Annotated in this window: 212 protein-coding genes, 1 pseudogene and 3 riboswitches (1 of these 216 only partly in view); of the genes and pseudogenes, 101 read left to right on the top strand and 112 right to left on the bottom strand. The window is 65.4% G+C overall.

The features are described from left to right. On the bottom strand, positions 1–910 hold the 5' portion of the coding sequence (locus ASC89_RS22170; RefSeq protein WP_082533521.1) for a GNAT family N-acetyltransferase. It extends 86 nt beyond the left edge of the window; the window shows 910 of its 996 coding nt (coding positions 1–910); the start codon lies at positions 908–910; its stop codon lies beyond the left edge, outside the window. Between the two features lie 95 nt (positions 911–1,005). Then, positions 1,006–2,103, bottom strand: a complete 1,098-nt coding sequence (locus tag ASC89_RS22165) for a glycosyltransferase family 4 protein (RefSeq protein ID WP_082528371.1) — start codon at positions 2,101–2,103, stop codon at positions 1,006–1,008. A gap of 224 nt (positions 2,104–2,327) precedes the next feature. Here ASC89_RS22165 and ASC89_RS22160 point away from each other — a divergent pair, with 224 nt between their 5' ends. Then, positions 2,328–3,767, top strand: coding sequence for a lipopolysaccharide biosynthesis protein (locus ASC89_RS22160; RefSeq protein WP_056001824.1), 1,440 nt, complete (start codon positions 2,328–2,330; stop codon positions 3,765–3,767). A gap of 490 nt (positions 3,768–4,257) precedes the next feature. Here ASC89_RS22160 and ASC89_RS22155 read toward each other — a convergent pair whose 3' ends face one another. Both ASC89_RS22155 and ASC89_RS22150 read right to left on the bottom strand, forming a co-directional pair. Next, a complete protein-coding gene (locus ASC89_RS22155; protein WP_056001819.1) occupies positions 4,258–4,752 on the bottom strand; it encodes a hypothetical protein in 495 nt (164 codons plus the stop codon). A 535-nt stretch (positions 4,753–5,287) separates the two neighbouring features. Next, complete coding sequence (locus ASC89_RS22150) at positions 5,288–7,384, bottom strand: catalase (RefSeq protein ID WP_055884061.1); 2,097 nt, start codon at positions 7,382–7,384, stop codon at positions 5,288–5,290. Between the two features lie 192 nt (positions 7,385–7,576). Between ASC89_RS22150 and ASC89_RS22145 the strand changes: the two genes are divergently transcribed. The 4 genes from ASC89_RS22145 (at position 7,577) to ASC89_RS22130 (ending at position 10,248) form a co-directional block, all read left to right on the top strand. After that, positions 7,577–8,224 carry a hypothetical protein gene (locus tag ASC89_RS22145; protein WP_055884058.1) on the top strand — a complete coding sequence of 216 codons (648 nt, stop codon included), beginning with the start codon at positions 7,577–7,579 and terminating at the stop codon, positions 8,222–8,224. Beyond that, entirely contained in the window at positions 8,211–8,627 is a 417-nt protein-coding gene (locus ASC89_RS22140) for a phage holin family protein (protein WP_055884055.1), read from the top strand. The genes ASC89_RS22145 and ASC89_RS22140 overlap by 14 nt, the downstream gene beginning before the upstream one ends. Next, complete coding sequence (locus ASC89_RS22135; protein ID WP_056001817.1) at positions 8,627–9,595, top strand: DUF3618 domain-containing protein; 969 nt, start codon at positions 8,627–8,629, stop codon at positions 9,593–9,595. The genes ASC89_RS22140 and ASC89_RS22135 overlap by 1 nt, the downstream gene beginning before the upstream one ends. A gap of 158 nt (positions 9,596–9,753) precedes the next feature. Beyond that, the gene (locus ASC89_RS22130; protein ID WP_055884050.1) at positions 9,754–10,248 is read left to right on the top strand and encodes a ferritin-like domain-containing protein; all 495 of its coding nucleotides are present in this window, start codon (positions 9,754–9,756) and stop codon (positions 10,246–10,248) included. Positions 10,249–10,287: 39 nt separating this feature from the next. Here the strand turns inward: ASC89_RS22130 and ASC89_RS22125 are convergent, their stop codons facing one another. Together ASC89_RS22125 and ASC89_RS22120 are read right to left on the bottom strand one after the other, a co-directional pair. After that, on the bottom strand, positions 10,288–11,409 hold the full coding sequence (locus ASC89_RS22125; protein WP_055884047.1) for a PAS domain-containing sensor histidine kinase: 1,122 nt from the start codon (positions 11,407–11,409) through the stop codon (positions 10,288–10,290). 3 nt (positions 11,410–11,412) lie between these two features. Beyond that, positions 11,413–12,201: an alpha/beta fold hydrolase gene (locus ASC89_RS22120; protein WP_056001814.1), complete on the bottom strand. Its 789-nt coding sequence runs from the start codon at positions 12,199–12,201 to the stop codon at positions 11,413–11,415. A gap of 164 nt (positions 12,202–12,365) precedes the next feature. Between ASC89_RS22120 and ASC89_RS22115 the strand changes: the two genes are divergently transcribed. After that, positions 12,366–12,740 carry a response regulator transcription factor gene (locus ASC89_RS22115; RefSeq protein ID WP_055884042.1) on the top strand — a complete coding sequence of 125 codons (375 nt, stop codon included), beginning with the start codon at positions 12,366–12,368 and terminating at the stop codon, positions 12,738–12,740. Here the strand turns inward: ASC89_RS22115 and ASC89_RS22110 are convergent. Continuing rightward, positions 12,737–13,411: a hemolysin III family protein gene (locus tag ASC89_RS22110; protein WP_056001811.1), complete on the bottom strand. Its 675-nt coding sequence runs from the start codon at positions 13,409–13,411 to the stop codon at positions 12,737–12,739. The genes ASC89_RS22115 and ASC89_RS22110 overlap by 4 nt on opposite strands. 150 nt (positions 13,412–13,561) lie before the next feature. Here ASC89_RS22110 and ASC89_RS22105 point away from each other — a divergent pair, with 150 nt between their 5' ends. Together ASC89_RS22105 and ASC89_RS22100 are read left to right on the top strand one after the other, a co-directional pair. Next, positions 13,562–13,816: a DUF6894 family protein gene (locus ASC89_RS22105; protein ID WP_056001808.1), complete on the top strand. Its 255-nt coding sequence runs from the start codon at positions 13,562–13,564 to the stop codon at positions 13,814–13,816. A 1-nt stretch (position 13,817) separates the two neighbouring features. After that, positions 13,818–14,558 carry a Crp/Fnr family transcriptional regulator gene (locus ASC89_RS22100; RefSeq protein ID WP_244488513.1) on the top strand — a complete coding sequence of 247 codons (741 nt, stop codon included), beginning with the start codon at positions 13,818–13,820 and terminating at the stop codon, positions 14,556–14,558. Between the two features lie 30 nt (positions 14,559–14,588). Here ASC89_RS22100 and ASC89_RS28575 read toward each other — a convergent pair whose 3' ends face one another. The 7 genes from ASC89_RS28575 to ASC89_RS28265 form a co-directional block, all read right to left on the bottom strand. Then, positions 14,589–14,735, bottom strand: coding sequence for a hypothetical protein (locus ASC89_RS28575; protein ID WP_156384722.1), 147 nt, complete (start codon positions 14,733–14,735; stop codon positions 14,589–14,591). Between the two features lie 141 nt (positions 14,736–14,876). Next, entirely contained in the window at positions 14,877–15,242 is a 366-nt protein-coding gene (locus ASC89_RS22095) for a hypothetical protein (protein ID WP_055884033.1), read from the bottom strand. Between the two features lie 29 nt (positions 15,243–15,271). Then, complete coding sequence (locus tag ASC89_RS22090; protein WP_082533520.1) at positions 15,272–15,655, bottom strand: response regulator; 384 nt, start codon at positions 15,653–15,655, stop codon at positions 15,272–15,274. Positions 15,656–16,052: 397 nt separating this feature from the next. Next, the gene (locus ASC89_RS22085; RefSeq protein WP_056001803.1) at positions 16,053–17,633 is read right to left on the bottom strand and encodes a PAS domain-containing sensor histidine kinase; all 1,581 of its coding nucleotides are present in this window, start codon (positions 17,631–17,633) and stop codon (positions 16,053–16,055) included. Between the two features lie 651 nt (positions 17,634–18,284). Then, a complete protein-coding gene (locus tag ASC89_RS22080) occupies positions 18,285–18,920 on the bottom strand; it encodes an SH3 domain-containing protein (RefSeq protein ID WP_056001799.1) in 636 nt (211 codons plus the stop codon). Positions 18,921–19,179: 259 nt separating this feature from the next. Beyond that, entirely contained in the window at positions 19,180–19,581 is a 402-nt protein-coding gene (locus ASC89_RS22075; protein ID WP_056001796.1) for a hypothetical protein, read from the bottom strand. A 25-nt stretch (positions 19,582–19,606) separates the two neighbouring features. Beyond that, positions 19,607–20,008: a response regulator gene (locus tag ASC89_RS28265; RefSeq protein WP_162247983.1), complete on the bottom strand. Its 402-nt coding sequence runs from the start codon at positions 20,006–20,008 to the stop codon at positions 19,607–19,609. A gap of 530 nt (positions 20,009–20,538) precedes the next feature. Here ASC89_RS28265 and ASC89_RS28570 point away from each other — a divergent pair. From ASC89_RS28570 to ASC89_RS22060, 3 genes are all read left to right on the top strand, one after another. Then, positions 20,539–20,736: a hypothetical protein gene (locus tag ASC89_RS28570; RefSeq protein ID WP_156384721.1), complete on the top strand. Its 198-nt coding sequence runs from the start codon at positions 20,539–20,541 to the stop codon at positions 20,734–20,736. A 1-nt stretch (position 20,737) separates the two neighbouring features. After that, positions 20,738–20,929 (top strand): hypothetical protein, encoded by a 192-nt coding sequence (locus ASC89_RS22065; protein WP_055884015.1) that lies wholly within the window; start codon positions 20,738–20,740, stop codon positions 20,927–20,929. 438 nt (positions 20,930–21,367) lie between these two features. Next, positions 21,368–21,694, top strand: coding sequence for a hypothetical protein (locus ASC89_RS22060; protein WP_056001790.1), 327 nt, complete (start codon positions 21,368–21,370; stop codon positions 21,692–21,694). A gap of 384 nt (positions 21,695–22,078) precedes the next feature. On the opposite strand, the gene ASC89_RS22050 is transcribed toward ASC89_RS22060, so the two are convergent. Together ASC89_RS22050 and ASC89_RS22045 are read right to left on the bottom strand one after the other, a co-directional pair. Next, complete coding sequence (locus tag ASC89_RS22050; protein WP_056001784.1) at positions 22,079–22,339, bottom strand: DUF6894 family protein; 261 nt, start codon at positions 22,337–22,339, stop codon at positions 22,079–22,081. Positions 22,340–22,632: 293 nt separating this feature from the next. Next, entirely contained in the window at positions 22,633–22,947 is a 315-nt protein-coding gene (locus tag ASC89_RS22045) for a hypothetical protein (RefSeq protein WP_056001780.1), read from the bottom strand. Positions 22,948–23,327: 380 nt separating this feature from the next. Between ASC89_RS22045 and ASC89_RS22040 the strand changes: the two genes are divergently transcribed. Then, positions 23,328–24,197 (top strand): Ku protein, encoded by an 870-nt coding sequence (locus ASC89_RS22040; RefSeq protein WP_056001777.1) that lies wholly within the window; start codon positions 23,328–23,330, stop codon positions 24,195–24,197. Here ASC89_RS22040 and ASC89_RS22035 read toward each other — a convergent pair. The 6 genes from ASC89_RS22035 to ASC89_RS22015 all read right to left on the bottom strand — a co-directional run bounded on the left by ASC89_RS22035 (position 24,194) and on the right by ASC89_RS22015 (position 26,815). Continuing rightward, on the bottom strand, positions 24,194–25,018 hold the full coding sequence (locus tag ASC89_RS22035; protein WP_055883996.1) for a Ku protein: 825 nt from the start codon (positions 25,016–25,018) through the stop codon (positions 24,194–24,196). The two genes, ASC89_RS22040 and ASC89_RS22035, sit on opposite strands and share 4 nt — an antisense overlap. 196 nt (positions 25,019–25,214) lie before the next feature. Beyond that, entirely contained in the window at positions 25,215–25,397 is a 183-nt protein-coding gene (locus tag ASC89_RS28565) for a hypothetical protein (RefSeq protein WP_156384720.1), read from the bottom strand. A gap of 53 nt (positions 25,398–25,450) precedes the next feature. Beyond that, complete coding sequence (locus ASC89_RS22030; protein ID WP_056001775.1) at positions 25,451–25,639, bottom strand: hypothetical protein; 189 nt, start codon at positions 25,637–25,639, stop codon at positions 25,451–25,453. Between the two features lie 152 nt (positions 25,640–25,791). Next, positions 25,792–26,100: a hypothetical protein gene (locus ASC89_RS22025; RefSeq protein ID WP_156384719.1), complete on the bottom strand. Its 309-nt coding sequence runs from the start codon at positions 26,098–26,100 to the stop codon at positions 25,792–25,794. A gap of 81 nt (positions 26,101–26,181) precedes the next feature. After that, entirely contained in the window at positions 26,182–26,529 is a 348-nt protein-coding gene (locus ASC89_RS22020) for a hypothetical protein (protein ID WP_056001769.1), read from the bottom strand. Positions 26,530–26,614: 85 nt separating this feature from the next. Next, positions 26,615–26,815: a DUF2934 domain-containing protein gene (locus ASC89_RS22015; RefSeq protein WP_055883984.1), complete on the bottom strand. Its 201-nt coding sequence runs from the start codon at positions 26,813–26,815 to the stop codon at positions 26,615–26,617. A gap of 320 nt (positions 26,816–27,135) precedes the next feature. Here ASC89_RS22015 and ASC89_RS28560 point away from each other — a divergent pair, with 320 nt between their 5' ends. Continuing rightward, entirely contained in the window at positions 27,136–27,324 is a 189-nt protein-coding gene (locus ASC89_RS28560; RefSeq protein ID WP_156384718.1) for a hypothetical protein, read from the top strand. A gap of 31 nt (positions 27,325–27,355) precedes the next feature. Then, on the top strand, positions 27,356–28,213 hold the full coding sequence (locus ASC89_RS22010) for an alpha/beta fold hydrolase (RefSeq protein WP_055883980.1): 858 nt from the start codon (positions 27,356–27,358) through the stop codon (positions 28,211–28,213). A gap of 17 nt (positions 28,214–28,230) precedes the next feature. Here the strand turns inward: ASC89_RS22010 and ASC89_RS22005 are convergent, their stop codons facing one another. Next, positions 28,231–29,196, bottom strand: a complete 966-nt coding sequence (locus tag ASC89_RS22005) for an SDR family oxidoreductase (RefSeq protein ID WP_056002008.1) — start codon at positions 29,194–29,196, stop codon at positions 28,231–28,233. Between the two features lie 170 nt (positions 29,197–29,366). On the opposite strand from ASC89_RS22005, the gene ASC89_RS22000 reads away from it, so the two are divergent. The 5 genes from ASC89_RS22000 to ASC89_RS21980 all read left to right on the top strand — a co-directional run bounded on the left by ASC89_RS22000 (position 29,367) and on the right by ASC89_RS21980 (position 32,927). Further along, on the top strand, positions 29,367–29,771 hold the full coding sequence (locus tag ASC89_RS22000; RefSeq protein WP_056001766.1) for a low affinity iron permease family protein: 405 nt from the start codon (positions 29,367–29,369) through the stop codon (positions 29,769–29,771). 42 nt (positions 29,772–29,813) lie between these two features. Then, positions 29,814–30,593, top strand: coding sequence for an exodeoxyribonuclease III (gene xth / locus ASC89_RS21995; protein WP_056001763.1), 780 nt, complete (start codon positions 29,814–29,816; stop codon positions 30,591–30,593). Between the two features lie 1,033 nt (positions 30,594–31,626). Next, positions 31,627–31,887, top strand: coding sequence for a hypothetical protein (locus ASC89_RS21990; protein WP_056001760.1), 261 nt, complete (start codon positions 31,627–31,629; stop codon positions 31,885–31,887). A gap of 174 nt (positions 31,888–32,061) precedes the next feature. Continuing rightward, positions 32,062–32,289 (top strand): DUF2188 domain-containing protein, encoded by a 228-nt coding sequence (locus tag ASC89_RS21985; RefSeq protein ID WP_055883966.1) that lies wholly within the window; start codon positions 32,062–32,064, stop codon positions 32,287–32,289. Between the two features lie 413 nt (positions 32,290–32,702). Next, positions 32,703–32,927, top strand: a complete 225-nt coding sequence (locus tag ASC89_RS21980) for a hypothetical protein (RefSeq protein WP_055883962.1) — start codon at positions 32,703–32,705, stop codon at positions 32,925–32,927. Positions 32,928–33,010: 83 nt separating this feature from the next. Here the strand turns inward: ASC89_RS21980 and ASC89_RS21975 are convergent, their stop codons facing one another. Then, a complete protein-coding gene (locus ASC89_RS21975) occupies positions 33,011–33,193 on the bottom strand; it encodes a DUF3606 domain-containing protein (protein ID WP_055883959.1) in 183 nt (60 codons plus the stop codon). A 1,009-nt stretch (positions 33,194–34,202) separates the two neighbouring features. On the opposite strand from ASC89_RS21975, the gene ASC89_RS21965 reads away from it, so the two are divergent. Next, entirely contained in the window at positions 34,203–35,702 is a 1,500-nt protein-coding gene (locus ASC89_RS21965) for a sensor histidine kinase (protein ID WP_056001754.1), read from the top strand. Then, complete coding sequence (locus tag ASC89_RS21960; RefSeq protein ID WP_056001751.1) at positions 35,699–36,058, top strand: response regulator; 360 nt, start codon at positions 35,699–35,701, stop codon at positions 36,056–36,058. Before ASC89_RS21965 ends, ASC89_RS21960 begins: the two co-directional genes overlap by 4 nt. A gap of 44 nt (positions 36,059–36,102) precedes the next feature. On the opposite strand, the gene ASC89_RS21955 is transcribed toward ASC89_RS21960, so the two are convergent. Further along, complete coding sequence (locus ASC89_RS21955) at positions 36,103–36,738, bottom strand: hypothetical protein (protein ID WP_056001748.1); 636 nt, start codon at positions 36,736–36,738, stop codon at positions 36,103–36,105. A 312-nt stretch (positions 36,739–37,050) separates the two neighbouring features. On the opposite strand from ASC89_RS21955, the gene ASC89_RS21950 reads away from it, so the two are divergent. Both ASC89_RS21950 and ASC89_RS21945 read left to right on the top strand, forming a co-directional pair. After that, a complete protein-coding gene (locus tag ASC89_RS21950) occupies positions 37,051–37,260 on the top strand; it encodes a hypothetical protein (protein ID WP_056001745.1) in 210 nt (69 codons plus the stop codon). Positions 37,261–37,358: 98 nt separating this feature from the next. Beyond that, positions 37,359–37,577 carry a hypothetical protein gene (locus ASC89_RS21945; RefSeq protein WP_055883942.1) on the top strand — a complete coding sequence of 73 codons (219 nt, stop codon included), beginning with the start codon at positions 37,359–37,361 and terminating at the stop codon, positions 37,575–37,577. Between the two features lie 129 nt (positions 37,578–37,706). Here ASC89_RS21945 and ASC89_RS21940 read toward each other — a convergent pair whose 3' ends face one another. Then, positions 37,707–38,510 (bottom strand): DUF72 domain-containing protein, encoded by an 804-nt coding sequence (locus ASC89_RS21940; protein ID WP_320410481.1) that lies wholly within the window; start codon positions 38,508–38,510, stop codon positions 37,707–37,709. A 299-nt stretch (positions 38,511–38,809) separates the two neighbouring features. Here ASC89_RS21940 and ASC89_RS21935 point away from each other — a divergent pair, with 299 nt between their 5' ends. From ASC89_RS21935 to ASC89_RS21910, 6 genes are all read left to right on the top strand, one after another. Then, entirely contained in the window at positions 38,810–39,469 is a 660-nt protein-coding gene (locus ASC89_RS21935) for a DUF6766 family protein (RefSeq protein WP_056001740.1), read from the top strand. Positions 39,470–39,548: 79 nt separating this feature from the next. Beyond that, positions 39,549–39,857 carry a hypothetical protein gene (locus ASC89_RS21930; protein ID WP_055883933.1) on the top strand — a complete coding sequence of 103 codons (309 nt, stop codon included), beginning with the start codon at positions 39,549–39,551 and terminating at the stop codon, positions 39,855–39,857. A gap of 42 nt (positions 39,858–39,899) precedes the next feature. After that, entirely contained in the window at positions 39,900–40,142 is a 243-nt protein-coding gene (locus ASC89_RS21925) for a hypothetical protein (protein WP_056001735.1), read from the top strand. Between the two features lie 51 nt (positions 40,143–40,193). Beyond that, positions 40,194–40,511 (top strand): hypothetical protein, encoded by a 318-nt coding sequence (locus ASC89_RS21920; RefSeq protein WP_055883927.1) that lies wholly within the window; start codon positions 40,194–40,196, stop codon positions 40,509–40,511. A gap of 77 nt (positions 40,512–40,588) precedes the next feature. After that, a complete protein-coding gene (locus ASC89_RS21915; protein WP_056001732.1) occupies positions 40,589–41,071 on the top strand; it encodes a hypothetical protein in 483 nt (160 codons plus the stop codon). Next, positions 41,071–41,280, top strand: coding sequence for a hypothetical protein (locus ASC89_RS21910; RefSeq protein ID WP_055883921.1), 210 nt, complete (start codon positions 41,071–41,073; stop codon positions 41,278–41,280). The genes ASC89_RS21915 and ASC89_RS21910 overlap by 1 nt, the downstream gene beginning before the upstream one ends. A 106-nt stretch (positions 41,281–41,386) precedes the next feature. On the opposite strand, the gene ASC89_RS21905 is transcribed toward ASC89_RS21910, so the two are convergent. From ASC89_RS21905 to ASC89_RS28550, 7 genes are all read right to left on the bottom strand, one after another. After that, positions 41,387–41,632 (bottom strand): hypothetical protein, encoded by a 246-nt coding sequence (locus ASC89_RS21905; protein WP_055883918.1) that lies wholly within the window; start codon positions 41,630–41,632, stop codon positions 41,387–41,389. Positions 41,633–41,693: 61 nt separating this feature from the next. Continuing rightward, entirely contained in the window at positions 41,694–42,260 is a 567-nt protein-coding gene (locus ASC89_RS21900; protein WP_082528367.1) for an SH3 domain-containing protein, read from the bottom strand. Positions 42,261–42,370: 110 nt separating this feature from the next. Beyond that, positions 42,371–42,847 (bottom strand): SH3 domain-containing protein, encoded by a 477-nt coding sequence (locus ASC89_RS21895; RefSeq protein ID WP_055883912.1) that lies wholly within the window; start codon positions 42,845–42,847, stop codon positions 42,371–42,373. A 435-nt stretch (positions 42,848–43,282) separates the two neighbouring features. Further along, positions 43,283–43,522 carry a GlsB/YeaQ/YmgE family stress response membrane protein gene (locus ASC89_RS21885; RefSeq protein ID WP_407065078.1) on the bottom strand — a complete coding sequence of 80 codons (240 nt, stop codon included), beginning with the start codon at positions 43,520–43,522 and terminating at the stop codon, positions 43,283–43,285. 32 nt (positions 43,523–43,554) lie between these two features. Then, positions 43,555–43,740 (bottom strand): hypothetical protein, encoded by a 186-nt coding sequence (locus ASC89_RS21880; RefSeq protein ID WP_055883904.1) that lies wholly within the window; start codon positions 43,738–43,740, stop codon positions 43,555–43,557. An 83-nt stretch (positions 43,741–43,823) separates the two neighbouring features. After that, entirely contained in the window at positions 43,824–44,006 is a 183-nt protein-coding gene (locus ASC89_RS28555) for a hypothetical protein (RefSeq protein ID WP_162247982.1), read from the bottom strand. 89 nt (positions 44,007–44,095) lie between these two features. Then, entirely contained in the window at positions 44,096–44,290 is a 195-nt protein-coding gene (locus ASC89_RS28550) for a hypothetical protein (protein ID WP_156384716.1), read from the bottom strand. Between the two features lie 363 nt (positions 44,291–44,653). On the opposite strand from ASC89_RS28550, the gene ASC89_RS21875 reads away from it, so the two are divergent. Then, positions 44,654–45,064, top strand: coding sequence for a low affinity iron permease family protein (locus ASC89_RS21875; RefSeq protein ID WP_056001727.1), 411 nt, complete (start codon positions 44,654–44,656; stop codon positions 45,062–45,064). 45 nt (positions 45,065–45,109) lie between these two features. Here ASC89_RS21875 and ASC89_RS21870 read toward each other — a convergent pair whose 3' ends face one another. Continuing rightward, the gene (locus ASC89_RS21870) at positions 45,110–45,694 is read right to left on the bottom strand and encodes a DUF982 domain-containing protein (protein ID WP_055883897.1); all 585 of its coding nucleotides are present in this window, start codon (positions 45,692–45,694) and stop codon (positions 45,110–45,112) included. Positions 45,695–45,928: 234 nt separating this feature from the next. On the opposite strand from ASC89_RS21870, the gene ASC89_RS21865 reads away from it, so the two are divergent. Beyond that, positions 45,929–46,399 (top strand): Hsp20 family protein, encoded by a 471-nt coding sequence (locus ASC89_RS21865; RefSeq protein ID WP_055883893.1) that lies wholly within the window; start codon positions 45,929–45,931, stop codon positions 46,397–46,399. 263 nt (positions 46,400–46,662) lie between these two features. After that, positions 46,663–46,953, top strand: coding sequence for a hypothetical protein (locus ASC89_RS21860; RefSeq protein ID WP_056001724.1), 291 nt, complete (start codon positions 46,663–46,665; stop codon positions 46,951–46,953). Positions 46,954–46,969: 16 nt separating this feature from the next. On the opposite strand, the gene ASC89_RS21855 is transcribed toward ASC89_RS21860, so the two are convergent. After that, a complete protein-coding gene (locus ASC89_RS21855) occupies positions 46,970–47,200 on the bottom strand; it encodes a DUF6894 family protein (RefSeq protein WP_056001721.1) in 231 nt (76 codons plus the stop codon). Between the two features lie 182 nt (positions 47,201–47,382). Here ASC89_RS21855 and ASC89_RS21850 point away from each other — a divergent pair, with 182 nt between their 5' ends. Then, a complete protein-coding gene (locus tag ASC89_RS21850; RefSeq protein WP_056001719.1) occupies positions 47,383–47,796 on the top strand; it encodes a VOC family protein in 414 nt (137 codons plus the stop codon). 39 nt (positions 47,797–47,835) lie between these two features. On the opposite strand, the gene ASC89_RS21845 is transcribed toward ASC89_RS21850, so the two are convergent. Together ASC89_RS21845 and ASC89_RS21840 are read right to left on the bottom strand one after the other, a co-directional pair. After that, positions 47,836–48,363 carry a DUF2934 domain-containing protein gene (locus tag ASC89_RS21845; protein ID WP_056001716.1) on the bottom strand — a complete coding sequence of 176 codons (528 nt, stop codon included), beginning with the start codon at positions 48,361–48,363 and terminating at the stop codon, positions 47,836–47,838. A 113-nt stretch (positions 48,364–48,476) separates the two neighbouring features. Beyond that, positions 48,477–49,094 (bottom strand): general stress protein, encoded by a 618-nt coding sequence (locus ASC89_RS21840; protein ID WP_055883879.1) that lies wholly within the window; start codon positions 49,092–49,094, stop codon positions 48,477–48,479. Positions 49,095–49,296: 202 nt separating this feature from the next. Between ASC89_RS21840 and ASC89_RS21835 the strand changes: the two genes are divergently transcribed. Then, positions 49,297–50,157, top strand: a complete 861-nt coding sequence (locus ASC89_RS21835; RefSeq protein ID WP_056001714.1) for an SDR family oxidoreductase — start codon at positions 49,297–49,299, stop codon at positions 50,155–50,157. A 32-nt stretch (positions 50,158–50,189) separates the two neighbouring features. Here the strand turns inward: ASC89_RS21835 and ASC89_RS21830 are convergent, their stop codons facing one another. The 6 genes from ASC89_RS21830 to wecB all read right to left on the bottom strand — a co-directional run bounded on the left by ASC89_RS21830 (position 50,190) and on the right by wecB (position 57,368). After that, a complete protein-coding gene (locus tag ASC89_RS21830; protein ID WP_056001710.1) occupies positions 50,190–52,004 on the bottom strand; it encodes an alpha-amylase family glycosyl hydrolase in 1,815 nt (604 codons plus the stop codon). Between the two features lie 101 nt (positions 52,005–52,105). Next, positions 52,106–52,960: an aldo/keto reductase gene (locus ASC89_RS21825; RefSeq protein WP_056001707.1), complete on the bottom strand. Its 855-nt coding sequence runs from the start codon at positions 52,958–52,960 to the stop codon at positions 52,106–52,108. 180 nt (positions 52,961–53,140) lie between these two features. Next, a complete protein-coding gene (locus ASC89_RS21820) occupies positions 53,141–53,836 on the bottom strand; it encodes a hypothetical protein (RefSeq protein ID WP_055883870.1) in 696 nt (231 codons plus the stop codon). 235 nt (positions 53,837–54,071) lie between these two features. Next, positions 54,072–54,863 carry a WecB/TagA/CpsF family glycosyltransferase gene (locus ASC89_RS21815; RefSeq protein WP_056001704.1) on the bottom strand — a complete coding sequence of 264 codons (792 nt, stop codon included), beginning with the start codon at positions 54,861–54,863 and terminating at the stop codon, positions 54,072–54,074. Next, positions 54,860–56,221, bottom strand: a complete 1,362-nt coding sequence (wecC, locus tag ASC89_RS21810; RefSeq protein ID WP_056001701.1) for a UDP-N-acetyl-D-mannosamine dehydrogenase — start codon at positions 56,219–56,221, stop codon at positions 54,860–54,862. Before wecC ends, ASC89_RS21815 begins: the two co-directional genes overlap by 4 nt. Further along, positions 56,214–57,368 (bottom strand): non-hydrolyzing UDP-N-acetylglucosamine 2-epimerase, encoded by a 1,155-nt coding sequence (gene wecB / locus ASC89_RS21805; protein WP_056001698.1) that lies wholly within the window; start codon positions 57,366–57,368, stop codon positions 56,214–56,216. The genes wecC and wecB overlap by 8 nt, the downstream gene beginning before the upstream one ends. A gap of 201 nt (positions 57,369–57,569) precedes the next feature. Between wecB and ASC89_RS21800 the strand changes: the two genes are divergently transcribed. The 4 genes from ASC89_RS21800 to ASC89_RS21785 all read left to right on the top strand — a co-directional run bounded on the left by ASC89_RS21800 (position 57,570) and on the right by ASC89_RS21785 (position 62,337). Then, complete coding sequence (locus tag ASC89_RS21800) at positions 57,570–59,021, top strand: hypothetical protein (protein ID WP_244488512.1); 1,452 nt, start codon at positions 57,570–57,572, stop codon at positions 59,019–59,021. Between the two features lie 292 nt (positions 59,022–59,313). Then, positions 59,314–60,846 (top strand): GumC family protein, encoded by a 1,533-nt coding sequence (locus ASC89_RS21795; protein WP_082533516.1) that lies wholly within the window; start codon positions 59,314–59,316, stop codon positions 60,844–60,846. Between the two features lie 7 nt (positions 60,847–60,853). After that, positions 60,854–61,963, top strand: coding sequence for a glycosyltransferase (locus ASC89_RS21790; RefSeq protein WP_056001696.1), 1,110 nt, complete (start codon positions 60,854–60,856; stop codon positions 61,961–61,963). 89 nt (positions 61,964–62,052) lie between these two features. Next, positions 62,053–62,337: a hypothetical protein gene (locus ASC89_RS21785; protein WP_055883856.1), complete on the top strand. Its 285-nt coding sequence runs from the start codon at positions 62,053–62,055 to the stop codon at positions 62,335–62,337. Between the two features lie 44 nt (positions 62,338–62,381). On the opposite strand, the gene ASC89_RS21780 is transcribed toward ASC89_RS21785, so the two are convergent. Continuing rightward, a complete protein-coding gene (locus ASC89_RS21780; RefSeq protein ID WP_055883854.1) occupies positions 62,382–62,717 on the bottom strand; it encodes a hypothetical protein in 336 nt (111 codons plus the stop codon). 593 nt (positions 62,718–63,310) lie between these two features. Further along, on the bottom strand, positions 63,311–63,820 hold the full coding sequence (locus tag ASC89_RS21775) for a response regulator (RefSeq protein WP_082528363.1): 510 nt from the start codon (positions 63,818–63,820) through the stop codon (positions 63,311–63,313). 246 nt (positions 63,821–64,066) lie between these two features. Here ASC89_RS21775 and ASC89_RS21770 point away from each other — a divergent pair, with 246 nt between their 5' ends. Both ASC89_RS21770 and ASC89_RS21765 read left to right on the top strand, forming a co-directional pair. Continuing rightward, positions 64,067–65,491, top strand: coding sequence for an exopolysaccharide biosynthesis polyprenyl glycosylphosphotransferase (locus ASC89_RS21770; protein WP_162247981.1), 1,425 nt, complete (start codon positions 64,067–64,069; stop codon positions 65,489–65,491). Between the two features lie 19 nt (positions 65,492–65,510). After that, positions 65,511–65,864, top strand: a complete 354-nt coding sequence (locus ASC89_RS21765; RefSeq protein ID WP_055883848.1) for a VanZ family protein — start codon at positions 65,511–65,513, stop codon at positions 65,862–65,864. 75 nt (positions 65,865–65,939) lie between these two features. Here ASC89_RS21765 and ASC89_RS21760 read toward each other — a convergent pair whose 3' ends face one another. Then, complete coding sequence (locus tag ASC89_RS21760) at positions 65,940–66,359, bottom strand: GNAT family acetyltransferase (protein WP_055883846.1); 420 nt, start codon at positions 66,357–66,359, stop codon at positions 65,940–65,942. A gap of 215 nt (positions 66,360–66,574) precedes the next feature. On the opposite strand from ASC89_RS21760, the gene pyrF reads away from it, so the two are divergent. From pyrF to ASC89_RS21705, 11 genes are all read left to right on the top strand, one after another. Next, positions 66,575–67,498, top strand: coding sequence for an orotidine-5'-phosphate decarboxylase (gene pyrF / locus ASC89_RS21755; protein WP_056001691.1), 924 nt, complete (start codon positions 66,575–66,577; stop codon positions 67,496–67,498). A 331-nt stretch (positions 67,499–67,829) separates the two neighbouring features. After that, entirely contained in the window at positions 67,830–69,176 is a 1,347-nt protein-coding gene (locus ASC89_RS21750) for an ABC transporter substrate-binding protein (RefSeq protein ID WP_056001688.1), read from the top strand. A 6-nt stretch (positions 69,177–69,182) separates the two neighbouring features. Next, positions 69,183–70,067 carry a carbohydrate ABC transporter permease gene (locus tag ASC89_RS21745; protein WP_055883839.1) on the top strand — a complete coding sequence of 295 codons (885 nt, stop codon included), beginning with the start codon at positions 69,183–69,185 and terminating at the stop codon, positions 70,065–70,067. Beyond that, on the top strand, positions 70,067–70,918 hold the full coding sequence (locus ASC89_RS21740; RefSeq protein ID WP_056001686.1) for a carbohydrate ABC transporter permease: 852 nt from the start codon (positions 70,067–70,069) through the stop codon (positions 70,916–70,918). The genes ASC89_RS21745 and ASC89_RS21740 overlap by 1 nt, the downstream gene beginning before the upstream one ends. A gap of 43 nt (positions 70,919–70,961) precedes the next feature. Continuing rightward, positions 70,962–71,726 carry an SDR family NAD(P)-dependent oxidoreductase gene (locus ASC89_RS21735; RefSeq protein ID WP_056001683.1) on the top strand — a complete coding sequence of 255 codons (765 nt, stop codon included), beginning with the start codon at positions 70,962–70,964 and terminating at the stop codon, positions 71,724–71,726. A gap of 44 nt (positions 71,727–71,770) precedes the next feature. Further along, on the top strand, positions 71,771–72,451 hold the full coding sequence (locus tag ASC89_RS21730) for an RraA family protein (RefSeq protein ID WP_197421348.1): 681 nt from the start codon (positions 71,771–71,773) through the stop codon (positions 72,449–72,451). A gap of 7 nt (positions 72,452–72,458) precedes the next feature. Then, positions 72,459–73,319, top strand: coding sequence for an amidohydrolase family protein (locus ASC89_RS21725; RefSeq protein WP_055883831.1), 861 nt, complete (start codon positions 72,459–72,461; stop codon positions 73,317–73,319). Between the two features lie 25 nt (positions 73,320–73,344). Further along, positions 73,345–74,517, top strand: coding sequence for a mandelate racemase/muconate lactonizing enzyme family protein (locus ASC89_RS21720; RefSeq protein ID WP_055883828.1), 1,173 nt, complete (start codon positions 73,345–73,347; stop codon positions 74,515–74,517). A gap of 10 nt (positions 74,518–74,527) precedes the next feature. Beyond that, positions 74,528–75,565 carry a succinylglutamate desuccinylase/aspartoacylase family protein gene (locus tag ASC89_RS21715; protein ID WP_055883825.1) on the top strand — a complete coding sequence of 346 codons (1,038 nt, stop codon included), beginning with the start codon at positions 74,528–74,530 and terminating at the stop codon, positions 75,563–75,565. Between the two features lie 67 nt (positions 75,566–75,632). Continuing rightward, positions 75,633–76,679, top strand: a complete 1,047-nt coding sequence (locus ASC89_RS21710; RefSeq protein ID WP_055883822.1) for a LacI family DNA-binding transcriptional regulator — start codon at positions 75,633–75,635, stop codon at positions 76,677–76,679. A 244-nt stretch (positions 76,680–76,923) separates the two neighbouring features. Continuing rightward, on the top strand, positions 76,924–77,124 hold the full coding sequence (locus ASC89_RS21705) for a tetratricopeptide repeat protein (protein WP_055883818.1): 201 nt from the start codon (positions 76,924–76,926) through the stop codon (positions 77,122–77,124). 33 nt (positions 77,125–77,157) lie between these two features. Here ASC89_RS21705 and ASC89_RS28735 read toward each other — a convergent pair whose 3' ends face one another. The 6 genes from ASC89_RS28735 to ASC89_RS21680 form a co-directional block, all read right to left on the bottom strand. Beyond that, a complete protein-coding gene (locus tag ASC89_RS28735; RefSeq protein ID WP_162247980.1) occupies positions 77,158–77,682 on the bottom strand; it encodes an invasion associated locus B family protein in 525 nt (174 codons plus the stop codon). 17 nt (positions 77,683–77,699) lie between these two features. After that, entirely contained in the window at positions 77,700–81,713 is a 4,014-nt protein-coding gene (locus tag ASC89_RS29165) for a hypothetical protein (RefSeq protein ID WP_162247979.1), read from the bottom strand. Between the two features lie 254 nt (positions 81,714–81,967). Beyond that, positions 81,968–82,099, bottom strand: a complete 132-nt coding sequence (locus ASC89_RS29160; RefSeq protein ID WP_274532720.1) for a hypothetical protein — start codon at positions 82,097–82,099, stop codon at positions 81,968–81,970. Between the two features lie 363 nt (positions 82,100–82,462). Next, positions 82,463–82,987 (bottom strand): hypothetical protein, encoded by a 525-nt coding sequence (locus tag ASC89_RS21690; protein WP_055883788.1) that lies wholly within the window; start codon positions 82,985–82,987, stop codon positions 82,463–82,465. A 23-nt stretch (positions 82,988–83,010) separates the two neighbouring features. Further along, complete coding sequence (locus ASC89_RS21685) at positions 83,011–84,117, bottom strand: aminotransferase class V-fold PLP-dependent enzyme (RefSeq protein WP_056001674.1); 1,107 nt, start codon at positions 84,115–84,117, stop codon at positions 83,011–83,013. Positions 84,118–84,483: 366 nt separating this feature from the next. Continuing rightward, positions 84,484–86,475, bottom strand: a complete 1,992-nt coding sequence (locus ASC89_RS21680) for an alginate lyase family protein (RefSeq protein WP_056001671.1) — start codon at positions 86,473–86,475, stop codon at positions 84,484–84,486. A gap of 247 nt (positions 86,476–86,722) precedes the next feature. Between ASC89_RS21680 and ASC89_RS21675 the strand changes: the two genes are divergently transcribed. Further along, positions 86,723–87,796: a helix-turn-helix transcriptional regulator gene (locus ASC89_RS21675; protein WP_082533514.1), complete on the top strand. Its 1,074-nt coding sequence runs from the start codon at positions 86,723–86,725 to the stop codon at positions 87,794–87,796. A gap of 114 nt (positions 87,797–87,910) precedes the next feature. On the opposite strand, the gene ASC89_RS21670 is transcribed toward ASC89_RS21675, so the two are convergent. Then, the gene (locus tag ASC89_RS21670) at positions 87,911–88,990 is read right to left on the bottom strand and encodes a helix-turn-helix transcriptional regulator (RefSeq protein WP_055883777.1); all 1,080 of its coding nucleotides are present in this window, start codon (positions 88,988–88,990) and stop codon (positions 87,911–87,913) included. Positions 88,991–89,216: 226 nt separating this feature from the next. Between ASC89_RS21670 and ASC89_RS21665 the strand changes: the two genes are divergently transcribed. Next, positions 89,217–89,831, top strand: a complete 615-nt coding sequence (locus ASC89_RS21665; RefSeq protein ID WP_055883773.1) for a hypothetical protein — start codon at positions 89,217–89,219, stop codon at positions 89,829–89,831. A 72-nt stretch (positions 89,832–89,903) separates the two neighbouring features. Here the strand turns inward: ASC89_RS21665 and ASC89_RS21660 are convergent, their stop codons facing one another. From ASC89_RS21660 to ASC89_RS21630, 7 genes are all read right to left on the bottom strand, one after another. After that, complete coding sequence (locus ASC89_RS21660) at positions 89,904–90,728, bottom strand: ABC transporter substrate-binding protein (protein WP_055883771.1); 825 nt, start codon at positions 90,726–90,728, stop codon at positions 89,904–89,906. A 257-nt stretch (positions 90,729–90,985) separates the two neighbouring features. Beyond that, positions 90,986–92,824, bottom strand: coding sequence for a PQQ-binding-like beta-propeller repeat protein (locus ASC89_RS21655; RefSeq protein ID WP_055883767.1), 1,839 nt, complete (start codon positions 92,822–92,824; stop codon positions 90,986–90,988). A 42-nt stretch (positions 92,825–92,866) separates the two neighbouring features. After that, complete coding sequence (locus ASC89_RS21650) at positions 92,867–93,487, bottom strand: c-type cytochrome (RefSeq protein WP_056001665.1); 621 nt, start codon at positions 93,485–93,487, stop codon at positions 92,867–92,869. 190 nt (positions 93,488–93,677) lie between these two features. Then, on the bottom strand, positions 93,678–94,487 hold the full coding sequence (locus ASC89_RS21645; protein ID WP_056001662.1) for an ABC transporter substrate-binding protein: 810 nt from the start codon (positions 94,485–94,487) through the stop codon (positions 93,678–93,680). Then, positions 94,484–95,296 (bottom strand): ABC transporter permease, encoded by an 813-nt coding sequence (locus ASC89_RS21640; protein ID WP_056001659.1) that lies wholly within the window; start codon positions 95,294–95,296, stop codon positions 94,484–94,486. Before ASC89_RS21640 ends, ASC89_RS21645 begins: the two co-directional genes overlap by 4 nt. Continuing rightward, on the bottom strand, positions 95,293–96,267 hold the full coding sequence (locus ASC89_RS21635) for an ABC transporter ATP-binding protein (protein ID WP_244488511.1): 975 nt from the start codon (positions 96,265–96,267) through the stop codon (positions 95,293–95,295). Before ASC89_RS21635 ends, ASC89_RS21640 begins: the two co-directional genes overlap by 4 nt. Before the next feature lie 156 nt (positions 96,268–96,423). Beyond that, positions 96,424–97,410, bottom strand: coding sequence for a phosphoribosylaminoimidazolesuccinocarboxamide synthase (locus ASC89_RS21630; RefSeq protein WP_056001653.1), 987 nt, complete (start codon positions 97,408–97,410; stop codon positions 96,424–96,426). Between the two features lie 355 nt (positions 97,411–97,765). On the opposite strand from ASC89_RS21630, the gene ASC89_RS21625 reads away from it, so the two are divergent. The 4 genes from ASC89_RS21625 to ASC89_RS21615 all read left to right on the top strand — a co-directional run bounded on the left by ASC89_RS21625 (position 97,766) and on the right by ASC89_RS21615 (position 100,889). After that, positions 97,766–98,905, top strand: a complete 1,140-nt coding sequence (locus ASC89_RS21625; protein WP_055883749.1) for an MFS transporter — start codon at positions 97,766–97,768, stop codon at positions 98,903–98,905. 271 nt (positions 98,906–99,176) lie between these two features. Then, positions 99,177–99,716 (top strand): adenylate kinase, encoded by a 540-nt coding sequence (locus ASC89_RS21620; RefSeq protein WP_056001650.1) that lies wholly within the window; start codon positions 99,177–99,179, stop codon positions 99,714–99,716. A 325-nt stretch (positions 99,717–100,041) separates the two neighbouring features. Beyond that, positions 100,042–100,173, top strand: a complete 132-nt coding sequence (locus ASC89_RS29155) for a hypothetical protein (protein ID WP_274532719.1) — start codon at positions 100,042–100,044, stop codon at positions 100,171–100,173. 152 nt (positions 100,174–100,325) lie between these two features. Further along, positions 100,326–100,889 (top strand): class I SAM-dependent methyltransferase, encoded by a 564-nt coding sequence (locus ASC89_RS21615; protein WP_156384713.1) that lies wholly within the window; start codon positions 100,326–100,328, stop codon positions 100,887–100,889. A gap of 122 nt (positions 100,890–101,011) precedes the next feature. Here ASC89_RS21615 and ASC89_RS21610 read toward each other — a convergent pair whose 3' ends face one another. The 3 genes from ASC89_RS21610 to ASC89_RS21600 form a co-directional block, all read right to left on the bottom strand. Next, the gene (locus tag ASC89_RS21610) at positions 101,012–102,229 is read right to left on the bottom strand and encodes an MFS transporter (RefSeq protein WP_244488522.1); all 1,218 of its coding nucleotides are present in this window, start codon (positions 102,227–102,229) and stop codon (positions 101,012–101,014) included. Positions 102,230–102,314: 85 nt separating this feature from the next. Next, positions 102,315–103,073, bottom strand: a complete 759-nt coding sequence (locus tag ASC89_RS21605; RefSeq protein ID WP_055883742.1) for an alpha/beta fold hydrolase — start codon at positions 103,071–103,073, stop codon at positions 102,315–102,317. Positions 103,074–103,183: 110 nt separating this feature from the next. Next, positions 103,184–104,083 carry an AraC family transcriptional regulator gene (locus ASC89_RS21600; RefSeq protein WP_056001644.1) on the bottom strand — a complete coding sequence of 300 codons (900 nt, stop codon included), beginning with the start codon at positions 104,081–104,083 and terminating at the stop codon, positions 103,184–103,186. Positions 104,084–104,218: 135 nt separating this feature from the next. Between ASC89_RS21600 and ASC89_RS21595 the strand changes: the two genes are divergently transcribed. Further along, positions 104,219–107,068, top strand: coding sequence for a winged helix-turn-helix domain-containing protein (locus tag ASC89_RS21595; protein ID WP_056001641.1), 2,850 nt, complete (start codon positions 104,219–104,221; stop codon positions 107,066–107,068). 13 nt (positions 107,069–107,081) lie between these two features. Here the strand turns inward: ASC89_RS21595 and ASC89_RS21590 are convergent, their stop codons facing one another. After that, positions 107,082–108,398, bottom strand: coding sequence for an MFS transporter (locus ASC89_RS21590; protein WP_200940468.1), 1,317 nt, complete (start codon positions 108,396–108,398; stop codon positions 107,082–107,084). A 206-nt stretch (positions 108,399–108,604) separates the two neighbouring features. Here ASC89_RS21590 and ASC89_RS21585 point away from each other — a divergent pair, with 206 nt between their 5' ends. After that, positions 108,605–108,808, top strand: coding sequence for a 2TM domain-containing protein (locus tag ASC89_RS21585; RefSeq protein ID WP_056001635.1), 204 nt, complete (start codon positions 108,605–108,607; stop codon positions 108,806–108,808). A 154-nt stretch (positions 108,809–108,962) separates the two neighbouring features. After that, positions 108,963–109,718: a dienelactone hydrolase family protein gene (locus ASC89_RS21580; protein ID WP_056001632.1), complete on the top strand. Its 756-nt coding sequence runs from the start codon at positions 108,963–108,965 to the stop codon at positions 109,716–109,718. A 46-nt stretch (positions 109,719–109,764) separates the two neighbouring features. On the opposite strand, the gene ASC89_RS21575 is transcribed toward ASC89_RS21580, so the two are convergent. The 4 genes from ASC89_RS21575 to ASC89_RS21560 form a co-directional block, all read right to left on the bottom strand. After that, positions 109,765–110,337, bottom strand: a complete 573-nt coding sequence (locus tag ASC89_RS21575; RefSeq protein ID WP_056001629.1) for a dihydrofolate reductase family protein — start codon at positions 110,335–110,337, stop codon at positions 109,765–109,767. Then, complete coding sequence (locus tag ASC89_RS21570; RefSeq protein ID WP_056001626.1) at positions 110,337–110,852, bottom strand: SRPBCC domain-containing protein; 516 nt, start codon at positions 110,850–110,852, stop codon at positions 110,337–110,339. Before ASC89_RS21570 ends, ASC89_RS21575 begins: the two co-directional genes overlap by 1 nt. Continuing rightward, the gene (locus ASC89_RS21565) at positions 110,852–111,166 is read right to left on the bottom strand and encodes a helix-turn-helix transcriptional regulator (RefSeq protein ID WP_244488510.1); all 315 of its coding nucleotides are present in this window, start codon (positions 111,164–111,166) and stop codon (positions 110,852–110,854) included. The genes ASC89_RS21570 and ASC89_RS21565 overlap by 1 nt, the downstream gene beginning before the upstream one ends. 142 nt (positions 111,167–111,308) lie before the next feature. Then, the gene (locus ASC89_RS21560; protein ID WP_156384711.1) at positions 111,309–111,656 is read right to left on the bottom strand and encodes a hypothetical protein; all 348 of its coding nucleotides are present in this window, start codon (positions 111,654–111,656) and stop codon (positions 111,309–111,311) included. Between ASC89_RS21560 and ASC89_RS21555 the strand changes: the two genes are divergently transcribed. Beyond that, positions 111,641–112,702 (top strand): DMT family transporter, encoded by a 1,062-nt coding sequence (locus ASC89_RS21555; RefSeq protein WP_056001620.1) that lies wholly within the window; start codon positions 111,641–111,643, stop codon positions 112,700–112,702. The two genes, ASC89_RS21560 and ASC89_RS21555, sit on opposite strands and share 16 nt — an antisense overlap. Positions 112,703–112,747: 45 nt before the next feature. Here the strand turns inward: ASC89_RS21555 and ASC89_RS21550 are convergent, their stop codons facing one another. The 6 genes from ASC89_RS21550 to ASC89_RS21525 form a co-directional block, all read right to left on the bottom strand. Continuing rightward, positions 112,748–113,095, bottom strand: a complete 348-nt coding sequence (locus ASC89_RS21550; protein ID WP_055883715.1) for a hypothetical protein — start codon at positions 113,093–113,095, stop codon at positions 112,748–112,750. 105 nt (positions 113,096–113,200) lie between these two features. Continuing rightward, positions 113,201–113,437, bottom strand: a complete 237-nt coding sequence (locus ASC89_RS21545; protein ID WP_056001617.1) for a hypothetical protein — start codon at positions 113,435–113,437, stop codon at positions 113,201–113,203. Continuing rightward, positions 113,434–114,735 (bottom strand): glycoside hydrolase family 130 protein, encoded by a 1,302-nt coding sequence (locus tag ASC89_RS21540; protein ID WP_056001999.1) that lies wholly within the window; start codon positions 114,733–114,735, stop codon positions 113,434–113,436. Before ASC89_RS21540 ends, ASC89_RS21545 begins: the two co-directional genes overlap by 4 nt. Continuing rightward, positions 114,686–117,058: a glycosyltransferase family 4 protein gene (locus ASC89_RS21535; protein ID WP_056001996.1), complete on the bottom strand. Its 2,373-nt coding sequence runs from the start codon at positions 117,056–117,058 to the stop codon at positions 114,686–114,688. The genes ASC89_RS21540 and ASC89_RS21535 overlap by 50 nt, the downstream gene beginning before the upstream one ends. After that, positions 117,055–118,017: a class I mannose-6-phosphate isomerase gene (locus tag ASC89_RS21530; protein ID WP_082533512.1), complete on the bottom strand. Its 963-nt coding sequence runs from the start codon at positions 118,015–118,017 to the stop codon at positions 117,055–117,057. The genes ASC89_RS21535 and ASC89_RS21530 overlap by 4 nt, the downstream gene beginning before the upstream one ends. A gap of 253 nt (positions 118,018–118,270) precedes the next feature. Further along, positions 118,271–118,606: a hypothetical protein gene (locus ASC89_RS21525; protein WP_156384710.1), complete on the bottom strand. Its 336-nt coding sequence runs from the start codon at positions 118,604–118,606 to the stop codon at positions 118,271–118,273. A gap of 427 nt (positions 118,607–119,033) precedes the next feature. Between ASC89_RS21525 and ASC89_RS21520 the strand changes: the two genes are divergently transcribed. The 4 genes from ASC89_RS21520 (at position 119,034) to ASC89_RS21510 (ending at position 120,310) form a co-directional block, all read left to right on the top strand. Beyond that, complete coding sequence (locus ASC89_RS21520; protein WP_055883708.1) at positions 119,034–119,270, top strand: hypothetical protein; 237 nt, start codon at positions 119,034–119,036, stop codon at positions 119,268–119,270. A 61-nt stretch (positions 119,271–119,331) separates the two neighbouring features. After that, a complete protein-coding gene (locus tag ASC89_RS21515) occupies positions 119,332–119,715 on the top strand; it encodes a response regulator (protein ID WP_162247978.1) in 384 nt (127 codons plus the stop codon). Between the two features lie 49 nt (positions 119,716–119,764). Beyond that, positions 119,765–119,935, top strand: coding sequence for a hypothetical protein (locus tag ASC89_RS28545; RefSeq protein ID WP_156384709.1), 171 nt, complete (start codon positions 119,765–119,767; stop codon positions 119,933–119,935). 54 nt (positions 119,936–119,989) lie between these two features. Next, complete coding sequence (locus tag ASC89_RS21510) at positions 119,990–120,310, top strand: hypothetical protein (protein WP_055883703.1); 321 nt, start codon at positions 119,990–119,992, stop codon at positions 120,308–120,310. 4 nt (positions 120,311–120,314) lie between these two features. On the opposite strand, the gene ASC89_RS21505 is transcribed toward ASC89_RS21510, so the two are convergent. Together ASC89_RS21505 and ASC89_RS21500 are read right to left on the bottom strand one after the other, a co-directional pair. After that, positions 120,315–122,597, bottom strand: coding sequence for an autotransporter outer membrane beta-barrel domain-containing protein (locus ASC89_RS21505; RefSeq protein ID WP_082533511.1), 2,283 nt, complete (start codon positions 122,595–122,597; stop codon positions 120,315–120,317). 126 nt (positions 122,598–122,723) lie between these two features. Beyond that, positions 122,724–123,770 carry a glycosyl transferase family 90 gene (locus ASC89_RS21500; protein WP_082533510.1) on the bottom strand — a complete coding sequence of 349 codons (1,047 nt, stop codon included), beginning with the start codon at positions 123,768–123,770 and terminating at the stop codon, positions 122,724–122,726. A gap of 314 nt (positions 123,771–124,084) precedes the next feature. Between ASC89_RS21500 and ASC89_RS21495 the strand changes: the two genes are divergently transcribed. Beyond that, positions 124,085–124,606, top strand: coding sequence for a hypothetical protein (locus tag ASC89_RS21495; RefSeq protein WP_056001604.1), 522 nt, complete (start codon positions 124,085–124,087; stop codon positions 124,604–124,606). Between the two features lie 105 nt (positions 124,607–124,711). Here ASC89_RS21495 and ASC89_RS21490 read toward each other — a convergent pair whose 3' ends face one another. Both ASC89_RS21490 and ASC89_RS21485 read right to left on the bottom strand, forming a co-directional pair. After that, complete coding sequence (locus ASC89_RS21490; protein ID WP_082533509.1) at positions 124,712–125,809, bottom strand: ribonucleotide-diphosphate reductase subunit beta; 1,098 nt, start codon at positions 125,807–125,809, stop codon at positions 124,712–124,714. A 141-nt stretch (positions 125,810–125,950) separates the two neighbouring features. Next, complete coding sequence (locus tag ASC89_RS21485) at positions 125,951–128,833, bottom strand: ribonucleoside-diphosphate reductase subunit alpha (RefSeq protein WP_056001601.1); 2,883 nt, start codon at positions 128,831–128,833, stop codon at positions 125,951–125,953. 111 nt (positions 128,834–128,944) lie between these two features. Beyond that, positions 128,945–129,098, bottom strand: a riboswitch (cobalamin riboswitch). Between the two features lie 209 nt (positions 129,099–129,307). Then, a riboswitch (cobalamin riboswitch) is annotated at positions 129,308–129,462 on the bottom strand. A gap of 89 nt (positions 129,463–129,551) precedes the next feature. Further along, positions 129,552–129,744: riboswitch (cobalamin riboswitch) on the top strand. A 221-nt stretch (positions 129,745–129,965) separates the two neighbouring features. On the opposite strand from ASC89_RS21485, the gene metE reads away from it, so the two are divergent. Next, positions 129,966–132,218: a 5-methyltetrahydropteroyltriglutamate--homocysteine S-methyltransferase gene (gene metE, locus ASC89_RS21480; RefSeq protein WP_056001600.1), complete on the top strand. Its 2,253-nt coding sequence runs from the start codon at positions 129,966–129,968 to the stop codon at positions 132,216–132,218. A gap of 444 nt (positions 132,219–132,662) precedes the next feature. On the opposite strand, the gene ASC89_RS28540 is transcribed toward metE, so the two are convergent. Continuing rightward, positions 132,663–132,803 carry a hypothetical protein gene (locus ASC89_RS28540; RefSeq protein WP_156384708.1) on the bottom strand — a complete coding sequence of 47 codons (141 nt, stop codon included), beginning with the start codon at positions 132,801–132,803 and terminating at the stop codon, positions 132,663–132,665. A gap of 417 nt (positions 132,804–133,220) precedes the next feature. Here ASC89_RS28540 and ASC89_RS21475 point away from each other — a divergent pair, with 417 nt between their 5' ends. Genes ASC89_RS21475 through ASC89_RS21460 form a run of 4 tightly spaced genes read left to right on the top strand, consistent with a single transcriptional unit; the run spans position 133,221 to position 135,487 of the window. Then, on the top strand, positions 133,221–133,538 hold the full coding sequence (locus tag ASC89_RS21475; RefSeq protein ID WP_200940467.1) for a PadR family transcriptional regulator: 318 nt from the start codon (positions 133,221–133,223) through the stop codon (positions 133,536–133,538). Beyond that, positions 133,538–133,897, top strand: a complete 360-nt coding sequence (locus tag ASC89_RS21470) for a DUF1048 domain-containing protein (protein WP_055883671.1) — start codon at positions 133,538–133,540, stop codon at positions 133,895–133,897. Before ASC89_RS21475 ends, ASC89_RS21470 begins: the two co-directional genes overlap by 1 nt. 22 nt (positions 133,898–133,919) lie before the next feature. Beyond that, positions 133,920–134,729, top strand: a complete 810-nt coding sequence (locus ASC89_RS21465) for an ABC transporter ATP-binding protein (RefSeq protein WP_056001594.1) — start codon at positions 133,920–133,922, stop codon at positions 134,727–134,729. Beyond that, on the top strand, positions 134,726–135,487 hold the full coding sequence (locus ASC89_RS21460) for an ABC transporter permease (protein WP_056001591.1): 762 nt from the start codon (positions 134,726–134,728) through the stop codon (positions 135,485–135,487). Before ASC89_RS21465 ends, ASC89_RS21460 begins: the two co-directional genes overlap by 4 nt. A 58-nt stretch (positions 135,488–135,545) precedes the next feature. Here the strand turns inward: ASC89_RS21460 and ASC89_RS21455 are convergent, their stop codons facing one another. From ASC89_RS21455 to ASC89_RS21425, 7 genes and pseudogenes are all read right to left on the bottom strand, one after another. Next, complete coding sequence (locus ASC89_RS21455; RefSeq protein ID WP_082533508.1) at positions 135,546–136,583, bottom strand: N-acetylglucosamine kinase; 1,038 nt, start codon at positions 136,581–136,583, stop codon at positions 135,546–135,548. A 224-nt stretch (positions 136,584–136,807) separates the two neighbouring features. Next, positions 136,808–138,209: pseudogene (locus ASC89_RS21450) on the bottom strand (alpha-glucosidase/alpha-galactosidase). A 78-nt stretch (positions 138,210–138,287) separates the two neighbouring features. Next, positions 138,288–139,160: a carbohydrate ABC transporter permease gene (locus ASC89_RS21445; RefSeq protein ID WP_056001588.1), complete on the bottom strand. Its 873-nt coding sequence runs from the start codon at positions 139,158–139,160 to the stop codon at positions 138,288–138,290. Further along, positions 139,153–140,058, bottom strand: a complete 906-nt coding sequence (locus ASC89_RS21440; protein ID WP_055883655.1) for a carbohydrate ABC transporter permease — start codon at positions 140,056–140,058, stop codon at positions 139,153–139,155. Before ASC89_RS21440 ends, ASC89_RS21445 begins: the two co-directional genes overlap by 8 nt. A 78-nt stretch (positions 140,059–140,136) precedes the next feature. Beyond that, the gene (locus tag ASC89_RS21435) at positions 140,137–141,411 is read right to left on the bottom strand and encodes an ABC transporter substrate-binding protein (protein WP_162247977.1); all 1,275 of its coding nucleotides are present in this window, start codon (positions 141,409–141,411) and stop codon (positions 140,137–140,139) included. 158 nt (positions 141,412–141,569) lie between these two features. Further along, positions 141,570–142,334 (bottom strand): glucosamine-6-phosphate deaminase, encoded by a 765-nt coding sequence (locus ASC89_RS21430; RefSeq protein ID WP_056001582.1) that lies wholly within the window; start codon positions 142,332–142,334, stop codon positions 141,570–141,572. A gap of 68 nt (positions 142,335–142,402) precedes the next feature. Next, a complete protein-coding gene (locus ASC89_RS21425; protein ID WP_082528346.1) occupies positions 142,403–143,164 on the bottom strand; it encodes a GntR family transcriptional regulator in 762 nt (253 codons plus the stop codon). Positions 143,165–143,391: 227 nt separating this feature from the next. On the opposite strand from ASC89_RS21425, the gene ASC89_RS21420 reads away from it, so the two are divergent. The 3 genes from ASC89_RS21420 to ASC89_RS21410 all read left to right on the top strand — a co-directional run bounded on the left by ASC89_RS21420 (position 143,392) and on the right by ASC89_RS21410 (position 146,953). Beyond that, positions 143,392–144,777 (top strand): alpha-galactosidase, encoded by a 1,386-nt coding sequence (locus tag ASC89_RS21420; RefSeq protein ID WP_082533538.1) that lies wholly within the window; start codon positions 143,392–143,394, stop codon positions 144,775–144,777. A gap of 18 nt (positions 144,778–144,795) precedes the next feature. Then, the gene (locus ASC89_RS21415) at positions 144,796–145,908 is read left to right on the top strand and encodes an amidohydrolase family protein (RefSeq protein WP_082533537.1); all 1,113 of its coding nucleotides are present in this window, start codon (positions 144,796–144,798) and stop codon (positions 145,906–145,908) included. A 199-nt stretch (positions 145,909–146,107) separates the two neighbouring features. Next, a complete protein-coding gene (locus ASC89_RS21410; RefSeq protein WP_056001576.1) occupies positions 146,108–146,953 on the top strand; it encodes a DUF4118 domain-containing protein in 846 nt (281 codons plus the stop codon). A gap of 49 nt (positions 146,954–147,002) precedes the next feature. On the opposite strand, the gene ASC89_RS21405 is transcribed toward ASC89_RS21410, so the two are convergent. Genes ASC89_RS21405 through ASC89_RS21395 form a run of 3 tightly spaced genes read right to left on the bottom strand, consistent with a single transcriptional unit; the run spans position 147,003 to position 151,551 of the window. Continuing rightward, the gene (locus ASC89_RS21405; protein ID WP_056001573.1) at positions 147,003–148,001 is read right to left on the bottom strand and encodes a glycoside hydrolase family 19 protein; all 999 of its coding nucleotides are present in this window, start codon (positions 147,999–148,001) and stop codon (positions 147,003–147,005) included. Between the two features lie 11 nt (positions 148,002–148,012). Further along, the gene (locus ASC89_RS21400) at positions 148,013–149,164 is read right to left on the bottom strand and encodes a serine protease (RefSeq protein WP_055883638.1); all 1,152 of its coding nucleotides are present in this window, start codon (positions 149,162–149,164) and stop codon (positions 148,013–148,015) included. 2 nt (positions 149,165–149,166) lie between these two features. Next, complete coding sequence (locus ASC89_RS21395) at positions 149,167–151,551, bottom strand: S8 family serine peptidase (RefSeq protein ID WP_162247976.1); 2,385 nt, start codon at positions 151,549–151,551, stop codon at positions 149,167–149,169. 320 nt (positions 151,552–151,871) lie between these two features. Here ASC89_RS21395 and ASC89_RS21390 point away from each other — a divergent pair, with 320 nt between their 5' ends. The 3 genes from ASC89_RS21390 to ASC89_RS21380 all read left to right on the top strand — a co-directional run bounded on the left by ASC89_RS21390 (position 151,872) and on the right by ASC89_RS21380 (position 166,944). Then, positions 151,872–164,186 carry a LamG-like jellyroll fold domain-containing protein gene (locus ASC89_RS21390; RefSeq protein WP_056001570.1) on the top strand — a complete coding sequence of 4,105 codons (12,315 nt, stop codon included), beginning with the start codon at positions 151,872–151,874 and terminating at the stop codon, positions 164,184–164,186. A 140-nt stretch (positions 164,187–164,326) separates the two neighbouring features. Then, complete coding sequence (locus ASC89_RS21385) at positions 164,327–165,898, top strand: hypothetical protein (RefSeq protein ID WP_056001567.1); 1,572 nt, start codon at positions 164,327–164,329, stop codon at positions 165,896–165,898. Positions 165,899–166,020: 122 nt separating this feature from the next. Further along, positions 166,021–166,944 (top strand): hypothetical protein, encoded by a 924-nt coding sequence (locus tag ASC89_RS21380; protein ID WP_056001564.1) that lies wholly within the window; start codon positions 166,021–166,023, stop codon positions 166,942–166,944. 554 nt (positions 166,945–167,498) lie between these two features. Here ASC89_RS21380 and ASC89_RS21375 read toward each other — a convergent pair. The 7 genes from ASC89_RS21375 to ASC89_RS21345 form a co-directional block, all read right to left on the bottom strand. After that, positions 167,499–168,791, bottom strand: a complete 1,293-nt coding sequence (locus ASC89_RS21375; protein WP_056001561.1) for a trypsin-like peptidase domain-containing protein — start codon at positions 168,789–168,791, stop codon at positions 167,499–167,501. Between the two features lie 130 nt (positions 168,792–168,921). Beyond that, complete coding sequence (locus ASC89_RS21370; RefSeq protein ID WP_056001557.1) at positions 168,922–170,091, bottom strand: hypothetical protein; 1,170 nt, start codon at positions 170,089–170,091, stop codon at positions 168,922–168,924. A 94-nt stretch (positions 170,092–170,185) separates the two neighbouring features. After that, on the bottom strand, positions 170,186–172,075 hold the full coding sequence (locus ASC89_RS21365; protein WP_056001554.1) for a hypothetical protein: 1,890 nt from the start codon (positions 172,073–172,075) through the stop codon (positions 170,186–170,188). A 194-nt stretch (positions 172,076–172,269) separates the two neighbouring features. Next, entirely contained in the window at positions 172,270–173,589 is a 1,320-nt protein-coding gene (locus tag ASC89_RS21360; RefSeq protein WP_162247975.1) for an HlyD family type I secretion periplasmic adaptor subunit, read from the bottom strand. Next, on the bottom strand, positions 173,579–175,255 hold the full coding sequence (locus ASC89_RS21355; RefSeq protein WP_082533536.1) for a type I secretion system permease/ATPase: 1,677 nt from the start codon (positions 175,253–175,255) through the stop codon (positions 173,579–173,581). Before ASC89_RS21355 ends, ASC89_RS21360 begins: the two co-directional genes overlap by 11 nt. Positions 175,256–175,304: 49 nt before the next feature. Next, positions 175,305–176,066, bottom strand: coding sequence for a LuxR C-terminal-related transcriptional regulator (locus ASC89_RS21350; protein ID WP_055883610.1), 762 nt, complete (start codon positions 176,064–176,066; stop codon positions 175,305–175,307). A gap of 165 nt (positions 176,067–176,231) precedes the next feature. After that, complete coding sequence (locus ASC89_RS21345) at positions 176,232–177,884, bottom strand: tetratricopeptide repeat protein (RefSeq protein ID WP_056001547.1); 1,653 nt, start codon at positions 177,882–177,884, stop codon at positions 176,232–176,234. Positions 177,885–178,191: 307 nt separating this feature from the next. Between ASC89_RS21345 and ASC89_RS21340 the strand changes: the two genes are divergently transcribed. Together ASC89_RS21340 and ASC89_RS21335 are read left to right on the top strand one after the other, a co-directional pair. Next, on the top strand, positions 178,192–179,070 hold the full coding sequence (locus ASC89_RS21340; protein WP_055883603.1) for a phosphatase PAP2 family protein: 879 nt from the start codon (positions 178,192–178,194) through the stop codon (positions 179,068–179,070). 6 nt (positions 179,071–179,076) lie between these two features. After that, positions 179,077–180,537 carry a S8/S53 family peptidase gene (locus tag ASC89_RS21335; RefSeq protein ID WP_056001544.1) on the top strand — a complete coding sequence of 487 codons (1,461 nt, stop codon included), beginning with the start codon at positions 179,077–179,079 and terminating at the stop codon, positions 180,535–180,537. Positions 180,538–180,667: 130 nt separating this feature from the next. Here ASC89_RS21335 and ASC89_RS28825 read toward each other — a convergent pair whose 3' ends face one another. Further along, positions 180,668–180,862 (bottom strand): DUF2934 domain-containing protein, encoded by a 195-nt coding sequence (locus ASC89_RS28825; RefSeq protein ID WP_197421329.1) that lies wholly within the window; start codon positions 180,860–180,862, stop codon positions 180,668–180,670. A 288-nt stretch (positions 180,863–181,150) separates the two neighbouring features. Here ASC89_RS28825 and ASC89_RS21325 point away from each other — a divergent pair, with 288 nt between their 5' ends. Both ASC89_RS21325 and ASC89_RS21320 read left to right on the top strand, forming a co-directional pair. Continuing rightward, a complete protein-coding gene (locus ASC89_RS21325; protein ID WP_056001541.1) occupies positions 181,151–182,956 on the top strand; it encodes an ABC transporter ATP-binding protein in 1,806 nt (601 codons plus the stop codon). Beyond that, on the top strand, positions 182,953–184,860 hold the full coding sequence (locus ASC89_RS21320; protein ID WP_056001539.1) for an ABC transporter ATP-binding protein: 1,908 nt from the start codon (positions 182,953–182,955) through the stop codon (positions 184,858–184,860). Before ASC89_RS21325 ends, ASC89_RS21320 begins: the two co-directional genes overlap by 4 nt. Before the next feature lie 169 nt (positions 184,861–185,029). On the opposite strand, the gene ASC89_RS21315 is transcribed toward ASC89_RS21320, so the two are convergent. Then, positions 185,030–185,806 (bottom strand): phosphodiester glycosidase family protein, encoded by a 777-nt coding sequence (locus ASC89_RS21315; RefSeq protein WP_056001536.1) that lies wholly within the window; start codon positions 185,804–185,806, stop codon positions 185,030–185,032. Between the two features lie 113 nt (positions 185,807–185,919). Between ASC89_RS21315 and ASC89_RS21310 the strand changes: the two genes are divergently transcribed. Both ASC89_RS21310 and ASC89_RS21305 read left to right on the top strand, forming a co-directional pair. Beyond that, positions 185,920–186,759, top strand: coding sequence for an aldo/keto reductase (locus ASC89_RS21310; RefSeq protein ID WP_056001533.1), 840 nt, complete (start codon positions 185,920–185,922; stop codon positions 186,757–186,759). Between the two features lie 136 nt (positions 186,760–186,895). Beyond that, positions 186,896–187,816, top strand: a complete 921-nt coding sequence (locus tag ASC89_RS21305; RefSeq protein WP_055883584.1) for a FecR domain-containing protein — start codon at positions 186,896–186,898, stop codon at positions 187,814–187,816. 78 nt (positions 187,817–187,894) lie between these two features. On the opposite strand, the gene ASC89_RS21300 is transcribed toward ASC89_RS21305, so the two are convergent. The 6 genes from ASC89_RS21300 to ASC89_RS21275 form a co-directional block, all read right to left on the bottom strand. Beyond that, positions 187,895–188,488 (bottom strand): hypothetical protein, encoded by a 594-nt coding sequence (locus ASC89_RS21300; RefSeq protein ID WP_056001530.1) that lies wholly within the window; start codon positions 188,486–188,488, stop codon positions 187,895–187,897. A gap of 344 nt (positions 188,489–188,832) precedes the next feature. Then, a complete protein-coding gene (locus ASC89_RS21295) occupies positions 188,833–189,840 on the bottom strand; it encodes an ABC transporter ATP-binding protein (RefSeq protein WP_055883578.1) in 1,008 nt (335 codons plus the stop codon). Then, on the bottom strand, positions 189,837–190,817 hold the full coding sequence (locus ASC89_RS21290) for an ABC transporter ATP-binding protein (RefSeq protein WP_056001527.1): 981 nt from the start codon (positions 190,815–190,817) through the stop codon (positions 189,837–189,839). The genes ASC89_RS21295 and ASC89_RS21290 overlap by 4 nt, the downstream gene beginning before the upstream one ends. Then, complete coding sequence (locus ASC89_RS21285; protein WP_055883574.1) at positions 190,814–191,698, bottom strand: ABC transporter permease; 885 nt, start codon at positions 191,696–191,698, stop codon at positions 190,814–190,816. Before ASC89_RS21285 ends, ASC89_RS21290 begins: the two co-directional genes overlap by 4 nt. A gap of 1 nt (position 191,699) precedes the next feature. Further along, positions 191,700–192,650, bottom strand: a complete 951-nt coding sequence (locus ASC89_RS21280) for an ABC transporter permease (protein ID WP_056001524.1) — start codon at positions 192,648–192,650, stop codon at positions 191,700–191,702. A 215-nt stretch (positions 192,651–192,865) separates the two neighbouring features. Then, entirely contained in the window at positions 192,866–194,443 is a 1,578-nt protein-coding gene (locus ASC89_RS21275; protein ID WP_056001521.1) for an ABC transporter substrate-binding protein, read from the bottom strand. A gap of 252 nt (positions 194,444–194,695) precedes the next feature. On the opposite strand from ASC89_RS21275, the gene ASC89_RS21270 reads away from it, so the two are divergent. The 17 genes from ASC89_RS21270 to ASC89_RS21190 all read left to right on the top strand — a co-directional run bounded on the left by ASC89_RS21270 (position 194,696) and on the right by ASC89_RS21190 (position 212,701). Then, the gene (locus ASC89_RS21270; protein ID WP_056001518.1) at positions 194,696–195,895 is read left to right on the top strand and encodes a mandelate racemase/muconate lactonizing enzyme family protein; all 1,200 of its coding nucleotides are present in this window, start codon (positions 194,696–194,698) and stop codon (positions 195,893–195,895) included. 356 nt (positions 195,896–196,251) lie between these two features. After that, positions 196,252–198,009: an IlvD/Edd family dehydratase gene (locus ASC89_RS21265; protein WP_056001514.1), complete on the top strand. Its 1,758-nt coding sequence runs from the start codon at positions 196,252–196,254 to the stop codon at positions 198,007–198,009. Positions 198,010–198,090: 81 nt separating this feature from the next. Next, on the top strand, positions 198,091–198,960 hold the full coding sequence (locus ASC89_RS21260; protein ID WP_056001511.1) for an amidohydrolase family protein: 870 nt from the start codon (positions 198,091–198,093) through the stop codon (positions 198,958–198,960). Between the two features lie 506 nt (positions 198,961–199,466). After that, a complete protein-coding gene (locus tag ASC89_RS21255) occupies positions 199,467–200,144 on the top strand; it encodes a carboxypeptidase-like regulatory domain-containing protein (RefSeq protein WP_056001508.1) in 678 nt (225 codons plus the stop codon). Position 200,145: 1 nt separating this feature from the next. Further along, positions 200,146–201,327, top strand: a complete 1,182-nt coding sequence (locus tag ASC89_RS21250) for a phage tail sheath C-terminal domain-containing protein (RefSeq protein WP_055881214.1) — start codon at positions 200,146–200,148, stop codon at positions 201,325–201,327. Between the two features lie 23 nt (positions 201,328–201,350). Continuing rightward, on the top strand, positions 201,351–201,821 hold the full coding sequence (locus tag ASC89_RS21245; RefSeq protein WP_055881211.1) for a phage tail protein: 471 nt from the start codon (positions 201,351–201,353) through the stop codon (positions 201,819–201,821). 3 nt (positions 201,822–201,824) lie between these two features. Continuing rightward, on the top strand, positions 201,825–202,817 hold the full coding sequence (locus ASC89_RS21240) for a hypothetical protein (RefSeq protein ID WP_056001505.1): 993 nt from the start codon (positions 201,825–201,827) through the stop codon (positions 202,815–202,817). Further along, positions 202,805–203,605, top strand: coding sequence for a hypothetical protein (locus ASC89_RS21235; RefSeq protein WP_056001502.1), 801 nt, complete (start codon positions 202,805–202,807; stop codon positions 203,603–203,605). The genes ASC89_RS21240 and ASC89_RS21235 overlap by 13 nt, the downstream gene beginning before the upstream one ends. Beyond that, positions 203,602–205,110 (top strand): phage baseplate assembly protein V, encoded by a 1,509-nt coding sequence (locus ASC89_RS21230; protein WP_056001500.1) that lies wholly within the window; start codon positions 203,602–203,604, stop codon positions 205,108–205,110. The genes ASC89_RS21235 and ASC89_RS21230 overlap by 4 nt, the downstream gene beginning before the upstream one ends. 3 nt (positions 205,111–205,113) lie before the next feature. Then, complete coding sequence (locus ASC89_RS21225; protein ID WP_055881205.1) at positions 205,114–205,455, top strand: hypothetical protein; 342 nt, start codon at positions 205,114–205,116, stop codon at positions 205,453–205,455. Positions 205,456–205,458: 3 nt separating this feature from the next. Continuing rightward, positions 205,459–205,899, top strand: a complete 441-nt coding sequence (locus tag ASC89_RS21220) for a GPW/gp25 family protein (protein ID WP_055881203.1) — start codon at positions 205,459–205,461, stop codon at positions 205,897–205,899. After that, on the top strand, positions 205,899–208,436 hold the full coding sequence (locus ASC89_RS21215) for a baseplate J/gp47 family protein (RefSeq protein WP_056001497.1): 2,538 nt from the start codon (positions 205,899–205,901) through the stop codon (positions 208,434–208,436). Before ASC89_RS21220 ends, ASC89_RS21215 begins: the two co-directional genes overlap by 1 nt. Positions 208,437–208,445: 9 nt before the next feature. After that, positions 208,446–208,976 (top strand): phage tail protein, encoded by a 531-nt coding sequence (locus ASC89_RS21210; RefSeq protein WP_055881199.1) that lies wholly within the window; start codon positions 208,446–208,448, stop codon positions 208,974–208,976. A gap of 28 nt (positions 208,977–209,004) precedes the next feature. After that, complete coding sequence (locus ASC89_RS21205; protein ID WP_055881197.1) at positions 209,005–210,072, top strand: hypothetical protein; 1,068 nt, start codon at positions 209,005–209,007, stop codon at positions 210,070–210,072. A gap of 54 nt (positions 210,073–210,126) precedes the next feature. Continuing rightward, on the top strand, positions 210,127–211,095 hold the full coding sequence (locus tag ASC89_RS21200) for an RICIN domain-containing protein (RefSeq protein WP_055881194.1): 969 nt from the start codon (positions 210,127–210,129) through the stop codon (positions 211,093–211,095). A 27-nt stretch (positions 211,096–211,122) separates the two neighbouring features. After that, positions 211,123–212,163, top strand: coding sequence for a PASTA domain-containing protein (locus ASC89_RS21195; protein ID WP_056001494.1), 1,041 nt, complete (start codon positions 211,123–211,125; stop codon positions 212,161–212,163). 61 nt (positions 212,164–212,224) lie between these two features. Then, positions 212,225–212,701 carry a hypothetical protein gene (locus tag ASC89_RS21190; protein ID WP_055881186.1) on the top strand — a complete coding sequence of 159 codons (477 nt, stop codon included), beginning with the start codon at positions 212,225–212,227 and terminating at the stop codon, positions 212,699–212,701. Positions 212,702–212,707: 6 nt separating this feature from the next. Here ASC89_RS21190 and ASC89_RS21185 read toward each other — a convergent pair whose 3' ends face one another. Continuing rightward, positions 212,708–213,391, bottom strand: a complete 684-nt coding sequence (locus tag ASC89_RS21185) for a hypothetical protein (RefSeq protein ID WP_056001489.1) — start codon at positions 213,389–213,391, stop codon at positions 212,708–212,710. Positions 213,392–213,575: 184 nt separating this feature from the next. Here ASC89_RS21185 and putA point away from each other — a divergent pair, with 184 nt between their 5' ends. Further along, on the top strand, positions 213,576–217,127 hold the full coding sequence (gene putA, locus ASC89_RS21180; RefSeq protein ID WP_056001486.1) for a bifunctional proline dehydrogenase/L-glutamate gamma-semialdehyde dehydrogenase PutA: 3,552 nt from the start codon (positions 213,576–213,578) through the stop codon (positions 217,125–217,127). A gap of 154 nt (positions 217,128–217,281) precedes the next feature. Here putA and ASC89_RS21175 read toward each other — a convergent pair whose 3' ends face one another. The 7 genes from ASC89_RS21175 to ASC89_RS21145 all read right to left on the bottom strand — a co-directional run bounded on the left by ASC89_RS21175 (position 217,282) and on the right by ASC89_RS21145 (position 224,541). Then, positions 217,282–218,355, bottom strand: coding sequence for an ABC transporter ATP-binding protein (locus tag ASC89_RS21175; protein ID WP_056001483.1), 1,074 nt, complete (start codon positions 218,353–218,355; stop codon positions 217,282–217,284). 148 nt (positions 218,356–218,503) lie between these two features. Then, positions 218,504–219,583, bottom strand: coding sequence for a Gfo/Idh/MocA family protein (locus ASC89_RS21170; protein WP_056001480.1), 1,080 nt, complete (start codon positions 219,581–219,583; stop codon positions 218,504–218,506). Next, positions 219,580–220,599 carry a Gfo/Idh/MocA family protein gene (locus tag ASC89_RS21165; RefSeq protein WP_056001987.1) on the bottom strand — a complete coding sequence of 340 codons (1,020 nt, stop codon included), beginning with the start codon at positions 220,597–220,599 and terminating at the stop codon, positions 219,580–219,582. Before ASC89_RS21165 ends, ASC89_RS21170 begins: the two co-directional genes overlap by 4 nt. Positions 220,600–220,604: 5 nt before the next feature. Further along, positions 220,605–221,036, bottom strand: a complete 432-nt coding sequence (locus ASC89_RS21160; RefSeq protein ID WP_056001477.1) for an endonuclease domain-containing protein — start codon at positions 221,034–221,036, stop codon at positions 220,605–220,607. 336 nt (positions 221,037–221,372) lie between these two features. Then, positions 221,373–222,203: a carbohydrate ABC transporter permease gene (locus ASC89_RS21155; protein WP_156384736.1), complete on the bottom strand. Its 831-nt coding sequence runs from the start codon at positions 222,201–222,203 to the stop codon at positions 221,373–221,375. Between the two features lie 108 nt (positions 222,204–222,311). Next, positions 222,312–223,259: a carbohydrate ABC transporter permease gene (locus ASC89_RS21150; protein WP_055881163.1), complete on the bottom strand. Its 948-nt coding sequence runs from the start codon at positions 223,257–223,259 to the stop codon at positions 222,312–222,314. Between the two features lie 4 nt (positions 223,260–223,263). Continuing rightward, positions 223,264–224,541, bottom strand: a complete 1,278-nt coding sequence (locus ASC89_RS21145; RefSeq protein ID WP_055881160.1) for an ABC transporter substrate-binding protein — start codon at positions 224,539–224,541, stop codon at positions 223,264–223,266. Positions 224,542–224,629 lie beyond the last annotated feature (88 nt).

Here is a 224,629-nt window from a genome sequence, read left to right as displayed (position 1 = left end):
GCCCGCCGACATCGAAAGTTCTGACGCCGCGGCGGTGCATGTCGCGCAGCACCTGCCACATCAGGAAATTGCCGGCATTGAGCTTGCGGCCAGCGGGGCCGAACCAGCCGACGTGATATTCGGCGTGCGTGCCGAAGCGGACCACCGACATGCCGGCCACCGGCTCGCCCTGGTGCAGCAGTTGGAACACCGAGACATCCTCGGGTGCGGTCACGCGCAGGGCGCGCAGCAGGGTTGGGTCGGCGGCGGTAAAACCGCGCTCTGCCATGTTCTCGGCATGGCGCGCCAGCATCCACTCATAGGTCGCGTCGTCCTGGGCGATGCGCAGCTCGGCGCCGGCCTTTTCGGCATTGCGCACGCGGTTGCGGAAGGTGGACGCGAGGCCGGCCCACAGCGCATCTTCGCCGACGGTCAAATCGATGCGGCCCGATTGCCAGGAGCGGCGGTGGCGCAGGCGATAGCCGGCGCTGCGCAGCAGCGCGTCGCTTGGCGCCCCGAGGGGCAGGGCAGGGGCGATCAAGAGCGGCGCCGTCCAGATGCGGCCCCAGCGGCGGCGGAGCGCGGCATAGACGCCGACGATCTCAGCTGCATCAGGGGCGGCGTCGAGGAACAGTGGACCACGATTGACGCGGTTGACGAGGTGAAGGCCGAAGCGGCGGAACTCGAGCACGGTGGCGATCGCCACCGGCCGGCCGGCCTCGAGGAACACTACGCGCCTGACGGTCCACCCCTTCGCCGCCTTGCCTTCGCCATAGGCGAAGCCCTGTGGCAAGTGCGGGTCGGGGCATGAGGCGATCAGGCTGTCCCACCGGGCCTTGTCGGCCACGAGCTCTGCGGTGATCGCCTCCCTCGCGTCCCCGGTTTTCGCCGGGGAAACTGGTGTAGCGGTGCTCAAGACGTCGTAGGTCATTCCGCATTCCCAAACGCGTCGACCTACCGTTTGCGGCGCGCTGGAACGTGGTAGTCCCGGGCAGGAAAACTGGGAACCAAAAGGTTACCTTAGTGTTAACGCGCGGCGCTTATCCACACCTCGCCCACGGCCCGGGCATAGGGGGTGAGATCGAGCTTTTCGCGGTGCAGCTGCAAGGCCGCAGCGCCCAGCCGATCACGCAGCGGCTTGTCCTCGACCAGCCGGGTCAGCGCCGTGGTCAGGGCATCGACATCGCCCACCGGCACCAATAGGCCGGTTTCCTCGTCGATGACGATATCGGATACCGCGCCGACCGGCGTCGCCACCACGGCGAGGCCGGACGCCATGGCTTCGATGATCGACATCGGCAGGTTCTCGGCAAACGAGGGCAGCACCATGATATCGGCCGAAGCGATCAGTTCGGCGACGCGTTGCGGGCCGACCCAGCCGGGGAGATCGACGCGGTCGGTGAGGCCCAGCTCGGCCGCCTTGCTGCGCGCCGCCTCGACATGGCCGTCGCCGCCGATGGTGGCGCGCCAGCTCTCGAGGTGCTGCATCCGCGCCAGGGCGTCGCCCAGCTGCGGCACGCCCTTGCGGTCGCCGATGCGGCCCAGAAACAGGATGTGCACCCGTTCGCCGCCCCCCACATGCGGCAGGGCTGGCTGCGCCGTGGCGTTGGGCACGATGACGATGCGATCGGCGGCCCGCGGCGCCCGCGCGGCGACGAAATCGCGCCAGACCTGGCCGAGCACCATGGTGTGCGCGGCGCCTTCGAACATTGTCCGGATGTCCCGGCTCAGGCGGCTCTGATCGTCTTTCCAGAACTCCCGATATTCAGCGCCATGCAGATGCAGCACATAGGGGATGGAGAGCAGCCGGGCGAGCCGGGCAATCTGCAGTTTGCGATAGGTGCTGCCGGCGCTGGCGAGATTGATATGGAGCACGTCGAGCCTGCCCATGGCCTTCAAGCCAAGCATGCGCAGCAGGAAGCCGCCGAGGTAGAATGGCGAGAGTGCTATGTGGCCGGGGCCGCGGGTGGCGCCGAAGTGCACCTTGAGGCCGGCAGTGCCTTGCCGCTCGAGCTCGGCGCGGAGGCCGCCCATCACCCGGTCGATGCCACCCTGGCCGGTGCCGCCCGAGGGGGTGGCGACCAGGACGTCGAGGGGTTTGGTCTGTGTGTTCCGCTGCAGCATGAGCGAGCCATAGCGCCCGCCGGGAGCGGGGGGAAGCAAAGGCTCGGGTCAAGGTTTACGGCGGGGTGGTGAGGGGCGGGGCGATGCGCCGGAGCGGCCGGCGAAACCATCGAATTCGATACAATTGCCGCCGTTCACCACCATCCGCTAAAGCGCTGTCGGGTCGGAGCCGAAAGGGTTAAGCGAAAGTGAAGAACATCCCCAATAGGGGAAGGTGACCACCCTTGCTGCTCCGCTCGACCCTGCTCTATACCCCGGCGATCCTGCTGACGCGCCTCTCGGCGCTGCTGATGCTGGTCATCGCGACGCGGCTGATCGACCAGACCGAGTATGGCCTTCTGACCCTCGTCGTCACGGTGGGCGAGCTCACAGATTCCGCGGTCAGCAGCTGGCTGCGCATCGCGCTGCTGCGGCTCGGCGGCAAGGGCGAGATCAGCAATGGCAGCGTGAAGCTCGCGGCGCGGGTGCTGGTGGTCACGACGCTGCTGGGGCTCGTGGTGTCGGTCGCCGGCTCAGTGCTGGTGGCACCCGAGCGCTGGGTCGAGTTCGCCCTGGCGGTGGGCACCTATCTCGCCGTCGGCGCCCTTGGCCGCTTCGCGCTCACCCTGTTGCAGATGCAGCAGCGGCACACCGCCTATTCGCTGCTCGAGTTTTTCCGCGCGGTGCTGCAGCTGGCGCTGCCGATCGCGGCGATCCTCATGATCCACGGCTCGTTCCTCGCGGTGTCGCTGGCCTCGAGCCTCGCCGTGCTGATCGCCGGCAGCGTCGCGCTGGCGCTGGCCAGCCGCCGCGTCGTCATCGGCCCGTCGCGCTTTACTCATCGCGAGCTGTTCGCGCTCGGTATCCCGCTGATCGCGGTCGCCACCATCAGCTTCGGGCTCAACAGCGCCGAACGCGTGCTGCTCAAGCTCTATTACGATGCCGGCGCCGTAGCAGTGTTCGCTGCGGTCTATGCACTGGCGCGACAGCCGATAGATACCATTTCCAACGCCATCAACATGGGGGCTTTCCCCGAGTTCGTCAGCAAGTTCGATACCGAGGGCTCGGCCGCCGCCGGGCGGTTCCTCACGCATCAGATGGCGCTGATGGGGCGGCTCACCTTCCCGGTGGTCGCCATGCTGGTGGCGCTCTCGACTGAAATCGGCGGCCTGCTGCTGCCGGCCGACTACCACCAGAACCTCGGCGCGCTGTTCCCGATCATCGCGCCCAGCGTGCTCTTCGCCAACTTCACCAGCTTCGTGTTCGAGAACGTCTTTCACGCCCACAAGAAGCCCTGGCTGCAGATGGTGGCGCTGGCGCCTGGTTCGGCGGCGACCATCGCGCTGTCGCTGCTGCTGATCCCCGCCTATGCCGAAATCGGCGCGGCGCTGGCGCTCGCCGGCGGCACGCTGGTCGGGCTCATCGCCGCCTGGGCGGTGAGCCACCGCCTCACCCCGGTGCCGATCCCCTATAGGGATCTGGGGATTTCCGTCGCCGTGGCCGCTGCCACCGGCCTTGCCGCCTGGATCGCCAGCGCGCTCCTCGGCGACAGCTGGCCGCTGTTCAAGCTGGCGGCGGGCGGGGTTGCCGGCGGGCTGGTGTTTCTCGGCCTGCAGTCGCTGCTGCACCCCGAAGAGACGCGGGCCCTGGCGGGAAAGGTGCGAGCGAAGCTGGGGATGGCCTAGCCACCCGGTTGTGGACGAGGTTGCAGCGAAGGGGGGGAGACTCACGAGCAACCCCTGGTGCAGCTCCTTCGCTTTCGGCCCCTGAGCATTGACTGCAGCTGCAGTGACGCGGCGCCCGACCGCCCAGTTCACTCTGCGTTGATAAGGTCAGCCAAGGAACGGTCAAGCAACGGCTGGCCATGGGAAATATGGCTGCCCTTCGACCGAACCTCGGAATCACGCCGAAGTGAATAACGCTTGCACGACGCCAGGCCGGCTATACGGGTGGCATGGCAACACCTAGTAGACCGCTAAATCGCTACGCCTTGAGTGACCCGCCACGGCCACAACTGCAGCTGACGCAGAAGGCCTGGACCTGGCTTGGATGCATAGCCTTCAGTGCAGTTATTTGGGTGGCGATTATTAAGCTTGGGCTGGAGATGTTCTGAGGGGCGTGGACGCGCCTTCGCGGCCGGTAGCGCAAGCTCAGAGGAGTCTCCGACCTTTCGGGTTAGTCCGCCGCTCGCGGGGCGGTGAGGCTGTCCTCCATCCGTTCGACAATTGCGTCGAAGCGCTGTCGCTCGCCGGCCGGATAGCTAGCCTCGAAGGCAGAAAGCTGCGAGAGGTCGGGCGAGAACATGAACTTGGCGTAAAAGATCAGGTCATCGCCCCTTGCCTGATCAGCCTGGTAATAGCCCGACACCGCCAGCCAGGAGCGACCGTTTCTGCTGTACGTGATCTCGCGGATGCGCTCCGCACCGGCGAGCACCTGCTCGAACCCGGCGGGCGATCGGCGTTCGGCATTGGTGGCGCAATAGATATCGATCTGGCCTGCGGCATCCTGCTCGATCAGCGTGAGGCCGGTATCGGTTTCTGTGATGTCGAAGCCCGCCGCGGGATACTCTACAGCGTAACCACACGCTGCGTTCCGATACACCGTCCACGCCTCCTGGCCCTGGGCGGTGCTGGCGAGCAAGCCCAGCAGCAATACGAAAAATGCGCGCATGACCCGGGTCCGATCCTGAGAGTGACAGCCTTTCTCAACGAGACTTGCGGGGATGCGTTCCGGCTGTGGTGCCGCTACTGCAAGGCCGGCAGGCCTTCAACTACAGCCCTGCTGCGTATGCGCAGCACCGATTCCAGCGGCAGCGGCACAATGACGTACCCATCGCGCAGAAGACTGCGAAGCAGCCTGCGGCCAACAAGGGCGTTACGTGGCTCCTCGCTCGACGTCACCAACCAGCGCCATTCTTTACCCGCAGGATGCGGAGGGATTACACTGTGCGTATGGGAGCAGATCAAAAGTGGATCACACCCCGCCGAAGAGCCATCTTCAGTTGCATAAATGATGAAGGGCACGTGTTGGGGTGGCTCCGTTCGGCGATGTAGTTTCGATCGGTCACGAGCGACGCGTCGGTATGCGCCTGTCATGTGATGGTGACGGGCGTCTCGCTGTGTCCTGGCTGGAAAACCTGCTCGAGCTCGCTTCGTTCCCGCCAATGCTTGTTCGGCCTGTCATCAGAGATTGACCCGGGCCGTGCTCACGCCCCATCCGGGCGATCCCAGAAGCGCAGGGCCGTGCAGGTCTTTATGAACGCTGCGGCGTCGGTGCTGGCGAGATCGGTGAATCCGTCGTCGAGATCGTCGGGCAGCCCGGTCTTGGCGAAGAGCTTGTTTGCCGCTTCGACGAAGCCGATGAACTTGTAGTGGGCGTAGGCGTCGGCGACGAAATCGCGGGCCGCCGGGAGTTTCAGCAGCGACAGCACCCCTTCGTCGCCGGGCAGCACCGCCACGGCGTCGAACAGCACGGAGGGGCCGCCATCGATCTTGTGGTGCGCCGCGAGCATCGTGCCGTCCTTGGCGGTGATCCCCGCCACGCTGGGGGCGATGAGCTCCATCGTGCCGCCTGCCGCCGTCACGGCGGCCTGCAAAGCATCGAGCAGCGCGGCATCGACGCCGTCGGTAATCAGCACGCCGAGTTTCCGGCCTTTGAAGGTGGCCGGCGGGTTCTTGAGGATCGACAGCGCGTCCGATGCAGGCAGGTCAGGACGCGGGGTCACAGCGGGAGACGCGGCGGCCGGCAGCGCCTTGAGGCCGAGGCCGTCGGCGACCGTCTGCGCCAGACCCTCATCGATGTTGAGGAGATGTGAGACGACGCGCTCGCGGATGGCCGGCACTTCGACCTTGCTCAGCTCGAACACCAGGGCATCGCCGATATGGCGCTGCTCGATCAGCGACTGGCTGATGAAGAACTGCCGGGCCTGGCTGTAGTGATCGGCAAAGCTCTCGGGCCTGAGGCGTTGCTTGGGCCCCTCGGCTTCCTCGGCAAAGCTCTCGAAGCCGGCCGCGGTTTCGCGCGGCCCGCCGATTTCCGTGCCCCAGGAATTGGGCTCGTAATTGGCGCGTCCCTTGGGGTTGTGGAAAGCCATGTGGCCATCCTGCTGGAAATTGTGGAACGGGCATTTCGGCGCGTTGATCGGCAGGTGGGTGAAGTTGGGCCCGCCCAGCCGCTTCAGCTGGGTATCGAGGTAGGAGAAGTTGCGGCCCTGCAGCAGCGGGTCGTTGGAGAAATCGATGCCCGGCACGATGTTCTGCGTCATGAACGCCACCTGCTCGGTCTCGGCGAAGAAGTTGTCGGGCATGCGGTCGAGCACCAACCGGCCAACCGGCGTCGCCGGCAGCAATTCTTCGGGGATCAGCTTGGTGGGGTCGAGCACGTCGAAATCGAAGCTGTCGGCGAACTTCTGATCGAAGGTCTGCAGGCACAGTTCCCACTCGGGGAAATCGCCAGCCTGGATGGCGTTCCACAGGTCGCGGCGGTGGAAATCGGGGTCGGCGCCGTTGATCTTCACCGCCTCGTTCCACACCACCGACTGTATCCCCAGCTTGGGCTTCCAGTGGAATTTCACGAAGGTGGATTTCCCCTTGGCATTGACCAGCCGGAAGGTGTGGACGCCAAAGCCTTCCATGAAGCGGAACGAGCGGGGAATGGCCCGGTCGGACATCACCCACATGATCATGTGCATCGATTCAGGGGTGAGCGAGATGAAGTCCCAGAAGTTGTCGTGGGCGCTCGCCGCCTGCGGAAACGCCTTGTCGGGCTCGTCTTTCACCGAATGGATGATGTCGGGAAACTTGATCGCATCCTGGATGAAGAACACCGGGATATTGTTGCCCACCAGATCCCAGTTGCCCTCCTGGGTGTAGAACTTGACGGCAAAGCCACGCACGTCCCGCGCCAGGTCGAACGAGCCCTTGTTGCCGGCGACGGTGGAGAAGCGCACGAAAACCGGCGTCTTCTCGCCGGCGCGCTGGAACAGGTCGGCGCGTGTCAACTCGGGCAGCGGCTTGTAGGTCTCGAAGAACCCATGTGCACCGTAGCCGCGAGCGTGCACCACGCGCTCGGGGATGCGTTCGTGATCGAAGTGGAAGATCTTCTCGCGAAAATGCGCGTCCTCGATCAGGGTGGGGCCGCGCGCGCCCTGCTTCAGGGTGTTCTGGTCATCGGCAACGGGCATCCCCTGCTGTGTGGTGAGAACGTCATAGCCCTCCTCGGCGCGCTGGTGGGTTTCGCCGCCTGCGCCGCGCCTGACGGGCTGGTCGCCATAGGTAATCGTCGACTTGGTAGTTCGGGCCATGGGTGCTCCTTGGCCCGCGGATCGCGCGCCTTTCAAGCTTAGCGTGGCTCGCGCGCGATCGTTCCGTCGCAGTGGCGAAATTGAGTTGGGGCTGCGCCGGAACGATGTCCCCTTCGCCAAGTTGAATTGTCAGCAGCCACCGAGGAGCGCCGCCTTACGAGCGCTCTCGTGGAGTTCATAGGAGCAGCACAAATGGCCCCCGATTACCCCACCGACACCGACCTCAGCCCCGACCGCACCCGGTCCGATGCCGCCGCGCTCACCGAAACCGCCCAGAGCGACCTCAGCCATCTCGGCGAGGAGGTCAAGCAGCAGGCCGCAGCCATCGGCGACGAGGCCATGACACAGCTCGAGGGTGCCACCGAAAAGGCCAAGGGCATGGCCGCAGATCAGAAGGACCTGCTCGTTGCCCAGCTGGGCGGCGTCAGCGGCGCCCTGCAGAAGGTAGCCGGAGAGCTCGACAGCAGTGGCGAGGCCGGCAGCCGCTATGTCCGCATGCTGGCCGACGGCGCCGAAAAGCTGACCTCGACGGTGCGCGACAACGATGTCGACCAGATCATCGGCATCGCCCAGGATTTCGGGCGGAAGCAACCGGTTGCCTTCATGGGCGCCGCTGCCCTGCTTGGCTTTGTCGCCTCTCGCTTCGTCCTCGCCTCCGCTTCGCGCAAGCCCGATGCAGCGGCTAGCCCTTCGGGGTCGGCCTACAGCTCGACCTACGGTTCGGGCAACAGCTCGAACTACGCTTCCGGCCGCTCAGGCCCGGGGCAGGGCTCGATGCAATCGGGTTCGAACCCCTCGACCTCGGTCTTTAACGAGGGAGGCCGAAATGGCGGATACTGAGCGCCCGCACACCCTGACCGACCTGCTCGGCGGCTTGGCCGGCGACATTTCCGGGCTGTTCCGCAAGGAAATCCAGTTGGCCAAGACCGAGGCGTCCGAAAAGCTCGGTGATGTGCTCGCCGCCTCCAAGGGCCTCGCCATTGGTGGAGTCCTCGCCATCGGCGCCGTCGGCGTCTTTTTGTCGGCACTGGTGATCGGGCTCTCCTGGGGCCTCGTCGCCATCGGCATGTCGGAGCAGGCCGCGGGCTTCATTGCCTCCATCGTGGTGGCCGGCGTCGTCGGCATCATCGCCTGGAGCTTCATTTCGAAGAGCCTCGAAGCCTGGAAGGCCACCACTTTCGAGCTCGACCGCACCACCCATTCCCTCGCGCGCGATGCCGAGGTCGTTAAGGAGAGCCTGTGATGAGCAGCTACGGAAAAGACTCTGCCCAGCTGGAGCGCGAAGTCGAACAGCAGCGCCAGCGTGTCGAAGACCGGATCGGCGAGATCAAGGACCGGCTGTCCCCCGGCCAACTGGTGGATGAGCTGCTGAGTTACAGCAAGGATGGTGGCCAGCATTTTGCCGCCAATCTCGGCCACACGGTTTCCAATAACCCGCTGCCGGCGGCGCTTCTGGGCATCAGCCTCGTCTGGCTGATGAGCGGACAGGGCCCGAAACTCTCGGCGCCAAACCCGGCGCCGCAGCCCAGCCGCTACCGCTCCGATTACCCCTATGCCACCGTCTCGGGTGGCCTGCGCCGGGTGAACCACGCGGCCGACGAGTCCGGCAAGTGGTTCAGCGAGTTCGAAGATGCCGGCGGCAGGCGCTTCAAGGCCGAATCCAACGAGCTGGGTCACCGGGCCGGCGAGTTCGTCGACGAAGCGGGCAAGAAGTTCGGCGGCTTTCTCGATGAGGCCGGCCACCGGCTGCAGGATTTCCAGGACGAAGCCGGCAACCGCATCGACGAGGCGGCAGGTTGGGCCTCCCATGCCTGGCAGGACCTCCGTCACCAGGTCGGCGATATGTTCGACAGTGTGCAGCAGCAGGCCCGGCATGTGGGCAGCAGCGCTCAGCACCAGACCGATCGCGCCACCAAGGTGGTGATGGATTCATTCCACAACCAGCCGCTGGTCGCGGGGGCGCTGGCCTTTGCCGCGGGCGCCGCCCTCGGCGCTGCGCTGCCGCATACCGAGCAGGAAGACAAGGCCGTGGGCGAACTGGCCGATGAGGTCAGGGGCAAGGCCATCGATGTCGCTTCGGAGGTCTACGAGGAGGGCAAGACCCGTGTCGCCGACCTCTACGAGAAAGGCAAGGATGGCGCGGCCAAGGTCTACGACGAAACCGTCAAGGCCGTGAGCGACAGCGTCAACGGCACCCCCGAGCTGCATTAGCGGGCGGGGATTTGCCGAACCGCAGGTCGGGCGGGCGAGGCTCTGTAAGCCAGCTTGTCTGTCCGGCCTGCCTGCTCGACCAGCGAACGGCAGTCGGGCTGCACATCTCGTCCGTTCGCACCCATCACGTTTTCACCACCACCGCTTGGAGAGCCAAAATGGCCACCGAAGAAAAGACCCTGGACGACCTGTTCCTCGATACGCTCAAGGACATCTACTACGCCGAAAAGCAGATCGTGAAAGCGCTGCCCAAGATGGCCAAGGCGGCGGTCTCGCCCGAGCTCAAGGCCGGTTTCGAGCAGCATCTGCAGGAGACCGAGGGCCATGTCGAACGGCTCGAGCAGGTGTTCGAGCTGATCGGCAAGCCGGCCCGCGGCAAGACCTGCGACGCCATTCTCGGTATTCTCGAGGAAGGCAAGTCGATCATGGAAGATTTCAAGGGCACGATGGCGCTCGATGCCGGGTTAGTCTCGGCGGCGCAGGCAGTCGAGCATTATGAGATCGCCCGCTACGGCACGCTCAAGAGCTGGGCGTCGACGCTCGGCATGAAGGATGCCGTGGCCCTGCTCGATGCAACGCTGCAGGAAGAGATCGCGACGGACAAGAAACTGTCCAAGGTGGCGATCGGCAACGCCAACCTCAAGGCGGCGTAACGCATTCGGCGGGGCTGGTGCCCGGCACCAGCCCCGCCTTCAGGCCTGCGGCATGCGGAAGGTGAAGCGCGTCTCGGTTGCATCCGACGTCACGTCGATCCGCCCGCCATGCGCCTGGGCAATCTGCGAGGCGATGTAGAGCCCCAGCCCCAGGCCCTGTACCCGCGAGTTTGGGTTGGAGCGATAGAATGGCTGGAACAGCTGAGCCATCGCTTCGGGCGGGATTGGCGGGCCGGCATTGGCCACCGAAAGCTCGAGTTCGCCGGCGCGCAGCACGGCATCGACCCGTACCGGCTGATCGGCCGCCCCATGAGTGATGGCATTGGCCAACAGGTTCGAGAACATCTGCGCCAGCCGGGCGTGGTCGGCCTCAACCTCCGCGGCAGCATCGAGATGCAGCTCGATCTCGCGCTCCGGATAGCTGGTCCTCAGTTCTCCCACCACTTGCGCCAGGGTCGGCAGCAGCGGCTTCAGGCTGCGGTTGAGCTGCAGCCCGCCACCCAGCCGGCCGCGGGCAAAATCCATCACATTGTCGATCAGCCCGCTCATCCGCAGCACGCTGCCACGGATCAGTCCGATGACCCGCTGCGATTTCTCGCTCTGCGGTTCGCGCATCAACAGGTTCGTGCCGCCGTCGATGGCGGCCAGCGGGTTGCGCAGGTCGTGCCCGAGCACGGCGATGAACTGCTCGCGCAGCTCGGCCGCCTCGTGCTCGGCCAGCAGCAGGCCTTTCGACAGCCGGGTTTCGGCCTGTGCGGTCTCGGTGGCGTCGACCAGCTCGCGCTCATAGCGGCGCCGCTCGGTGGCCCGAAACACCGTCACCCGGGTGAACAGCAGTTCGCCTTCGGAATCGCGGCGCTCGGCGGCATTGGCGAGGACATGCAGCGGCGTGCCATCGGCGCGGATCAGGTCGAGCGCCACCTCGTCAAAATACCCCTGCATGCGCAGCAGCGGCGCGAAATGGGTTTCATAAAAGATCTGGCCGGCAGTGCTGAGCAGGTCGCGCAGGCGCTTGCCGACAAGCGCGTCGGGCGCGATGCCGAGCCAGCGCGACAGGGTCTGGTTGGATTTGACGATCCGCCCGTCGCGGCCGAGCGAGAGATAGCCGCACGGGGCATTCTCGTAGAGATCTTCGAGGTCTTCGGCAGCCGGCCCTGGCATCGTTCAGATGAAATCCCGGATCGCCGCAATCACTTCGGCGGGCGCGCTGAGATTGGGGCAGTGGCCAGTCGCTTGCAGGATCTTCATTTCGCTCCCGGGAATATTGTCGCGCACATAGGCGCCCACTGCCTCTGACGCGATGATATCATCGCTGCATTGCAGGATCAGCGTGCGGGCGGTCACCTTTGCGAGGTCGGCGCGGTTATCGGCGGTGAACGTGGTGCGGGCGAACTGCCGGGCGATCGCCGGATCGGTGCGGCAGAAGCTGTTGGTCAGCTCCTCCCCCAGTTCCGGGCGATCGGCATTGCCCATGATCGCGGGGGCCATTGCCGCCGACCAGCCCATATGGTTGTCGGCGAGCGAGGCCAGCAGCTCCTCGATCTGCTGGGCGGTGAAGCCGCCATGATAGCCTTCGGCATCGATGTAGCGCGGCGAGGGGCCGACCAGCACCAGGCTCTCGAACATCTCGGGCGCCTTGAGCGAGGCGAGGACGCCGATCATGGCGCTGACCGAGTGGCCGACGAACACGCCGCCCCCGACGCCGAGGGCCCGGCCGATTTCCACGAGGTCGTCGGCATAACCCTCGAGTGTGGAATACTTGCCGGCATCATAGGCCGACAGGTCGGACTTGCCGGCGCCGACATGATCGAACAGCACGGTGAGATGGTCGGCCTCGAAGGCGGGGGCCACGAAGCGCCACATGTTCTGGTCGCAACCGAACCCATGCGCAAAGATCATCGGCTTCAGGCCCGCACCGGCGGTAACGACGTGATTGCGAACGATAACGGTCAATCGAGGCTCCGACTGGGCGCGCGGACTGGCCGCCGCAGCCTTAACGCGGCGGGAGCCGAAAGGATCACGGCCCGGCGCGAGTCATTGTGTTCACGAGTTACGTCCCGTGAAGGATCGATCGGGGCCGCTGGGAGTTGATGCTGACTTACCCTTGAGGTGATGTCGTGACACATGCTGTTTCAGTGCTGGTAGTCGAAGACGAAGCGCTGATCCGCATGGATATTGCCGATCAGCTGGAGCGCGAAGGGTTTTTCGTCTTCGAGGCCGCCAATGCCGACCAGGCTATCGTCGTGCTCAATGCCGAGCCGAGCGTGCGCATCATGTTCACCGATATCGACATGCCCGGCAGCATGGATGGCCTGAAGCTGGCCGCCGCGGTCAGGAAGCGCTTTCCACCGGTACAGATCATCGTCACCTCGGGACATCGGATGGTCGAGATCAACGAAATGCCCGATGGTAGCGTGTTCTTCGGCAAGCCCTACCAGCACGCCGCAGTTATGGCGTCGATGCGCCAGTTGCTTGCCGCGCCGCCGCGCTAAAGCCGCTGCAGCACCATGCAATCGAGCACCGCCCACAGGTGGATGCTGGCGCCCAGCACCACGAAGCAGTGCCAGATCACGTTGTGGAAATGCAGACGCTCCCACAGGTGGAAGATGATGCCGGAGCAATAGGCAACGCCCCCGGCGATGATCAGCAGCAGCGTGCTCGCGGGCAAAACGCTGGCCAGCGACTGGAAGATCAGCACACCGCTCCAGCCGATGCCCAGATAGAGCAGCAGCGCCAGCCGACCGAAGTGCTGCGGCACGATCAGCTTCAGCGCAATGCCGATCAGCGCCGCGCTCCATACCGCAATCAGCATCACCGTGCCCGCAGGGGTGTCGCCGAGCAAAGCGAGGAGCGGCGTGTAAGTGCCGGCGATGAGGAGGAAGATGGCAGCCTGGTCGAAACGGGCGAGGAGCCGCTTCAGCGGCGCGACCGGCGCCAGGTTGAAAGCGAGGGAGATGCTGAGCACCAGCAGCAGCGAGGCGACATAGACGCCGAGCGCCGGGGCGGTCTCGATGCCGCTGCTGGCGACGAGAAGGCCGCCGAGCCCCAAGGCGACAAGCAGCCCGATCCCGTGGATCACCGCATCGCCGATCAGTTCCAGCCGGGAATAGGGTTTGCCGCGATGCCACCAGGTGCGATCGGGGTAGGGGGTTAAGGTGATCATTGGCACGCCTCGCTGTGACAAGCTCAACGTGCCCGGGGCCCCACCTGATCCATCGTCCATTGAATCTATTGCAGCGTGGGCGACGGAACGCATGCCAGCCGACCCCGTTTGTCTCGCACACCAGCCAGGTGGGCTTCACGCGAGTTTGGCATGATCTACTTCTTCGACGTACGCGACGGGGACGACCTTTCGCCTGACGACACCGGCATAGACCTCCCCGATCCTGCCGCCGCCAGGCTGCAGGCGACGCTTGCCCTGACCGAGATGGCGCGAGATGACCTGCCGTCCAATGGCGACGAGCGGAAGCTCTCCATTCACGTGCGCACCGCCGAGGGGCCGCAGTTCGACGTGTCGCTCGATTACGAGTTGCAAGTGACGAGCGGCCAAACCCCAGACCAGGACTAGCATGGCCCAGATAGACCCAGACGCCTTCAACCCGTTCTTTTCCATGGTGTCGGTCAGGGACGATCTGACCGACGAAGAGCACAACGCCATTCTCGCGGCCGCCGGTGCGTCGCGGCGCTTCGCGGCGGGCAAGGATATTGTCACGCAGGGTGATCGCCCCGGCTTTAGCACGCTGGTGGTCAAGGGCATGACGGCGCGCTATTCGACCGTCGAGGACGGCGGGCGGCAGATCACCGGCCTTCATATCGCCGGGGATTTTGTCGACCTCCACTCGTTCCCGCTGCAGCTGATGGACCACTCGGTCACCGCCATCACGCCATGCGAGGTGGTGACGTTTCCGCACCAGCAGCTCATGCACATCACCGAGAACTATCCGCACCTGACGCGGGTACTGTGGCTGCTGACGCTGCTCGACGGCGCCATCCACCGCCAGTGGATGGTGACCAAGGGCCGGCTCACCGCCGACGAACAGATGGCGCACCTGTTCTGCGAGCAGTTCGTACGAGCCCAGATGGCGGGCCTTGCGAACGCCCAGAGCTATCCGTTTCCGCTGACCCAGGCGCAGTTCGGCGATGCCTTGGGGCTATCGATCGTCCACACCAACCGCACGCTGCAGCGGCTGCGGCGAACCGGGGCGCTCGAATGGGAAGACGGCGTGGTCGAGATCTTCGACTGGCCGCAATTGCGCGAGCTGGGCCAGTTCGACCCGACTTACCTGCATCTCGAGAAACTGCGGCGCTAGTCGAGGCCAGCGATGCCGGTGCCTCGACGTTCAGTCCTTCGCGGGCTTGGTGAGCCCGGGCTGTTCCTGTTTGGAGCCGTCGGGGCGCCGGCCCAGATCGTCGATATTGTCGTCCATTTGCTTGCCCGCGCCACTCTCGATTGGTTCCGGCCTCGGCTTCGGCTTGTCCTTGCTCATTTCAGGTCCTTTCGGGGAAATGCTGCAATCGAAAAAACACTCGCCGCACCCAACGGATGCGGCGACCAATTGTAAGGGCTTCCCGCTCTTGCTGGCGTTGAACCTCAGGTCCAAACGTCGGTTGCGGGGGTTCGTTCCGCCTCAGGTCGCTGAGCGTTGCCCCACTGCGGGACCCTTTCTCGCGGTTGCCTCGAGCTGGTCGATCATCCTCCGAAAGGCGGCGTCGACGTCGAGCAGACGGCTATGCTCGGGCTCGCCCTTGATCGCCGCGCGGAATTCGCTGTGCCGGCGACGGATCTCGGCGAGCAGGGCGCCGGCCTCGAGCCGCGCGAGGTCCCGATCTTCCTGCGTGCTATAGAATGACTCGGCGAGGCCGCGGAGCCGCGCCGCCTTGCCGTTCCAGCGCTGCAGGTCCCCGATAAACGGTTTGAGCGTGCCATCGGCGCGCCTTCTCTCCAGCACGCTGGTCTGGGCGTTCCGGTGCTGCATTGTGTCGGTAGCCGGCATGGATGGTTCTCCGTCGAGAGGCCTTGAAGTCAGTCGGCCTGGTAGGCGCTCGTTGCGGGAACCAGCCCCGCCACGGCGGCGAGGAGGTCCTGGTCGCTGAAGGGTTTGGGCATGACCCTGGCATCGGGAAAGTGCTCGCACACCTCCTCGACGCTGGCGGCGGTACAGAAGACGAAGGGGATGCCCTCTTGCCTGAGCCTTGCCACCAGGCCCTCCGGCTCGGCGTGCTGCAGGCGGAAATCGATCACCGCCAGGTGAATCCGCTGCTCCGCCAGAAGCGCGAACGCCTCGTCGATATCGGTGGCAATGGTCACCCGGTAGCCCGCACCAAGCAGCGGCGCCTCGATGACCGAGGCGATGAGATAGTTGGTCTCGACGACCATGGCCGTCAGGCCGGGTAATTGGTGTGTCATGTATGCGCGCCATACGCAGGAGGACCCATCCACCCGGTGGTGGATCGGCAGGCTCGATGCGCTTCGCCAGGACGCCCGGTTGCAGCAAGACTAGTGGTGCCCTGAGGGCACCGGCTCGACCGGTCAATGGACCCTAGGGCCATCGGCGTCCCGGCGCATTAAGAAAAGACATGTCGTCGGAACTTGCCTCGCACAGGTGGGTTACCTTCGCACCTCAGAGGATCACCCGTGGCAAAGCTTCCCAAGCGCTCGCCCAAACCCGCTGCGAAACCCGAAGGGCAAGCCTCGCCCGACATCAGCGATCTCAGCAAGCCTGCCAAGGCTCGACCGACCGACTGGCCGCCGGCGGCCCGGCCCAAGGGTTAGGCGCATGTTGTCGGCCGCATACCAGCGCGGTTCAGGTAGCGAGAACGCTTGGCTCGGCGGTCACTGCCACCGCCGGCCTGGCGAGGGCGGCTGCGCCTAATGTGCTGGCGATGGCCGCAGCGAGATCCTGCTGACTGAACGGCTTGGAAAGCCGAGGCAGGTCGCGCGCCGCGCTGTCGCTGAGTTCGGCATAGCCGGTGGCAACAAGGATGGGGATATGCGGCCAGGCGGCCTGCACCTTCTGGGCCAATTCCGCGCCGGTCATTTTCGGCATGCCCTGGTCGGTGATCAGCAGGTCCACCGTTTGCCGCTCCAGCGCCTCGAGGGCCTCGCGGCCCGAATGAGCCTCCACCACCTCATGGCCAAGCTCCTGCAGCATTGCCATGGTGTTCATCAGTACCAGCGCATCGTCATCTACTGCGAGGACGCGCAGGACCTGCCGACCATCCATGGGGCGAGAGGCCGGAGGGGCGACCGCAGTGTCGGCCTCGGCCTCCGTCACCGGCAGCCAGATCGAGGCGGTGGTGCCGCTACCAGGCTCGCTCTGCAGTTCGAGATAACCACCCGATTGCTGGGCGAGGCCATGCACCATCGAAAGCCCGAGGCCGGTCCCTTTGCCGATCCCCTTGGTGGTAAAGAACGGTTCGGTCGCCTTGGCGAGGGTATCGGCATCCATCCCCTCGCCCTCGTCGGCCACGCTGAAGACGACGTAATTTCCCGGGCGGTCACTTGCCTTGTGGAGGGCGGTGATGCGCACTGTGCCGCCATCGGGCATGGCATCGCGCGCGTTCACCACCAGATTGAGGATCGCCGCCTCCAGCTGCGAGATATCGGTGCGTACCGCCGGCAGGTTCTCGGGAACCTCGGTGCGGATCAGGATGGCCGGCCCCAGCGAGCGCTCCAGCAGGTCGCTCATGCCCTCGACTGTTGTCTTGAGGTTAACCGCCCCCATCTTGAGTTCCTGCCGGCGGGCGAAGGCCAGCATGCGCTGGGTCAGCACGGCGCCGCGGCGCGCCCCCTTCAGGGCGTTGTCGATGAACGGGCTTATGTTGGGGTCGGCATTCATCCGGCGCTGGACGATTTCGAGGCTGCCGATGATCGCCATCAGCAGGTTGTTGAAATCGTGCGCCACGCCGCCGGTCAGCTGGCCGATCGACTCGATCTTCTGCGATTGGAACAGCGCCTCGCGGGCGCGTTCGAGTTCCTGCTGGGCCTGGTGGCGTTCGGTCAGGTCGCGGGTGATCTTGGCAAAGCCGACAAGGTTGCCGTCGGGATCGAGGATGCGGTCGATGACGACATGCGCCCAGAACTGGCTGCCATCCTTGCGGACACGCCATCCCTCATCTTCGAAGCGGCCCACTTCCGCAGCGCGGCGCAGGTTGATCTCCGGCCGGCCGACGGCCCGATCCGTGTCGGTGTAGAAGATTTCGAAGTTCCTGCCGATGATTTCGCTGGGCCGATAGCCCTTGAAGCGTTGCGCCCCGGCGTTCCAGTTGGCCACGATCCCGGTGGGGTCGAGCATGTAAATCGCATAGTCGCTGATCGCCTCGACCAGCAGGCGATAGCGCCCATCGTCGGTGAGTGATGCATCGAAATTGTGAGAATTGTTCATCCAGCCCGCCCGCCGACAACAATGTCGGTCGGTAGGAACTTACGGCGAGGGCTTTGGTTGCCCACCAATGAAAGGGACCCCGACCTTTGCGGGCCGAGATCCCTTTGGTGCACAACGATAGGGGCGTATCGCCGTGGCATGATGAATCCAGGGGGATGGGCTCATCGTCCGCGTGGTGCGGATAAGCAGATAATGCCGTGGGCAAGCGTCGGTTCCCTGCGCGGCGAAAACTCTTCGATTGGAGCCTCACGCACCAGTATGAGCCGCCTGGTTTATGACAGGTAGCGGCGAAGCGGCAGCGTGCATAGGTGGGTGGCGGCGGGACAGCAGCGTCGATAGCCGTGCTTCGGCCATCCACCAACTCTGCTGCCGTCGGGCATAGGCAGCCGCTGCTGTCGCCTGTCTCGACCGAAAGGCCCTCTCGCGCTGGCGCCACAGGTTGACCTCCCGCAGAGCCACCAGCACGCCGGACTTGCCATTCGGCTTAACCCAGATCGGCGGAAGCTGCGTGACCATGGAGGTGCCTCACTGATGGAATGGAGCGACCCGGCGTGCATCCTGACATGCAGCAATGCCCGCCGGATCTTGGCTCCCGGAAGGGGTCCCGGGAGTTTTAGGGATAGCGCCCGCTAGCGGCGCCAACCATTGCAGTTAGTTCAGGCGGTCGAGATAGCGGCAGGTTCGGATCGTCTCGCGCTCCGAGCCGTACTCGAAGATGGCCCGGCGGTCGTTCGGGCCGTCGTTTCGCTCGGCAACGCGGCGTGACAGGATCTGGGCGCGCTGCACATCGGCATCCCGGCCGGCAGCCACGTCGTCGCGGCTGAAGAAAGTGACAAGGCAGACTACGTCACCACGATCGCGGCCGGGGCGGCCCATCATAAAACCGTCGCGGAAGCCAAACAGGCCGTTGCCAAAGCCAAACCCGAACCGCACGTTGACGTCGGGCGCGCGGCCGATGAGTCGCGGATATCCGTCGTCATCGTCGAAGTTTCTGGCAACCTCTACACCGCCATCGGCTGCATTGTAGTAGTCGTCGGCGTTGCCGTTGTCGGCGAGCAGCTTGGCCGAGACCCAGCCATCCGGGCCTGAATGGTCGATCCGGCACCAGCCATTCGCCGCGCACTCGGTCACCGTGACGCTTTCGCCCGCCGCCAGCGTGTCGACGACGCCAAACGAAGCTCCGGGCCCCGAACGGACATTGGCGCCACTGACGGCCTCGGCCGCTATGGCGCCGGTCGATAGCAGCCCGATGAGGAGGGCCGAGCCGAAGAGTGGAAGAAGTTTCATCACAGCGCATCCTTCTTTAATGAGGTCTTGTCCGCCGCGACGACTTAACTTCGAAGCAAGCTGGCAGTTCCGCTCGGAGAAGGCTTATTCGGCGTGCCCGCTGGGTGGCGGCAGCACTCGTTCGCAGCAGCTTTCGGATGGGTTCCATCACCGGTTCGCTAGCGCCAGCCCAGCAGCAGAGCGACCGGAGTCACGACCGCCGCCAGCACCAGAATCCAGAACAGCAGCGTCATCATGGCGTCGGCGACGCGGACTGGCTTCAGTTTTGCTCATCCTGCTGATGGACACCCCATGTCGCCGCTTGCGTGGGTGGAGGCTCGGACGGGCCGCGAGCCGATACGATCTGCAACTGGTCGATCAGCCGCCGAAACGCCGCATCGGCATCGTCGAGCCGGCTGTGCGGCGGCTCGCCCTTGATCGCGGCATGCAGTTCGGTATGGCGCCGCCGGATCTCGGCGAGCAGCGCGCCGCTTTCGAGGCGAGCCAGAGCCCGGTCCTCTTCACTGCTGTAGAACGAGTCCACCAGGGCGCGGAGGCGCGCTGCCTTGGCGTTCCAGCCTTGCAGGGCGCCGATGAACGGCCTCAGCGTGTCGTTGGCCCGCCGCTGCTCCAGCACGCTGATCTGGGCGTTGCGTTGGCGCGTCGTGTCGTAGCTTTGCATGGGGATCTCTCCGTCGAATTGAAGCTCAGGCGCCTACAGACGAGCCGCGGTCGGACACCAGGGCGGCGACCGCCGTGAGCAGTTCCTGATCGCTGAAGGGCTTCAGCATCACCCGCGTGTTGGGGAAGTGCTCGAATACCTCCTCGACACTCGCCGCGGTGCAGAAAATGAAGGGGATGCCCCGTTGTCGCAGCAAGGCAACCAGTCCTTCCGGCTCGCCGTGCTGCAGGCGGAAGTCGATCAGTGCCAGACCGATGTCGCGGGTATCGAGCAGCGCGAACGCTTCGTCAGGGTCGGCAGCAATCGCCACCTGGTAGCCGGCGCTGAGCAGTGGGGCCTCAATCACCGAGGCAATCAGGTAGTTCGTCTCCACGACGAGCGCCGTGGAAGGAGGCGAGTGAGGGATCATGTCACTTTGTAAACGCATGAGGACCATCCACCCGATGATGGAACGGCAGGCTCGACGCGCTTTGCCAGAACGCCCGGAAGCAGCGAGATCAAAGGTACCGGTGAGGCGCCTGCTCGTCCGGCTTGCAAGTATCCTAGCCGGGTCATCGAGGCCGGACATTTACAAATGACATATCGGCGATACCGGAGAGAACGGGGCGGTGGCTTTGATTGCCCCGAGCGGTCAAGCGAAGGGCCGGCATTGTGGAGCCATCGGTGCGGACCGAGATTGAGACAAAGGCCGGGGGGACGTCGCCTGACCCCTGGCCGACTGAGCGCCGGACCCCACTGCGCCTCCCATTCGGGATCCGTCCCTTCATGGCTGGATGTCGTTAGGTTCGATCACCTGCGAAGCTAATGCCGTGTCCCGGGCAGCCACGCGTTGGGATTATTTCGGCTGAGCAGAATATTACTGCCGCCGTGGGAGAAGTGCTGGTGGCACGACCGTTAGTTTGGGAACCGAGGGGGCCTGGACAGGTTGACTTCGCTCATTAAGTGCGAGGCGTGTTCATGCCGAAATTTCCTCACAAGCCACCAGCCCCCAGCGTGCGCTTTACGCTCGGCGGCGCCCTCGCGTGGGCCAAGGCCCAATCGGAAACTCAACCACCGTCGCAGCAGCAAGTAGCGATGGAACTGATTGCCAAGCTCGATCTGCCCGAGCCGCTCAAGGTGCGCCTGCGAGAACTCCACAGCATTGAGGATAACTGAGATGGCGATCATGCTGCAGTTCACCCGCCATACCAAAGCCGAGACTGTGGTGGCGAAATCCGTCGCCGTCGTGAAGGCAGCGCTGCCTGCCGGCAGCGGCATCAGCCGCGATGAACTGTTGGACCTCCTGCTCGAAATCCTCGATGGACCCGAGGCTCTGGAAGTCTACAACCGGGTGATGCAAACCTATTGACGAGCAGCAATGGCCGGCCCCGGCCCCAGTGTCGCGAACGAAGTTCGTGTGGTGAATCTAGACCAGTTGACCACGGAGCGATCGGCAAGCGGATCTTCTTCTATCTTCATGCCCTACTTGGTGCGCCGGCTGGAACAGCGAGCCGCGCGCATCAATGCAGTCGGTGTGCCCAACCTCAGGCACGTAGAAGTGCCGGTGGCGTTTGCGGCGGACCCACCGGCACCTGAGCGTCATCGGCCAAGGCTAGGCGCAGCGGTTTGCCCGATGACACCCATTCCGCTAGTGGCGACCCGACAGGCATCCTGTATGCAGCGATGCCCGTCGGATCTGGCTCCCGGACCAAGGGGCCGGAAGCGGTCGGGACTGTGCCCGATACTTGAGCGCGCGCCTACCGCGCTACGATGGCCCGAAGGGGCTCTGAGGGATGCCACTGACAATATGTGGGTAAAGGTCGGCGCCGGCAGCGCGGCCAGCGGACCTGGCGTTTTGGGGACTCGCGACGCCACCGGCACCGATCTGGCGATATTCAGATCTTCGGCGCGCATGTCAGGCAAGCGGGAGATGCAACTGGGCTTCCGGATGGTCTTCACTGACGTGGCCGCCGCAACCTTCGCGGCCGTATCTGCTGCGAAACCGATCCCGATGACCGTCATCGTTCCGCAGATGGCGACGACTGATGGGAAGGTACCCGCGGAAATCAATGCGCTTGCCATTTTGCACCTCTTGGGAGGTGTCGGCGCCACCCCAATGGGCGGCACACCATAGGGGGCGCCGACTGGTCTTATTTCCTGCACCGTGACGCGGCGTATCGGTGCAGTTTGCCGACACTACCAGACACTGTCTGACGTCCGACTGAGTGCGAGCGTCAGCGAAATTGCAGTTCCCGCAGCCTCGGACGGGAACCGCCGCACAAGCGCGCGGTTTATGACGCGGAATGGGGAGGTGGGAGTGGTCGCTGCCTATCAGTTGCTGGTCCATGTCGCTGTCGCGACACTACTGCTGGCTCTCGCCATTTATGCACCGCTACTGTTCAAGAAGGGGCTGCCCCGGTGGGCGGAAATTGGCGCTGTGGCTATAGGCGCAACCCTGGCGGGCGGGGTGATCTATGCCCTGTTGACCGGGCACTGGCCCTTGAGAAGCTGATCTTGTTCAGGCGACAAGTGAGGGATCGGCCAGTGCCGGTCCCGCCGATGTATCGAAGGCCAGCCGAACTGAGAAGGCTGCGTCGTTGCCGTGCCTCACCCGGATGATGAGCTCTTTCGACGGGCCATCGGACGGCAGCAATTCACGGGCAAGCTCGGTCAGTGCCAGCACCGCCTGGTGACGGGCCCTTCGGTCGCTAGTGCATTCCACGCCAACGTCGTCTCGGGCCCAGCCCGCGCCATCGAAAATGTCGAAGTAATACCGCATGATAGCCTCCACCAGTCACGGAATACGTGGCACGAGAAGCTTGGTTGCAATCTTGCCCTCCGCGTTTGAACACGAACTGTTGCAGATAAGGAAAAGGGCGGTATGGTGCAGTTCGATGCATGGGCCATGGCAGACGGCCGATGATCCGGCCTGGGAAGGAGCATCGTGCTTAGGGGGCGGTACGGCATTGGATGGATGATCGTCGCGTGGCTTGTGACCGTCGCGCTCATCGCAGCCGGTATCTATCTGGTCGGCAACCTTACCCACCTGTTTGGCGGCTAAGCTCCAGTCCCTCAGCCCTGTATTAGGTTGTCGAGGGCCGCAAGATAGTCGACGACAGCAGGCATTTCACGGATGTCATCCATCTCAAGAATGAACGCCTGACGGGTCATTTCCATCTCTCTTCGCAAAGCGGCCAACTGCATTTCGCCGGCAGCCAGTGCGTCAGCCGTTTGATGGCGAGAGTTGTGCATGGCGCGCAACTGCAGCGACTTGCTCCGCCAGCGCTTCAGGTCAGGCAGGTAAGGTGCAACCCTCTCCCTTGCCAGTTTCCGCCGAGTGATCAGCGGACTCATGACGCGCGAGGGTGACGAGTTTTCTTCGTACATTTTGAGGCTCCCGTTGCAGCCTCAAACTTCCGTAGGGTCAGCAGGTTCCGTCGTTGTCGAGGGCCGACAGCGTCGGAACCAAATCGCATTCCTGAGGTTGGAAATCTGGCCTGAGGTTGCCCCTCCCTGGCCTCGGGCCTGTGTGCCGCCGGGCCCCGCTGTCCCTCCCAGCCGGGTCCGGCTTACACAGTCAAAGCCGCCGGCGCCGCCGGCACCCTCAATGATCCCTCCCGCGCCTATAGCCCCAGCTGTCCATCGGTCGGCAGGGATAGAGAAGGGCGGGGTAAGGGTGTGCGCCAGACCGCCGGCTCCTCCCAGCTCCGGAGAGGGAACAGGCTCGCTCTCCAACCGTTGTGAGGTCTCAACGGAGGTCGCGCAAATTGGCAGCTCGAGCAATCTGGAAGGGTGCCATCAAGATCGCGGAGATCGTGTGCCCGGTGTCGATGTACGCAGCCGCGTCGCAGTCGGAGCGCATCTCGCCCCACATGGTCAATCGGAGCACCGGAAACCGCCTCAAGCGGCTCTATGTCGATGAGAAAACGGACAAGCCGGTCGAGTACGAGGACCAGGTGAAGGGCTACGAGACCGGTGATGGCCAATACGTGGTGCTCGAGCCCGAGGAGATCGCAGCCGCGGTGCCGAACAGTGACAAGGCTCTCACGGTCGACCAATTCATTGCCTGCAACAAAATCGAGCCCACCTACTTTGACAAACCCTATTACCTGCTGCCGACCACCGACATTGGGAACGAAACCTTCGTCCTGATCCGCGAGGCGTTGCGAGAGCGAAAGGCGGCTGCAATCGCGCACGCCGTGTTGTTCCGGCGGCTGAGGCCGGTTCTGATCCGTGCACACCACGACGGGTTGATCGCAACTACGCTGAACTTCGACTACGAGGTCCGTTCCGCGTCCGACGCCTTCAAAGGGATCAAGAAGAGCAAGATCGAGCCGGAAATGCTCGATCTGGCCAAGCATATTCTGAAGACGAAGGCCGGCGAGTTCGACCCGAGCAAGTTCGACGATCGCTACGAGGAGGCTCTGGCCGATCTGGTGCAGGCCAAGATCAACGGCAAGAAGATTGTGCCACTTCGTCCTCCCAAGCCAACGAAGAAGAACGACCTGCTTGAGGCGCTACGGCTCAGCGCCGGCGCCAAGGGCGAGTCGGCGTCGCGTCGTTCTGCCAGCAAGTCGAAAACGAACAAGGCTGCGCCAGCTAAGAAAACTGCTCCCGCACAGCGAAAGGCGGGTTAGCGCCCGCCTTTGGCTTGCTGACCGGGCCTGTTCTCCAGGCTCTTCTTCAAAGCGGCCATGAGATTGATGACATTGGTGGGAGCTTCGGGCTCGGCCTCGGCCTCGGCCTTTGCAGGCTTCGATTTCCGCTTAGGCGACTCCTTGGCCTTGATGATCTCTTTGAGCTTGGCCTGCACGGGGTCTTTGACCATGTCCTTGTTCCAGGCGGCTGTGCGCTCCTCGATGATCTTCTCTACCATGCTGAGCATTTCCTTGTCGGGTTTTGCCTCGTCGACCTTCTCGAAATACTCGTCTTCATCCCGCACTTCGTCGCCGAAGCGGAGCGTCCAGAGCAATATGCCGGTATCCCAGGGCTGCAGCATCACTGCGCGCTCGCGATTGCCGAGGACGAGGCGAGAGATACCCACCACGTTCTGTTCGGCCATCGCCTCGCGAATGACGGAAAAAGCCTCTTCACCGACCTCGTCGGCCGGCACCACGAAATAGGGCGTGTCGAAATAGGTCCACTCCACGGTATCGGCCTCGACAAATTCGTCGATGTCGATGGTGCGGACGCTGTCGAGTTTCACGGCGTCCAGTTCCTCATCTTCAAGGATGACGAACTCGTCTTCGGCCTTCTCGTACGCCTTCACCTGGTGATCGTCATCCACCGTCCGCCCGGTCTCGGCGTCGACGTACCGGGTGTAGATCCGGTCACCGGTGGTGCGGTTGAGAGTGTGGAAGCGAACGCGGTTGCCCTCTGTGGTCGCCGGCGAGAGCGTCACTGCGCACGTCACCAACGACAGCTTCAGGTAGCCTTTCCAGTATGGTCGAACTGCCACGATCACCTCCGTCGAATAACGAGGGCAACGCCTTATGCGCACGGTTGTTCCGATGGGAGCGGTCGTAGAGCCTCACGACTTCCGAAACGCGTTAGGGCAGCGACGGCTGAGCAGGAGAGCCCGACGACTCTTCTTGTCGTAGCGGGTCGCAAGCTGGGGGACCAAGGGCACTCCCTGCACGAAGCGATGCCCACCGCTAGTTCTGCTCGTCCTGCTGATGCACGCCCCACGTTGCCGAGCGTTCGCGGTCCTCATCGAAGATCGCTTCCTTCGTCATGCGTGGCAGCTTCTCATGCACGGGCGGGGTTCGTGCAGTATTCTTCAGCTTCGGTGGAATCCGCGGGGACGGGAAACGGTCCTCCGAGTATGCCTTGGACATGGTGTCCTCCCAAGGAAAGGCCCGCCCCTAAAAAGGAGCGGGCCGGGGGGTGTTTACTTGTCGTTCTTGTGGCTCTGGCGCCCGGCTTCGGCATGCTGCTCCCGGGTGCCGCCCTGCGTGCCGGACGACGATTTCTCGCTGCCGGAGCCTTTAGACTGGGAGCTGCCAGACTTGTTTCCGTTACCGGACGAGTTGCCGTTGCCCGATGACTTGTTGCCGCTTGAATTCTGCTGGTTGGCCATTTTGTTTCTCCGCTAAGGATCATCCCTAGGGCAAACCAACCTTGCCGTTTGAGCTTCGTTCCGGATCAAATTACTCGGAAGATTGTCATTTGATATTGACGGCCGAAATGAACTTTCCTGCCGGGGGTCGCCGCAGGCCATGCGGCGACTGTTCAGTCGAGCCCGCGTTGAGCGGCAAACTCCGCAAGGAAGGATTCAAGCCGAAGCTTGAAATCGCCAAATTTGCCCGTTGGGTCCTCTGACGGTGCCGTCTTCAGGAAGTCCTCGAGCAGGGTTGCCGCCTGGGATTCCAAGTCGTCTAGCCGGCTTACGGCGCGGGACCGATGGAGGATGTGGAGGTTTGTGTCGCCGAGGGTGCGGAGAACTTCTAGAAAATCGAGACGAAGACTGTTTAGGCGGGTGGCAAAGGGTTTGATCGACGTCGAGGCGAATAACGATTCCCGAAAATGGTTCTCGTGCATGTCGGCCCCCGCGACAGACACTACCGCACCCACCAGAGTCGAGTTGGTTGCATTTGATCAAGTTTGCGGGCAATTGCCGCGCTACTGGTTGGTGTTTGTACCCTGTTGGACAAACCCACCCGTTACGCACTGCTCAAGCGTGATGGACGACAGGTCCAGCTCGCCCGCCACCTCGGCATCGGATTTGAGCTTGTCCTCCGTGGTCTGATCCATGCTGGTCTCAGGCTCTTGCGTGCCGGTCGCACCTTGCTGAAGTTGCAACTCAGCACAGAGTTTCTCGACTGCCGCCACCTGATCGTCGGGGACCGCTTTGCCCTCGATGGTGCGATCTTGCGCAGACGTGCCCGACGAAACACCCATCAAGAATATTGCTGCAGCAATGCTCACCTTGGCCCAGTCCTGGGCTCGTACACGGCTCGTGATTGCCATGGTTGGATCTCCTCGTGGTCGGGAGCTTGAGAAACGTCGGCAGCGGACGTTGGTTCACACAACAGTTTAGGTCGGCGCTGGGGCATCAGTGGCTTGGAAACCCCGCCACCAGCGGTGGCTGTTCTACCTCGGTCTGCTCGGCTGAAAGATCCAGGCCAAGCTCTTCGGAAAGCTGCCGTTCGGCGCTCTCCCAGTAATGTTTATCTCGCCCTTCCGGTCGGCCGTCGGCCTCCCAGAGGGTGTAGGCGCGGTCCTTGATCTGTTCGTGGGTGGTCAGTGCAGACATGGAAATCTCCATCATTGATAGCGTGGGGACATCAGTGCCAAGCTTGCTACACCTTCGGACGGCTGATGCCAGCGGACGTCACCGCCGGCTTGACCGCGTGGCGCCAGTCTTCTTGCTGTCGTAGCGAACTTCGAGGTCCTGGCCGCCAGCGGCCATGGCGCGATCCAGCGAACGACCTCGGCTTCAGTGGCGGGCATCATCGTCTCCTTTGGTTGCTTTGCGTTGCGAACGCAGAAAGAGCGGGATGGTTCAGCACTTGCCGACGGGGTCGCTGAAGCCGTTATGGTGGGGAGGGATGATTTCAGTCCGCGAGGGGTCGCGTGCAAGTTGCGGCATGGATGTTGTTGGCGTTGAATGTTTCCGGTGCGGCGATCATGGTGAAGTACGGTCTTCCCCGGGAAGTACCGTTTGTCGGTCGCCACGACGCCGATCCGCTCATGGGTTATCTCGGCCTGCTGTTGTTCGGCAGCAGCGTTGCGATCCGCGTCGCGATTACTGCGACCAGCTAGAAACCCTCGATCAGGTGCAGAGGTACGAGGGATGTTCGAAGGATTCGAGCTCGATTTCGTCGATCTATCCGAGGCCCGCCTGAGGGTGCGTCATGGTGGAAAGGGGCCGCCGGTGCTGCTGTTGCATGGCCACCCGCGCACCCACATGACCTGGGGGCAGGTGGCGGATCGTCTTGCCCCATCCTTCAGCGTGGTGTGTCCCGACCTCAGGGGTTTCGGCCAATCGAGCCACCCCGCCGATGCGCCGGATCACGCCGGGTCGTCGAAGCGGGCGAAGGCTCGTGACTGTATCGAGCTGATGGCGCGGCTGGGCCATGACAGGTTTGCCATCGTCGGCCATGACCGAGGCAGCTATGTCGCTTTTCGCGCGGCCCTGGATCACCCCGACAAGATCACAAAGCTGGCCGTGCTGGACGGCGTCCCTATCGTCGAGGCACTGGAACGGTGCGACGCCCGGTTTGCCGAGCTGTGGTGGCATTGGTTCTTCTTCGCGCAGCCGGAAAAACCGGAGCGCGCCATCCTCGCAGATCCCGTTGCGTGGTACGCGGCAACGCCCGAGTTCATGGGTGAAGAAGCCTACCGCGACTTCCGGTCCGCCACGTCGGATCCGGCCACCGTGCACGGCATGGTCGAAGATTATCGTGCCGGCCTGGGGATCGATCGAAGCCACGATGAGGCCGATCGCGCCGCGGGGAGAACCATAGCTTGTCCGACGCTGCACCTGTGGTCCAAACGCGACGACATGGAACTGCTATACGGCGATCCTCTCACGATCTGGCGACGCTGGGCGCCTGCCGTGACCGGCCACGCGATCGACAGCGGGCACCACATGGCCGAAGAGGCGCCGGACGAACTGGCGAGGGCTCTCCAGAGGTTCCTCCGGGACTGAGCCGGCTTCGGTTCGGCTTAGCCGCCGCCATAGCCGCCGATGATGGGCAGAATTTCTCCGGTGATGTAGCTCGACATCTGCGGACTGGCGAGAAAGACATAGGCTGGCGCGATTTCTTCCGGTTGCGCCGGACGCTTCATCGGCACCTTTGAACCGAACTTGCTGACGTCATCGGCCTCCTTGTCGGAGGGATTGAGCGGGGTCCATACCGGCCCCGGCGCGACGCAGTTAACCCGGATATGCCGCTCCAACAATTGACCCGCCAGTGACCGGGTGAAGGCGTGGATGCCGCCCTTGGTCATGGAATAATCCAGTAGCGCCGGGCTACCCTCGATGCCGGTGACCGAGCCCGTATTGATGATGGCCGAGCCCGCCTTCATCACCTTGGCTGCCGCCTGCGCCATGAAGAAATAGCCGTAGAGGTTGGTCTTCAGCGTTTCGTCGAAATGCTCTTCGCTCAGGTCCTCGATACGCTTGCTGTGGACCTGAAAGGCGGCGTTGTTGATCAGGACGTCGAGGTGGCCGAACGCCGCGATGGTCTGCTCGACTGCATCCTCGCAGAAGGCGCGATTGCGCACATCACCTTTGATCACGATGGCGCTGCGGCCCTCATTTTCGACTGCGGCCTTGGTTTCCGCCGCATCTCGGTCCTCGGAGAGATGTGCGATCACCACGTCGGCGCCCTCACGGGCAAATAGCACGGCCACCGCCCGACCGATGCCGGAGTCGCCGCCGGTGATCAAAGCTACCTTTCCGGCGAGCTTCTTCGAGCCAAGATAGAACGGCGCGTCATAGAGCGGGGCGGGATCCAGTTTGAACTCGGCTCCCGGCTTGGGCTGATGCTGCTTCGGAAATGGCGGTTCAGGGTAGGGGCGGGCGCCCGCCTGCATGGCCACTTCCCGTTTTTTTGGGGTGGCGGCATCGGCTGTCGCGACCTCTGCCTGAATGTCCCGCTGCCGCTGAGCTGTAGCTTTGGATGCCATGGTGCTCTCCTTGATGCTGAGGAGGTCAACTTCGGCGAGCAGGGCAAGGTTGCCACGCGACATAACCGACGTCGTCGCGTCAAGATCGCGATCACTGGTAATCGCGCCGGGCTGATCGCCCTCCCGCGGGCCCGCATCCAAATCCCATCGGGCACGTTATCGATGCCACCATGAAGCAAGCACCTGCCAGCCGCATCAGCGGACTGATTTACCGCCTCGCCGACTTCCTGTCGGACTGGCGGGGGTTCGTCGCCACGTTTGTGGCTTTGATGGTGGGCATCGGGATTGGGGCCGCAATGCAGTTCAATGAAGGCTTCATGTTCGCCTTCAATATCTTCCTGTCGGTCGCGGCTATCGTGATCAGCGGCGTTATTCTTGTCGCCGGCGCGCGCAGCGAGGCGGCCCTGCACGTCAAGCTCGACTACCTGATCGAACACTCGCCCGCCACCAACAAGGTCGTCGGGCTCGAGCACCTCGATGCGCGAGAGATCGAGGAAGAGCGAAAGCGCGTCGAGCAAGAAGCTGCGGAAGCCATCGACGACGCGATGGAAGACGCTGGCCTGAAGCGACACTGACCATCCCTATGGGCCACTGGCCCAATCGAAGGATCCTCGGCAATGACTACACTCGCCACCTTCAACGTTAATGGCGTCAATGGGCGGTTGCCGGTGCTGCTGAGGTGGCTGGCCGAAACCGAGAGCGATGTAGTGTGCCTGCAGGAGCTGAAAACCTCTGACGAGAAGTTCCCCGAAGCTGCCATCACGGAGGCGGGGTTCCACTCGATCTGGCATGGACAAAAATCCTACAACGGGGTCGCCATCCTGGCTCGTGGGACCGCCCCCATCGAGCGCCGCCGCGGCTTGCCCGGAGATCCAGACGATACTCACAGCCGCTATCTCGAGGCCCAGGTCGGTGATCTCATCGTCGGATGCCTTTACCTGCCCAATGGCAACCCCGCCCCCGGACCGAAATTCGAGTACAAGATGCGCTGGTTCGAACGCCTGCTCGACCATGCGCGGGCGCTGCTGGCGGCTGGCGCACCGACCGTGCTTTGTGGCGACTTCAACGTGGTGCCAGCGGACATCGATGCAGTCGTGCCTGGCCGATGGGTTTGGGACGCGGTGATGTTCCCGGAAGCGCGAACAGCTTATGCGAGGCTCCTCGAACAGGGCTGGATCGACGCTCTCAGGGTCATCCACCCTGACAAGGGCATCTACACTTACTGGAATTTTTCATACCGAGGCGGCTACGACCGAAGCTCGGGCCTGCGGATGGACCACGTGCTGATCAGCCCGTCATTGCGTGGCTCGCTCCGCGACGCCGGTGTCGACGTCGAGACACGCGGTTGGGACAAGCCCAGTGACCACGCGCCGGCTTGGGTAGAACTTACCGCTTGAGCGATGGAGACAGGTCCGAAGCTGGCACAGCCGGCGCGCCGTCGACCTCGCAATCAGGTGCCTTGAATGAGCACCCCGAGCGCAACGCCGATGGCGGCAGCGGCGATCATCAGGAACAGGAATGTCGGAAAAACCCACCATTGCAGCTTCGGTTCGTTCATTGCCTCACCCTGTGAGAAACCACGTGCCGAGCCAGGGCCGTCACCGAGGGGGTGGCGGCACCGCTGTGGGGCGAAGTAGTTTGTCGCGGTGCCGCCGTGCCGGATGAGGGTTTGATCAACCGAGCAGCAGCGTCATACCCTATATGCGGTGACGGGCCACTGACGTTGCTTTCAGCGAAATTGCAGGTTCGGCCAATGCGCGGTGATCACTGGATCATAGGAGGGCGCTCGTCGCCGGCAGGCTCGCCACTGCGTTCAAGGCGGTCGGCATCCCGTCATCCGGATGGGTGCCGCAACGGCGGCCAGATTAATCCTATGCGAGCATTTCGGTGGTATCAGCGAGATGCGAGCCACAAGGGTGGGAACGTATGTGGTTTGTTTCCAGAAAGATCGGGCGTGCCACCAAGCAGCGTTCGGCTGCCTATGTAGTAACGTACCGAATGCAGACTGGTACGGGCAGACTAGAGGTGAAATCCCAGGCGCAGGCTGCCGAACTGGTTCGAGAACTGCGTTTGGCCGGAGCTTCGGACATCGTCGTCTTTGATCCGGAGGAGCGGCAGACCACAATCGACGCGCGATCAAAGTGAACCACTCGTCTGCCTGCCGGGCGCCGAATTGGCGCGCCGCGACTGACCTGGTTTCACTGACAGTCGTGAAATTTCGCGCGCGAGGCCCGAGGCCGTAGCGGACTACTTCCAGCGAATTCGCCGTCCTAAGCGATGCGGCGGAACTGAGTGCCCGGAGCAGCCCCAAACTTGGCTTCGGGTGCTCAGTGCGGCAGAAAAATTTGGCGTGGCAAGCGCGGTCGTCCTGCCCGTGGAACTCGCCGGCATTGAGATCATTCTGGTCTCCTGCAAACCAGGAGATTGACTATGCGCGATGCCGTGCTCGCAGGACCAACCCCAGCTGAAATAGTTGCCTTGGTCAGGTTGGCCGAGCATGGGTCGGGTGTACCGCCCCACCTGACCCTGCCGCTGATTTCCAAGGGCTGGATCATGATCACAGCAGACGGCTCCGCTCTTCTCACGCTCGCGGGCAGGGTGCTGGTCGACCAGGCCCAGACCGTCGATATCGACAAGCTGGCAGGCACACCCGCGAACCTCACGGCATGGGGCGCACACCAGGTCGCCTGAACAAGCCACCAACTGCCGCTTGACCCTCAGTCAGGCGCTGGGCGGTTCCGGGGCGCAGGGTGGTCGACAGTCCTGGACACAGCTCCACATGGGCGCAAAGCCGCCGGCCGTGTTTCACCCTTCGAGCAACAAGGTTGCCGCCCCGACGTTCAAGTCGGCTGAGGAGGACCCGACATGGCCAATCAGCACCACTTCATCGTCAACCACCGCGATGACATCTGGCAGTACACATTCCGTGGAAGCATCTTCGCGCACTTTACTTCGCGCCAGGCGGCGATCGACGCGGCCATCGAAGCTGCACGCGCCACCAACGAGCCGTATGTGCAGGTGATCGTGCAGGATGCGGACATGAAGCAGGAGCTGGTGTGGCGCCCGGATGGCGACGAAGCGCCTTCCGCCTGAGCCGCCGCGTGGCGAGTCTGGTCGTCCTGGGTGTGTTTCGCTTTTTTCCGCCCCCGGCGGCGGTTTCGATCGGCATTGACGCCCGACATTGGCGCGACCTCTATTTGGTCAGCCTCACTGCCAATCAAATGTGAATTTCAGGCGTGCACGACTAAGGCACAGTGCCCCCTTTCGCCGGTCGCCGCCGGTGACTGTTGAGCCGGGAGCTTCGGGAGGAGTGCTGCCGGCTCATTTTTTTGCCGGAGGAAGCGAACGGCCTGGCCCGCTTGCAAGCTTGGATTTCGCTGTCGGGCGCATCTGCAACTATTGAGCGGTTAGTGTGATCGAGCCGGGCAGACCGCAATCGGTCGTGGCTTGTGCCCGTTTCAGACCGGGGCATATCGTCTTGAACTCCATCATCCCGGAGTCTCCCCATGTCCGAAAAGCCCTATGGCGCCCCCGGCGGTGCCCACAGTCTCAGCGTCGCTACCACCACCGTCGAAGAGGCGACCCGGCACGCTCTCGAGCTTCGAGCTCGTGACCGCGCCATCGAGGGGACCCATGGCTGGCGGGAACAGCAGCGAGTAGAAGCCGCGATTGCCAAGGCCAGGACAGCCAAGGAGCGCAAGCGGGCCAGAAATCCCTACTCGCAGAGTTAGAATGGAAACGGCCGGCGGATCACCATGGGCAGCGGGATGGCACCGCAGACAGTGCGCATCCCGTTGCCGCTCCCCGGCATCGTTCAAGCGGAACGTCTTGCGATCTCATCGGCGCGGTCCCGGCTGCCGCCGGCTTCGGCGATGATTTCCAGGGCGCGCTGCACGCTGATGCCGTGCTTATGGGCGAAGTCGTTCACTTCATAGTCTTCGTTTCGGGCCACACGCGACCGATCCGGGCGGCCTACGTTCTTTTTGTCGTCAGCCATCGCGGCCTCCCTCGTTGATGACGCACAACGTCGGGATCAGCGATCAGTTTCTCCTCGCAACCGAGGGCACGGCGGTGGGGAGGGCGGGGCGCCAGCCGCTGGGGGAACCATTGCCGGCAGAGAAGATTTAGTCAGCGTCTGAGTGACGACTCCCTTCGCTTCAGACCTCACTGTGCCGCCGGACCCCTGCTGCACCTCCGAGTGGGGGTCCGGTTGCTACTTGTCGGCCTGCAACTTCCGGTCCGCCCGGCCGTAAGCGACGCTCCCCTATTGCGATGGAGTGGCCGGCACGATCTCCCCCATGGGGCCCGCAGGACCGATTGGCCCCGTGTCCCCCTTCGGACCGGCGGGGCCGGCATTACCCCGCGGACCAGCCACGCCCGGGTCGCCCTTCGGGCCGGCAGGTCCGACCGGACCAACATCGCCCTTGGGTCCAATCGGGCCCGCGTCTCCCTTCGGACCGGCCGGACCCGTCGGGCCGGCATTGCCTTTCGGACCGATCGGTCCGGAATCACCCTTGGGGCCAGCGGGGCCAACCGGCCCGGTGCTCCCGGCCGGCCCAACCGGCCCGGTCTCGCCAACGGGCCCGGCGGGGCCTGCCGCACCGGTGTCACCCTTTGGACCGGCGGGGCCGACATCCCCCTTCGGACCAGCAGGCCCGGCAAGCAGCTGGACGGCCTCGATGTCGGAGGATCTGGCTCCGCCAAAGGCGTTGACGATCGTCCCGCCCGTAATGCTGTTCCAGATCAGCAATAGAATGAAGAAAATCAGGGCTCCGACAAAGCCCGGCAGCACTCGGCCGACCCACCACTCGCGATCCATGGCAACCTCCCGTTTGGAGCAAGCCTGTCACGACGCGGCCTCCAATGCACATCAGTTTGTTAATCGATCCACCGTGGCGCGCTCTACCTCTACGTCCGGGACCGCCGGTGCCAATGCGCTAACTGCGGGGCGGGAACTTATTCAGCAACAGCGCGTTGCTGCGCTTGGGCGTGGGGCGAGGGGTGATATGTCTGCGAGCGAAAGTGTTCTGGTGCGCACCGATGGCGAGGATACGGCGGCCCTGCTTCGGCTGACCGACCGGCTGTATCGCGCCGAGGCGCTCGACGATGTCTACGAAGCCGCCCTCGATGCCATCGGCGATATGCTCGGCTGCCGGCGCGCCTCCATCCTGCTGTTCGACACCCACGGCGAAATGCGGTTTGTGGCCTGGCGCGGCTTGTCCGAGAGCTACCGCAAGGCCGTCGATGGGCACACGCCATGGAAGCCCGGCGATCGGAACGCGGTGCCGATCTTCGTCCCCGATATCGCCGAGACCAACGAGGCGGATTGGCTGAAGCGCACCATAAAATCGGAGGGCATCACCGCCCTCGGGTTCATCCCGCTGATGGCCAAGGGCGAGGTCGTCGGCAAGTTCATGACTTACCTGCCGGACCCGCACGGCTTCACTCAGCACGAGCGCGACCTGGCGGTCGCCATCGCGCGGCAAGTGGGCTTCAGCCTTGAGCGCTATCGTGCCGAACAGGCGCGCAGTGCGGCTGAACAGCAGATCCGCGAGAGCGAGGATCGCTTCAGGCGGATGTCCGAAGACGCGCCGATCATGATCTGGATCGCCGACAGCACTGGGCGTTGCCTCCACCTCAACCAGATGCTGCGCAGCTTCTGGGGCGTTGAAGATCTCGGTTCATTCGACTGGAGCCACACCATCCATCCGGAGGATCGTAGCGGCATCATCAAGGCGATGCAGGCGGCGGTGACGGAGAATTCGAGTGCGCACGTCAAGGGGCGCTATCGGCGCAGCGACGGCACCTACCGGGTGCTCGAAACCGTGGCGCGGCCGCATCTCAATGAGGGCGGCGGATTCGACGGCATGATCGGCGTCAATGTCGACGTCACCGAACGCGAGGAAGCCGACCTCCACAAGCAGCTGCTGATCAACGAGTTGAACCATCGGGTGAAGAACACCCTCGCGGTGGTCCAGTCGGTGGCGCGGCAGACTTTCAAAGGGCTCGCCACGGGAGAGCCGAAGGTCAAAGCCTTCGAAGGACGGCTGTCGGCCCTGGCCCAGGCGCATAATCTGCTGGCTGCCGAGAGCTGGCAAAGCGCGTCGCTGGAGGAGGTCGCCCGCAAATCCGTCAATGGCGACGCCGATATCCGGGTGCGGATCAGCGGCCCCCCGGTGCAACTTGCTCCCAAGCAGGCGGTAACGACCGCCATGGCACTGCATGAACTCTACACCAACGCGGTGAAATACGGCTCGCTGCGCTCCACCGGTGGTTCGGTGGATTTCTCCTGGGAAACCACCGACCAGCCGGATCGATGGCTGACGCTCAGGTGGTCCGAGCACGGCATCGAGCCGGTCCCCAAGCCGACGCGGCGGGGTTTTGGCTCCACCATGATCGAGAAGGCGCTTGGCGCCGAATTCAACGCCGATGTCCGGATGGATTACCGCCCTGAGGGGTTGCAGTGCACCGTGATCGCGCGTCAGCACGAAACCCCCGCCGCATGACGACGCTCGCCGGCAAACACATCCTCGTCCTTGAAGACGAATACCTCCTCGCCATGGAGGTGGTCGATGCTTTGGAGGAGCTTGGCGCCGTGGTCGTGGGGCCCGCCCATCGCATCGATGTGGCGTTGGGTCTGCTCGATGGCAGTCGCATGGATGCGGCCTTGCTCGACGTGAATATCGGCGGCCTGCCGAGCACGCCAGTCGCCAAGCGTCTCCAGGATCTGGGTATCCCGATCGTCTATGCGACCGGCTATGGCGTGCAGGCCGATGTCGCGCCCGGCTCCGCCATCATCGATAAGCCCTATACGCTGGAGCAGATGAGCGCCGCACTGTTCACGGCGATCAATGGGCGCTGAAAGCGCTGGTTTGACCGTCGCCAGCTTTGCGGCCCCGCTCAACACTACAGCATGTCGCGTTCGAATTCAGCCCAGCCTCGTAGCTTGAAGCGATCCTCGTCGTCGTGAGCCGAGGGCTCGCCGTCAGGGTGGCGGGGCACGGCCTCACCGGCGGTCTTTCGCGCCCTGGTGAGCTTCGCCTTCCAGGCGGCCTTGCGCCGGTTCTCGGCGGCGGTCACGGCGTCGTCCTCGCGCCAGGTGTCGATCAATCCCCGGTCGAGGATGTCTTCGACAACCCGGGGGTCGAACACGTGGAAGGTCACTTTCCTCGCGCGGCCGCGCAGTTTCACGCTGCGGGTGCCGGCGCTAGGCAACCGGCCATCCTTCAGCCAGCGGTGGCGCTCGGTGGTCGAAATGCCCAGGATATCCTCGATCTCACGCGGGATCACCGGCAGGCTCTCGATGCCCTCGAGGGCTCGGGAGACAAGCGCCGATGTCGCCGCAAACTGCTTCGATGCGGTTTGCGGCATGCGAAGCGCCAGTTCGCCCGCCTTCACCGAAAGCGACTTCCTGGCCGCTACCGGGAGACGGGCGCGAATTTCGAGATAGAGGCCCTTGGATCGTATCGACGAGCCCAGCCTCGCAGCAAAGGGCAGCGTCCATAGCTCGACCAACTCAGCGCCATCTGCGTCCTGCTTCATCTGCCTTAGGTAGGCTTTCCCGACTGGCGCCACAACGACGAGACCACGTCGTCGGCGAGATGCGAGCAAAGCGGGCGGGGCAAGGGCTCGGCTGCCGTTTCGTTGGCCAGGTGGGGAAACCGGAAAAACCCGACCTGTTCCCTGTACCGCCACGTCCGGTTGACGCGCGTCGATCGCCCTTGATCAACTTGCCGGTCGTGCGTGGGTTCCAATCGAAGCTCCCGCCAGTTCTTACGGCCGCCTGAATTTTGGCGGCGAGCAACCTTTCGCGAGCGAACGTCATTGGTGTTGCTCAACAGCGAGGCTGACACAATGCGCGTGGATGCTCCCCCGCCCAAGAAACCCAAAGCCGCATTCCGTGACGGCAAGGCCGTCGGCACGCGCGAAAGCGATGTGCAGATTCGTGCGGCCGGCCCCGAGGAAATGCGCGATCGCCCCAAGCGACCCTGGACGCTGCTCGACGAAGCCTCCGACGAGTCGTTTCCGGCCAGCGACCCACCAGCCGCCAACCGCTTCGACTGAGCGGGCAGGGCGGCGCTGCGAAAGAGCGCGCCTTTGCCACCATCTGCGCTCTCGCACGTTGAGACAGGCGCGGCATTGGGCTCGCGAGGAGACTTCCGATGTCGATTGAGAGTGATCTGGTTTTCTACAGCAGTGAAAATGGCGACCAGTGGCTGCTGGTCGGCGGGCATGACGGCTCCACCGTGCGCCATCAGCCCAATGCTTCGTCAGGCGGCAACCCGCGAGACATGCCGCTCGAGGAGTATCTGCCGCGCGAACAGAACACCCCGCAGGGCCAGGCCCTGCGGACGCTGCTGCAGGCCCATGGCCACATCTGACAAACCGGGAGCGGCGGTGCAACCGAAGCGGGCGCGCGAGGTTCAGGTCGTGTCCTGAGGGTCGCTCCCAGGATGGGAAGGCGGCTGTCGCTATCGGGACCGCCGCCTTCTGTCTTGCGATGTTGCCGGTTAGTGGCGCAGCAGCCTGGACAGCATGATGGCGTTCTTGATCGCGTAGCCGTCGAAGTCGTTGTTGAAGTAGACCCACACCCGCTTTGCCCCGACGGCGCGGATGCGCCGCGCCCAATCGAGCAGCTCGTCCTGGCTGTAGTCGTGGCGATACCACCTCTCGACGCCATGAAAGCGAACGTAGATATCATCGGCAGTCCTGATGACGGGGTCGGGCAGGCGAGGGGCGCTCGAGGAGCAGAAGATGGCGCCGGCTGCCTGGAAGGCCTCATAGACCTCGTCGTTCCACCAGCTCGAATGACGAAACTCGACGACGTTGCGGCGCGCTTTATCCAATTGCTGCAGCATGCTGTCGAGGCGCTCGCGCGAGTAGTGATAGCTGGGTGGCAGCTGGAACAGCAGGCAGCCCATCAAAGGGCCGAGCAGGACGGCGATATGGCCGAAGTCCTGCACCAGGGTCTCAGTTCCTTCGAACTTCATGATGTGGGTGATGAGTTCCGATGCCTTGACGGTATAGAGCATCCGTCTTCCCTCGGCCTGTCTGCGCCAGGTCTCGACCGTTGCCAGGGTTGGCCAGGAGTAGAACGGGGCATTCAGCTCCACAGTGTCGAACTGCTCGGCATAGTGGGCGAACCAGTCCTTGGTCGGCATCTGGCTGGGGTAGAAGCTGCCCCTGAGATGCCAGTAGAACCAGCCCGAGCATCCGATATTCAACGCCGGCGGATCCGCAACCGTCGATCTATGGCCCGTGGCTTCGGCACGCAGGCGCGCCTCGTGCATCTCTTGTGCCCGCACCAGGGTCATTTCCCGCTGCTTCAGGCGCTTTTGAGCTTTTCTGGCGCGACGCTCGTCGGCACTTGTCGCTACGGACATGCTTGACCCCGTTCAGGCGTCGCGCCGGTGGCGCAAGCGAACGGCGGTGGTCGGCAACGGCGTGAGCATCGGTACCTCCTGCGGGAAGAACCAACCTGCTGCAACGCATTCAGTTGCAGCGAAATGTGCGGGCATGGGGTGGCCGGCTCCGGACTCTCCAATCGGCCGCGGCCGGGGGGAACCTCGAGCACCTGACCAAGTTGGGTTCCTCCCGAGGATACCGCCGCGCCATGAGCTGGTTACGAAATAACGGACTGACCATTGTTCTGCTGGTGCTCACCGCCCTGTCGCTGGGGGGAATGGCGCTGGCGGGACTGCAAGTGGAGAACAGCAATCTAGCTGAACACGGCGCTCCCACAGCCGACCTCTGGTCGTACCTGTTCAGCGGCAGCTTTGCCTCGGCGGTGTTCGAAAACTGGGAGAGCGAGTTTCTCCAGATGTCGTTCTACGTCGTACTCACCGCATTTCTGTTCCAGCGCGGCTCGTCGGAATCGAAGGACCCTCACGGTGACGAGGAGGTCGATGAAGATCCGGCCAGCAAGCAGCGCGACAAGCGAACGCCTTGGCCGGTCCGGGCGGGCGGGCTGTGGATGTGGCTCTATTCCTACTCGCTGGGCATCGTGCTTGTGGCGCTGTTCCTCGCCTCGTTCGTCGCGCACTGGTTGGGCAGTGCGGTCGCGGCAAACGAGGAGGCAGCGGTGCACGGGCAAGCGCCCGCCACGCTGATCGAACACCTGTTCAGCGCACAGCTCTGGTTTGAATCCTTCCAGAACTGGCAATCCGAGTTCCTCTCGACTGCGGTGATCGTCGTTCTCTCGATCTTCCTCCGCTTTCGCTATTCGCCGGAATCCAAGCCGGTCGCCGCCCCGCACGACAGGACTGGAAGCTGAGCCCTCACGGGAAGCCGCGCCCACGAGCAACTGACGCTGCGCCTGCACGTTGCTCATCACAACGCCACGAGGTGGATCGATGAATACTGCAAACCTGCAGCTCGAAGGATTGGTCATGGCCATGGCGCTGATGCACCAGTTGCTGGTGAGTAAAGGCCTGGTCGGTACCGACGAGGTCGACCGGGTGCTGGCCATGGCGGAGGAAACCGCCCTGGGCGATTACCGTGTGGCGGAAGATCTGACCCCGGCCAACCGGGATGCGATCGTCTTTCCGGTTCGCCTGCTACGGCTCGCCAATAACATGGCCGGCGGGCGAGAGGTGCCACCCTTCAGTGAACTGGCGCGAATGGTTGGAGAGACCAAACAGCCGTACAACGACCAGAGGTGACCTGGTTCACCCGTCACAAGGGTTCACCGCGAGGAGGCTCAGATGCCCCAGATGCAGCGCTACATTGAAGCCGAACGGCGGCTTGGCCACCCGCCGGTCAACGCCGACGATATCGTCGTGATGGTATCGGACGTGCTCTACGACTACCTGCCGTCCGAGAGCGGCATCAGCCGGGAGGAGGCGATCGACCGGCTGCTCGAGATCATCGAAAGCCCGCTGGCGCTCGAGATCTATGAGCAGGAAATGCAGCGGCGCAACCCGCGCGACGTCGATCGGTGGCACTGATCACCACTGCCGTGCGAGCGGCACCATCTCAACAACGCCAGGTGACTGCAAATGACCATCTATCGGCTCATCCCCTCAGCGCCGCCGGAGGATGCCGGCTGGCAACTTGCCCTCAACCACGGAGAGGTCGTGGTCAGGGCGCATTCCACCGGTGAGGCTCGCGCCGTTGCGGCGCTCGAGGAAGCCAGCATCAGGGCGCATGGCGTTCCGCCTACCACGACGCAGGTGGTGGCCAGCGCGTTCCGCAACGAGAAGCTCTACACCGTCAAGCAGGATGACAGCGGTGCCTTCGACGATGCCGGGCCCGTGCGCGTGCTCAGGGGGGAGTTCCTGTTTCCGGTCGGCTACGAGGGGCTGAAGATCGACTGAGCCTTGCGTGCAATCACGCCTCGGAACCGGTGCGCAACGAGCAAGTTAGCTCCGGTAGGCACGGAGCGGGTTGTCAGATGGCAAGCAAAAGGGTGTTCCTCCTGGAACGCGATGGCGTCGAGGCCGGTGCGGTAGCATCGCTCATCGAACAATGCGGCCATCAGGTCGCGGGAGTCGCGCATGGCCTGGAGGACGCGGTAAAGCTCAGGCCCGAAGCATTGGATTTCGCACTGCTCGAGCGGGACCTGGGAGACGGTACCGATGCAACGCCGATCGCCGAGCTGCTATCGGCGGCAGGTGTAGGTTTCGCCTTCATCATCCGATCGGGCGATCGAGCCGACCCGGCGCTGTTTCCGGGCGCGGCGTTCCTGCGCAAGCCGTTGACCGCCGCTGCTGTCGGAGCGCTGCTCGATACCCCCGAGACTGCTCCCCCGGAGCGTTGGCCGGAGCAGGAGGGGGAGGCGAACCGCCAGGACGAAATAGACCTGATCAAGTCCAAGCTGCAGCAGACCGCGATGCGAGCGGGGCCGCTGCCTCGGGCATCGGGGAAGGCTGATTGATGTCGGGCGGCCTCACCTTCGATCAACGGCTGCTGGTGCCGCATTTTGCCAGACGCCATCGCCTGTCGATGGCTGAGGCGCGGCGCGCATTGAGGGAACTCGGGCCGGCCGATGCAGAAGCACTCGCCGCCGGCAAAGTGCTGCGAAGCTATCTCGACGGGACCAAACCGCTCTCGGCCCTGCTGCCCCACAAGCTGGTGCAAGGCTAGCTTCGACCAGGCGTGCTAAATTCGTTACCTCCAGCCGAGCAGCAGTGCGATGGGCGTCAGGATCGCTGCAACCACCAGAATCCAGAACAGCAGCTTCATCACGGTCTCAGGGCTCCTCCCCGGCCGTTGCTGCTGTCGCCAGTGCCTTGAGCTCGGCACGTGCCTTGCGCACGTCGCCCTGCAGGCGCACCAGCCGCTTCATAAAATCCTTCTGCAGTTCGCCGGAAAACTCGAGTTCCTCGAACACCTGGGTACACATTTCCAGCTGCTGGGTGGACAGGTCCACCAGGGCCTGAACGGTGGCGAGGGCGGCTTCGGCGCGCTCGGGTGGGAAGGTGATCGCCTTGAGCATGGATTAGTCTCCGAGGCTGGCCGGGGCAGTGAGCCCCGGCCCTATGAGGTTGAGTCCGGCGCTAGTTCAGGTTGTCGAGATAGGCGCAGGTCTCGCGCGTCTGCCGGTCGGTGCCGTAGTCGAAGATCGCCTGGCGATCGTTCGGGCGGTCTCGCCGCTCGGCCTCGCTGCGCGGCAGCACGCGAGCCCGTTCGACATCGGCATCGGCGCCGGCGGCCACATCGCCTTCGTCAAAGAAGGTGACGAGACACACCAGTTCCTCACGCGGTCCGCCGCCACCGCCGCCTCCACCACCACCGCCGAAGCCGCCACCGCCGATGATGATGCTGAAGCTGATGTTGGGACGCATCCGGCGGCTCGAGGGGTAATCGTCAGCGAATTCGTTCGAGACGAGATAGCGGGCTGACACCCAGCCGTCGGGGCCGGGATGCGTGATGTAGCACCAGCCGCTTGAGCGGCAGCGCTGCACGTTGACGTTCTCGCCGCGCGCCAGCCGATCGACGACGCGATAGGAGGTGCCGGGGCCGGAGCGGACGTTGACGGAGCCGACGGCCTCGGCGGCGCTGACGGCGGGGACCGCCGCGAAGGCGGTCATCAGTAGGAGTCCAGAGAGCAGAAGCGGTTTCATGTTTTTTCCTTTCGTTGTTCTGCTGCAGTCGACAGCGGCCGGACCACCACCCAGTGAGTTCCAACCGCCGCCATTGAGGTGCTCGCGCGAGCATTGGCAGGCCTTGCCCGCTATCCCTGCGTCGCGACGCGTGCCGCAGCCGGGTGAAGCAGCCTGGAATAGACCCAGCCGACGCGGCCGTTACCGGCATCGATCAGCACCCAGCCGCGCTCCTCGCGGGTGACGGTCACCGGCGCGCCGCCCTTGAGGGCGAACACTTGTGGCGTGGTCTTGTGCGGACCGCTGCGGACCCGGAGCGACTCCACCGCCACCTTATGGGTGAAAGTCGGGGTCGGGCGGCTGGCTTGCGCGGCAACAGCCGGATCGCCGCGCACCACCACTGCGACCGATCGAGCGACGTCCAGCGTCCCAGCATTGACGGCCGGCAGCGCGGCCACATAGCTCGGCTTCAGGTTGGACTTGATGGGGGCCGACACCGCAGCCTCAGCGATCTTGTTGAGGGTGAAGCTGGCGCCGGCATAGGTCACCGCGCCGGAGAGCAGTGCAACGCTGCCCAGCATGAGGGCAGGCAGGACAAAGTGGGCCATTTACAGCTCCATGTTCTTGGGCGCGACGTTGCGCACCTTTCTACCTCTCGACCCTAGCACCCATGGCCTGATAGCCCCCTGACCGCTCGAGTCAGCGTCTTTGCCGAAAGCCACCGCCTCGACCAGTTCCAACACAAGCAGTGGGATCCGGCACGAATGAGCGGGAAGAAAAAGCCCCGCCTCAGAGATGAGGACGGGGCTTTGGGCCGGGCTTCGCGTTCTTGGGGGCGCTTTTACCTGGGCCAGAACAGGTCGGATAGCTGTGTCTGGTTCGCTGAACCGGGCTAACCGAAGAAGCTGTAGGCCGCGAAGAAGATTGAGAGCGAGCAGGCGTAGAGGGTCAGTAAGCTGATCGCGCGCATTCGCGGGCTCCATGGCTTTGCGGGGATTGCTGTGCGTCGGCGAGGCTCGCCGACACACAGAGCGATGGTCGGGTCAGGCGGCGCGGCGGCCGCGAATGGCCCGCCAGATCGCGATCAGCAGGCAGGCGCCGATAACCGCGACAATCAACTGGCCGACGATGCCACCCATGGTGGCGCCGAACACCAGCATCAGGATGAAGTTGCCGACAACTGCGCCGACAATACCCATGACGATGTTCATGAGCAGGCCCTGGTTGGAGCCCATCATTTTTTCAGCGATCCAACCGGCGAGTGCGCCGATGATGATCGCCATTACCCATCCAATGCCTTCCATGATTGCTCTCCTTACTGTCCGTCCGGCACGACATCGACCTTCACGGCCGGCACGTCGACATCGACCGTGCGGGAGCCGCCATTGCCGTTGAAAAAGACGAAATAGGCGACGATCACCACGAGGGCGACGAGCAGGATGCCGGCAATGATGCCGCCGCTGCCACCGCCGCCGGTGACGATTGTTTCGCGATCAGCCATCTTGGAAACTCCTCACAAATGGACTGCTCAATGAACGTCGCCCCTTCGCCTTCAGTTCCAAAAAGATGAATAATTTAAATAGCTTACAGGACGCTGACACGCTGTGTCAGCAGTTTTGCAGGAAGCGAACCGCCAGCGTCGGCTGGTAGCCCGAAGCAGATGGTCGCGTGCCCGCCGTCGTCGACGACGGCGGGCATGTCGCGGACGCCATCCGTCTCGAGGAGGAATGCCTGGCGCGCCATCTCGCTCTCTATTCTCAGGGCCACACGCGCCAACTTGCGTCGAGCGATGGCGGGATCGGTGGCACGGCGTCGTGGCGACCGTTCTTGCTGCATGAAAGGTCCGCCTTGCTAAGTCAGGCGTCCACGATGCGGCGTGGTTTGGCTCGCTGCATGGCCTCATCGGTCGAAGCCGAGTCCAGGCTTTTGTGAGGCGTCCCGAATGTTGCAAGGATGGCGCTGGCGGTTTCCAGCCTGATACCGTGCCGCGCCGCGAAATCTTCTGCTTGAGGCAGTGGGTCGCTGCTGTGCTTTCTCGATTTCTTGCTCATCATGGGCGACCGTGTGGAGAGTTGACTGGGAGAGGCACCGGTTGCTCAGCCTGCGGCATTGCGCGGGCGCGGCCTTGGTTTGCCATCATGGATGGCATCGTTGGGGCCAAAATCCTTGGCCGGGCGAGGCGCCCCACCCGGGCGCTTCTGCCGATCGTAGCGTTCTTCGTTCGCAGGGTGAGGGTCGCTCACGTCGTGGGTGGCAGATGTGTCCTCGCCGGTGGGCAAACCATCGCGGGTTGAGTCATGCGGCATTTTGAACCTCCTTGCTGGAGGTTCAAACTTCCCGCCCGCCGCGTCGTTCCCTGGCGCGAGACGGCTGCTGCGCATCCAAATCGCTCCAGCCACGTTCTGGCTGCCACCATGAAGTCGAAATCTGCCAAGGCCAGCCGCATTAGCGGCATCATCTACCGTTTCGCCGACTTCCTGTCGGACTCGCGCGGTTTCATTGCGACATTCCTGGCGTTGGCGGCTGGGATCGGCATCGGCGCGGCGACGCAGTTCAACGAAGGCTTCATGTTTGCCTTCAACATCTTCCTGTCGGTGGCGGCCATCGTGATCAGCGGCGTGATCCTCGTCGCCGGTGCGCGCAGCGAGGCAGCACTGCACGTCAAGCTCGACTACCTGATCGAACACTCGGAGGCGACCAACAAGGTGGTTGGGCTCGAGCATCTCGACGCGCGCGAGATCGAACAGGAGCGCAAGCGGGTCGAAGCGGAGGCGGCCGAAGCGGTCGATGATGCAATCGAAGAGGCCGGGCTCGCCAGGCGCTGAATGCGGATGGGCCCCACCGTTCAGGGCGGGGCCGTTACTGTCGCATCAGAACTGGCGGTTTCGCGTAGCTGCCAGGGTCGGCATCGCGGCGGCGTCGAGTTCCTCGTCGAGCGTGTTCATCGCCGTCTGGATGTCGTCGATCGTCACAGTGGTACCTCGCACACACCGCAGCGCCGGCGCGCCCGCGACGGCGTGGATATCCGAGCCCCAGTAGGCCAGCAGCTGCTTCTTGCGGCTCGGCGCCAATGTCGGATCTCTCACGATATCCCGAGGGTGGTTGTAGCCGATGAGCTCCACATCGGTGACCTCTTCCTCGTCATCGCCAATCCTGGGTGCAGGCCGGGTGGCAACGAATACGGTGTTGGTCGCCACGCCCTCCACGTCCCAGCCATTGGCCAGGAGTCCAGCGCGCTGCGCGGCATCGATCACGGCGTTACGAGCGGCTTCCGCATCGATAAATCCGTCAACCGCCGACTGGCAGAGTGTGCGCGCCTGGCGGTAATGCGCCGTGCGAGCCTCGGGCCAGTGCAGGTCCAGGTACTCAAGCGCCTCCCACGCGCTTCGCGCCTGGAAATTGCCGGTGCGATGCAGCTTCAAGAATACAGGTTTGGAAAAGGGCCGGTGTCCCATCACTTCCTCCGATCGTCTGAAACAAGCAATGCGGTTTGACCGCAGGCGCGAGGTAGGAAGCGGTTCAAGCCTAGTCAAGAGTCATCCGATTTTCTGTTTTCGCGCCTCTTGACACCTCGAGGCGGCTCCCTAAATCGATGCTGCCGGCCGCTGAAACGGGGCCGGTGAGAATGGGGTAGCCCGCTATGACGGGCGTGTCCCTCGTACCTATGTTGCTCTGAGGAGAATGTGGTTATGAGAACCTTCGACTTCACACCGCTCTATCGTTCCACCGTCGGCTTCGACCGCCTGTTCGACATGCTAGACAGCGGCATCCGTTCCGACTGGCCGCCCTACGACATCGAGAAGCTCGGCGACGACCAATACCGCATCAGCATGGCGGTAGCCGGCTTTGCAGCCGATGAGATCGAGCTGACGCAGCAAGGCAACAGCCTGCTGGTGTCCGGCGCGAAGACGCAGGCCGAGGACCGGGCAGACGCCTTCCTGCACCGCGGCATCGCCAACCGGAACTTCAAGCAGTCGTTCAGCCTCGCTGACCACGTGAAGGTGACCGACGCATCGCTGGAAAATGGGCTGCTATCGATCAGCCTGACCCGCGAGGTCCCTGAACAGCTGAAGCCCCGTCGCATCGCCATTGGCACTACTGAGGCCAAGCCTGCCGGCGAGCCCAGGCAGATCGGTCAGGACCTCAAGTCCGCGGCCTGACGCCAGCGTTCGGTTGAGCCTCCCGGTTGACGCCGGGAGGCGCTAATTGCGGAGCACCACGATGAGCCACGCATTTTACCCATCAGACGAATACGACAGTTCCGAACTCGAACTCCAACGCGAAACTGAACGCGAACGGACGCAGCGTCGCCGACCTTGGTTAGAGGCGCGTGGGCAGCAGGACAAAGCCGATTTTCGACCCGCGGGGCCACGGCCCAACGCGCCATGGCTCGATACCGCCGCAGTGGCTTGAGGAGGTAGCGATGCAGATCGACATACGACCTCCAGTCCGAAATGACGCGAGCCAACTGTTCGACTGGCAGCTTGACGTCGAGAGGCTGGAGCGCGAGGCGAGGGGCGCCCGCCTGGCCGGCACTCCCGACCCATGGACCAGGATCGAAGCGGAGTGCTCGCTGGACCTGATCGAGGCGGAGCTCACTGCGCTTCGCGGCCGCGAGCAGGCGGAAGCAGGGGATAGCGTGGTGCAGCTGCGCAGCTGGAAGGCTCGGATCGAGCGGGTTCTTCGCATGCTGGAGGCGACCGACGGTCCTTGATCGGGAGTGCGCGGTCTTACTGCACGGTCACGCGGTCTATCGGAAACGCCACCACGGCCCGGTGCTCGTCATCACAGACTTCGATCCAGTAGTGATGACGGGCGCCGTCGATTGAGCCTTCCCTAAGCAAGGTCAGAGCGTCCTTCACGGCCCATTCCCAGGCCTCGACGATACCGGGTAGCACGATACCCGTGCGATCCTCGAATACTGTCTCGTCGCGCCGCACGTTGAAATAATATCTGCCCATGAACCGCAGTAGCAGGGCCGGTCCTGGGCGCCAACATCTGCCTGAGTGAGGGCAATGAGTTGCCGACTGAGAGTGAAGCGGCGAGGTATATTAAGTGCAGGATTTGCAGCTGGTGATTGGCGGAGGCGCACTATTGCCAGGTGGGACCGGTCGTGCTCCGCTGCTCGGACGCGGAGGATTGCATGTCTGTCCAATTACACCACGTGGCGCTGGTCGTGGCCGAACCCGAGCGGTCGGCGGAGTTCTACGAATCGATCTTCGGCCTCACGCGCCTCGATAGACCACCCTTCAAGATCGAAGGTGTCTGGCTCGACTGCGGACCGGGGCTACAATTGCACCTGACCAGGCATCCTCAGGGGACGTTCCGCTCAGGTGGGGTGGACAACAACGATGGCCACTTTGCTTTCAGGACCGACGACTTCGAGGGCATCCTGGCGCGGCTTGTAGCGAGAGGTTTTCGCGAAGATGCGCCGGAAGACGACCCGATGCGGATCTTAGTGAACCGGTCCGGCATGGCCGGTTTCCTGCAGCTCTACGTCCTGGACCCCGACCGCAACATAATCGAAGTAAACACTGCGGCTGGCGGGCCTTTTTGAATAACAGGTGTGCGCTGAGCACCGCCCGTCCCCCACCAGTTATGCGGTCGGCTTCAGGAACGGGCGCTGCAGCCCGCCTATTGTACTGGCCTCGACGGCACCATCGAGCGTGTCGGGGTCGGGCTCAGTGATGGCCTCTTCGAAGCCGGCGTCAAGCTGCTGCTGGCCCAGCCAGGCAGCGCGCGCCCGGTGCCAGTATTCCTCGTCGCGTCCCTCCGGCCGCCCGTCGTTCTCCCACAGATAATAGGCGGTATCGCGGATCGACTGCTCCACCGACGGGACAGCTTCGAGCGTGTCGATCGCCGGGACGTCCGCCTCGGTGAGCTGCCGGATGCCGGCGGCCTCGGAGTTGGGAAGCACGGCTTCCAGCCGCTCCAGCGCCTCGCCGACGCGTTCGGCGATCATCGGACTGAACTGGTGATCCGGCCAGGTGTTCTCGTAATCCCTGAGCTCTTCGACGGTGATCCCGGCGGCGGCTGCGAACTCTTCGGGATCGAGGCCAAGCGACAGCCGGCGGTTATGGTCGCCTTTGGGTTGGCGCTGGGTGGGATCGGCAGGGAAAGTCATTTCCGAACTCCTCGTTGGTGCTTGAGGACAATCTGCCGGTGGCCGAAAAGTTGCGGAGATGGGGTGAGCCTGGCGGGGGTTTGCGCGCCCCGGAGGGCGCGCAATCCGGAAAATCAGCTGCGCAGGATCGGCGGCGCAACGGAACCGGCGCGGTAGTCGCGGATCTGGTCGGCGGGGTAGGGCTCCGAGGCCTCGTCAAAGCCTTCCCAACCCTCGGCCTCGTAATCGCGACGGCGCGCCGCAATGTCGACGACACTGGAATCGCGCAGGATGGCCGCCGCCGCGTCGGCGCGACTATCCTCGACACGCGCCGTCACCAGGATGCCGCCGCGGCGGACGCCTTCGGCGTAGACATGCGCGTCGCGCTCATCGACACCTGCGTCAGTCAGTGCGCCGATGATGCCGCCGGCAGCGCCGCCCACGGCAGCGCCAGTCACCGCGCCGATTGCCGTCGCCAGCAGCCAGCCGCCCGCTACCACGGGGCCGACACCTGGAATGGCCAGCATGCCAAGCCCGGCGAGCAGGCCACCCGTGCCGCCGACCACGGCGCCAACACCCGCGCCGGCGCCGACGCCTTCGGCAACGTCGTCGCCCGTCTCGGTGTCATATTTGCCATCGGCGTTGTTGGCGACGATCGAGATGTCTTCGCCGTTGACGCCTGCATCCTTGAGCGAGCGCACGGCGCGATCGGCCTGGTCGTGTGAATCAAAAAGCCCTGTGATTGTTTTCATGGCGGCGTTTCTCCTTAGGGTTCGGATCTCAGGGATCCACAGCAGCAACTTGCCGGCGAGCCATCCGTTCCGCCGCTTGCCATTCCGCTCTGCTGACCACCCGCGCCAATTGGCCCATGGCGAAAACGCCGGGACCGGCGGGAACCGGGTGGGCCTCAGCACGTATCGAATATGGCTTCCCCACAAACCACGAGGTGCAACCATGCTCGAGAATTTCCCCCGTCCGCCCTTTCCTGAACAGCAGCAGCCCTATCCCGGGCTCGCCAGCAGGATGGATCCGGTTCCCGATCACGGCGAGGAGAGTTATCGCGGCTCGCATCGGCTCGAAGGCAAGAAGGCGCTGATCACCGGCGGCGATTCAGGCATTGGGCGTGCGGTCGCCATCGCCTTCGCCCGCGAAGGCGCCGACGTCGCCATTTCCTATCTCAGTGAGGAAGAGGATGCGGCCGACGTGAAAAAAGTCATCGAGGCGGAAGGTCGAACCTGCGTGCTGCTGCCCGGCGATATTGCCAGCCCGGAGCATTGCCGCGGGCTGATCGCGAGGACCGTCGAGGCCTTCGGTCGGATCGACGTGCTGGTCAACAACGCCGCCCACCAGAGCTATTTCGAGAGTCTCGAAGAGATTCCCGACGAGGAATGGGAAACCACTATGGCGGTGAATATCTCGGCGATGTTCTACCTCACCAAAGCCGCTGTTCCACACATGCAGCCGGGCGCGTCGATCATCAACACGGCATCGAAACAGGCAGACGAGCCGAGCCCCGAACTGCTTGCCTATGCCGTCACCAAGGGGGCCATCCAGAACTTCAGTGCCGGTCTCGCGCAACTGCTGGCCAAAAAGGGCATTCGCGTCAACACGGTGGCGCCCGGCCCGGTCTGGACCCCGCTTGGGCCAGCAAGCCTGCCGGTTTCCAACGTCGTCGAATTCGGCAAGCAGGTGCCATTCGGGCGCCCGGCCCAGCCGCGCGAATTGGCACCGCCCTATGTGATGCTCGCCAGCGACGAAGCGAGCTACATTTCCGGCGCCACCATCGCGGTGACCGGTGGCAAGCCGGTGATGTAAGACGGGTGGGGCGGCTTTGGCCGCCCCTTCGCTTACCAGGCCACTGCCGACCAGGGGCCAAGCCGCAGGACCTCGCCGTGCTGCTCGTACCGCCCGCTCGACAACGGCGGCGCCGTGACAACGCAGCCGATATCCGCCGGCCAGGCGGTCGGGTTCAGCGCCATCGACAGCGTACCGGCTTCGAACACCCAACTGACAACCAGGCAATTGCCTTGCCGCGCCGTTTGGGCATCAAGGCACGGCGTCGCGGCGAGCGGCCAGAGCCTGTCGCGGCGCCAGCGCGCCAGTGTCCGGAAGCGCTCGAGGGCAGCGCGTCGCTCAGGCATGGTTTCGTAGTCCTGCCAAGAGAGCTTGGCCATCTTGAACGTCCTGGGATCGTTGGGCTCAGGCAGTCCGCCGGCTCCGACATCATCCTTGAACATCTCGCGCATCTGCTTGTAGCGCTCGTCGCTCTTGGCCTTCGCGGCTGCTGCATCGAGGTCGACGAAGAACGGGAAGCCGCTGCTGAGATTGGCCTCGTCGCCCATGAAGCAGAGCGGAATCTGCGGCGCGAGGAATTTGACGAAATGCACGAAATCCAGCTGCTCGGGGCTGATCCGCTCCGATAGGCGCTTGGCGTCGGAGCGATTGCCCAGCTGGTCGTGGTTTTGCACATAGGTGATGAAACTGTCGGGCGGGAGCTTGGCAGCTTTGCCGCCCCTGGTGCGTCCGTCGCTGCCGTCGCCTTCGCTGGGGTCGTGTACGAACCCGTCGGCCAGCGCCTTTTCGAGGTCGGCATATGGGTCCTTGTTCGGATCGTCATAGCCGGTTCTCGGTCCCTCGCCGGTGACGAGGTATGCCAGCACGTGGTGCATGTCGTCGTTCCACTGCGCCGAATATTGCTGGGGCCGGTTGTGATCGTCGCGTTCGAGCAGCTCGAAGTTGTTGCGCACGTTCTCGACGATCAGCGCGGCATCGGGCTTGCTGGCCCGCGCCGCCGCGGCCAGCTCACCGAGAAAGCGCTCGCGGTTCTCGGTCTTGATCTCGTGCACGCTATCAAAGCGCAACCCGTCGAAATCATACTCCGTCAGCCACATCACCGCGTTCTCGTAATAGAACTGGCGAACCATCGGTTGATCGAAGTCGATCGCCGGGCCCCAGGGCGTCTCGATGTCGTCCCGGAACCACTGCGGCGCGTAGTGGGGGATGAAATTGTCGGTCTCGCCGAAATGGTTGTAGACCACGTCGAGGATCATCAGCAGCCCGAGCTGGTGGGCGCGATCGACCAGCTGCCTCAGCTCCTCGGGCGTGCCGTAGCTGTGCTCAGGCGCAAAGATCAGCGTGCCGTCATAGCCCCAGTTGCGAGCGCCGGGAAACTCGTTGACAGGCATGATTTCGAGGCAGGTATAGCCGGCATCGCGGAAGTGCTCGAGCCGATCCGTCAGCGCTCTGAACGTACCTTCCGGCGTCGCGGCGCCCACATGCACTTCGCAGATCACCGCCTCGTGCCACGGCCGAACCGGGTTGCGACGTCCGGCCTGAGGCAGGGCAGTGCGAACGATGCTCCAACCGGAGGCGTCGTCCTGCTGTTGCCGGGACGCTGGGTCGGGAAAAGTGACATCGCCGACGCGAAACCTGTAGCGGGCACCCGGCCCGCAATGGTCCAGCGAGGCCAGCAGGAACCCATCGAGGCCGCGCGTCATGGTCACTGGATCCCGACCTTCGACCAGCACCTCGGCAGCCGAAACGTTCGGCGCCCACAGCCGAAACCAGGTGCAGTCCCCCTCGACCGCTGGTCCGAAGCGGCCGGACGCCGGCGCGCCCGAAGTGTCGTCGTTACTGCGGGTGCGCTCGAGTTCGATGGTCATCAGTTGTCCCCTGGGCCTGACCCGGCATGGTTGCAGGGCCGCGCCTTCGGTGAACTTGCGTGAGGTGCAACCGTTCCGCGGCGCGAGACCCAAGGCAGCGTTCAGTAGAGGTCGTTGAAGGTCTCTGGGTCGCTACCGGTGCGGCCGTTTGTCGGATCGTCCAATCCGGCGATCCGCCCCATCTCTCCGTCCGACAGGGTGAAGCCGAAGACGTCGAAATTCTCGCGGATCCGTTCGGGCGTCTCCGATTTCGGGATGACGATCGAGCCGCGCTGCAAGTGCCAGCGAATAATGACCTGCGCCGGCGATTTGCCCAGGCTCGCGGCAATTTCGCCAATGATCGGATCATCGAGCACTTCCCCACTGCCCAGCGGCGAGTACGCCTCATGCCGGATGCCGCGCGCGGCAAGATGAGGCAACAGACCCTTCTGCTGGAAGTGCGGGTGGGTTTCGACCTGGTCGACGGCCGGCACGATACCGGTCTCGCCGATGATCCGCTCAAGCTGCTCGATGGTGAAGTTCGAAACGCCGATGGCCTTGACCAGCCCCTGTTCCTTGGCCTCGATCAGACCTTTCCAGGTCTCGACATATTTGTCGTGCGCCGGAGTGGGCCAGTGGATGAGCATCAGGTCGAGATAGTCGAGCTGCAGCGCCGCAAGCGATTCCCGCACCCCGGCCAATGCCCCTTCGTGGCCCATCGCCTTGGTGCGCAGCTTGCTGGTGACGAAGATCTCGGACCGCTCCACTGTGCTTGATTTGATGGCTTCGCCGACCCCTTGCTCATTGTCGTAGCCCTGGGCGGTGTCGATCAGCCGATAGCCGGCCTCGAGCGCCGCGGTCACGGTGGGGACGACCTTGTCGTTCTCGATCTGCCATACGCCCAGCCCGAGCTGAGGAATGGAGATGAACTCGCTGAGCTCGATCGCCGGCGGTGAGGTGGGTGCGTACTTGTCCATCAGGCATCTCCATTGGTGCCTTTCGGGAACTAGCAGGGGCAGGGAGGGTTCCGGATCGGGTGCAGGCTTTCGACGCAACCCCCAATTGCCTTCTGCGCGATCGGCATCAAGGGGGCAGAAACAATGGTCCCCGGTCCGTTGCCGAACCGGGGCCCAGATTTGCTAGCTATTGGCAGACGGTCAGCCGGCAGTGGCGCTGGAGGCCACGTAGACCGTCACTGTGTCGCCCTCTGCCGTCGCGCCGAGCACATCGGCCATGGTGGCGCCGCGCGTCTGGATCGCTGCGACCGCTGCCGCATTGGCTTCAAGCGACTTGCGAATGTTGGTCGCGCCTTCGGTAGCCAACGCCGACGAGACTTCGTCCTCGGCGCAGTTCGAGACCAGCACGATCTTGACGTTGGTGGCCGCGCTCAGCGCGCTCGCATCGGCCATGGTCATGCTGCCCGTCAAGGCGGCAAGTCCACCGGCGTCGCAGGTGATGGTGTCGCCGGACAGGGCTGCCAGGGCGGTCTGCGCGGCGGTAGCCTCCTCGAGGGAAACTGTGCCGTCGCCATTGGCATCGAGCACGATGCTGGCATTGCCGCTCGCGGTGATGGCGGCGTTGGCAGCGGCGACCTCGTCAGCACTGATCGAACCGTCACCGTTCGCATCGATGGTAAGGCCAACCGAGGCGCTGGCCGAAGCAGTGGCCGCGGCCGTTGCGGAAGCTGCGGCGTCGGCCGCGGTCTGCTCTTCCGCCGAGACATTGCCGTCGCCATTGGCATCGACCGTAACGGCGGCGGCGGCGTCGACTGCTGCGCCGACCTGGGCGAAGGCAGCGGGGGTCATGGTCAGCGCGAGAGCAGTGGCGAGGGCGAGGATTGAAATGCGTGTCATTGTTCTTGTTTCCTTCCGGGGAGACCCGGTCGCACTCAACTTGCCTTGGCGGGGATGGTTGCACTGGGGGGGACGGGCGCGATCCAGCCGCAGGCTCGACTCTGCACCTCCCCCTCAGAGGGGGAGGCCGGGAGGGGGCCGTCTTTGCACCGGTGCGTGGGGCACGATCGAGACTCCCAAAAGCAGAGGGCCCTCCGCTTTCGCGGAAGGCCCTCGCTCCCCAAAACACCGTGCCCTACGCCGAGCGTCGCCTTTGGCGCAGTTCCTGCCACAAGAGGCCGACATAGGCGGTGTTCGTCTCATAGTAGCGCCGCCACAGCCGGCGCGGTTCCTGCGCGACGCGGAACAGCCACTCGAGGCCGAGTTTCTGCACCAGCACCGGGGCGCGGGCGACCTTGCCGCCATAGACGTCGAAGCTGCCGCCGACGCCCATGACGAAGTTCGGGGTCAGCACGTCGCGATATTGCTTCAGGAACCGTTCCTTGCGCGGCGTCGGCATGGCGACGAACAAGCAATCGGCCTTGCTGGCATTGATCGCTTCGATCACCGCTGCCTCGTCCTCGGGCTTGAAATAGCCATCCTGCATGCCGGCGACCACCAGGTCGGGATGGTCCTTGGCGAGCTGGATATCCACCGCCTGCAGCACGTGCCTTTCGGCGCCGAGCAGGTAGGGGCGATAGCCGTTCCTGGCGCAGAGCGCGAAGAGGTTCGTCATGATGTCGACGCCGGCCACCCGCTCGGGCACCTCGACGCCGCAGAGCCGGGCGCCCCAGACGACGCCGGCGCCATCGACATTGATCAGGTCGGCGCTGGCGACATCTTCGCGGAGCTCCGCGTTCTGCTTCATGTTCACGAGCTTGGACACATTGACCACGGTGTGGTGCAGCGGCCGGCGGCCGGCCATCGCCTCGTTGGCGAGGGCCAGCGTCTCGGGCATGGTCAGCGCGTGGATGGGCGAGCCGAGGAACTCCCTGCGCCGCTCGGCGAGCAGCGGGTGCTGGCGCCAGCTGAGAGGTTCGCTGCTCATGCGGCGCGGTCCGTGACGCGGCGGCGGAACTGCGGCTGGGCGGCGGCTTCGCGGCTTTTCTTGCCCTCGATGCGGGCATCGGGCTTCTTGGCCTTGCGCCAGGTCCACAGGCCCCGGGTATCGATCAGCTTCTTGTCCTTCAGCGCCTCGGGGTCGATCAGCCCGAACTGGCGGTGGTCGACCAGCAGCACCACGATATCGGCCTTGTCGATTGCGCTCAGCGCATCGGTGAAGACGATGCCCTTGCCCTCCAGCTCACGCGGCAGCGCCCCGATATGCGGCTCGGCGGCGATCAGCTTGATATTGGGCACATCGGCGAGAAGCTTGACCACCTCGACCGCCGGGCTCTCGCGCACGTCGTCGATATTGGGTTTGAAGCTCAGGCCGAGGCAGGCAACGGTCTGCTGCCGGGTGGGGTCGAGCACCGCTTCGATATCGCGCACCACAGCGAAGGGCCGGTCGGAATTGATGCGGCGGGCCGAGCTCATCAGCCGTGTGCTGTTGGGCGCGGCGTCGATGATGAAATAGGGGTCGACCGCGATGCAGTGGCCGCCGACGCCGGGGCCGGGCTGCAGGATGTTGACCCGCGGGTGGCGGTTGGCGAGCTCAATCACTTCCCAGACGTTGAGGCTCAGATCCTGGCACACCGCCGCCAGCTCGTTGGCGAAGGCGATGTTGACGTCGCGGAAGGCGTTCTCGGTCAGCTTCACCAGCTCGGCGCTTTCGGCCGAGGTGATGAACAGGTCGCCGGCAACGAAGCTCGAATAGAGCTCGACCGCACGCGCCGAAGAGCGCTTCGACAGCCCGCCGATGGAGCGGTCATTATTGGTGAGTTCGGTCAAGACCTTGCCGGGCAGCACGCGCTCGGGGCTATAGGCCACCAGCACGTCGGCAGCTTCGCCATGTTCCGGCGGGAAGCTCAGGTCGGGGCGGAGCTCGGCGAGCAGAGCCGTCATCTTGCGGGTGGTGCCGACCGGCGAGGTGGATTCCAGCACCACCAGGTCGCCGGCTTTCAGCACCGGGGCGATCGACTGCGCTGCCGACAGCACATAGCTGATGTCGGGCTTATGGTCCTCGGTGATCGGGGTGGGCACGGCGATGACGAACGCATCGGCTGGCTGCGGCGTGGTCGAAGCGCGCAGCTTGCCGTTGGCCACCACTTTCTGGATCAGCCCGTCGAGATCGGGCTCGACGATGTGGATCTCGCCGCGATTGACCTTTTCGACTACCGACGGGTTGACGTCGATGCCGATCACTTCCAGCCCGCGGCTGGCGAATACCGCGCAGGTGGGGAGGCCGATATAGCCCATGCCGACGACGGAAACGGTTTTGATCTCAGTAGTTTTCAGCTCAGACATGCCGCGATAGCTCCTCGACGATCCGGGCGCTGGCCCGGCCGTCGCCATAGGGGTTGTGCGTTTCGGCCATGCCGCGATAAGCGGCGGGGTCGTCCAGCAGACGAGTGGCGTTCAAAACGATCTGCTCGATATCGGTGCCGACGAGGCGCGCCGTCCCAGCGGCTACCCCTTCGGGACGTTCGGTGTTCTCGCGCATGACAAGCACCGGCTTGCCGAGCGAGGGGGCTTCTTCCTGCACGCCGCCGCTATCGGTCAGCACCAGGTAGCTCTGCTTCTGCAGGTAGAGGAACGGCAGGTAATCCTGCGGGTCGATCAGGTGGATATTGGGCACCCCGCCGAGCGCCGCGTTGACCACGCCACGCACGTTCGGGTTGGGATGCACCGGGTAGACGATCTGCACGTCGCCGCGCGTCGCCAGCACCTTCAGCGCAGTGCAGATGCGCTCGATGCCGCCATCGAAATTCTCGCGCCGGTGGCCGGTTACGAGGATCAGCTTCCGTGTTGAATCAAGGAACGGGAAACGAGCCGCGAGCTCGGCGCTGAGCTCCTGGTCGGCGTCCAGGGCGCCGGAAAAATGCAGCAGCGTATCGATCACCGTGTTGCCGGTGACGAAGATCTTCGCCGGGTCCTTGCCTTCGGCGATCAGGTTCTGGCGCGCTTCGGCCGTGGGGGCGAAGTGCCAGGTGGCGATATTGCCGGCGATCAGCCGGTTGAGCTCCTCGGGGAAGGGGCTATCGATATTGTGGCTGCGTAGCCCCGCCTCGATATGGGCCACCGGAATGCGCTTGTAGAAGGCGGCCAGCGCCGCGGTCATGGCGGTGGTGGTGTCGCCCTGCACCATTACGATATCGGGCTTGGCTTTATCCAGCACCTCGGCCATGCCGAGCAGCACTTTCGAGGTCACGTGGAACAGCGTCTGGCCCGGCGACATGACGTCGAGATCGTAATCCACCGGCATGCCAGTGAGGGCGATCACCTGGTCGACCATTTCGCGGTGCTGGGCGGTGACGCAGATCTGGGTGTCGAAATGCGGGCTTTGGAGCGCCGCCTGCGCCACCGGGAAGCATTTCAGCGCTTCCGGCCGGGTGCCGAACACGATCAGCAGGCGCTGCCGCCGGGGACGTTCAGGAGGGGAGTGGAAATTCATGTCGCACCGCACTACGAAATGATCGCGTCGCATCTACGCGTTGATGCTCAGCACATACTCCCAACCTATCTGGTGGTCGCCTTAACTCTTAAGCTATGATTAATACCAAAAGGACGTTTACCCAGATGCGTTTCGGAGTTTGTACACGCCGTTGCGGCGCGCTACAGGCCGCAGCTGGGGCGGAAACGTGGTCATAACAATTTGATTACAATTTTAATCATCGTCGAGACTTCCAGTCCGCGTGCCTGGCAGGTGGAGTTACTTGAGCGCCTGACCGCGGCCGGGCACCAAATCGCGGTGCAGCAGGTGGCTGGGGCGGGCAGGCGGTCGAGGTCGCTCGAGCTGATCCTGCAGCTCGAAGAGCGCCGCGCGCCACGCTCGCTGCTGCGACCGGCCGCGCCGCTGGCCGTGACACCGGGGCAGGGCAACCACGATCTCACCATCGACCTCACCGGTCGCAGCGCGCATGGCCATGCCCCGGTGCTGACGGTGGATTTCGAGGGCCAGCGCGAGCTTGCCGCCGGCCTGGCCGCCATGCTGGCGGGCGGCATCCGGCCCACGCTCACGGCGCGGCTCAACGGCGTCGCCGTCGCCGAGGCGCGGCCGATGATCGGCGATCGCGTCTGGCTCAGCCGTGCTGCCTCGGAGCTCTGCGCCAGCGCCATCACGCTCATCGAAATGTGCGTCACCCGCTTTGCTGCCGGCAAGCTGCTGCCGCTGGCAACGCCGATTCCGCCGGCGCCGCAGCGCCACGGTCGCGACCTGATCTCGCGCTACCTGCCGCATCTGGTCGCCGGCCTCGGCAAGCGGGCGCTGGGCCGCCTCGGCGGCAACCGGCCGTTCTACTGGCGGACAGCGCATCGGTTGATCGAAGGTCCCGGCATTGCCGAGGGGCCGGACAGCTCGAACGTGCCGTTCAGCGAACTCGCCGATGACGGCAAGCGCTTCTATGCCGATCCGTTCGTCTTCGAATGGCGGGATCGGCTCTACCTGTTTGTCGAGGAATATCCCTATGCGCTCGGCCGCGGCATCATCTCGGTGGCCGAATGCCGCCCCGATGGCCGCATGGAGGCGCCGCGCGCCGTGCTCGAGGAGCCGCACCACCTGAGCTATCCGCAGGTCTTCGCCCATGACGGCGAGGTCTACATGATCCCCGAGTCGAGCAGCGGCAACGAGCTGGTGCTGTATCGCGCCGAGCATTTTCCGCATGCCTGGGTGCGCGAGGCGGTGCTGGTCGAAGGCAAGAAGCTCAACGACATGACGCTGCTGATCCGCGACGATCGCTTCTGGCTGTTCGGCACCGAGCAGCGGGGAGAGGGGAGCGCGTCGGACACCATGGTGGTCTATGCCGCCAAGGCGCTGGCCGGCCCCTGGGCGCCGCACCCGATGAACCCGGTGCTGATCGATCGCCAGGCCGCCCGCCCGGGCGGGCCGTTCATCCAGACTGCCGATGGCCGTACCCTGTTGCCGCTGCAGGATGGCACCGAGGTCTATGGCGGCGGCCTCGGCATCGCCGAGCTCACGGTGCTCAGCGACAGCGAGGTGCAGTTCGGCCCGGTGCGCCCGGTGGTCCCCGGCGAAGCATGGGCCCGCAAGGGGATCCACACGCTGTCGCGCTCGGGCCGGCTGGAGGTGGTGGACAGCTGCGGGTGAGGGTTTTCTTGCTCCGCTCCCCCGCGGCGCTACGCGTCCGCCGGGAGGGGAGGGGTTGGGGGTGGGGGGCCATCGGTGATCGCCGCACCACCCCACCCTCAATCCCTCCCGCAAGGGGGAGGGAGGCGATCGCCTCAGGCATCGCCGCCTAAGCGGAGGATCGCCGAAGGCCCAGCCTTTCACGTGCTTTCCGGTAGGGATTTACCAAGAAAGCCCATTCCGGAAGCGTCCGACGGCCACTGGTATATAAAGCCCTAACGACAGGCCGCTTGCAGAACGAGATGTTAACGCCATGGCTTTGCTGACCGACGCGCCGCATCCCCACAGCCCGACCACTTCGGGGGCTCGCGCCTTCGCGCGCCTTGGGGCGCGGCCCGCCAATGACGAGATCATCGCCCCGCCGGCGCCGCAGCCAGAGCCGGTGGCGACCGTGACGCTGGGCAAGATCGGCGATTTCCTCGAGCTCGATTTCGGCCGGCTGTTCGTCTGGTTGAAAAGGGGCCTCCTCGCCTCGGTGGCGCTGGCCGGGCTCGGTGCGGTGGCCGGCGGCGCCTACGCGGTGCTGAGCCCAGCCAAATACACCGTCTCGACCGATATCCTGATCGATCCGGCGAACCTGCAGGTGGTGACCGACGATCTGTTCCAGCAGCCGGGGCAGGTGGATAACGCGCTGCTGACAGCCGGCAGCAAGCTGCGCGTGCTCACTTCGGGCAATGTGCTGTCGCGCGTCGTCGACAAGCTGAACCTCGTTGCCGACAAGGAATTTTTCGATCCGACCCCGGGCCTGCTGTCGGGCCTGTTCGGCTCCAGCAAGGACGAGAAGCCGGCCGACCCCAAGCTCGCGGCGCTGGCGGCGCTCAGCGGCCGGGTCAGCACCACGGCCGATGAGAAGTCGTTCGTCGCGACGCTGCGCGTCTCCTCGGAGACGCCGGACAAATCGATCGTGATCTCGTCGGCCATCTTCGAGGCCTTCAAAGCGGAGCTGGCGACGGCGGAAGCCGATGGCGCCGGCCGCACCGCCGCCGCGCTCAACGACCGGCTCGATGAACTGAAAGCCTCGGTCAAGCTCGCCGAGGAAAAGGTCGAGGCCTATAAGCGCGACAACAACCTCGCCACCAGCTCGGGCGAACTGGTCAACACCCAGACCATGGCGCAGCTCAACCAGCAGGTGGTGGAGGCGCAGTCGCGCGTCATCACCGCGCAGTCGAGTTATGACGAACTGGTCGCCGCCGGCCGCAACGCCACCACCGCCGATACCCAGGCCTCGGGCGCGCTGACGACGCTGCGCGCCAGCGCCGGGGCGCTGCGCCAGCAGCTCGACGCGCAGTCGATGGTCTACGGCCCGCGCCATCCCACGATCGTGCGGCTCAACACCGAGCTCAGCGCCGTCAACGCGCAGCTCGAAGCGGAAATCGGCCGCATCGTCGCCGCCGCCAAGGTGTCGCTCGACGAGGCCAAGACTGCCGCCGCGGCACTCAGCGCCAAGGCCGATGAGCTGAAGACCAGCGTGTTCAGCGACAACGAGGCGCTGGTGACGCTGCGCGAACTCGAGCGCGACGCCACTTCGAAATCGACGATCTACGAAGCCTTCCTCAGCCGGGCTCGCCAGGTGACCGAGCGCGAGCAGCTCGACACCACCAATGTGCGCGTCATCTCCACTGCCGTGCCGCCGCCCGGCCGGTCGTGGCCGCCGCGCACCGTGGTGATGCTCGGGGCAGGGGCCGCGGGCGGCTTCGCCATCGGCATGCTGCTGGCGGCGCTGTTCGGCATGATGCGCGACCTGAAGCAGCCGCCGCGCCGGCGTGTCGCCTCCGTCACCGCCTGATCCGGCCATGCAGCGACGCATCGTCTTCCACGTCCCGAGCCTTCGGGGCGGCGGCGCCGAGCGCGTCTTCGTGCTGATGGCCAACGAAATGGCGCGCCGCGGCTACGAGGTGACGCTGTTCACCTGGAACGGCGAAGGCCCCAACGCGGCGCTCCGCTCCGATGCGGTGCATTTCGTCGACCTGGGGATGCCGATCCACGGCGAAGGTTTTGGCAAGCCCGCCACCATCGCCGGGCTGTGGCGCAGCGCCGGCTTCTACCGGCGGCTCAAACCCGACGCGGTGTTCAGCGGCCCGGAGTTTGCCAACCTGATCACCGCGCTGGCGCTGAACCTCGGCTTCAGCAAGGCAAAGTTCTTCCCGAGTTTTCATGCCGCCGCCGCGATCCCGTCGAACGATTTCGGCTCCAAGCTCGCCGTGCTGCTGTCGGGCCTTGTCGCCGCCCGCGCCACCAAGGCGATCGCGGTTTCCGCCGGGGTCGGGCGCGACATCGCGGCGCGCGGCGTGGCTGCCGGCAGGATTGCGGTGATCAACAATCCACTGCCGCCCGCGGCGGCCCGGACCGGGCAGGTTTACCCCTGGCAGGCGGAGCTCACGGCGCTGGGCGAGGGGCCGGTGATCGCCACTGCCGGCCGCCTGGTCGGGGTGAAGGACCACAAGACGTTGCTGCGCGCCTTCGCGGCGCTGCTCAAAACCCGTCCGGCCCGGCTGGTGCTGTTCGGCGAAGGCCCGCTGCTCGGCGAACTCGAAGCGGAAAGCCGAGTCCTCGGAATCGCTTCGCGGGTTTTGTTCCCGGGCTACGTGAACGACCCGGCAGCCTGCTACGCCGCCGCCGACCTGTTCGTGCTCAGCTCGACCAGCGAGGGGTTCGGCAATGTGCTGATCGAAGCCATGGCCGCTGGGGTGCCCGTGGTTTCCACCGACGCCCCGCACGGCCCGCGCGAGATTCTCGCCGATGGCAAGTATGGCGCGCTGACCCCGGTGGGCGATGTAGACGCGCTGGCCGATGCGATGGGCGCGACGCTGGAGCGGCCGACCGATGCGGCGCTGCTCAGGGGCAGGGCGGCCGACTATACCGTGGAGCGGATCGGCGACCAGTACGAGGCGCTGCTGCGCTAGCACCCACGCGACGGCCGCACCGGCACCTCTTGATCGGCCTCGGCCGATACCTAGATTCGACGCAAATACAGCAGCAGTTGGAGACGCGAATGGCAGTTTTTGCCGTGAACATCCTCGGCCGCAGCGATGAGCCCACCGGCCGGGCCGAAGTGATGGTGGCAGAAGACGAACAGGGACTCCGCCGGGAGTTCAGCGCCTTTCTCACTGCCGCCTCGGAAGTGATCATCACCGCCGATCCGCGCCGCGTCGAAGCGGAGCTGGTGGCCAATGGCTGGGCGCCGCCCGAGATCACCGAAGGCAGCCGGCTACGCCTCTATCGCTGCACAGCGCTGCCCGGCTGGAACGCATCGGAGAACCTCGCGCTGCCGGTCTGAGCGCGAGGAGGAAAGTTGCAGACCTTTCCTTCTCGGACGCGCGCTCAGGGAATGCGTGAGACCTGCTCGAGCTGGTCGACCAGCCGCTCGAATGTGGCGGCGATATCGGTCAGCCGATCATGTGGCGGCTCGCCCTTGATGGCGTTGAGGTAGTCGCTCTGGCGGTGCCGGATCTCCGCCAGCAGTGCGCCGCCCTCTAGCCGCGCCAGGGTGCGTTCCTCCTCGGTGGCGTAGACCGAGCTGGCGCGCGCCTTCAAATGAGCCGCCTTGACGTTCCACGACCCCAGGCTCGCGACAAACGGCCTGATCGCCCGGTTGGCGCGCTGCCGGCTGGCAAAGCCTGGATTGCTGCGCCGGGGAGTTGATTGAGTGCTCTGCATGGACCTTCTCCCGTGTTGCCCGCCGTTCAAGCGGCGGTTTGCGCTGAAACACCGGTCGGGCCCGACGGGTTGCACGAGGGGGAGGCATGGCCTGAGCTGGAAGGGCCACCACCCAGCGATGCTGGGTCAGCTGACCGATGCGGCGCTGCTCGGGGCAGGGCGGACCATAACACCGTGGAGCGGATCGGGGATTTGTACGAGGGCCGTTGCGCCAGGGGCTGGCAGAGGGGCCGGTGCGGGCTGACCCCCACCCCTGTCCCCTCCCCGCAAGGGGGAGGGAGACCCTCACACCAGCATCCCAGCTTGCGTCTCTTTCCCCCTGCGGGGAGGGGTCAAGGGTGGGGGCAGCCCCATCGGCGGCGTCAGCTGAAACTCCTTTGCCGCCAATGCGTAGCTATTGGAGCAACCCGACTGCCGCGTCCGGTTGCCGGCGGGGTCGGACCGCGCGTCCACAGCCCGCATCGACCCCGCCGTACTTTGCCTCAGCGCTCGAGATCGCCGTGGTCGGCCCGTCGTTGCTGCAAGGGGGAGAAGGTCATGAGAGCGGCGCTCGAATAGCGAGGGAGGGGGCCGTCTCTCTCAGTTGACTTGGGCTAGCGCCGAACCCGGCCTTCGCCGAACAGCGGGATGACGTTGCCGACGCGCTCGGCCGGCACGGGCCTCGGCTCGAAGGCGCGCACCATGGGCAGGGCCTGGTGCTGCACGGCGGCGACGCGCTCGACTTCGACCAGCCCGTCGATGCAGTTGAGCAGCTGCTGCGGGGTCACCGGCTTTTCCAGTACCGCGTCGATCCCTGCCGCGAGCAGCGGCCGGTGGAACGCCACGGCGGCGCGGGTCAGCGCCACGATCTCGAAGGCGCTGCTAGCCAGCTTCAGGTGGCTGCGCAACCCGCGGGCGATATCGATGGCCGGGGCGCCGGGCAGGTCGGTATCGAGCACCACCACGTCGACCGGCGAGATACGCAGGAACGTCGTCAGCATCTCGACGCTGGAAAAACTCGCCACGCGATAGCCGCCATCCTGTTCCAGCGCACGGCTGAGGATGGCCGCGAACGCCGGGTTCGCTGCCAAAATCGCTACCGCTTTGCTATGGGACGTCGTCACCTGTCCGGCTCCGGGCTTGGGTTAATGTTTCCCTAACACAGGGGCGGGTGGCGTCGAGGCCCGAACTGGCGGTATCCTTAACCGGGCTCGCCGAACCACTCCGTTAACCCCAGCTTAACCAACTGCTTGGGGCGAATCCGGCGACCTGCTAGACGAGAGGGCATGGCGGCGGGCCGAACAAAGCCCTGCAATGCCAACAATTTGAGGCAATTTGCTGTGGCGCAGAGCGAGCTTGGATACCAGGGCGTGGAGCGGCGCAAAGCGCGCCGCGTGGTGGCGAACCAGGCGGCGCTGTGCACAGCTTTTGCCCTGGGCGAAGGCGCCCTCGCCGCGATGGTGATGCTGCTGCCGGCGCTGCTCTATCACGGGTTCGTTCTCCGCGTTGCAGCGATCGACATTCCGTTCGGGCTCTACGGCATCTACTCGGCGGTGGTGGGCGTCCTCTATGGCGCGTTCTCGGCCATCTCCGCCAACCAGTTCCTCGATCGGGCCCAGCCGCCGCACACCACGCTGGTGCAGAGCGTGCTCAGCTGGACCGGCGCGTTCGCCATCGCGCTGTTCGGCGCTTTCTTCATTGGGGTCGCCGACGATCTGTCGCGTGTCTCGCTGATCGCGGCGTTCGTCCTCGGCGTACCGGCGCTGCTGCTCGCCCGCACCATTGCCTATGCCGCGGTCACGACGCGCATCAAAGCCGGGCGGCTGCAGTTCCAGAAGGTGGCGGTGGTGGGCAGCCGTGGCGATACGGTGCGCTTCCTCGTCAACGGGAACCTGTGGAAGACCGGCTACCGGCTCGCCGGCACGCTCTATCTCGAAGATACGGTCAATGCCGAGGGCGCCTACCAGCTGAGCTCCGTCGTCGATTTCGCCCAGCATTGGGTGTCGCATGGCGCTGAGTTCATCGTCTTTGTCGGCGAGATCGGCGATATCGATGGGCTGGAAAAGCTGACCAATGAGCTGAAGCGCTTCGCCATCAACGTGGTCTGCGTGCCGGCCACCGACAATGTCAGCTTCAAGTTCCTCGACGTGGTGCCGCTCGGCCCCAACAATGCGCTGCGCTCGTTGCGCAAGCCCATGAGCGATGGCGCGGTGCTGATGAAGCGCCTGTTCGATATTGCCGGCGCTGGCCTCGGCCTGTTGTTCCTCAGCCCGCTGCTTGCGGTGATCGCGCTATTGATCAAGCTCGACAGCCCCGGCCCGGTGTTCTTCCGGCAGGAGCGGCGGGGCTTTAACGGCCGCACCTTCCACATCTGGAAGTTCCGCTCGATGACCGTCACCGAATCCGGCCGCAAGATGACGCAGGCCAAGGTCGGCGACAAACGCATCACCAAGGTCGGCGCCTTCATCCGCCGCACCTCGATCGATGAGCTGCCGCAGCTGATCAACGTGCTGAGCGGCGAGATGAGCCTTGTCGGACCGCGCCCGCATGCGCTCGTCCACGATGACGAGCTGGGCGAGCAGGTCGCCAGCTACGCGCATCGCCAGCGCATCAAGCCGGGGATTTCCGGCTGGGCCCAGGTCAACGGCTATCGCGGCGAGACCACGACGTTCGAGCAGATCGAAGGCCGCACCCGGCACGATCTTTACTACATCGACAACTGGTCGATTTTCCTTGATTGCTGGATCATCGTCTTGACGGTTTTCTCGTCCAAGACCCGGCGCAACGCCGTCTGATCCGGAGATCCGCCTGCCCATGCGCCTGTTACCTGCCTTCGCCTGGCTGCTGCTCGCTGCCATCGCCTTCGTCACCCTGGCGCCGATCGGGCTCAGGCCGATCAGCAGTTTTTCCCCCAGCATCGAACGCTTCGCGGCTTTCGCGGCCGTGGGCCTCTGCTTCGCGCTCGCCTATCCGCGCCACCTGTGGCTGGTCCTGGCGCTGGTGCTGGGCGCCGCCATCGCGCTCGAAGCGCTGCAACTGGTCTCGGCCTCCCGGCACGGGCGGCTGTTCGACCTCGCGGTCAAGCTCGCCGGCGGCGGTTTCGGCGTGGTGGCGGGCGTGGTGGCGCGTCGGCTGTGGCAGCGCGTGATGGCCAGCCGAACGGCCTGAGCCGGGGCAGGGCGCAGCATGTGCCGGCAGTAAGGCGGATACCGCAGTGCCTCTGGCGCGTGTGTCCGCTTGGCGCTAGCGCCGGATGAGCTTGCTCATGCTGATGCGCGGCTCGATCCGGTAGCCCGACCTTTGATAGAATTCGACCACCGCCGCATTCGTCTCGACGACCTGCAGGTTGATCTTCACGCAGCCGAGGCCTGAGAGACGACGCTCCGCCTCGGCGAGCAGGTCGCGACCCACCCCGCGATTTCGGTGCGACCGGCTGACCGCGATGCGGGAGATCCAGCCGCGATGTCCTTCATAGCCGGCCATGACCGACCCGCAGACCCGGTCGCCGTCGACAGCAACCAGCAGCAAGTCGGGTTGCAGTTTCAGCTTCTCGGCGATTGCCGTTTCGGCGGCGTTCCACGGCGCATCGTCTGGAAACGCCTCCTGCCACAGAGCTTTGACCTCTAGGAAGTGCCGCTCGTCGTAGGTGATGACCTCAGTCATAGTGCCGTTCTCGATTGCAAAGCGTGCGGTCACGCTTAGCCTGCCGGGGCGGCTTGGGCAAACGGCTGCAGCCGCTGAGTGGGGCGCTGAGCGCGGGCAATCGACTTGGTGCTTCACGCCGGACCTCCGCTGGGATACCGCAATGGCTGCTGCAGCAGGCGGGGCGACGCCGAAGAGCCGCGCCGTTCATGGTCGACGGTCTGAAGGGAGATGCGATGGGAAGCCGGTCCTGGGTTGAGCTGGTCGAACGCAATGTTCAAGCGTTTGGCGAACTCGTTGTTGGCATCGACCCCTCGCTTGCCGAGCTGCCGCGGTTCTTCGAGCAGGGCGACGCGACGCGCTGGATCGACGGATATGTCAATTTCATCCTCGATGCCGCCGAGGGCCATGTCGGGTTTGTGAAGTTTCAGGCCGCCTATTTCGAGGCCGGCGGGCTGGCCGGGCTCGAGGCGCTGTCGGCGGGCATGAAGCGGGCCCGGGCAGCGGGAATGGGCGTCATTCTCGACGCCAAGCGCGGCGATATCGGCGCCACGGCGGTCGCCTATGCACGGGCTTACCTGACGCCGGCAGCCGAGGGCGGGAGCGGGGACTTCGAGGCCGACTGCCTGACTATCAACCCGTTGATGGGGCCCGATACGCTCGAGCCCTTCGTCGAGTGCGCAAACCGCTTCGGCAAGGGCCTGTTCGTACTCTGCCGAACCTCCAATCCGGGCGCCGGGTGGCTGCAGGACAAGATGGCAGGTAACCGGCTGGTCTCGGATCGCGTCGCCGACCTGATTGCCGGGCTCGCCCCCGGCGATGCCGGGCTCGCCGCTGGCGATGCCGGCTCTCTCTCCCCGATCGGCGCAGTGATCGGGGCGACGGTTCCCAATGAAGGGCGCCGGCTGCGCACGCTCCTGCCGCGCTCGATCATCCTCGCCCCAGGCCTTGGCGCGCAAGGCGGCGATGCGGCCAGTATCCGCTCGCTGCGAGGCACGCGCCCGGGAGATCTGCTGGTGCCGGTTTCGCGTGGCCTGACCCGCTCCGAGGACCGGGATGTTTCGCCCACCGCCTACCGGGCGGCGCTGCTGGAGAAGATCGCCCAGTTCAAAGCCGCGATCGCCTACGACTACGATCGCCGCGAGGCGGCGGCGGGTTGAGGTCGCTACCGCTATCCTATCGGGTCGCTATTCGATCGCCCACGAAGTGATCGCCACATCCTGCAGCGCCGACGCCGCGCCGCTGTCTGCGGCCTTCAGCATCAGCCGGTAGCGCGCGGGCCACGTCCGTCTTCCCTCCACCGCACATCCTGCGTGGGTTGGCGATCGGCGACCCGTGCCGGCCTCCGGATGCGATTTATCGATATATCTTTTCGAAGGCTCGATCCTGTCGGCTTGGCCCCGGAATCGGCGTGGTCCTGCCGAATCTCGATTGACAAGGCGTGGAATTGTCATGCAGCTTGGCTTTATCGATAAATCTGGAGGGAAACAGATGTCGTTGCCAATCCATAGTGCCGTCGCGCCGGTCACCCGGCGCCGTCTGTTGACAATGTCCGCCGCGCTGATGGCCGGCACCGCACTCGCTGCGGCCACTGGGGGCGCCTTCGCGCAAGGCGGGGCGGCGTTGCAGTTCTGGAAGATGCCGAACATGGCGGCCGAGAGCGAGAACGCCTATTGGGCGACCGCCGTCGCCGGGTTCAAGGAGGCGAGCGGCAACAGCGTCGAGCACCTGCTGGTGCCGTGGGCCGAGTTCCTCGCCAAATACACCGCCGCCTTCGTTTCCGGCACGGCGCCCGACGTCTCCTACCAGGTGACCAACACGCTCAACCAGTTCGGCACCAATGGGCTGCTCGCCGACCTCAGGGCGATCGATCCGGCGCTCGACACCAGCGCCATCAACGAGGCGATGATCGCGTCGGCGACGCGGGACGGCAAGCTCTACGGCTACCCCTACATCTCGAGCCGCTTCGTTCTCGCCCTCAACGAAGCCGTGTGGGAAAAGGCCGGCAAGCCCGCGCTGCCCACCACCTATGACGAGCTGCTGGAGTTTGCGAAGAAACTCACCTTCGACGAAGCCGGCAAGCCGCTCGGTGATCCGGCCTTCGACAAATCCAAGGTGGCGATCTACGGCATGGCCTGGCCGGGCTCCTACGAGGTGGTGATCAACTACATCTGGAACGTGCTGTTCTCCTATGGGGTGACGCCGTTCAGCGCCGACATGAAGGATATCGGCTTCGATACGCCCGAGGGCCGCGCCGCGCTCGAGCATCTGAAGGCGCTGCAGGATAGCGGCGCGGCGACCCCACTCACCCTCTATGCCGATGCGACGCAGTGGAGCGAATTGCTGCCGGCCGGCAAGGCGGGCCTGCAATGGGTGGAAGCCAACGTCCAGCAGTTCGTCAACTTCCCCGATGCCCGGCTGCAGGTGGTGGAGCCGCCGGCGGGCCCGGCCGGGGCGTTCGTTTCCGGGGCGGCGGGCTATCTGGTGATCGCCGAGGCCAGCGCCAACAAGGCGGCGGCGCTCGATTTCATCAAGTACGTGACATCTGGTGCGCCATACGACGATTACATCGCGCAATCGCTGCTGTTCCCGGTCAGCACCAATGCCGATGCCGCCGCCATGTATGGCAAGGTGAGCGAGAAGCGGGCCTATGATTTCCTCGCCGCCGCGCTGCCGCAGACCAAGTCGATGCTGTTCCCGGCGGCCCTGCCGTATAACGGCTATGAGTATCTGGTGGGCGAGATCAACAACTACCTGAGCGGGCAGAAATCGCTGGATCAGGTGATCTCCGACGCCCGGCAGCAGACCGCGACGCTCGCCGCCAACGCCGGGCTCTAGCACCTCATGCAGGCGATCAAGGCACAGGCGAGGGCGGAGTTCATCTCCGCTCTCGTCTTCCTCACCCCGAAAGTCGGATTGTTCGCCGCGTTCGTCGTGGTGCCGTTCGTCTACACCTTCTACCTGATGCTGTTTCAGGGTGGCCTGATCGGCAAGTTCAGGTTTGTCGGCCTTGGGAATTTCGGCGCGCTGCTGGGTGACGGGCTGCTGCGCTCGACCATCGGCAATACGCTCTTGTTCATGGCCGTCAACATTCCGGTCACCGTGGGGCTGGCGCTCGGCGTCGGCATCCTGCTCGCCCGCCAGGTCAAGTTTCGCGGCGTCTATCGCTCGCTGATCTACGTGCCTTCGCTGCTCTCGGTTTCGGCCACGGGGCTGGTGTGGAAGATCATGCTCGATCGCGATGCCGGCCCGATCTACGGCTTTTTCAAGCACACGTTCGGGTTCGAGCTCAGCTATTTGCAGTCAGGCACGGTGGCGCTCATCGCCGTGGCGCTGATCAGCGCCTGGGCTTCGGTAGGCTTTTACAGCCTGATTTTCCTCGCCGGCCTCAACGGCATCCCGCGCGAGCTTTACGAGGCGGGCACCGTCGATGGCATCAGCCCGAGCGGCGCCTTCTGGCACATCACCCTGCCGCTGTTGAAGCCAGTACTGCAGCTGGTGCTGATCCTCACCTCGATCAGCGCCATCCAGGTGTTCGACATTATCTTCGTCCTCACCCAGGGCGGGCCCGGTACCTCGACCTATACGGTGATGTGGTACATCTACAAATCGGTGTTCGGGGGCGGCTCGGTCGGCTACGCGGCGACCATCAGCGTCGCGGTGATGGTATTCTCGATCCTTCTCGCCGGCGCGATCGTGCTGTTCACCCGCAGCCGGGAGGCGCGCTGATGGCACCGCACTCGCGCCCACGGGTCCGCCTCAGCAGCCGCCAGGTCTGGGCGGCGCTGCGCACCCACACGCTGCTGATCCTCGTGGTCCTCGCGTCAATCTGCCCGGTGCTGTTCGTCGTCGTCGCCTCGTTCAAGCCGATCACCAGCTTCGACTCGCTGGCGAGCAGCACGGCGCCGTTCACCCTCGCCAACTATCTGGGGGTGTTTGCCGACAAGGTGTCGATCCAGTGGCTGCTCAACTCGATCATCGTCACCACGGCAGTGACCATCCTCACCGTCATCGTCGATATGCTCGCCGGCTATGCCTTCGCCAAGCTGAAGTTCAAGGGCAGCGCCTGGTTGCTTTCGGCGATGCTGGCGACCGTCATGGTGCCGTTCGCGGTGACGCTGTTGCCCAATTACGTGCTGGTGGCGCGGCTGGGGCTGGTCAACAGCTATGCCGGCCTCATCATCCCGCTGCTGTCGGCGCCGGTCGGGGTCTACCTGATGCGGCAGTTCATCTCCGAAATCCCCGACGCGCTGCTCGAGGCGGCCAAGATCGATGGCGCCAACCCGCTGCAGATCCTTCTGAAGATCATCGTGCCGCTGGCGCGGCAGCCGGCGATCGTTCTGGCGGTGTTCACCTTCGTCAACACCTGGAACAGTTTCCTCTGGCCGCTGCTGATCGCCCAGAGCGAGGACAAGCGCACCCTGATTGTCGGCATCGCGACGCAGAGCCTGCAGCACACGCAGAACCTCGGGGCGATGACGGCGCAGACGGTGATCAGCATGGTGCCGACGCTCGTCGTCTTCGCCATCTTCCAGCGCTACTTCCTGATGGGCCTGACGGCCGGGTCGGTGAAATCTTGATCGACGACAGCAATACGCAGAACAGCAGCGGGGAGGACCGGCAATGACCGGGGCAAGCTATCCGAGCCTCAGGGGCCAAGTCGTTTTCGTCAGCGGCGGGGCCAGCGGCATCGGCGCCGAGATGGTGGCGCAGTTCACCCGCCAGGGGGCGCAGGCGGCGTTCGTCGATATCGACGATACGAGCGCCGAGGCGCTGGTCGCGGCGCTTGCGGCCGAGGGGCACGCGCCGTTCTACCAGCACTGCGATATCCGCGACATCGCCGCGCTGCGGGTCGCGATATCAGCGGTGATCGCACGCTTCGGCCCGATCAACACACTGGTCAACAATGCCGCGAGCGATGATCCGCACACCATCGCCGAGGTCGAGCCCGACTATTGGGACGAGCGCATGGCGCGTAACCTCCGGCATCACTTCTTTGCCGCGCAGGCGGTGCGCCCGGCCATGGCCGGGGCGGGGGGCGGCTCGATCATCAATATCGGCTCGACCGTGTGGCTGTTCGGCGCCCCCAAGACCATCGCCTATGCCACCGCCAAGGCGGCGATCACAGGCATGACCCGCTCGATGGCGCGTGAACTGGGGCCCGAGAACATCCGGGTCAACTGTGTCATCCCCGGCTGGGTGATGACCCCGAGGCAGCTCGCCACCTATATCGACGATGCCGCCGAGCAGCAGATTTCGACCCGCCAGTCGCTCAGCAACCGGCGCATCCAGCCCGCCGACATCGCCAACATGGTGCTGTTCCTCGCCGCCGACGAGAGCCGCTCCTGTGCCGGGCAGAACTTCATCGTCGATGCCGGCTGGGTCTGACCGGGCCGCTACCGACCAACCTCCTACCAACGGAACTGACCAAAATGAACGCTGACCGCCAAAGCTCCGACCCGGTGGTGCAATTGATGCGCGAGAGTTTTTTCTCCGCCCTGCTTTCCGACGTGCTCGACGAACTGGGCTATCGCAACCAGGCGCTCCAATCACGCATCCGGCCGCTCGATGACGCCCTCAAGATGGTCGGGCGGGCGCGCACCATGATCTATGCCGATATCTATCAGCAGCCCGGACCGGACGAGAACCCGCATGCCGGCGAGATCAAGCTGATTGACAGCTTGGCGGCTGACGACGTGGTGGTCTGCGCCTGCGGCACGTCGGGCCGGATCGCGCCGTGGGGGGGCCTGCTCAGCACCGCAGCCAAGGTGCGCGGCGCGGCGGGCGCGCTGATGGATGGGCTGGTGCGCGATATCGCCGAGATCCGGGCCTTAAGCTTTCCGGTGTTCCACGGCGGCATCGGGCCGCTCGACAGCAAGGGCCGGGCACGCGTCATCGATACCGATGTCACGGTGCAGTGCGGCGGCGTCAGCATCTCGCCCGGCGATATCGTGTTCGGCGATGGCGATGGCGTCGTCGTAGTGCCCCAGGCCATCGAGGCCCAGGTGGTCGCCGCGGCGACGGAGCGGCTCAAGGGCGAGAACAAGACCAAAGCCGCATTGCTGGCCGGGCGCAGCCTCGCTGAAGTCTACGAAGAATTCGGCGTCTTGTGAGGGCACCATGATCGTCGATTGCCACGTCAATATCTGGAACCCCGAGCATGTGCGTCCGCTGCTGACCACCGGCACCGCCACCTCGCGGCCGGGTTCGGTGAGCCAGCTGGCCGATGCCGACACGGTCTACAGGGCGATGTCGGAGGTCGACAAAGCCATCATCTTCTCGCTGCGCTACGGCGACAGCGCCGGCATCGACGGCGATGACGAGGTGACGGCGGCGGCGGTGAAGAAATATCCCGACAAGTTCGTCGGCTTTGCCGCCATGGATCCGCGCCGGCCCGACTACATGGACCTCCTGGTGCACGCCATCGACGATCTGGGCCTCAAGGGCGTCAAGTTCGGGCCGATCTACAATGGCGTGTCGCTGCTCGACCCCAGGATGGTGCCGGTCTACGAGTTCTGCGTGAAGCGCAATATTCCGCTGACCATGCATATGGGCACGACTTTCGCCGAGAACGCGCCGATCGAGTATGGCCGGCCGCTCGATGTCGACAACATCGCGGCGCGCTACCCGGACCTTAAGATGATCATGGCGCACATGGCGCACCCCTGGGCCGAGGAGTGCATCGTGGTCATCCGGAAGCGCCCCAATGTCTATGCCGAAGTGTCGGCGCTGTTCTACCGGCCGTGGCAGTTCTGGAACACCCTGGTCACCGCGCAGGAATACCGGGTGAACGACCGCAACAAGATCTTCTGGGGCACCGATTTCCCGTTCGCCGAGGTGCGGGAATCGATCGATGGGCTCAACGCCATCAACGAGCAGGTCGAGGGCACGAGGTTGCCACGGATCAGCCAGACGACAATTGATTCAATCCTTTACGCGAACCCGTTCGAGCATTGGTGGCACGGCGGCCTCAAGTCGTGACCCCAAGGCTGAAGCGAGACAGAACATGAAGATCACCGAAGTCGAACCGATCCTGTTGCGCGGCACGGCCGCCTATGGCGCGGGGGCCAGCGGCGCCGAGGCCACCGATAATGGCGACTGGCAATTGCTGATCCGCGTCACCACCGACGAGGGCCTCACCGGCTGGTCGGATGTCGAAACGCTGGCCCCGGCAGCGGTCAGCATCATTGCCGGCGAGGGCATGGCGACGGTCGGCTTCCAGACGCTGGGGAGCCTGCTCGTCGGCGAGAACCCGCTCGATGTCGAGCGGCTGTGGGACAAGCTCTATGTCGGCAGCGCCTATTACGGCCGGCGCGGCATCGCCATGCACTGCATCTCGGCGCTCGATAACTGCCTGTGGTCGATCCGGGCGCAGGCCGCCGGCATGCCGCTGGCCGAACTGCTCGGCGGGCGGCGGCGCGACAAGGTGATGGCCTATGCCTCGACGCTGTTCCGCTCGACGCCCGAGGGCATGGTCGACGCCGCCAATGGCTATATCGACAAGGGCTATCGCGCCGTGAAGTTCGGCTGGGGGGTGTTCGGCCAGGATCCGGGGCGAGACCGCGAACTGGTGGCCGCCGCGCGGCAGGCGCTCGGGCCCGACCGCTACCTGATGGTCGACCCCGGCTGGTATCCGACGGTGACGCCGAACCGCATGCAGCCGCGCAGCCGCGCCGACAACGAGAGGCTCTGCCAGTGGCTCGGCGACTATGACGTGCGCTGGGTCGAGGATTTCATCCACCCCGAGAATTTCGACGAGTATGCCGCGGTGCGGGCCGCGAGCCCGGTGCCGGTGGCGGCGGGCGAGCAGGTCTCGACGGTGTGGGAGTTTGCCCGCTTCATCGAGAGCGGCTGCGTCGATGTCATCCAGCCCGACCTGACGCGCTGCGGCGGCCTGAGCGTGGCGAAACAGGTGGCGCAGCTGGCCAACCGGGCGGGCATTGACCTCGTGCCGCACTCCTGGCTGACGCACCTGTTGACCGGCTACAGCCTGCAGCTGATCGCGACTTTGCCGCGGGCGCATTTCGTCGAGTTCAATGTCAGCCAGAGCCCACTGACGGCAGGCATCGCGCCGACCTCGCTGAGCCTCGATGCCGAGGGCTGCATCGCCATCCCGGATGGCGTCGGCATCGGCATTGAGGTCGACACCGATTTCATCGACGCGCATCGCGCCCGCTGAGGAGACAAGCATGGACCGCCGCATCGTCAACGTCGCCGAGCTCGATCTCACCTCGCCGGGCCGCCGCGACTATTGGGTGGCGCTGCCGCATGATGGCATCTGGGGCGACCACCTGGTGCCGCTCACGGTGTTCATCGGCCCCGAGGCGCAGCCGGGCAGGGGGCTGGTGGCCTTCGGTTCGACCCATGGCAACGAGTATGAGGGGCCGATTGCCATCAAGCACCTGCTCGGCGAGATCGACATGCGCGAGGTGCGCGGCCGCATTATCCTCGTGCCGGTGCTGAACGTTGCGGCGTTCCGCGCCGGAGCGCGGGATTCGGTCAACGATGACGGGGTCAACCTCAACCGCGCCTTCGTGGCCGATGCCGGCCGCACGCCGAGCCTGGGGCGGATCACCCACCGCATCGCCGATTTCGTCCGCACCACGATCTGGCCGCATGTGCATGTGGTGCTGGACCTGCATGCCGGGGGCGAGGTGGCGCAGTTCGCGCTCGGCCCCAGCTTTCACCCGATCGCCGACCGCGAGCAGAGTTTCAGGATCGAACAATCGGCCCGCTGGTTCGGCTCGCCGGTGGTGCTGGTCTACCAGAACGAGACACCGGGCCTGTTGACCAGCGAAGCGGAACGGCAGGGCAAGGTCACTATCGGCGCCGAGCTCGGCTGGGGCCGCTCGATCCATCCCGACGGCGTGCGCTATGGCCGGCAGGGCATCCGGGCCGCCGCCATCCACTGGGAACAGTTGCGTGGCACCATCAAGCCGATCGATCACCATGCCGACGGCACCCAGGTGAAACTCTCGATCGTCAACCGCAACTGCACCATCGTCGCCCCGTTCGACGGCCACTATGAGCCGCTCCGCAAGCCGGGCGACGCTGTTACTGCCGGAGCGACGATCGGCTATCTGCACGATTTCCAGCGGCTGGAACTGCCGGCCTGGCCGGTCAGGGCAGGTGTCTCCGGGCGGCTCGCCGCACAAGCCTGGGGCGCCCGGGTCAACCAGGGCCAGCACATCGCCATCGTCGGCGAGGTGCAGGACTGGGCGAGCTGACAGACATCGGCAGCTCAAGCGGATAATATGCCTCAAAACGGCAGATTCTGATGCCCCCGGAGGAAACTTGCCCCCTAGCAAGAAGGCGGTAACGCTCAAGGACGTGGCGCGGCTGGCCCAGACAACGCCGATGACCGTCTCGAACGTGCTCAACAATCGGGCGGGCGCCGTGGGGCCGGAGCTGTCGGCGCGGGTGCGGCGCGTGGCGCAGGAGCTCGGCTACCGCCCGCACGCGCTGGCGCGGCGGCTCAGGACGCAGCGCAGCCAGATTATCGGCGTGGTGCTGGTCGATGCGTCGCCGTTCTTTCTCTCCGACCCCCTGACCGCCGCCATGCTGGCCGGCCTCACCGCCGCGCTGCATCGGCTCGATTACTCGACGATCCTGCACGGCGTCGGCCCCGACGAGGTCGAGCAGGCGTCGTTCCTGCGCAATATCGAGACCGACGGCTTCTGCATGGTGCTGTCGGGCTCCCGTGCGACGCGCCGCCGGGTGGTGGAGCGGATCGCCGCCACCAACCAGCCGCTGGTGATCCTGCAGGAAGAAGTGCCGGACGAGGTGCGCGATGCGGCCTCGATCCATTTCGATGACCGGGGCGGGGCGCGTGAGCTGGCCCGCGCCCTCGTCACCGGCGACGTGCGACACGTGCTGTTCCTCGTGCCAGCGCTGGAATGGGCCGCCATGCAGCGGCGCGAGGGCGGCATCCGCGAAATTCTCGCCAACCGGCCCGAGGTCCGCCTCAGCGTGGTCAAGTCGGCGAATGAAGGTTTTGAGGCTTGCCAGGCGGCGCTGGGGGCGTTTCTGGCCAAGGGCGACGAACCTGACCTGGTCATCGGCGGCAACGACCAGATGGCCATTGCCGCGATGCGCTACCTGCAGGGCGTCGGCCGCAATGTTCCCGGCGATATCCAGGTGGCGGGCTTCAACGGCCTCGAATTCGGGCGCTATTCGACGCCCGAACTCACCACGGTCGCCGCACCGGCGTTTCGGCTGGGCGAAGCGGCGGCCAATGCGATGTTCCATCGCCTCGACACCGGCAGCTTTCCCTTCCGCGAGATGGTGGTGCCGGTCGAGGTGATGCTGCGCGGCTCGACCCGACCAGTGCTCGCGACGTGAGGGCCCGCGGCGGGCTAGAAGCCGCCGCTGACCCCGGCATTGAGCGACCAGCTGCGCTGTTCCGAGCCGAGCCCGCCCAACTCGCCGCCGAGATTGATCGCGGCGCTGGGGCTGACGTTGAGCCGGACGCCGGCCTGGACGCGGCCTTCGAGCCCGGTGGTCGTCGTGCCCTCGGGATCGCGACGCCGCCGCCATCGACTGGCTGCAGCGCTCCATCGCCATCACCCCGGCCTCGGGCCGCCCGATGATGCTGCTGGCCGCCGCCTACCAGCGCCTCGGCCGCCAGGCCGAAGCCGAAGCGACCCTGACCAAGGCCCTGACCCTCCGCCCCGGCACCACCGCCGCCAACGTTGCGCCGCCGACGACGGGGGCAAGCCCGGTGTTCGTGGCGGCGAGCGCGCGGGTTATCGCGGCGATGGTCGGTGCGGGGTTGCCGGAGCGGTAGGGGTGGAGGGCTGCCCGGCGAGCCGGGACGGCTTCAGAGTTTCGCGAAGGCCGAGGTGAAGCCCTTGAGGGAGAGCTGGAAGCCAACCGCTTCGCCGTTGGCCGCCTTGACCCCGAAGGTGACGAGGCCGCCGCCCTGCAGCGCCACCAGCAGGTCGGCCGTGAGCTCGAGCGTGGCATAGCTGCCGTTCTGGTCGGCAATGGTGATGGGCACCCGGGTGGGGGCGCCGGCATCGATCGATACGTCGACGCCTTGCTGCAGCAGGATGCCGTGCGGCAGGTTGATGCGCAGCAGCGCTGCCGCGTCGGGACTGGGCCGGTAGATCGTCGCCGCTATGATGCGCTGGTTGCTGTCTCGCGCGACCAGCGCCTGCGTCATGGTGCAGACGATGGTGTCGCGGCCGACCTCGTTGGAGCAGTTGATGGCCCATGGCTGCGGGCTGTCGTTGGCGGGACCGATCTGCAGCGGTTCGGCGGCCACCGGCGCGTCCTGCGCGCTGACAGGCCCCGTGACGAGAGCAAGCAGCAGCAGACCGCCAAGCAAGCGGGAAGAATGCACGTGTCTCGCCACGCCGGTCAGAACTGCAGCCGCGCTTTCGCCGCCAGCCCGTACCCCTCGAGCTGGTCGGAGAAGCGGGTGTTGAGGGTTAGGGAGGCGTCGAACTGCGCGTTGTCGCCGAAGGGCCGCGAGACACCGATGCCGAGGCTCGCTTCCCCGACCAGCCCCTGGTTTTCCGACACGAGGTTCAGTTCGTTGCCGACCTGGTCGGTAAACACCGAGGTCGGGCCATCGGCAAAGTCGTTGTAGAGCGTGCCGGTGAGGAACGGGGTGACCGCGGTGAGCTGATCCTCGAGCAGGAAGGTCTTGCTCAAAGTGCCGCCGATGAAGCCCACGAGGCTCAACGCGGCATCGGGGGCGAGGGTCTCGCCATTCTGGAATTCGAGCACCGAGGCGGTGGTTTGGCTGATCGAGAAGCCGGCCCGCGGGGTCAGGTCCACCTCGCCCAGTGATATCGCGTAGCTCGCCGAGCCGCTGAGCGTGTAGCGATCGGTGTGGAGGTCGGCATCGACCAGGCCGTAGCTGGCGTTGGTGTTGTTGAACACGAAGTCGGTGGCGTCGTAGCGGGCCTGCAGCTCGGCGGCGAACTGATCCTTGGCGATGGCCGCATAGATGCCCCCGGAACCCTGCTGGAAGCTGGCCCCGGTGGTCGATGGCACGATGCCGTCGATCGACTGGGTGGTGGAGCCGGCGACAAAGCCGCCGAACGCGCCCAACGCTACGTCGATGCCGGAACTGCCGACATCGGCGCAGGCGACATCGACGCCGAACTGGCCGCCGCCGAAGCTGAGGCCAACCGTCGAAGAGCCAGCGGAAGAGCCGCTGTCGGTGAAGGTTTCGCCCGTCGCCGAAGCACTGCCGCCAAGGCCGCGCTGCCAGGCGCCGACGCCGCAATCGCTGCCGGGGACGTTGCCGATAAGCGTCCTGCCGTCGCGGCCCGGGGCATGATCGAGCATGGCGCCGATGGTCGACTGCGCCAGCGTCACCGCATCGGTGATGCCGCCCAATACGCCGAGGTCGGCTTCGGCGTGGACGTAGAGATCACCGCCATTGTCGATCAGGCTGAAGCTGACGAGGCCGGCCGGCGGCAGGCCGGTGGAGCTGAACGCGCCGTCATAGCTGGCGGCGTCATTCTGGACCACCAGTACGTCGGGGATCAGCCAGGCGCCGCCCAGATTGTCGAAGGCGTAAGTGGTGCTGGCGCCGGCTGCGACCGAAGCGACGTGCAGCCGGTCGGTGGCGCCGGTCTGGAGGTTAATGTCGAGGTTCACCGTGCCGGTGCCCGACAGCACGCCGGTGGTCAGCACATCGCCAGTGAGGTTGTTCCCGCCGAGCGAAACGACGCTGTTATTGGTTAGCGCGCCGATGGTTTCGCTGCCGCGCAGGTCGAAGAGGCCGCTGCCCGAGACATTGACCGCGGCGGTGTCGGAGATCGACGTGCCGTAGCCGATGAAGCTGCCGCCGGTGATATCAAGCTGCGATGTGCCGGTGAGCGAGCCGGTGACATCGAGCACGCCGGCTGCAACGGTGGTGATGCCGCCATAGCTGTTGCTGCCCGACAGGATGAACGTGCCGGAACCCGCTTTGGTGAGCCCGCCGCTGCCGGAGATGACTCCCGCGAACGTAGTGGAAGTATTGGCGCCGCCCGTCGAAAGCGTCTGGCCCAGCGCGACCTCTACATTGCCGCCGCTGGCGCCGCCGCCGGAGAGCGAGCCGATGGTCTCACTGTCGGTCACCACCAGGTTGACGCCGGCGGTGTTGTCGAGGACCACCGCGCCGGTATTGGAGATGGCGGCGCCGTTCTGCAGCTCGAGCGTGCCGCCGCTGACAGTGGTGGCGCCGGTATAGGTGTTGCTGCCCGAAAGCACCAGCGTGCCGCCGCCGGTCTTTTCGATCGGTCGGGCCCCGCCGGTCTCGGTGATATTGCCGGACTGCTCGGCGGCATCGCCGGTATCGACGTCGAGGGTGGTGTCGTTGCTGTTGAGCACGATGGCGCTCGCGACCACAGCACCGTTGGCGTAGTGGATCTCCGACCCGGTGGTGGTGATCTGCGCGATGTCGCTGGTGGTGACATTGCCCGAAAGGTTCAGCGTGCCGCCGAGCTGGATATCGCTGATGGCGCTCGTCAGGCTGAGCATGCCACCATCGATGTCGAGACTTGCGCCGGTATCGACCCGGACCGCGCCGGCAATGGTGCCGCCAGTGCCGGTGATGCTGTTGCTGCCACCGGTGAAGGTGATGGCGTTGGTGCCGCCTCCGCCACTCGCGACGCTGCCGGGGGTGGTCATCGCGATGTCGATGCCGGCGCCCGAGATGCCGGCGCCACCGGCGCCGGGGCTGCCAACACCGAAGCTAGAAAGGCCGCCCGCGCCGCCTTGCCCGCCAGTGACGGCCGCATTGACGTTCACCGTGCCGCCATTGCTGAGCACGATGGCAGCGCCGCCGCCGCCGCCGCTGCCGCCGTCGTAGTCCGCAGCGCCGCCGGCGCCGCCTTGCCCGCCAGTGACGGCCGCGTCGACGTTCACCGTGCCGCCATTGCTGAGCACGATGGCGGCGCCACCGCCGCCGCCGCTGCCGCCGGTGATCGCAGGGCCGCCGGCGCCGCCTTGCCCGCCAGTGACGGCCGCATCGACGTTCACCGTGCCGCTATTGCTGAGCAAGATGGCAGCGCCGCCGCCGCCGCCGCCGCCGCCGGTGAAGCTCGAAAGGCCGCCCGCGCCACCTTGCCCGCCAGTGACGGCCGCATCGACGTTCACCGTGCCGCCATTGCTGAGCACGATGGCGGCGCCACCGCCGCCGCCGCTGCCGCCGATGACGTAGCCGCCACTGCCTGCGCCGCCATTGCCGCCGGTTGTGGCGGCGTTGACGTTCACGGTACCACCGGCGCCCTGCACCAGGCCGCTGGCGCCTGCCTCGCCGCCAAGGCCGAAGTCCTCACCGACGCCGCCGGCATTGCCGACGCCGCCGGTGAGGGCGCCGTTGATGGTGGTCGTGGTGGCGGTCGTGACATTGGCGCCGGCGCCGTTGGCGCCGCCGGTCACCGTGCCGGTGATGGTGAAGGTGCCGGTGCTGCCGAAGGAAACGCCGGCGGCGCCAAAGCCGCCGGTCACCGTGCCGCCGGCGATGAGGTTCGCCGCTCCGGTGACGACGATGGCGCTGGCGCCGTTGCCGCCGGTGGTGGATGCCCCGGTGGTGAGCGTGCCGGTGCCGCCGAAGATGATGCCGGCGCCGCCAATGGCGTCGTTGCCACCATTGCCGCCGCTGACCGCCGCGCTGGTGGTGATGGTACCGCCGTTCAGCGACACCACGCCGGCGCCGCCCGCGCCGCCGGGGCCCTGCGCAAACTGCGTATATCCGCCATCACCGCCATTGCCGCCCGTCACTATGGCATTGATGTTCGCAGTCGCTCCAGCCGCATTGCTGAACACCATGCCGGTGCCGCCGCTTCCACCGCCGCCGGCCGAAAGGAACGCGCTGCCGCCATTGCCGCCGTTGCCGCCGGTGGCGGTCTGACCGGTGTTGCCCAGGTTCCCCGTCCCGGTGATGACCACGCCATAGCCGCCGGCGCCGCCGCTGGCGCCGTCGCCACCGTCACCACCCTGGGCCGGTCCGGTCAACGTACTGAAATCGGCGCCGACAAAGCCGTGGGCTCCGCCGCCACCACCGCCGCTGGACGTGCCGTTGCCGCCATCGCCGCCGACGAACGTGCCCGGTGCCGGCGCCAGTCCGCCAGCACCGGCATTGCCCGGGAAACCGATCATGTCGCCGCCGGCGCCGCCAGTCTGGCCTGCACCACCACCGCCGGCTTCGGACATCAAGTCGCCATTACCGCCGGCCCCGCCCGCGCCGGTATTGGAATCCACGCCCCCGGCCGCGCCGCTGCCACCTTCGCCGCCGGCGGCGAAGGCGGTGCTGGTGCCGAGGGGGCCAGCGGCGAGGATCGCCAGCGACGCGATGGAAACGAGGAGCGTTCGCGTCAGGCCATGCAGGCGTTTGCCCTGCACGCCATGCATTGCCGGAAAGCGGTTCATCAAGTCGGCCCCCAAATCATGCGCGCACGGTAGACAGAAAGTCCGCCGGGGGCATGCCCACTAAACAGTAGGGGTAGGTCGAGATCGGTGGCCAGCCGAGCAGGCGGTCATTTTGCAGAACAGCGTGTGTTTTGCGATCGATGACTCGGCTCGTGTAACGGCCGGCCAGATAGCGCTCTTTTAGATCCTGGCCATAGTTCCAGGTACTCAGGAAGACCGGATGTCCGCTTTGGGCGGTGTGGACGGGGTTCGCCTTAATTGACCAGCGTTTCGTAATAGTTGTCGAGCGACCACTTGCTGATGTCGAACCAGACCGGCAGCACTTTGATAACCTCGGAGAGAGGCATCATTGACGCCGAGATCATCCAGACGAGCGGTATCATCATGAAGATTCTGCCCAGCCTCGGCACGGCGTTGCCGGCGCCGGTTGGCTCAAGCGGGCTGAAACGTTGCCTCCGGCAGGCGCAGCCTTCCCATCCGAGCCGGTCCAGTCAAAGCAGACCCGGGAGCGCTTGCGGAGCTGACTTGCCAATGTTGCCTGCGGACGGGCTTTGGCTCTCGGCAAATCGGTGACTTATGGAGATACGAGGGTCCGGGCGACCTGCTGCATCGCAGGCAGGTTGTTCAACACCGGTCCGGTGAAACGGCGCCTGCTCCCATTCGCCCCCACCTCACCCCGCCTGCACCTGATAGTCCACTTGCGATCTCGTGCTGGGTGCCCGTGCCAAGGGTCGGGTGCGCTAGCACGACTAACCCTTCTGCAATGCGCGTTGGAGGAGCGCGGTTGTATAGAACTCGTACGAGGCCGCCTTGTCCGGGAAATCGATCAGATGGACTGTGAAGCGGCAGGGAACTCCATTTTCGGGAAGGTTATCGGCGAAGAAGGATGAGTACGCCTCGGCATAGGCTTTCCGAAGGCGATCCTGCTCGGCGGCATATCCGGCGGGGTCGGCGAGGATGTTCGGGGTCTTCGGTTGGGCACCGAACGCATGCATCTCAATGAAATCGATATCCTCCAGAGACGAGCAGATTCCCGCCTCGACCAGCCACTTCTCCCAGCACCTGAAGACCAGTGCGACTTCCTGATGGGGATCCATCGACACGAGTTCGCTGAGTCCCAATACGCCCTTCGCTGAGTAGCCACCTGTCAGACCAGCGAAATGAATTTTAAGGTCGCCATCTGTCTGTTCCTCGGTGACCAGCGCCGAGAGAACAGGTCGATCGCCTTCATAGTAATAGGTGAGTTTGCCACGCTTCCTGACATTGAATGCCATCGATAATGTTCCTGGAGACTTGATTAGCGGGTCAGAACCTGTCGCAATCGAGCAGCAACGACACCGGCCTCGTCGCTCGTCAGCGTCTGCGGATTCAGGGCTATGGCATTCGGTTCATCGGCTAGTGCAGATACCTCAATCCAGACATCGCCGTTCCTGAGTTCGTCAATTACCTGGTCGCGCGTCTTGCCGAAACCGGCATCGAGGTGAACGATTGCGCGGGCGTGAGGTTGACCAGCTTCACTTGGGAAGCCGCGTTCCGTCGTCACTCCCGGGATCCCGGCGAGCTCTTCGATCCAGTTCTGGACGATCGCCTCGTAACCTTGGAGAATCGCGTCCTCGTCCCGATCCAGTGTGTACTGGACGGCGGCGAGCATTCCGGCGAGTTCTTCCTTTCCGACTTTCATGGGTCGACCGATGCCCTGCGTTGGCGCTGAAAGTCGGCGGCAACCTGCGATCAGTTCCCTGGTCCCAAGGACCAGACCGGCAGCTTGCGGCCCACGGATCCCTTTGCCGCCACTGAAGACGACGCCATCGCAGCCGAGGACCTTGGTGTAGTGCCAGAGACTCGAAACCGGTGGAATCTGGGCGGCGGCGTCAACCAGAACCGGGACGTGGTGTTTCCTGGCGATCGCGATGACATCCTCGATCGGCGGAGATTTCGCTGCCAGCGCCCCGGCAAACCAGACCAGGCACGCTGTACGCCCGGTTATGGCCGACTCAAACGATTCGAGGGTGTCGTCGCACGCAACGATAGAGGCGCCGGTCTGGAGAATGGCGAAGTCATAGCCGTTGCGCTGTGAAGTGAAAACGATCACTTCGTTCCTGGTGATGCCCTTGAGCATCGGATACGCCATCGGATCGGGTTCGTTCGGCGCTGCCATCAGAGTGGCGACCGCGAGCACGATCCCAGCTGCTGCACCCGAGGAAACGAATGCGGCATCATTCCGGGTGAGCTCGGCGATGCGGTCGCCGACCCTTGTTTGAAAGAGTGGCAGATCGATAAACGAGCCAGCAGCCGCATGCATTGCCTCGAGGACTTCCCTGGGCATGCGCGATCCACCAAGTCTGGTGAGTGTTGCTGACGCGTTGATGATCGGCTTGATGCCCAGGTCTTCGTAGATACTCACCCGCAGAGCCCCTCGCGAGAATTGTGAACCCATTCGTTGGGCGTCAGCCTACCCAATCCGGATGGCTGCTGCATTCACCGATTCTGCCCCAATGACGTGCTTGAGCACAAAAGCGATCTGCGCTTCGGTGAACTCGACGTCTTCCTGGAACTCTCCTGCTCCCGGCAGGGGATCATCGTGAAGGCCAGGTACCCCGCCACGGCACACAGCTGGCCATCCGGCAGGCGGAGGACGCCGCCGATGTCCGCTTTCCCTCTCACCCCACCTGCGGCAGCGCCAGGCAGAATTCAGGCTGTGGTTGGATCTGCCGCTCACCCCACCCTCTACCCAGCCGGACGAGGGCAGGGCCCTCGCCGGGAGTATGGCCTATCGGCTGATGACGATCTCCCCGGCGGCGACGCGCTTGAAGAACGTTTGCAGCCCCTCGTGCTGCAGGTTCTCGACGTCGCCCGAGGCGACCAGGCCGATGGCGATATCGGCAAACGAGTCGATCAGGAACTGCGCCTCGAAAGCCTGGCGCCTGGGTAGTGCCGCAATGATGCAATCGGCGCGCTTGGCACGGTATTGCGTGTCATCGATCGCGAAGTCGATGATGACGCGGTGGAGATTGTCCTCGTAGGTGCGCGTCTTCGCGCCGCACGCGCTCAAGCCATCCGGCTTGCGGTCGCCAAGTGGCTCGTTGATCACCAGGCTGAAGCTGAAAAAGCTGCTGGTCGTATAATTGAACGTGCCGACGACGTTGAAATCCAGCTCGTTCGCTCCCTCCTTTTCGCCCTCGATCTCCGATTTCAGCAGCGAGTTGACGTTTACCGACCTGCCCACCTGGTGCGCGATATCCTCGAGCGTGCGGACGCTGTGTTCCGGGGTCGGCAGCGGTGGCGGTGGCTCCGGCATGGTCAAGGGCGCGAGGTTCACCACACCACCGGTGAGCGCATAGAGGCAGGCGGGTACGCCACCGGACTTTTCGCTGTCATTGTCGACCTCGCTGGCCAGACTGTTCAGGATGTACCGAGAGGCGTCTCTTTCGGGAAACAGGTTGGCGTAGGCCGTCAGGTAGCCAGCTTCCCCTATGAACGACATGCTCGGCTTGTCGACGCTGCCGAAACGGTCGCCGCCGTCGGGGCAGCGGATGGCGTATTGCTGGTTCGTGGCAACCGGATCCTTGATCGAGCGCAGGACGAACTCCACGGCGGTGTGAGCCGATCGCCCATCGACCTCGTAGCTGAAGAGATCGACGCCGCGAGCCAGTTTCAGGGCGGTGCCGATCATCACCACATGGGCGGTGTTTCCCGAATTGTAATGCAGGCCCATGCCGCCGCGCTGGGTATCGATTGGCCAGCTGCCGTCCGGGCGCATATCATGGATCGCCAGCTTGAACTCGTCGATCGCCGCCTGGACCGGCCGATCATCCCCGACCATCAGGCCCCAGATGAGAGCGGCATAGGTCCGCATGTAGGCCTTGTTGTCGGAGCGATCCTTCCAGTGGCTGGCGCCCATTTCGGCCACGAGGCGGTTGAGCCACGGGCCGACGACGGTGCGTTCCTCGGCGGAAAAGTCGGCAGCCACCTCCGCCGTGGCGCTGAGAATGGAGAGGATCGCAGCCATCATCTGGTAATCGACGGGCTGCGCGCCCCAGCTGACGTGGATGCCTTTGCCGAGCGCACCGGCGCGGGCCCATTCGATGACGCCCCGCTTGAGCTGGGTGCGCGCCACCGGATCGTCGGTGAGACGCAGGTAGGTGGTCAGCCGCCTGAACCAGGTGGCGGCGATGTCGATGTCGTGCTGTCGCTCGCCATAGGCTTCATCGAGCTTCACCACCGCGATGGGACGGGGAATGACCAGGCTGCCCGGGCCGCTCTGGCACTGGGCGGCGCCGCGCACCGCAGTGTAGGGCGATTTCCACGCTTCGGCGCCGAACTGGTCGGCGGTCAGCTTCGGCACGCCGAGGGGCGTACCCTTCCCGTAGGTCGGGTGCTCAAAGCACTCGGGAGCAGTGGTGTAGGCTTCCCAGAGCCGCTGCTGATCACGATCGGAGAGGATGCCGGCCGGCTCCGACGACAGGTCCAGCGTCACGATGCTCTGCGCCGCAGGGGTAGCGGCGAAAGCCGACACCGCCGAACACCACTCACCGGAATTCTCGGTGGTGAGCGTGTCGAGCGGCATCGCGGCGTTCCTTGCGAAGAGCGTCGCGGCGTTGATCGTCCGCTTTCCCAGCGCGCCATCGACCGGACCGGGATCAAAACCCAGTCGCGTCAACTGCTCCTGAACGCAGGCCACGTCGGCATGGGCCGGCGAGGCAACGGCCAACCATGGCGCGAGCAGCAGCAGGACAAATGCGCGTCGCAGGAATGTTCTCATCGGTTCCCTCCCTGAAGCGGACCGGGCTGCCGAGGCGTTCTCGAGCCCCGAGCGACATGCCTGGTGGGGAAGGGACGCCGTCTTTCAACAATTGGCGTCACCCATTCGGGTGAGGGGCTGGTCCATGCTGGTGCGGAGGCGTTGCCTCGCAGCGTGAACACACTCCTCAAACCCGCGTTCTGCTATGGCAACGCGAGGGCAGTTGGTGCAAGTCTAGCACTTACGAAACGGTCGTGATTGCAGCACCATGGATATGGATACGCTGGTCGAGGGAATATACGAGGCGGCGGTCATTCCGGAATACTGGCCGCGCATCCTGGAGCAGATCGGCAGTCTCGCTGACGGGGACGCTGCATCGCTGATTGCCTTCGGCCACGATACAGGCCTGCGCTATGTTACCACGAAGAGCTATGAGGCGGCGTTTTCGGACTACGCCGCCAATGGCGCAAGCCTGCCCAATATCCGACCGCAGAGAAGCCTCGAGCGCATGCCGATGGCATTTGCGCATGACATCGAGGTTTGTTCACAGACCGAGCTCGATGCTGATCCCATCTACATCCGGTTTATCAGGCCGTATGGATTCGGCTGGACTGCCGGTACCGCCGTTCCAGTGCCGAGTGGCGATCTGATTGTTTACGACGTGGCCAAGTCCACCACCAAAGGCCCCTTCACCCGCGCAGCGATGGAGCGGCTCGATTCATGCCGCCCGCATCTGGCAAGGGCTGCGCTGCTGGCGCATCGACTGCGGATGCAGCAGGCCAGGGCGACGACCGAAGCCCTCGACATCCTGGGGCTGCCGGCGGCTGTGGTCGGGCGAAATCGCGCGGTCCTCGCAGCAAACGAGTCGTTGCTGGCGCTCGCACCGCGCGTGAAGATCGGAGCTTTCGATCGGATCTACCTGCGGGCCAAGGCAGCCGACGATCTCTTTGCTGCGGCACTGTCCAGCTCCAGCTTCAACGGCGTGCGATCGATCCCCCTGGCGGCGACTGAAAACGCGCCGGCGATCGTCGCTCATGTGGTCCCGATCCGACGCGCCGCCGGCGACATTTTTGCCCGCGCCGAGGTTCTGGTGCTCCTCACCCCGGTGACGGCCCCGTCGGCGCCCCTCACTGAAGTGCTGACCGGGCTCTTCGACCTGACGCCCGCCGAGGCGAAAGTCGCCCGCGGCATCTCGGTCGGCCGATCGGTCGAGCAACTCGCGGCTTCGCACGGCATCTCTCGCGAGACCATCCGTACCCAGCTCAAGTCGCTGATGATGAAGACCGGCACGAGCCGCCAGGCCGAGCTCGCAGTGCTGTTGGGCGGCCTTCGACCGCTCTGAGAGGCGGCAGGGTATCCGGCGGACGACATCACGTTTCGCGGGCCGGGTGATGACCAGCCCCTGCAACCAGGCGGCGACCACATCGGAGAGGCCGCCTGGCCTTGGTGTGTCCCGTCAGCTGAACGGGCTGATGCCGCTGAGGAGGACCGCGAGTTCGGCTTGCCGGGCGGTGCCGGTTTTCATCATCACCGCTTTGAGCTGGGTGCGGACGGTCTCCCGCGACACGTTGCTGGCCGTGGCGATGGTTTCGACGGATCCGCCCAGCGAAATGGCCTTGGCCACCCTCGCTTCGGCCGGCGTCAGATCGAACAGACCCGTCAGCACCTCGGTGACCGGCGCATTTGGAGCGGTCACCTGGGTGAACAGCAGGAGCATTTCGCCGCGGGCAAAGACATCGTTGGCCGAGCGGCGGATCGGGACCAGGTGGGCGACCACGGCAGGGTGGACTTCGGTCGCCGGCATCGGCAAGGAGCGAACGTTGTCGTGGTCGAGTTCGGCGAGCGCGCGGCCGAGCAGCCTGTCGGCGTGCGCCGTCGCCAGATGCAGCCGATCGAACGCGCCGATGGTCACGCGTGAATCGAATGCTCTGAGCGAGTCATTGGCCGAAAGGACGCGGCGGTCGCTCTGCAGCACCGCGGCGGGGAGCCCCAGCGCGTCAAGCGCGTCGGTGGCGGCCCGGGCCGCCTTGAGGTTCAGCCGGTGCGCCAGCAAGGCGGCACGCGCCAGGTGCGGACGGTAGAGGTCCAGCCGTTCCATGTCGGTGCGTCCGAACGGCTCGGTTCGTCTGGCAAAATCGAAAACCAGGATGTCGGCGGTCGGCACCGGGATGAGCGTGCCGCCGGTCCAGCGAATGGCGTGCGGATAGATGAAGTCGCGATACACCGGGTCGGTATCGAGCTCGGATTGGGTGAACAGTTCGAGGTCGTGCTGGAAGCCGACATGCCCGTTCGCAAGGGCCCGCCTGGGGCGTTGGTTGTCATAGCGGCCGGCATCTCCCCGCGAGGCAAAGCTCTCGAATACCGGGAGGTAGCTGGGGGTCGCGGTGAACCGCATGCGCTGCTGGGGGTCGAAGACGAGCAGGCCGGATCCGCTGGCGCCGACCACCTGGCTCATATGGCCCAGAACATCGGGCCAAAGCTCCGGGATGGCGGCCGCCTCGTAGATCTCGTCAACGATTTGCTGATCAGCCTGCATCTGGCGTCTCGGGTCGACCACATGCCAACTACTCCTTCGGCAGGTCGAAGGCAAACTCAGCCTCGAACGGCTCAACCTCGGTTCGTCCCGACGACCCTCCGGCCGTCATCGCGGGATGGCACGACAGGTGGTTCAACTCATCGGTGAGGTGATCTAGAAGGCATGAACAAGCGCTTCCGTTAGCGGTTGACCGGCCGTCGGGCGGAAAAGTGCGATAGAGAGAGCCATGACACTGCTGCGCGACCTGAGCATGAGTGACATCGTATCGCGGATCGGCGCGGTGCTGGTCTACGCCTGGCTGCAGGGCTTGTTGCTGGCGGGCCTGGCGCGCCTGCTTGGCGATCGGCGGCCGCAATTCGATGGCCGGTTGTCAGCCAATCCGTTCGCGCAGCTGTCGCTGTGGGGCCTGGCCGTCGGCGTGCTGTTCGCGATGAGCTGGGTGCGGCCGCTGCGCTATGAGGTGGCGAGCAACCGGCTGGGCGGCTGGGGCGTCGCGGTGGTGGTGCTGGGCGGGCTCATTGGCATGGCGCTGCTGGTGCCGGTGGCCGACCTGCTGCGGCCGCTGGCGCTGCTGCTGCCACAGAGCGGCGCCTATGTGGTGCTCTATGTGATTGGCCAGTTTCAGCTGGTGACGGCCGGATCGGTGCTGCTGAACCTCCTGCCGATCCCGGGGCTGGCCGCCGGAGCCATCTGGCAGGCGGTGCGGCCGGAACAGGGACGCCGGCTGCCGCGCTACCAGTCGCTCGGCCTCGCGGCGGTCACGGCCGCAGTGGTGGCGGGGCTGATCCCGAGCCTTGGGGCGGTGGTGCTGCCGTATCTGAGTTTGACGGGGAATGCGTAGGGGGCACCGGCGGTGCGGTAATCCTCCCACGCCACGCGGGGGAGGATTACGGAGAGGCCGGTGCGCTTGGGTCTACTCCCCAGCCCGCCCGGCGTAGCCGAACTGCTTGAGCAGGCCATCGATGGTGCCGTCGGCGACGAGGGCGTCGATGGCCTGGTCGATCTGGCTCCTCAAAAAGCCGTTGCGGCTCGAGACCAGGGCGCCGACATGGGTCTCGGAAGCGGGGATGGGATCGTTGGCGATGACGCGGAGCGCGGCTGCCTCGGGTCGTTCCTGTTGCAGGCGCGCCAGCACCGGCTGCCACAGGATCATCCCGGCAATGGTGCCGTCGAGCACCCGGGTCGCCATCAGGTTCGGGTCGGCATAGGGCAGCCGCACCCAGCGGTCGGCCTTGCTGCGCTGCTGCGCCCAGGTGATGTAGTTCATCTCGCCCATGCTGGCGATTGCCGTGCCGAGCCGCTGGTCTTTGGGGATATCGCCGAGCCGCTGCCAGTCGGGGTTCTTGACGGCGAGGACAAACGGGATGGTGGCGTAAGGGCGGGTGATCGAGAAGCTGTCAGACAAGGGCGTATTGGGCGACACCGAGACCCCCATGAACATGTCACAGTCATTGTTCATGGCGAGGTTCAGCTCGTCCATGAAGCCATCGCCGGTGAGCGGAAAGCCGCCAAAGCCTTCCATCACCTTCACCTCGAGAAACAGCGCATCACCCAGCGCCTTGGCCACCGCCTCGTCGAAGGCGCGGCCTAGACTGGTGCGGTCGAAACAGACCTGGATCGAGTCGCCGGCCTGGCGGCGGGTATTGTCGAACTCTTCCGGCGGCACGCCCGAGGTCTGGGCGAGGGCGGCGCCGGTCGAGAGCAGCAGCAGCGCCGGGGCGAGCAGTTTCAGCAGCATGATAGTCTCCTAGGTCGTTTCACTTTTGGACTGCGCCGGAGAAGGGGGTGTGCTCGAGCTTCGACCCATCCACCGGCTGTCATCCCTGCGAAAGCAGGGACCCATCCATCCACCTGCGCGGGCCGTGAGTTGGGTCCCTGCTTTCGCAGGGATGACATCGAGGGTGGGGCGATGGCAGTGGCAGTGATTCAACCCATCCGTGATCTAAAAAGGAAAGGGGCCAGCGGCCCCTTTCCCATTCGTTCCGATCAGATCATTCAGCTTCCGGACTTGGGCAGCTTGAATACGAAGATCGAGTTGCCCGAGCCGGTCGGCAGCGGGATCTCCGGGAAGGCCGAGGAGATCGAGCTGGCGGCGTTCGAGTAACCGGTCGGCACCACGAGGTACTGCTCGCCATCGATCTCGTAGGTCGACGGGTAGCCGCCGATCGGAGCGTTCAGGCGCTGCGACCAGACGACCTCGCCGGTCTCCTGATCCCAGGCGTTGATGTTGCGGGCGGCGTCGCCGCCGAACACCAGGCCGCCGGCCGTGGCCAGCACCGACGAGGTCATCGACGGGCGGCTGCGATACTGCCACTTGTGGTCGCCCTGCGTCGGGTTGATGCCGACCGCATCGAGCAGGCCCGCATCGGTGATGCCTTCGGGCAGCACGCGCGGCCCGAACTTGACGGCGCCGACGGCGTTGCCGGCGGTGAACTCGACCTGGGTCGGGGCCACGGTGTTGCAGGCTTCGGTCAGCGGCACATAATAGGCCTGGGTGAGCGGGCTGTACGAGCCGGTCATCCAGAGCTTCCCACCCGAAACCGAGGCGCAGACCAGGTGCTCTTCGCCGACCGCCTTGGAGATAAGGTCGGTGTTGATCTGCACGGTGCCGTCGGCATCGACGCCGGTCACGACGTTCTGCTGCACGGTGTCCTTGTGCCACAGGTACTTGCCGGTATCGCGATCGAGGGCGAAGACGATGCCGTTCTTGCCGGCGGCGGTGATCAGGAGGTGCTGCGTCTTGCCGTCGACTTCCTGGTCGACCAGGATGCGTTCGAACGGGCTGTCGAGGTCCCAGTTATCGCGCGGCAGGTGCTGGTAGTACCACTTGAGCTTGCCGGTCTCGACGTCGAGGGCGAGCGTCGAGTTGGTGTAGAGCACGCTGCCTTCGCCCGAGCCGCGGATCAGCTCGGAATAGGGGCCAGGCATACCGATGCCCCAGAACGTGGTCTTGGTTGCCGGATCATAGGCGCCGGTCGTCCAGGGCGTGCCGCCCCAGCGGTTTTCCGGCGGCACATCGCCCCAGCTTTCACCCTGCTTGGGGTTTTCCGGGTCGTCGATGGTGTTGAAGCGCCAGAGCTCTTCACCGGTGTTGATGTCGTGCGCCATGATGAAGCAACCGCCGGCGGTGCCGGCGATCGAGCAGCCGGAAATGGCGGAGATGATCTTGCCGTCGGCGATCAGCGGGCCAACGGTGTAGCTGTAGCCCTTCTGGGTATCGAGGACCTGCTTCTCCCACACCGGCTTGCCGTCCTTGGCATTGAGCACGACGATGCGTGCGTCGACGGTGGTGAGGATGATCTTGTCCTCATAGAGCGCGATCGAGTTCTTCTGCCGGCGCGCCTGGTTGATCTGGTAGCTCCAGGAGCTGGGCAGCTCGGCCAGCGTCGGGCGATACTGCCAGACCAGGTCACCGGTCTTGGCGTCGAGCGCCTCGACGATGTTGTTGTTGGTCTGCAGGAACATGATGCCGTCGTGCACCAGCGGCGCGGTTTCCTGGATGCCGGCTTCGGCCATCGGCCAGGCCCAGGCGAGCTGCAGCTTGCCAACGGTATCCTTGTTGATCAGGTCGAGCTGGCTATAGCCCTGGTTGTTGTAGTTCCCGCGGAACATCAACCACTCTTCCTTAGGCGGATTGGCCAGCATGTCGGCCGTGACCGGGACATAGTTCTTGGTCCGCTCCGGAGCGGGCGTGGCTGCCGCATCGGCGGCGGGTGCAGCCGCAGCGGGCGCGGTCGCCGCGGGCGCAGCCGCGTTCTGTGCGAGGGCAGGGCCAGCAAACAATGCCAGCGCGGTCGTGGCGACCAACACGGACTTCAAAAGTTCGATTTTCATCGAGACCTCCTAAAAGCGGCACACATCAGTGCGCCAGATAACTCAGTTGGCAGCGGGCGCGGCGACGGTGGGGAGCGTCTTGCCCCAGGTGAAGGCCTGCGGAACTGCGGGAGTCGTTGCAGCGGCGGGCGCCGCGGCATCGGTGGGGGCAGGGCCACCCGGCAGCTGCTTGCCCCAGGTGAAAGCCTGCGGAACGGCAGTTGCAGCGGCAGCAGTGGTGGCGTCGGGCGTTGCCGTTGCGGCGGGCGCCGCCGCGGCAGCGCCTGCCTGGGTCTCGGCCGGCAGAGAAATGGCGGCGAGCTTGGCGGCATCTGATGTCAGCGGCTCGTCCCCCGGCTGGGCGCCGTTGAACTTCATGATGTAAGCAATGATGTTGAGATAGGTCTCATCGCCAAGCTGGCCCGGCGCCGAGGGCGGCATGGCAACGTGAATAAAGTCGTACAACCCGCCGGCCGTGGCCCAGTTCTGCATCACGTCCGAGCCCGCGAGACCGGGAGCATCCGGACCCTCGAGCTGCTTGCCGTGACACTGGGCGCAGTTGGCGTTGTAGGCAGTTTCGCCGGCAGTGGCCTGCTCGGCGGTGAAACCGGCGGCATGGGCACCGCCACCGGACAACGCGGCAGCCAGGGCGACAACCGCGAGGGGGGTGATCTTTAGGGGCATCTTCGTCTCCCGAGAATGGGCTGGCGCACCGACCGGGAGGAAGATTCCGTTCGGCACGTCGTCTATGGGAACTGACATTTCAGCGGCCATCTCTCAATCTCACAAAATGCATAATCGGTTCGCACGCCCATGCGACTTTCGTCATAGTGAAGCAAAATTTAGTGATGGAACCAAAACTGGCGCCGTGCGTTCACGGCGCTTCTTCAATGGTTTCAATATGATAACGAGCCTCCAGCGCCGCCATGTCGCCGGCGGCCTCTAGCCTCTGCAGCGCCGCGGCGACGGCCCGCTTGAGCGTCTGGTCGCCCTTCCACAGGCCGAACGCCATGCGGAAGCGCGGGAACTGCGCCTCGTCCAACCAGAACGGCGTGACGCCCTCAGGCAATGCCATGCCAGCCGTGAGAAAGCGCTCGGTGATGCCGGCCGCAGCGCGCCCGCTCGCCAGGGTTTCGGCGAATTGCTGCGGCGACCGGGCGGGAATCACCTGCCGCGATTGCTGTCTGAGCCAGCCCGACAGTTTCAGCCGGTCGAGCCCGCTGGTGCCGGGCAGCACCACGACGGAGCCGCCGGCCGCGGGGAGTTGTCCGCTCTTCGATACCCCCACCCAGCCGGTCTCGATCGGCGTGGGGATGGTCTGGAGGAAACTGCGGCTCTGCAGCGTGTCGGCGACGCCACCGGCAATGATGTCGCACTGGCCTCGGGTCAGCGACCAGTTGCGCGGATTGAAGTCGGTGCCGATCGAACTGAGCGTGTTGACGGCGAGCCGCAGCCCCAGCTCTGCCGCCACCTTACCCCCGAGCTCAATGTCGAAGCCGGGCTGCTGCGGATCGCCGGTGACGAGGGGCGGGTAGCTCGGCGGCACGCAGAGTTTCAAGACGCCGGTCTTCTGCCGATCGCTGAGCGAGGTATCGGGCGGCAAAAAGCTGAGCGTCGTCAGCAGCGCCACCGTGATCAACAGGTTGATCGCAGGCTGGATCCAGCGATTTCTGCCGCCTTTCATTGCCGCGCGAAATCGATGGTGGCGACGACAAAGAACACCACCGCCATAGCGACGATGACCCCGACACCCATTGCGGGGGCGAACTGGTTGAAATTGATCAGCACGCCGCGCAGCGCATCGACGGCATAGGTGATCGGGTTGATCTGCACCAGGAACACCAGCCACTCGGGATAGGTCACCGCCTGCTGGGCCCGAGTCAGCGCCGGATCGAGCGGAAAGATCGACGAAGAGGTGAAGTAGAGCGGCAGGATCACCGTGTTGGAGAACACGCCGAACCCCTCGAAACTGCGCACCCGGGCCGCAAGGATCACCCCGAAGCTGGTGAGCCCGAACGCCAGGATGAACATCAGCAGCAGGGCCAGCGCCACCTGCTCGAGGCTGAGGGTAACGTCGGCGAAGCGGGCGAGGATCAGCACCAGCGCGCCGTGCAGCGTCGCCACGGTGGCGCCGCCGAGCACCTTGCCGAGCAGGATCAGCCAGCGCGGCATGGGCGACACCAGCACTTCGCGCAGGAACCCGAATTCGCGATCCCAGATCACCGACACCGCGAACTGGATCGAGGTGTACATGATGTTGAGGACGATGACGGCCGGGAACAGGAACTGCAGGTAAGTGTAGGGGATGACGAAGCGGACCTCGCCATAGACCTCGCCGCGGAAATAGGGGTTGAGCCCGACGCCGAGGATCAACAGCCAGATCAGCGGCCGGCTGATGCCGCCGATGAGCTGCGCCCGGTCGCGCGTGGCGCGGGTGATTTCGCGCAGCCAGACGCCATAGAGGCCACGCAGCGCCATGACGATCGGGTTCATCGCCGCCCTCCGCGCCGGCCGGCGGCCTTGTCGGCATTGTGCTGGTCGTCGGCGCGATCGCGCAACTGGCGGCCGGTGAGCGACAGGAAGACGCTCTCGAGCGTCGGATCCTGGAACCGCACCTCGACCAGCCGATCGCGGAAAGTCGCGAGGAAAGCATCGGTCATGGCGCCATCATCGGCGGGGAGCGCAAGGCCATGCGCGCCGAGCGGCTGCGCATCGGGGCGGGCCGCCTGGATCGCCTCGAGCGCCGCCTGGTCGCGCGGGGTGAGGTGCAGCCAGCGGCTGCCGTACTGGGCCTTCAGCGCCTCGGGCGAGCCCTGGGCGATGATCTTGCCATGGTCGATGATGCAGATCGTATCGGCGCCCTCGACCTCCTCGATATAGTGCGTGGTGGTCAGCACAGTCAGGTCGCGGGCCCGTCGCAACTCATCGAGGTAGCGCCAGATCCGCACCCGGGTCTGGGCGTCGAGCCCCGCCGTCGGCTCGTCGAGGAACAGGATCTGCGGCTCGTGCAACAGGGCGCGGGCGATCTCCAGCCGGCGCCGCATGCCGCCCGAAAAGCTGCGGACGATCTCGTCGCGCCAGTCCTCGAGCTCGACCAGCGCCAGCACCGCGGCGCTGCGCTCGCGCCGGCGTTTGGGCGCCATGCCGTAGACGAGACCGTGGAACTCGAGGTTTTCCCAGGCGGTCAGGCGATCATCGAGGCTCGAATCCTGGAACACCACGCCGAGCGAGCGCCGCGCCTCGGTCTGCTGGCGCACCACGTCCGCCCCGGCGACGCGCGCGCTGCCGCCATCGGGGCGGCGCAGCGTCGAGAGGATATTGAGCAGGGTGGTCTTGCCGGCGCCATTGGGGCCCAGCAAGGCGAAGCTCGAGCCGCGCCGGATCTCCAAAGTCAGGTTGTCGAGCACGGTCTTGCCCGCATAGGCGGCGCTCAGTCCATCGACACTGATGGCGATTGCGGACAAGGACTGGGCCTCGGGGCCGGGCTGCGGCGAAGTCATATCGCCTGATACGCCCGCGTTCCGCGATAGTCGATCCGCAATTTGACGCTGGCGAAGCGCATGCCGCCAACAGCTCGAGCGTGCCGCGGAGTGCAGGGGAGCTCCCCTCGCGCCTGGCTCTCAGTCCCCGTGAAAACTCGCCAGGGCCGCCAGCACGCGCTCGTGCACCGGCGGGGTGGGCGGCGGCGGCTCGAACGGCTGGCCGGTAATTCGCTGGTAGGCTTCGACATAGGTCAGCGCCGTTTTCCAGATCAGCTCCGCCGGGATTTCGGGGACCTCATCGCGGTACGGATCGCATCGCGCCGCGACCCATTCGCGGATCACATCCTTGTCGAAGCTGTGCGGACGCTGCCCGCCGGCGAGACGCTGCTCGTAGGTATCGGCGCGCCAGTAGCGGCTGGAATCGGGGGTGTGGATCTCGTCGGCGAGGCGAAGCCTGCCCTCGGCATCGAGCCCGAACTCATATTTGGTATCGGCGAGGATCAGCCCGCGTGCGGCGGCGAGCGCCTGGCCGCGGGCGAACAGGGCGAGCGCGGTCTCGCTCACTTCCTGCCACTGCGCCGCGCTGAGCAGGCCGCGCTCCAGGATTTCGGCCTCGGTGAGCGGCTCGTCATGCGCCCCGTCGGCGGCCTTGCTGGTGGGGGTGATGATCGGCGTCTCGAGCGCCTGGTTGTCGGCGAGGCCATCGGGGAATACCCGCCCGTACATCTGCCGGCGCCCGGCCTTGTACATGGTCAGGATCGAGGTGCTGGTGGTGCCGGCGAGGTAGCCGCGCACCACGATCTCCACCGGCAGGATGTCGAGGCGGCGGCCGACGACGATGTTCGGATCGGGATAGTCCAGCACGTGGTTGGAGCAGATATCGGCGGTCTCGGCGAAGGCCCAGCGGGCAATGCCATTGAGCACCTGGCCCTTGAACGGGACACAGCACAGCACCCGATCGAAGGCCGACAGGCGGTCGGAGGTGATGAGGATGCGCCGCCCATCCGGCAGGTCGTAATTGTCGCGCACCTTGCCGCGATAGAGCCCGGGCAGCCGCGGGTCGATCGCCTCCTTCAGCACCTGGTGCCGGCTGAGCGCGAGCTTGGTTTCATCGATCGTCGACATGGCCGGTCCCCAACGCGGTATGGAGCCGGACGCGGGGTCCCCGCTCAGGCTCGATCCTCCGGCGTATCGCACCTGCCGAGCCGATCGGCCACAGTTTTTGCGGCCGGTGAGGACCGGCAGCGCCAGGAGCGGTCGCTCGCCGCGGGCCGCTTCGCGAACGGGCAGTTGTTCGCTTCTCGCCAGACCAGCGTGCGCGGGAAAAAACAGAGCGCCGGCAGCACAGCTCCGACGACCATTCAAATATTGGCCCAACAATGTTGTGCAACGCTCCGAAAGCTCCGCCACCGCCTGGTGGACGACAAGCGCAAATCACCCCGCCCCAGGTTCCCCGTCTGGTCAGTAGATGAGGTTCGCAATGTCGCCGATCGCCGCTATTCGACTGATCTTCTTTCTGGACGGACTAATCATCGCCAAGTGGCTGCCGCACCTGCCAGATATCCAGGCGCAGCTGGGACTGGATATCGGCCAGCTGGGGCTGGCGCTGGCAGCCTTGCCGCTGGGCATTATGGCGTCGCTGCCGCTGGTGGGCACTTTAGTCACCTCACGCATGTCCGAACGCGCCGCAATCCGCCTGACCTTCGCCTGGCTGGCGCTCACGTCCATCCTGCCTGGGCTGGCGTGGGATCTGCCGAGCTTCGCCGTCGCATTGTTCTTTTACGGCTCCGGCATCGCCGGGGTCGAAGTCGCGATGAACGCGACGGCGGATGCCGTCGAGACGCGGCTTGGCAAGCGCATCATGTCGAGCTGCCACGGGCTATGGAGCGTCGGCAACCTCGCCGGCGCGGCTCTGGGCAGCCTCGCGCTGTCGTTTCACCTCGAGGCAAATGTCACGCTCACCGTCGCTGCGCCCGTGCTGATGGCGGTGGCCTATTTGTCGACAGGCCAGCTGGCTCGCACCCCGATCTCGTCGGCGCCGGGACCGGCGCTCACCCTGCCGGACCTGCCACTGCTGCTGCTTTGCCTGTTGCCGTTCTGTGCCTGCGTGCTCGAAGGGGCGATGGCGGACTGGGCGGCGGTCTATCTGAGGACCGAACATGGGGCGCAGGCGGCGCTTACCGGCGCAGGGTTTGGCATCTTCGCGGCGATCATGGCCGGCACACGGCTGACAGGCGACCGGCTGATCGATCGTCTCGGGCCGGTCTTTCTCGCACGGTGCTGCGGGGTTTCCGGCCTGTTGGGGCTGACGGTGATCTGGGCGGCGCCAAACGTCTGGACGGCGCTGCTGGGCTTTGCGCTGATGGGATTCGCTGCGTCCCTGATCTTCCCGATCTCGGTGACGGCGGCAGCGCGGCAGCCCGGCCGTTCCTCGGCGATGAACATCGCCGCGCTGTCGTTGATCTGCTTTTCCGGCTACGTCATCGGCCCGCCGGTCGTCGGCTTCATCGCCGGCCTTGTGGGCCTGCGCACAGCGCTCGCCTGTCTTATTCCGTTCGCGATCGGCGTGCTGCTGCTGGCTCCGCGGGTCCAGCCGAAGGTGTCAGTACAAGTGACCTGAACAGCAGCGACGGCGGACGCCATACTGTGCGCCGGGGTCGGAACCAGTCATTCACTGCCTCCGCTGGTGAACGTTGGGATGCGTCTCAGATGTCTCTCAGTCGCCACGCGATGTTGCGGTTGTACCCATAGATGCGGATTTCCCAGCACCGTTGGCCCGCCGGGTTTCGCTGCGAGCGTCCGCTTCGCGCCAGAGGCGGCCATTCGGGCTGCGCCTTCCCGCTTCCTACCGGTCGCACTATGGTCGTTGGAGACGTGCGGCCGGGGCAGCCATGAAAAGAGTTGCGATATTCGGGAATGCAGGTGGGGGAAAGTCTACGCTCGCCAAACGCCTGGCCGAGATCACGCGGTTACCGCTGCACGTATTGGATAAGATGCAATACGGGGCCGGCGGTGTTGCAGTCCCGCACGAGGCGTTCCTCAAGGCACACGCTGAGTTGCTGCGTCGAGATACCTGGATCATCGATGGCTTCGGCAGTGTCGAGACCGCCTGGGAGCGGTTCGCCGTAGCCGATACGCTCATCCACATCGATCTGCCCCTCGTCACGCATTACTGGTGGGTGACCAAGCGCCTGATCAAGGGACTCTATGTCGCGCCGGAGGGGTGGCCGCAGAACAGTCCGTTGTGGCGCAGCACGATGAGCAGCTATGGCGTGCTGTTGCGATGCCATCGTGCTTTGACGCCGCGGTACAGGCAGCTCGTTGGTGACATGGCGGCAGCGAAGCAGGTTTACCGGCTGAAGTCGCGGGCGGAGATTGGCGCGTTCCTCGCCTCAATCGACCGCGCTATGCCCGTTGAGGACAACCTCTAGTCATCTTGGTGCTACCAACGTCGACCGTCCGCTTCGGGCCATGAGGCGACACCGGCCGAGGACCGCTTCGCGCCAGAAGCGGAGGTCCAACCCTCAACGGCTGGAGTGCCGGTTCAGCACACCTTCGGTTTCGCCATGCCACGCATGGGGTCTGTCTCGCATAGCGTCGCGTGCGTTCTTGATTCAGGGCTCAGCCCGGGGCATCTTGCCGTCGCGAATTCTTCGCATCCGGAGCACTCAATGAGAGCCTACTGATCCCAGCCACCCCTCCGCCGCCAGGCGAGCGAGCGCTTTTGCTCGCCCTGGATTCGGTACGGAGGCCGCTATGGATCAGATCGTTCTCTGGGTTGGACTCGCTGCTTCAATCGCAATAATTGCGGGCTTTGCCATCGATCACGGATCGGTATTCGGCAAGGTGCTGAGCTCTCTCTTGGCTTGGGCCAAGCGTCTGCGTTAGCGCATTTTCACGCCACGCCCCAAACGGGCGGGTCGTGAATGCCGCGACCTCGCTGCGTTCCGCTGTAGGCGGCGCGGCGAGCCGCGGCCGCGAACCGACAGCCTCCCCTCGGAAACACTGGTCCCACTCAAAAACCATTTGAGGGGATGACGATGTTGGTAGTGACTATCGGCGCGGTGACGCTGCGACTGCAGACGGAACCTGGCCTCTTTTCTCCGCAATGGGCGGATGCTGGTACACTGGCGATGCTCTCGCTGATCACGTTCGATCCAAAAGACAAGGTTCTCGACCTCGGGTGCGGCTATGGCCTCGTGGGCATCCTGGCGGCCCACCACGTTTCGCCCGCGCAAGTGCTCATGGTCGACAACGATCCGACCGCTGTGGCGATCGCCCGCCGCAACGCGGATGCCAATGGCGTACCCAATGTGACGGTGGGGTTGTCAGATGGCTTAAGGGGCACGCGGGAGAGTGGGTTCACCAAGATCATCTCGAACCCGCCCTACCATGTCGATTTCTCCGTTCCGAAACACTTCATCGAGAAGGGCTTCAACCGCTTGGTCCTGGGTGGGACGATGTGGATGGTCACGAAGAGACGCGACTGGTACCGCAACAAGCTCGGCGCGATCTTCGGCGGCTGTCGGGTCAACGAGATCGGGGGCTACTACGTGTTCGAAGCCACCAAACTTCGATCGACCTATGCCAGGTCGCGCCAGTGACTCCCAGACCGCCCGCCACTTTCAAGCCGAGCACCTCGCGACGATAACGTCCACTTTGGGCCAAGAGCGGTCCTCCGAAGCAGGTTGCAATGCGCCACGAGCGGCCCGTCTCGAAGCGAGCGCTAGCCCAGTCGAGACTGGCGTCGGGTGTGTGGGGCTCGTCGAACCATGGTCGCGATGAACAGCAGCAGCCCCGTGACGGTGAGGGCGAAGCCGGCCCAGATGGTGGACAAGAGGCCAAAGCCGGCTCCGATGGTCATGCCGCCAGCCCAGGCGCCCAGGGCATTGGCCACGTTGAGCGAAGCGAGGTTCATCGCGCCCATCAGCGTCGGCGATTCCGGTGCGAGGGCGACGAGGCGGACCTGGATGGTCGGGATGGCGGCCATCATCGCCGCGCCGACGCCGAACAGGCCAGCGAACAGCACCCAGGCGGTGCCGCCGAAAACTCCCATGGCGACCAGGACGGCGAGGGTGACGCCGTAGCCGGCGACGATACCGCGATCGGGGTAGCGATCGGCCAGGCGCCCGCCATAAAGGTTGCCCAGCATCATGCCGATGCCGAACAACCCCAGTGCCAGCGGGATGGTCTGCGGCGACAGCAGCAACAGGTCGGTGACGAACGGACCGATGAAGGTATAGACGGCAAAAATGCTGGAAATGCCGAGCGCCGCCACCCCCATCATCAACCACACCTTGGGCTTTGCCAGCCCATGCAGCTCGTGCACCACCGAAGCGCCGTTGAGCGCCGCGCTGCGCGGCACGTGCAGCCACAGCGACAGGAGCGACACGCCGCCCAGGGCGGCGATGGCGAGATAGGTCTGCCGCCAACCGATGCTCTGGCCGAGAAAGGTCGCAATCGGCGAACCGAAAATGGTGGCGACGGTCAACCCAGCCATGACGATGGCAAAGGCTCGCCCGGCATGGCCGGCGCCTACCACATGGGAGGCGACAAGCGCCCCGGCGCCGAAATAGGCGCCTTGCGGCAAGCCGGTGATGAAGCGGGCGGCGATGAACAGCTCGAGGTTGCTCGCGATTGCCGAGAGCACGTTGCCGATGACGAAGATGCAGATCAGCGCCAGAAGCAGGGTGCGCCGATTGAGACGGGCTGCCACCAGCGTCAAAGCCGGCGCACCGATCACCACGCCCACCGCATAGGCAGTGATGGCGTGAGTGGCCAACGGAATGTCGATGCCGAGTTCGGCCGAGAACAGCTGGATCATTCCCATGCTGGCGAACTCGGTGGTGCCGATTGAGAACGTGCCGAGCGCCAGCGCCAGCAAGCTCAGCCGGCGGCGGGCAGGGGGTGCAGCCACCGCGATGGCGGGGCCGGCGTCATCGATGACGGACACTTTGGTGCTCCTGACTTGGTGGAGGATGGCCGGCGATACCGGGGGGAGGCGATGTCGCCGGCCGGGGCGCCGCGCGCTACTGGGCGCCAGCCACCGCCGCGAGGATGGCGTCTGCCACCACCTGCGGGTGAGACAGCATCGGCACATGGCTCGACGCCACATGCACACTCGTCGCCTTCATGGTGTCGGCGAACATCTGCTGCAGCCCGGGCGGGATGATCTGGTCGTTGTCGGCGATCACGTACCAACTGGGCTTGCTGCTGAACGCGGCGGCGGTCACCTGTCCGTCGAAGGCACCCGAGAACAGCGGCGCCTGGGTAGCGGCGAGCAGCGCCGCGGCTTCGGGGGCGATGTCGGGCGCGAAATACTTGGCCATGCCGGCGGCCGACCAGGTGAGCCAGCCCTGCGCGTCGGCATGGATCTCGCCCTGCCACGGCGGCGGCTCGGGCGCCGCGCTGACGATGGCGTTGACCGATTGGCCGACCTCGGGCGCGAAGGCGGCGACATAGACCAGCCCGACCACCTTGTCGCTGTTGCCCGCCTCGGTGATGACCGCGCCGCCATAGGAATGGCCGACAAGGATCACCTCGCCCGGCTGATCGTCGATGACCCGCCGGGTGGCGGCGACATCGGCCTCGAACGAGGAGGCAGGGTTGTGCACGGCGATAACGTGGAGGCCGCGCTGTTGCAGCAGCGGCACCAGCTCGGACCAGCTGGAACCGTTGGCCCAGGCGCCGTGCACCAGCACGACGCTGAGATTATCAGCCGCGTGTACGGCAGGCACCATGATGGCGGCGCCAAACGCAGCGGCGGCGACGGCAGTCTTGATCGACATGGAAACTCTCCCTGGCTTCGATTTGCCGCTTGCTGCGACACCCTCAGCTGAGCAGAGACCTGTCCTTCGATATTTCCGGTTCTTGCCGAGCTATTGACCGAAATTGCCGTTCAGCTCTCCAGCACCGGCCGGCGGCGGTGGAGGTCGCGATAGGCGGTGGGGCTGACGCCGGTCGCCTTGCGAAACGCCCGGCAGAAACTGGCCTGTGAGCCAAAGCCGCTGTCGAGCGCAACTTCGGCCAGCGAAGTGCCGCCGCCGACGATCAGCTGCTGGGCGCCGCGGATGCGCCGCTCGGTCAGGTATTGGTGCGGCGCCAGGCCCGTGGCCCGGCGGAACAGCCGGGCGAAGTGGAACGGGCTGAGGCAGGCTTGGCTCGCCAGGTCGTCGAGCGAAATGGCCTCGCTGAGCCGCGCCTCGATATAGTCGAGCACGCGCCTCAACCGCCGCGGCTCGAGCGTAGGCTGGCGCTCCGCCGGCTGCCAGCGATCGGCCCGGTAGTTGCCGACGAGGTGGGCGGCGAGCGCGGTGCGCAAGCCATCGGCGAACAGCCGATCGACCGGCTGGCTTGGCCGCTCGATCAGGTCGCGGAGGGCAAGGCCGATCTGCGACAGCGTCGGGTCGGCAAAGCCGCCGGCATAGGCGATCTCCGCCTGGCCCGGATCGATGTCGTGGTCACGCAGCGCGCTATCCTCGAGCAGCTTTGCCGGCAGGTAGAGGATCAGGCATTCGACCTCGCCATCGAATTCGAGCAGCTTTTCCGCGGTGCCCGAGGGCGTCAACCAGCTGGTGCCGGGCAGCGCCAGCCCTTCCTGCAACGGCCCATCGGCGTGCCGCCGGATGCGCGAGCGGCCCGAAAGGATATAGGCGAGTTCGGTCATTTCGGGCCGATCGCAGCGATGGGACCCCGGCCCGATCTGCCGATGCTCGACCTGCAGCCCCGTCCAACTCGCCATGCCGGTGAGCCTGTTGCTGCCCGGCGGCGGCGCTGCGGTCTCAGGGGACGATGTCATGGGCACGCGATCCGCCTCGCTTGAACGAACGCCGCAACTTTGCTCATGTCCCCCGCGTGGGCGAGTTAAGCGCGGTTAATTCGGCGCCGAACGCAGGTTCGCCCGGGGGTGGCGCCTGGGGGGCGAGGGTACGCGATGGGCGATAGTCCACGAGGCAAGGCTGACCGGACTTACAGGTTCGGACCGTTTCGGCTGCTGCCGCAGCGGCGCCTGCTGCTGCGCGACGGGGTGCCGGTACGGATCGGCAGCCGCGCCTTCGATATTCTCGCTGTGCTGGTCGCGCGCTCGGATGAGGTGGTCGGCAAGCGCGAGCTGATGGCGCTGGTCTGGCCGACACTGTTCGTCGAGGAGAGCAACCTTAAGGTCAACATGAACGCGCTGCGCCGCGCCCTGGGCGATGCGCCGGACGGGGCGCAATACGTCGCCACCGTCATCGGCCGCGGCTACCGCTTCGTCGCTGCCGTCGTTTCCGAGGCAGCCTCCGACGCCGGCGCGCTGCCCGGCGCCGTCACGCGGACGAGCAACCTGCCGACCCCCACCACCCGCATCGTCGGGCGCCGCGCGGTGATCGAGGCGACGCATCGCGATCTCGCCGAGGCGCGCCTGGTGTCGCTGGTCGGCCCCGGTGGCATCGGCAAAACCACGGTGGCGCTGGCCGTGGGGGAAGGCGAGCTGGCGCGGCACCGTGACGGTGTCTGGCTGGTTGATCTGTCGCCGCTGGTCGACCCGCTGCTCATCCCCAATGCCATCGCCACCGCCATCGGATTGAGCGCCCACTCGGCCAACATGCTCGAAGCCTTGTGCCAATATCTGCGCGAGCGCGACCTGCTGCTGCTGCTCGACAGCTGCGAGCACCTCGTCGATGGCGTTGCGGCCGTGGCCGATCGCATCCTCGCTGAAAGCGTCGGTACTGCCATTCTCGCCACCAGCCGCGAGCCCTTGCGCGTCCAGGGTGAGCGGGTGCGCCGTCTGCCCGGCCTCGCTGCTCCCACCGCGGCGCCGCTCACCGCCGCCGAGGCGCTGGACTTTCCGGCCATCCAGCTGTTCGTCGATCGCGCCGTCGATGGCAACGAAGCCTTTGCGCTCACCGACAGCGACGCGCCCATCGCCGCCGAAATCTGCCGCCGGCTCGATGGCCTCGCCCTCGCCATCGAACTCGCCGCGCCGCATGTCGAGGCGCTCGGTGTCACCGGCGTGCTGCAGGCGCTTGAAGATCGGTTCAGCTTGCTGGAGGGGCGGCGCGGCGGCCCCGAACGGCATCGCACCCTACTCGCCACCATCGACTGGAGCTATCACCTGCTCTCGGCTTCCGAGCAAAAGCTGATGCGCCGACTATCGGTGTTTCAAGCCAGCTTCAGCCTCAATTCCGCCTGCGGCATCGCCATCGACGTCGACCGGCCGGTGGTGACGCGCGATCTTGGCCGACTCGTCGCCAAATCGCTGGTGACGGCCGAGGTGCATGACAGTGCCATCGCATATCGCCAGCTCGATTCCACCCGCGCCTATGCGCTCGAAAAGCTCGCCGAGAGCGGCGAGATCGACGTGGTGCGCCGCCGCCTCGCCGAACACTGCATCGTTCTGCTCAGCGCCGCCGAGGCCGATATCGAGCGGCTGTCGCGCACCGATTGGCTCACCCGCTATGCCGGCAAGGTGGACGATATCCGCGCCGCCTTGCGCTGGACCTTTGACAGTTCGGCGACCCGCAGCCTGGGCGTGCGGCTGACCGTTGCGGCGATCCCGTTCGGCAAGCAGCTGTCGCTGATTGAGGAAATCCGCATCGCCGTCGAGCGCGCGCTCGAGCCGCGGCTGGCACCCTATCGCAGCTCGCGCGACGAGCTGCTGCTCAACCTGACGCTGGGCGCGACGCTGCTGCACTCGCGCGGACCGCTGCTCGCGGTGAAGGCCGCGTTGAGCCGGGCGCTTGGCCTCGCCGAGGAACTGGGCGACACCAGCCTGCAGCTCGAATGCCTGCGCGGGCTCTCCGAATATGAGCTCTGGACCGGCGATTCCCGCGCCGCCATGGCCGTGTCGGAACGCATCCGCGCGATCGAAGGCCAGGGCCAGCAGGCGGCGGCCGGCGATGCCGACGCCCAGGCCGGCTCGGCGCTGCACTGGCTGGGGGCGCTCGGCGCGGCGCGCCACCGCCTCGAGGGCATCGCCCACAAACCCTTCGCTGCCGGCCAGCGCCCCGACGCCATGCGCTTCGAGTTCGACCAGCGGCTCATCGCGCGCGGCGCGTTGGCGACGGTGATGTGGCTGCAGGGCTTCCCCGACCAGGCGGTTCAAACGGCGCGGCAGCAGCTCGCTGATGCCGAAGCCTCCAACTACGCAGTGTCGCTCTGCTCGGCATTGCTGCACGGCTCGCTGATCATCGCAATGTATGTCCGGGACTATGTCGGGGCGCGCCATTTTCTCCAGCGCGGCATCGATCACGCGACGCGTCACGGGTTGACGATCTGGCGAGCCATGGCCGCCGGCGGCGGGGCGCGCCTCGATCTCTACACCAGCCGCCCGATCGATCTGGGTGCGTTTCGCGATACGCTCGCCGAAGTGCGCGACGGCGGCTTTCGCATGCGCTACCCCAACTACCTCACCAATTTTGGCGAGGCGCTGGCCCGGCAAGGCGACCTCGAAGCCGGCCTCGCCGCCATCGACGAGGCGCTCGCCATCTGCCGCGATACCGGCCAGGTCGTCGGCATCCCCGAAATCCTGAGGATCAAGGGCAACGTCATCCGCTTCCAGTCCCCCGACCTCTGGGAGAGCGCCGCCGAGCTGTACCGGCAGGCGATCGAGCTGGCGCGGCGGGACTACGCGCTCGGCTGGGAACTCCGCGCCGCCACCAGCCTCGTCAAGCTCACCCGATTGCATGGCGGCGACGCCGCCGCCGAGGCAGGACTCGCCGCAACGCTCGGCCGCTTCACCGAGGGGTTTGGCACGGGAGACGTGCAGCGGGCCCGGCTGCTGGTGGCTGGCGAGTTGGGGTAAAGCCCCGCTCGCTTCAGGCCGCCACCCGCTCCGCCCGCAGATACAGCAGCCCCCGCCGGATCGAGGGCCACACGATCAGCAGCGCCAAGAGCGCCGCGACCAGGGCGACGCTGGCCATCGCCGCCTGCAGCCCGCCGGCAAAGAGCTGTCCGGCCACCAGCGGCACCAGCGTCGGACCCAGGCCGATGCCGAGCAGCGCGGTGATGGTCAGCGACAGGGCGATGGTGGTGGCGCGCATCTCGTTGGGCACCCCTTCCTGCATCACCACATGGCCGATCACGTAGCCGCTGATCGAGCCGAGCGCCCAGATGCCGAAGGCGAGCGCCGCATGTTGCCCGCTGCCGGCAAGGAACATCGCCGCGGCGCCGACCAGCGTCAGGCCGTAGCAGCCGAGCAGCAGCACGACGCGGGCCGGCATACCCCAGCGCCGCGCGAACCAATCGGAGAGCGCTCCACCGGCCACCGAGGCGATGACGCCGCCAGTGGTGATCGACAGCGCGACGAGCCCGCCGGCCTCGAGTGGCGTCATGCCATGCGAACGTTGTAGCAGCGTCGGCAACCAGGAAATCAGCGCGTAGTCGCCGATGCCGAGCGCCCCTTTGACGAGGCAGACGCGCAGCACCGCGCCATTGTCGGCCACGAGCTGGCGCGCCACCGCCCCAAGCGGCAGCAGCCCCGAACTATGCCCACGCCGCGGTTCGCGGATCAGCAGCAGCAGCGGCAGCAGCGCAAAACCGGGGATCCCCACCAGCACGAACAGCTGCCGCCAGGGCGCCAGCCCACCGATCAGCGGCACGCCGTCGAACCAGCCGGCGGCACTCCAGCTCAGCAGCACCCCGCCGACGAACAGCGCCGTGCCGGTGCCGAAGGTTGCCCCGAGCGAGAAGATGCCGAGTGCCGTGCCGCGCCGACGGGCCGAAAAGCAGTCGATGATCAGTGACGAGGCCGCCGGGATCAGCGCCGCTTCGCCGAGGCCCACCCCGACGCGCGCGATGAAGAAGCTCCAGAAATCGCCGGCCAGCCCACAGCAGATCGTCGCCGCCGACCACAGGGAGATCCCCGCGACGATGACGTTGCGCCGGTTGACCCGATCGGCGAGCCGGCCACTGGGGAGGCCCGCCAGTGCAAAGATCACGGCAAAGCCGGCGCCCTGCAGCAGGCTGATCTGGAAGTCCGTGAGGCCGAGCTCGGCGCGGATCGGATCGACGACCAGGTTGATCACCAGCCGATCGGTGAACGACACCAGCAGCGCGAGGCAAAGGATGGTGACGGCGTACCAGCCGCGCGCGGTCGCGCGCGATGCCTCGTCCGGCATTAGCTCTGCTGCCATCGGCTGGTCCCTCCGCCGTCTGCCCCAGGGCGCCCGCCCCCGGGGTCCCGCGACGAAATCAGTGGCACGGCCGTTCGAGAGCGACAAGCGGGGGCTTACCGCAAGCCAAAGTCAGCAATATCGGCCCGATCGGCGGCAAGCAGCGCAAAGAGCGACGATGCGCGCCGCTCTATCATGGTGGCATCAACTCGAGCCCCGAGGTCGCCATGATGCAGTCGAGCCCAGTGAACCAGAAGCGGGCATTCCAGATCCACACCTTCGTCTTCGTCGCCACCATGATTTTCCTCGCCGTTCTCAACTACACCCTGGGCGAACCCTACTGGGTGGTCTGGCCGCTTTTCGGCTGGGGCATCGGCCTGATCGCTCATTGGTGGTTCGTCCTCGGGCCCGGCGCCAACCCCAGCAAGTAAGGCAACGAGTTCCCAGCCTCACAAGCCGGCGTCCGCTTGGGCCGAGAGCGGTCCGCCGAGCAGCTTGCGATGCGCCACAGGCGGCTCCCCCATTTCGGAGATCTGGAGGAAATGCTAGCTGCGACCGAGGCATGCACCTCGGGCGGCAGACGCAATGAAATTTGAAAAGGGCTTCATCCCCTCCGCTGAGCCCGGCGTCCGACTGGAAGTCGTTGTCGCGAGGCCCAGCGATGAAGGCCCGTTCCCCACGGTGGTGTTCAACCACGGCTCGACGGGCAGGGGGCAGAACAGGTCCCTCTATTCCAGGACAGTCGCTCCGGCCGTGGTCGCAAACTACTTCGCAGAGCAGGGATGGATGGCGGTGTTCCCGCAACGCCGGGGCAGGGGGAAATCGGGCGGGGTCTATGGCGAGGGGCTCGCTGCAGACGGGTCCGGCTATTCGTGCGACATGGCAATTGCGGTCGCCGGCTTCGAGCGGGCCGTCGAGGATGTCGACGCCGTGCTCGACCACCTGCGCAATCGCCCTGACGTTGACGGCGACAAGCTGGTCATCGGGGGCGTCTCGCGCGGCGGCATCCTGTCGATCGCCTATGCCGGGATGAGGCGAGGTGCGTGCCGCGGCGCCATCAACTTCAATGGCGGCTGGCTGGGACGGGGCTGCCCGACCCACGAACGCGTCAACCCGATGCTGTTCGAGCGTGGCGCGCCGAGCGGCATTCCAACGCTTTGGCTGCATGGCAGCTTCGATCAGTATTACAGCATCGGGCACTGCCGCGGGAACTTTGAACGGTTCGTCTCAGCCGGCGGGCAGGGAGAGTTCGTGGCAGCGCCGATGGGGCATGCGCTGATGTTCAAGCCGGCGCTCTGGAAGCCGCACGTCGACCGATATCTGCATGAGCTGGTGGGTTGAAGCTCGATGGTACCGACGCGGATAAGCGCTCGCCGAGCTGACGGCCCTAGCGTCTCGGGGCGTAGCGCAGCGCCACGATGCCTGCACCGATCTCGCGGCGGTCGATGGGCGTCAGCTCGACATATCTGGAGAGGCCGGCGAACAAGGTGGGGCCATGCCCGGCAATGCCGGGCTGCAGCACGAATTCGTACTCGTCGATCAGGCCCAATTCCGCCAGCGCCATCGGCAGCTTAACGCCGCCGGTGAAGAGCGCCTTGCCCGGCTGCTGCTTGAGCTTCAGGACGGCCTCGGCCAGGTCGCCGCGCACCAGCTCCGCGTTCCAATCGACCCGGTCGAGCGTGCTCGAAACGACATGTTTCTGCATCGCGTCGATGGTGCGGGCGAAGGGCTCGGTCCACTCGGGCGGCGTCGAGGTCCGCGTTGCCAGCCGCCACGCGCCCTCCATCATCTGGTAGGTGACGCGCCCAAACAGCAGGGCGTCGGCCCGGGCGATGCTCTGGGTGGCATTGCGGTGGATGGCGCGCAGCGCCTCTTCCTGCCGCGGCCCCTCCGGCGGTATGGCGTTGTGGTCGACGCAGCCATCGAGCGTCACGTTGATGGAGTAGAGGAGGGGTCGCATTAGGGTCGTTGCTCCCTGGTTGTTCGGGCCGCGACAGCCAGCTCGAAACGCTGCAACTGGCTGGTCAGTCCGATGGTTGCGCCGCGGGTCATCTCGGGGTCGGGGTGACGATCGGCGGTGAGGATCATCCGAACCCGCCCGGCCTCGGCGTGGAGCTCGACCAGCATGTCGTAGGGATAGGAGTCGACGCCGGGGACGAAGTCGATGTCGAAGCGGATGCGCAGTCGCCGATGGCGGACCAGCTCGATGAAGCGACCGCTCACCCACGCCGTCGTCGGCCGCTTGAGGTTGGCGAGGTAGGCGACCTGCTCGGCGCCCACCGCGGTCATCACGTGATCGAATGCCCCACCGACCCAGGGCTCCAGGGTCGATACCTCGAAACGCATGCCTTCAGGCGCGAACCACTCCGCCAGCCCCTCTTTCGTGGTCCACAGCGCCCAGACGTCCTCGATCGAAGCGCTGTAAACCCGCTCGAACCTGAGGCTATCGGCGCCCAACGCGCTGGCGTCCACCATCAGTTCTGCCCCTCAGGTTGCTGCCGTCGCGCCAGGGCGGCGTCGAAGCGATCGAGCCGGCCCTGCCAAAGCTTGCGATAGGTGCCGACCCAGTCGTCGATCGCCCGGAACGGCTCGGGCCTGAGCGAGTAGAGCCGTCTCGCCCCATCAGGCCGCATCGCGACGAAGCCGGCTTCGCCGAGGATCCGCAGGTGCCGCGAAACGCCGGACTGGTCGATGTCGACGGCCCGCACCAGATCGCCCACCGCCTGCTCGCCGCCGGCCAGCGCCTCGACGATACGAAGCCGCGTCGGGTCGGCCAAGGTCTGGAACATGCTTTGTTGCATCATGGTGCATATGTATGATGATGCATATTCGGAGTCAAACGGTTTAACCTGCGGGGCGCATGGCCTCGGTTCTATTCGCGTCACGATTTCGGTGGCGCGGCGCGCCCGGCCTGGCGGGCCAGCTGCAGTATCAGCAACGCGACCCCGAGGTGATGAATGCGCCGGTATAGGCGACGACGGCTAGTTCCTTGAGGATGCGGTTGACGCCGAGGAGGTTGGTTTCGGCGCGGGTCGTGGGGATACTGGTCCAGGCCGTGCCGGTCTCGAGCGCCGTGCGCGCTCGTTCCAGGTCGATGTCCGTGTCGGCGGTTAAGGCGACAATGACGACCGGCTCGCCGATGTCAGTCGTCTCGACCGGGACAAGCTCCAGCGGCGGGCGGCCTCGGGCTTCTGGCCATGCTGTTGCCGCTGTAGCACTAACGGCCGATTGCGGCGCTTCGGCTGTACGCGCATAGTTTGGCCATGTCACAGCCCGCATCGCATCTCTGGCCCGGCGTCCCCCTGGCGCTTGGCTCGGCAATCCTGTTTGGTGCGTCGGCGCCGGTTTCGAAGCTGCTGGTCGGGGCGATGGATCCCTGGTTGCTCGCGGGGGTGCTTTACCTCGGGGCCGGCCTTGGGCTCGGCCTCGTCCATTTCGCTCGGGCGGCAAGCGGATTGGGGCGCAGGGAGGCGCCGCTTCGGCGGGCCGACTTGCCGTGGCTGGTCGCCGTCATCGTGTTCGGTGGTGTGCTGGGGCCGCTGCTGCTGGTGTTCGGGCTGTCGCTTACCTCGGCGGCATCGGGGTCGCTGCTGCTCAACCTCGAGGGTCTGATGACCATGGGGATTGCGTGGCTGGTGTTCCGTGAGAACGTCGACCGGAGGCTGCTGCTTGGCGCTGCGGCAATCCTCGCGGGTGCGGTGGTGCTGTCGTGGCAGGGGCGGGACGCATCCTTCGACATCGGCGGGCTGCTGATCGCCGGGGCCTGCCTCGCCTGGGGTATCGACAATAACCTCACGCGCAAGCTCTCGTCCGCCGACCCCATCCAGATTGCGACCATCAAGGGCCTTGCCGCCGGCGCCACCAACCTGGCCCTGGCGCTGCTGCTGGGCGCTCAGTTGCCTGCTGCGAGAATTCTCGTCGCGGGCGGTCTGGCGGGTTTCCTCGGCATTGGCGTCAGCCTCGTCATGTTCATGCTGGCGCTGCGTCACCTCGGCACTGCGCGGACCGGGGCCTACTTTTCGCTGGCTCCGTTTATCGGGGCGTTGATCTCGCTGATGGTTTTTCAGGAGGCCCTGACGGTGCAGTTCGCAGTCGCCGGGGTGTTGATGGCGGTCGGGCTATGGCTCCACCTGGCGGAGCGGCATGAGCACGAGCATATCCACGAGCTGCTCGAGCATGAGCATGCTCATGTCCATGACGCGCACCATCAGCATGCTCACGATGGTCCGGCGACCGAGCCCCACTCGCACCGGCACCGCCACGGGGAACTGCGGCACGCCCATCCGCACTACCCGGATCTGCACCATCGCCACCGCCACCGATAGCCGCTGCTTGCCCTGCCGGACCCAGGCCCGGCAGGGCAGGGAAGCCTAGAACGCTTCGGCGAGCTTCAGCTGGCAGGCTTGCGCCAGGTCGGTGTTGGGCTTGTCGGCGCCAAGCGGGGTGGCCCAGCCGGCTTTCTCGACGATGCCCTTGCGCGCATAGGTGGTGGCGCCCTTGAGTTCGGTCAGCACTGTTGCGGCGTCGACGGCGCCGGCTCGATCGACACAATAGGGGATGAGAGCAGAGGCGACGGCGGCGTTGGAGGCTTTCTTCGCCATATCCTGGGCCGCTCCGCCGGTGACCCAGCCTCCCCAGCTGAAGCCCACGATGGCAAGGGCGATGGCGCCTGCACCCGCGCCCATCAGGCCGGGTTTCAACCAAGTCGGGATCTGCATTTGAAGTGTCCGATCTATGTCAGACGAGCGCGCGGAATGCGCGCAAGTGGACGAGACTAGCACGGGTGCATGGCCCCGTCCGGGCGAATGCATACAATATGCCGACTATTGCTGCTCGCTGTCGCGCCTGAGCGCCGCGTCGAGTTCGTCGCGCGTCACCGGCACGGCCTCGACGCCTCCCGCCTCGGTGAGGAGGAGCGTCATGCTCAGCCGGAAGGCCGGCCACGACACATCCAGCGTCTCGCGCTCGGTGATGATATCGAAGGTGCCGGGCTGGTGCGGGCGATCGAGCCCAGGCAGCATGAACGGGTGCCGGAAGGTGATCCGTTCGGTCGAGCTCATTGCGGCTCCATCGCCCCCAGCAGCGCCTCGATGCCGATGGTAGCGAAGTTGGAGAAGGTGTCCGAGACCGCGTAGGGCAGGATGATCCTTGGCCCGTGGCGGATGGCGCCGCAAGTATAGACCACGTTGGGCACATAGCCCTCGCGCTGCTGGGGATCGGGGTGCACCAGCGGCTCGCGCGACCGGGCGATGACCTTGGACGGGTCGCGCTTATCGAGCAGCGCCGCGCCGATGGCATAGCGGCGGACCGGGCCGACGCCGTGCGTGAACAGCAGCCAGCCCTCGTCGAGCTCGATCGGCGAGCCGCAGTTGCCGATCTGCACGAATTCCCAGGGCCATTCCGGCCTGAGGATCGGCTGCCCGCCATCCCAGGTGTGGAGGTCGTCGGAATAGATCAGGTAGAGGTTCTCGTTGTCCTGCCGGCCGATCATCGCGTAGCGGCCATCGAGTTTGCGCGGGAACAGCGCCATGCCCTTGTTGCGGGCGGCGCTGCCGCCAAGGGGGTGCATACGGAAGGTGACGAAGTCGTCGGTTTGCAGCAGTTCCGAACGGATGGCCCGGCCGTCATAGGCGGTGTAGGTGGCGTAGTAAGTGTGCGTGCCACGATCCTCGAAGCGCACGAAACGGGCGTCCTCGATGCCGTTCGACTGCCAGCCGGTGACCGGAAAGATGACCCGCTCGCTGATATCCTCGTCTGCCTTGAACACCAGTTCGACCGGTGCGTCGCCTGGCCAGGGGACGAGCCCGGTGGCGCGCGGCATGGCGGCGAGCCGCGTGGTCGGATCGATACTGACGCTGCCATCCCTGGCGATGCTGCCGGCCCGAAAAGTCAGCGACGAGACGTGCCCTTCGCCCACGGCGCGCAGGCTCAACACGAAGCGCAGGCCGCCGGGCGGCGCCAACGACTGGTCCGGATGCACCACGATGCTCGGATTGAACAAAGCCGAGGCCTCGAAGGAATATTCGTGCACGAAGTAGGAGCCGACGAGGCGCCGCTGCGCCACGCTGAACGGCAGGTGCGCGACCAGCGCCTCCTCCATCTCGTCGGCTCGCGCCTCGAAGGTGGCGAGGAGGTTCCGGTGCCGCCCCGAGAAATTCTCGAGCACGGCCGCCAGCTGCCGTTCGGTGGTTTCGGCATCAAGTCCCAGCACGCGGTCAACGATGTGGTTGGCCCGCGTCTTGTCGGTCGGCTTCAGATCCTTCGGCTCGGTGGCCGGCCGGAATGGCCGGACGATCACCCGGGCCGGATCAGGGCGCAGGTAGAGTGCCTGCCGGTTTAGGAATGTCGCTGGCGACAAGGCGGCCTCGGAACTGCTGATGGGAAAACCTGTGCATGTCTCGGCTGGCGCCCGACAGCGCCAGCGTGTGGGGTTGAGTGGTGCCGGCACGCTCGAAGCGCTGCATGTCGGAAAGGCTGAGCAGATAGGAGACGACCGACTCGCCGCCGCGGTTCTCGTTGACCCGATCGGGGTGGAGGCCATCGCGACAGGCCCCGGTCTCGGCATCGATCAGCGGCAGCCCCAGGTCGTTGCGGCCGAGGAACCAGCCAAAGGCCCGCGACGCCCCCGTCTGCCAGAGCGCGCTGCCGGTGAGCGACCAGGCCGCAAAGCAGGCCGCGATGGTCGCTGCCGCTTCCACCGGTTGCTGGTCGAAGGGTTTTGGGGGCAGCCGCACATCGGCAAACCCTGCGGTGCCGACCGGCCTGAACAGGCCTTCGGGGCTGGTCTGCTGCTGCATCAACCAGGCGAGGGTGCGCAACCCCGCCTCGACATAGCCGGTGAGCCCGGTGGCGCGCCCGGTGAGGATCAGCGCCTCGCAGAGGCGTGCATTGTCGTAGGAGAGCCCCGCCTCGAACCACACCCAGCCGGCCGTTTCGACCTGCCGCAGCAGCTCGACCAGCCGGTAGGCGAGGCGCAGCCGCAGCTGCGTGGCGAAATCGTCGTCGGGGCGCACCTGGCAGTAGCCATTGAGGCCGAGCAAGGTGAAAGCCCAGGCGCGCGGCGAGGCAAACCCCTCGACCACCGGCAGGGCCGCGGCAAACAGCTCCGCTGCCCAGCTTCGGCGCGAGGTGCTGACGTCGTCCCGCGCCGCCATGCCCAGCGCCCACAGCGTCCGGCCATGGCTATCCTCCGAGCCCTGTTCCTCGAGCCAGCGCCGGTCGAACGACATGAAGTTGCGGAAGCGCCCGGTGTCGCGATTGAAGGCATATTGCACGAAGGAAGCGTAGGTCGCCGTCATCGTCTCCGGCAGCCGGGCGGACTGGTTGAGGTTGAGCGCGCTCGCCAGCAACAGGCCGCGGGCATTGTCGTCGACGCAATAGCCATGCGCCCGGTCCGGCACCGCGTGGATGGCGTGCTGGTAGAGCCCGGTGTCGTCGGTCATCACCCTTAGGTGCCCGAGAGCCAGCGATGGCAGGCGAGGCCTGTCATCGGCCGGTGTGACGAGGTGCAGCCGCACCGACTGGCGCCGCGGCTGCGGCTCGCGGATCTCCTCAAAGCTCGCCGCATAGCGATCGGCGACCCGCTCCCAGGTCATCGAGCGGCTGGTGGCATAGGCCCGCCGCCGCATCGCCTGGCGTCTCGGCTCGTCGCTCAGCAATGCGCTGATCTCTGCGCCGATGGCGCCCGCATCACCGAACGGCACCAGGCACCCGCGGCCCTTGGCGAGCAGCTCGAGCGCATGCCAATAGGGCGTCGACACCACCGCCCGCCCGAGCCCGAAGCTGTAGGCCAGCGTCCCCGAGGTCATCTGCGCCTCGTTGAGGTAGGGCGTGACATAGACGTCGCACATCGAGATGTGGTCGAGCAAAGCCGGCCGGTCGACGAACTGGTTGAGGAACACCACGTGCTCGGCAATCCCGAGGCTCGCAGCGCGGGCGACGAGGCTCTCGCGATAGGCCTCGCCCTGCTCACGCACCAGGGTCGGGTGGGTGGCGCCGAGCACCACATAGACGGCGTCGGGCCGCGCCGCGAGCACCGCCGGCATGGCGTCGATCATCACCTCGATCCCCTTGTTGGGGGAGAGCAGGCCAAACGTCAGGATCACCGTCTTGCCGGCAAAGCCGAGCCGCGCCTTGGCAGCGTCCGGCTCGACGAAGGCGACATCGGGGATGCCGTGCGGGATCACCTCGATCTGCGCTTCCGCCGCGCCATAGCTGCCGATCAGCAGTTCGCGCCCTTTGTCGGCCATCACCACGACCCGGACGGAGAGCGCGAGAATCTGCTCGAGTACCCGGCGCTGCGCCGCGCTCGGTTCGGCCAGCACGGTGTGGAGGGTGGTCACCACGGGCACGGTCAGCCGCTCGAGCAGGGTGAGGATGTAGTCCCCGGCCTCACCACCGAAAATACCGAACTCGTGCTGCAGCGAAACGACATCGAAGCCACCCGCATTGATGAAATCGGCGGCCGCGGCATAATCGGCAAACTCCTCCTGGCGCACCTCGAAGCCGACTTCCGGCGGATAATCGTAGTGCAGCCCCGCATCGGTAATGGCGATGATCGAGGTTTCGATATCAGGGGTTCGGCCCGCCAGCGCCCGTTGCAGATCGGTGGTGAAAGTGGCGATGCCGCAGCGGCGCGGCAGCGAATTGCCGATAAAGGCGACGCGGTGGATCGGCCTCATGAGCGGATCCCCCATGGCCGCGCCGGCGCGCCCGGCTTTTTCATCTGTCGGCCCAGCCCCAGTTCGGGAAAGCGCTCGGCCATCACCTCGATGGGGATGCCGTTGCGGCCGACCAGGAGGTTCGGCAGCGGAGCGTTGGCTGCGTAGGCGATCAACCCCTTGGCGCCGCGTTCTGCGGTGCGCACGGTGGCGCGATGCCCCTCGAGGAACATCGCTTCGCCTGCCGCCACCTGGGTGAGGTCGAAGGCCGCCTCGCCTTCGAGGATCAGCACCCAGGTTTCGCTGCTCGCATCGATCTCCCAATGCGAATTGGGCATCAGCTCGATGGTTTCGAGGACGAAATAGGCGCTTTGCGCCATGACATTGCGGGCCTCCGACAGCCGCACCGGCGCGGACTGGGCGATGGCGGGCCCGGCCACTGCCGCTCCCACCGCGCTGTCGAGATGCAGCTCACGCTGGCGGCCGTGGTCGAACATCCGGAAGGTCGCGTCGCTGCGCTGCTGGATCTCAGCCAGCACCAGCCCGCCGCCAATGGCGTGGATGGTGCCCGCCGGCACCAGCAGCCCCTCTCCAACCGTGACGTCCTGCCAGTGGATGAGCTCGACGATCGAGCCGTCCTCGATGGCGGCGCGCAGCTGCGGCCGCGTCAGCTCGCGCCTGAGGCCCAACGCCACCTTCGCGTCCTTGTCGGCCGCGAGCACGTACCAGGCCTCGGTCTTGCCGTGCGGCAGGCCGATGGCGCGGGCAAAGGTGTTGTCCGGGTGCACCTGCACCGATAGCGGCTCATCGGTGAACAGCAGCTTCAGCAGCAGCTTGGGCTCGGGCGCCAGCTTATCAGCGCGCTGGAACCACAGTTCGCCGATCGCGGCGCCATCGTGGCCGAACTCGCTCCACGGGCGCAGATCGGTTTTGCCCCAGGGTTTGCGGACCACCCTGACGGATGCAAGTTCCATGGTCATGGTCGTCTCCTGAGCTGAACTGGGTCGTCGTGTCGGGGCTTTGAAACAAGGCCCCCTAAGTCGTCTTCCGGGTTCCTGGCGATCCGCCGGGCGCCGCCCGCTCGAGCAGCCCGCCTCCCGGCGCAGCCTTGGGGACAAGCTTCAGCTGCTTGGGCTTTTTGGCTTCGCGATTGCCGTGTTTCTGGCCTTTTGCCATAGCGGGCTCCTTCTGCACCGGAGTGCGTGGTGAGGTGGATCTGAGGGGTGGTAAGGTTCAGGCGGGCAGCCGGAATGCCAGCTCGGCGCGTTGCCAGAGGCCGGCGAGGCCGTTGCCGTTCCGCCCCGCCGGTCGCGGCGATGCGGCTCGCGGTGCATGGACACCAAGCGCCCACCGGCTGGCAAAGTAGCCATGGCTTTGGAGCGCCGCCTCGATGATCTCGCGACGGGAGGCAAGCAGCGCGTCGCTGTCCGAAATGGTGGCGAGGTAGCGCCAGGATTTGCCCGTCGGGTGGCGCGGCAGCGCCGCGACGTTATCGGCAGCGACAATCAGGGATGGACCGGACGCCCGTGCTCCACCGCGGTCTCCCGTGGCGTAAATCTCCAGAAGCACTTGAAAATCCTTAGTCTGCCCGACGCCGCATGAAATCATGGGACATCCGTCGACACATCAGCTTGGGCAGCGGAAAGCTCGTCATTCATGCGCCCTTGTCGACGCCATGTCCAATCTATTCCGCAGGACACGTATATGTCATAAAATACTTGTACATCCGAGGATTAGTCGGAAAAATACCTGCCTATGTCGGTTTCTTTATTTTAACCGCATCGCCTTGTTTTTACCGACGTCGGCCGCCATATAGGAGCAACGTTACAGCCATCGTTGGCTCTGATCGTCCGGCTCGCCGGCCATCCTGGTCCCCCTCGTTTGCAACGTTGTCGCTTTGTCGCCTGTCGCGACCAAGCAGCCGGTGCGTGCGCGCCGAGCGCGGTCGCACCGCCATAACCGCCTGCAATGCAGCGTTTCTCGAGGAGGTTTCGCCATGACCACGATGTATTTCGTCCAGGGCTTCAGGGCCAAGGGGCGGAAGCTCGATCCCGATATGCCACAGCCGGCCAGAAGCCCGGAGGCGGCCATTGCCGCTGCCGAACGCATGGGGCCGACCCGCGCCGGCGTCTGGGCCTACTCGGCCAATATCGATCAGGAAACCGATACCTACGACGAGCCGCAGCTGCTGTTCCGCACTGGCACCCTGCCGCCGGGGCTGCTGGGAGACTGAGCGCCCCCAAGTCTTTCGGCCGAAGCGTCTTTCGACACTCAGGTCCCGAGGAGGATGAATGATGAGCGACGAGCAGACCAAGCGCATTCTCGTCCTCGAGGACGACCCACAAACCGGGGTGCTGATCGAAACCTGCCTGACCGAGGCCGGCTATGTCGTCCACCTTGCCGAGGCGGTCCCCGGTGCCCTGCACCTGATCGACGACCTCGCCTTCGACGCGGCGGTTCTCGACTATTGCATCGGCACCAATACCGCGCTGCAGGTCGCCCAGTCGCTGCGCGTCCGCCTGATCCCCTTCGTCTTCTGCACGGCGGATGACGACCTGCCGGTGGAGTTCGAGGACGTGCCGGTGCTCGGCAAGCCATTTCTGCCGGAGGACATGGTCGGCGTGGTCCGCAGCGTGTTTGGGCCGCCGCGCCTGTGGCGCCGAGCTGTCGGCCAGTAACCCGGCTCTCGGCCGGCGCCATTCCCTACACCAACCCAAGGAGCTCATGATGAGCGACGACCAGAACGATACCAAACCCAAGCAGCAATATACTGCCGGGTTTCTCGCCAACTCCTTTGGCCTGACGCTCCAGCAGGCGCGGGACATCCTCGACAAGGCCAACGGCCTGCGCGACACCGCCGCCGAGATGGCGCGCGTGCTGCGCTACCGGCAGCCCTGAGCCCGCTCGAGCCCTGCCGGCAGCCGCCGGCTGTCCATCCGATGAGGCGCGCCCGTGCCGGATAAACTGCGCAAGGCCAATGCCCGCGCCGCGGCGACGCGCTACGCGCCCAAGCCTGACGGCTCCACCCTCACCTATGGCCTGATCGCCGTCTCGCTGCTGGCCCTGGCGCTCGCCCTTTATGGCGGCTTCTACCAGGTCGACATGCTGGCCCAACCGGTGCCGCTGGTCCTCGCGGGCTTCGGCGCCTTCTGCCTCGGCATCGCCTTCCGGCTGCGCCTGCAGCGCCGCCACACCGCGGCTTATGAAGCCGAGTATGCACTGCGGCAACGCGAAGGCGAAGCCGAGGCGACCGAAGAGCGTTCGGCGCCCTGAGCCCTCAAAACGGCTTGCGATATCCCAGTTGCCCGGTGGCGGAGAGGCCGGTCGGGTCGAACGCGACTTCCGAGCGGGCCTCGAGACTTCCGCCATCGGCCAGCCGATAGGCGAAGTCCACACCGGCAAAGCTGCCATAGCGCGTGCCGGTATTGCCCGGATCGAAGGCGATGGGTTGCCCCGCCAGTTCCGCCGTGACGCTGCTCTGGCGGTGGGTCAGGTCGAGCCCGGCGCGGAGGGTCGTGGTCGCCACATCGCTCGCCGCGAGGGTCAGCGCCAGTTGCAGCCGCAACTCGGCCTGTTCCACGGTGCGCGCATCGACGACGAGGGTGTCGGCCGCGCCGCTCTCGGCGTAGCCGTCGAGCTCCAGCCGCGTATAGCGGGCCCTGAGGCTGGGGGTCAGCACGCCCAGCGGCGTATCGAGGTTGAACCCCAGCGTCGCCGCTGGGGTGAAGGCGTAGCCCGCCGTCTCGGCGCTCGCCTCGGCGAGGCCTCCGTCAACCAGGTTGTCGGCGACGCTGCGGCGGCTGTCGATGCCGACAATGCCGAGCGCGGCGTAGAAATCGGCAAAGACGCTGCCCCGCGCGAAACCCAGATGCGCCCCGACGATGCCGCCGGTCAGGTTGGTTTCCTGGCTCGCGGCAACCTCGCCGGCAGCCGCCGCGCCGCCGATGAAGGCGCCGGCGCTGAGCCCGTCGCCCGGCTTGAACTCGAGGCCGGCGACCAACCCACCGAGGCCATAGCCATAGCCGGCCAGCTCGTCGCTGCCCGCTTGCCGATCGAACCCGCCAGCCCCTGAGAGCCAGGCGGAGACGTCGCATTCGGCCTCGGTCTCTTCCCCGACGCACAGGCCGGAACCTCTTTCAGCGCCCGAGAGGGAGCCGAGGAGGGCGAGGCTCATGTCATCGGCGAGCGCGAACCCCGCCCGATCGAGCACCGCGATGCTGTTGCCGGTGATCACCGCCGGGTTGCCCCCGACGATCACCGTCCCGGGCATTCCGGCGCCGATAAAGCTCATCCGGGCGTTGAGGCCGGGGCCGAAGCTCACGGTGTTGCCGGTGCCGGTAAAGCGGATGTTCCCATCGATCGCCGTGCCGGCCAGAAGCTCGAGGCGCGCGGCGCCATTCTCGAACTCGATGGCGTTCGACTGCGCTGAGGCAATGCGGCCGGAATTGACGATGCTGGCATTGGTGCCTTCGATCAGGATGCCCCTGGCGCCGATGCCGGTCGTCGCGATCGAACCACGATTGATGATCAGCGCATGATCGGCGAAAGGCGCCGCCTCGATGCCGTTCGCAGCGATGCCAATCTCGGAATCTCCGGTGGTGCGGATCGAGCCGTCGTTTTCCATCACGATGCCGTTGCCCAGCAGCAGCACCCCCGCCGCGCGCAGGCCACTGGTCTTGATCGTACCGGCGTTGAGGAGGTGGCCGTTATTGCCGCCCCAATAGATGCCCCTGGCTGACCGGCCGGTCGTCACAACCGTTCCGTAGTTATGGGCGTATATGCCGTCCAGGCCGCCGGTATTGTTGAAAATCCCGGTGCCGAAATCTCCCGTGGTGGAGACGAGGCCATAATTTTCGATCCGTCCACCCAGTCCGACGGCGAGGCCAAACCCGTTCGATCCCTGGATCAGCACTGAGCCGTAGTTGACGAGGTAGCCATCTTCGCTGGCCGCGACCCCGCTGCTGCCGGTCGATTGGATGGTTCCGTAGTTGACGAAGTTCGCATGCAGCCCGGTCAGGTAGACAGCGAGCGAAGACCCATCGGCAGCGATCGTTCCGTTGTTGGTAAGCGTGGCGGCGTCGCCATCGAGGCGGACGCCGAACCCCGCATCGACGTGGATCAGCCCGTCATTGACGATGTCGGCAGATCCGCCCGTTGCGTCAATTCCGTTGGCGTTGCTGCCTGAGGTGTCGATGGTGCCGGCATTATGGATGCTGACGTTCTGCCCCGTCGACCGGAGGCCATAGGCGCCGGCGCCAACCGTTTCGATCAGGCCGAAATTGTCGAGCCGCTGGTCGTCGCCGATCATGTTGACGCCCAAGCCGGCCGCCGGTTTCAGCGTCCCGCCGAGCTCGATCAGCCCGATATTGCCGGTCCCGGTCATGGTCCGCGTGGTGACGGCGGTCGAGCCGCTGCTGACGGTGAAGCTCTGGGCCGAGGCCGGCGAGAGCATGGTCCCCAGCAACAGGGCCGAGCAGAGCGCCAGCAAGCAGAGTCGTGCCACACCCACGTTGCCGCGGCGACCGGCAAAAGAGAATCCGGCCAGCATACGCGTGTTCATAGAGCCCCCGTCGTCTCAGGGGACGTTGTCAGACGATTGTTGTGGGATTGTTTGATCGAAGGGTGGGGCGGCTCGGCGGCCTGAGCTTCAACAGGCAACCCGCAATCCCCGCTTCTTGCTGCAGGGTCATTGGTGTCCGCGCTGGCGCTGCCAGTTGGCCTCGATCAACGCGACGGCCTCCGCTGTCGCCGCGCTCAGCGTCATCTCCAGCGCCAGCTGCCTTCCCCGCTGCGCGATATCGCGGCATTCGGCGTCGTGGCTGCGCACCCAGTCGAACCGCTCGATGAGATCGGACAGATCTGCTGCAACGGGCACGTAGTGTTCCCACGGGCGCAGCCGGTCATAGTACCACTGCCGGAAGCCGTGCCGGCTCTCGACCTTCAGCACGCAGCACCCGAACAGCAACCGCGTGAAGAGATTCGACCAGGCGTTGGAGAACCCATCGATGTCGAGCGCATATTTCCGCTCCAGCCAGCTGTCCGGCGCCAGCTGAAGGCCCACGACTCCAAGCTGCTGGTAGAGCGCGGGCCCGGCGTGGCGATGCCAGGCCGGGGCAAACTTCACGTCGGTATCGGGCACGTGGCGCAGCAGCAGGCAGGCCAGCAGCCGTTGCGAGCAGAGGTCGGGGCGGCTGTGCGCCATGTCGGGGTCGAAGCTGAGCTGGGAGTTCATACCGCCCCGCCACACCAGCGCCGCGCTACGGTCGTTCCACGGCAACGCCCGCTCCAGACTCTGCTTTCGCTCGGCCGCATAGCCGCGGTTCTCGAAGAACGCCGGATCGGGGAGCGGCGTGACGTCGGGCAGAAGTGCCGAGGGCGAGAAGGTCGCCGCCGACGGCTGGTCACCATCGGACAGCGTGACGCTGATCGAGCCGACCTTCTCGCTGCTGCGCAACAGCCAGTACACGTAGGAGCGCAGCCTCGGGGCGCCATTTCGGCGGGTCCGCTTGGGGTCCAAGCTCGAGAGCCGCACCTCGAGGCCAGCCGCGCCACGCCCGATTACTGCGTCGTACAGGCAGGCAATTGCCGGATCGAGCCGGATTGCAGTCTCCGGTACCGGCACGACGAAGTCGGGGCCCAGTGAGCGCACTGCCGCCGATGCCGCTTCAACTAGCCCCCGCTGCAGCCGACCTGTCCTGAGCCGTGTCGCCAGCGCCTGAAATGCTGAAGGCATGAAAAGACCCCGAAAAGAGCGTATTGCAGGCCGCCACCCTGGCGTCAAATCCTCTCAGCCGATAGATATTGTAGTGATCTTGCCCGAGGTCGTTGATCTGCTCCCCCTGGTTACCCCCCCGGGAGCTGCGGCAGCCGGCTGAGGATGTGCCTGAGCGTATCGTGCCGGCGAGCCCAGGGCTCGTCCTCCATGAGCCCGGCAACGTTGCTGCGGAAGCGGTTTCATTCACTTCTACGCAAAGCAACAAGTCCATTTTACTCTTTGTTCTATTGTCTGTGGACAAGTGATGCCATTGCAGAAGGAGAGATTCTTGGATGCCTTTGAGTTACAAGTCGCAGATTGAGCTCATTTTTCCGCCGGCGGTCTTTGAGGACGCAAACATAGGATCCATCCTCCAGCAACTTGGCATCCAGCTGGAGTCGAAGGGCAACAAGATATTGCTGTTCACCGATGCCCGCACGGTCGCGGCCCTCAATGCCGCCGACGACAGGCTCCAGGAAATCATGCGACAGAGCGGTATCGGTCTTGTCGTCTATGGCTGGAACAAGCAGGGGCGGGCCGAATTTGTGCTCCAAAAGCTGCGCGAAATGACGCGAACTCACGCGGGCGAACAGCTCAAGATGGCAGTTTTCCGCCTGCACCTCTTTGTCAAGGATGGCATGCTCGGCAAACTCCACCCCAACCCCTTTGCGGCGCCGCATTCGACCGTCGATCCGTCTGACCGGTTCGATCTCACTGCTGCCCTGAACGAGATGATGTCACCGCAGCAGCTCCATGCCCCGAAAGCACCGGACCACCTGAGAGCTTCCCGGGTCTTCGGTCGCCGCAACGCCTGACCGCGGCGTACGGTTTTGCGGGAGGTTGGAGCCTGCTCGGCGTGACCGGTCGGGGCGTGCAGCAGAGGGGCGCGCGGGCATAGCCGCAACGCGCCCCTTTAAGGCTCAATCCCAGCTCAGGGCGCCCCCGTTCTGGTATTCGATGACGCGGGTCTCGAAGAAGTTCTTCTCTTTTTTCAGATCCATCGCCTCGCTCATCCAGGGGAACGGGTTTTCGGTCTCGCCGAACACCGAGGCGAGGCCGAGCTGGGCGCAGCGGCGGTTGGCGATGAAGTGCATGTATTGCTCGCAGAGCGCCGCGTTGAGGCCGAGAAAGCCCCTCGGCATGGTGTCGCGGCTATAGGCGGCTTCGAGCTCGGCGGCCTTCCTGATCATGTCGCGCACTTCGGTCTGGAACTCGGGCGTCCAGACATGCGGGTTCTCCGCCTTGATCTGGTTGATCACGTCGATGCCGAAGTTCAGATGGATGCTCTCGTCGCGCAGGATATACTGGTACTGCTCGGCGATGCCGACCATCTTGTTGCGGCGGCCCAGCGACAGGATCTGCGCGAAGCCGGTATAGAACCACATGCCCTCGAAGATCACGTAGAAGGCAATCAGGTCGCGCACGAACGCGCGGTCGGTATCGGGCGTGCCGGTGGTAAAATCCGGATCGTCGAGGTGCTGGGTGAAGTTCAGTGCCCAGGCCGCCTTGTCGGTGATCGAGGGCACCTCGCGATACATGTTGAACAGCTCGCCCTCATCGAGGCCGAGGCTCTCGACGATGTACTGGAAGGTGTGGGTGTGCACCGCCTCCTCGAAGGCCTGGCGCAGCAGATATTGCCGGCATTCCGGGTTGGTGAGGTGCCGGTAGATCGCCAAGACGATGTTGTTGGCGACGAGGCTTTCCGAGGCGGCAAAGAAGCCGAGATTGCGCTTCAGCGTGTGGCGCTCGTCATCGGTGAGGCCATCCTTCGATTTCCACAGTGCGATGTCGGCCTGCATGGAGACTTCGGTCGGCATCCAGTGGTTGTTGCAGCCGGCGAGGTATTTCTCCCAGGCCCATTTGTACTTCAGCGGCAGCAGCTGGTTCACGTCGGCGCGGCAGTTGATCATCGCCTTGTCGTCGACCGAGACACGGCCGCCGGCGCGATCGATGCGGGCTTCGGGAGCAGGGGCGGGGAGGTGGTTATTGGGTAGGTCCTGGGACCAATCGAGGGACATGGCGGGAAATCCTTGTTTAGTTGCTGCCCCTCACCCCGACCCTCTCCCCAGTGGGGAGAGGGGGCGATGGAGCTGTGACGGTTCAGCTTGCGTCCCCTCTCCCCTCCGGGGAGAGGGTTAGGGTGAGGGGAAGGTCAGCACTTACTGGCAGGCTTCGCAGTCGGGGTCGTCGATCAGGCAGGCCGGCCCATCGAGCACGGCCATTTCCAACGCCAGCTTCTTCGGCGCCTCGACCACCGGCGCAACCGCAACCGCCGGCGTCACCGCCACGGCGTTGAGCTTGCCGTCTGTCCCCTTCAGCGTCGATTTCTCGACATGCGTCGCCGAGCGCGAACGCAGGTAATAGGTGGTCTTCAGCCCCGCCTTCCAGGCGCTGCGATAGAGCGTGTCCAGCGCCTTGCCCGAGGGGTTGGCGAGGTAGAGGTTCAGCGATTGTGCCTGGTCGATCCATTTCTGCCGGCGCGAGGCGGCGGCGATCAGCCAGCCCGCATCGAGCTCGAACGCCGTGGCGTAGATGGCCTTGAGGTCGTCGGGCACCCGGCCGATCTGGCCGACCGAGCCGTCGAAATATTTGAGGTCGGAGATCATCACCTCGTCCCACAGGCCACGGGCCTTGAGGTCGCGCACCAGCAGCGCGTTCACCACGGTGAAATCGCCCGACATGTTCGATTTGACGTAGAGGTTCTGGTAGCCCGGCTCGATCGACTGGCTCACCCCGCAGATGTTCGAGATGGTGGCAGTCGGGGCAATCGCCATGGTGTTGGAGTTGCGCATCCCAACCGTCTTGACCCGCTGGCGGAGCGTCTCCCAGTCGAGCCGCTGGGTGCGGTCGATATGGATCTCGCTGCGGGTGGCGGCGAGCATTTCGAGGCTGTCGATCGGCAGTACGCCCTTCGACCACAGTGAGCCCTGGAACGAGGCGTAAGCGCCGCGCTCTTCGGCGAGGTTAGTCGAGGCGGTGATGGCGTAGTAGCTGATCGCCTCCATCGAGCGGTCGGCGAACTCCACCGCAGCATCCGAGCCATAGGCGATGCCCTGCGCCTGCAGCGCATCGGCAAAGCCCATCAGCCCCAGGCCGACCGGGCGGTGGCGGAGGTTGGAGCGGCGGGCTTCCGGGATGGTGTAGAAGTTGATGTCGACGACATTGTCGAGCATCCGCATCGCGGTAGCGACGGTCCGCTGCAGCCGCTCGAGGTCGAGGCCTTGGTCGCCGATGTGGGCCAGGAGGTTGATCGAGCCGAGATTGCAGACCGCCACCTCGTCCTTGCTGGTATTCAGCGTGATCTCGGTACAGAGGTTGGACGAGTGCACCACGCCGACATGCTGCTGCGGCGAGCGGATGTTGCAGGGGTCCTTGAAGGTCACCCAGGGGTGGCCGGTCTCGAACAGCATGGTCAGCATCCTGCGCCACAGATCGAGCGCCCGGACCGTCTTGAACACCTTGATCTGGCCGGCTGCCGCCTTGGCTTCATAGGCTTCATAGGCCGATTTGAAGGCCGGGCCGTAGAGATCGTGCAGGTCCGGCGTTTCGTCGGGCGAGAACAGCGTCCAGTCGGCGCCGGCTTCGACGCGCTCCATGAACAGGTCCGGTACCCAGTTGGCAGTGTTCATGTCGTGGGTGCGGCGGCGGTCGTCGCCGGTGTTCTTGCGCAAATCGAGGAACTCCTCGATATCGACGTGCCAGGTCTCGAGATAGGCGCAGACCGCGCCTTTGCGCTTGCCGCCCTGGTTCACGGCGATGGCGGTGTCGTTGGCCACCTTGAGGAACGGCACCACGCCCTGGCTCTCGCCATTGGTGCCCTTGATATGGGCACCGAGCCCCCGCACCGGGGTCCAGTCATTGCCGAGCCCGCCGGAATATTTGGCGAGCAGCGCGTTGTCCTTCACCGCCTTGAAGATGCCGTCGAGGTCGTCGGCGACGGTGGTGAGAAAGCAGCTCGAGAGCTGCGGCCGCAGCGTTCCCGCGTTGAACAAGGTCGGGGTCGAGGCCATGAAGTCGAAGCTCGAGAGCAGGTTGTAGAATTCGATGGCGCGGGCTTCGCGGTCGATCTCACGCACCGCGAGGCCCATGGCGACGCGCATGAAAAACGCCTGCGGCAGCTCGAACACCGTGCCGGCGGCATGGAGGAAATAGCGGTCGTAGAGCGTCTGCAGCCCCAGATACTGGAACTGCTGGTCGCGCTCCGGCCGCAGCGCCGCGGCGATGCGGGCGATGTCGAAGCGGCCCAGTTCCGGGTCGATCAGTTCGAGCCCGATGCCGCGTTCGAGATAGGCGGGGAAATACTCGGCATAGCGGGCCGCCATCTCGGCCTGCGTCGCCTGGTCGGGGCGGCCGGCGAGAAAGCTCAGCGCTTCGCGGCGCAGCTTGTCGTTGAGCAGGCGCGCCGAGACATAGGCGTAATTGGGTTCGGTTTCGACCAGGGTGCGGGTGGCGAGGATCGGCGCCAGCGCCAGCTCCTCGGTGGAAATGCCGTCATAGAGGTTGCGGCGGGTCTCGGTGAGGATGGTCTCGGCGACCACGCCGTCGAGGCCGGCAGAGGCTTCGGCGATGACCGTGGCGAGGCGCGCTTCGTCGAGCGGCGCGCCATCGGCCATGCGGATCGCGGGGGACGCGGGCGCCACCGCCGTGTCGGCGCGGGCCTTGGCGTGCTCCTCGCGGTAGAGCACATAGGCGCGGGCGACCTTCTGGTGTTCGCCGCGCATCAGCGCCAGCTCGACCTGATCCTGCACGTCCTCGATATGGAACACCCGGCCATCCTTGGCCCGGCGGACCAAAGCCGCCACCACTTCCTCGGTCAGTTGCTCGACGATTTCGTGCACCCGGCGCGAGGCGGCCGCCTTGTTGCCTTCGACCGCCAGGAACGCCTTGGTCAGCGCCACGGCAATCTTGCTCTGATCGAACGGCACAGTGCCGCCATTGCGCTTCAGCAGCGAGAAGCCCGGCGCATTGGCCGCGTGCGGCTCGGGTGAGGTGACGACAACCGGGCGGCCGGTGTCGGAATGGACGATCTCTGAAGTGGACATGTGCCTCAAGTAACCCCGTGAGTGGCAGCGGGGCTTTCCGAGGTCGCGAAACGGCGCGCAGGCGCAACTGGCCCAAGCGTTTTCGCGGCCAACCGGTGCACCCCGCCCGTGGACGAACTAACCTGTCGTGGCAGGTATCTGGCTGGCCGGCAGCGCCGGCTATCACAGTTGCGGGGGCAGCGCCGGACTGGAGCAATTGCCCGCACCGGCTTCCCTATTATCACCCGTCCTTGCGACCCGAGTGACCACGACACACTAGATGTAGTGGTCTCGTTCGGGGGTCGCGTCAAGCGAGGATCACGTCTTGATGACGCAATCCTCACTCACGGGTCATTTCCGCCGCTGCGACATGCGAGCGACGATGATCGCGCCGACCACCGGGACCACAGCAAGGAGGAATGGATGAGATAGAACGGCATCAAGCCACGACAAGACATCACTAGTCACAAGGATACCCCGTTAACTGCTCGGTTTTTTGATTGAACCTGTCGTGGCAGGTATCTGGCTGGTCGGCGTAGCCGACTATCACAGTTGCGGGGGCAGCGCCGGACAGGAGCAATTTGCCCGCACCGGCTTCCCTATTATCGCCCGTCCTTGCGACTCAGGCGACCACGACACAGGGCAAAACCTACGCATATTTAGATTCGCGTCAATCTTCGGCCATCGGTGTCATATAAAGGAATCTTTATGTCCCGTTGACAGCGCCCCATCCCTGCGGCAACCTCACCCCGTCCATGGTCCCCGCAAGGGGATAACAGGGAATCCGGTATGGGGGTGGTCCCCAAGTCCGGAGCTGCCCCCGCAACTGTAGGCGGTGATGGGCGCTCAACGAGCCACTGGCGAGAAGCCGGGAAGGCGAGCGTTCAGGATCCCCGCGAGCCAGGAGACCTACCGTGGAAGTGATTGTGCACTTGCAGTCGATCGGGCGGATCGGCGAGAGGACCAGACCATGACGAACCATCGTCACCACTTCCGAATGCGTCGCTGAACCGGCGGCCTTTCGTTGTCGCGCTTTCGAACCGGAAAAGTCTCACAACTTTTCCTGAAAACGCTCCGGCGACCGGCTCCATCCTGATCAGCTTTTTTGCCCGCGCTTTTCGGCGCCGGGCCCGTTCACGCATCGGAAAACACCATGACCCGTTCAGCCAATCTCGGCTTTCCCCGTATCGGCCTCCATCGCGAATTGAAGAAATCCCTTGAAGCCTACTGGAAGGGGGCGATCGACGCAGAGGCCCTCGACGCCTCCGGCCAGGCGCTGCGCGCCCGCCATTGGCAGTTGCAGCGCGACGCCGGGATCGAGGTGATCCCGTCCAACGATTTCAGCTTTTACGACCACGTGCTCGACATGACCGCGACGCTTGGCGCCATCCCGCCACGGTTCGAGGCCATCGCCGACCCGACGGAGCGCTATTTCGCCATGGCGCGCGGCACGGCCGCAGCGCCGGCAATGGAGATGACCAAGTGGTTCGACACCAATTACCACTACATCGTGCCCGAGCTGTATCGCGGCCAGCAGTTCCGCCTCGCCTCGAGCAAGGCGGTCGACGAGGTGCTCGAGGCCAGGGCGCTCGGCATCGAGACGCGGCCGGTGCTGGTCGGTCCGGTCACCTGGCTGAGCCTCGGCAAGCCCAAGGATGACGGGCTCGACCCGCTGACCCTGCTCGACGCCGTGCTGCCGGTTTATGCCGAACTGCTCGGCACGCTGAAGGCGATTGGCGCTGAGTGGGTGCAGATCGACGAGCCGATCCTGGCGCTCGACCACAGCGTGGCGCAACGGGCGGCGCTCCGCCACGCCTATGAGGTGCTGCAGCCCGTGGCGCCGCGGATCATGCTCACCAGCTATTTCGGCGCGCTCGGCGACAATACCGAGTTCGCCGCCGGGCTGCACGTGGCGGGCCTCCATGTCGATCTCGTCCGCGCCCCCGAACAGCTCCCCGCGGTGCTGAAGGCGCTGCCGGCGGACAAGCTGCTGTCGGTCGGCGTCATCGATGGCCGCAATATCTGGCGGGCCGATCTCGACCGGCAGCTGGCGCTGGTCAGCAAGGCATGGGACAGCGTCGGCCCTGATCGGCTCGAGATCGCCCCGTCCTGCTCACTGCTGCACAGCCCGGTGGATCTCGAGGCAGAAACCGAGCTCGACCCCGAGCTACGGTCGTGGCTGGCTTTCGCCACCCAGAAGCTCGGCGAGGTGTCGGCGCTGACCCGCGCCATGCAGAAGGGCCCGGCAGCCGCGAGGGCCGCCTTCGAAGCGAGCGCCGCCGCGGCCCTGTCGCATCGGCAGTCGCCACGCATCCACCGCGCCGAGGTGAAGGGCAGGGCGGCTGCCAGCCTGCCGCTCAATCGCGCCAGTCCGTTCGCCATCCGCCGAGCGGCGCAGCGCCGGCGCTTCGGCCTGCCGGCCTTCCCGACCACCACCATCGGCTCGTTTCCGCAGACGCAGGAAGTGCGCGAGCAGCGCGCCGCGTTCAAGCACGGGCAGATCGACGCGGCTGCCTATGAACGGTTCCTCGAGACGGAGACCGAGCGGGCGGTGCGCATCCAGGAGCGGATCGGCCTCGACGTGCTGGTGCATGGCGAGTTCGAGCGCAACGACATGGTCGAGTACTTTGGCGAGCAGCTCGACGGCTTCGCCTTCACCAGAAACGGCTGGGTGCAATCCTACGGTTCGCGCTGCGTCAAGCCGCCGGTGATTTATGGCGATGTGTCGCGGCCCCAGGCCATGACAGTGCGCTGGTCGGCCTATGCGGCGTCGCTCACCGACAAGCCGATGAAGGGCATGCTCACCGGCCCGGTCACCATCCTGCAATGGAGTTTTGTGCGGGTCGACCAGCCGCGCGCCGAAACCTGCCGGCAGATTGCGCTCGCCATCCGCGACGAGGTGCTCGACCTCGAAGCGGCCGGCATCGGTATCATCCAGATCGACGAGCCGGCACTGCGCGAAGGCCTGCCGCTGCGCCGCAGCGACTGGCAGGAATACCTCCGCTGGGCGGTCGATTGCTTCCGCATCACCGCTTCGGGTGTCACCGACCAGACACAGGTGCACACCCATATGTGCTACGCCGAGTTCAACGATATCATGCCTTCGATCGCTGAGATGGATGCTGACGTGATCTCGATCGAGACCTCGCGCTCGGCCATGGAGCTGCTCGAAGCGTTCCGCGATTTTCGCTACCCCAACGAGATCGGCCCCGGCGTCTGGGACATCCACGCGCCGCGCGTGCCGAGCCAGCCGGAGATGCTGGCGCTGCTGCGGAAGGCCGCGGAGGGCATCCCGGGCGAACAGCTCTGGGTCAACCCGGATTGCGGCCTCAAGACCCGCAACTGGCCGGAGGTCGAGGCATCGTTGCGCAACCTCGTGGAGACAGCCCGACAGTTGCGGGCTTAGTCTTCGGGCGTGGGCGTAAAGTGAGGGGGGCGCTGCCACGGGCGCCCCCATCCCAGGTGTCACCCTGGCGCAGGCAGGCCGGCCTGCCGATCAGGTAGCTGTCAGCCGCGCTGTGCTATCGGGCAGGGATGGAACCGAAGCTTTCATGGTGGGCAGTCCTCGCGGCCTTTTTTGTCCTCATGGTGACGGCGGCCGGCATTGGCGTCACGCTTGGGTTGCTGATCTCCATCCCGCCGCGATTGTGACTGCCTGCGCAAATAGGCGCACAAGCGCCCATCCTGTCAGCAAAACTACAGGCGCCAGGCGCTAAGCTATGAGCGTTGTCCCCGCGTTCGCGCCGCGGAAGGGACCGGCAGGAGTCGTCGGCAAGCGACACCTGCCTCACTAGGCTTTGGGGGCCGTCATAGCGGAAATGGACCGAGAACCGAGAGATCGGTGGTGGCTTTACGCCACCGTCTTCCTTGCGATTGTCACGGGAACGACGGCAGGGCTGGTTGCCATGATGATCTGGGCAAGGCTGTAGCAGGCACCATGCCAGGCCGCCGTGGTGTCATCGCCGCGGCCAGCCTGTTCGCGCCAAGTCATCCCGGCCTTCGCCCATAGGCGTTAGTTACGACCGCGCCCACCCACCGGCTGTCATCCCTGCGAAAGCAGGGACCTCGCGGCGAGGGCTTCTGCCCTCGTCCGCCATCCATCCGCCTGCGCGGGCTGTGGGTTGGGTCCCTGCGAAAGCGGGGAACTCCGTTTTGCGATCGTGCAAAGGCCAAGAAAACCGAGGTTCCCGCTTTCGCGGGAGTGACCCGGTGGGTGGGGCACGACTCTGACTTGCCGCCAATGCGCCTGCGCCGGAGAGCCAGTCGCGTTGTGAAGCGCCGCTGCTGGCGACCTCACCGAATCTCCTCAGCCACGCCGATCGGCGGGTCTTGACTCTACTACTAAGCGATACTATCTACCGGTAGTCAGTAACGCAGACTAGCACGAGGTGCCCCGGTGGGCAAACAGATGACGGAGATGCTGAAGGGAACGCTGGAGGGGATCGTGCTCGCCATCCTCTCGATGCGGGCCGCCTATGGCTACGAGATCACCGCCTGGTTGCGGGATCAGGGTTTTGCCGACATCGCCGAAGGTACCGTCTACGCGCTGCTGGTCCGCATCGAACAGCGTGGTTTCGTCGATGTCGAGAAGGTGCCGTCCGAGAAAGGGCCACCGCGCAAGGTGTACTCGCTCAACGCCGAGGGCCGCGAATATCTCGAAGAGTTCTGGAGGACCTGGAGCTTCCTCTCGGATCGCCTCAGCCAGCTCAACCAAGGAGACAAGTGATGTCCATTGCCAAGCTCGCCGCCAAAGTGATCGGCGAAAAGAAGCGTTGGCGCGAGTACAAGGCGCGCGTCAAGAAACTGCCCGAGCCCTATCGCAGCGCGGTCGATGCGTTCGAGCGCTACCTGATGGTGGCGGGTGGGGTGGTCGAGGCCGACGCGGCGGCCTCGCTGTTCGAAAACCTTGCCGACCTGTTCGAACAGAGCGCCGCCAATCAGACGCCGATCCGCGACATCGTCGGGGACGACCCGATCGAATTCATCGAAGCCTTCATCCGCAATTATGCGGAAGGCGACTGGCGCGCCCGGGAACGGCAGCGGCTGATCAGCGCCATCGACAGCGCCGCCGGCGACAAGTCGTAACCAGCCAGAACGGATAGACAAGATGCGAACCGACCAGGTTCTGAGCCCCGCAATCCATGTGCGGGGCCTGACGAAGTCTTACCAAAAACTCGAGGTGCTGCGTGGGGTGGATCTCGAGGTGGAGCGGGGCAGCATCTTTGCCCTGCTCGGTTCGAACGGCGCCGGCAAGACCACGCTGGTGAAGATCCTCTCGACGCTGCTCAAGGCCGACGGAGGTACTGCCGCGGTCAACGGTTTCGATGTGGCAACGCGGGCGGCGCGGGTGCGCGATTGCATCAGCCTCACCGGGCAGTTCGCGGCGGTCGACGAAATCCTCTCCGGCCGCGAGAACCTCGTGCTGGTGGCCCGGCTGCGGCACCTCAGGGATCCCGGCGGCGTCGCCGACCAACTGCTCAGCCGGTTCTCGCTCAGCGAGGCGGCGGGCCGCAAGGTCTCGACCTATTCGGGCGGTATGCGCCGGCGGCTCGACATCGCCATGAGCCTGATCGGCAATCCGCCGGTGATCTTCCTCGACGAGCCGACCACTGGGCTTGACCCCGAGGCGCGCCTCGAGGTGTGGCAGGCGATCAAGGAACTCGCCCGCAACGGCACCACGGTGCTGCTCACCACCCAGTATCTCGATGAGGCCGAGCAGCTCGCCGACCGCATCGCCATCCTGCACGAGGGCCGGATCCTCGTGAACGGCACGTTGGCTCAGCTCAAGAAACTGCTGCCGACCGTCACCATCGAATATGTCGAGAAACAGCCGACGCTCGAGGACGTCTTCCTCGCCCTGGTCGGAACGGGCGCTCACCAGCGCCCCGGCACCAACCGCGAAGGACAACTGCAATGACCAGGCACTTTGTCGGCGATACCGTCATCCTCTTGGGCCGCTCGCTGCGCCACATCACCCGCAGCCTCGACACCATCATCACCACCACGATCATGCCGATCATGTTCATGCTGCTGTTCGTCTATGTGTTCGGCGGCGCCATCAACACCGGTACCGAGTCCTATATCAGCTACCTTTTGCCCGGCATCCTCCTGATCACCGTGGCCTCGGGCATCGCCTACACCGCGTTCCGGCTGTTCCTCGACATGAAGAGCGGCATTTTCGAGCGCTTCCAGTCGATGCCGATCGCCCGCTCATCGGTGCTCTGGGCGCATGTCCTGACCTCGCTGGTCGCCAACATGATTTCGCTCGTCGTGGTGGTGCTGGTCGCCGTGCTGATGGGGTTTCGCTCGGGGGCAGGGGTGCTGGACTGGCTGGCGGTGGCGGGCATCCTGATGCTGTTCACCCTGGCCTTGACCTGGATCGCGGTGATCCCCGGCCTCACCGCCAAAACCCCTGACGGCGCCAGCGCCTTCTCCTATCCGCTGCTGTTCCTGCCCTTCGTCAGCTCGGCCTTCGTTCCCACCGAGACCATGCCCGGCCCGGTGCGCGCCTTCGCCGAGCACCAGCCGGTCACCTCGATCGTCAACGCCATCCGCGACTTGCTCACCCAGCAACCGGTCGGCGCCGACATCTGGATCGCGCTCGTCTGGTGCGTGGGGATCCTGGTGGTGGCGTACCTGTTCGCCATGGCGGCTTATCGGCGGAAGATCGCGTAGTGCCAGCAGTCGGCGGCCCTCTCCCGCTTGCGGGGGAGGGGGCGCCGACTGCCAATCCTCAGCTCCCCGACAACTCGCCGAGCGAGCCCGCAAGCGTATCGATCCAGCCCTGGTCGATCGGCCAGCCCAGGTGTTGGGCGGCGGCCAGCAGCGCGCCGCCGACGGGGGGAAGGCGGGGCAGGGATGGTGGCCGGCCGACATGCCTGGTGACGGCTCGCCGGAGCGCCGGGCTGGCGAACAGCCCGCCGGCAAAGCTCCAGGCCATTGTCGGGGCGGCGAGCCGTCGCTCCAGTGTTCGTACGTGCAAGGCGAGCTCGGCGGCCGCTGCATCGACGATGGCGCCGGCGGTCGGATCGCCCTGTTCGGCGAGAGCGAGGGCGAGCGGCGCCAGCGCGGCGATCTGCATGCGCGCTTCGCCCAGGCGCGAGGCCCAGCCTACCAGATCGTTCAGCCCGTCGGCGGACGCGAGGCCGAGCCGATCGAACACCGCGTCGACCAGTGCGGTGGGGGCGGCACGCTCATCGAGAGCCTTGCTGATCGCTCCAAGCACCCGGTTGCCGATCCAGTAGCCGCTGCCTTCGTCGCCGATGACCTCGCCCCAGCCACCGGTGCGGTGCGAGTTTCCCGCCGGGTCTCGCGCCCAGGCCATCGAGCCGGTGCCGGCGAGGATCAGGATGCCCGGCCCACCGGCGAAAGCGCCGATGTTGGCGGCGTCGACATCGTTGAGCAGGCGCTGCGGCGCTGCGCCGAACAGCTCGCCGATCGCCTGCCGCTGGGCCGTCGACGCCGCCTCGACTTCGCCATAGGCCGGCAGGGCTGCCGCGACGCCGGCCAATCCCGACGCGCCGGCAAACGGCCGGGCCAGTTCGGCCAGCGCCTCGCGCCAGCCCGGGCTTTCGAGCGGGCTGGTGCCGCGGCCCCGTTCCAGGCTGATCAGCTGTCCGCCGCGGTCGGCGCTGGCGATCAGCGTCTTGCTGCCGCCACCGTCAATGCCAACGATAATGGCCTGGGAGGGCGAGTGAGAATGGCGAGGCACGGGCGCCCTCCAGCTGTTGAGTTCCGGCAGGTCGGTGCCGTCGCGATCGATGTGGACCATAACCGGGTGCTTCGCGCCAGCCGCTGACGCCGACGAGTGTGAAGTGGGAGACTGGCGAGGGCTGGTGCGAGCTGACCCCCCTGTCCCCTCCCCCCTAGGGGACGCAATAGCGTTCCCGGAATGGGGAGGGAGACGCACTCACTGATGCCGGCGTTTTGGTCTCCCTCCCCCTTGCGGGGAGGGGACAGGGGTGGGGGGGCAGCCCGCACCGGCCTCGCCTCCCGCTACCGATAAGCCGGCAGCCAGTTGCCATGCGCTTCGATCAGCCGGTCGACCAGGCTCCAGATCTCATCCAGCGATAGTTCGGCCGCGGTGTGCGGGTCGAGCATGGCGGCGTGGTAGATGTGTTCGCGCTTGCCGGTCACGGCCGCAGCGACGGTCTGGCGCTGCACGTTGATCGAGAGCTGCATGATCGAAGCCAGGTGATCGGGGATGCGGCCGATGCGGGTGGGCTGGATGCCGTTGCGGTCGACGTGGCAGGGGACCTCCACCACCGCGTCATCGGGCAGGTTCTCGATCAGCCCGCGATTGGGGACGTTGCCGTAGATCAGCCCGGGCTCGCCCGTGGTCAGTGAGCGGATGATGCCCGCGGCGTACTCGTTGGATTGCTCGACCTCGAGCGGTGCATCGCCTTCGAGGTCGCGGCGCAGCTGGTGCCAGTCGGCGATCTGCTCTTCGCAGCGGTAGAGATATTCGCGGATGCGCAGGTTGTACTGGTCCAGCAGGTCCGGGCAGCTGGTGCCAGTCGGCGATCTGCTCTTCGCAGCGGTAGAGATATTCGCGGATGCGCAGGTTGTACTGGTCCAGCAGGTCCGGCCGGCCGCGCTTCAGGAACCACGAGTTGTATTCGGAGAAATGCACACTCGACTCGGTGACGAAGTGGCCGACCCGCTTCAACAGGTCGAAGCGCACCCGGTCGTCGTCGGGGATCGGGCCGTGCTGGGCGATGGCCTTGAGGCGCGGATAGAGATCCTCGAAGGCGCCATCGGGCAGCACCTTGCCGAACTTCAGGTAGAAGGCGACGTGGTTGATGCCGGCGCAGAGATAGCTGAGGTCAGCCGGGTTCTCGCCCAGCAGCTCCGCCAACTGGTGCGAGGTTTCCTGCACCGAGTGGCAGAGGCCGACGGTTTTGATATGCGGGAACTGCTGCTTGATGGCCCAGCAGTTGATGGCCATCGGGTTGACGTACTGGAGGAGCGTTGCATCCGGGCACACCTCCTCCATGTCGCGGCAGATGTCGAACAGCACCGGAATGGTGCGGAGGCCCCGGAAGATGCCGCCAATGCCGAGCGTGTCGCCGATGGTCTGGTTGAGCCCAAAACTGTCGGGCACCTCGAAATCGGTGATGGTCGCCGGCCTGTAGCCGCCCACCTGCATCATCAGGATGACGAAGTCGGCACCCTGCAGCGCGGCGCGCCGGTCCATCGTCGCCTCGACCTTGAGGTTGGTGAGCCCCAGGGTCTGGCCGATGCGGTTGGCGACGACGTAGGAGGTGGAGAGCCGGGTCTCGTCGATATCGAACAGACTGATGGTGGCGTTCTGCAGCGCTGGATTGGAGAGCACGTCACCGAGGATCGACTGGGCGAAGACGGTGCTGCCGGCGCCGATGAGACAGATTTTGAGCATGAGTTGTTCCTTCATCGCGAAGCGATGCCGAGGGGGTGGCTGGTTGGAGGCTGCGGGTCAGGGGTTACTTGATGCCGGTCATCGCTTGATCCCGGTGGTTGCGATCCCCTGGATCAGGAAGCGCTGGAAGAACAGGAACAGCAGCAGCACCGGCACGAGCGCCAGGCAGGACATGGCGAACACGGCGCCCCAGTTGGAAATGCCGGTGCCATCGACGAAGGTCCGCAGGCCCAGCGACACGGTGTATTTGCGCACGTCGCTCAGGTAGATCAGCGGCCCGAAGAAGTCGTCCCAGGTGAAGATGAAGGTGAAGATGGCTGCCGTCGCCAGCACCGGGGTCGAGAGCGGCAGGATGGCGTACCAGTAGACCTGCAGTGGGTTGCAGCCGTCGATGATCGCGGCCTCCTGGATCTCGTGCGGAATGCCGCGGAAGAACTGCACCATCATGAAGATGAAGAACGCATCGACCGCGAGGAACTTCGGCACGATCAGCGGCAGCAGCGTGTTGACCCAGCCGAGGTTGAAGAACATCACGTATTGCGGGATCAGCGTGACGTGATAGGGCAGCATCATGGTCAGCAGCAGGATGGCGAACAGTGGCTTTCGCCCCGGGAACTGCAGCCGGGCAAAGGCAAACGCGGCCAGCGAGCAGGCGATGAGGTTGCCGGCAATCGACAGCAGCGAGATGGTCAGCGAGTTGAGGAAGAAGCGGCCGAAATCGACGCTCAGCCCGGACCAGCCGCTGACATAACCGTCGAGGGTGAACTGCTGCGGGATCAGCGACGTGCTGCTGAAGATCTCCTCCTGCGGCTTGAACGACGCCGCCAGCATCCACAGCAGCGGATACAGCATGGCAAACGAGGTTGCGATCAGCAGCGCGTGCACGATCAGGCTGGCCAGGGGCCGGCGCGTGGCGCGGGCGGGGCGTTCCGGGCTGGTTGGCTCAAGCATCGTAGTAGACCCAGAAACGTGATGTGAGGAATGCGATGGCGGTGAAGATCGCGATGATGACGAGCAGCACCCAGGCCAGCGCCGAGGCGTAGCCCATGTGGAAGAAGCCGAAGGCCTCGCGGTAAATGTAGAGGGCGTAGAACAGGGTGGAGTTCAGCGGGCCGCCGGTGCCGCGCGACACCACGAAGGCCGGCGTGAACGACTGGAAGGCGTCGATCATCGCCACGATGAAGTTGAAGAAGATCACCGGCGTCAGCAAAGGCAGGGTGATCGAGACGAACTTGCGCAGCCTCGTGGCGCCATCGATGCTGGCGGCCTCATAGAGATCGGTGGGGATCTGCCGAAGCCCGGCGAGGAAGATTACCATGGGCGAGCCGAACTGCCAGGCGCTGAGCAGCACCAGCGACCAGAGCGAATAGCGCGGGTCGGAAATCCAGCTCGGTCCCTGGATACCGAACGGCGCGAGCAGCCCGTTCACCACCCCATCGCCGGCAAACAGCTGCCGCCACAGGATGGCAACGGCAATGCTCGAGCCGAGCAGCGAGGGCAGGTAGAAGATCGCCCGGTACACCGGCAATCCGCTGATGCCGCGGTTCAGGATCATGGCGAGGGCCAGGGCGAAGCAGAGCTTCAGCGGCACGGCGGTCACCACGAACATGAAGGTCACGCGCATCGAGGCCATGAAGTTCGGATCGGCGGTGGCGATCCGCAGGTAGTTGTCCGCGCCGATCCACTGCGGCGCCTGGAACAGGTCGAAGCTGGTGAAGGACAGGTAGAGCGAAATCAGCGTTGGGCCCATGGTCAGGCCGAGCAGCCCCAGCAACCATGGCGTCAGGAACAGATAGGCCGGGGCGGCCTTGCGCAGCGTTTGGCTGGTTCGCCGGGGCGAAGATGGCATGAGAGGGCTCGTTTGGAATGGTGCCGCGCTGGGGCGGGCGGGAGCCGGGCCAAGCGCGAGGCTGGCCCGGCGTCGGCATCAGGCGCGGGTGAGCACCGCTTCGGCCCTGGCGATATAGTCGGCAGCGGCATCGGCCGGCGACTTGGCGCCGAACGAAACCTCCTGCGAGGCGCTGCTGAAGGCATCGGTGATCTCACCGTTGCCGGGCGGCTGCGGCGGCGGCAGCGCTCCGGCAAGTTCGCCCAGACCGGAGATGTAGTCGCTCATCAATTTGTCGGCTTCATCCATCGACGGGCTCAGTCGCTGGCGCACCGCCGCCGATGCGGGGATCCCCCGTTCGCTGCCGAGCGCCGTGGTGGCGGCCGGGTCGGTCAAGAGGAAGTTCAGCAGGACGACGGCCGCCTCGGGGTTCCGGCTGCGGGCCGATACGGCGAAGAACTGCGACGGCTTCACGTAGAGCCCGCCCTTGCCGTCGGCGCCGACCCGCGGATAGGGCGAGAGGCGCACCGGATCGGGCGTAAAGCTCTGGTAGGCCACGTATTCGTTGGAGTTGGCCCAGGCCACGGCGGCGCGCGACTGGGCAAACAGCGAGTTGTCGATGCTGCCTTGCCCCAGAGCCTCGATATCGCCGGGCGGGATCGAGCCGGCGGCGCGCATGTCGGCCCACATCTGGAACCACTCGGTGATATCGCCGGCATCGTAGGCGAGCTTGCCCTGCGGGGTGTAGAGTTCCTTGCCGCGCTGGCGCAGCCAGGTTTCGAGCACCGGCTGGGCCGCACTGCCATCGGCCGTGCCGAACATGCCCTGGCGCTTGGTCTTCCTGCTAAACTCGGCGGTCAGCTGGGCAAACTGCTCCCAGGTGGTGGAGGCGTCGGGCGGCGCCACGCCGGCCTCCTCATAGGCGACCGAGTTGTAGGCGATGGCCACCGCGTTCACGCCGTTGGCCACGGCATAGAGTTTTCCGCCGACCTTGCCGTTGTCGAGCACGGCCGGGTCGAAATCGCCGACCGAGAGAGCCGAGCCGACATAGCTGTCGAGGTCGAGCAGCACGCCGCGTGAGGCGTACTCGGCCAGGTACTCGATATCCATCTGCAGCACGTCCGGGGCGTTGCCGCCGGCGGACTGAGTGGCGATCCTCGGCCAATAGTCGTCCCAGCCGAGATATTCGGTATCGACGGTGTGGCCGGGGTGTTGCTGGGCATAGATCGCCAGCGCCTGCAGCGTCCGCTCGGCGCGGGACTGGCCGCCCCACCAGGCCATGCGCATGAGGGTATCTTCGGCGCGCGAGAACCCTGAAAGCCCGAGATAGGCCGCCGTCGCGGCGCCCCCGACAAGAAGCGTTCGTCTATCCATCCGTGTCATCATCTGTCTCCCTGTCATCCAGCCCGCGGGGCCGTCATCCTCGTTGTGATATATTAGTATTTTCTTTCGATCGTCAACAGTATCCCCGGGAAGGGGCAGTGGTGTCGTCTCGGTCAATCGGGGCGTCAGCGGGCAGTCGCTGCCGAGGCTTATGCGGTCAGGCTGGCGCGCCGGGGCGACAGGCGCATCGCGGCGCTGCGGTCGAGGAAGAGGTGGCAGGCGTCGTGCTGCTGCAGGATGGAGGCAGGGCAGAGGTTGCTGATCTCCCCCCCCAGCACCTTCTGCACCGCGTCAGCCTTGCGTTCGTCCGATACCGTCAGGACGATGGTCCGGCTGCTCAGGATCCGCTGCACGGTCATCGAGATGGCATGCAGGGGTACGGCGTCGAGGTCAGCAAACCAGCCCTCGCGCACCTGCTGCTGCCGGCAGGGCAGGTCGAGTTCCACCAGCTTGTAGGCGATGGTCGAGGTGAAGTCGGCCGGCGGATCGTTGAACGCCAGGTGGCCATTTTCGCCGATGCCGGCGAACATCACGTCGATCGGATGGGCGTCGAGCAGGAGGTTCAGCCGCTCGAGTTCGGCATCCAGATTCTCGGCGTCGCCCTCGATGAAGGTAAAGGCGCCCAGCGCGGGCAGCTTGTGGGTGAAGCGCTCTCTCAGGTAGCGCCGGAAGCTGGCCTTGGCGTCGGGGGCGATGCCCACATACTCATCGAGGTGGAACGCCGAAACACGCGACCAGTCGACATGGGCTGCGGCGACCAGATGGTCCAGCATCTCGAACTGGCTGGCCCCGGTCGCCACGACGATATTGGCGTGGCCGCGCGCCGCAATGGTGTCGGCGATCGCCGCAGCCCCGAGGGCCGCGGCGGCCGCGCCGCTCGCCACCTTCGATTCGAATTCGTGAGTCACTATCATAGAGAAACCTCGGTGAAACGGGCCGGACCGGCCGGCAATTGTTCGTCCAGCAGTGGGGCAGGGCCCCCTCAGATGGTCGGCACGCGGTGAGCTTCCCTGGCGTTGACGAAATAATCGGGGTAGCTCGAACTGAGATGGTCGATGTAGGGGATCATCACCCCAAGATGGTCGTGCATGGCATTGCTCGCCGCCTCCACGTCCCGCGCGGCAATGGCGTCGCGGATGCGCTGGTGCTCGTCGACGGTGACGCCCATGCGTCCCTCCAGCGGCAGCGACAAGACGCGCAGCCGATCGAGATGCACCTTCATCTGCCGCACCATCGGCCAGAGCATCGAGAACCCGGCAGCGAGAGCGATGAGCTCGTGGAACTCTTCGTCGGCATCGTGAAAGCCAACCTGGTCGTCGATCGACACGGCCAGCCGCTGCTGGGCGATCAGCAGATCGAGGCGGGCGATATCCCGCTCGTTGGCCACCGCGGCCAGGCGGGTGACCGCCAGTTGCTCGAGCCCGCGGCGGATGATGATGGATTCGCGGATCGCCGCCTTCGGGATCAGGGCGACCGAGGTCCCCGCCTGCGGCTGCATATCCACCAACCCCTCGCCCTGCAGGCGGACCAGGGCCTCGCGCACCGGCGTCCGGCTCACGCCGAACAGCTCGGTCAGCGCCTTTTCCTGCAGCGGCTCGCCCGGCCGGAGCTCCATGCGGGCAATCGACTTGTAGAGCGCATCGTGGATCACCGCGGCGTTGGTGCGCCGCTCGGCCTGGTGCGGCCTTGCGAGGCCGAGGCTTGCGGCCAGCGTCGACGGGCTCTCCTGGATCGGTGTCTTCATTCGCATCTTCCTTGCCGGCGACAGGCAGTGGCGCCGGACGATTTACGGGCTCAATATATTAGTGTATCAGTCCGGTCAATGCGCCGGCTGACGACACTGATACATCGCATTCGCGGGGTGGTTTGAACAGCCGGTGCAGCAGAATACGCACCACTGCGATGCCCTCCGCCCTGGCCCCCGCGCACATGCCCGGGGGGCTTGTGCTGATCAACCTGAAGGAACGCGACGTGACTGACACCCAAAACGCCGAAATCGCGCTGGCCTATGTCGGCGGTGGCTCGCTGAACTGGACGCGGGTGCTGATGGCCGACCTCGTCCATGACGCGACGATTGCCGGCGAGGTCCGGTTGTTCGACCTCGATGCCGCCGCCGCCCAGCGGAACGCGGACCTGGGCAACAGCTATTCCGAGGCGCATGGGGTCAAGCTGCGCTACGTCGTGGCGGAGAGCCTCCAGGCGGCGCTCGCCGGCGCCGACGTCGTGGTCATTTCGATATTGCCCGGCAGTTTTGACGATATGGCCCATGATCTCGACCTGCCGGCCAAAGCGGGGATCCTGCAGTCGGTCGGCGACACCGTCGGGCCAGGCGGCTTTATCCGCTCGATGCGGGCGATCCCGATCATGGCAACCATTGCCGAGGCCATCGGCAAGCACAGCCCCAATGCCTATGTCTGCAACCTGACCAACCCGATGTCGGTGCTGACCGGGACGCTCTATCGGGTGTTCCCCGGCATCCGCGCCTGGGGCGAGTGCCATGAGGTGACCAAGCTACGGCACCTGGTGGCGCAGCTCGCCAACCAGCGCACCGGCACCGACCGGTTCGCCTATAGCGATGTCGAGATCAACGTGCTGGGCATCAATCACTTCACCTTCGCCGACAAGGCGTTCGTCGGCGGCCGCGACTGGCTGCCGGATTACCTGGCCTTCGCCGCCGAGCATGCCGCAACCGGGTGGCGTGCCGAACCGATCGATCAGCACAACGAGGAGCAGCGGTATTTCGAGGATTACAACCGGGTGAAGTTCGACCTGACGACGCGGCTGGGCATCGCTGCCGCGGCCGGCGATCGGCACCTGGCGGAGTTCCTGCCGTCCAACTGGTACCTGGCAAACTCGGCCGACTGGAAATTCGGCCTGACGCCGGTCGATTATCGCCGCCGCAGCCGCAAGGCGACGCAGGAGGCCGATCGGCTGGCGGTGCAGGGCGGCACGGTGCCAGCGCTGCCGCCAGCCTCGGAGGAGGCGCTGGTGCCGCAACTGCGGGCGCTGCTGCGCGGCGAAACGCTGGTGATCAACGCCAACCTGCCCAACCAGGGGCAGCTGGAAGGCCTGCCTTTGGGCACGATCGTCGAAACCAATGCCGTGTTCTCCGGCACCGGTATTCGCCCGGTCTATGCCGGTCGCCTGCCGGCTGCCGCCGAAGCGCTGGTCCGTCCGCATGCCGAACGGCAGAATGCGCTGCTGAGCGCCGTGCTGGCCGGCGACCGCGGCACGCTGGAAAGCCTGTTCCTGACCGATCCGCTGGTCGCAGCGCTCGGGCCGCAACGCGGCACCGAGCTGTTTGGGCAGATGGTGACCGCCACGAGCCACCAGCTGCCCGCGGCCCTGCGCTTCTGAACCCTCGAGGTCATGAACATGAGCGATGCATCCAAGCCCGCCGCTGCAAGAGTACCGTTGCGAACCAGCAATGCCCCGATCGAGCTGCTGTTGCGGGATTTCCGACCCGAGGCGACGGTGCGGCTGGTCGAGCACCACCCGCAGGCCTTCCCGCTACCAGCCTTCGATGCCCATAACCACCTGGGCCGCTGGCACACCGACGGCTGGGCCGTCGCGGATGTGCCGGCTTTCGTCAGCATGCTGGACAGCGTCAACGTGCGCGGCGTCGTCAACCTCGACGGCGGCTGGGGTGACGAGCTCGAAGCCAACCTCGATCGCTACGACCGCGCCCATCCCGGGCGCTTTGCCAGCTTCGCGCGCGTCGACTGGACGGAGACCGGCAGTACCGGCTGGGGCGGTCGCTTCGCCGCCTCGTTCGCCGATTCTGCCCGGCGCGGCGCCAGCGGGCTGAAACTGTGGAAGGATATTGGCCTCGGCACCCGCGATGAGCAGGGAGAGCCGTTGTTTCTCGATGATCGCCGCCTGTCGCCGCTCTGGCAGGCGGTCGCCGCCTCCGGTGTTCCCGTGCTGGTCCACGTCGCCGATCCGGTTGCCTTCTTTCGCCCGCTCGATGCCAGCAACGAGCGCTACGAGGAGCTCTCGCACCACCCGGACTGGCATTTTCACGGGCCGCAGTTTCCGAGCTTCGAGCGGCTGATCGGCTCGCTGGAAAACGCAGTCGCGGACAACCCCGGCGTTGCCTTCATCGGCGCCCATGTCGGCTGCTATGCCGAGGATCTGGGCTGGGTGGACCGCATGCTGTCCAGCTATCCGAACTTCCACATCGACATTTCGGCGCGCATCGCCGAGCTCGGACGCCAGCCCCGCGCGGCACGGCGGCTGCTGCTGAAGCACCCGACCCGCGTCCTCATGGGGACCGATATTTTTCCGGCGCAGGCGAGCGACTACCGCCGCTACCTGCGCTTTCTCGCAACCGACGACGAGTGCTTCCCGTACTCCGATGACAACCCGCCTGGCACCGGACGCTGGAGCATTTCCGCGCTGGATCTGCCCGATGAGGTCCTGAAGCTGGTGACGGCCGAAAATGCCGTCCGCCTCATTCCGGCGTTCTCGGCAGGCGTTCTCCCGTAGGGAAGGGCGGAACGCAGGGGGCGTCTGCCCGACGTCTTTCGGCGGCGCGCCTCGTCCCGCCGAATCTATATGATTTCCCTATGCCGGGCCTGCTCCCTCCACATTGAAATCCGCATGTCTCCGGGACCAGCTTGAGGGCGCTGACGTCGGAAACCACCGGCGTTGCGAATTGCTCCAGGGATCAGCTGAGGAGTCGAAGATGGCTCACATTGCATTGAAGGCGTCAGAGGACGCCGCTTCCATTCCAGGCGCCGGGTCGGCCTTTGCCTCTCCCTATGGCAGGGCGGCGCTTGGCTATCTCGCCGCATTTGCCATGACGGCCGCCGCAACCGCCCTCGCGGTTGGCGTCGACCAGGTGGGGCCGATCCCCAACCTGTCGCTGCTCTTCGTCCTGCCCGTCGTCATCGCCGGGGTCAGTTTCGGCTTCGGCCCCTCGCTTGCCGCGGCGGTGCTCGGTGCGCTGGCCTTCAATTTCTTCCTCACCGAGCCGCGCCTGTCGCTCGCCGTAGATGATCCCTCCAATATCTGGGCCATCGGGCTGCTGCTGCTCATCGGGCTGATTGTCAGCGCCGTGGCGTTCACCTCGCAGCGCCGGGGCGCTGAAGCGGCGTTGCTCAGAAGCCAGGCGAGCCGGCTCAGGGACTATAGCCGCGAGGTGATGGCGGCCGACAGTGCCGAGGCGATCGCCGCGAGCACCAGCAAGGCGCTGGCGGCGCTGTTCGGGGCTCCCGCCGCAGTGCTGCTGGTGGCGGAGGGCCAGGTGGTTTTCACCAGCAAGGTCGGCGGTGTCGATCTGGGGGCCCCCGACCTCGAGGCGGTTCGCACGCTGGCTGCGGGGGGAACCGGTTCGCGCGCCGGCGTCTATCCGGAACTGGCGTCACGCTTCGATTTCTGGCCGGCCGGACAGGGGGCCAGCCAACAGGCCGTCATCGGGCTGGCGTTCGAGCCGGGCGAGCGCCCTGAGGCGCCGGAGCGGCTCATCGACGTGGTCGCCGTGCTGCTGGCGCTGGCGCTGCAGCGCCAGCGAGCCGGGGACCAAAGGTAAGACGCCGCAAGGCGGGGAGCCACGAAGCGCTCCCCGCTTTTGCCACCGGTTATTCCGGCAGTCGCGCCTGGTAATCGGTCAGCGCGTACAGCACGTCTTCGTCGTAGAGCGCGCGCAACTGCTGTGGCGGGAGCAGGTTGGCGACATCGAGGATGGGGAAGCCCTCATCGGCCCTGAATTTCACCAGTGCGCGTATCAGATCTGCCAGGTTTCCGGACTCCTCCGGATTGGGCTCCAGCAGTCCGAGCTTCTCCAGCGTCGACTTGACGGCCTGCAGTTCGGACGGGTCGAACTTGTCGGCTTCCTCTGGCGTCGTGGGCACGTTGGTGAAATTGCGCCTGGCGCGGGCGAGCCAAACGCCCGCCTCCTCAAGGCCATTCTTGCCGCCATTGATCAGGCGGCGAACTTCCCGGAGGTCATCGGCGTCGGCCGGGCGGTTGGCGTTCACCGCCGCCCAGAACGAGGTCGCCACCTTGAAGCCGGTGTCGGGCTTTCGCACCTGCTCGGGATCGCCGACCAGATTGAGACCCAGCTTTTCGCCGCGTCGCTTGAAATTGTCGCGGCCGGTGAGCTGCATGAAGCCCGATCCACGGTAGGTCCACCCGTCATTGGGTTCGGTGTTGCCCAGCTGCTGGCGCCCGAACGCGCCGCCATACACATGGTTGGCGATGTCCTGCGGCCGGTGCTGCAGTCGTTCGGCATCGGCGGTGGTGACGCGTGACTTGAACACCTGCCGCAGTCGCTTGGCCGAGTAGTTGAGGTTCTCGTCGATGCGCGCAAATCCGCCGGTTTCGGTGGCGATCTGCGCCAGGAAGTGCTGGGCCCGGATCGGAGTGATGATCTGCTCTCCGATGACGTGGCGCCAGCCTTTGACGATCGCTTCAAGCAGATCGCTGCGCGCCCTGGGCGAGAACTTCGCCATCTTCTCTATGGTGATCAGCCCACCGCCACCCTCCTCGGGGTCGCAGTTCGGAGCCTCTTGCCCCAGGGCACTCAACGGCAGCAGCGGCACGATGGCCGAGCCGATCAGAACGCTTCTTCTCTTCACGACAAAACCTCTCAGTTGCACTCCAGAATTGGGATGTTCTCGGCTTTCGTCCTGGCGAGGATGGCGCTGGTCATGACCGCGCGGTTCTTGTCGCGATAGTCGCCAGAGTTCTCAAAGCCCCAGTGATGCAGCCCGCCGACGCAGAAGCCGTTGGTTCCGCCAGCGACCCGCGACACCAGCACCGGGGAACCGGAACTGCCGCCGGCGGAGTCGCAGCGATGTGAAAAATCCTTCGAGCTCGGCGGGTTTCCCCGCCCGGCGACGGCGATATCGATGGGCAGACACCCGATGATCGAGACCGTCTTGGGCTCGCCATTGGGGTGGTGCACCAGCACAGCCGGCTCATCCGGGAGCGGCGCAGTGGCGAGCAAGCTCAGCGCCACGGCACTGGCAGGCAGGTCCGTTTTGGTCCGCACCACAGTGAAGTCGAGATCAAAGTCGGTCGTGAGTACTGCCTCGCAGCCGACCTGCGGGCCCATCGTGGTGCTGTCGAACTTGTCGACGAAATAGTCGAACACGATGGTCGCGCCGTCGCACTCCGCCTGGTTGGCGATGCAGTGATTGTTGGTCATGATCGTCCGCGGACCGACGACGAAGCCGGAGCAGTTCTCCAGGTCCCAGCTCGGTGTCACGATGGAGAGGTAGGTGATGCTATGCGACACGGCCTCGAGGTCGGGCCTGCCGGCCCGCAACAGAGGCGTCTGGTCGTCATCGCCGAAGATGGATTTCCACGGCCGCAGCGGATCCTCCTGGCGCAGCACCTTGGAGATCGCGAGGTCGGCGGAGGCCAGCTGAGGTGAATAGACGGCGACGGTGAGTTTCTCGCCGTAGACCAGTCCCGAGAGCAACTGCTCGTTTCTGGCGCCATCGGGATAGGGATAGACCAGCCGGTTCTCGGCGGCGCCGGTGCCGGGGATGCTCGGTCCCGCAATCACGATGGTCGACCCGGGCGCCAGGAAGCCGATCGACAGCGCGACGCGCGCGTACCAGCTGTCGGGCGCCCGCACCATCTTCTCGCGATGCTCGCCGACCATATCGAACGCCGAGATCGCAATCGCGGGGGCGTCCGGGTTGGCGCCGCCGCCCAGCGAGACTTCCTGGGCGGCCACCTTGGCGGCAACCAGCAGGACGGCAACGATCAGCAGTCCGCGCAGCGCCCGCATGATCACTTCGCCGCCCGCGTGAACTTGACCACTTCACGGGCATCGATCCTGCGGAACTGCCCGCCATCGAGAAAGACCAGTTCCTGGCCTGGCTCAATCGCTCCCTCGCGCCGGTCCATCGGTCCGGCAGGCGGCTGGGAGAAGAAGACCACATCATCCACATCGTCGCCGATCCGCTGGAACCCAACGATACTGGCCAGGTCGATAGTCTCGACCCGGCGGGTCCTGAGGTCGAAGAAGGCCAGGTCGCTCGCCGGGTTTCCGCCGCGCGTGAGCCGGATCAGCTCGAGCCCGAGGACGTCCTTGTTGTTGTCCACCACCCGATCGCGATCTTTGTCGATCAGGCAACCGACATCGATCCGCCCACCGATCATGTTTCCCATGAGGTCGCGACTGAGGGTCGAGCAGGCGATGAGGCGGGCCCGCGTTTCGGCCGGCGTCCATCGCACGCCCAAGGCAAAGGCGAGGCTGATGGCGCCGGAGACAATCGCCGCCGACTGCGAGCTGCCGCGCATGGTGCCATAGAGGTTGAGCGGCAGCGTGCTCATGACGCCTTCGCCGCCGGCGCCGACTGCAAATTGCGGGTTCGAGTTCATGCCGCCAAGGACTTTCGTGCCGGCGCCATCGAGCGCGACGACGGTGACCACGTTGTCGCGGGTCAGAGCGAGGCACGCCGGCGTGAGATCGCAGCCCTCCTGCTCTTTGTCGTTTCCGGCTGCCGCAACGAACAGCACACCGGTGTGCTTGGTGATGAGTTCGCTCAGCCACTCACGGCGCTCTTCGCCATTTACGTCGTCTTCGATCTCGGCGGGGCGAAAGCCCAGGCTGAGGTTCACCAGGTGAACCTGCTGCTTGAACATGATCCGACCGAGGGCCCGGAGCAGCCAGCGCCCATAGCCTTCGTCCGTCAGGTTATCCATGTCGACCTGCACGCCGACGATCTTGGCCAGCGGGTTGATCCCGCCGACGCCGAACTTGTCCCACCTGGAGGCAATGAGCCCGGCCAGGTGCGTGCCATGCCGGGGGCGCACGAACACTTCGGTGTTCTGCACGGTTTCGGTGTGGAAGCGCCCGCTCGCGCCGCAGCGCTCCCGCTCCCGAGGCACCAGCCCGTCTGAGTGCGGCAAGGCGTTGGCGGCCGGGGCAATTGAGGCTCGCGCCATCCCCAGCGACAGTTCCGGCAAGCCGCTGAGGTCCCCGCCGATGATCGGGCACATGTCGAGGTCCCGGCTGACCTTGCTGCCGCAGTCGAACACCACGAAGTCTTCAGGCATGTCGCAATGCTTGGCATCGAAGTAACTGTCGATGATCATCACGCTGGGCATTACCCCGGTCTCGCTGATCCTCTGGCGCAGCTCTTCGGCCTCTTCGAGCGGAAAATCGATCGCGGCGAGCAAGTCCATCTGGCTCTCGTTGAACTGATCCAGGCTGGAGAAGGGCGCAGCCTTCACATGCTCGAGCCACTTGGTTGACTTCACCAGCTCGTTGCCGATTTCCATGCGCTTGATGACGTCGGAAGGGAGGGCAACCTTGCCGGCACTCTTGGTGAAGTCCGGCAGCACCTTGAAATCCGGCAGCACAGTGTTCGGCGTGACCGGCAATACCAGCGGCTCGCTGAAGACGACCTCACGGTCGTTGGAGAACAGCTTGTAGGGTTGGGTGGTGAAGCGGTTCGACACCACGTCCACGCCGACCGGCCGGCTGAGCACGGCACACAGCGTCTCGCAGTCCGACGGTACCGCGACGGTATAGTCGAGCTTGGGCAACTGCACCGTACTCGTGAGCTTGATGTCGGAAGCGTCGGGGAAGCTGTAGTTGAGCCAGTCGACATAGCTCGGACAATCCTCCGCCGGCAGCACCTTGCTGCCACAGGCGGGATTGTCGGAGATGAGTTCTTCGAGACTGGTACCGGCCGGCCGGACGACCTCGTAGGCCGACAGGGTCGTATCGATCGACACTGCCGGAATGAGGATCTCGTCGCCCGGCATTAACCGCGACCAATCGCCTTCCGAGATTTCGAGCTGCAGCAGGCTATCGACCGACACGACATCCGCCTTGCTGGTCGGCTGCGCCAGGTTCAGGTCCCGGCTGCATGAATCCGGATTGAGGTCGCAGGTCAATGCGTCGACCACCCGCGGGAAATACGGCCCCTCTATTGCACCACGGTCCCGCAGTACCTGCTCGATCCGATCTCCAGGCTGAACAATGTACCTTTCTACCGGCACCGATCCATTGGCGATCAGCACCATGTAGAGTGACTCGATCTTGGCCGATAGTTCTCGATCCTCAGCGGAGTTCAGGCTGCCGATAACGCCCGCTTGCGAGGCGCCGGCGGAAAGAACCGAATATGTTGAAAGGCCAACGAGACAGAGTAGATATCGCCACATGCTACACCTCCTCGAAAGTACAGTACTGTACCATGGTGACTGCAGATTTGTCGATTCAGCTATGAGTCTGATCAATATTGAGTTTTGATAAGCAGTGAAGGCTATTGGCGCGACCTTGAAGCAAGTCCGGGGCCGACCATGAGGGTGATGCGGGGCCAGGTCCGCGGCAGCATCCTGCCTCACCGCTATCGCAGGGGGGCGGCGCTTCCGCATCCCCCAATTGGGCGATGAAGCGGGGTCGAGTCCCTGATCCTGTCCCTCTCGAACGCTGGGGCGGCAGCTATGTGCCGTGGCCCGGCCTGGCTTTGCGGGAGTGGAAAATGGCGACGCTTGTCATCAATGCAGGACAAACCCTGGACGACCTGGCCTTTGTGGGCAATCCGACCGATATCGCGGCGCCGCTGCAAATGCTCGGTGGCGGCCAGGCCAATGTGAGCTTCGTGTTCTACATCGATGAGGAAGGTCCCATCGATACGACCACCGGCATTCTTCGTCTCGATGACAGCTTCACGCTGCCCACGCCGCCGATCGGCTTCATGCCGCCGACCGGGACGTATAGCGAAAACCACCAGTACGAGATGACCGGGCCCGGCAACTTCACCATCCTCGACCCGGTCAGCGGCGAGGCGATCGGCACGGTCACGGGCGCGCCCTATACCTTCACCCTGTTCGTCACCACCACCTATGACGCCGGCACCGGCCAGACCACCTGGGACTATGGAACGGTCGTCCCCGGCAACCCGTGGTTCGGCTTCTGGACCGAGGACGACACGGTGACCCTCGACGCCGGAGACGACCGCTTCGTCGACAATACCGGCCAGCTGACGCTCGATGCCGGCGACGGCAATGACGACATCTTCGCCTATGGCGACGACCCGGTGACGGCCGAGGACGCCGACCAGGTGAACGGCGGCGAAGGTGACGACAACATCCAGTACCAGTTCGGCGGCCACACCATCGACGGCGGTGCCGGCAATGACAGCATCGGCAACAGCGGTGGAACGCATCAGGGCAGCCTCGTCACCACGCTGATCGGCGGCGAGGGCAATGACCTCGTCTATGGCTCGGCGACGGCGGATCGCTTCGTCGAGGACGATGGCCACGGCGACGATACCTATGTCGGCGGCACCGGCAGCGACACCATCGACTATTCGGCCATCGACGGCGGCGGGATCAGCGTCGATCTGGGCATCGGCTACGCCGTGCAGGATACCGGCGCGGCGGGCAACGACATCATCGTCGAAATCGACAATGTGGTCGGCACGGCTGCGGCGGATACGCTCAGGGGCCATAGCGGCGCCAACCGGCTGGAGGGAGGTGGCGGCGACGATACCGTTCATGCCTCGGCCGGTACGGATTTCCTTGATGGCGGGGAGGGCACCGATACTGCGGTCTTCACCGGCTCGCCCGGCGACTATGCGGTCAGCACCAATACCGAGAACCAGCTGGTGATCACCAGCGGCGCCGGTACCACGACGCTCACCGGCTTCGAGTGGGTGCAGGTGGGCAGCACCACCTACGATTTCGCCGTGCTGCTGGCCGGCGCCCCGGTGATTACCTCCGGCGGAGGCGGCGACACCGCCACGGCCGAGGTCAACGAGAACAGCCTCGCGGTGATGACCGTCGAGGCGGTCGACCCCAACAGCTCCGACACGCTGAGCTTTTCCATCATCGGCGGTGACGATGGCGGCTTCTTCGAGATCGACGAGATGACCGGCGCGCTGCGGTTCAAATCCTTCGAATACTATCCGGCGCCGAACTTCGAAGACCCGCGCGACACCGACCATGACAACATCTACCACGTGACGGTGCAGGTCGCCGACGGCAACGGCCATTTCGACACGCAGGATATCGCGGTCAGCGTCAACGACCTCCAGCACGTCACCATTATCGGCACCTCGTTGAACGATGTGATCGATGCCACCCACACGGTCGCCGGCGAGCCCTTCCCCGGCAACGAGGATGATTTCATCGCCGGGCTCGAGGGCGATGATGTGATCGCCAGCCTCGAAGGCAACGACACCCTGGTCGGGGGCGATGGCGTCGACAACCTGGATGGCGGCGACGGCGATGACAGGCTCGATTTCTCGGGCGAGGGCGGCGTCGGCGGGGTCGTGGTCAACCTCTCGGGCAACAGCTTCGACATCGGCAATGGCGACCCGGTCACCATCGCCGCGCACAGCGCCCAGGACACGTTCGGCAATATCGACACGATCGCCAATATCGAGGGCGCCCGCGGCACCGAGCACAACGACGTGTTCATCGGCACCGACGAGATCAGCAATTTCGAGGGTCTGGGCGGCGACGACATCCTGATCGGCGGCTCGCGCGACGATTTCTTCAACCCCGGCGCCGGCAACGACTTTGCGGATGGCTCGGGTCCCAACGATGCCGACGTCATCCACTATTACGAGGAGAACTCGGCCACCCCGCAGCTGCACGGCATCACGGTCGTCCAGGACGGCGACAATAGCGGCACGATCATCGACCCATGGGGCGATACCGATACCTTCCTCAACATCGAGAGCATCCGCGGCACCGATTTTGCCGACAGCTTCACCGGAGCCGGTGGCCGCGACCGCTATATCGGCGCCGACGGCGCCGATAGTTTCGATGGCGGCGGCAACTTCGATGAGCTCGACTACTTCTGGGAGAACAATGTCCAGACCCACTCGCACGGCATCATCGCCAACCTGAGCGACGAGGCGCTCGGCCCGATCGAGATCGAGAACCTGTCGGTTGCCGGCATCGGCGCGGGCGAGATCATCGACACCTATGGCCAGACCGACACCGTCGCCAGCATCGAGGGCATTACCGGCACCATCCGGCAGGACTACATCGCCGGCAGCGAGGCCGACAACGTCTTCCAGGGCGAGGAAGGCGATGACGTGCTGATCGGCAATGGCGGCAATGACGAGCTGATCGGCGATGCCGGCGCCGACATCCTGGATGGCGGCGAAGGCAACGACCAGGTGAACTATCGTGCCGAAACCGCGCATTTCAAACACCTGCCCGGCGCGCACGGCGTCATCGTCAACCTCTCGAGCGAGACGCTGGAGGGTGTCAGCGTCGCCGGCATTGCGACGACCGACGTCGCGGCGGGCACCGCCATCGATACACATGGCGAACTCGACCAGCTGAGCAGCATCGAGCGGATCAACGGCTCTGAGCATGACGATCTGATCGTCGGCGGGAACCAGCGCGACGAGCTGCATGGCCGCGAGGGGAACGACGAGCTGCGCGGTGGTCGCGGCGAGGATGAATTGCAGGGCGGCGCCGGTGATGACCTGCTGGTGGGCGGCGGCGCTGACGATTTCGACGCCGATTTCTTCGTCGGCGGTCGCGGCGACGATACCATCGTCGGTGGCGAAAACGCCAATGAACACAATCGAGTGCAGTATAACGGCGAAACCGAATGGGGCGACAATGACCCTGGTATGCACGGCGTCATCGTCAACCTGTCGAACGCGGCGCTCGAAGGGGTGAGCGTTGCCGGCATCGCCACCACCGACGTGGCCGCCGGCACGGCCATCGACAGCTATGGCGATACCGACACGCTGATCAACATCCAGAATGTGGACGGCACCGAGTACGACGACATCCTCGTGGGCGACGACACCCGCAACGACCTCAACGGGCGGGCCGGCAACGACCAGCTGTTCGGCGGCCTCGACGAGGACGAGTTGAAGGGTGGCGCCGGCGATGACCTGCTGGTGGGTGGCGGCGCGGATGATTTCAGCGCCGATTTCTTTGTCGGCGGGCGCGGCAACGACACCCTGATCGGCGGTGAAAATGCCAATGAATACAACCGGGTGCAGTATATCGGCGAAACCGAGTGGGACGACCAGGACCCGGGCAGCCACGGCGTCATCGTCAACCTCTCCGGGCAGGCGCTCGAAGATGTGAGCGTTTCCGGCATCGCCACCACCGACGTTGCGGCCGGCACCGCAATCGACAGCTATGGCGATCTCGACACCTTGGTGAACATCCAGAATGCCGACGGCACCCAGTATGACGACATCATCGTCGGCGGCGACGAGGACAATGATTTCGACGGCCGCGGCGGCAACGACATCATCATCGGCGGCAACGGCAACAACCACATGGTGGGTGGCGACGGCAACGACACCATCACCGGCGGCAACCGCGACGATTTCGTCGATGGCGGGCGGGGTGATGACGTCGCGCATGGCGGCGGCAACGGCGAAAACGAATACGACAATATCGAGTATCGCGAAGCCGCCGATGGCGTCCACGTCATCAAGACCTCGCGCACCGAGGGGACGGTCGACGGAGCCTGGGCCGGACACGACGTGTTCGACGGTTTCGAGATCGTCGTCGGCTCCAACCATGCCGACCTGTTCGATGGCAGCGCCGAGAACGATGATTTCACCGGCAATGCCGGCGATGACGTCTTCAACGGCGGCGCGGGCAGCGACCGCGTCGTCTACGAAAAGGAGCAGTACGCCGTTGGTGGCGAGGACACGCATGGCGTGATCGTCAACCTGTCGGACACCGAGATCTCAGCCGATGTGGGGCAGGGGAGTATTGTGGTTGCCGCCGGCACGGCCATCGATGGCTTTGGCGACACCGACACGCTCGACAGCATCGAGCAGATCGACGGCACTGAGTTCGACGACCACATCGTCGGCACGCAGAACGGCGAGTTCAACGAGCTGCAGGGCCGCGACGGCAACGACGTGCTGATCGGCGGCACCGGCCGCAACAACCTCAGCGGCGGCGACGGCGACGACACGCTGGTCGGCGGCGACGAAGACGACAACCTCGATGCCGGTCGCGGCAATGACGTGGTGTCGGCCGGCGGCGGCAATTTCGACTACATCAACGGCAGCTCGGGCACCGACAGCATCGATGGCGGTGACGGCTACGACCTGATCGGTTTCAAGGGCTTCAACGGCGACGATCATGTGCATGTGGTGCTCGACGCCTCGGCGCCCGGCAATGGCAGCATCACCGGTGAGTTCGACGGCGAGACGGTGGCGACCAGCTTCACCGCCGCCGAGCAGGTGACCGGCACCGCCGGCAATGACAGCTTCCTGGTCGAAGCCGGATTCGAGGCGACCGAGCATAGCCGCCACACCTTCTGGGATGGCCGCGGCAGCAATGGCCGGGCCTTCGATTTCGTCGGCGGCAATGGCAACGACACGTTTACCGACAATTCCGGCGTCGACGGCGGCGCCGCGCTTGTCGACTACGACGAGGAGAAGTTCTCGGCGGCAGATTACCACGACTGGCAATGGGGCACGCACCCCGGCGAGCACGGGGTGATCGTCAACCTCTCGGCCACGGCTCAGACGGTGACCGATTTCGACTTCAACGATGGCGAGGCGCCGGCGGAGGTCACCGTCGCGGCCGGCCAGGCGCTCGATACTTTCGGCAGCACCGACACGTTGAACGGCATCCAGGCGGTGGTTCTCACCGACGCTGCCGACCACTTCTTCGGTTCCGACACCGGCAACTATGTCGAGGGGCGGAAGGGCGACGACACCATTGTCGGCGGCGCCGGCAACGACAACTTCAACGGCGACGAGGGCAATGACAGCATTTCGGGTGGCGCCGGCGACGACAACCTGAGCGGCTGGATCGGCGACGACAGCATCTGGGGTGGGGCAGGCGGCGACTACATCAATACCGGCTTCGGCAACGACAGCGCCGATGGCGGCTCCGGTGGCAGTGGCAGCACCTGGGACACCCTAGGCTTCAGCTGGGGGCAGCCGGTTGAGCCGGGTGACGGGATCGAGGTTGTCTTCAACGGCGCCGATGGCGCCGGCAGCGCCACGGGATCCTTTGCCGACGGCACCGACGACGAGGGCAACCCGCGCCACGGCAGCGTGAACCTGACCTTCACCGGCTTCGAGCATGTCGAAGGCACCAGCGGCGATGACAGTTTCACCAGCGAGGCCGGCTTTATCGCAAGCGCCGACTCGCCGCACCCCTGGCCCGGCGATCGTGGCACCGGGCTGGTCGATGTCAGCGGCGGCGCCGGCAATGACAGCTTCGTCGATCTTGCCGATCCGACGGGCGCGGCAGGCGGCAGCGTCCTCGTCAGCTATGACGGCGACAAGTGGGGCATCGCCGACTTCGACGGTCATCTCTGGGGCAGCGAGGCCGGCGAGCACGGCGTGGCCGTCAACCTGTCGGGCAGCCTCCAGACCGCCACCGGCTTCGACCTCAACGATGGCGGATCCGCGGTGACGCTCGACGTCGCGGCGCACCAGAGTTTCGGCATCTTCGGCGATACCGACAGTTTTGCCGGCATCCAGGCGGTATGGCTGACCGACGCCGACGACTGGTTCTGGGGCGATGACACGCTCGACAGCTTCGTGGGCGGCGCCGCCGGCGACGACCACCTGTTCGGCGGGGCCGGCGACGACCTGTTCTTCGGCGGCACCGGGGCCGATATCATTGTCGGCGGCGCGGGCCACGACACCGTCCGCTACGACTGGCATGGCGAGGCCCCGATGGGCATCCTCGTCAACCTCACCGCCAGCTCCTTCACCTTCCCCGGCATGTACAACGTCGCCGCCGGCCAGATCCGCGATCTCGATGGCAGCATGGACGCGGTGTCGGAGATCGAGGAGATCATCGGCAGCAACTTCAACGACTTCATGGTGGTCGGCGACCAGGGCATGGTGCTGCACGGCGGGGGCGGCAACGACACGCTTTCAGCCGGCTCGGGCGTCGACCGCATCTATGGCGGCGATGGCGACGACTGGATCGGGGCGGGCAATCACCTGCTCGGCGACGGCGACAACTATCTCGACGGCGGCGAGGGCAGCGACACCATCGGTGGCGCCGGCGGCGCCGACGAGATGTATGGCGGCGGCGGGCAAGACCAGATGGTCGGCCGGCAGGGCGACGACGTGATGCATGGCGGCACGCACCAGGACAACCTCTATGGCAGCGTCGGCAATGACGAGCTCCACGGCGACGATGGCGACGACCTGCTGGTCGGCGGTTCGGGCGACGACCTGATCGACGGCGGCACCGGCGATGCCTTTGGTGGCGTCGATGGCATCGACGACGACCTGGTCGACTATTCGCTCGAGGCCTCCAGCGAGGATGCGGGCGGGCCGCTCGCCACCGGCGAAGGCGTCATCGTCAACATGTCGGATGACGCGGTGACGGTCGGCAGCCACACGGTGGCGGCCGGGCATGCCCGGGACGTGTTCGGCGGCAATGACACGCTCAGCGAAATCGAGAACGTGCGCGGCACCACACACGCCGATACGCTGATCGGCGACGGCGAGGACAACGACCTCCTGGGGCTCGGGGGCGATGACACGCTGATCGGGGGCGACGGCGCCGACCTGCTCGACGGCAGCAGCGGCAGCGACGCCCTGACCGGCGGCGGCGGAGCGGACACCCTTATCGGTGGCGGCGGTGACGGCGAAGATACCGCCTACTATTCCGGCGACCGCGCCGACTACGAGGTCGTCGCCCACCCGGGCGGCAGCTTCACCATCACCGACCTCAGGGCCGGGCCGAACGATGGCGTCGACCAGGTTTCCGGAGTGGAGAATTTCGCGTTTGCCGATGGAACGTTCACCGCGGCGCAGCTGCTGAACGCGCCGGTGACGGCGCCCACGGACGCCAACGGCGCCGACAACCAGGTCGACGAGAACGTGGGGGTCGGCAGCACGGTGGGCATCACCGCGGCGGCCAGCGACCCGAACTCCGGCGACACCATCACCTATTCGCTCAGCAGCAACCCGGGCGGGCTGTTCGCTATCGACGCCGAGACCGGCGTCGTCACTACCGCGGCCAATATCAACTTTGAAACCACCGGCGGCAGCGTCGAGATCGAGGTCACTGCGACCTCGAGCGACGGCTCGTCCGAGGCCACCACCTTCGAGGTGGCGATCGGTGACGTCGACGAAGCGCCAGAAGCGAGCGATGCGACGGTGACCGTCGCCGAGGACGGTACCTATGCGTTCGATGCCAACGATTTCCCCTTTACCGATCCCGACCAGGGCGGCGGTGGGCTGGTCTCGGTCACCATCTACTCGCCGCCCGGCGCCGGCACGCTGAGCTTTGACGGCACGGCGCTCGACGCCGGGGCAATCGGCGCCGGCTTTACGGTCAGCGCCGCCGACCTCGCCGCCGGAAAACTCACCTACACCCCGGCCGCCGACGCCAATGGCGACGATTACGCCTCGTTCTCCTATGCCGTTTCGAGTGCCAGCCAGTTCGGCCTCGCGGCCGCCTGGAGTTTTGAGGGCTCGGGCGAGGATATCTCAGCGGGCAGCAATGACGTGGCTTTGTTCGGCGGCGCTGCCTATGGCACCGGCCTGCGCGGCCAGGGTCTCGAGCTCGACGGCAATGTCGGCAGCTATGCCCAGGAGATCGGCAGCAGTTCCGACTTCGACCTGGGCGAGGGCGAATTCTCGGTAGTGGCCTGGTTCCGCCTCGACGGCGCGACCGGCCGCGAGCAGACGCTGATCGAGGATTTCTTCTCGGGCGGCGGGCCGGGCTGGACCTGGACCATGCCCGGAGCCTCCGACCTGCGGCTCCACGCCAGCGGTGCCGTTGTTGCTGACCTGCCAGCCTCGAACCTTCAGGATGGCAACTGGCACCAGGCCGTGGTGACCCGCTCGGGCGACACCTTCAGCCTCTATCTCGACGGCGTGCTGGGCACGACCTACACCGCGAGCGGGGCCATCACCTCCAGTGGTGGTCCGCTGCTGATCGGCGCCCGTAACGCCGCCGACGGCCGCAATTTCACCGTCGATGGCGCGATCGACGACGTCGCGGTGTGGCGCCGCGCCCTGAGCGCCGGCGAGATCGCGGCGCAATGGAACGATGGCGATGGTCTCGACATTGCCAGCGCCGGCACGCCGATCCTTTCTGCCCCGGCGACGATGACCATCGACGTGACGCCGGTGAATGACGCGCCGGTGCTGAGCTCGAATGGTGGCGGCGAAACCGCCGCCATCAGCCGGGCCGAGAACGGCCTCGCCGTGACCACGGTGGTCGCCGCCGATATAGACGGCCCCGGCGTCACCTACAGCATCATCGGCGGGGCCGATGCGGCGCGGTTCGTGATCAACCCAACCACCGGCGTCCTGAGCTTCGTTGCGGCCCCCGATTTCGAGGCCCCCACCGATGCCGACGGCAACAATGTCTACGAGGTGGTGGTCGCCGCGAGCGACGGTTCGCTCAGCGACACGCAGAGCATCACGGTCACCGTCACCGACCTCAATGGCGTCACCATCAACGGCACCGGCAGCGCCGACACGATCGATGCCACCCACACCCCCGCGGGCCAGCCGCTGCCGACCGACGAAGCCGATACGATCTACGGCAATGGCGGCAACGACGTGATCAGCGGGCTGGGCGGCGACGACCTGATCGACGGCGGCATCGGCAGCGACACCATGCGCGGCGGCACCGGCAACGACACCTACATCGTCGGCGCCAGCACCGACCAGGTGATCGAGAATGCCGGGGAGGGCACCGACCTGGTGCGCTCGTCGGTGACCTACACGCTGGCTGCCGAGGTCGAAAACCTGACGCTCACCGGCGCAACCAGCATCAACGGCACCGGCAACGGGCTCGCCAACGTGATCACCGGCAACGCCGCCAACAACACGCTCAATGGCGGGCTGGGCGCCGACCAGCTGATCGGTGGGCTCGGCAACGACATCTACGTGGTCGACAATATCGGCGACACCGTCGTCGAACTGGTGGGCGAGGGCACCGACCTGGTCCAGTCCTCGGTCTCCCATGGCATCGACGAAGAGGTCGAGAACCTGACGCTCACCGGTACCGCCAATATCGATGGCACCGGCAACGCGCTCGCCAACCTCATCACCGGCAATGCGGGCAATAACCTGCTCAATGGCGGCGGCGGGCTCGACACGCTGGTCGGCGGCGCCGGCAACGACACCTACGTCATCGACGAAGCTGCCGATATCGTCACAGAAGGTGCCAATGCCGGCACTGACACGGTGCTGTTCGAGGGCTCGGGCGATTACACGCTGGGCGGCAATGTCGAAAATCTCATCCTCGGCGCCGATGCCGCCAACGGCACCGGCAACGCGCTCGCCAACGCCATCACCGGCAATGCCGAGGCCAACGTGCTCAACGGCGCGGCCGGCGCCGACATCCTCGCCGGCGGGGCCGGCGATGATACCTATATCGTCGACAATGCCGGCGACCAGGCGATCGAGCAGGCTGGCGGCGGCACCGACCAGGTGAACGCCTCGGTCAGCTTCACGCTGGGCGCCGAGGTCGAGAACCTGACGCTGACCGGCACGGCCGCCAGCAACGGCACCGGCAACGCCCTCGCCAACGTCATCACCGGCAACGTCGCCGCCAATACGCTGAACGGTGGCGCCGGTGCGGATCTGCTGGTTGGTGGAGCCGGCAACGACATCTACATCATCGACGAAGCCGGGGACGTGATCGACGAAAGCGTCAATGGCGGGGCCGGCACGGATACGGTGCAGTCTGCCATCTCGTTCGACCTCGGCGGCGCCTCGGTGCTGGGCGATGTCGAGCGGCTGACCCTCACCGGCATGGCCAATATCGATGGCACCGGCAACGGGCTCAACAACGTCCTCACCGGCAATGGCGGCGACAACGTCCTCGATGGCGGTGTGGGCGCGGATACCCTCGCCGGGGGCCTCGGCAACGACACCTACCTCACCGATGGTGGCGAGACGATCACCGAGGCAGCCTCGGCCGGCATCGACACGGTGCGTGCCTCGGTCGATTACACCCTGGGCGCCAACCTCGAGAACCTGGTGCTGGTTGGCGCTGCGCTCGCCGGTACCGGCAACGGCCTCGACAACACCATCACCGGCAATGGCAACGCCAACGTGCTGAGCGGCGGCGCTGGCATCGACACCATGCTCGGCGGGGCGGGCGACGATATCTACATCGCAGACAATGCGGGCGACGCGGTGACCGAACTGGCCGGTGAAGGCGTCGACGAGGTACGGAGCTCGGTGAGCTACAGCCTCGGCGATGAGGTCGAGAACCTGACCTTGACCGGCACCTCGGCCATCAACGGCACCGGCAACAGCCTCGCCAACCTGATCACCGGCAACGGCGCCAGCAACACCCTGAGCGGGGGGGGCGGCAACGACACCCTCAATGGCGGGGCCGGCGCCGACAGCATGGCCGGCGGCGAAGGCGATGACAGCTTCATCGTCGACAACCTGGGCGATGTGGTCAGCGAGCTCGCCGGCGAGGGCACCGACCTGGTGCTCTCCTCGGTCTCCCATACGCTGGGGGCCGAGGTCGAGAACCTGACGCTGACCGGCACCGGCGCCATCAACGGCACCGGCAACAGCCTCGCCAATCTGATCATCGGCGGCATCGGCGCCAATGTCCTCAACGGGCTCGAAGGGGCCGACCTGATGAGCGGCGGCGCCGGCGGCGACACCTATGTCGTCGACAATGCCGGCGATATCGTCGACGAGTTGGGCCATGACGGGGCCGGCATCGACACGGTGCAGTCCTCGATCAGCTTCAGCCTCGCCGACTCGGCTCACGTGCTGGGCGAGGTGGAGCGGCTGACCCTCACCGGCACGGCGAACCTCACCGGTACCGGCAACGCTGCGGACAACCTGATTACCGGCAACGCCGGCAGCAATGTCCTCGATGGCGGGGCAGGGACCGACACGCTGGCGGGTGGCCTCGGCAACGACACCTACATTGCCGATATCGTCGGCGACGTGGTCACCGAGGCCGCCTCGGCGGGCACCGACACGGTGATCTTCAACGGCGCCGCCGGCACGTTCGTGCTCGGCGCCAATGTCGAAAACCTCACCCTCGGCGGCTCCGCGGCGATCGGCGGCACCGGCAACGGGCTCGCCAACGTGCTGATCGGCAACGCCGCCGGCAACACGCTCTCGGGCGGGCTCGGCAACGATACGCTGAACGGCGGTGGCGGCGCCGACACCCTGATCGGCGGCGGCGGCAACGACACCTATGTCGTCGACAATGCCGGCGACAGCGTCGACGAGGCGACCGGCGGCTCGGGGGTGGATACCGTCCAGTCCTCGGTCAGCTTCAGCCTCCTCGCCGACGGGGCGCACGTCCTGGGGGTGGTCGAAAACCTCATCCTCACTGGCACGGCGTCGGTCTCCGGCACCGGCAACGCGCTCGACAACCTGGTCAGCGGCAACTCCGGCAGCAACATCCTGTTCGGCGCGGCCGGCGACGATACGCTGAGCGGCAATAACGGAGCGGACACGCTGATCGGCGGCACCGGCCATGACGACCTGTTCGGCGGCGCCGGCGCCGATGTGTTCGACTTCAACGTCGCCGATTTCGGCGGCGCCGGCGGCGCGATGGCCGATCACTCCGACGAGATCTTCGATTTCTCCATCGCCGACGGCGACAGCATCGACCTGTCGGGCCTGCTCAACGACGCCATGGCGCTGGTCGGCGGCAACGCCAACAGCCTGCTCCGGGCCTCGATGGTGGGTGACGACCTGGTCATCGAAGTCAACGAAAGCGCGGTGCTCGACGGCTCGGCCGTCCAGTCCAACTGGGGCGAAGCCATCACCGTCCGCGACGTCGGTGATCCGGAGGGAGTGAACGTCGTCTTCGCCAACCAGACCTGGCACTACGACGCCGACACGAACCTCTTCGGCCTCTAGCAGTCACCGTTTCAAGCGAACGGTGACAAGGCCGGCGGGCCTGGCGCAACGACCTCCAGCGCCAGGCCCGGGGCCTCACGGGATCGGCAGGGCGCCGCGCAATCGGCACCCACAGTTCACAGACGGATCAGGAGAGGTAGATGTTCAGCATAGTTGCGCGAGTTGTTCTCAGAGTACTCTCAATAGTTGCATCGGCGTGGTTGTTGGTTGTCGCGCCGGTCGAGGCGCAGTCTCTGCGGCATGGGACAACCGTCAGACTCCTCGAGAACAACGGCGAGATGCAGAATGGGCAGCTATACGCGATTGATGTCAGTTGCTCGCCAAAGGGCGCGAAAGTACCCGCGGATCCGACTGTTTTTGAATCCACCGGGGTGTTCAGCAGGACTTACTACACCGCATCTCACCTGCTGATCATCACTCTCAAGGATGTTGCTGACACGCCCTCACTCACGCAATTGCCGACCGACGCGCTTGTCGTTGTCCATCCGTACACAAGTGCGAAGGATACTGGGTGGCGAGACAGCGACTGCAAGCGGACGGTCGTTGTGGCGGGTGGCCCAAACATCCACCTGGTCATTGCCTCGGCGTTCTCTGCGACTACTGAACCATCACCGGTCGTTGGGGTCATTACCGGCGCTTTGAAGCTCGCCTCACCCCTTCTCGCGCTCTTCGGTGCCACTCCCGAGGCCGCCGCGGTGACCACGTTCACTGCGGGCATCGAGAGCCTGAAAAAGCCCTATCAGGACTTGCTCAGTACACTGAATGAAGGAACCAAAATCCGAGCGGGTTCGGCCACTCTTGTGGCCGGGACATACGAAATTTCTGCGCCGTTCAGCACCGAGACAGTCACCGTCAGGCCGGTTGCGTCCTTGGTTCAGGATGGAAAGTACGCGTTTACCAAATACCTTGATGATCAGATCGGAAGTGCAAAATTCACTCTGAACAAGGCGTCGTTTTCTGACACATGCCTAACGATCAACAGGGAATTGTATGATCTTGGGATGCATGCGCCGCTCGATCTTGGCTATGCCAAGCTGCAGCTGGCGCTGAGGGCGAAGTTCACCAAATCCGAGATACTTCAGTGCCTGACACGTGAGCAGGCGATCGAGCTGCTTTCGAAGCTTCCGGAGAGATTCTGGGGCAATGTGGACGTCCTGACGCAAAGGTACACGCTACCGGAAGTCGACACAGTGCATCCTGTCGACGAAGCCGCGCCAGGGGCGCAGCCGCCGTTCGATAAGGTTAAGAGAAGCTTGTTTGACCTCGTTAGCAGCCTGTCGGCTGCTGGACGTACCGGAACGGTGGCCGCGCACCAGCGAGCCGTGCTCGCGACACTCTTCGCCGACAGCGTTCTGGTCAGCGACAGAACGAGCGATGAACTCGCTGGCGGCGGCGACAGGTCTCTGAGCCGTGACGCGCTTGTCGACTCGCTGGCGTCCTCGAAAATTCGACGCTTTGGGTGTTACGCAGCAACGGTGAAGCTCGCTGCGCTGGATACCGTTGGCGATGGAGCAGTCGCAGCATTCCTCGGCTTTGTGGTCGATCCGAATGCAGTGACTGCAGCAGAATCGCAGGCCGTAGTGTTCGGACCATTCTTTGGCCCGAACGGGATCGAGAAGGTAACGATAATGCGGGATTTCGCGATGATCTCGGCCATTGTTACGGATGCTGCCAACAAGTGCGGCGAACTGAGCATAACGAACCCACCGTGAAATCAACGGTGAGCGTGTCAGCGTTCGGCGTAGAGGTACTATGCACTAATTCGCTGCTGCCCGCTGCCGCAACCTGACCCCGACCGCAACCAGTAACCGTTTGCAACGAAAAGGAGACAGGAATGTTCTCGACACAGCTTCGGGCAATATTGGCGGCTTTGGCGGCCTTTGGCATTTTTGGTGCAAGTTACGCTGGCGAATGCGACTCCGTCGGCAGCATCAGCATTGGCTCACAAGCGGCGAATGTCCTCGAAGACGGAAGCGTGGTGCTTAGGGCCAAGATGAACATCAATATCGATGGCTCTGCCCGAGCCTACCATCTTAAGAACAGAGCCGGTGGTGCCCTTATCCACCTCTGCAATGCAGGCGAGGTGTTCCTCCCCGACGGTAGCCGCTACCAGGGATCTGAGAGCAATGAGACGTGCACTGGCAGGTTTATGACCGACGTTGCAGCCATCGGCGCTGCGGGGTGGAATGACCCTACCGTTGGCGCGGTGCGTTGGTTTGGCGTGCTTGGCCAGGGCAGAGTGCGGGTCGGGAGCAACACCGTGGAGGGTGTGGTACCCGTGCTGCAGGCGGACGGCTTCTTCGTATCGCCTACCGCGCTCATCGATCCCCACTTCCCACCGGAAGATCAGCGGCGTTACGTCGAACCGCTGACAATTCCGGCTGGTGTCATTCGGAGCTCTGCCTCGCTCACCGCGAGAGGCGTGGTTGTTGGTACATTTGGCGTTGCGATCGACCCCGTGAAGAACGTGGCGGTTCCCTTTATTGTCGGGGACACGGGTCCGCGGGTGGGAGAAGGCACCCCGGCACTCGCGCGGCAGGTCGCAGGCCTCGCGATCGATCCCGGCGTTGAGTACTCGCATCGCTACGACGGTGTTGTCGATACTCGAAGGGTCATTTGGGTGTTCTTTGGCGGTAACGGAATGTCGCCTCCCTTCACCCAAAGCTCCGTAGCTGATGCCGCGCGCGCCGCATTCGACGCCTGGGGCGGTGAGACCCGGCTGGCGCACTGCGCCGCACGGAGCGATATCCCGGACTAGGTAGCTGATACTTTTCGTTGGGTTGGGGCCAAAGCAGATGTTCGCACCCTGTGTCCTCTTGTCTTGGGGCCTCAATCCTTTCGGAACACCCGACCCAGCAGGTCGGTCAGCGGCTTAGTCAGAAACGCTAGCACCATGCGATCGGGGGAAGCGATGTCGAATGTCGAGGTCACCGTTCGCCTGGAGGGGACCTTGGAGATCAGGAGTCCAAGGGCCAATACACCAGCCGGATGGATTACTTTCGGGTTTCATGAGGATCTGAGCGAGGCGACGGTCCAGGCGCTAGATGGGGATGGTCGACCTAATCGGCGAACTCTACGGGCTCGGCCGCGTCGAGGCTATGGCGCTCGGGAGCGTTGTCGTGGACCTACGGGTTGTGCAAGTCGTCAACGGGGACCAGGGGTGTCCACGCCTGCCTGTCGCATAGGCTGCTGGCTCGCGTGCCTCGATGCCGACGCGTGCTCGATTCGCCTGCGGAACCGGAGCTTGCTGCCATGACCGAAGAGTCCGTCCGCGCCCGCCGATATTTAGGCAGGCCGCAGGCCACCCGACATCTACTCTTTTACGCAATAGGTCAGTGCGACGAAAGGATCGCGCACGCTGACTGGCGCTCCGTTGCCGATCGTGTCCGACTTGATCAAAGTCCCGTTAGGGGGAGCAGGCGGCGTTCCAACGACCTTCGTCATCGCATAGTCTCCGTTAAAATAGTTGTTGCTGGTGTCCTGTACGACCGAAATCGAGAAGCTGTGTGGTGGCAGTTGGTCGACCGAAAGTGTCGTTGCCTCGGCGCCGCCGGTTTGTCCGAGCACGTAACTCGAAAGGTTCGCCCCCCTATCGTCGACGCCATCGGCCTCGCCGGCGCCAACAATTCGACGCGCCACCGCGGGCTCGAACCGCCCCCAGCCAGCAGGACACTGTTCCAGATCAAAAGCCATGACCGCACCGCCGGGAACAGCGTCGCGCAACAGATGCTCGAGGTCGAAAGTCGTATTCCCCAATGTGCCGATTGCACCAGTGTTCCGCTCGGTTTCCGCCTTGAGGGCGTCGTATTTCTGCTGCAGCTCCTGAAGGTCTTTGTCATTCTTCTTGCACGCACCTTCGGTCTGCAAAACCACGCCGGCCTGCGCCAGGAGCGGCGTGGCCTTTTGTATCGGCACCACAAAGCTGATGAGCTGCGCCTGATCATCGCGCATAGCCGCCGAGACGCCTACAACTGTTCCGTCAGCTCCGAACACCGGCCCACCACTATCGCCGGGATTGAGCGCCAGCGAGGTTTGCCACCAACCGTTAGGCGCCGGCTGATTGTTGGGGTCCGGTGTCAGAGGGCCGATATAGGTGTTTAATGCCGAGATCTGGCTGGTCTCCGGGACGTCCAGGTCGCCGGATGGGAACCCGGCAGCGGTGAGTTCGTCCCCAACGGTGAAGCCTGTACTGCTCCCGATTGGCAATACCGTGTACCGCTCGTCCTGCCTGATCTTCAGAAGTGCCAGGTCGTTCGTTTCGTCAGAGTACTCCAAGCTCGCCGACAGAGCCGAAGCCTCGTATGATCCAAGGCGCACCCGATATTTTCTTTGAGCGATGTCTGCCTCTGCAACCGCGTCCACCTTGGGTGGCCTGAGGACATGCAGTGAGGTGATGATGTAACCCTCCTTGCTGACGACAAAACCACTGCCGAAGGTAAATCCGCTGGTCCCGTCCTTAGCGGTATACTCGAAGAGCACCATGGCAACGCCGGGGCCATACTGCTTGTAGATGCAGGCTTCGGTTTCGCCCCCTAGTGCCGGCGCCGCGGCTGCAATCAGAAACGAGAGTGAACACGCCGCTACTTGCAACTTGTGTTTTGTCATCCTGGATCCCCAACGTCATTCATAGCTGAGAGGCGCCTTTGACTGACGAAATAGCCGTCGCGCCGGGAGGTGAAGCACGCATGCTCCGGGGGAAACGAGTGCTGAGCAAGCAGTAGGATTGCTGAGAACATCACAAAGCTCGCACAATATCGCCCACGCGGTGCTTGAGAAGTTCGCCATAACCCGCGTAACCACCTATCGACCGGCCCATCCGAATGAGTGATCCGATCCCCTTGCCATTTAGGATGGAGTCGTCGTCGGCCAGCCTGTTGTAGTGGGTAGGTTTCGAGTGCTCTCTGATTGCTTGCCCTAAGACGGCTTTCCCGGCGTCGCCAAACAGCGTGTCCCAATCCGCGTTCGTGCTGGTCGTGCAGACCTCATCGGGATCAAGCCCGCGCCAACGGGTGCGAAAAGACCGCACGAGCGCGTCATCCCCTTCGTAACCTTGGACAAACCGCACCAGGCCTCGGTAGTTTGACCTCCACGTTGTCTGGATCAGGCCTCGGCCACGGAACTTGAAGAAATCGGTTTCCAGAATGATCCCGCAGTCGTCGGGACGTCCGTTGGTGGGATAGTCCTCCTTCGGATAGTCGGTTCCCAACCAGACATCGTTCGAGGTTCTCGCCAGGTTGCTCGACAACGCGAGGTCGCCATGAGCTTTGAGGAAGACGTCGTCGTTGAACAGCTTCCCTGCAGGTAGGTTCTGCAGGTTCTTATGCTTGTTGTAGGAGGCCTTGTTGAACTTCCGTTTGACACCATCGGCAGGTATGGCGTCGAACAGGTAGGAAATTCCCGGATGATCTGGAGGAGAGCCAAAAAGCTCACTCCGGCTCTGGAGTTGCCCCCCCACCTCGTTCGTAAAGACCGCCATGTAGGCCATGAATCTCATGGCCGTGACCTGGTCACGGGCACCGGCGTCGGCGACGAACCGGTCCCAGAAGGCGTCAAAGTCAGCCCGCGTTCCCGAGATACGCTTGCCCTTCCACGCGCCCTTGTTGGCAACGGTATCGTTAAACCAGTTGATGAAACCGGCACTTCCAAACAGACCATCGCAGTCAGCCGCGCCGGACATGACCGTTGAGAACTTTGCAGCCGAACCAACCGGCAGGTCTGGAGCCGCCGCGACTTGCACTATTGTCGTTCCCGGCTGCGGCTCCCAGATCTGAGAAAAATCCGCGTATCCAGTTTCTTCTGGCGAGAGCAGGTCGGCAAAGCTTGCCAGGTCTTGGGCGACTGAACGGTGTACAAACCCAGAGAGCCCCAGCGCCATCAGCCCAAGGGACACTTCGCGTCTCTTCATCGCATCCTCCGGTGCGTTTCTGACTAGTTGTCTCGCTTAAGGCGGCGAACGAAGTCAGACATGATCGTGAAAGATACAGCTATCACGAGTTCGGTCAGTTGATTTCTGCTAGTACAGGCACGTAGTATCCCGTCAGGTCAAGGGTCACTGCCTCAACTGGGATGTCGATCTCCACGCCTTGTCTTGGTAACAGCGTAAATGGCGCCGCCCCGAGTGAAGTTGATATGCCATTCGCGGTGTTGTACTTTAGCGAGCTAACGTAGGTCACCTCGGGCTCTTGCTCTCTTACGATGAGCTTTCTGGCGCCGGGCGGAATTGCAATGCGCTCCGCCCGAACCAGGTCAGACGAGGACGCCCCCACAAGAACGCGACCGTGATATTTAGACGAGCCATCCTGCATGACGAAATAGACAAAGGGGCACGACCCCTCCTCAAAGGTCCAGGTCGTGTAGAGACTGATATCGGGCGCGGACGCGGTCGTAACTTGCTTCCCATCGACGTTGATGTAGACCAGTTCCACCGCCTCTCCGTAGGAGTAGCTAGGTGTCGGGGTCAAAGGCGACGAAAGGGGAATGTCTCCCAATTTTTTCGGGCTCAGGGTCTTGCAGGTTTCGCCAGTACAGACTCGATATTCCAGCTCCGTACTGCGGTACTTCCGCGAGAGCGCCAACGCCGCCTCATGGGGAATTGGGCCTCCGCCCTGGACGCTGTTCAGCTCTTCCCTCTGATACTGGAATTCGATTCCAAGGGGCACAACGTAGGTGCTTCCCTCGTTGGCATTCAGGATCATTTGCCCGGTGCGAACCGGGCGTCCGGCGTCGAAGCTTGTTTCAGCGCGCAGCGAGGTTTGGCTGTCCAGTTTCACGAAGGCCCCATCGAGGACGACCGGGTCGTCGACTGCGGAGATCACCGCTACGATCGTCTTCAGTTCACGGGGCACAGCGTACATATTCAACCCGCCCACGTATCCGGCACACCCGCCCTCCATATCCCCGGACACCGTGGAACCCACCGCGAGCAAGAAGTCGGAGGGGAAGTAACCCGAGGTGACGTGGTCAATTAGGTCGTAGGATGGACTTGGCGCGTCCTGTTCCAGGAGCGCTTTGGCATCCGCCCCAACAGAGCCTGAATCCAACCCCATGACGTCGTTGAGCCCCCTGCCTTGCAGGATCAGGTCCTGCGCGAGACGATCGATGCGCAGCCAATATCCGCTGAACTCTTCGTCACTGATGTACCGTGCGAAGGAGAGACAGCTCGATATGACATCGACTGGATCCTCTGTTCGTTGCAGCAAGCTTTGATCGAGCTCGCGCACCGCTTGCCTGGTCGTGGCGTCCCGTGAGTGCGTCAGGTGGTACGAGTAATTTGACGGCCATCCGCTCGTGCCAAGAAAGGCATCAGCTGCCGCCTGATCCGGCCACACGAGTTGTCGCTCAAATGTCGGCAGTCGCATCTTGTCCACAACAGGCTGCGGAAGCGACTGAATTGATGTATAGCCCAATGAAGTGATCTCGGTTCGGCCATCAGCCAGCGAGACATCGGCTCCCAGGTACTCCTCGCCAGTCGAGCGTGACGCGTAATTTTCATATAGATCTTCGAGTCGTTTGAAGACCTCGTTCTTTGCGACCCTCGGCTGTTTGCCGATAAGCAGGCTGAGTGTCTCGTCAGCGTAACCGACTAACAGCAAGCTACTCTGAACTGCGTTCAGCGCGAGGTATTTGACAGAAACCTTGGGTCGGTCGGGCGCTGGGCAGACGACATCAATGATCGTCTCGTCCCGATAGCCATCGACAGGCTGCGCCAGCACACTTTGCAGGAGGTGACATTTGCCACCATTAATTGGGATCGCTTCGACCAACCGATCTTGGGCGTAGGCCGAAATATCCAGCAAGATCAATGTTGTCGTCAGAAGTGCAGCAGCGGCGCCAGTATCTATGCGCCCAACGAGGCGGATAGCTTTGTGTGAAGACAGGCTCGGCGTCATTGTGATCTCCGAAGGGGTTCCTGTGGTGCTGCTCAAGATGGATACGAGCGCGCTGACGTACAGTAGGTTGTGAGTGAATATAGAGTATGAATGTCAATGCTCATCAATGTCGAATCTCCATTCTGCACTTGATATTGAACATCAACGGAGGTCGTTATATTTGCGTAGCGGTTCCCCCTCGGAGTGTGCCTCCCTCAATCCTCCCGAAATGCCCGGCCCAGCAAATCCGTCAGCGGCTTGCTGAGGAACTCCAGCACCGTGCGGTCGGTGGTGCGGATGAAGGCGTTGACGGGCATGCCGGCGACCAGGGGGATGTGGCCGGGCAGGCGGTCGAGTTGCTCGGCCGGCACGATGATGCGGGCGACGTAATATTGCAGCGCGCCTGAGGCATCAGTCGTGAGGTCGGGGCTCACCGATTTCACCTCGGCCTCGAGGTCGGGGCTGTAGCGGGTTTCGATGCCGGGAAATTTCAGCAGCACGTGCTGCGCCGCGCCCACCGCCTCGACATCGAGCGGGCTGATGCGAGCCTCGACGGTTGCGCCGTTGACCGGCGGGATCACCAGCATCGCTGTTTCGCCGGCGCCGACCACGCCGCCGACCGTGTGAATGGTCGAGCCGTGCACGATCCCGGTGATCGGGGCGCGGACTTCGAGCCGCGCCAACTGGCTGTCGAGCGCCACCTGCTGCTGCAGCAGCTGGGCGATCTCGGCGCGGGTGGTTTGCTGCTCGCCGATGATCTCGGCGCGCCGTGTATCGGCTTCGGCGGCGAGCAGGGCCCGGTGCTCGGCAATGGTGGCGCGCGCTTCGGCGATGCCGGCGGCGACCTGGCCGATGCTCCCCTCGAGCTGCAGCTGGCGCTGCGCGATGTCGTTGATCCGGCTCTGCTCGACCAACCCATCGGCCCGCAGCGCCTCGAGGTCGCGGCGCTCGACGGCGAGGAGGGTCAGTTGCCCCTGGCTGGCGGTGCGTTGCGCTGCGAGCCCGCCGATCTTTTCGTCGAGCTGGTTGATCTGCTCGACGATCTGGGCATGGCGGCTCTGCTGGACCGCCGCACGCGCCTGCATGAACGCATGCTGGGTTTCGAGCAGTGCGGCAAGATCGGCTCCGGCCAGCGCCGCGGGCGTGGTTTCGACCAGCACCGGCATCGGCGATCCCTCGAGCTCGGCCGCGAGGCGCGCCAGCCGGGCGAAGGTGTCGCGCAACTGCGCGAGGACGATGTTGCGGCTCGCCATGACCGAGGTTGCATCGAGGCGGAACAGCACGGCGCCGGCCAGCACGTGGTCGCCATCGGCGGCGAGGATCTCGGCGATGACGCCGCCATCGGGGTGCTGGACCCGCCGGGCGCCCCCCTCGACCACAATGGTGCCCGAGGCGACGACGGCGCCCGAAATGGTGGTCGAGGCGCTCCACCAGCCGAGTCCGCCGGCAAAGCCGACGAGCAGGGCAGCGCCCGCAAAGACGTGCAGCTGCAGGCTTTTCGCCCCCTGGCCGGAGGGCGCGCGATCAGTTGACATCGGCATGGCTCCGTCCCGCATTGCCGGCTCCGGCCTGGCTGCCATTGAGGTGGCCCAGCACGGCCTCCTTGGGGCCGAACATCGCCTGCCGGCCCTCGGCCAGCAGCAGCAGCTTGTTGGCGGCGGTGAGGGCGCTCGCCCGGTGAGCAATGACGATGACGATCGCCCCGCGGGCCCGGGCGCCGAGGATGGCGGCGGCGAGCGCCGCCTCACCGGGCGCGTCGAGGTTGGCGTTCGGCTCGTCGAGCACGATGAGGAAGGGCTGGCCATAGAGGGCGCGGGCGAGGCCGATGCGCTGGCGCTGCCCGGCCGACAGAGCGCCGCCACGCTCGCCCACCGGTGTTTCGTAGCCGTCGGCGAGGCCGGCGACGAGCATCTGAACTCCCGCCGCGGCGGCCGCCGTCTGCACCGCTGCCGAGGCGCCGGCCTGAAAGCGCGAGATATTGTCGGCGATGCTGCCCGAGAGCAGGCCGACATCCTGTGGCAGATAGCCTGTCGCCGCGCCAAGGATCGACGGATCGTAGTGGGCAAGCGGTTGCCCATCGAAGCGAACCTCGCCGGTGCGGGCCGGCCACACCCCCACCAGCGCGCGGCCGAGCGACGACTTTCCCGAACCCGATGGCCCGATGATACCAAGCGCATCGCCGGCGACGAGCTCGAAGCTGATGCCGCCGACGACGACCCGCCCCTCCGGTGTGGCGACGGCGAGGTCGATGACCTCGAGGCGCTGCTGCGGCGCCGGCAGGAGGACCTGCCGTGCCTGGCGTTCACTTTGCGCCAGCGCCGGAAGCAGCCGCCGCAAGGCCTGGCGGGCGGCAACAAAGCTGCGCCAATGACTGACCGCCTGCTCGACCGGCGCCACCGCGCGGGACGAGAGGATGGAGGCGGCAATGATGATCCCGGCCGTCGACTCGCCGCTGATCACGAGGAATGCGCCGGTGGCGAGCACTGCCGATTGCAGCATCAGCCGGGTGCCGCGGGTGAACGAGGAATAGAGCGCGGCGCGGTCGCTGGCGCCCGCGGTGGCGGCGCCCAGATCGGCAACGATCGCGGTAAGACGCTGCGTCAATGGCGGTTGCAGCCCCATGGCGCGAATGGCCTCGGTGCCGTGCCGGATCTCGCTCAGCGTCGCGCCACGCCGCAGCGCCGCGTCGGCGACGGCAGTCGCCGGCCCACGGGCGCGGAACTCGTGCACCACCAGCAGCCCCACAGTGGCGAGAATGCCGGCCAGCGTCACCTGGCCGAGCAGCGGGTGCATCAGGAAGATGAGGCCCAGATAGAGCGGCAGCCAGGGCAGATCGAGCAGTACGGTCGGGCCCGGCCCCGAGGCGAAGGCGCGCACCGCATCGGCATCGGCGAAGGGATCGGAGCCTCGGGCCTGCTTACCCTCGAGCACGGCATTGACGATGCGCGGCATCAGCGCATCCTCGAAGGCGCGGCCAAGGCGGCTGGCGATGCGCATGCGGATGAGCTCGACCAGCGCGTAAAAGCCATAAACCGCGGCGACCAGCAGGGAGAGCGACAACAGGCTCGGCAGCGATCGGCTGGGCAGGATCCGGTCGTAGACCTGCAGCATGAAGATCGGCCCGGCCAGCAGCACCAGGTTCGAGGCGATACTGGTGACGATGATGGTGACGAGCCCGGCGCCAACCCAGCTGCGGGCCATCGCCCGCCCCCCGGGGGTCGGCAATGGGTTGGGAGCGCGCTGCAGCATCTCAGGCTCCCTCGACGAACGTAGCGCCGGCACATAGCGAGATCATCAGGCGCACCAGGTCCACCTGGCGGTGGCAGCCCATCTTGGCGAGGACCGTCTTGCACTGGCTGCGCACCGTCTCGAGCTCGACGCGGCGGGCCAGCGCAATCTGGGTGAGCGTGAGCCCCTCGACCAGGTGTCCCAGCACCGCCGTCTCCGCCTCGGTAAGGCTGAAGCCCATGCCGATGGCCCAGAGCTGATGGCGCGACAGCTCGAACGCGCCGACGCGGAAATCGAGGATGGCGACGCTGGCGCCGGAACGCAGCTGCTCGGGTGGCGCCCATAACGAGATGCTGACCGAGAATGCGCCGAGCTCGCCGTCCGAAACGACAAGCATGGGGTTGGCGGTTTCGCGCACCTGTCGCAGGGCATCGCGCACCAGCAGCGCACCGCGCTCCGAGGTGATCTCGACCACGCCGCGGTTGAGCCGGGCAGGGTACCGCTTGTGCAGGAGCGCCCGCCCCTGAACATTGGCGTAGCGCAGGATCAGGTGGTTCGGATCGACGATGATGCAGGCGCTATGCCCATCGGGGCAGATGTTCTCGTAGCTCAGCGCGGCCTCCTTGCGCAGTTGCGACGTCGCCAGTGCCGGGGTGGGAAGGTGCCGCCTCGGCTGGCGATAGGGGCTTGGGTACGGCGCCGGTTCCAGCTCGCGCGAGGGGTGTTCGGCCGGCTCGATCGTTTCCAGCCGATGGTCGGCGGCCGAGCCGCGATAGGTGATCATGGTGCCAAGCGCCCTGCCTGCGGTTGCGATGCTTGCGGTAATAGGGCGCGGCAGGTCCGACGATCGTGAAAGCGGCGCCCGCCGACCGTGAAAACGGCGTGCGCGGGGGGAAAACTTTGCTAGGAACGGGTCACGATCGGGCCGCCTGATGGGGCCGGCGGTCGCTTACACGCCAACGAGGCGCAAGGCGGATTTCACGAACAGGGCGCTGTCGGCGCTGGGCAAGGCATCGAGCGGCGCTTCGACGGCGTTGCTCGTACCGGCGAGGCGTTCGGCTTCCGGCAGCTGCCCGAACAGCGCGCGGGCCTCATCGACCTGGCCGGCATGGGCGAGCGTCGCGCCGAGATAGCGCAGGATCGGCGGGTAGGAGAGCTGGCGGTTGGCCGGCTCGAGCTGCAGCGCGCGGCGGCCATGCGCGATTGCCGCCTGGTGGTTGCCGGCCAAACCCTCAATCATCAGCAGGGTGGTGGCGAAAGCATAGCGGTAGGAGAGATTGCGGCCGGTCAGCAGGGCTGTCGTGGCGCTTTCGCGCGCCTCGTCGTAGCGACCCGAATAGAACCGCAGCAGCGACAGGGCATCGTAATACATGACGTGCCGCGTGCCGGTGAGGCCGGCGCGGTCGATCAGATCCCACGCAGTGGAAAAGTCGCGGAACAGGAACGCCTCGACATGCGCGCACAAGGACAGCACCAGCCCGTTATAGGGCTCCTCCGCCAGCGCCCGGTTGAGGTTCTCGCGGCATTCCTCGAGCGTCAGCCGGTAATTGTAGCCGTGGCCCGGATCGGCGAGAAATACCGCCTGGTAGGCCTGCCAGGCGTTGAAGATGCCGTTCTCCCGGTACTCCCTGACACTGGCCCAGGTATCCCTGCTGCGAATGACGTCCGCGGGGTTGAGGCTGAACATCTGCTCGACCGCTGCGAACGCCGCCCGGCGCGTCATGTGCAGTTCGTCCTGCCGCGGGGGGCGCAGCAGCGCTTCGCGCAGCAACTGGTCGACACACTGACCGGCGAATGTGCCGACGCGGCCATTGGTGGCGGCCCAGCCGCCGCTGGTGCTGATGCCGTCCTGCCGGCTCATCAGCAGCGCGCCATCGCTGAAGCGGTGCGCCACGACGACTACCCATGATGCATCGCCCGCCGCTGTCGCCCTGATATGCAGCTCGATATCGGGGGCGATGGCAGGGCCGACAGGCCGGCCCTGCGGGCGCTCGACAATGCTGGCGCGCACGAACCCCGACTCCGACAGGCCGGCCGCGATTGCCTGCGCCACCATATCCGGGACCAGCGCCACCGGCCCCGAAGGTGTGCGGTCGATGTCGAGATGCAGGGTGACCAGCAGATGGGTGGCGGGGCTTACCGTACTGCTGCCAGCGGTTCGGACCGGGGCCGCCACACTGTGCCGCTCGCTCAGCCGCTCGGCCCGCAGCCAATCCTCGAAGCCTTCGGCCCCCGGCAGGTCGAGGCCCTCCAGCAAGGTCGATCCGCTGGGGATCGGTCTTTCGAGCGCATCGACCTCGCAACGCTCGAGCCGCAGCCGGATGGCTTCGCGGCCGACCTCGAGCAGGGCTTCGGTCAGATCGCCCAATACCTGCCGGATGCTGGAGAGCTCGCGGCGCAGGCTGCCCTGCGCCTCCGACCGCTCCGAGCGCGACCACAGGGTATCCTGCAGCCACACTCTCGAGCGTTCGCCGTGCGGCGCGAGCGCGAGAACGGCCAGCAGGGCGCGCGCCTTGCGGCTCGAGACTGCGACCTCTCGTCCCTGATGCTCAAGCCGAAAGACGCCGATGAGTCCAAGCTTGAATTGCCGTTCCGCGTCCATCTTGCTTGCTACTTCCCCGGCAATTGTCGACCTTACGCAAAAGCCAAGGAAAATCAACGACAGCCGTATGTCTTCGTTGCCGGAAAGACATGCGGACGTCGAATGTCGTCACGAAAAAGAACGATCGGAACGGAATAGTTTTGGCGAGCTAGATTTACCCAGAGTGCGGACGTGTTGCAACTCTGCCGCGCAAGACAACAAAAACGGTGCTCGGTGGGATCATCGCAGATTAAGCGGCTTGTCACGTCCGTGCCGAAAAGTCTCAATGATCGTCAATAGTATGCTGGAGCTTTTGGGGGGAGCTGCCATGGCTGAAGACGATCCGGTATTCAATATTCCCGACGAGATTCTGTGGACCGCGGACGGTGACCTGATCCCGCGGATGGCGGCCGCGGTGCCGTTCGCCGGACGTTCATCCGGCATGATTGCCGCCCTGTCGCGCTCCCGTTCGCGCTCCCGCTCACGCTCCAGGTCGCGTTCGCGCTCCAGGTCGCGCTCACGTTCGCGCTCGAGGTTCGACAGCGACGGGGCGCCGCAGGGCGGTGCGGTGCTGCAATCGTGGTCGGTGGTGAAGGCGCTGTTCGAGGGATCGGCCGGGGGCCTGCTGCCCTTCGAGAAACTGCTCGACCGTCTGCCGCCGAACCCGGACGAGACGGCGCTCGAGATCGAAGAAATGCGCCTCATGCAGGTGCACCTGACCACCGACAAGACCCGCCAGGAGGAGATCCTGCGCCAGGCCGACATGAGCGACCTGTCGGATATCTATCGCCCGCTCGGCATCGACAATGGCGGCTATCCCGACACCGAGGCGCTGATCGACCTGGTGTTCGAGACGGCCGAACGGGTCGGCTATTTCTATAAGCGCATCATCGATCGGCCACGACCCAACGCGGTCGATCCGCGCCTCAGGCCGTTCCTCGATATCCCGCCGCACCAGGCGTTTCCGTCCAACCACTCGTTCCAGATGTTCAGCGTCGCCGAGGTGTTTTCGCGCATTCTTCCCGAACATCCCGGTAGCGCCGAGCTGTTTTATGTGGCGCAGCGCGTGGCCGAGAACCGCGAATATGCCGGGCTCCACTATCCGTCGGACACGCGGGCTGGCCGGCGCCTGGCGCAACGCTTCTCACCCTATCTCGTCAACTTCCTCAGGCGCGAAATTGGCAGCGCCCTGGCCGAATGGCGGTAACCGAACATGAGCAGTAACCGTTTCTGGCGTGAGCCCGATCCCAAGAATGGCAAGCCAGGGGGCTGGCTGCCGATCTTTTACCTGTGGCACCTCGAGCAGATCGGCGTCATCGAGCGCGGTAACGGCCCGATCGACAAGTCGATCGAGTATGAGCCGGGAGAAGGCTATGGTTGGCCGTACTGGCAGGACGAGCTGCCGTACTCGACCGTCGCGATCATCGACAGCGGCTGCACGACGCGTCATCCCAACCTGCCGGCCAGTGCCATCCGGCACGGCGTGGACATGGCCCTGATGCCGGTGGGTGGCGTCTACAGCAAAGATGACGCCGACGACATTCGGGAGGAGCGCAGGAAGGGCAAGTGGCGCCTCGACCAGATACTGAAATCCCTCGATGTCCCGGCCGATGCGCTTGCCCTGCAGGAGATCGCCGACGAATTGACCGACCGCCTGCCCGACCACGTGCAGACCGAGGACCCGGCGAACAACTTTGCCGGTCACGGCACGGCCTGCGCCGGGTTGGTTGCCGGCCGCCTCACCGACGGGGGCAAGGAACGGCCGACAGTGCTGCCCTATTACGGTGTCAACCCGTTCGCGACGATCATCCCGATCGCCACGCCCTACAGTCACGAAATCCGGCCGATCATTGCAGCCCTGATGCATGCGGTGATGGTCGAGGCCGACGTCATCCTGATGCCGCGTGCGGTGAACGACCTCGTGCTCGACCAACAGCGTGACGACGGAACTCCTGACGGCAAGCCTGGTGCATGGAAACCGCCGGCGCTGCACGACCTGCGCGCCACCCGGATCGACTCCGACGCCACGCTGAAGAACGACAAGCAGCTGTTCGTTGCGCTGCTGCAGGCCGTGGCGGCCTGGCGGCCGGTGGTGCTGGCCGCCGGCAACGAGGGCAGGGCGGTGCCCACCTATCCGGCCTCGCTGGCCCACCAGAAGCAGAACCCGCTCACCGACGCGATCATCGTCGGCGCCGTCAACGCCGACGGCGAGCCCTCGTCCTACTCGAACGGCACGCCGCAGACCGGTGTCACGGTCTATGCGCCCAGCGATGACGAGGAACGGATCGACCAGACAAATGGCGACCCGCTCGCGCTGTTCGATCTGGCCGGCCGCGACGCCGCCTGGATCGCACAGCAACCGTTCGTGCGGCCAGCCGAGAACACCTACCTTCCGTACGCGGTGCTCGCCATCGACGTGCCGGGCCGCACGCTGCCCGACGCCACCCCGCAGCAGGTGGTGCCGATGCGTGCGCTCTACAGCAGCTTCGGTGGCACCTCGGCCGCCTCCTCGATCGTCGCCGGGGCGCTCTCGCTGGCCCAGGCCAAGCGCAAGCAGGCAGGCCTCGGGGTGCTGAGCGGCACCGAAATGCAGAAGTGCCTGGTCGACAGCCTGAAGGGGCAGGCCGTGCCGGTTCTCAACATCGCAACGCTGTTGGAGCAGGTGCTGGCGTAACGTCACCCGCAGGCCGCGACCGCAAGGCCGTCGGTACTGGAGAGCCCGTCGGTGTCGCGCACCCGGTCGGGCGCCGATTGCAGGGGCGTCGCGGCGAATGGGCCGCGGCGCGGCGTCGCCGGGCGGGGTCTCAGTCGCCGTCCGGGCCGTCCTCCAGCCACTGGTCGTATTGCCGCTCGCGGCGGTGCTGGTCGAGGGCGCGGAGGTAATAATCCTCGTGCCGGCCGTGCGGGCGGCCAGCCTGTTCCCAGAGGAAGTAGGCGGTTTTGCGCACGGCCTCGCGGAAGGCGTCGTCTTCGTGCGGCGGGCCTCGGCCGTCGGTCATTTTGGGCTCGTGGTTCATTTCGCCCTCAACGTTGCGCCGAAGGTGAGGTTGCATTCGTGCAACATCATGGCGAAGCCTTGCGGCGCTGATACGAAAGTACCCTATCGCCCCCGCATATCTGCCTTGAACAGAACGCAAATCAGCGCAAGAGATGAGGCCTTCCTCTGGTTCTACCGGGCCGAGTCTGTCCGCCAATATTCCGGCGAGGGCAGGCCCTAAAAGCTTTATGTCTGGACCCATAAATTGAGCTCGAATGCTCCGCGCAGCGCCTATTCGCCTGGCGATGCAATGTCACATGTCGTCGCCGCACAGCAGGGTAAGGGGCTCACCACCCTGTGGCGGATCATGGTGCTGACCTGGCGTCACCCCTGGATGGTGATTATTACCATCCTCTCCTGTTTGATTTCGTCGGCACTGCAATTGGCGACACCGGTACTGCTCGGCCAAGCGGTCGATCGCGCCGAGGGCGTCCTGGATGGTGGGGTGGGCGCCGCCGATGCGCTGTGGAGCATCGCGCTGATCCTGCTGGTGGTCTCGATCCTGCGCGGTCTGTTCACGATGTCGATGAACTACTTTGGCGAAGCCGTTGGCCACCACACGGCCTATGAGCTGCGCCTCGCGGTCTACGAGAAGATCCAGCGGCTGAGCTTTTCCTACCACGACAAGGTGCATACCGGTGACCTGATCACCGTGGGCATGCTCGATCTCGAGGGCGTGCGCATGTTCTTTGCGACGGGCCTGCTCCGCATCGTGCTGCTCGGCACGCTGATCGGGGTGGGCGCCTATATGCTGATCTCGACCGACTGGATCCTTGGCCTTCTGGCGCTGAGCTTTGCGCCGTTTGTCGGGGTGAACTCCTCGCTCACCCAGCTGAAGCTCCGCGCCACCTGGCTGACGCTGCAGGAGCGGCTGCAGGACCTGTCCCGCGTCATGGAAGAGAACCTCGGCGGCATCCGCGTGGTCCGCGCCTTTGCCGGCGCGCGGCATGAGATGAAGAAATACAACGAGGCTTCCGACCGGGCGCTCAAGCTGACGCATAAGCGCGTCGATATCCGCGTCAACTCGACCTCGATCATGAATATCAGCTTCTTCGTCTCGATGGCGCTGGTGCTGTGGTATGGCGGCGAGCGCGTCATTTCCGGCGAGATGACCGTCGGCACGCTGGCGGCTTTCCTCACCTTCATGACCATCCTGCAGATGCCGGTGCGCCAGCTTGGCCTGCTCGTCAACTCGGTGGCCCGCGCCTCGACCTGCGGCAATCGGCTGTTCGCTTTCCTCGACCTCGAAATCGAGATCAAGGACGAGCCGGGCGCCAAGCCGCTGAAGCTTTCCGAAGGCACGCTGAAGTTCGAGAATGTCGATTTCGCCTATCCCTCGGCGCCGTTCCGTCCGGTGCTCCAGGGCATCTCGTTCGAGGGCAGGAAGGGCGAGACCATCGGCATCGTCGGCAAGCCCGGCTCGGGCAAATCGACTATCGCCCACCTGATCCCGCGCTTTTACGATGTGACCGGCGGCCGGGTGACCATTGACGGCCAGGACGTTCGGGCGCTGACGCTGGCGAGCCTCAGGCAGGCGGTGGCCGTGGTGCAGCAGGACAGCTTCCTGTTCACCACCAATATCGAGAACAACATCGCCTATGGCGATCCGTGGGCGAAGGGGCCGCGCATCGCCAGCGCCTCGGAATATGCGCAGCTCCACAACTACATTATCGGGCTGCCCACCGGCTACGAAACCATCGTGGGCGAGCGCGGCGTGTCGCTGTCGGGCGGCCAGCGCCAGCGCCTCAACATCGCGCGTTCGCTGATGCTCAGGCCCTCGGTGATGGTGTTCGATGACTCGACCGCGGCGGTCGATGCCGGCACCGAGCAGCGCATCCGCACGGCGATGAAGCGCTTCGCCAAGGACCGGGTGACGCTGATCATCTCGCACCGGCTTTCCTCCCTGATGCATGCCGACCAGATCCTGTTCATCGATGAGGGCAAGATCGTCGAGCGCGGCACGCATGAGGAGCTCCTGGCGCTCGGCGGCCGCTACCGCGCCCTTTACGACCTCCAGGTGAAGCCTGGCGACGACCAGCTGGAGGCTGCCGAATGACCGAGGCAACGCTCAACACCGAAGACGACAGCGAAGACCGCAACCGCCGTCCGCCCCGCGCCGTGGTCGGCTCGAGCCTCGACCGCGAGGAAGAGGTGTTCGGCAAGGCCTATGATCCGAAGATCGTCCGCCGCATCTGGGCCTTCGTCAAACCCTATCGCAGGCAGATCTACCTGTCGGTCGCCGCCGTGCTGGTGTTCACGCTGACCCAGCTGGCTTTCCCGCTGGTGATCCGCTTTGCCATCGATAACGGCATGGCGCAGGGCGGGGGCGGGCGTTCGATCCTCCTCTGGTGCATCGTGGCGTTTGCCGGGCTGATCGCTATCAACTTCGCCTCGTCCTGGATCCAGGAAACGGTGGTCGGCAAGGCGGCCGAGAACGTGCTGTTCGACATGCGCCGCGCCATGTTCGCCCATCTGCAGCGGGTATCGCTCGGCTGGATGGACAAGACCGAGGTCGGCCGGTTGATGTCGCGCCTGATGGGCGACGTGAACTCCATGCAGGAGTTCCTTGAAACCTCAGTGCTTTCGGTCGGCGATATCGTCCTGCTGTTCGGCATTGTGGGCGTGCTGCTGTGGCTCGATCCGATGCTCGGGCTGATCACCATGGCGACCATGCCGATCCTGTTCATCGTGCGGCTGTTCTGGCTGCCGCCGGCCAAGGTCAGCTTCATGGCGGCGCACCACACCAACTCGGCCGCCAATGGCGCGCTCGCCGAGGGCATCAATGGCGTGCGCACGGTGCAGAGCCTCGATCGGCAGCAGGTCAATTTCGACCTCTACGAGGAAAAGGCCCGCGCCAATCTCCGGGCGCACCTGCGCGCCGCCAAGTTCGCCCAGGTGATGGTGCCGATCGTCGATACGCTCACCGGCATTTCGATGGCCACGGTGATCGTGGTCGGCGGCCAGATGGTGCTGGGGCGCGAGCTCGATGTCGGCGTCATGGTGGCGTTCCTGTTCTACATCCAGCGCTTCTTCGACCCGATCCGCTCGCTCACCATGCAGTATTCGGTGTTCCAGCGCGCCATGTCGTCGGGCACCCGCATCGTCGAGGTGCTCGATGTGCCGGTGACTATTGCCGACAAGCCCGATGCCTTCCCGCTGACTTCGGGGATGGACGGCTCGGTCGAGTTCAAGGATGTGACCTTCGGCTACCGTAAGGGCCAGCCGGTGCTGAAGCATGTCAGCTTCCGGGTGAACCCGGGCGAGACGGTGGCCATTGTCGGGCCCACCGGCTCGGGCAAATCGAGCTGCATGTCGCTGGTGCACCGCTTCTACGACGTGTGGGAAGGCTCGGTGACAGTAGGCGGGCACGATGTACGCGACGTCACCCAGGATTCGCTCGGCGAGCAGGTGGCGATGGTGCTGCAGGAGCCGTTCCTGTTCACCGGCTCGGTGATCGAGAACATCCGCTACAACAAGGAAAGCGCCACCCGCGAGCAGGTGATCGATGCGGCAAAGGCGGTGGGCGCGCATGATTTCATCATGTCGCTGGCCGATGGCTACGACACCAGGCTGGAACAGCGCGGCGGCAACCTGTCACTGGGGCAGCGGCAGCTGATCAGCTTCGCCCGGGCGTTGGTGGCGGATGCCAAAATCCTCGTCCTCGACGAGGCGACGGCCAACATCGACAGCTATACCGAGATGCTGATCCAGAAGGCGCTGAAGCGGCTGCTCGAAGGCCGCACCGGCCTCGTCATCGCCCACCGCCTCGCCACCATCCGCGGCGCCGACCGCATCATCGTGCTGCAGAACGGCGAGCTCTTGGAATCGGGCAACCACGAGCAGCTGATGGAAAAGCAGGGCCTCTATTCGCGGCTCTACACCATGAACTATTCGAGCTTCGACGATCTGCCGGAGAATGCGGAAGATCATGCCGCGGCGGCGGTGGGGAAGGCGACCTAACTCCCTACGGCTTTTGCGGCCCCACCCCCTCCCAGCCTTCCCCATCAAGGGGAGGTGTAAGGCTGGTGGAATTGGCTGGATCGTGCCTTACACACTGAACGGCACCTCCCCCTTGATGGGGGAGGCTGGGAGGGGGGGGGCCACAGGCTTGATGGAGCGAAGGTACCCGCTACTTCGCCACCCCCAGCATCGGCCCATAGCCGCCATGCCAGGACACATCGTTCCGGCCCGTCTCCGGGTCATACAATCCCACCCCGCGCCCTCCATCGAGGAACAGCGCATTGTCGCAGCCGAGGCTGTCGCGGAACAGTCGCGCGAAATCGTGGAAGTTCACGCCGCCATCGCTGATAGCGACGATCACCTCGCCTTCTCCACAGACGCCGACGCCGCTGCGCCGGGTGCGGTCGGCGGAGCCGGGGATCAGGGCAGGGTGGAGTTCGCCTGCTATCACCAGCATTGGCCCTGACTGCGTGGCGAGCCGCGGCTCGGGGGCGGCGGCGAGATAGTCTTCGGTGGTCGTGATCGTCGCCGTGTCGCCGGTGACGAAGAACACGCCATTGGGCTTTTTGTAGAAGTTGGGGATGGGTTTCGTCCCCGGCGCCGCCTCGTTGGTGTTCAGCTTCACCAGCTTCTCACCCGCCTCGACATAGAGGCCGATGGGGCGGAACTCGGTGTCGTACATGCCGGCATTGATGGCGAACTGCAGCGTGCGGCCGGTGGCCGCCAGCGCCGTGGCCAGCGCGTCGAAGCGGCGATAGGGCTGCTCGTCGGGATCGCGCCAGTGCAGCTCCAGCTCGGCGGGCGCGGCGTGGCACACGGTGTAGCGCGCGCCCTCGAACTCGGTGGCCGCGCAGCGCGCCTCGCCCGGGGCAGCGTGCGCGAGCGGAGCACCGAGCAAAGAGGCTAAGGCGAATGCGGCAAGGGAGAGTGAATCACGCGGGGTCATCGGCGGACTGTCGCGGCGAGCAGCGCCACACGCAAGCGCAACACGCCTATTTGGGGATGGCGTTACCGCGCCCGCTCCTTTCCTATGCCTCGCAAAACTCGAGGAGATTCGTGATGTCCCTGTTGCCCGACCACAAACTCAATGATGGCACGACGCTTCCGGCGGTCGGGCTCGGCACCTATGCGCTGCGTGGCATTCCTGGGGCCGAGGGCATGGCGGAAGCGCTGCGCGAGGGCTATCGGCTGCTCGATTCCGCGGTCAATTACGAGAACGAGGGCGCCGTCGGCAAAGCGGTGCGGATGTCCGGGGTGCCGCGCGAGGAAATCCGCGTCACCTCAAAACTCCCCGGCCGGCACCACAAGAAGCCGAATGTCACCTGGGCGATCGAGGAATCGCTGTTGCGCAGCGGCCTCGACTATCTCGATCTCTACCTGATCCACTGGCCCAACCCGAGCCAACAGCTGTTCGTCGAGGCCTGGGAGGGGATGATCGAAGCGCGCGAGCGCGGCCTCGTCCGCTCAATTGGCGTGTCGAACTTTCTCCCTGATTATCTCGACCAGCTGATCGAGAAGACCGGCGTTGCCCCGAGCGTCAACCAGATCGAGCTGCACCCCTATTTCAACCAGCCCGAGCAGCGCGCCGCCGACAAGCAGCGCGGCATCCTCACCCAGGCCTGGACGCCGATCGGCAAGGGCACGGGCCTCCTTGCCGAGCCGGCGGTGGTGGCGGCTGCCACCAAGCACAGCCGCACCCCGGCGCAGGTGGTGCTGCGCTGGCACCTGCAGCTTGGCGTGCTGCCGATCCCCAAGTCCGCCACCCCGTCGCGCCGCCGCGAGAACCTCGAGCTGGGCGGCTTTGAGCTCGACAATGCCGACATGGCCGCGATCAACGCGCTGGCCCGTCCCGATGGAAGGCTGTTTGACGGCGATCCGCGCACGCATGAGGAGTTCTGAGGGGCGTAAGTCGAACTCGCCCCACACTACTTTGAGTATGATGCGATTTGTGCAGTGTTCACCCCGATCGGGAAGTGATTAGCTCAGCGCTATTGCTGCCGCACGGTCGCGGCTGGGGCTAACTCCGGGGACATCGATGAACTGGCTGGTCAAACACCTGACGGCGGTGCTGTTTGTCTTCAGTGGTTCGGCCGCGGCCCTCGCGGCGCCGGCCGGATCGGCGGTGGGGGTCGATCCCGCGGCGGAAATCAATTCGACCGGCGGGCTCCGCACGCTGGTGGTGGGCGAGGACGTATTCCTCGGCGACCTGATCCGCACCAGTTCGGGCGGCTCGGCGCAGATCCTGTTCGCGGATGGCACCAAGCTGGTGGTCGGGCCCGGCTCGACCCTCAAGATCGAGGATTACCTGCTGCGCGCCGATGGTTCGGCCGGCAAGATGGTGATCGGGGCGCTGGCCGGCACCTTCCGCTTCGCCACCGGCGACGCCGCCAAGGACCGCTACAGCATCAAGACCCCGAGCGGCACCATCGGCATTCGAGGCACCGAGTTCGACCTGGTGGTCGACGGCCCGAAATCGACGCGCGTGCTGATGTATTCGGGCAGCACCGAACTCTGCACCAAGGCCGGGGTATGCTCGGAGATTTCCGAGACCTGCGAGTTGGGCGAGATGACGCGCGATGGCGCCAGTTCGCTTGGGCTTTCCAACGCCCTCGACCGTGCCGCGCGTAAGGAGCTGCGCGGCCTGTTCGTCTATGGCGCCACGCAGCAGCCGCTGGCCGGCGCCTTCCGCATGAAGCAGGCGGCAAGCTGCCTGCTCTCGCCGTTGCCGTTTAGCCCCGGTTTCTTCAACAGCCTCGATCGGCAGACGCCGGCCGGAAAGCCGATGCAGGTAGTTGCCGGCAGCGCCGGCGCGCCGGCCCCCGATGGTGCGGTGCAGCCGACGCCGACCACGCCGACGCCGACCACACCGACCACGCCGCCGTCCTCGGGCGGCGGGGGCGAGTGCGCCGGCAACAGCGGCCACAACCCGGGCAACTCGCAGAACTGCAGCCACTAGGGCGCGTCGCTCCAGCCGGTTCGCCAGCCTATCGCGGGGTTTCCAGCCGCTCGGCGGATTTGCGCGCCCGCGCCTCCTTCATCGCGTCCTTGTAGCGGCCTTCGTCGGGCAGCTCGTGGTAGGTGATGTGGAACAGGGCAGTGTTGGGCCCGGTGACCGGAACATCTCGTTGGATTCGGTCGAGCTCACCACCAGCATGGCGTCCATCAGGGCGCGGTCATAGCCGAGGCTGGCGAGATACCAGGCAGCTGCCGCGACGCCTTCGTCGGGGATGGCGATGGTCACCATCGAAGTGCGGTAGAACGGCATGTGCAGCGACACTACGCCGTTGGCATAGAGCTTCTCGCCGCCCAGCCACAGGAAGGCACAGGCCGAGTAGCAGAGGCTGCCCGAGGCATAGGTCTCGAGCCGGTGCTCGCGCGCCCAGGCGCCGGCATCGATGGCGGTCATGAAGTCGCCGCCGGGGCTATGCAGATAGAGCCCATCCACCTCGCCGTCGGCCGCCGCGAACACCTCGCGGATGCGTGCGAAATCGCCCGCCTCGATGCTGCCATCGACGATGATGGTGCGCAGCTCCGGGCTCAAGGAGATATTGGCTGCCTGCGCCGGCACTGCCGACGCGATGGCCATAGCCGCTGCTGCACATGCCACCAGCTGCACGATCCCCAGCATCGCCGCCTCCCGAAACCGGCTTAACAGCCGTTGCCTCCAATATGGTCTACGGCAGTAATTCTGCGAACAGGCAGTCGTTCGGGCGTGCAGGTGGCGGAAACGACGCTAGTTCATCGGCCGATACTGTGCAATCGGGGGCGTCATCTGATCCGGTGAGGGGCGTGTTGCCACGACGTTTCCCACCCACCGGTGTCATCCCAGCGAAAGCTGGGACCCAATTCGCAGCCCGTACCAGCGGATAGCGGACGAGGGCAAAAGCCCGCGCCGCGGGGTCCCAGTTTTCGCTGGGATGACATCGAGTTGGGGGCCGAATTCAGAGGGTCAATGCCGGTCTCGGTACAGGGCTATGACGCGCCAGTCGTTAAGCCTTCGCCGGCCGCGATCTCTTCGGCGAAATGACACGCCGCCTGGCGGGTCGGGGTGACGCTGCGCAGTTGCGGCACCTGCACTTTGCAGATGTCGCGGGCGAAGCGGCAGCGCGGGTGGAAGTGGCAGCCGGTCGGCGGGTTCAAGGGGCTCGGAATCTCGCCCTCGAGGCGCTTGCGGGCGTGGCGCTTGCTCGGGTGGGAGACGGGCACCGAGCCGAGCAGCGCCTGGGAATAGGGGTGCATCGGCAGGGCGTAGAACTCGCGCTTGGGCGCCATTTCGACGATGCGGCCCAGATACATGATGGCCATGGTGTCGGCGATGTGGCGAACCACGGCGAGGTCATGGCCGATGAACAGGTAGCTCAACCCCAGCTCGTCCTGCAGATCCTGCAAGAGGTTGATGACCTGCGCCTGCACCGACACATCGAGCGCCGAGACCGCCTCGTCGCAGACGATCAGCTGCGGCTTCGAGGCGATGGCGCGGGCGATGCCGATGCGCTGGCGCTGCCCGCCGGAAAACTCGTGCGGGAAGCGGGTCAGGTGCCGGCGCGACAGGCCGACCTTGTCGAGCAGCTCGCCGGCATAGTTGGTCAGTTTGGCGCTGGGTTTTTCGCCCTGGGCGTAGAGCGGCTCGAGGATCAGCTCCTCCACCCGGTGGCGCGGGTTGAGCGAGGCCTGCGGGTCCTGGAAGATGATCTGCATGGAGCTGCGCAGCTGGCGCAGCTCTTCCCTGGGCATCGTGGCGAGGTCACGGCCGTTGAAGCGCACCGTGCCGGCTGTCGGCTCGATCAGTTGCAGGATAAGCCGGCCGGTGGTGGATTTGCCGCAGCCGCTCTCGCCCACGAGGCCGAGCGTCTGGCGGCTGCCGAGTTCGAACGACACCGATTGCACGGCCCGCAGGGTCTGTCTGGGGGCTAGCCAGTTGTCGCCGGCAACCGGAAACTCCTTGGAGAGGCCGTCGACCGAGAGCAAAGGAGTGGTCATCGCGCGCCCTCTGCAACGAGGCCCGGCGCGAGGATGCAGGCGGCGCTCTGGGCCGGGGAGATTGGGAGTAGCGGCGGTTGCATGTCGAGGCAGGCGGGGATCGCCCGGGGGCAGCGCGGCGCAAAGAGGCACCCGGGCGGCAGTTCGGCGGGGTTGGGCATGGCGCCGGCGATGGTGCGGAGCCGGTGCGCTTCGCCATCGAGCTCGGGCGTGCTGCCGAGCAGGCCGCTGGTATAGGGGTGCTGCGGCCGATCGAAGAGATCGAAGATAGTCGCCTCCTCGACGATGCGGCTCGCGTACATCACCACGACGCGGTCGGCGACCTCGGCCATGACGCCCATATTGTGGGTGATCAGCAGGATGGCGGTGCCGAAATCCTGCCGCAGCTGGTTGAGCAGGTCGAGCAACTGCGCCTGGATGGTGACGTCCAGGGCGGTGGTCGGCTCATCGGCGATGAGCAGTTTTGGCGACGACGACAGGGCGATGGCGATCATAACGCGCTGCCTGAGGCCGCCCGAGAGCTGATGCGGATAATCCTGCAGCCGGCGGCGCGGTGCTGGCACCCCAACTTTCTCGAGCAGTTCGGTGGCGCGGTCCCACGCTGCCTTCCTGCTCATCGGGTCATGCACGCGGACCGCCTCGGTGATCTGGTCGCCGATGGTGAAGACGGGATTGAGCGAGGTCATCGGCTCCTGGAAGATGATGCCGATGTCGCGGCCGCGGAGTTTTCTGAGTTCACGGCGCGACAGGGTCAGGAGGTCGCGACCCTCGAAGTGAATCGAGCCCGTGACCTTGGCGGTCGGCGGCAGAAGGCCCATCACCGCGAGCGCGCTGACGCTCTTGCCCGAGCCGCTTTCGCCCACCACGCCGACCAGCTCACCGGGATGCACGTCGAAGCTCGCCTCGCGCACCGCGGTGAAGCGGGTGTTGAACGACACCGTGAGGTCACGGACGCTGAGCAGGGGAGCGGCGGTCATTGTTCTACTTTCATCCGCGGGTCGAGCACGTCGCGCAGGCCGTCACCCAGGAGGTTAAGGCCAAGCACGGTGATGGCGATGGCGAGGCCGGGGATGACGGTCAGCCAGGCTGCCTCGCGCAGATAGGTGCGGCCTTCGGCGATCAAGACGCCCCAACTGGGGACGGTGGGTGGCGCGCTGAGGCCGAGAAAGCTCAGCACCGCTTCCGACAGCACGGCATAGGCGAAGACGAAGCTCAGCTGCACGATGAGCGGCGCCATGCAGTTGGGCATGATGTGGTGCCAGAGGATGCGCCCGTCGCGGGCGCCGGCGGCGCGCGCCGCCTGCACGTAGTCGAGTTCGCGGGCGACGAGGATCGAGGCGCGGACGACACGGGCGGTGCGCGGGATATAGACCACGGCGAGGGCAATGATGGCCGTTGCCGCCGAGGGCCCGAGGGCCGCCGCGATGCCGATGGCGAGCAGCACGGCGGGAAAGGCCATCAGCGCATCGGCGATGCGCATCAGCAGGTCATCGAGGCGGCGATAGTAGCCGGCGATGGCGCCGAGAAACACGCCGAATACAGCGTTGAGGATCACCACGGCAAAGCCGATGCCGAGGCTCAACCGGGCGCCGTTGAGCACGCGGCTGAGCATGTCCCGGCCGAGATTGTCGGTGCCGAACAGGTAGAGCTCGGAGGGCGGCTTGAAGCGGTTGCGGACCGACAGGGCATTGGGATCGACGCTGGTGATCAACGGCGCTGCGAGGGTGAAGAGGCAGATGCCGCCGAACAGGATGGCGCCGAGCAGGAACGACCGGTTGGCGCTGAGGCGCTTAACCCAGTGGCGGGCCGAATCCAGCGCAAGCGACAGCCGCGACGGCTCGTTGACGAGGTCGGTCATCTCAGCGCCCCCTGACCCGGATGCGGGGATCGAGGCTGGTGTAGAGCAGGTCGATCACGATGTTGAGCAAGAGCAGGGCCGTGGTGACGAACAGCAGCCCGCCCTGGATCATCGGATAATCGCGGTTGGAAATCGCGCTGCCGAGGAGCGAGCCGATCCCCGGCACGCCGAAAATGGTTTCGATGACGATCGAGCCGGAGAGCAGCACCGAGAGCACCAGGCCGATCATGGTGACGATCGGCATCATCACATTGGCCAGCGCATGCCGGCCGACGACGATCCACTCGGGCAGGCCCTTGGCGCGGGCGGTGCGGATATAGTCCTGGTTGAGCACTTCGAGCATGGTGGAGCGAGTGATGCGGGTCAGCAGCCCGGCCTGCATCAGGGCAAGCGCCACGGCGGGGAGGGTGGCCGTGCGCAGCCAGCCGATGGGATCCTTGGTGAACGGCACATAGCCGCCGGTGGGCAGCCAGCCCAGGTGCACCGAGAACAGCACGATCATCACCAGCGCCAGCCAGAAATTGGGCAGCGAGACGCCGAGCAACGCGAACAGGGTCGCGGCCTGGTCGATCCAGCGATTGTGGTTGAGCGCCGCGAGCATGCCGGTGCTGAGCCCGATCAGGATGGTGAGCACCAGCGAGTAGATGGCGATGCCGATGGTGATGGGCGAGCGGGCGAGCAAGGCATCGACCACCGGGATGCCCAGGGTCAGCGAGCGGCCGAGATCGCCCTGGAACAGGTGAGCGTAGAACGTGAGGATTTGGATGTGCAGGGGCTGGTCGAGCCCGAGGTTCTGCCGGATCTGGGCGAGTTCCTCCGGCGTCGCCGACGGCCCGCCGATCACCACGGCCGCATCGCCCGGGATCAGGTAGATGATGCCGAAGGCGATCAGGCTGACGAGGATGAGGATCGGGATCGCCTGGAGCAGGCGGGAGATGATGTAGCCGAACATCGTGCAGGCCCTCTAGGTAGTCGCATGGTGAGGCACGGGCCTCTCCGAAATCCTCCCCCGCGGGGCGGGGGAGGGGAACCAGCGAAGCTGGTGGAGGGGGCGGCCAAACCATCAGTACGTTCTGCTCCCCCCTCCACCACCCTTCGGGTGGTCCCCCTCCCCCGCCACGCGGGGGAGGATCAGAGCGGAGAGGCCGGTGGCTCTGCCCCGTCACATCATTTTTCGAGCCAGACGTTCGACACCCGCGTGTTGTAGAAGGGCTTAAACCCCTTCACGTTCGACCGCGTGCCCTGGACGTTCGACATCACGCCGAACGGGATGGCGAGCACGTGCTCGAACACCGTCTTCTGCGCATCGGCGAAGGCGGCGGCCCGATCTTCGATGGTGGCGCCACCCTGCACGCGCTGGAACGCGGCGTTGTAGTCGGGATCACCGCCCGGGTCCTGCGGCTTATAGATGTTGGCGGGGGCCGCGAGGTTGCGGAGCGTCGTCGCGCCGCCCTGGGCGGCCGAGCCGGTCCAGTGGGTGAAGAAGAAGTTCCACCCGGTGGTTTCCTTCTCGCTGGTGGCGAGCGCCGTCGGCCAGTCGAACACCTTGAGTTCGGCGTTGAAGCCGGCCGCCTGCAGCTGCGCCTGCATCACCAGGGCAGTGTTGTACATGGTGGTGATCTGCTGGGTGGTCAGCAGCACGATCGGCTCGTTGTTGTAGCCGGCCTCGGCCAGCAGCGCCTTGGCCTTGTCGGCATTGGCCTGGTTGTAGAGCTCGCCGCCGGCTTCGGAGAAATAGGCGGTGCCGGGGAATTGGAGGCTGGGGTTGAGCTTGTAGACGCCGTCGGTCGACGCCTCCATGATCTCATCCATGTTGAGCGCGGCCAGCATGGCCTGGCGTACCTTGATATTGTCGGTGGGCGGCGCCGACCAGTTCGGGTAGCCGATATTGAGGCCGTAGGCTTCGAGCGTCAGCAGCTCGACGCCTTCGACCGCTGCGAGGCGCTCCATCGAAATCGCCGGCACCGATTCGACGATGTGGACTTCGCCGGTTTCCAGCGCTGCCATGCGGGCGGCGGTTTCGGTGAGCATGCGGAAGGTCACGGTATCGACGCAGGCCTGCTTGTAGCCGGCAAAGCCGCTGAGACCGGTGAGCGTGGTGCCCGGGGTGTAGTCGGCATAGCGGTCGAGCCGCACATGGCTGTCGGGCACGAACTCGCCGAGCTTGAACGGCCCGGTGCCGATGACGTCGATCTGCCCCGCGGCCTTGGTCGCCTCTTCCGCCGGCATGATGACGACGGGAGCGGTCGAGGATGAGAGGTTCTCGAGGAAGTTCGGCTGCGGCGCCTTGAGCGTGATGACGAAGGTGGCGTCATCGGGGGCCGACCAGCCGGCCACGGCCTCGAGGATCGAGCGGCTGACGCCGACGGTCTTGTAGCGGTCGAACGAAGCGACGACGTCGGCCGAGGTCATCGGCTTGCCGTTGTGGAACTTCACCCCCTGGCGCAGCTTGAAGGTGTAGCTCAGCCCGTCGGCGCTGGGCTCGATCGAGTCAGCGAGATCGGGCACAGGCCGCATGTTCTCGTCGCGGATGATCAGCGCCTCGAAGATATTCATGGCGATGTTGCGCGTCGCCGACGAGGTCGCCGTTTGCTGGTCGAGCGTGCCGGCGGCGGCTTCGAGCCCCACCACCAGATCGCCGCCCTGCTGCGGGCAGCTGAACCGGTCCTGAGCCACCGCGCCGAAACTGGCGAGAAGGCCCAGCGCCACTGCCGAGCTGAAAAGAAGATGCTTCCTGTTACCCATTATCAGTCCCTCCTGAAAATAGACGTATGTCGACGCCAAGGACCGGCCCCTGATCGAGGCGGTGGAACGCGCATCGCCCCAACGACTTGCGTTTCCGATCCTGGTCTGTATCGTGGTCGACATGTATCGTTAAAGGTATTCAGTCAGCTTCACGCCGGATCGTCAAGAGGGTGTGGGAATTTTCGTCGGGAAGGGGCGGGCAGGGGCCCTGAGTCCAGCCGGTCTCACGGCGCCTGAGGGAGGAAATGCGAGATGAAGATAACCGAGGTCGAGACGCTCTATACCGAGGAGTTCTCGAACGTCATCTGGGTGCGGGTGCACACCGATGCCGGGATAACCGGGTTGGGCGAGACGTTCTTCGGGCCGGGGTCGGTGACCGCGCATGTGCACGAAGTGCTGGCGCATAAGCTGCTCGGCCGCGACCCCCTGGCGATCGAGGCGATCAACCGCGAGATGGTCTATGCGGCGCTGGGGTTCTCGTCATCGGGGGCGGAAATGCGGGCCGCGTCGGCGGTCGACATCGCGCTGTGGGATCTCTTCGGCAAGGTATGCAACCTGCCGGTGCACCAGATGCTGGGCGGGCTGAGCCACCAGCGGCTGCGCATCTACAATACCTGCGCCAACCCTCGCTACGCGCAGGCGCGCAACTTCCGGCCGGTGGATAACTGGGCCTCGGGGCAGGGCGATGCCCGCTATGCCGATCTCGACGGCTTCATGCATCGGGCCGGCGAGCTGGCGGAGGACCTCCTGGCCTCCGGGATCACGGCGATGAAGATCTGGCCGTTCGATCCACCGGCCATGGAGAATGACGGGCGCTACATCACCACCGACCAGCTGAGGCTGGCGCTCGCGCCGTTCGAGAAGATCCGGAAGGCGGTGGGCGATCGCATCGAGATCATGGTGGAGCTGCATAGCCTGTGGAACCTGCCGACCGCCAAGCAGATCGCGCGGGCCCTGGAACCGTTTCAGCCGACCTGGTTCGAGGACCCGATCCGCATGAACTCGCCGCAGGCGCTGGCGGAGTTCGCCCGCTCGACCCCGATATCGGTCTGCGCCAGCGAAGTTCTGGCGACGCGCTTTCCCTACAAGGACCTGCTCGACCGCGACGCGACGCATGTGGTGATGGTCGATATCGGCTGGTGCGGCGGGCTGACTGAGGCGCGGAAGATCGCCGCGCTGGCCGACACCTATCACCGGCCGTTCGCAGCACATGACTGCGTCGGCCCGGTGGCGTTCGCTGCGGGAGTGCATGCCTCGTTCAGCCAACCCAACACGCTGATCCAGGAGAGCGTGCGGGCCTATTACAACGGCTGGTACAAGGACCTGGTGACGGCGACGCCACGCATCGAAGGCGGCTATGTGTACCCGATGGAGGGGCCGGGGCTGGGGACTGAGTTGAGGCCGGAGGTGTTCGAGCGCGGGGATCTGGTGCGGCGGGTGTCGCGGGTTTAGGGGCGGGGACAGTGATCCTCCCCCGCGTGGCGGGGGAGGGGGGCCGCCCGAAGGGTGGTGGAGGGGGCGGCCAAACCCACAGTCGACTCTTGCTCCCCCCTCCACCANAGGGGGACCAGCGAAGCTGGTGGAGGGGGGAGCAAGAGTCGACTGTGGGTTTGGCCGCCCCCTCCACCACCCTTCGGGCGGCCCCCCTCCCCCGCCACGCGGGGGAGGATCACTGAGAGGCCGGTGCGTCGCCCCCACCCCCCAATCGTCGTACTGCGCACAAAGTCCCTTGACGTCCTTCCTCCATGTAACGTTACATTGCACGCCGGCAAAACCACCGAACAACAGCCGCACGGATACGCGTTCAGATGAGCAGCCAGACCACCCCAGCCAATGCCGCCAAGCCGGGCGAGCCGCGGGCCTATCGCAGCGCCGAGTGGTTCGCGCGCGCCGGCAAATATGGCTTCGTGCCGCGCAGCTGGATGAAGAGCCAGGGGTTCTCGCCCGAACTGCTCGATGGGCGGCCGGTGATCGGCATCTGCAACACCTGGTCGGAACTGACCAACTGCAACCGGCACCTGCGTGAGCTGGCCGAGCATGTGAAGCGGGGCGTGCTGATGGCGGGTGGCTTCCCGCTGGAGTTCCCGGTAACGAGCCTGGGTGAGCCGCTGATGCGGCCGACCACCATGATGTTTCGCAACCTCGTCGCCATGGATGTCGAAGAGACGATCCGCGCCAACCCGATCGACGGGGTGGTGCTGCTCGCCGGCTGTGACAAGACCACGCCGGCGGTGCTGATGGGGGCGGCGAGCTGCGACGTGCCGGCCGTGCTGGTGTCGGGCGGGCCGATGCTCAATGCCCGCTTCCGCGGCCGGGTGCTGGGCTCGGGCACCGACATCTTCAAGCTCGATGAGGAATACCGCACCGGCAAGATCTCGAAGGCCGACCTCGATGCGGCCGAGGCGGCGATGAGCCGTTCGGCCGGCTCGTGCATGACCATGGGCACCGCCTCGACCATGGCGTCGCTGGGCGAGGCGATGGGGATCGGCTTTGCCATGAACGGCTCGATCCCGGCGCCCGACAGCCGCCGTGCCGTGCTGGCCGAGCAATCGGGCAAGCGCGCCGTCGAACTGGTGCGGCAGAACATCACCATCTCCAAGATCCTGACCCGGGCGGCGTTCGAGAACGCGGTGAAGGTCAATGGCGCCATCGGCGGTTCGACCAATGCGGTGGTGCACCTGCTCGCCCTCGCGGGGCGGCTGGGCGTCGATTTCAAGCTCGAGGACTGGGACGCGCTCGGCCGCGACGTGCCGACCATTGTCGACCTCAAACCCTCGGGCCGCTTCCTGATGGAAGAGTTCTTCGATGCCGGCGGTTTGCCGGTGGTGATGCAGCGCATCTCGCATTTGCTCAACCTCGACGCCGTCGCGGTCGAAGGCGGCACGATCGGCGAGCGCATCGCGGATGCGCAAAGCTGGAACGACGAGGTGATCCGGCCGCTGGACAAGCCGCTGACGCCGCAGGGCGGCATGATGGTGCTGAAGGGCAACCTCGCGCCCAACGGCGCCATCATCAAGCCGTCGGCCGCCTCGCCGCGGCTGATGCAGCACCGTGGCCGGGCCATGGTGTTCGAAAACTCCGAGGATCTCAGGGCTCGCATCGACGATCCCGATCTCGATGTCGATGCCGACAGCATCCTGGTGCTGAAGAATGCCGGCCCGCGCGGCTACCCCGGCATGCCGGAAGCCGGCACCATGGCGCTGCCCAAGAAGCTGCTCGAGCAGGGCGTCACCGACATGGTGCGGGTCTCGGACGCGCGGATGAGCGGCACGGCGTTCGGCACCGTGGTGCTGCATGTGGCGCCGGAATCGGCGCTGGGCGGGCCGCTGGCGCTGGTCCGGACCGGCGATTTCATCGTGCTCGACTGCGCCGCGCGGAAGCTCGAGCTCGAAATCTCCGCCGAGGAGCTTGAGCGGCGTCGGGCGGCCTTCGTGCCGCCGCCGCCGGCCTATGAGCGCGGCTATGGCCGGCTCTACATCGATCATGTGCAGCAGGCCGACAAGGGCGTCGATTTCGACTTCCTGGTCGGCGGCAGCGGCACGCCGCCTTCGAAAGTCTCGTTCTGACGGCACGCCCGTCGCACCGCCGATACCGCTCGGTGAGCCGCTGAGCCTCGGCGCCCGCATATTATCTGGAGGATATTCAGCATGACCGCCCGCGCCTATTGCGACTGCCACGTCAACATCTACAACGAAGAGCACATCCTGCCGCTGTACTGGACGCTGCATGGCCGGGTGCGGAAGGGCGAGCTCAGCCACCAATCCGATGCGGATTCGCTCTACACGGCGATGGCCGATGTGGAGAAGGCGATCATCTTCACCCTGCGCTATGCCGATGCCATCGGCGTCGAGGGCAATGACGAGCTGACCGCCGCGGCGGTGAAGAAGTACCCCGACAAGTTCGTCGGCTTCGCCTATGTCGATCCGCGCCGCCCCGACTACATGGACATGCTGCACCACGCCATCGAGGACCTTGGTCTCAAGGGCGTGAAGTTCGGGCCGATCTATAACGGCGTGCACCTTTCCGACCCGCGGCTCGAGCCGGTCTACGAGTATCTGCAGAAGCGCAACATCCCGCTGACCATGCATATGGGCACCACCTATGCCCGCAATGCCCCGGTGGAGCTGGGCCGCGCCATCCATGTCGAGCCGGTGGCGCTGAAGTACCCCGACCTGACCATGATCCTCGCCCATATGGGCCACCCCTGGTACGACGAGGCGATCGTCGTGGCGCGCAAGCAACCCAATGTGTGGCTGGAACAGTCGGCGCTCTTCTACCGGCCCTGGCAGTATTACAACATGCTGGTGCTGGCCGAGGAGTATCGCACCGCCGACAAGATCTTCTTCGGCACCGACTTCCCGTTCGCGGGCGTGGCGGAATCCGCCGACGGGCTGATCAACATCAACAAGCAGGTCGAAGGCACCAGCCTGCCGCGGGTGAGCGAGGAGACGATCCAGTCGATCCTCTGGTCGAACCCGTTCAAGACCTGGTGGAAGGGCGACAACCCGCTGGCGTAAGCGCCGCGGCGCCGTCGCGCCCTCCAAAGCATCCCCCTTCTCTCCTGCAGAATCCGAGGCTCAGCTCAGCTAGGTCCCTGGTTTTCGCCAGAGAGGAGGGCTGTTGCGTTACCGCTCCGCTCCGCGCAGATACCGGGTGGCGCTCGTGATCGCCCCCAGGCTTACTCAGGCCTACCGGCGCAGGAAACGACGTCCTCAGCGCTGATCCGTTGGCCGAGAACGCGCAGGCGCTTGTCCACCTCGTCGCTTCACTTGCCGATCCTGACCAAGCAAAATAGGCCGTCGTCATCCAAATGCTGGACGCCAGCGGCATCAAAACCCACTAGCATCCGTGGAAGCTGCCGTTTCTGGCCAAAATATTCCATTTCATTTGCGTCTGATTTGCACTGCAAAAGAACACTCAAGATCAGTTGTGGGAACGTCAATTCTGTGTTTATGCTAACGGCATCTGCGTAGGGTATCGGCCACAATACCTAATATATTCCTTTGGCGGCAAGGGTTTACGCATGGTGCATTCGGTGGATCACGTGACCGGAGCCCTCGGCGACTGGTTGCTTGCCAGTTTTCCAGATGTGGCTTTGGCTTTGGGCTCTGTCACCTCAGCCAAAGACAAGCCCACAATACGGGTCGCGCTCGCCGATCTTTACGTTGAGCCGTCCGGCAACCGCCTCAGTCCGACGGTCGTACTGCGGCTCGACTATCGCATCATGGTTGAAGCCGACGACCCGCTGGTCCAGCACCGGTACCTCGGCGAAATCGCGTTTGCACTGGCCGAGAATCCGGCACTGGCAATGGCAATGCCAGACGCGGACCCGGTGATCCTGCAGATGGAACGGCGCACCGACGAGCCGCTCGGCCTTGCCGTCTCTACCTCGCTGCTCCGCGCCCGCACTCGAACCCTGGCGCCACCAGTGCTGCATGCGCCTGTGCTGCACGTCGATACGATGGGCACCATCGAGGGTGTGGTGGAGAGCCCCGACGGGCTGGCAATCGCCGGCGCCGTGGTCGAACTGCCGGCGCTGCGGCTGGTGCAGACCACTGGCCTCGACGGCCGCTTCCGCTTCGATGCGCCGGGAGGCGTGACACGCTCGCTGGAGGTGATCGCGCGCAAGCAGCGCTTCAGCAAGACTGTCGTGGCCAAGCCCGGCCAGACCCTGACGCTACAATTGTCCTTGGAGAGCTAGCATGCCGACCTATCTTAGCCCTGGCATTTTTATCGAGGAGATCGAGAGCGGCTCACGACCGATCGAGGCCGTCGGCACGTCGGTGGCGGGCTTCGTCGGCACCGCGCCTGACGCCACTGCCCGCAGCGGCGAAGCCGTGGCGGTCAACAACTGGCAGGAGTTCGTGAAGATCTTCGCCAACGGCGCGTCGACCGGCACCCCGCTCGCCAACGCCGTCCACGGCTTCTTCCTCAACGGCGGGCCGCGTTGCTACATCGTCAACATCGCCGCCGACGCGCCGATCAGCGGCGGCGGCAAGGGGCTCGACCTGCTCGCCGCCATCGACGAGATCGCGCTGATCGCCGCTCCGGGCCGCATCGACACAGTGAGCTACGAAGCGCTGCTAAATGCCGCCGAACAGTTGGGAGATCGTGTCGCCCTGCTCGATGGCCCGCCGCGGGCCGACGACGTCGAACAGCTCACCCGCGCGGCGACCGTCAGTGCCGAAGAGGGGGCTCCGAAGCCGAAGCGCGGCGGCCTGCGCCCGCGCGACTCGCAGCGCGGCTTTGGCGCGCTCTACTTCCCCTGGATCCGCGGGCAGGACGCGATCTCACCGTCCACCATCGTCGACATCCCGCCATCGGGCCATATTGCCGGCATCTGCGGCCGCATCGACGTGCAGCGCGGCGTGCACAAGGCGCCGGCCAACACTCCGATCTTCGGTGCCATCGGGCTGACCCAGGCGATCAGCAAGGCCGAGCAGGAAGTGCTGAACCCGGTTGGCGTCAACTGCATCCGTGCCTTCGGCCGCGAGGGCATTACCGTCTGGGGGGCCCGCACCCTCGCCGCCTCGGCCTCAAACTGGCGCTACCTCAATGTCCGTCGGCTCACCAACATGATCGAGGAATCGATCGAGAACAGCCTGCGCTGGACCGTGTTCGAGCCGAACGACCAGTTCCTGTGGAAGGCCATCCGTCGGGACATCGGCGCCTTCCTGACGCTGCTCTGGCGGCAGGGCGCGCTGATGGGCGCGACGCCGGCGCAGGCCTTCTTCGTCAAGTGCGACGAGGAAACCAATCCGCAAGAAGAGATCGATGCCGGCAAGGTCACCACGCTGATCGGCATCGCGCCGGTCAAGCCGGCCGAGTTCGTCATCTTCCGGATCGGCCAGACCGCTGCCGGTACCGTCGTCGAAACCGCCTGAACGTCCGCGCGAGGAACTGAACCATGCCTTCAGCAGCTGAGAACGCAGCCGGCGGGGCCGCCGTCGGCCAGACCATCGACCCCTATCGCAACTTCAACTTCAAGCTCGAGATCCAGGGCGTGGTGGAGGGCCACTTCACCGCCGTCGCGGGGCTCGGGGCGCGTATCCACCCTATCCGCTACCGCGAAGGCGGCACCAGCCAGGTGGTGCGCGCCATCCCCGGCCCGGTCGAATATGCCGAGGTGACCCTGTCTTACGGCCTCACCCGCTCGCATGACCTGTGGGACTGGTTTACCAAGGGCGTCGAGGGCGCGGTGGAGCGTCGCAATGTCTCGGTGATCATCCTCGATCCCAAGGGCGTCGACGAGGCCCTGCGCTGGAACCTGATCAACGCCTGGCCATCGGAATGGAGCGGCGCGCCGCTCGATGCGCTGGGGCGCGAAATCGCCATCGAGCAGGTGAAGCTCGTCTTCGACAGCATGAACCGGGCGTGAGCCATGAACGGCCCCCTCGGCACGCTTGCCTCCGTCGTGCTGCCCGCGTTCCGCGCGGTGACGGCATGGCTGGAGGCGGCTGCCTTGCGCGAAGCCGCGCCGCTCGGGGAGGCGCGCCGAGCGGAGCTGCGGGAGCAGTATCCGGACGCGCCGGACGCATGGATCGAGCTGCTGGCGACACGGCTCGGCGCGGGGGATGCGTTCGAGCCGGATGGCGGAGCGGCGCCGGGTGTCGAGACAGCGCCATTCGCTGCACCCGCTCCGGGCGACTGGCCGAGCCCCCGATCCGGCGAGGTGCCGGTCGCGCGTCCAGCGCCGGATCGTGCTGCCGTGCCCGCGACGCCAAGGCCGGCTCTGCGGTTCAGCACGCCCGATAGGCAGGCGGCTCGCCCACCCCTCGAGAATGCTGCCACGGCGCCTGCGCCGGAACCACGGGCGAAGGTCGCGTGGCTGGAGCATCGGCGTACGGCGCGTCGTGTCGGCTTCGCGGTGCAACTGGAGCCAACCGCAGCGTCGCCTCGGGCTGTCCTGCCGGCCCGTGACCAGGCGCTGCCGGTGGCGGCGCCTCTGCAGTTTGCCGGCCCGGCCGCGCCGGCCCAGCCGCGCGTCTCCGATATGGCCGCGGAGCCGCCAGTCGAGGCGCGGATTGCGGTGTCCTGGCTCGAGGCTGCAGCGGAGCCGCCACCCGCGCCGGACTTTTCGCCCCCACGCGCCGCACCTGATCGCGTGGCTCCGGCCTGGACGACCGGTGCGGGTGTGGAGGAGCAGCGGCGTGCAGCCTTCGCCCTGGCCCCAACGCCTGTCGGACGCTCCGCCGGAGCGTTCCCCCACGCGCGGCGCGAGGCGCCGCCCCGCCAGCCGTCCCCGGCGAGCCTCGCCGGTCAATGGCCGGACCTGCCCGCTCCGCGGCCCGTGTCCGCTGCCCGCGACACCGATGCGGGTGACCGCCTCCGCCGCCTCATCGACGACCAGGTGGAGCGAGCATGGAACGGATAGCTTTCCTGGTCGAACGCACCGGTGAGCAGCTCTTCTGCTTGCTCAACCCCGAGAACGTCGTGGTGCGCCGCTCTGCTGGCGTCGTCGCGCATGGCGCGACCACCGGCATCATCACCGGCATGACGATGACCGACGACCCCCTGATCGCCACCGGCGGCGGCAGCACCGAGATCGACCTCGACCTGCTGTTCGACACCGAGATCGACAACGAGTTGCGGCCACGCCTGCCCGCGGCGATCGAGCAGCAGGAGGGCGAGCCGTCCCTGGTGGCGCCGGCGGAACAATCCGACGTCCGCGACATGACGCGGCCGATCTGGAACCTCGCCGAGAACGGCGAGACGACGGACGGCTTCGGCGCGCCGCCGCTGGTCCGGATGATCTGGGGCAGGGCCTGGAATATCCCTGGCGTGGTGATGGCGGTCTCGGAGAAGTTCGAGCGCTTCGCCGCCGATGGCCGCCCGCAGCGCTCCTGGCTGCGGTTGCGGCTGAAGCGGGTGGATTATGACGATGCCGGTGCGTCGCCGGCCCGCCTGCCCGCCACCTCGCAGTTCGAGCTGCCCCCGGTCGACGGCCTCAGCGGCACCGAGGACCGGGCCGTCCGGGTGACGCTCAGCCCGGACGAGAACGGCCTGCCGACGCCGCGTGTCGATGAGATCGTGGCCGACTATTACGGCGACACGTCGCTGGTACATGCCGTCCTCAGCTACAACAACATCGCCGATCCACTCGATATCGCCGAGGGGACGATCCTCGTGCTTCCCGACCCGGCGAGCCTGGTCGAGCCATGAGCAAGCCATTCAACCAGACGGCGCTCGCCCTGGAGCTGGACGGCGCGCCTGCCGATCCCCGACTGGCGCGGCTCGTCAGCGAAGTGCTGGTGCGCCAGGAACTCGCCGCGCCGGCCCTGGCGGAGGTCAGTTTCACGCTGATCGAACCGCGCGAACTCGACGGCCTCGCCATCGGCCGCGGCCTCGCGTTGCGCGTCGGCAGCGATCGCGTGCCGCTGTTCGAGGGTGAAATCAGCGCCCTGACCTATGATTACGGCTCGGCCGGCGTGCCCTTGCTGCGGGTGCGGGCCTACGACAAGCTGCAGCGGCTGCGCCGGAATTTCCGGCCCCGGGCGATCGAGTCGCAGTCGGCCGCCGACCTCGCCGCGGCGCTCGCCGGTGAAATCGGCGTCGGTTCGGACTGCCAGGGCCGACCAGAGCCGCGCGACACGCTGATCCAGCACGAGCAGAGCGACTTCGACCTGCTGACCGACCTCGCCGAAGACTCCGGACTCTACCCTGTGCTGCGGGACGGCACCCTGGTGCTGACCGGGCTCGACGGCTTCGGCGACCCGGTCGGGCTGCGCTTCGGCGGCGAACTCCTGAGCTTCGAGGCAAGCCTCTCCAACGATCGCAACGTGCGCGGGACGGTGGGGGCAGGGTGGAATCCGTCGAGCGCCGCCGCCTTTGTCGAAACCGTCACGACGAGCCGGCAGGACGCACTCGAAGCCCGGGACGTCGCGGCGAACGAGGGCACCGGCGGGTACCGGCAGCGACTGAACCGCCTCGGGGAGCGGGCTGCCGACATCGCCGGGGTCGCCGCCGCCGATCTCGACCGCGGGGTCGCCCGCTCGACCGCCGCAAAGGGCGAGGCGACGGGCGATCCACGCCTCGCGCCCGGCCGGCCGGTGACGGTTTCGGGGGTCGCCGACGGCGTCGCCGGCCGCCATGTGATCACCAGCGCCCTGCACCGCATCGATGCGGCGCGGGGCTATGTCACCGGCTTTTCCACCGAGCCGCCGACGCGCAACAGTCGCCCCCGCGCGCCGCTGGTAACGCTCGGCCTCGTCACCGACACGGTGGACCCCGAAACAATGGGGCGCTGCCGGGTCAACCTGCCGGCGCTCGGCGATACGCTGGCGCCGTGGCTCGCCGTGCTGATCCCGGGCGCCGGCGCCGGCAAAGGCGCCGCGGTGTTCCCGGAAATCGGCGACCAGGTGCTGGTGCTCTGTCCCGATGGCGATCCGGCCCGCGGCATCGTGCTCGGCGGGCTGTACGGCGACAAGGACCTGCCGCGCGGCTTTTCCAATCAGCGGCCCCGGCCCTTCGTGCTGCGCACCAGCGGCGGCCAGCGGCTCGAGCTCTCCTCGGTGAACGCCTTGGCGCGGCTCGCGACCATCTCGGGCAGCATGCTGGAATTCGCTCCTGACAATGCCCGTCTTGCCGCGGCCAGCGACCTCGTGATCGAGGCGCCGGGCAAGACGATTACCTTTCGCGCCAATCTCATCAACTTCGAGCGGGGCTGAGCGATGTTGATCCTCACCAAGAAAGCCGTCCTCAAATGCATGCATGGCGGCGTCGTCAAAAACGTCAATAGCCAGGACTGGGTACGCATCGCCGAGGACCCCTTGCTCGTCGACGACGACCCGCACGGCCGGTCGATCAGTGCCTGCCCGATGGTGACCATCACCACGCCGCCCTGCACCGCCACCGTCGCCGTGGACGATGCCTCCTACTCCACCTTCATCCGCATCGGCGGCAAACGCGTCTGCCTCGATACCACTGCCGGCCGTACGAACTGGAGCCAGCTCGGCATCACCCCGTTCTCGGTGAGCTCGGTGGCCCAGAAATTCGTGGCGAGCGGAGCCTGAGCCATGACGGTGATCGGCTGGCAGTTTCGACGACTGGGCGCCGGCTACGAGCCGGGTACGATCGTGCCCGCCGGGCCGCATACCTCGCCCTCGGGCGGCATCGCCATGCTGAGCGGCGACGACGCCATCCGGCAGGCCATTGTCATGCTGCTGGCGACCCGGCCCGGCGAACGGGTGATGCGCCCCACCTATGGCTGCCCGCTCGACCGGCTGGTGTTTGCCGCCAACGACGCCACGACCGCCGGGCTGGCGATCCACTACGTGTCGCAGGCCATTACCCGCTTCGAGCCGCGGATCGACATCGTGCGGCTGAGGGCAGGGCGCGCGGCCGGCAGTGGCGCCGGAGAAAGCGTGCTCGAAATCAGGCTCGACTATCGCGTCCGCGAGAGCCAGCGCCGCGACAGCCTCGCCGTCACCCTCGACCTTGCCCCGGGGGTGAACTGATGGCCTTCCCGACCCCGAAACTCGACGAACGCACGTTCGATGACCTGATGCGCGAAGCCCGCGAGATTGTCCGCAACCGCTCACCGGAATGGACCGATACCTCGCCCAGCGACCCCGGCATGGTGCTGGTGGAGCTGTTTGCCTTCCTCACCGACAACATGCTTTACCGGCTCAACCGGGTGCCCGAGAAGGTGCATGTGGCGCTGCTGAACCTGATCGGCGTGACCATGCTGGCGCCCGCCGCCGCGCAGGTCCGGCTGACATTCAGCCGCACTGCCCCGGTCGCGGACAAGCCGATCGCCATAGCTGCCGGAACGCGGGTGTCCGATGTGGCGAGCGCGGTAACTTTCGTCACGCTTGCCGACCTCGAGATCGCGGCCGGCGCCCCATCGAACGAGGTCGATGCGATCCATGCCGACCTGGTGGATGGCGAACTCGTCGGTACGGGCAACGGCGAGCCGGCGCAGAGCGTCCGGCTGCGGCGCGCCCCGCTGATCCGGCATATCCCCGAGCTCGCGACGCTCACCGTCGGGATCGAGGAAGAACCGGAGGGGCTCGATCCCGGGCTGGCGGTGCGCCAGTTCGGCGGCAGGCCCTTCGTCGTGTGGAAGGAGGTTTCGAGCTTCCAGGGGCTGGCTGATGGCGACCGCGCCTACACCCTCGACCGGGCTACCGGCACGATCAGCTTTTCACCGCTCGGCGGGTCCGGCTCGGCGACCTTCAGCCGGATACCGCCCAAGGACGCCGAAATCCGCGCCTGGTATCGCATCGGTGGCGGCAAGGTCGGCAATGTCTTGCCGAACACCCTTGTCGTCATGCGCGACCCGATCCCCGGCGTGTCCGTCAGCAATGGCGGCCGCGCCAGCGGCGGCGAGGACGGCGAGACGCTGGAACGCGCCATGCTGCGCGCCCGCGAAGCGGTGCAGGCCCTCTCGAGTGCCGTCACGGCACGCGACTTCGAGCGCATCGCGCTGCTCGCCGGCGGAGTGGCGCGCGCCCGCGCTTATGCCCAGCGCGAACACTGGGTGTTCGGCGAACCGGGCGTGGTGGAGATCCGCGTGGTGCCGACGCTGCTGCCGGGTGAACCGCCGACGCTGGAGAATGTCCGCGGCCACCAGACCGAGCTGCTGCGCGACCGCGTCGATGCGCTGATCGCCGACTACCGGCCAATCGGCGTACGCACCAAGGTGCTGTGGGCCCATTGCCGGCCGGTGTCGATCGCCTCGCGTGTCGTCGTCTCGCCGGTCGAGGATCCGGAAGCGGTGCGCAACCGCATCCTGCGCCGGCTCGACGACCTGATCTCGCCCAACGGGCAGTGGCCGTTCGGCAAGACGTTGCGCGCCTCGGACGTCTACGAAGCGATCCTCGCCGAGCCAGGCGTGCGGTTTGCCGAGCAGCTATCGTTCACCATCGACGAGGGCCCGCAGTCCGAGGTGGTCGACCTGCACCGCGACCCCAACCAGCCGCGCACCTTCTACGCCGCAGCCGTCAAGCGCCTCTACCGCACCATGGACAGCGCCGAGAGCTGGACGACGATCATCGACCAGCCCGACTCGGAAGTAACAACGGTGAGAACCGATCCCGAGCAGCCGGGCGTGGTGATGGCGCTGCTGTCGGTCAAGGACGTCGAGACCGTGACGGTGCAGCTGTCGAATGACGGCGGCGAGACCTGGAACGTGGTCGAGACGGTGCAGGGCGAAAAGCTCTACGACATCGCGAGCCTCAAGAACGGGCCGCGCGCGCAGCTGTTCTACGCCAGTCGCAAGGGGCTGCGCGTCATCAGTCTGGGCGACGCCTCCAGTTCGATCCTCATCGACCAGCTCGAGGCAGGCGCCAGCGACGCGGCGTTGAACGAGATCGGCGTCTATGCCGTGGCGGTTGCCCGCTTCGCATCGGGCGTCCCGTGCGTTGCAGTGGCCCGTCGCGAAAAGCGCGGCGTGCTGATCTCGCGCGATGGCGGCAAGGCCGGCAGTTTCCAGCCGATCCCGGGCGCCGAGGGGCGCGACGTGCGCCGCCTGATGTTCCAGCGTGAAGGCGACCGTCTGTTCCTCTGGGCCGCCGTTGCCGCCGAACGGGGCGAGAACGGCGAAGGCGTCATCCGCGTCGAAGCACGCGGCGATGGCATCGATCCCGAGGGATGGAAGGTGGTGGGCACCGGCTGGAACGGCGGCAGCTGCACCGGCCTGGCGTTCGCGCCCGGCCTCGTTGCCGCTTCGTCCAACCGCACCGGCATCGCCCTGCTCGAAACCGACAAGGCGAATGCGGCGTGGACCACTTCGCAGCTCGGCTGCGGCCTGCCGATCGAAGAGGACCGCAAAACCCTTGTGCCGCTCACTGGCGTGGCGCTCGGCCTGTCGGCGCCGCTGGTGCTTGCCGGCGCCGCGGGCGGCGTCTTTGCGAGCCGCGACCGCGGACAGCGCTATGTCGCTGCCGGCCAGATCGAGTTCACGGAGCGCGCGCCGCTGCCGCCCAATTCGCTCTACTGCTCGGGCACGCACGACATCACCGTGGTGCGCGAGAACGAGATGGAGGGCTGAGGCTTGGATATGCGGCTGATCCCGAGGCTGTTGCCCGAAGTGATGCAGGCCGGGATCACGCCCGGCAGCGTGCTCGAAACGCTCGTCGGCATCATGCAGTCTTACCTCGCGCCGGACGAGGCGATCCTCGCCGACCTCGACCGCTGGTTCGATCCGCGCCGCACACCCGAAGGCTTCCTGATGCTGCTCGCCGGCTGGGTCGGCCTCGAACGTACGCTGGTGGGCGACCTCGACAGCGCCTCCTCGCGCGCTGCCCCGATCGACCCGGGTGCGCTGCGCGAACTGATCCTGCGCGCCGCGGTTTTCGCGCGTGACCGCGGCACCGCCCGCACCCTCAAAGCGATGCTGAAGATCATGACCGGCGCCGAGGCCATCGACATCGTCGAGAACCCTCCCGGCGACGACGGCCTGCCGCGGCCCTTCCACATGCGGGTCGAGCTGCCCGACGCCGCGCGGCGGCACGACGCACTGGTGCGGCGTACCGTCGAGAACTGGAAACCCGCCTACGTCACCTCCGAGATTTTCTTCCGCCCGGCCTGAGCCGGTCCGCACCAGAAGGGAGTTCGCCATGATCGGTTTTCAACCCGGACGCACGATCTCCTGGGCCATGGGGGTGTCGATCGGCTTGCTGGCGTTCTTCGTGTTCCTCGCCGGCGTCTCGATCCTGCACGACAACGACACGGTGTACCCGCGCGACGACAACGGGCTGTACGCCTACCATGACGACCAGTGCGAGCGGCCGGTCGACCAGGGCTGGATGGTCGAGGTGCAGAACACCATATCGAACGCCGGCTACGTGGTGGTGGGCGTGCTGATCCTGATGCGGGCCGGCTCGTGGGCGGGGCTGCTGTTCGGCCTCAACCTGGTGATCCTCGGCGCCATGAGCGCGCTCTACCACGCGACGCTGGGACGCGAGGTGCCGCAAACCGTCGACGTCGCCTGGGTCTACGCCGCGCTGTTCTCGCTCCAGGTCTACATCGCCTCGGTGCATCTGCAGGCCCGCGAACCGTGGCGCCTGTCGGGAGCATGGCCCGCCATCATCGGACTGGCACTGATGGGCGTGGGAGTCCTCGCCTTCCTGCTGTTCCAGTTCAGCGGGGTCGGGGCCTTCTTCGCGTTCACCGCTCTCGTCTTCGCGTTCACCGCGCTGTGCTTCCTCATCCGCAAGGTGATGGCCGAGGTCGAATGGCTGGGCTGGGTGTTTGTCGCCGTCACCGCTGTCGGTATCGGGGTGCTGGGGGTCCTGATCAAGACGGAGACCGGATGGAGTTCGACCACCCTGTTCGTGATCATTGTCGGCCTGCTGATCGTCCAGCTGCTGGTGCTCTTTGCCGGGGAGAAGACGCCGAAGGGGCTTGGCGGGCAACTGGCCTGGATCGGCGGGTTGCTCTTCGTCGGGGCAGTCTTCCGGCTCTTCGACGGCTACGAGGACAATGCTCCCGGCCCGGCCATCGATGCGACGCGCAAGCTGCTGTGCAACCCCGACCTGGTGGTGCAACCGCACGCGCTCTGGCACCTCATCGGTGCCGCCGCTCTGCTCCTGGCCTACGACCTGGTGACCCAGTTCCAGGCGACCGGCCAGACGTCGGTCGACAAGCCACTTATCTTTCCTGATGCGGCAGACCCGAAATCATGATGCTCTGCTGCCCAGTCGATCGAGATCTATCCGTGTAACAAACGAGGTGTCCGATTGCCTACTTTCGAGTTCGCCGACTGCCCGACCACCCTGACGTTGGCCACTGCTCCCGATACCCAGGAGCAGACCGGGAGCGTCCGCTGTACGCTGCGCAACACTTCGGCGCGCCGGCAGAGCGTCCGCATCCGCATCGAGCCGCTGGGAAACGCGCAATCGAAGTGGTTCGGGTTCGCCGGCGCCCCCACCACTTCGCCGCTCGAGCTCGAGCAGGAAATCGACGCGGGCGGCACGTTCACCGTGACGGCCGGCGTCAAGGTGCCGCCCGGTGCGCCTGTCGGGCCCCAGAGCTTCCGCCTGCGCGCCATCGCGGAATCGGCGCCCGACACCGATTTCGCCGAAGGCCCGGCCATCAGCTTCGAGGTCGCCGCCTCGAAGGGGCCGGACAAGCCGGCTTCGGCCTTCCCGTGGTGGGCAGTGGCCGTCGCCGCGGCCATGGTGCTCGTCGTGGGTGCCGGGCTGTTTTTCATGCTCCAGCCCAAGTCCGATCCCGATCCGCAGCGCGACCCAGCGACGGGCGGACTCAATGGCAAAGTCATGCTGCTCACCAACCTGCAGACGCAGAAGTGCCTCACCATCAAGGATGGCAGCGCCGAGAACAACATCTTCGCCGTCCAGATGAGCTGTGCCGACGAACCGCTGAAGCGTTGGCTGTTCACGGAGGTGCAGCCCACCCACTTCCAGATCAAGAACGTCCAGACCGGCAAGTGCCTGACCATCTCCGGCGGCGAAAGCAACGCGAACAACCTGGAGTGGCTGCAGTACAACTGCGACGACCACAGATCGCGTACCTGGACCACCAGCGGCCCGAGCGCCGACGGAACCTACCAACTGATCAACGTGCATACCAACAAGTGCCTGACCATCGCCGGCGGCCGCAGCACCGACGACGGTGTTGTGGCGGTGCAGTACGACTGCGACACCGACCCGTCGCGCCGCTGGAAACTGGTTCCGGCACAAACCTGACTATCGACCGCTGAACGAGAGGTACGGATGCCGAGCTTCGAATTCGCCGATTGTCCGACGCGGCTGGACCTGACGGCTGCGCCGGACGGAACCCGGACCGGCAGCCTCCGCTGCACGCTGCGCAACACCTCGTCGCGGCGCCAGACGGTGCGCATCCGCATCGAGGCGCTGTCTGGCGCCCGCTCGGATTGGTTCAACCTCGCCACGGCGCCGCCGACCTCCACGCTGGAGATCGAGGAGGACATCGCTGCCGGTAGCACGCTGACCGTCGAAGCGCTGGTCAAGGTGCCGCCGCAGCCGGCCGCGACCGATCACGCCTTCCGCCTGCGAGTTACCTCGGAAGCGCAGCCGGACACCGATTTCGCCGAAGGACCAGCGGTCGCGTTCCACATCGATGCGACCGAGCGACGCGAGGTCAAGCGGCCGTTCCCCTGGTGGGCTGTGGCGGTCGCCGCGGTTTTCCTGCTGGTCGTCGCCGGCGGCGTCGCGTACCTGATGTGGCCCCGGCTCGAGCTCGACATGGTGCGAGGCCATCCACTGGAGGAGGCCAAGGCGATCGCGGCCAAGCACGGCTTTGCGAACATCGGGGCGAAACCGGGAGAGCCAGAACCCGGACACGACCCGGCGCAGCAGATCGTCGTTGCTCTGGGCAAGGACGACACCACCGGCGCGACCATCCTGCTGTTCGACCCCGGTGTCCTGGTGCCGAAAGTCGCCCGCTCCGACCCCCGGGATGCCCAACAGGCGCTGACCCAGAAGGGCTTCACGGCAAGCATCGTGGCAGAGACTTCGCACGTTGACGGCTTCGGTGATACCGAAGTCACGCGCACCAGCCCACCGGAGGAGCAGCCGGCGGCGATGGGAAGCGCCGTGACCGTCATGGTCAACATCAAGAAGCCCAATAGCGGTGGCGGAGGTGGAGGCGGTGTCGGACCCGGCGGCATTCACCCGTGCACCCCTTGGCCCGCCTGCATCCGCGTCATCGAAGTTGATCCTGTGCTCAGCCCCCCACGTATCGACCCTCGAGTGTACGATCCTTTACCCTCGATAGGTTCATTCCCGCAGTAACTGACGTCTCGCCGCTTACCATCGACGACTCCGTCTTCATCCTCATTGGCAGCAGGCCGCGATGCGCGCTATTATCATCGTCCTCCTCATCGTCGGTGCGGTGTTCGTTGGCACCCTGCTGTTCTATCCGCAGGAGCCAGCGACCAGCGAGAAGCCCGGCTATCGCCCGACGCTGCCGGAATGGGCCGCGTTCCTGAAGTTTCAACCGCCATCGGCCGAGCCCCTGCCGGGCACCACGCTGCCGACGTCACTGGCTGGCGCCGAGAGCTGGAGCGGCCGGTTCACCGCAGGAGATCGCAAGGTCGCCACGGTTCGGGTACGCCTGGTCGACGGCAAGGCGGTTACGGTGACGGCAAGCGAGCCGGGACAGGACGAGCAATTTCTCTGCATCGTGGCCAAGGGGGCACAGCGCCCCCCGGGCTGCGACGACAAGAACATGGCCGATGGGCTTGAGGGCAGCGTCGTGGTGCGCAAGGGCACCGCCACGACAAACATCAGCGCCCCGTCCGGCCCAGTAACGCTCGCGGTCAACGACTGATGACAGTCAGACCGGCACGACGCTGCGGAGCGCTGCGACGATGGCGAACAATGCCCCCACCAGCAGGATCACCAACCAGACGATCAGTGCGATGGCTATGACCACTGCGCCGACCGCGTCGGCGATGCTGACAAGGAAGCCGGGCGGTAGCGTGTGCAGCAGGCCGAGTCCGAAGCTCAGGCCAACCGAACAAAGCGTCAGCAGCATGAATCCCTTGTTCTTGAGGAACGACATGCTGGCGAACAGGATGAGCCCGACACCGACAAGCTTCAGCATCATCGCGAGCGACAGCACCATTTTGGCGCTCGCCGTATCGAAATCGCCCCAGATGGCAAGGTAGGCGATGGTACCGAAAGGCACGGCGAGCAGCAGGCTCACCATCGTCATCACGAATGCGAAAGTGAAATACGCCAAGACGATCGTGGCGATGAGCGCGAGCAGCGAAAGAACCAGCGTGACGATGCCCTGGACGCGCGAGAACACCGCCGGCACCACCGGCAGGAAATCGACGAAGATCAGCGCCAACGAATAAAGGAAGATGAGGTCGAAATAAGCCATCGCTGTAATGCCGACGCCGGGCCGCTCGACATTACTATGTAACGGCAGCCACTGCGCGCCAAACTCGAGCCCGAAGGCGAGCACGATGGCAAAAGCGCCTAGACAGAAGCAGATCAGCTTGGTCGGTTGCATGGGCTCAACCTGCTCGCGTGCATCTCTGACTATAGCGTGCCGCAAGCGGCGGAGCGATACGAATCCGCGGCCATCCCAGAGGGCCGGCCAGCCCTTTTAGCTCCACTAAATTCCTGTTGCCGCCATCACATTTTCCCCACACAAATCAGCGACGCGTGCCACAGTTCAGGGCACGGGGGCATAAATGGGCGATCTCAACGAACTCCGCGGCCGGATCCGGGCAGCACTTCTGGCCGACGAGGCCGAAACCATCGCGCGGCTCACGGCCGATGCGGCACTGACCGACGCCGACCGCGCCGCCATCGGGCAGCGGGCGCTGCAGCTGGTGGAAAAGGTGCGCGCCGCGCAGTCCTCCGGCATGCTGGAATCCTTTCTCGCCGAATATTCGCTCTCGACCGACGAGGGCATCGCGCTGATGTGCCTCGCCGAAGCGCTGCTGCGCGTCCCCGATAACCGCACCATCGACGACCTGATCGAGGACAAGATCGCGCCGTCGCGCTGGGCCGAGCATCTCGACCGGGCCAATTCGGCTTTGGTCAACGTCTCGACCCTGGCGCTCACCCTGACCGGCTCGGTGCTGCGCGAGGGCGGGGCAGGGATCGCTGGCACCATCAAGAATTTCGTGCAGCGCATCGGCGAGCCGGTGATCCGCTCGGCCGTGATGCAGGCAATGAAGATTCTCGGCAGCCAGTTCGTGCTTGGCCGCGACATCGAGGAGGCGACCCGCATCGCCCGCCGCGCGGAGAAGGACGGCTTCACCTATTCCTACGACATGCTGGGCGAGGCCGCCCGCACCGAAGCCGACGCCAAGCGCTATCGCGCCGCCTATGCCGAAGCCATCGCGGTGCTTGCTACCCGTTCTACCGCCGGTTCCGTGCGTGACAACCCGGGCGTCTCGGTAAAACTCTCGGCGCTGCATCCGCGCTACGAGTTCATGAAGCGCGAGCGGGTGATGGACGAGTTGGTCGAGCGCACGCTCGCCCTAGCCATGATGGCGCGCGGCGCCAATATGGGCTTCAACATCGATGCCGAGGAGGCCGACCGGCTCGACCTCAGCCTCGACGTGATATCAGCGGTGCTGGCCGATGAGCGGCTTGCCGGCTGGGATGGGTTCGGCATCGTGGTGCAGGCCTATGGCCAGCGTGCCAGCCATGTCATCGACTGGATCGAGGCGCTGGCCGACAGCCTCGACCGCCGCATCATGGTGCGGCTGGTAAAGGGCGCCTATTGGGACAGCGAGATCAAGCGCGCCCAGGTGCTGGGGCTCGATGGCTTCCCGGTGTTCACCCGCAAACCCGCGACCGATGTCAGCTACATCGCCAACGCCAAGCGGCTCTTGTCGAAGACGCATCGCATCTACCCGCAGTTCGCCACCCACAATGCCCATAGCGTCGCCGCAGTGCTGGAGCTGGCGCAGCGGCTCGGGGTCGGCAACGACGCCTTCGAGTTCCAGCGCCTGCATGGCATGGGCGAGCGGCTGCACGAGATCATCCACGACGAGCAGCAGACCCGCACCCGCATCTATGCGCCGGTCGGCCGGCATGCCGATCTCCTCGCCTATCTGGTGCGGCGCCTGCTCGAGAACGGCGCCAATGGCTCGTTCGTCAACATGATCGCCGATCGCGATGTGCCGGCCGCCGCCGTGGTGCAGGATCCGTTCGAGGCGGTGGAAAGCGCTGCCGCCAAGGTCCGCGCGCCCGAAGAACTGTTCGCGCCGCGCCGCCGCAATTCGCGGGGGCACGACCTCACCGACCCGCTGGCGGTCAATTATCTGCTCGCCGATCGCGACCGGTTCCGGCCGAGCGAGAAGCGCTGGCACGCCGTGCCGGCGTCGCTCGTCGCCGGCAGCCAGGGCGAGCAGTTTTCGATCATAAGTCCCGCCACCGGCGAGCCGGTGGGCGACGCCATCGGGGCCGGGCCGGAGACGCTGGAACTGGCGATTGCCACCGCCAGGGACGCAGCACCGGGCTGGGCGGCGCGGCCCGTGGCCGAGCGCGCCCTGCTGCTCAGGCAGGTTGCCGATCTTTACGAGGATAATGCTGCCGAGTTTTTCGCGCTCTGCGCCCGCGAGGCCGGCAAGACCCTCAACGATGCGGTGAGCGAAGTGCGCGAAGCCGTGGATTTCCTTCGCTATTACGCCGGCGAGGCCGAAGCGAGCGAACCGCGCCAGCCGCTCGGGGTGTTCACCTGCATCTCGCCGTGGAATTTCCCGCTCGCCATCTTCACCGGCCAGATCGCCGCGGCTTTGGTTGCCGGCAATACCGTCCTGGCGAAGCCCGCCGAGACCACGCCGCTGATCGCGGCGCTGGCGGTGCGGCTGATGGTGCAGGCCGGCATTCCCGAGGACGTGGTGCAACTGGTGCCGGGCTCCGGCCCGGTGGTTGGCTCGGTGCTCACCTCCGACCCGCGCATCGACGGGGTGTGCTTCACCGGCTCGCTCGCCACCGCCAAAGCGATCGACGTGAAGATGGCCGACAATCTCGCCGCCGGCGCGGCGCTGATCGCCGAGACCGGCGGGCTCAACGCCATGATCGTCGATTCGACCGCTTTGCCCGAGCAGGCGGTGCGTGACATCCTCGCGTCCGCCTTCCAGTCGGCCGGGCAGCGCTGCTCGGCGCTGCGCATCCTCTATGTGCAGGAAGACGCGGCCGAGCGGACGCTCGAAATGCTCTATGGCGCCATGGACGAGCTGAAGCTCGGCGACCCCTGGGATCTCTCGGTCGATATCGGCCCGGTGATCGACAGCAAGGCCAAGGCGAAGATGGACGCCTATATCGCCGAGTTCGCCGCCCGCGACGCCGTGCTGCACCAGCTCAAAGCGCCGGAGCAGGGGACGTTCGTGCCGCCGACGGTGCTGAAAGTCTCGGGTATTGCCGAGATGAAGGAAGAAATCTTCGGACCGGTGCTGCATGTCGCGACCTTCAAGGCCGAAGACCTCGATGCGGTGGTCAACGCCATCAATGCCTCGGGCTATGGGCTGACCTTCGGGCTCCACACCCGCATCGACGGGCGGGTGGAGGAGCTCTCCGACCGCATCCGGGCCGGCAATATCTATGTCAACCGCAACCAGATCGGTGCGGTGGTCGGCTCGCAACCCTTCGGCGGCGAGAGCCTCAGCGGCACTGGCCCGAAGGCGGGTGGACCGAATTACCTGAAGCGCTTCTGGCGTCCGGCCGAGGCGTTCGAACCGTCCACCGGGGTCAACCCGCTCTCGGGCCTCTCGATCGGCTTTGCCATCGCGGCGGTCGACCAGGTGAAGATCGGCATCGAGCGGGTGGGGATCGAGCCGGCGCAGGAGCTGCTGCCCGGGCCGACCGGCGAATCCAACACGCTCTACACCTGGCCGCGCGGCGTGGTGCTCTGTCTCGGCCCCGATACGCAAAGCGCGCTGCAGCAGGCGACGCTGGCGCTCGAGCAGGGCAATGGCGTGCTGGTGGTCGCCCCCGGCGCCAGCCGTATCGCCGAAGCGCTTGGCGCCAATGGCGAACCGATCGGCGGGCTGGACAAGAAGCTGTCGCCGGCGGCGATCGAGGCTGGGCTGAATGTCGACGCCATCATGCATTTTGGCACCGACGCGGATCTCAGGCCCTGGCGGCAGGCACTATCGCGCCGCGAGGGGATGATCATTCCGCTGGTCACCCGGCCGAGCGACGCCGAGCGGCTGATCACCGAGCGGCATGTGTGCATCGATACGACGGCCAGCGGCGGGAACGCGGAGTTGCTGGCGGGGCAGTAGTTGACTGCCGGCAGACGGCCCCTCCCATCCTCCCCCATAAAGGGGGAGGTGCCCCGCTGGTTCATTTGGCACGATCGCAGACAGAGCCTCGACTCTTCACCTCCCCCTTTATGGGGGAGGCCGGGAGGGGGTCGTCTCTATCAGTCAGCCGCCCCTAAATCGCCCGCCCATCCCGCGCGAACACATGGTACCGCGCCGGATCCACGTACGCCGTGAGCAGCGAGCCCAGTTCCACCTGCCGCTGTCCGTCCACCGCGATGGTCATCGCCTGGCCATCGGCGGTTGTCGTATAGACCATGGTCTGGCCGCCCAGTTGCTCGACCAGGTCGACTTTGACCTTGGCCAGTTGCACGCCCGAGCCTTCGGTGATGCCGATGTGCTCGGGGCGGACGCCGAAGGTCACTGCGTCGCCGGCGCCGACCTGGCGGTTGACGACGATCTCGCTGCCGCCGGCGCGGAGTTTGGCGCCCGCGCCATCGGCGCTTTCCACCTTGGCCTCGAGGAAGTTCATCTTGGGCGAGCCGATGAAGCCGGCGACGAACCGGTTCCGCGGATGATTGTAGAGCTCGAGCGGCGCGCCGACCTGCTCGATGATGCCGGCCTGCAGCACGACGATCTTGTCGGCCATGGTCATCGCCTCGACCTGGTCGTGGGTGACGTAGATCATGGTGTTGCCGAGGTCGTTGTGGAGCTTGGCGATCTCCACCCGCATCTGCACCCGCAGCTCGGCATCGAGGTTCGACAGCGGCTCGTCGAACAGGAAGATCCGGGGTTCGCGTACGATGGCCCGGCCGATGGCGACGCGCTGGCGCTGGCCGCCTGAGAGTTGCTTCGGCTTGCGTTTGAGCAGCGGCTCGATGCGCAGGATATCAGCCGCCTTCTGCACCCGCTGCTGGATCTCGGGCCTCGGCACCCGCGCCGTTTCCAGCCCGAAGGCGAGGTTCTGGTAGACGTTCATATGCGGGTAGAGCGCGTAGCTCTGGAACACCATGGCGATGCCGCGCCGGGCTGCCGGCACCTCGTTCATGCGCTCGCCGTCGATCAGGAGGCTCCCGCCCGAGATCGGCTCGAGCCCGGCAATCATCCGCAAGAGGGTGGATTTGCCGCAGCCCGAGGGGCCGACAAACACAGTGAACTCACCCGGATCGATGTTGAGATCGATGCCGTGGATCACCTCCACATCGCCATAACGCTTCTCGACCTGCTGCAGGACAACGCTTGTCGACATCAGATGCTCTCCTCCACAGGGGCAGTGCAGTTGCCCACCGGGTCATTCCCGCGAAAGCGGGAAACTCTGTTTGCGGTGCTCGCGGCACACTCCGAAACGGAGGTTCCCGCTTGCGCGGGAATGACTCCGTGGGTGGGGCGGCAACTCCTCATCGAAACCCCTCCGGCAGCCAGCTGCGGTATTTCGGGTGGCCTGCGGTCACGGGGAAGCTTACCTCCTCGTGCGTTTCGGACGAATGGTAGAATGCCGTGACGATTTCCAGCGCCCGGCGCGAGTCCTTTGACGTCACCGGCATCGGCCCCAGCCCCTCGAGCGCATCCCAGAAGCGGCGCATCTGGGTCTCAAAGCGCGATGGCACATCCTGCCAGTCGGCGAGCAGGGCATCGATTTTCGCCTTGGTCGCGTCGTTGCGCGGCAGGATCTTCCAGGGGAGTTTTCCGGGGTTGTAGGCTTCGTGGTCGCTCTCGAAGGTGACGTGCTCGAAGGCCAGCCGGATGCGGCTGATTTCGTCGGCCGAGCCGAGCGTCGCGGTGAAGCTGGCGAGCGCGCCACTTTCCATCTCCAGCGAAGCCGAGATGCAATCTTCCACCTCGATCGCATTCACCCGCGTCGCCACTCGGCCGAACAGGCTTTTGGGCTCGCCCATCAGGTAGGTGAAGATATCGTGCGGGTGGATGGCGTGGGTCATCAGCACGCCGCCGAGCTCGGTCTTCCATTTGCCGCGCCAGGGCACGGTGTAATAATCCGGCCCGCGCCGCCACAGCGTCTCGACGGTGCCGACATAGGGCTTGCCGGCGATCCCGGCCTCGATGATGCGTTTGACCTGCTCGATGCCGTTGCCGTAGCGATACTGGAACACCGGCATCAGCTTGCCGCGGCTCTGCTTTTCCAGCTCGATGATCTCATCGACCTCGGCGAGCGAACCGACCAGCGGCTTCTCGCACACCACGTGCTTGCCGGCTTTCAGCGCCGCCACAACCATCGGGTAGTGGACCATGGGCGGGGTGCAGACATCGATGATGTCGAGGTCGTCCATTGCCAGGAGGTCGTCGAAATTCTCGATCCGCCGTTCGATGCCGAACTCGTCGGCCAGCGCGTTGCGCCGCGTCGGGTCGAGATCGCAGATGCCGATGACCTTAAAGCGGTCCTTGTTGGTCTCGTAGCCCTCGACGATGTGGCTCTTGCCGATGCCGCCGCCGACTACAGCGACTGTGTAAACCCTGCTCATTGCTGCCAAACCGTCCCGACTTCAGCCAGTTTCTGCGCCGTCAGCGCCAGTTCCATCGCCTTGAAGGCGCGCACCTGCGGCATCGCCGTCTCGGTGCGGTTGAGGATGTCCGCGATCAGCTGCCGCCCATAGGGCAGGTCCTGACCCGAGCAATCGATATGCTGAGTGCCGTGCTTATCGACAAGGAACAGGTGGTCGGTCCCCGGCCGCCCGGCGATGTCGATATACTTCCTGAGCTCGATATAGCCCTCGGTGCCGAGGATGGTGAGCCGCCCGTCGCCCCAGGTGGGCAGCCCGGCCGGGGTGAACCAATCGACCCGCACATAGCCCGTAGTGGTCGGGGTCCTCAAATGCATGTCGCCGACATCCTGCAGCCCGGGTTTACCGGGGTTGCCGCGGTTGTTCACCGAGGCCGACACCACTTCGGCATCGGTATCGGTGCCGGAAAAGAACAGGAACTGCTCGCACTGGTGGCTGCCGATATCGCAGAGGATGCCGCCATAAAGCTGCCGATCGAAGAACCAGGCCGGCCGCTGGTTGTTCCGGATGGCATGCGGCCCGAGGCCGACGGTGTTGACCACCTGGCCGATGGCGCCGGCCTTGACCAGCTCGCCGGCTTTCACGGTGGAGCGGGTTTCAAAATGCTCGGAATAGCAGACCGAATAGATGCGGCCCGTCTCGGCCTGCACCCGCTTGATCTCGGCCAGTTGCTCGAGGCTGGTCATCCCCGGCTTGTCGCTCATCACATCCTTGCCATGCCGCATCGCGGCGACCGAGATGGCGGCGCGCTCGGAGAGAATGGCGGCGGTGAGCACCAGCGCGATCGTGGGATCCTCGAGGATGGCCCGTTGATCGGCGACGCGCTTCGCCTGCGGGAATTTCTCGCTGAACTCACGCGCGAGATCGTCCTCGGGGGAATGAAAAGCAACCAGCTCGGCGCCTTCGCGCAGCAGGCAGTTCACCTGGCCGTAGATGTGGGAATGGTTGAGGCCGATGGCGGCGAATTTGATGGGCATGGTCACTACTGCTGAGGTTGAGCTGATTGCGGCGAAGCCGCATCTTCACCTCCCCCTTCATGGGGGAGGCCGGGAGGGAGGCGTCTTGGGCTGCGGGTGGGCTTGGTTGCGAGAACGGCAGCTAGGCGGGTATGCACCCCCTCGGGGTTGTGCATCACATCGTCGTTGGTGAAGCGCAGGACCGAGTAACCCTCACCGCGCAGGAATGCGTCGCGCCTGGCGTCGCGCTCGGGAGCGCCCTCGGCATAGTGCGTCTCACCATCCACCTCGATGATGAGCTTGGCATGATGGCAGACGAAGTCGACGTAGAAGGGGCCGATCTGCTCCTGCTTGCGGAAATGAAACTCACCTGTCCTGAACGGGTAGAGCAGACGCCACATACGTCGTTCCGGAGGAGTGGAGTTGGCGCGGAGCTTCTTTTCGAGCTCGGTGCTCATGGCCCACCCCCCTCCCAACCTCCCCCACAAGGGGGGAGGTGCCGTTCAGTGTGTGAGGCGCGATCCAGCCAACTCCACCGGTCCGACACCTCCCCCTTGATGGGGGAGGCCGGGAGGGGGTGGGGCCACAGGCGCGATGGAGAAGCAATAGGAGATCTCTCGAGCTCGGTGCTCATGGCCCACCCCCCTCCCAACCTCCCCCACAAGGGGGGAGGTGCCGTTCAGTGTGTGAGGCACGATCCAGCCAAACCCACCGGCCTGACACCTCCCCCTTGATGGGGGAGGCTGGGAGGGGGTGGGGCCGCAGGCGCGGTGCCGAGGCGGGCGAGCGGGCCCTCACCGCTTCATCCCCGTCGTCGCAATTCCCTCGATCAGCAGGCGCTGGAAGAACAGGAAGAACAGGAAGATCGGCACCAGGGACAATACGCTCATGGCGAAGAGGCCGCCGAAGTCGCTTTCGCCGGTGGAGTCGGTGAAGGTCCTGAGCCCGAGCATCACGGTGTATTGCTTCATCTCGTTGAGGTAGATCAGCGGGGCGAAGAAATCGTCCCAGGTCCAGATGAAGGTGAAGATGGCGGCGGTCGCCAGCACCGGCATCGACAGCGGCAGCATGATCTTCCAGTAGATGCGCCAGGCCGAGCAGCCGTCCATCATCGCGGCTTCGTCGAGTTCCCGCGGGATGCCGCGGAAGAACTGCACCATCAGGAAGACGAAGAACGCGTCGACCGCGAGGAATTTCGGCACCACCAGCGGCAGGATGGTGTCGACCCAGCCCAGTTCGCGGAACAGCACATATTGCGGGATCAGGGTCACCTGACCGGGCAACATCAGCGTCATCAGCATCATGGCGAACCAGAAGTTGCGACCCTTGAAGCGCAGCCGCGCAAAGGCGAATGCCGCCATCGAGCAGGCGATGAGGTTGCCCACCACCGAGGTGACCGAGATCACCAGCGAGTTCCAGAAGAAGGTGCCGAAGCTGACGCGCAGCCCGTCCCAGCCGCGGAAATAGCTGTCGAGGCTCCAGACGCTGGGGATCAGCGTGCCGCCAAAGATCTCGTTCTCCGGCCGGAAGCTCGCCGAGAGCATCCACAGCAGCGGATAGAGCATCAGGATCGAGGCGCCGATCAGCGCCACATGGGCGAGCACGCTGAGGATGCGCTTGCGCATCAGCTTGGCCGGCGAGGCCTCGGTGACGACGGTGAGGCGCGGGGCGGGGGCGGTAACGGTCATCGGGTGCCTCCCTCGGCCGAACGGGCGACGAGCGACACGGGTGCCTCAATCATCATAGTGCACCCAGTATTTGCTGGTGAGGAACGAGAAGGCGGTGAAGCAGGCGACCAGCAGCAGCAGGAACCAGGCCAGCGCCGAGGCATAGCCCATGCGGAAGAAGCCGAATGCCTCCTGGTAGAGGTAGAGCGTGTAGAACAGGGTCGAGTTGATCGGATTGCCGGTGCCGGCCGAGATAATGAAGGCCGGGGTGAAGCTCTTGAAGGCCTCGATGGTCTGGATGATGGCGTTGAAGAACACCACCGGGGTCAACAACGGCAGGGTGATCTTCCAGAACTGGCGCCAGCGGCTGGCGCCGTCGAGGCTGGCGGCCTCGTACATATCCTGCGGGATCTGCCTGAGACCAGCGAGGAAGATGATCATCGGCGAGCCGAACTGCCAGATCGACAGGATAATCAGCGTCCACAGCGAATAGCGCGGATTAGAAATCCAGCTGGGCCCCTGGATGCCGAACATCGAGAGGAAGTCGTTGACCAGCCCGTCGCCGGCAAACAGCTGGCGCCACAGGATGGCGATGGCGACGGAGGCGCCGAGCAGGCTCGGCAGGTAGAACAGGGCGCGGTAGAGCGGCAGGCCGCGCATGCCGCGGTTGAGCAGCAGCGCCACACCGAGCGCGAAGGCGAGCTTCAGCGGCACCGAGAAGATGACGAAGGTCAGCGTCACCTGCATCGAGGCGATGAATTTCGGATCCGCGGTGAACATGCGGATGTAGTTGCTGGCGCCCACCCATTCGGGGGCGGTCAGCAGGTCGAAATCGGTGAAGCTCAGGTAGAGCGAGGTGATGATCGGCCCGATGGTCAGGCCGAGAAAGCCAATCAGCCAGGGGATCAGGAAGAGGTAGCCGGGGGCGTGGTTCTGCCACACCCTCGACCACCATGATTGGTACACCGCACCCCCGGCATGGGGGACTCCGGCCTCCACGGCGGGCGCGGTCATGACGTCAGGCCGCGCGGTTCAGGATGTCGGTCGCGCCCTTGACGAGCTCGGGACCGGCCTGTTCCGGGCTCTTGGCGCCAAAGCCCACTTCCTGCCCGAGAATACGAAACAGCGAAGCGTCGATCTCGCCGGCAGCGGCCGGCGGGGACGGGGGCAGGGCGCCGAGCAGTGGGCCGAGATTGGCGACGAAGTTGAGCGCCACCTGGCTCTGTTCGTCGAGCGTCGGGGCGAGCGCCTCGCGCACGGCCTTCGAGCAGGGGATGCCGCGCTCGACGCCGAGCACATTGCTGGCGGCAGGGTCGTTGACGAAGAAGCTGATGAACTTCGCCGCCGCTTCCTGCTGGGCCGACGAGCCGCCGATCGAGAAGAACATCGAGGGCTTGCGATAGTGACCGCCAGGGGCGTCGGCGGCGGTGCGCGGGAAGTTCGAGATGGTGATCTTGTCCTTGATGATCGCCTGGAAGGCCACCAGCTGGTTGGAGTTGGACGGGATCACCGACGCCTTGTTGAGCGTCAGCATGGTGGTCTCGAGCGGACCGGTATCGAGCGCCTGGTCGTCGGGGCTGACGCAGACGCCGGCGGCGCGCAGGTCCGCCCAGAGCTTATACCATTCGGTGGCGTCGGCTTCGTCGAAGGCCACCTTGCCATCGGCGGTGTAGAGCGCCTTGCCGCGCTGGCGCAGCCAGTTCTCGTACATCGGCTCGGACACCGAACCGTCGGCGATGACGGCCTTGCCGACGCCCTTGGATTTGAAGGCCTCGCTGATCGTGGTGAGATCGGCATAGGTGGTGGTCGGGCCGGGCACATCGAGACCGGCCTTCTCGAAATCGACAGTGTTGATCATCAGCGCCACCGAATTGGCGCCCAGGCTGATGCCATAGAGCTTGCCATCGACCTTGCCGCCATCGAGCTGGTCCTGGTCGAAATCGCCCAGGTTCAGCGCGCCGCCGACGAAGCCGTCGAGCGGAGCGATGGCGTTCCGCTTGGCGTATTCGACGATGTAGCGGTAATCCATCTGGATGATGTCGGGCGCGTTGCCGCCGGCGGTCTGGGTGGCGAGCTTGGGCCAGTAATCGTTCCAGGCGAGGAACTCGCCCTCGATCGCCGGGCCACCGGCCTTGGCGTAGAGATCGGTTACGCCATAGGTGCGGTCGGCGCGGGCCTGGCCGCCCCAGAAGATCAGGCGCAGGGCTTCCTGCGCAAAGGCAGGCGAAATGCCGGCCGCGGCGGCGAGCGCCGTCGTGCCGAGCAGAAACTGACGGCGGTCTAGCTTCATGGTCATGAATTCCTCCCGTTAGGTCTCCGGGCAGCGACGCTGTCCCGAACTGGTTCGCGCTCTTGGTGGCGCTAAATAACTAACTGGTTACAAC

Origin of the sequence: Devosia sp. Root413D1 (assembly GCF_001425235.1) — a bacterium.
GTDB lineage: Bacteria > Pseudomonadota > Alphaproteobacteria > Rhizobiales > Devosiaceae > Devosia_A.
This window is presented reverse-complemented; position numbering and strand designations above follow the sequence as displayed.

What these genes read in the sequence shown, in the direction of transcription:
- ASC89_RS22165 (WP_082528371.1), bottom strand. Translation starts at nt 2,103, where the DNA reads ATGCTGCAGCGGAACACACAGACCAAACCCCTCGACGTCCTGGTCGCC.
- ASC89_RS22155 (WP_056001819.1), bottom strand. Translation starts at nt 4,752, where the DNA reads ATGCGCGCATTTTTCGTATTGCTGCTGGGCTTGCTCGCCAGCACCGCC.
- ASC89_RS22150 (WP_055884061.1), bottom strand. Translation starts at nt 7,384, where the DNA reads ATGGCCCGAACTACCAAGTCGACGATTACCTATGGCGACCAGCCCGTC.
- ASC89_RS22145 (WP_055884058.1), top strand. Translation starts at nt 7,577, where the DNA reads ATGGCCCCCGATTACCCCACCGACACCGACCTCAGCCCCGACCGCACC.
- ASC89_RS22140 (WP_055884055.1), top strand. Translation starts at nt 8,211, where the DNA reads ATGGCGGATACTGAGCGCCCGCACACCCTGACCGACCTGCTCGGCGGC.
- ASC89_RS22135 (WP_056001817.1), top strand. Translation starts at nt 8,627, where the DNA reads ATGAGCAGCTACGGAAAAGACTCTGCCCAGCTGGAGCGCGAAGTCGAA.
- ASC89_RS22130 (WP_055884050.1), top strand. Translation starts at nt 9,754, where the DNA reads ATGGCCACCGAAGAAAAGACCCTGGACGACCTGTTCCTCGATACGCTC.
- ASC89_RS22125 (WP_055884047.1), bottom strand. Translation starts at nt 11,409, where the DNA reads ATGCCAGGGCCGGCTGCCGAAGACCTCGAAGATCTCTACGAGAATGCC.
- ASC89_RS22110 (WP_056001811.1), bottom strand. Translation starts at nt 13,411, where the DNA reads ATGATCACCTTAACCCCCTACCCCGATCGCACCTGGTGGCATCGCGGC.
- ASC89_RS22105 (WP_056001808.1), top strand. Translation starts at nt 13,562, where the DNA reads ATGATCTACTTCTTCGACGTACGCGACGGGGACGACCTTTCGCCTGAC.
- ASC89_RS22100 (WP_244488513.1), top strand. Translation starts at nt 13,818, where the DNA reads ATGGCCCAGATAGACCCAGACGCCTTCAACCCGTTCTTTTCCATGGTG.
- ASC89_RS28575 (WP_156384722.1), bottom strand. Translation starts at nt 14,735, where the DNA reads ATGAGCAAGGACAAGCCGAAGCCGAGGCCGGAACCAATCGAGAGTGGC.
- ASC89_RS22095 (WP_055884033.1), bottom strand. Translation starts at nt 15,242, where the DNA reads ATGCCGGCTACCGACACAATGCAGCACCGGAACGCCCAGACCAGCGTG.
- ASC89_RS22090 (WP_082533520.1), bottom strand. Translation starts at nt 15,655, where the DNA reads ATGACACACCAATTACCCGGCCTGACGGCCATGGTCGTCGAGACCAAC.
- ASC89_RS22085 (WP_056001803.1), bottom strand. Translation starts at nt 17,633, where the DNA reads ATGAACAATTCTCACAATTTCGATGCATCACTCACCGACGATGGGCGC.
- ASC89_RS22080 (WP_056001799.1), bottom strand. Translation starts at nt 18,920, where the DNA reads ATGAAACTTCTTCCACTCTTCGGCTCGGCCCTCCTCATCGGGCTGCTA.
- ASC89_RS22075 (WP_056001796.1), bottom strand. Translation starts at nt 19,581, where the DNA reads ATGCAAAGCTACGACACGACGCGCCAACGCAACGCCCAGATCAGCGTG.
- ASC89_RS28265 (WP_162247983.1), bottom strand. Translation starts at nt 20,008, where the DNA reads ATGCGTTTACAAAGTGACATGATCCCTCACTCGCCTCCTTCCACGGCG.
- ASC89_RS28570 (WP_156384721.1), top strand. Translation starts at nt 20,539, where the DNA reads ATGCCGAAATTTCCTCACAAGCCACCAGCCCCCAGCGTGCGCTTTACG.
- ASC89_RS22065 (WP_055884015.1), top strand. Translation starts at nt 20,738, where the DNA reads ATGGCGATCATGCTGCAGTTCACCCGCCATACCAAAGCCGAGACTGTG.
- ASC89_RS22060 (WP_056001790.1), top strand. Translation starts at nt 21,368, where the DNA reads ATGTGGGTAAAGGTCGGCGCCGGCAGCGCGGCCAGCGGACCTGGCGTT.
- ASC89_RS22050 (WP_056001784.1), bottom strand. Translation starts at nt 22,339, where the DNA reads ATGCGGTATTACTTCGACATTTTCGATGGCGCGGGCTGGGCCCGAGAC.
- ASC89_RS22045 (WP_056001780.1), bottom strand. Translation starts at nt 22,947, where the DNA reads ATGTACGAAGAAAACTCGTCACCCTCGCGCGTCATGAGTCCGCTGATC.
- ASC89_RS28565 (WP_156384720.1), bottom strand. Translation starts at nt 25,397, where the DNA reads ATGTCCAAGGCATACTCGGAGGACCGTTTCCCGTCCCCGCGGATTCCA.
- ASC89_RS22030 (WP_056001775.1), bottom strand. Translation starts at nt 25,639, where the DNA reads ATGGCCAACCAGCAGAATTCAAGCGGCAACAAGTCATCGGGCAACGGC.
- ASC89_RS22025 (WP_156384719.1), bottom strand. Translation starts at nt 26,100, where the DNA reads ATGCACGAGAACCATTTTCGGGAATCGTTATTCGCCTCGACGTCGATC.
- ASC89_RS22020 (WP_056001769.1), bottom strand. Translation starts at nt 26,529, where the DNA reads ATGGCAATCACGAGCCGTGTACGAGCCCAGGACTGGGCCAAGGTGAGC.
- ASC89_RS22015 (WP_055883984.1), bottom strand. Translation starts at nt 26,815, where the DNA reads ATGTCTGCACTGACCACCCACGAACAGATCAAGGACCGCGCCTACACC.
- ASC89_RS22010 (WP_055883980.1), top strand. Translation starts at nt 27,356, where the DNA reads ATGTTCGAAGGATTCGAGCTCGATTTCGTCGATCTATCCGAGGCCCGC.
- ASC89_RS22005 (WP_056002008.1), bottom strand. Translation starts at nt 29,196, where the DNA reads ATGGCATCCAAAGCTACAGCTCAGCGGCAGCGGGACATTCAGGCAGAG.
- ASC89_RS22000 (WP_056001766.1), top strand. Translation starts at nt 29,367, where the DNA reads ATGAAGCAAGCACCTGCCAGCCGCATCAGCGGACTGATTTACCGCCTC.
- xth (WP_056001763.1), top strand. Translation starts at nt 29,814, where the DNA reads ATGACTACACTCGCCACCTTCAACGTTAATGGCGTCAATGGGCGGTTG.
- ASC89_RS21990 (WP_056001760.1), top strand. Translation starts at nt 31,627, where the DNA reads ATGCGCGATGCCGTGCTCGCAGGACCAACCCCAGCTGAAATAGTTGCC.
- ASC89_RS21985 (WP_055883966.1), top strand. Translation starts at nt 32,062, where the DNA reads ATGGCCAATCAGCACCACTTCATCGTCAACCACCGCGATGACATCTGG.
- ASC89_RS21980 (WP_055883962.1), top strand. Translation starts at nt 32,703, where the DNA reads ATGTCCGAAAAGCCCTATGGCGCCCCCGGCGGTGCCCACAGTCTCAGC.
- ASC89_RS21975 (WP_055883959.1), bottom strand. Translation starts at nt 33,193, where the DNA reads ATGGCTGACGACAAAAAGAACGTAGGCCGCCCGGATCGGTCGCGTGTG.
- ASC89_RS21965 (WP_056001754.1), top strand. Translation starts at nt 34,203, where the DNA reads ATGTCTGCGAGCGAAAGTGTTCTGGTGCGCACCGATGGCGAGGATACG.
- ASC89_RS21960 (WP_056001751.1), top strand. Translation starts at nt 35,699, where the DNA reads ATGACGACGCTCGCCGGCAAACACATCCTCGTCCTTGAAGACGAATAC.
- ASC89_RS21955 (WP_056001748.1), bottom strand. Translation starts at nt 36,738, where the DNA reads ATGAAGCAGGACGCAGATGGCGCTGAGTTGGTCGAGCTATGGACGCTG.
- ASC89_RS21950 (WP_056001745.1), top strand. Translation starts at nt 37,051, where the DNA reads ATGCGCGTGGATGCTCCCCCGCCCAAGAAACCCAAAGCCGCATTCCGT.
- ASC89_RS21945 (WP_055883942.1), top strand. Translation starts at nt 37,359, where the DNA reads ATGTCGATTGAGAGTGATCTGGTTTTCTACAGCAGTGAAAATGGCGAC.
- ASC89_RS21940 (WP_320410481.1), bottom strand. Translation starts at nt 38,510, where the DNA reads ATGACCCTGGTGCGGGCACAAGAGATGCACGAGGCGCGCCTGCGTGCC.
- ASC89_RS21935 (WP_056001740.1), top strand. Translation starts at nt 38,810, where the DNA reads ATGAGCTGGTTACGAAATAACGGACTGACCATTGTTCTGCTGGTGCTC.
- ASC89_RS21930 (WP_055883933.1), top strand. Translation starts at nt 39,549, where the DNA reads ATGAATACTGCAAACCTGCAGCTCGAAGGATTGGTCATGGCCATGGCG.
- ASC89_RS21925 (WP_056001735.1), top strand. Translation starts at nt 39,900, where the DNA reads ATGCCCCAGATGCAGCGCTACATTGAAGCCGAACGGCGGCTTGGCCAC.
- ASC89_RS21920 (WP_055883927.1), top strand. Translation starts at nt 40,194, where the DNA reads ATGACCATCTATCGGCTCATCCCCTCAGCGCCGCCGGAGGATGCCGGC.
- ASC89_RS21915 (WP_056001732.1), top strand. Translation starts at nt 40,589, where the DNA reads ATGGCAAGCAAAAGGGTGTTCCTCCTGGAACGCGATGGCGTCGAGGCC.
- ASC89_RS21910 (WP_055883921.1), top strand. Translation starts at nt 41,071, where the DNA reads ATGTCGGGCGGCCTCACCTTCGATCAACGGCTGCTGGTGCCGCATTTT.
- ASC89_RS21905 (WP_055883918.1), bottom strand. Translation starts at nt 41,632, where the DNA reads ATGCTCAAGGCGATCACCTTCCCACCCGAGCGCGCCGAAGCCGCCCTC.
- ASC89_RS21900 (WP_082528367.1), bottom strand. Translation starts at nt 42,260, where the DNA reads ATGAAACCGCTTCTGCTCTCTGGACTCCTACTGATGACCGCCTTCGCG.
- ASC89_RS21895 (WP_055883912.1), bottom strand. Translation starts at nt 42,847, where the DNA reads ATGGCCCACTTTGTCCTGCCTGCCCTCATGCTGGGCAGCGTTGCACTG.
- ASC89_RS21885 (WP_407065078.1), bottom strand. Translation starts at nt 43,522, where the DNA reads ATGGCGATCATCATCGGCGCACTCGCCGGTTGGATCGCTGAAAAAATG.
- ASC89_RS21880 (WP_055883904.1), bottom strand. Translation starts at nt 43,740, where the DNA reads ATGGCTGATCGCGAAACAATCGTCACCGGCGGCGGTGGCAGCGGCGGC.
- ASC89_RS28550 (WP_156384716.1), bottom strand. Translation starts at nt 44,290, where the DNA reads ATGAGCAAGAAATCGAGAAAGCACAGCAGCGACCCACTGCCTCAAGCA.
- ASC89_RS21875 (WP_056001727.1), top strand. Translation starts at nt 44,654, where the DNA reads ATGAAGTCGAAATCTGCCAAGGCCAGCCGCATTAGCGGCATCATCTAC.
- ASC89_RS21870 (WP_055883897.1), bottom strand. Translation starts at nt 45,694, where the DNA reads ATGGGACACCGGCCCTTTTCCAAACCTGTATTCTTGAAGCTGCATCGC.
- ASC89_RS21865 (WP_055883893.1), top strand. Translation starts at nt 45,929, where the DNA reads ATGAGAACCTTCGACTTCACACCGCTCTATCGTTCCACCGTCGGCTTC.
- ASC89_RS21860 (WP_056001724.1), top strand. Translation starts at nt 46,663, where the DNA reads ATGCAGATCGACATACGACCTCCAGTCCGAAATGACGCGAGCCAACTG.
- ASC89_RS21855 (WP_056001721.1), bottom strand. Translation starts at nt 47,200, where the DNA reads ATGGGCAGATATTATTTCAACGTGCGGCGCGACGAGACAGTATTCGAG.
- ASC89_RS21850 (WP_056001719.1), top strand. Translation starts at nt 47,383, where the DNA reads ATGTCTGTCCAATTACACCACGTGGCGCTGGTCGTGGCCGAACCCGAG.
- ASC89_RS21845 (WP_056001716.1), bottom strand. Translation starts at nt 48,363, where the DNA reads ATGACTTTCCCTGCCGATCCCACCCAGCGCCAACCCAAAGGCGACCAT.
- ASC89_RS21840 (WP_055883879.1), bottom strand. Translation starts at nt 49,094, where the DNA reads ATGAAAACAATCACAGGGCTTTTTGATTCACACGACCAGGCCGATCGC.
- ASC89_RS21835 (WP_056001714.1), top strand. Translation starts at nt 49,297, where the DNA reads ATGCTCGAGAATTTCCCCCGTCCGCCCTTTCCTGAACAGCAGCAGCCC.
- ASC89_RS21830 (WP_056001710.1), bottom strand. Translation starts at nt 52,004, where the DNA reads ATGACCATCGAACTCGAGCGCACCCGCAGTAACGACGACACTTCGGGC.
- ASC89_RS21825 (WP_056001707.1), bottom strand. Translation starts at nt 52,960, where the DNA reads ATGGACAAGTACGCACCCACCTCACCGCCGGCGATCGAGCTCAGCGAG.
- ASC89_RS21820 (WP_055883870.1), bottom strand. Translation starts at nt 53,836, where the DNA reads ATGACACGCATTTCAATCCTCGCCCTCGCCACTGCTCTCGCGCTGACC.
- ASC89_RS21815 (WP_056001704.1), bottom strand. Translation starts at nt 54,863, where the DNA reads ATGAGCAGCGAACCTCTCAGCTGGCGCCAGCACCCGCTGCTCGCCGAG.
- wecC (WP_056001701.1), bottom strand. Translation starts at nt 56,221, where the DNA reads ATGTCTGAGCTGAAAACTACTGAGATCAAAACCGTTTCCGTCGTCGGC.
- wecB (WP_056001698.1), bottom strand. Translation starts at nt 57,368, where the DNA reads ATGAATTTCCACTCCCCTCCTGAACGTCCCCGGCGGCAGCGCCTGCTG.
- ASC89_RS21795 (WP_082533516.1), top strand. Translation starts at nt 59,314, where the DNA reads ATGGCTTTGCTGACCGACGCGCCGCATCCCCACAGCCCGACCACTTCG.
- ASC89_RS21790 (WP_056001696.1), top strand. Translation starts at nt 60,854, where the DNA reads ATGCAGCGACGCATCGTCTTCCACGTCCCGAGCCTTCGGGGCGGCGGC.
- ASC89_RS21785 (WP_055883856.1), top strand. Translation starts at nt 62,053, where the DNA reads ATGGCAGTTTTTGCCGTGAACATCCTCGGCCGCAGCGATGAGCCCACC.
- ASC89_RS21780 (WP_055883854.1), bottom strand. Translation starts at nt 62,717, where the DNA reads ATGCAGAGCACTCAATCAACTCCCCGGCGCAGCAATCCAGGCTTTGCC.
- ASC89_RS21765 (WP_055883848.1), top strand. Translation starts at nt 65,511, where the DNA reads ATGCGCCTGTTACCTGCCTTCGCCTGGCTGCTGCTCGCTGCCATCGCC.
- ASC89_RS21760 (WP_055883846.1), bottom strand. Translation starts at nt 66,359, where the DNA reads ATGACTGAGGTCATCACCTACGACGAGCGGCACTTCCTAGAGGTCAAA.
- pyrF (WP_056001691.1), top strand. Translation starts at nt 66,575, where the DNA reads ATGGGAAGCCGGTCCTGGGTTGAGCTGGTCGAACGCAATGTTCAAGCG.
- ASC89_RS21750 (WP_056001688.1), top strand. Translation starts at nt 67,830, where the DNA reads ATGTCGTTGCCAATCCATAGTGCCGTCGCGCCGGTCACCCGGCGCCGT.
- ASC89_RS21745 (WP_055883839.1), top strand. Translation starts at nt 69,183, where the DNA reads ATGCAGGCGATCAAGGCACAGGCGAGGGCGGAGTTCATCTCCGCTCTC.
- ASC89_RS21740 (WP_056001686.1), top strand. Translation starts at nt 70,067, where the DNA reads ATGGCACCGCACTCGCGCCCACGGGTCCGCCTCAGCAGCCGCCAGGTC.
- ASC89_RS21735 (WP_056001683.1), top strand. Translation starts at nt 70,962, where the DNA reads ATGACCGGGGCAAGCTATCCGAGCCTCAGGGGCCAAGTCGTTTTCGTC.
- ASC89_RS21730 (WP_197421348.1), top strand. Translation starts at nt 71,771, where the DNA reads ATGAACGCTGACCGCCAAAGCTCCGACCCGGTGGTGCAATTGATGCGC.
- ASC89_RS21725 (WP_055883831.1), top strand. Translation starts at nt 72,459, where the DNA reads ATGATCGTCGATTGCCACGTCAATATCTGGAACCCCGAGCATGTGCGT.
- ASC89_RS21720 (WP_055883828.1), top strand. Translation starts at nt 73,345, where the DNA reads ATGAAGATCACCGAAGTCGAACCGATCCTGTTGCGCGGCACGGCCGCC.
- ASC89_RS21715 (WP_055883825.1), top strand. Translation starts at nt 74,528, where the DNA reads ATGGACCGCCGCATCGTCAACGTCGCCGAGCTCGATCTCACCTCGCCG.
- ASC89_RS21705 (WP_055883818.1), top strand. Translation starts at nt 76,924, where the DNA reads ATGATGCTGCTGGCCGCCGCCTACCAGCGCCTCGGCCGCCAGGCCGAA.
- ASC89_RS29165 (WP_162247979.1), bottom strand. Translation starts at nt 81,713, where the DNA reads ATGAACCGCTTTCCGGCAATGCATGGCGTGCAGGGCAAACGCCTGCAT.
- ASC89_RS29160 (WP_274532720.1), bottom strand. Translation starts at nt 82,099, where the DNA reads ATGATGATACCGCTCGTCTGGATGATCTCGGCGTCAATGATGCCTCTC.
- ASC89_RS21690 (WP_055883788.1), bottom strand. Translation starts at nt 82,987, where the DNA reads ATGGCATTCAATGTCAGGAAGCGTGGCAAACTCACCTATTACTATGAA.
- ASC89_RS21680 (WP_056001671.1), bottom strand. Translation starts at nt 86,475, where the DNA reads ATGAGAACATTCCTGCGACGCGCATTTGTCCTGCTGCTGCTCGCGCCA.
- ASC89_RS21675 (WP_082533514.1), top strand. Translation starts at nt 86,723, where the DNA reads ATGGATATGGATACGCTGGTCGAGGGAATATACGAGGCGGCGGTCATT.
- ASC89_RS21670 (WP_055883777.1), bottom strand. Translation starts at nt 88,990, where the DNA reads ATGCAGGCTGATCAGCAAATCGTTGACGAGATCTACGAGGCGGCCGCC.
- ASC89_RS21665 (WP_055883773.1), top strand. Translation starts at nt 89,217, where the DNA reads ATGACACTGCTGCGCGACCTGAGCATGAGTGACATCGTATCGCGGATC.
- ASC89_RS21660 (WP_055883771.1), bottom strand. Translation starts at nt 90,728, where the DNA reads ATGCTGCTGAAACTGCTCGCCCCGGCGCTGCTGCTGCTCTCGACCGGC.
- ASC89_RS21655 (WP_055883767.1), bottom strand. Translation starts at nt 92,824, where the DNA reads ATGAAAATCGAACTTTTGAAGTCCGTGTTGGTCGCCACGACCGCGCTG.
- ASC89_RS21650 (WP_056001665.1), bottom strand. Translation starts at nt 93,487, where the DNA reads ATGCCCCTAAAGATCACCCCCCTCGCGGTTGTCGCCCTGGCTGCCGCG.
- ASC89_RS21645 (WP_056001662.1), bottom strand. Translation starts at nt 94,487, where the DNA reads ATGAAAGGCGGCAGAAATCGCTGGATCCAGCCTGCGATCAACCTGTTG.
- ASC89_RS21640 (WP_056001659.1), bottom strand. Translation starts at nt 95,296, where the DNA reads ATGAACCCGATCGTCATGGCGCTGCGTGGCCTCTATGGCGTCTGGCTG.
- ASC89_RS21630 (WP_056001653.1), bottom strand. Translation starts at nt 97,410, where the DNA reads ATGTCGACGATCGATGAAACCAAGCTCGCGCTCAGCCGGCACCAGGTG.
- ASC89_RS21625 (WP_055883749.1), top strand. Translation starts at nt 97,766, where the DNA reads ATGTCGCCGATCGCCGCTATTCGACTGATCTTCTTTCTGGACGGACTA.
- ASC89_RS21620 (WP_056001650.1), top strand. Translation starts at nt 99,177, where the DNA reads ATGAAAAGAGTTGCGATATTCGGGAATGCAGGTGGGGGAAAGTCTACG.
- ASC89_RS29155 (WP_274532719.1), top strand. Translation starts at nt 100,042, where the DNA reads ATGGATCAGATCGTTCTCTGGGTTGGACTCGCTGCTTCAATCGCAATA.
- ASC89_RS21615 (WP_156384713.1), top strand. Translation starts at nt 100,326, where the DNA reads ATGTTGGTAGTGACTATCGGCGCGGTGACGCTGCGACTGCAGACGGAA.
- ASC89_RS21605 (WP_055883742.1), bottom strand. Translation starts at nt 103,073, where the DNA reads ATGTCGATCAAGACTGCCGTCGCCGCCGCTGCGTTTGGCGCCGCCATC.
- ASC89_RS21600 (WP_056001644.1), bottom strand. Translation starts at nt 104,083, where the DNA reads ATGACATCGTCCCCTGAGACCGCAGCGCCGCCGCCGGGCAGCAACAGG.
- ASC89_RS21595 (WP_056001641.1), top strand. Translation starts at nt 104,219, where the DNA reads ATGGGCGATAGTCCACGAGGCAAGGCTGACCGGACTTACAGGTTCGGA.
- ASC89_RS21590 (WP_200940468.1), bottom strand. Translation starts at nt 108,398, where the DNA reads ATGGCAGCAGAGCTAATGCCGGACGAGGCATCGCGCGCGACCGCGCGC.
- ASC89_RS21585 (WP_056001635.1), top strand. Translation starts at nt 108,605, where the DNA reads ATGATGCAGTCGAGCCCAGTGAACCAGAAGCGGGCATTCCAGATCCAC.
- ASC89_RS21580 (WP_056001632.1), top strand. Translation starts at nt 108,963, where the DNA reads ATGAAATTTGAAAAGGGCTTCATCCCCTCCGCTGAGCCCGGCGTCCGA.
- ASC89_RS21575 (WP_056001629.1), bottom strand. Translation starts at nt 110,337, where the DNA reads ATGCGACCCCTCCTCTACTCCATCAACGTGACGCTCGATGGCTGCGTC.
- ASC89_RS21570 (WP_056001626.1), bottom strand. Translation starts at nt 110,852, where the DNA reads ATGGTGGACGCCAGCGCGTTGGGCGCCGATAGCCTCAGGTTCGAGCGG.
- ASC89_RS21565 (WP_244488510.1), bottom strand. Translation starts at nt 111,166, where the DNA reads ATGTTCCAGACCTTGGCCGACCCGACGCGGCTTCGTATCGTCGAGGCG.
- ASC89_RS21555 (WP_056001620.1), top strand. Translation starts at nt 111,641, where the DNA reads ATGTCACAGCCCGCATCGCATCTCTGGCCCGGCGTCCCCCTGGCGCTT.
- ASC89_RS21560 (WP_156384711.1), bottom strand. Translation starts at nt 111,656, where the DNA reads ATGCGGGCTGTGACATGGCCAAACTATGCGCGTACAGCCGAAGCGCCG.
- ASC89_RS21550 (WP_055883715.1), bottom strand. Translation starts at nt 113,095, where the DNA reads ATGCAGATCCCGACTTGGTTGAAACCCGGCCTGATGGGCGCGGGTGCA.
- ASC89_RS21545 (WP_056001617.1), bottom strand. Translation starts at nt 113,437, where the DNA reads ATGAGCTCGACCGAACGGATCACCTTCCGGCACCCGTTCATGCTGCCT.
- ASC89_RS21535 (WP_056001996.1), bottom strand. Translation starts at nt 117,058, where the DNA reads ATGAGGCCGATCCACCGCGTCGCCTTTATCGGCAATTCGCTGCCGCGC.
- ASC89_RS21530 (WP_082533512.1), bottom strand. Translation starts at nt 118,017, where the DNA reads ATGACCATGGAACTTGCATCCGTCAGGGTGGTCCGCAAACCCTGGGGC.
- ASC89_RS21520 (WP_055883708.1), top strand. Translation starts at nt 119,034, where the DNA reads ATGACCACGATGTATTTCGTCCAGGGCTTCAGGGCCAAGGGGCGGAAG.
- ASC89_RS21515 (WP_162247978.1), top strand. Translation starts at nt 119,332, where the DNA reads ATGAGCGACGAGCAGACCAAGCGCATTCTCGTCCTCGAGGACGACCCA.
- ASC89_RS28545 (WP_156384709.1), top strand. Translation starts at nt 119,765, where the DNA reads ATGAGCGACGACCAGAACGATACCAAACCCAAGCAGCAATATACTGCC.
- ASC89_RS21505 (WP_082533511.1), bottom strand. Translation starts at nt 122,597, where the DNA reads ATGAACACGCGTATGCTGGCCGGATTCTCTTTTGCCGGTCGCCGCGGC.
- ASC89_RS21500 (WP_082533510.1), bottom strand. Translation starts at nt 123,770, where the DNA reads ATGCCTTCAGCATTTCAGGCGCTGGCGACACGGCTCAGGACAGGTCGG.
- ASC89_RS21495 (WP_056001604.1), top strand. Translation starts at nt 124,085, where the DNA reads ATGCCTTTGAGTTACAAGTCGCAGATTGAGCTCATTTTTCCGCCGGCG.
- ASC89_RS21490 (WP_082533509.1), bottom strand. Translation starts at nt 125,809, where the DNA reads ATGTCCCTCGATTGGTCCCAGGACCTACCCAATAACCACCTCCCCGCC.
- ASC89_RS21485 (WP_056001601.1), bottom strand. Translation starts at nt 128,833, where the DNA reads ATGTCCACTTCAGAGATCGTCCATTCCGACACCGGCCGCCCGGTTGTC.
- metE (WP_056001600.1), top strand. Translation starts at nt 129,966, where the DNA reads ATGACCCGTTCAGCCAATCTCGGCTTTCCCCGTATCGGCCTCCATCGC.
- ASC89_RS28540 (WP_156384708.1), bottom strand. Translation starts at nt 132,803, where the DNA reads ATGACTTGGCGCGAACAGGCTGGCCGCGGCGATGACACCACGGCGGCC.
- ASC89_RS21475 (WP_200940467.1), top strand. Translation starts at nt 133,221, where the DNA reads ATGACGGAGATGCTGAAGGGAACGCTGGAGGGGATCGTGCTCGCCATC.
- ASC89_RS21470 (WP_055883671.1), top strand. Translation starts at nt 133,538, where the DNA reads ATGTCCATTGCCAAGCTCGCCGCCAAAGTGATCGGCGAAAAGAAGCGT.
- ASC89_RS21465 (WP_056001594.1), top strand. Translation starts at nt 133,920, where the DNA reads ATGCGAACCGACCAGGTTCTGAGCCCCGCAATCCATGTGCGGGGCCTG.
- ASC89_RS21460 (WP_056001591.1), top strand. Translation starts at nt 134,726, where the DNA reads ATGACCAGGCACTTTGTCGGCGATACCGTCATCCTCTTGGGCCGCTCG.
- ASC89_RS21455 (WP_082533508.1), bottom strand. Translation starts at nt 136,583, where the DNA reads ATGGTCCACATCGATCGCGACGGCACCGACCTGCCGGAACTCAACAGC.
- ASC89_RS21445 (WP_056001588.1), bottom strand. Translation starts at nt 139,160, where the DNA reads ATGCTTGAGCCAACCAGCCCGGAACGCCCCGCCCGCGCCACGCGCCGG.
- ASC89_RS21440 (WP_055883655.1), bottom strand. Translation starts at nt 140,058, where the DNA reads ATGCCATCTTCGCCCCGGCGAACCAGCCAAACGCTGCGCAAGGCCGCC.
- ASC89_RS21435 (WP_162247977.1), bottom strand. Translation starts at nt 141,411, where the DNA reads ATGGATAGACGAACGCTTCTTGTCGGGGGCGCCGCGACGGCGGCCTAT.
- ASC89_RS21430 (WP_056001582.1), bottom strand. Translation starts at nt 142,334, where the DNA reads ATGATAGTGACTCACGAATTCGAATCGAAGGTGGCGAGCGGCGCGGCC.
- ASC89_RS21425 (WP_082528346.1), bottom strand. Translation starts at nt 143,164, where the DNA reads ATGAAGACACCGATCCAGGAGAGCCCGTCGACGCTGGCCGCAAGCCTC.
- ASC89_RS21415 (WP_082533537.1), top strand. Translation starts at nt 144,796, where the DNA reads ATGAGCGATGCATCCAAGCCCGCCGCTGCAAGAGTACCGTTGCGAACC.
- ASC89_RS21410 (WP_056001576.1), top strand. Translation starts at nt 146,108, where the DNA reads ATGGCTCACATTGCATTGAAGGCGTCAGAGGACGCCGCTTCCATTCCA.
- ASC89_RS21400 (WP_055883638.1), bottom strand. Translation starts at nt 149,164, where the DNA reads ATGCGGGCGCTGCGCGGACTGCTGATCGTTGCCGTCCTGCTGGTTGCC.
- ASC89_RS21395 (WP_162247976.1), bottom strand. Translation starts at nt 151,551, where the DNA reads ATGTGGCGATATCTACTCTGTCTCGTTGGCCTTTCAACATATTCGGTT.
- ASC89_RS21390 (WP_056001570.1), top strand. Translation starts at nt 151,872, where the DNA reads ATGGCGACGCTTGTCATCAATGCAGGACAAACCCTGGACGACCTGGCC.
- ASC89_RS21385 (WP_056001567.1), top strand. Translation starts at nt 164,327, where the DNA reads ATGTTCAGCATAGTTGCGCGAGTTGTTCTCAGAGTACTCTCAATAGTT.
- ASC89_RS21380 (WP_056001564.1), top strand. Translation starts at nt 166,021, where the DNA reads ATGTTCTCGACACAGCTTCGGGCAATATTGGCGGCTTTGGCGGCCTTT.
- ASC89_RS21375 (WP_056001561.1), bottom strand. Translation starts at nt 168,791, where the DNA reads ATGACAAAACACAAGTTGCAAGTAGCGGCGTGTTCACTCTCGTTTCTG.
- ASC89_RS21370 (WP_056001557.1), bottom strand. Translation starts at nt 170,091, where the DNA reads ATGAAGAGACGCGAAGTGTCCCTTGGGCTGATGGCGCTGGGGCTCTCT.
- ASC89_RS21365 (WP_056001554.1), bottom strand. Translation starts at nt 172,075, where the DNA reads ATGACGCCGAGCCTGTCTTCACACAAAGCTATCCGCCTCGTTGGGCGC.
- ASC89_RS21360 (WP_162247975.1), bottom strand. Translation starts at nt 173,589, where the DNA reads ATGTCAACTGATCGCGCGCCCTCCGGCCAGGGGGCGAAAAGCCTGCAG.
- ASC89_RS21355 (WP_082533536.1), bottom strand. Translation starts at nt 175,255, where the DNA reads ATGGCCCGCAGCTGGGTTGGCGCCGGGCTCGTCACCATCATCGTCACC.
- ASC89_RS21350 (WP_055883610.1), bottom strand. Translation starts at nt 176,066, where the DNA reads ATGATCACCTATCGCGGCTCGGCCGCCGACCATCGGCTGGAAACGATC.
- ASC89_RS21345 (WP_056001547.1), bottom strand. Translation starts at nt 177,884, where the DNA reads ATGGACGCGGAACGGCAATTCAAGCTTGGACTCATCGGCGTCTTTCGG.
- ASC89_RS21340 (WP_055883603.1), top strand. Translation starts at nt 178,192, where the DNA reads ATGGCTGAAGACGATCCGGTATTCAATATTCCCGACGAGATTCTGTGG.
- ASC89_RS21335 (WP_056001544.1), top strand. Translation starts at nt 179,077, where the DNA reads ATGAGCAGTAACCGTTTCTGGCGTGAGCCCGATCCCAAGAATGGCAAG.
- ASC89_RS28825 (WP_197421329.1), bottom strand. Translation starts at nt 180,862, where the DNA reads ATGACCGACGGCCGAGGCCCGCCGCACGAAGACGACGCCTTCCGCGAG.
- ASC89_RS21325 (WP_056001541.1), top strand. Translation starts at nt 181,151, where the DNA reads ATGTCACATGTCGTCGCCGCACAGCAGGGTAAGGGGCTCACCACCCTG.
- ASC89_RS21320 (WP_056001539.1), top strand. Translation starts at nt 182,953, where the DNA reads ATGACCGAGGCAACGCTCAACACCGAAGACGACAGCGAAGACCGCAAC.
- ASC89_RS21315 (WP_056001536.1), bottom strand. Translation starts at nt 185,806, where the DNA reads ATGACCCCGCGTGATTCACTCTCCCTTGCCGCATTCGCCTTAGCCTCT.
- ASC89_RS21310 (WP_056001533.1), top strand. Translation starts at nt 185,920, where the DNA reads ATGTCCCTGTTGCCCGACCACAAACTCAATGATGGCACGACGCTTCCG.
- ASC89_RS21305 (WP_055883584.1), top strand. Translation starts at nt 186,896, where the DNA reads ATGAACTGGCTGGTCAAACACCTGACGGCGGTGCTGTTTGTCTTCAGT.
- ASC89_RS21300 (WP_056001530.1), bottom strand. Translation starts at nt 188,488, where the DNA reads ATGCTGGGGATCGTGCAGCTGGTGGCATGTGCAGCAGCGGCTATGGCC.
- ASC89_RS21295 (WP_055883578.1), bottom strand. Translation starts at nt 189,840, where the DNA reads ATGACCACTCCTTTGCTCTCGGTCGACGGCCTCTCCAAGGAGTTTCCG.
- ASC89_RS21290 (WP_056001527.1), bottom strand. Translation starts at nt 190,817, where the DNA reads ATGACCGCCGCTCCCCTGCTCAGCGTCCGTGACCTCACGGTGTCGTTC.
- ASC89_RS21285 (WP_055883574.1), bottom strand. Translation starts at nt 191,698, where the DNA reads ATGACCGACCTCGTCAACGAGCCGTCGCGGCTGTCGCTTGCGCTGGAT.
- ASC89_RS21280 (WP_056001524.1), bottom strand. Translation starts at nt 192,650, where the DNA reads ATGTTCGGCTACATCATCTCCCGCCTGCTCCAGGCGATCCCGATCCTC.
- ASC89_RS21275 (WP_056001521.1), bottom strand. Translation starts at nt 194,443, where the DNA reads ATGGGTAACAGGAAGCATCTTCTTTTCAGCTCGGCAGTGGCGCTGGGC.
- ASC89_RS21270 (WP_056001518.1), top strand. Translation starts at nt 194,696, where the DNA reads ATGAAGATAACCGAGGTCGAGACGCTCTATACCGAGGAGTTCTCGAAC.
- ASC89_RS21265 (WP_056001514.1), top strand. Translation starts at nt 196,252, where the DNA reads ATGAGCAGCCAGACCACCCCAGCCAATGCCGCCAAGCCGGGCGAGCCG.
- ASC89_RS21260 (WP_056001511.1), top strand. Translation starts at nt 198,091, where the DNA reads ATGACCGCCCGCGCCTATTGCGACTGCCACGTCAACATCTACAACGAA.
- ASC89_RS21255 (WP_056001508.1), top strand. Translation starts at nt 199,467, where the DNA reads ATGGTGCATTCGGTGGATCACGTGACCGGAGCCCTCGGCGACTGGTTG.
- ASC89_RS21250 (WP_055881214.1), top strand. Translation starts at nt 200,146, where the DNA reads ATGCCGACCTATCTTAGCCCTGGCATTTTTATCGAGGAGATCGAGAGC.
- ASC89_RS21245 (WP_055881211.1), top strand. Translation starts at nt 201,351, where the DNA reads ATGCCTTCAGCAGCTGAGAACGCAGCCGGCGGGGCCGCCGTCGGCCAG.
- ASC89_RS21240 (WP_056001505.1), top strand. Translation starts at nt 201,825, where the DNA reads ATGAACGGCCCCCTCGGCACGCTTGCCTCCGTCGTGCTGCCCGCGTTC.
- ASC89_RS21235 (WP_056001502.1), top strand. Translation starts at nt 202,805, where the DNA reads ATGGAACGGATAGCTTTCCTGGTCGAACGCACCGGTGAGCAGCTCTTC.
- ASC89_RS21230 (WP_056001500.1), top strand. Translation starts at nt 203,602, where the DNA reads ATGAGCAAGCCATTCAACCAGACGGCGCTCGCCCTGGAGCTGGACGGC.
- ASC89_RS21225 (WP_055881205.1), top strand. Translation starts at nt 205,114, where the DNA reads ATGTTGATCCTCACCAAGAAAGCCGTCCTCAAATGCATGCATGGCGGC.
- ASC89_RS21220 (WP_055881203.1), top strand. Translation starts at nt 205,459, where the DNA reads ATGACGGTGATCGGCTGGCAGTTTCGACGACTGGGCGCCGGCTACGAG.
- ASC89_RS21215 (WP_056001497.1), top strand. Translation starts at nt 205,899, where the DNA reads ATGGCCTTCCCGACCCCGAAACTCGACGAACGCACGTTCGATGACCTG.
- ASC89_RS21210 (WP_055881199.1), top strand. Translation starts at nt 208,446, where the DNA reads ATGCGGCTGATCCCGAGGCTGTTGCCCGAAGTGATGCAGGCCGGGATC.
- ASC89_RS21205 (WP_055881197.1), top strand. Translation starts at nt 209,005, where the DNA reads ATGATCGGTTTTCAACCCGGACGCACGATCTCCTGGGCCATGGGGGTG.
- ASC89_RS21195 (WP_056001494.1), top strand. Translation starts at nt 211,123, where the DNA reads ATGCCGAGCTTCGAATTCGCCGATTGTCCGACGCGGCTGGACCTGACG.
- ASC89_RS21190 (WP_055881186.1), top strand. Translation starts at nt 212,225, where the DNA reads ATGCGCGCTATTATCATCGTCCTCCTCATCGTCGGTGCGGTGTTCGTT.
- ASC89_RS21185 (WP_056001489.1), bottom strand. Translation starts at nt 213,391, where the DNA reads ATGCAACCGACCAAGCTGATCTGCTTCTGTCTAGGCGCTTTTGCCATC.
- putA (WP_056001486.1), top strand. Translation starts at nt 213,576, where the DNA reads ATGGGCGATCTCAACGAACTCCGCGGCCGGATCCGGGCAGCACTTCTG.
- ASC89_RS21175 (WP_056001483.1), bottom strand. Translation starts at nt 218,355, where the DNA reads ATGTCGACAAGCGTTGTCCTGCAGCAGGTCGAGAAGCGTTATGGCGAT.
- ASC89_RS21170 (WP_056001480.1), bottom strand. Translation starts at nt 219,583, where the DNA reads ATGAGCAGGGTTTACACAGTCGCTGTAGTCGGCGGCGGCATCGGCAAG.
- ASC89_RS21165 (WP_056001987.1), bottom strand. Translation starts at nt 220,599, where the DNA reads ATGCCCATCAAATTCGCCGCCATCGGCCTCAACCATTCCCACATCTAC.
- ASC89_RS21160 (WP_056001477.1), bottom strand. Translation starts at nt 221,036, where the DNA reads ATGAGCACCGAGCTCGAAAAGAAGCTCCGCGCCAACTCCACTCCTCCG.
- ASC89_RS21155 (WP_156384736.1), bottom strand. Translation starts at nt 222,203, where the DNA reads ATGCGCAAGCGCATCCTCAGCGTGCTCGCCCATGTGGCGCTGATCGGC.
- ASC89_RS21150 (WP_055881163.1), bottom strand. Translation starts at nt 223,259, where the DNA reads ATGACCGCGCCCGCCGTGGAGGCCGGAGTCCCCCATGCCGGGGGTGCG.
- ASC89_RS21145 (WP_055881160.1), bottom strand. Translation starts at nt 224,541, where the DNA reads ATGACCATGAAGCTAGACCGCCGTCAGTTTCTGCTCGGCACGACGGCG.